The 230,686-nt window shown below is 70.7% G+C and carries 170 protein-coding genes, 1 tRNA gene and 3 pseudogenes (2 of these 174 cut by a window edge); 84 read left to right on the top strand and 90 right to left on the bottom strand.

Annotation, left to right across the window (positions count from 1 at the left end; all coding sequences use genetic code 11):
- Nucleotides 1-984, top strand: partial view of a hypothetical protein gene (locus tag IT371_21730; GenBank protein ID MCC6750300.1) — the 3' portion only. The gene continues 777 nt to the left of window position 1, outside the view; the window shows 984 of its 1,761 coding nt (coding positions 778-1,761); its start codon lies off the left edge, out of view; its stop codon occupies nt 982-984.
- 39 nt (nt 985-1,023) lie between these two features.
- Here the strand turns inward: IT371_21730 and IT371_21725 are convergent, their stop codons facing one another.
- A complete protein-coding gene (locus IT371_21725) occupies nt 1,024-2,013 on the bottom strand; it encodes a hypothetical protein (protein ID MCC6750299.1) in 990 nt (329 codons plus the stop codon).
- Nucleotides 2,014-2,462: 449 nt separating this feature from the next.
- Here IT371_21725 and IT371_21720 point away from each other — a divergent pair, with 449 nt between their 5' ends.
- From IT371_21720 to IT371_21710, 3 genes are all read left to right on the top strand, one after another.
- Nucleotides 2,463-3,365, top strand: coding sequence for a hypothetical protein (locus IT371_21720; GenBank protein ID MCC6750298.1), 903 nt, complete (start codon nt 2,463-2,465; stop codon nt 3,363-3,365).
- Between the two features lie 222 nt (nt 3,366-3,587).
- Nucleotides 3,588-5,093, top strand: coding sequence for a hypothetical protein (locus IT371_21715; GenBank protein MCC6750297.1), 1,506 nt, complete (start codon nt 3,588-3,590; stop codon nt 5,091-5,093).
- Between the two features lie 230 nt (nt 5,094-5,323).
- Nucleotides 5,324-5,785 carry a hypothetical protein gene (locus IT371_21710; GenBank protein ID MCC6750296.1) on the top strand — a complete coding sequence of 154 codons (462 nt, stop codon included), beginning with the start codon at nt 5,324-5,326 and terminating at the stop codon, nt 5,783-5,785.
- Between the two features lie 56 nt (nt 5,786-5,841).
- On the opposite strand, the gene IT371_21705 is transcribed toward IT371_21710, so the two are convergent.
- Nucleotides 5,842-8,076: an ATP-binding protein gene (locus IT371_21705; GenBank protein MCC6750295.1), complete on the bottom strand. Its 2,235-nt coding sequence runs from the start codon at nt 8,074-8,076 to the stop codon at nt 5,842-5,844.
- Nucleotides 8,077-8,191: 115 nt separating this feature from the next.
- Between IT371_21705 and IT371_21700 the strand changes: the two genes are divergently transcribed.
- A complete protein-coding gene (locus IT371_21700) occupies nt 8,192-9,220 on the top strand; it encodes a transcriptional regulator (protein ID MCC6750294.1) in 1,029 nt (342 codons plus the stop codon).
- Between the two features lie 198 nt (nt 9,221-9,418).
- Entirely contained in the window at nt 9,419-10,324 is a 906-nt protein-coding gene (locus IT371_21695) for a hypothetical protein (GenBank protein ID MCC6750293.1), read from the top strand.
- 51 nt (nt 10,325-10,375) lie between these two features.
- On the opposite strand, the gene IT371_21690 is transcribed toward IT371_21695, so the two are convergent.
- Together IT371_21690 and IT371_21685 are read right to left on the bottom strand one after the other, a co-directional pair.
- The gene (locus IT371_21690; protein MCC6750292.1) at nt 10,376-10,579 is read right to left on the bottom strand and encodes a hypothetical protein; all 204 of its coding nucleotides are present in this window, start codon (nt 10,577-10,579) and stop codon (nt 10,376-10,378) included.
- Between the two features lie 127 nt (nt 10,580-10,706).
- Nucleotides 10,707-11,147, bottom strand: coding sequence for a hypothetical protein (locus IT371_21685; GenBank protein ID MCC6750291.1), 441 nt, complete (start codon nt 11,145-11,147; stop codon nt 10,707-10,709).
- Nucleotides 11,148-11,301: 154 nt separating this feature from the next.
- On the opposite strand from IT371_21685, the gene IT371_21680 reads away from it, so the two are divergent.
- Entirely contained in the window at nt 11,302-12,387 is a 1,086-nt protein-coding gene (locus tag IT371_21680; protein MCC6750290.1) for an ADP-ribosylglycohydrolase family protein, read from the top strand.
- A 434-nt stretch (nt 12,388-12,821) separates the two neighbouring features.
- The gene (locus IT371_21675) at nt 12,822-14,513 is read left to right on the top strand and encodes a choline/carnitine O-acyltransferase (GenBank protein MCC6750289.1); all 1,692 of its coding nucleotides are present in this window, start codon (nt 12,822-12,824) and stop codon (nt 14,511-14,513) included.
- Nucleotides 14,514-14,527: 14 nt separating this feature from the next.
- Here IT371_21675 and IT371_21670 read toward each other — a convergent pair whose 3' ends face one another.
- From IT371_21670 to IT371_21660, 3 genes are all read right to left on the bottom strand, one after another.
- A complete protein-coding gene (locus tag IT371_21670; protein MCC6750288.1) occupies nt 14,528-15,514 on the bottom strand; it encodes an NAD(P)/FAD-dependent oxidoreductase in 987 nt (328 codons plus the stop codon).
- A 306-nt stretch (nt 15,515-15,820) separates the two neighbouring features.
- On the bottom strand, nt 15,821-16,084 hold the full coding sequence (locus IT371_21665; protein ID MCC6750287.1) for a hypothetical protein: 264 nt from the start codon (nt 16,082-16,084) through the stop codon (nt 15,821-15,823).
- On the bottom strand, nt 16,081-17,583 hold the full coding sequence (locus tag IT371_21660; protein ID MCC6750286.1) for a DUF2779 domain-containing protein: 1,503 nt from the start codon (nt 17,581-17,583) through the stop codon (nt 16,081-16,083). The genes IT371_21665 and IT371_21660 overlap by 4 nt, the downstream gene beginning before the upstream one ends.
- 283 nt (nt 17,584-17,866) lie before the next feature.
- On the opposite strand from IT371_21660, the gene IT371_21655 reads away from it, so the two are divergent.
- Complete coding sequence (locus IT371_21655; GenBank protein ID MCC6750285.1) at nt 17,867-18,352, top strand: cupin domain-containing protein; 486 nt, start codon at nt 17,867-17,869, stop codon at nt 18,350-18,352.
- A gap of 67 nt (nt 18,353-18,419) precedes the next feature.
- Nucleotides 18,420-19,556: a hypothetical protein gene (locus tag IT371_21650; GenBank protein MCC6750284.1), complete on the top strand. Its 1,137-nt coding sequence runs from the start codon at nt 18,420-18,422 to the stop codon at nt 19,554-19,556.
- Between the two features lie 34 nt (nt 19,557-19,590).
- Here IT371_21650 and IT371_21645 read toward each other — a convergent pair whose 3' ends face one another.
- Nucleotides 19,591-20,244, bottom strand: a complete 654-nt coding sequence (locus IT371_21645; protein ID MCC6750283.1) for a hypothetical protein — start codon at nt 20,242-20,244, stop codon at nt 19,591-19,593.
- A gap of 338 nt (nt 20,245-20,582) precedes the next feature.
- On the opposite strand from IT371_21645, the gene IT371_21640 reads away from it, so the two are divergent.
- A complete protein-coding gene (locus tag IT371_21640) occupies nt 20,583-22,148 on the top strand; it encodes a hypothetical protein (protein ID MCC6750282.1) in 1,566 nt (521 codons plus the stop codon).
- On the opposite strand, the gene IT371_21635 is transcribed toward IT371_21640, so the two are convergent.
- Nucleotides 22,145-22,933, bottom strand: coding sequence for a phosphatase PAP2 family protein (locus IT371_21635; GenBank protein ID MCC6750281.1), 789 nt, complete (start codon nt 22,931-22,933; stop codon nt 22,145-22,147). The genes IT371_21640 and IT371_21635 overlap by 4 nt on opposite strands.
- A 270-nt stretch (nt 22,934-23,203) precedes the next feature.
- On the opposite strand from IT371_21635, the gene IT371_21630 reads away from it, so the two are divergent.
- The 6 genes from IT371_21630 (at nt 23,204) to IT371_21605 (ending at nt 31,280) form a co-directional block, all read left to right on the top strand.
- Entirely contained in the window at nt 23,204-23,485 is a 282-nt protein-coding gene (locus IT371_21630) for a hypothetical protein (GenBank protein MCC6750280.1), read from the top strand.
- A 109-nt stretch (nt 23,486-23,594) separates the two neighbouring features.
- Nucleotides 23,595-24,467: a carboxypeptidase regulatory-like domain-containing protein gene (locus tag IT371_21625; GenBank protein ID MCC6750279.1), complete on the top strand. Its 873-nt coding sequence runs from the start codon at nt 23,595-23,597 to the stop codon at nt 24,465-24,467.
- A 54-nt stretch (nt 24,468-24,521) separates the two neighbouring features.
- Nucleotides 24,522-26,309: a hypothetical protein gene (locus IT371_21620; protein MCC6750278.1), complete on the top strand. Its 1,788-nt coding sequence runs from the start codon at nt 24,522-24,524 to the stop codon at nt 26,307-26,309.
- A 15-nt stretch (nt 26,310-26,324) separates the two neighbouring features.
- Nucleotides 26,325-27,599, top strand: coding sequence for a DUF1329 domain-containing protein (locus IT371_21615; protein MCC6750277.1), 1,275 nt, complete (start codon nt 26,325-26,327; stop codon nt 27,597-27,599).
- Between the two features lie 7 nt (nt 27,600-27,606).
- Complete coding sequence (locus IT371_21610; protein MCC6750276.1) at nt 27,607-28,752, top strand: hypothetical protein; 1,146 nt, start codon at nt 27,607-27,609, stop codon at nt 28,750-28,752.
- An 11-nt stretch (nt 28,753-28,763) separates the two neighbouring features.
- Nucleotides 28,764-31,280 carry an MMPL family transporter gene (locus IT371_21605; protein MCC6750275.1) on the top strand — a complete coding sequence of 839 codons (2,517 nt, stop codon included), beginning with the start codon at nt 28,764-28,766 and terminating at the stop codon, nt 31,278-31,280.
- A 43-nt stretch (nt 31,281-31,323) separates the two neighbouring features.
- On the opposite strand, the gene IT371_21600 is transcribed toward IT371_21605, so the two are convergent.
- Nucleotides 31,324-34,002, bottom strand: a complete 2,679-nt coding sequence (locus IT371_21600) for a hypothetical protein (protein ID MCC6750274.1) — start codon at nt 34,000-34,002, stop codon at nt 31,324-31,326.
- 54 nt (nt 34,003-34,056) lie between these two features.
- Nucleotides 34,057-34,131, bottom strand: a tRNA-Gly gene (locus IT371_21595).
- A gap of 141 nt (nt 34,132-34,272) precedes the next feature.
- On the opposite strand from IT371_21595, the gene IT371_21590 reads away from it, so the two are divergent.
- Nucleotides 34,273-35,517 (top strand): FHA domain-containing protein, encoded by a 1,245-nt coding sequence (locus IT371_21590; GenBank protein MCC6750273.1) that lies wholly within the window; start codon nt 34,273-34,275, stop codon nt 35,515-35,517.
- Here the strand turns inward: IT371_21590 and IT371_21585 are convergent.
- The 3 genes from IT371_21585 to IT371_21575 form a co-directional block, all read right to left on the bottom strand.
- Nucleotides 35,511-36,956 (bottom strand): ABC transporter permease, encoded by a 1,446-nt coding sequence (locus IT371_21585; GenBank protein MCC6750272.1) that lies wholly within the window; start codon nt 36,954-36,956, stop codon nt 35,511-35,513. The genes IT371_21590 and IT371_21585 overlap by 7 nt on opposite strands.
- 625 nt (nt 36,957-37,581) lie before the next feature.
- On the bottom strand, nt 37,582-38,460 hold the full coding sequence (locus IT371_21580) for a hypothetical protein (protein ID MCC6750271.1): 879 nt from the start codon (nt 38,458-38,460) through the stop codon (nt 37,582-37,584).
- Between the two features lie 95 nt (nt 38,461-38,555).
- Nucleotides 38,556-39,332, bottom strand: a complete 777-nt coding sequence (locus tag IT371_21575; GenBank protein ID MCC6750270.1) for an enoyl-CoA hydratase/isomerase family protein — start codon at nt 39,330-39,332, stop codon at nt 38,556-38,558.
- Between the two features lie 94 nt (nt 39,333-39,426).
- Between IT371_21575 and IT371_21570 the strand changes: the two genes are divergently transcribed.
- Nucleotides 39,427-40,560: a hypothetical protein gene (locus tag IT371_21570; protein MCC6750269.1), complete on the top strand. Its 1,134-nt coding sequence runs from the start codon at nt 39,427-39,429 to the stop codon at nt 40,558-40,560.
- Nucleotides 40,561-40,633: 73 nt separating this feature from the next.
- On the opposite strand, the gene IT371_21565 is transcribed toward IT371_21570, so the two are convergent.
- Nucleotides 40,634-41,245, bottom strand: coding sequence for a polyhydroxyalkanoate synthesis regulator DNA-binding domain-containing protein (locus tag IT371_21565; protein MCC6750268.1), 612 nt, complete (start codon nt 41,243-41,245; stop codon nt 40,634-40,636).
- Nucleotides 41,246-41,375: 130 nt separating this feature from the next.
- On the opposite strand from IT371_21565, the gene IT371_21560 reads away from it, so the two are divergent.
- The 8 genes from IT371_21560 to IT371_21525 all read left to right on the top strand — a co-directional run bounded on the left by IT371_21560 (nt 41,376) and on the right by IT371_21525 (nt 52,063).
- Nucleotides 41,376-42,629, top strand: coding sequence for a hypothetical protein (locus tag IT371_21560; GenBank protein MCC6750267.1), 1,254 nt, complete (start codon nt 41,376-41,378; stop codon nt 42,627-42,629).
- Nucleotides 42,626-43,357, top strand: coding sequence for a hypothetical protein (locus IT371_21555; protein MCC6750266.1), 732 nt, complete (start codon nt 42,626-42,628; stop codon nt 43,355-43,357). The genes IT371_21560 and IT371_21555 overlap by 4 nt, the downstream gene beginning before the upstream one ends.
- 85 nt (nt 43,358-43,442) lie before the next feature.
- Entirely contained in the window at nt 43,443-43,640 is a 198-nt protein-coding gene (locus IT371_21550; GenBank protein ID MCC6750265.1) for a twin-arginine translocase TatA/TatE family subunit, read from the top strand.
- Between the two features lie 65 nt (nt 43,641-43,705).
- Nucleotides 43,706-45,862: a LysM peptidoglycan-binding domain-containing protein gene (locus tag IT371_21545; protein MCC6750264.1), complete on the top strand. Its 2,157-nt coding sequence runs from the start codon at nt 43,706-43,708 to the stop codon at nt 45,860-45,862.
- A gap of 13 nt (nt 45,863-45,875) precedes the next feature.
- Nucleotides 45,876-47,186, top strand: coding sequence for a TolC family protein (locus tag IT371_21540; GenBank protein ID MCC6750263.1), 1,311 nt, complete (start codon nt 45,876-45,878; stop codon nt 47,184-47,186).
- 1 nt (nt 47,187) lies between these two features.
- Nucleotides 47,188-48,183 carry an RluA family pseudouridine synthase gene (locus tag IT371_21535; protein ID MCC6750262.1) on the top strand — a complete coding sequence of 332 codons (996 nt, stop codon included), beginning with the start codon at nt 47,188-47,190 and terminating at the stop codon, nt 48,181-48,183.
- A gap of 31 nt (nt 48,184-48,214) precedes the next feature.
- Nucleotides 48,215-50,350 carry a hypothetical protein gene (locus tag IT371_21530; protein MCC6750261.1) on the top strand — a complete coding sequence of 712 codons (2,136 nt, stop codon included), beginning with the start codon at nt 48,215-48,217 and terminating at the stop codon, nt 50,348-50,350.
- A 90-nt stretch (nt 50,351-50,440) separates the two neighbouring features.
- On the top strand, nt 50,441-52,063 hold the full coding sequence (locus IT371_21525; protein ID MCC6750260.1) for a response regulator: 1,623 nt from the start codon (nt 50,441-50,443) through the stop codon (nt 52,061-52,063).
- Here the strand turns inward: IT371_21525 and IT371_21520 are convergent.
- Both IT371_21520 and IT371_21515 read right to left on the bottom strand, forming a co-directional pair.
- A complete protein-coding gene (locus IT371_21520) occupies nt 52,057-54,534 on the bottom strand; it encodes a hypothetical protein (GenBank protein MCC6750259.1) in 2,478 nt (825 codons plus the stop codon). The two genes, IT371_21525 and IT371_21520, sit on opposite strands and share 7 nt — an antisense overlap.
- Nucleotides 54,535-54,594: 60 nt before the next feature.
- Nucleotides 54,595-54,915 carry a hypothetical protein gene (locus IT371_21515; GenBank protein MCC6750258.1) on the bottom strand — a complete coding sequence of 107 codons (321 nt, stop codon included), beginning with the start codon at nt 54,913-54,915 and terminating at the stop codon, nt 54,595-54,597.
- Between the two features lie 211 nt (nt 54,916-55,126).
- Between IT371_21515 and IT371_21510 the strand changes: the two genes are divergently transcribed.
- The 4 genes from IT371_21510 (at nt 55,127) to IT371_21495 (ending at nt 60,750) form a co-directional block, all read left to right on the top strand.
- Nucleotides 55,127-57,124, top strand: coding sequence for a hypothetical protein (locus IT371_21510; protein MCC6750257.1), 1,998 nt, complete (start codon nt 55,127-55,129; stop codon nt 57,122-57,124).
- 82 nt (nt 57,125-57,206) lie between these two features.
- A complete protein-coding gene (locus IT371_21505) occupies nt 57,207-58,406 on the top strand; it encodes a hypothetical protein (GenBank protein MCC6750256.1) in 1,200 nt (399 codons plus the stop codon).
- Nucleotides 58,403-59,479 carry an aminopeptidase gene (locus tag IT371_21500; GenBank protein ID MCC6750255.1) on the top strand — a complete coding sequence of 359 codons (1,077 nt, stop codon included), beginning with the start codon at nt 58,403-58,405 and terminating at the stop codon, nt 59,477-59,479. The genes IT371_21505 and IT371_21500 overlap by 4 nt, the downstream gene beginning before the upstream one ends.
- An 86-nt stretch (nt 59,480-59,565) precedes the next feature.
- Nucleotides 59,566-60,750 (top strand): hypothetical protein, encoded by a 1,185-nt coding sequence (locus IT371_21495; GenBank protein ID MCC6750254.1) that lies wholly within the window; start codon nt 59,566-59,568, stop codon nt 60,748-60,750.
- Nucleotides 60,751-60,768: 18 nt separating this feature from the next.
- Here the strand turns inward: IT371_21495 and IT371_21490 are convergent, their stop codons facing one another.
- The 3 genes from IT371_21490 to IT371_21480 form a co-directional block, all read right to left on the bottom strand.
- Nucleotides 60,769-62,628, bottom strand: a complete 1,860-nt coding sequence (locus IT371_21490) for a bifunctional homocysteine S-methyltransferase/methylenetetrahydrofolate reductase (protein MCC6750253.1) — start codon at nt 62,626-62,628, stop codon at nt 60,769-60,771.
- Nucleotides 62,629-62,677: 49 nt separating this feature from the next.
- Nucleotides 62,678-65,290, bottom strand: coding sequence for a leucine--tRNA ligase (locus tag IT371_21485; protein MCC6750252.1), 2,613 nt, complete (start codon nt 65,288-65,290; stop codon nt 62,678-62,680).
- A 285-nt stretch (nt 65,291-65,575) separates the two neighbouring features.
- Nucleotides 65,576-66,238, bottom strand: a complete 663-nt coding sequence (locus tag IT371_21480; protein ID MCC6750251.1) for a hypothetical protein — start codon at nt 66,236-66,238, stop codon at nt 65,576-65,578.
- A 539-nt stretch (nt 66,239-66,777) separates the two neighbouring features.
- Between IT371_21480 and IT371_21475 the strand changes: the two genes are divergently transcribed.
- Genes IT371_21475 through IT371_21465 form a run of 3 tightly spaced genes read left to right on the top strand, consistent with a single transcriptional unit; the run spans nt 66,778 to nt 70,359 of the window.
- Nucleotides 66,778-68,634, top strand: coding sequence for a hypothetical protein (locus tag IT371_21475; GenBank protein ID MCC6750250.1), 1,857 nt, complete (start codon nt 66,778-66,780; stop codon nt 68,632-68,634).
- A 46-nt stretch (nt 68,635-68,680) separates the two neighbouring features.
- Nucleotides 68,681-69,211, top strand: coding sequence for a PAS domain-containing protein (locus IT371_21470; GenBank protein ID MCC6750249.1), 531 nt, complete (start codon nt 68,681-68,683; stop codon nt 69,209-69,211).
- A 26-nt stretch (nt 69,212-69,237) separates the two neighbouring features.
- Entirely contained in the window at nt 69,238-70,359 is a 1,122-nt protein-coding gene (locus IT371_21465; protein MCC6750248.1) for a 2'-deoxycytidine 5'-triphosphate deaminase, read from the top strand.
- A gap of 32 nt (nt 70,360-70,391) precedes the next feature.
- On the opposite strand, the gene IT371_21460 is transcribed toward IT371_21465, so the two are convergent.
- Together IT371_21460 and IT371_21455 are read right to left on the bottom strand one after the other, a co-directional pair.
- A complete protein-coding gene (locus IT371_21460; protein ID MCC6750247.1) occupies nt 70,392-72,743 on the bottom strand; it encodes a VacB/RNase II family 3'-5' exoribonuclease in 2,352 nt (783 codons plus the stop codon).
- 37 nt (nt 72,744-72,780) lie between these two features.
- Nucleotides 72,781-74,109, bottom strand: a complete 1,329-nt coding sequence (locus tag IT371_21455) for a PQQ-like beta-propeller repeat protein (protein MCC6750246.1) — start codon at nt 74,107-74,109, stop codon at nt 72,781-72,783.
- 303 nt (nt 74,110-74,412) lie between these two features.
- Between IT371_21455 and IT371_21450 the strand changes: the two genes are divergently transcribed.
- Together IT371_21450 and mgtE are read left to right on the top strand one after the other, a co-directional pair.
- Nucleotides 74,413-75,255, top strand: coding sequence for a hypothetical protein (locus tag IT371_21450; GenBank protein ID MCC6750245.1), 843 nt, complete (start codon nt 74,413-74,415; stop codon nt 75,253-75,255).
- An 86-nt stretch (nt 75,256-75,341) separates the two neighbouring features.
- Nucleotides 75,342-76,685, top strand: a complete 1,344-nt coding sequence (gene mgtE, locus IT371_21445; protein ID MCC6750244.1) for a magnesium transporter — start codon at nt 75,342-75,344, stop codon at nt 76,683-76,685.
- 31 nt (nt 76,686-76,716) lie between these two features.
- Here mgtE and IT371_21440 read toward each other — a convergent pair whose 3' ends face one another.
- The 5 genes and pseudogenes from IT371_21440 to IT371_21420 all read right to left on the bottom strand — a co-directional run bounded on the left by IT371_21440 (nt 76,717) and on the right by IT371_21420 (nt 82,024).
- Nucleotides 76,717-77,283, bottom strand: a complete 567-nt coding sequence (locus IT371_21440; protein MCC6750243.1) for a hypothetical protein — start codon at nt 77,281-77,283, stop codon at nt 76,717-76,719.
- Between the two features lie 36 nt (nt 77,284-77,319).
- A complete protein-coding gene (locus IT371_21435; protein MCC6750242.1) occupies nt 77,320-78,645 on the bottom strand; it encodes a hypothetical protein in 1,326 nt (441 codons plus the stop codon).
- 103 nt (nt 78,646-78,748) lie between these two features.
- Nucleotides 78,749-79,213 carry a hypothetical protein gene (locus tag IT371_21430; protein ID MCC6750241.1) on the bottom strand — a complete coding sequence of 155 codons (465 nt, stop codon included), beginning with the start codon at nt 79,211-79,213 and terminating at the stop codon, nt 78,749-78,751.
- A 729-nt stretch (nt 79,214-79,942) separates the two neighbouring features.
- Nucleotides 79,943-80,656, bottom strand: a pseudogene (locus IT371_21425) (class I tRNA ligase family protein).
- A gap of 639 nt (nt 80,657-81,295) precedes the next feature.
- Nucleotides 81,296-82,024 (bottom strand): annotated as a pseudogene (locus tag IT371_21420) (class I tRNA ligase family protein).
- 232 nt (nt 82,025-82,256) lie between these two features.
- Here IT371_21420 and IT371_21415 point away from each other — a divergent pair.
- Entirely contained in the window at nt 82,257-83,285 is a 1,029-nt protein-coding gene (locus IT371_21415) for a hypothetical protein (protein MCC6750240.1), read from the top strand.
- A gap of 44 nt (nt 83,286-83,329) precedes the next feature.
- Here the strand turns inward: IT371_21415 and IT371_21410 are convergent, their stop codons facing one another.
- The gene (locus IT371_21410; GenBank protein MCC6750239.1) at nt 83,330-84,904 is read right to left on the bottom strand and encodes a 1-acyl-sn-glycerol-3-phosphate acyltransferase; all 1,575 of its coding nucleotides are present in this window, start codon (nt 84,902-84,904) and stop codon (nt 83,330-83,332) included.
- A gap of 162 nt (nt 84,905-85,066) precedes the next feature.
- On the opposite strand from IT371_21410, the gene IT371_21405 reads away from it, so the two are divergent.
- Nucleotides 85,067-86,851, top strand: coding sequence for a right-handed parallel beta-helix repeat-containing protein (locus IT371_21405; protein MCC6750238.1), 1,785 nt, complete (start codon nt 85,067-85,069; stop codon nt 86,849-86,851).
- On the opposite strand, the gene IT371_21400 is transcribed toward IT371_21405, so the two are convergent.
- Nucleotides 86,848-88,131: a polysaccharide deacetylase family protein gene (locus IT371_21400; protein ID MCC6750237.1), complete on the bottom strand. Its 1,284-nt coding sequence runs from the start codon at nt 88,129-88,131 to the stop codon at nt 86,848-86,850. The two genes, IT371_21405 and IT371_21400, sit on opposite strands and share 4 nt — an antisense overlap.
- 53 nt (nt 88,132-88,184) lie before the next feature.
- A complete protein-coding gene (locus IT371_21395; protein MCC6750236.1) occupies nt 88,185-90,797 on the bottom strand; it encodes a hypothetical protein in 2,613 nt (870 codons plus the stop codon).
- A gap of 346 nt (nt 90,798-91,143) precedes the next feature.
- Between IT371_21395 and IT371_21390 the strand changes: the two genes are divergently transcribed.
- Genes IT371_21390 through ftsH form a run of 3 tightly spaced genes read left to right on the top strand, consistent with a single transcriptional unit; the run spans nt 91,144 to nt 94,736 of the window.
- Nucleotides 91,144-91,746: a polysaccharide biosynthesis/export family protein gene (locus IT371_21390; GenBank protein ID MCC6750235.1), complete on the top strand. Its 603-nt coding sequence runs from the start codon at nt 91,144-91,146 to the stop codon at nt 91,744-91,746.
- Between the two features lie 3 nt (nt 91,747-91,749).
- Nucleotides 91,750-93,099 (top strand): hypothetical protein, encoded by a 1,350-nt coding sequence (locus tag IT371_21385; protein ID MCC6750234.1) that lies wholly within the window; start codon nt 91,750-91,752, stop codon nt 93,097-93,099.
- Between the two features lie 53 nt (nt 93,100-93,152).
- On the top strand, nt 93,153-94,736 hold the full coding sequence (gene ftsH, locus IT371_21380) for an ATP-dependent zinc metalloprotease FtsH (protein MCC6750233.1): 1,584 nt from the start codon (nt 93,153-93,155) through the stop codon (nt 94,734-94,736).
- Between the two features lie 6 nt (nt 94,737-94,742).
- On the opposite strand, the gene IT371_21375 is transcribed toward ftsH, so the two are convergent.
- Nucleotides 94,743-96,404 carry a hypothetical protein gene (locus IT371_21375; protein ID MCC6750232.1) on the bottom strand — a complete coding sequence of 554 codons (1,662 nt, stop codon included), beginning with the start codon at nt 96,402-96,404 and terminating at the stop codon, nt 94,743-94,745.
- Nucleotides 96,405-96,892: 488 nt separating this feature from the next.
- On the opposite strand from IT371_21375, the gene IT371_21370 reads away from it, so the two are divergent.
- The 3 genes and pseudogenes from IT371_21370 to IT371_21360 all read left to right on the top strand — a co-directional run bounded on the left by IT371_21370 (nt 96,893) and on the right by IT371_21360 (nt 102,288).
- Nucleotides 96,893-98,548, top strand: coding sequence for an activator of (R)-2-hydroxyglutaryl-CoA dehydratase (locus IT371_21370; protein MCC6750231.1), 1,656 nt, complete (start codon nt 96,893-96,895; stop codon nt 98,546-98,548).
- Nucleotides 98,548-100,872, top strand: a pseudogene (locus IT371_21365) (CoA activase). The gene IT371_21370 and the pseudogene IT371_21365 overlap by 1 nt, the downstream one beginning before the upstream one ends.
- 195 nt (nt 100,873-101,067) lie before the next feature.
- Nucleotides 101,068-102,288: a hypothetical protein gene (locus IT371_21360; GenBank protein MCC6750230.1), complete on the top strand. Its 1,221-nt coding sequence runs from the start codon at nt 101,068-101,070 to the stop codon at nt 102,286-102,288.
- A gap of 28 nt (nt 102,289-102,316) precedes the next feature.
- On the opposite strand, the gene IT371_21355 is transcribed toward IT371_21360, so the two are convergent.
- The 6 genes from IT371_21355 to IT371_21330 all read right to left on the bottom strand — a co-directional run bounded on the left by IT371_21355 (nt 102,317) and on the right by IT371_21330 (nt 109,627).
- Nucleotides 102,317-103,126 carry a hypothetical protein gene (locus IT371_21355; protein MCC6750229.1) on the bottom strand — a complete coding sequence of 270 codons (810 nt, stop codon included), beginning with the start codon at nt 103,124-103,126 and terminating at the stop codon, nt 102,317-102,319.
- Nucleotides 103,127-103,366: 240 nt separating this feature from the next.
- Complete coding sequence (locus IT371_21350) at nt 103,367-104,749, bottom strand: hypothetical protein (GenBank protein MCC6750228.1); 1,383 nt, start codon at nt 104,747-104,749, stop codon at nt 103,367-103,369.
- 330 nt (nt 104,750-105,079) lie between these two features.
- Nucleotides 105,080-106,690 carry a DUF4215 domain-containing protein gene (locus tag IT371_21345; GenBank protein MCC6750227.1) on the bottom strand — a complete coding sequence of 537 codons (1,611 nt, stop codon included), beginning with the start codon at nt 106,688-106,690 and terminating at the stop codon, nt 105,080-105,082.
- 68 nt (nt 106,691-106,758) lie between these two features.
- The gene (locus IT371_21340; protein ID MCC6750226.1) at nt 106,759-108,303 is read right to left on the bottom strand and encodes a caspase family protein; all 1,545 of its coding nucleotides are present in this window, start codon (nt 108,301-108,303) and stop codon (nt 106,759-106,761) included.
- Nucleotides 108,300-109,115, bottom strand: a complete 816-nt coding sequence (locus IT371_21335; protein MCC6750225.1) for a hypothetical protein — start codon at nt 109,113-109,115, stop codon at nt 108,300-108,302. The genes IT371_21340 and IT371_21335 overlap by 4 nt, the downstream gene beginning before the upstream one ends.
- Nucleotides 109,115-109,627, bottom strand: coding sequence for a sigma-70 family RNA polymerase sigma factor (locus IT371_21330; protein ID MCC6750224.1), 513 nt, complete (start codon nt 109,625-109,627; stop codon nt 109,115-109,117). The genes IT371_21335 and IT371_21330 overlap by 1 nt, the downstream gene beginning before the upstream one ends.
- Nucleotides 109,628-109,779: 152 nt before the next feature.
- On the opposite strand from IT371_21330, the gene IT371_21325 reads away from it, so the two are divergent.
- Nucleotides 109,780-110,529 (top strand): alpha/beta fold hydrolase, encoded by a 750-nt coding sequence (locus IT371_21325; protein ID MCC6750223.1) that lies wholly within the window; start codon nt 109,780-109,782, stop codon nt 110,527-110,529.
- 97 nt (nt 110,530-110,626) lie between these two features.
- Here the strand turns inward: IT371_21325 and IT371_21320 are convergent, their stop codons facing one another.
- From IT371_21320 to IT371_21300, 5 genes are all read right to left on the bottom strand, one after another.
- Entirely contained in the window at nt 110,627-113,008 is a 2,382-nt protein-coding gene (locus IT371_21320) for a hypothetical protein (GenBank protein MCC6750222.1), read from the bottom strand.
- A 150-nt stretch (nt 113,009-113,158) separates the two neighbouring features.
- Entirely contained in the window at nt 113,159-114,433 is a 1,275-nt protein-coding gene (locus IT371_21315; GenBank protein ID MCC6750221.1) for a DUF1624 domain-containing protein, read from the bottom strand.
- A 110-nt stretch (nt 114,434-114,543) separates the two neighbouring features.
- Entirely contained in the window at nt 114,544-116,172 is a 1,629-nt protein-coding gene (locus IT371_21310; protein MCC6750220.1) for a hypothetical protein, read from the bottom strand.
- A gap of 3 nt (nt 116,173-116,175) precedes the next feature.
- Nucleotides 116,176-117,747, bottom strand: a complete 1,572-nt coding sequence (locus IT371_21305) for an insulinase family protein (GenBank protein MCC6750219.1) — start codon at nt 117,745-117,747, stop codon at nt 116,176-116,178.
- On the bottom strand, nt 117,744-119,069 hold the full coding sequence (locus IT371_21300) for an insulinase family protein (GenBank protein ID MCC6750218.1): 1,326 nt from the start codon (nt 119,067-119,069) through the stop codon (nt 117,744-117,746). The genes IT371_21305 and IT371_21300 overlap by 4 nt, the downstream gene beginning before the upstream one ends.
- A 137-nt stretch (nt 119,070-119,206) precedes the next feature.
- Here IT371_21300 and arfB point away from each other — a divergent pair, with 137 nt between their 5' ends.
- The 3 genes from arfB (at nt 119,207) to IT371_21285 (ending at nt 122,015) form a co-directional block, all read left to right on the top strand.
- The gene (arfB, locus tag IT371_21295; protein ID MCC6750217.1) at nt 119,207-119,653 is read left to right on the top strand and encodes an aminoacyl-tRNA hydrolase; all 447 of its coding nucleotides are present in this window, start codon (nt 119,207-119,209) and stop codon (nt 119,651-119,653) included.
- 125 nt (nt 119,654-119,778) lie between these two features.
- A complete protein-coding gene (locus tag IT371_21290; GenBank protein MCC6750216.1) occupies nt 119,779-121,401 on the top strand; it encodes a peptide chain release factor 3 in 1,623 nt (540 codons plus the stop codon).
- An 8-nt stretch (nt 121,402-121,409) separates the two neighbouring features.
- Nucleotides 121,410-122,015: a class I SAM-dependent methyltransferase gene (locus tag IT371_21285; protein ID MCC6750215.1), complete on the top strand. Its 606-nt coding sequence runs from the start codon at nt 121,410-121,412 to the stop codon at nt 122,013-122,015.
- Here IT371_21285 and IT371_21280 read toward each other — a convergent pair.
- On the bottom strand, nt 122,009-123,130 hold the full coding sequence (locus IT371_21280) for a hypothetical protein (protein MCC6750214.1): 1,122 nt from the start codon (nt 123,128-123,130) through the stop codon (nt 122,009-122,011). The genes IT371_21285 and IT371_21280 overlap by 7 nt on opposite strands.
- 276 nt (nt 123,131-123,406) lie before the next feature.
- Between IT371_21280 and IT371_21275 the strand changes: the two genes are divergently transcribed.
- Nucleotides 123,407-123,775 (top strand): heavy-metal-associated domain-containing protein, encoded by a 369-nt coding sequence (locus IT371_21275; protein MCC6750213.1) that lies wholly within the window; start codon nt 123,407-123,409, stop codon nt 123,773-123,775.
- Nucleotides 123,776-123,794: 19 nt separating this feature from the next.
- On the opposite strand, the gene IT371_21270 is transcribed toward IT371_21275, so the two are convergent.
- The gene (locus tag IT371_21270) at nt 123,795-124,448 is read right to left on the bottom strand and encodes an HAD hydrolase-like protein (protein MCC6750212.1); all 654 of its coding nucleotides are present in this window, start codon (nt 124,446-124,448) and stop codon (nt 123,795-123,797) included.
- Nucleotides 124,449-124,693: 245 nt separating this feature from the next.
- On the opposite strand from IT371_21270, the gene IT371_21265 reads away from it, so the two are divergent.
- Nucleotides 124,694-125,731 carry a metallophosphoesterase gene (locus IT371_21265; protein ID MCC6750211.1) on the top strand — a complete coding sequence of 346 codons (1,038 nt, stop codon included), beginning with the start codon at nt 124,694-124,696 and terminating at the stop codon, nt 125,729-125,731.
- 30 nt (nt 125,732-125,761) lie between these two features.
- Here IT371_21265 and IT371_21260 read toward each other — a convergent pair whose 3' ends face one another.
- Nucleotides 125,762-126,178, bottom strand: coding sequence for a hypothetical protein (locus tag IT371_21260; GenBank protein MCC6750210.1), 417 nt, complete (start codon nt 126,176-126,178; stop codon nt 125,762-125,764).
- Nucleotides 126,179-126,325: 147 nt separating this feature from the next.
- Here IT371_21260 and dacB point away from each other — a divergent pair, with 147 nt between their 5' ends.
- Complete coding sequence (gene dacB / locus IT371_21255; GenBank protein ID MCC6750209.1) at nt 126,326-127,996, top strand: D-alanyl-D-alanine carboxypeptidase/D-alanyl-D-alanine-endopeptidase; 1,671 nt, start codon at nt 126,326-126,328, stop codon at nt 127,994-127,996.
- 95 nt (nt 127,997-128,091) lie between these two features.
- Nucleotides 128,092-128,541 carry a DUF2914 domain-containing protein gene (locus tag IT371_21250; protein MCC6750208.1) on the top strand — a complete coding sequence of 150 codons (450 nt, stop codon included), beginning with the start codon at nt 128,092-128,094 and terminating at the stop codon, nt 128,539-128,541.
- A gap of 30 nt (nt 128,542-128,571) precedes the next feature.
- Here the strand turns inward: IT371_21250 and IT371_21245 are convergent, their stop codons facing one another.
- The 5 genes from IT371_21245 to IT371_21225 all read right to left on the bottom strand — a co-directional run bounded on the left by IT371_21245 (nt 128,572) and on the right by IT371_21225 (nt 132,959).
- Entirely contained in the window at nt 128,572-129,174 is a 603-nt protein-coding gene (locus IT371_21245; protein ID MCC6750207.1) for a hypothetical protein, read from the bottom strand.
- Nucleotides 129,175-129,265: 91 nt separating this feature from the next.
- Nucleotides 129,266-130,282 (bottom strand): metallophosphoesterase family protein, encoded by a 1,017-nt coding sequence (locus IT371_21240; GenBank protein MCC6750206.1) that lies wholly within the window; start codon nt 130,280-130,282, stop codon nt 129,266-129,268.
- Between the two features lie 126 nt (nt 130,283-130,408).
- Entirely contained in the window at nt 130,409-131,293 is an 885-nt protein-coding gene (locus tag IT371_21235; GenBank protein ID MCC6750205.1) for an RluA family pseudouridine synthase, read from the bottom strand.
- 16 nt (nt 131,294-131,309) lie between these two features.
- A complete protein-coding gene (locus tag IT371_21230; GenBank protein ID MCC6750204.1) occupies nt 131,310-132,407 on the bottom strand; it encodes a SpoIID/LytB domain-containing protein in 1,098 nt (365 codons plus the stop codon).
- 93 nt (nt 132,408-132,500) lie between these two features.
- Nucleotides 132,501-132,959: a GatB/YqeY domain-containing protein gene (locus IT371_21225; protein ID MCC6750203.1), complete on the bottom strand. Its 459-nt coding sequence runs from the start codon at nt 132,957-132,959 to the stop codon at nt 132,501-132,503.
- A 773-nt stretch (nt 132,960-133,732) separates the two neighbouring features.
- On the opposite strand from IT371_21225, the gene IT371_21220 reads away from it, so the two are divergent.
- Nucleotides 133,733-135,091, top strand: coding sequence for a hypothetical protein (locus tag IT371_21220; GenBank protein ID MCC6750202.1), 1,359 nt, complete (start codon nt 133,733-133,735; stop codon nt 135,089-135,091).
- A 12-nt stretch (nt 135,092-135,103) separates the two neighbouring features.
- Here the strand turns inward: IT371_21220 and IT371_21215 are convergent, their stop codons facing one another.
- Nucleotides 135,104-135,520: a hypothetical protein gene (locus IT371_21215; GenBank protein MCC6750201.1), complete on the bottom strand. Its 417-nt coding sequence runs from the start codon at nt 135,518-135,520 to the stop codon at nt 135,104-135,106.
- 297 nt (nt 135,521-135,817) lie between these two features.
- On the opposite strand from IT371_21215, the gene IT371_21210 reads away from it, so the two are divergent.
- Nucleotides 135,818-137,560, top strand: a complete 1,743-nt coding sequence (locus IT371_21210) for a S1 RNA-binding domain-containing protein (protein MCC6750200.1) — start codon at nt 135,818-135,820, stop codon at nt 137,558-137,560.
- A gap of 16 nt (nt 137,561-137,576) precedes the next feature.
- Here the strand turns inward: IT371_21210 and IT371_21205 are convergent, their stop codons facing one another.
- On the bottom strand, nt 137,577-139,721 hold the full coding sequence (locus tag IT371_21205) for a transglutaminase family protein (protein MCC6750199.1): 2,145 nt from the start codon (nt 139,719-139,721) through the stop codon (nt 137,577-137,579).
- Nucleotides 139,722-139,725: 4 nt separating this feature from the next.
- The gene (locus IT371_21200; GenBank protein ID MCC6750198.1) at nt 139,726-142,998 is read right to left on the bottom strand and encodes a transglutaminase family protein; all 3,273 of its coding nucleotides are present in this window, start codon (nt 142,996-142,998) and stop codon (nt 139,726-139,728) included.
- A 92-nt stretch (nt 142,999-143,090) separates the two neighbouring features.
- Between IT371_21200 and IT371_21195 the strand changes: the two genes are divergently transcribed.
- Genes IT371_21195 through IT371_21185 form a run of 3 tightly spaced genes read left to right on the top strand, consistent with a single transcriptional unit; the run spans nt 143,091 to nt 147,342 of the window.
- Nucleotides 143,091-144,587, top strand: coding sequence for a circularly permuted type 2 ATP-grasp protein (locus IT371_21195; protein ID MCC6750197.1), 1,497 nt, complete (start codon nt 143,091-143,093; stop codon nt 144,585-144,587).
- A complete protein-coding gene (locus IT371_21190; protein ID MCC6750196.1) occupies nt 144,584-145,564 on the top strand; it encodes an alpha-E domain-containing protein in 981 nt (326 codons plus the stop codon). The genes IT371_21195 and IT371_21190 overlap by 4 nt, the downstream gene beginning before the upstream one ends.
- Nucleotides 145,561-147,342: a class II glutamine amidotransferase gene (locus tag IT371_21185; protein MCC6750195.1), complete on the top strand. Its 1,782-nt coding sequence runs from the start codon at nt 145,561-145,563 to the stop codon at nt 147,340-147,342. The genes IT371_21190 and IT371_21185 overlap by 4 nt, the downstream gene beginning before the upstream one ends.
- Here the strand turns inward: IT371_21185 and IT371_21180 are convergent.
- Nucleotides 147,334-148,221 (bottom strand): hypothetical protein, encoded by an 888-nt coding sequence (locus IT371_21180; protein ID MCC6750194.1) that lies wholly within the window; start codon nt 148,219-148,221, stop codon nt 147,334-147,336. The genes IT371_21185 and IT371_21180 overlap by 9 nt on opposite strands.
- 16 nt (nt 148,222-148,237) lie before the next feature.
- A complete protein-coding gene (locus IT371_21175) occupies nt 148,238-149,239 on the bottom strand; it encodes a hypothetical protein (protein MCC6750193.1) in 1,002 nt (333 codons plus the stop codon).
- A 77-nt stretch (nt 149,240-149,316) separates the two neighbouring features.
- Here IT371_21175 and IT371_21170 point away from each other — a divergent pair, with 77 nt between their 5' ends.
- Both IT371_21170 and IT371_21165 read left to right on the top strand, forming a co-directional pair.
- A complete protein-coding gene (locus tag IT371_21170) occupies nt 149,317-150,606 on the top strand; it encodes an MFS transporter (GenBank protein ID MCC6750192.1) in 1,290 nt (429 codons plus the stop codon).
- A 130-nt stretch (nt 150,607-150,736) separates the two neighbouring features.
- Nucleotides 150,737-152,794, top strand: coding sequence for a response regulator (locus IT371_21165; protein ID MCC6750191.1), 2,058 nt, complete (start codon nt 150,737-150,739; stop codon nt 152,792-152,794).
- A 144-nt stretch (nt 152,795-152,938) separates the two neighbouring features.
- Here the strand turns inward: IT371_21165 and IT371_21160 are convergent, their stop codons facing one another.
- Both IT371_21160 and IT371_21155 read right to left on the bottom strand, forming a co-directional pair.
- Nucleotides 152,939-154,966: a hypothetical protein gene (locus IT371_21160; protein MCC6750190.1), complete on the bottom strand. Its 2,028-nt coding sequence runs from the start codon at nt 154,964-154,966 to the stop codon at nt 152,939-152,941.
- Between the two features lie 438 nt (nt 154,967-155,404).
- Nucleotides 155,405-156,631, bottom strand: a complete 1,227-nt coding sequence (locus IT371_21155; GenBank protein MCC6750189.1) for a hypothetical protein — start codon at nt 156,629-156,631, stop codon at nt 155,405-155,407.
- Between the two features lie 127 nt (nt 156,632-156,758).
- On the opposite strand from IT371_21155, the gene IT371_21150 reads away from it, so the two are divergent.
- From IT371_21150 to IT371_21140, 3 genes are read left to right on the top strand one after another with little or no spacing between them, the layout of a single operon-like run.
- A complete protein-coding gene (locus tag IT371_21150; GenBank protein ID MCC6750188.1) occupies nt 156,759-157,220 on the top strand; it encodes a ferredoxin in 462 nt (153 codons plus the stop codon).
- Nucleotides 157,221-157,223: 3 nt separating this feature from the next.
- Nucleotides 157,224-158,147, top strand: a complete 924-nt coding sequence (locus IT371_21145) for an FHA domain-containing protein (protein ID MCC6750187.1) — start codon at nt 157,224-157,226, stop codon at nt 158,145-158,147.
- A complete protein-coding gene (locus IT371_21140) occupies nt 158,144-158,785 on the top strand; it encodes a hypothetical protein (protein MCC6750186.1) in 642 nt (213 codons plus the stop codon). The genes IT371_21145 and IT371_21140 overlap by 4 nt, the downstream gene beginning before the upstream one ends.
- A 24-nt stretch (nt 158,786-158,809) precedes the next feature.
- Here the strand turns inward: IT371_21140 and IT371_21135 are convergent, their stop codons facing one another.
- On the bottom strand, nt 158,810-159,199 hold the full coding sequence (locus IT371_21135) for a hypothetical protein (protein MCC6750185.1): 390 nt from the start codon (nt 159,197-159,199) through the stop codon (nt 158,810-158,812).
- A 99-nt stretch (nt 159,200-159,298) separates the two neighbouring features.
- Between IT371_21135 and IT371_21130 the strand changes: the two genes are divergently transcribed.
- Nucleotides 159,299-160,228: a lytic transglycosylase domain-containing protein gene (locus tag IT371_21130; protein MCC6750184.1), complete on the top strand. Its 930-nt coding sequence runs from the start codon at nt 159,299-159,301 to the stop codon at nt 160,226-160,228.
- A gap of 77 nt (nt 160,229-160,305) precedes the next feature.
- Complete coding sequence (locus IT371_21125) at nt 160,306-160,995, top strand: sigma-70 family RNA polymerase sigma factor (GenBank protein ID MCC6750183.1); 690 nt, start codon at nt 160,306-160,308, stop codon at nt 160,993-160,995.
- Nucleotides 160,996-161,003: 8 nt separating this feature from the next.
- Here IT371_21125 and IT371_21120 read toward each other — a convergent pair whose 3' ends face one another.
- On the bottom strand, nt 161,004-161,558 hold the full coding sequence (locus tag IT371_21120; protein ID MCC6750182.1) for an energy transducer TonB: 555 nt from the start codon (nt 161,556-161,558) through the stop codon (nt 161,004-161,006).
- A gap of 46 nt (nt 161,559-161,604) precedes the next feature.
- Here IT371_21120 and IT371_21115 point away from each other — a divergent pair, with 46 nt between their 5' ends.
- From IT371_21115 to IT371_21085, 7 genes are all read left to right on the top strand, one after another.
- Entirely contained in the window at nt 161,605-162,069 is a 465-nt protein-coding gene (locus IT371_21115) for a hypothetical protein (GenBank protein MCC6750181.1), read from the top strand.
- 88 nt (nt 162,070-162,157) lie between these two features.
- A complete protein-coding gene (locus IT371_21110; protein ID MCC6750180.1) occupies nt 162,158-162,727 on the top strand; it encodes a Uma2 family endonuclease in 570 nt (189 codons plus the stop codon).
- A gap of 86 nt (nt 162,728-162,813) precedes the next feature.
- Entirely contained in the window at nt 162,814-163,305 is a 492-nt protein-coding gene (gene bcp, locus IT371_21105) for a thioredoxin-dependent thiol peroxidase (protein MCC6750179.1), read from the top strand.
- Nucleotides 163,306-163,363: 58 nt separating this feature from the next.
- Complete coding sequence (locus IT371_21100) at nt 163,364-165,022, top strand: hypothetical protein (protein ID MCC6750178.1); 1,659 nt, start codon at nt 163,364-163,366, stop codon at nt 165,020-165,022.
- Between the two features lie 15 nt (nt 165,023-165,037).
- Nucleotides 165,038-168,388: a hypothetical protein gene (locus IT371_21095; GenBank protein MCC6750177.1), complete on the top strand. Its 3,351-nt coding sequence runs from the start codon at nt 165,038-165,040 to the stop codon at nt 168,386-168,388.
- A 207-nt stretch (nt 168,389-168,595) separates the two neighbouring features.
- Nucleotides 168,596-169,480, top strand: coding sequence for a polysaccharide lyase family 7 protein (locus tag IT371_21090; GenBank protein ID MCC6750176.1), 885 nt, complete (start codon nt 168,596-168,598; stop codon nt 169,478-169,480).
- A gap of 32 nt (nt 169,481-169,512) precedes the next feature.
- Nucleotides 169,513-170,670, top strand: a complete 1,158-nt coding sequence (locus IT371_21085; GenBank protein MCC6750175.1) for a hypothetical protein — start codon at nt 169,513-169,515, stop codon at nt 170,668-170,670.
- Here IT371_21085 and IT371_21080 read toward each other — a convergent pair.
- The 6 genes from IT371_21080 to IT371_21055 form a co-directional block, all read right to left on the bottom strand.
- The gene (locus tag IT371_21080; GenBank protein ID MCC6750174.1) at nt 170,664-171,380 is read right to left on the bottom strand and encodes a molecular chaperone TorD family protein; all 717 of its coding nucleotides are present in this window, start codon (nt 171,378-171,380) and stop codon (nt 170,664-170,666) included. The two genes, IT371_21085 and IT371_21080, sit on opposite strands and share 7 nt — an antisense overlap.
- Entirely contained in the window at nt 171,377-172,312 is a 936-nt protein-coding gene (locus IT371_21075; protein ID MCC6750173.1) for a hypothetical protein, read from the bottom strand. The genes IT371_21080 and IT371_21075 overlap by 4 nt, the downstream gene beginning before the upstream one ends.
- A 51-nt stretch (nt 172,313-172,363) precedes the next feature.
- On the bottom strand, nt 172,364-173,491 hold the full coding sequence (locus tag IT371_21070) for a dehydrogenase (GenBank protein MCC6750172.1): 1,128 nt from the start codon (nt 173,489-173,491) through the stop codon (nt 172,364-172,366).
- Between the two features lie 46 nt (nt 173,492-173,537).
- Entirely contained in the window at nt 173,538-176,921 is a 3,384-nt protein-coding gene (locus tag IT371_21065) for a molybdopterin-dependent oxidoreductase (protein ID MCC6750171.1), read from the bottom strand.
- Nucleotides 176,922-177,330: 409 nt separating this feature from the next.
- Nucleotides 177,331-178,254: a CAP domain-containing protein gene (locus tag IT371_21060; GenBank protein MCC6750170.1), complete on the bottom strand. Its 924-nt coding sequence runs from the start codon at nt 178,252-178,254 to the stop codon at nt 177,331-177,333.
- 151 nt (nt 178,255-178,405) lie between these two features.
- A complete protein-coding gene (locus IT371_21055; protein MCC6750169.1) occupies nt 178,406-180,121 on the bottom strand; it encodes a hypothetical protein in 1,716 nt (571 codons plus the stop codon).
- A 224-nt stretch (nt 180,122-180,345) separates the two neighbouring features.
- Between IT371_21055 and IT371_21050 the strand changes: the two genes are divergently transcribed.
- Both IT371_21050 and IT371_21045 read left to right on the top strand, forming a co-directional pair.
- Nucleotides 180,346-181,617: a lamin tail domain-containing protein gene (locus IT371_21050; GenBank protein MCC6750168.1), complete on the top strand. Its 1,272-nt coding sequence runs from the start codon at nt 180,346-180,348 to the stop codon at nt 181,615-181,617.
- A gap of 19 nt (nt 181,618-181,636) precedes the next feature.
- Nucleotides 181,637-184,138: a DUF3536 domain-containing protein gene (locus IT371_21045; GenBank protein MCC6750167.1), complete on the top strand. Its 2,502-nt coding sequence runs from the start codon at nt 181,637-181,639 to the stop codon at nt 184,136-184,138.
- Here IT371_21045 and IT371_21040 read toward each other — a convergent pair whose 3' ends face one another.
- On the bottom strand, nt 184,139-184,948 hold the full coding sequence (locus IT371_21040) for a LamG domain-containing protein (protein MCC6750166.1): 810 nt from the start codon (nt 184,946-184,948) through the stop codon (nt 184,139-184,141). It abuts the gene before it with no gap.
- 291 nt (nt 184,949-185,239) lie between these two features.
- Here IT371_21040 and IT371_21035 point away from each other — a divergent pair, with 291 nt between their 5' ends.
- Together IT371_21035 and IT371_21030 are read left to right on the top strand one after the other, a co-directional pair.
- A complete protein-coding gene (locus IT371_21035) occupies nt 185,240-185,968 on the top strand; it encodes a M23 family metallopeptidase (GenBank protein ID MCC6750165.1) in 729 nt (242 codons plus the stop codon).
- Nucleotides 185,965-187,014, top strand: coding sequence for a histidinol-phosphate aminotransferase family protein (locus tag IT371_21030; protein ID MCC6750164.1), 1,050 nt, complete (start codon nt 185,965-185,967; stop codon nt 187,012-187,014). The genes IT371_21035 and IT371_21030 overlap by 4 nt, the downstream gene beginning before the upstream one ends.
- Here the strand turns inward: IT371_21030 and IT371_21025 are convergent.
- The 5 genes from IT371_21025 to IT371_21005 form a co-directional block, all read right to left on the bottom strand.
- Nucleotides 186,997-188,448, bottom strand: coding sequence for a hypothetical protein (locus IT371_21025; protein ID MCC6750163.1), 1,452 nt, complete (start codon nt 188,446-188,448; stop codon nt 186,997-186,999). The two genes, IT371_21030 and IT371_21025, sit on opposite strands and share 18 nt — an antisense overlap.
- 157 nt (nt 188,449-188,605) lie before the next feature.
- The gene (locus IT371_21020) at nt 188,606-190,882 is read right to left on the bottom strand and encodes an Hsp70 family protein (GenBank protein MCC6750162.1); all 2,277 of its coding nucleotides are present in this window, start codon (nt 190,880-190,882) and stop codon (nt 188,606-188,608) included.
- Between the two features lies 1 nt (nt 190,883).
- The gene (locus IT371_21015; GenBank protein MCC6750161.1) at nt 190,884-191,114 is read right to left on the bottom strand and encodes a DUF350 domain-containing protein; all 231 of its coding nucleotides are present in this window, start codon (nt 191,112-191,114) and stop codon (nt 190,884-190,886) included.
- A 72-nt stretch (nt 191,115-191,186) separates the two neighbouring features.
- Nucleotides 191,187-192,488 carry a hypothetical protein gene (locus IT371_21010; protein MCC6750160.1) on the bottom strand — a complete coding sequence of 434 codons (1,302 nt, stop codon included), beginning with the start codon at nt 192,486-192,488 and terminating at the stop codon, nt 191,187-191,189.
- Nucleotides 192,489-192,552: 64 nt separating this feature from the next.
- The gene (locus IT371_21005; protein MCC6750159.1) at nt 192,553-193,746 is read right to left on the bottom strand and encodes a hypothetical protein; all 1,194 of its coding nucleotides are present in this window, start codon (nt 193,744-193,746) and stop codon (nt 192,553-192,555) included.
- Between the two features lie 87 nt (nt 193,747-193,833).
- Between IT371_21005 and IT371_21000 the strand changes: the two genes are divergently transcribed.
- On the top strand, nt 193,834-194,613 hold the full coding sequence (locus tag IT371_21000) for an HAD-IIB family hydrolase (GenBank protein MCC6750158.1): 780 nt from the start codon (nt 193,834-193,836) through the stop codon (nt 194,611-194,613).
- 4 nt (nt 194,614-194,617) lie between these two features.
- On the opposite strand, the gene IT371_20995 is transcribed toward IT371_21000, so the two are convergent.
- Nucleotides 194,618-196,015, bottom strand: a complete 1,398-nt coding sequence (locus IT371_20995) for a UTP--glucose-1-phosphate uridylyltransferase (GenBank protein MCC6750157.1) — start codon at nt 196,013-196,015, stop codon at nt 194,618-194,620.
- Here IT371_20995 and IT371_20990 point away from each other — a divergent pair.
- Both IT371_20990 and IT371_20985 read left to right on the top strand, forming a co-directional pair.
- Nucleotides 196,014-198,227, top strand: coding sequence for a hypothetical protein (locus IT371_20990; GenBank protein MCC6750156.1), 2,214 nt, complete (start codon nt 196,014-196,016; stop codon nt 198,225-198,227). The two genes, IT371_20995 and IT371_20990, sit on opposite strands and share 2 nt — an antisense overlap.
- A gap of 8 nt (nt 198,228-198,235) precedes the next feature.
- Nucleotides 198,236-200,668, top strand: coding sequence for a hypothetical protein (locus IT371_20985; protein MCC6750155.1), 2,433 nt, complete (start codon nt 198,236-198,238; stop codon nt 200,666-200,668).
- Here the strand turns inward: IT371_20985 and IT371_20980 are convergent.
- The 4 genes from IT371_20980 to IT371_20965 form a co-directional block, all read right to left on the bottom strand.
- Entirely contained in the window at nt 200,650-201,933 is a 1,284-nt protein-coding gene (locus IT371_20980; protein MCC6750154.1) for a 6-phosphofructokinase, read from the bottom strand. The two genes, IT371_20985 and IT371_20980, sit on opposite strands and share 19 nt — an antisense overlap.
- Before the next feature lie 164 nt (nt 201,934-202,097).
- On the bottom strand, nt 202,098-203,954 hold the full coding sequence (locus tag IT371_20975; GenBank protein MCC6750153.1) for a right-handed parallel beta-helix repeat-containing protein: 1,857 nt from the start codon (nt 203,952-203,954) through the stop codon (nt 202,098-202,100).
- Between the two features lie 333 nt (nt 203,955-204,287).
- Entirely contained in the window at nt 204,288-204,632 is a 345-nt protein-coding gene (locus IT371_20970; protein ID MCC6750152.1) for a TerB family tellurite resistance protein, read from the bottom strand.
- A 201-nt stretch (nt 204,633-204,833) separates the two neighbouring features.
- Complete coding sequence (locus IT371_20965) at nt 204,834-206,906, bottom strand: sulfatase-like hydrolase/transferase (GenBank protein MCC6750151.1); 2,073 nt, start codon at nt 206,904-206,906, stop codon at nt 204,834-204,836.
- Nucleotides 206,907-207,049: 143 nt separating this feature from the next.
- Here IT371_20965 and IT371_20960 point away from each other — a divergent pair, with 143 nt between their 5' ends.
- The gene (locus IT371_20960) at nt 207,050-207,706 is read left to right on the top strand and encodes an MBL fold metallo-hydrolase (GenBank protein ID MCC6750150.1); all 657 of its coding nucleotides are present in this window, start codon (nt 207,050-207,052) and stop codon (nt 207,704-207,706) included.
- 14 nt (nt 207,707-207,720) lie between these two features.
- Here IT371_20960 and IT371_20955 read toward each other — a convergent pair whose 3' ends face one another.
- The gene (locus tag IT371_20955; GenBank protein ID MCC6750149.1) at nt 207,721-209,604 is read right to left on the bottom strand and encodes a hypothetical protein; all 1,884 of its coding nucleotides are present in this window, start codon (nt 209,602-209,604) and stop codon (nt 207,721-207,723) included.
- Nucleotides 209,605-209,867: 263 nt separating this feature from the next.
- Between IT371_20955 and IT371_20950 the strand changes: the two genes are divergently transcribed.
- On the top strand, nt 209,868-211,178 hold the full coding sequence (locus tag IT371_20950; protein MCC6750148.1) for a hypothetical protein: 1,311 nt from the start codon (nt 209,868-209,870) through the stop codon (nt 211,176-211,178).
- A gap of 68 nt (nt 211,179-211,246) precedes the next feature.
- On the opposite strand, the gene IT371_20945 is transcribed toward IT371_20950, so the two are convergent.
- From IT371_20945 to nosZ, 7 genes are all read right to left on the bottom strand, one after another.
- On the bottom strand, nt 211,247-211,651 hold the full coding sequence (locus IT371_20945; protein MCC6750147.1) for a c-type cytochrome: 405 nt from the start codon (nt 211,649-211,651) through the stop codon (nt 211,247-211,249).
- 169 nt (nt 211,652-211,820) lie between these two features.
- A complete protein-coding gene (locus IT371_20940) occupies nt 211,821-212,504 on the bottom strand; it encodes a hypothetical protein (protein ID MCC6750146.1) in 684 nt (227 codons plus the stop codon).
- Nucleotides 212,505-212,590: 86 nt separating this feature from the next.
- The gene (locus tag IT371_20935) at nt 212,591-213,433 is read right to left on the bottom strand and encodes an ABC transporter permease (GenBank protein ID MCC6750145.1); all 843 of its coding nucleotides are present in this window, start codon (nt 213,431-213,433) and stop codon (nt 212,591-212,593) included.
- 8 nt (nt 213,434-213,441) lie between these two features.
- Nucleotides 213,442-213,927 carry a hypothetical protein gene (locus IT371_20930; protein MCC6750144.1) on the bottom strand — a complete coding sequence of 162 codons (486 nt, stop codon included), beginning with the start codon at nt 213,925-213,927 and terminating at the stop codon, nt 213,442-213,444.
- Nucleotides 213,911-214,819, bottom strand: coding sequence for an ABC transporter ATP-binding protein (locus IT371_20925; protein ID MCC6750143.1), 909 nt, complete (start codon nt 214,817-214,819; stop codon nt 213,911-213,913). Before IT371_20925 ends, IT371_20930 begins: the two co-directional genes overlap by 17 nt.
- On the bottom strand, nt 214,809-216,152 hold the full coding sequence (gene nosD, locus IT371_20920; GenBank protein ID MCC6750142.1) for a nitrous oxide reductase family maturation protein NosD: 1,344 nt from the start codon (nt 216,150-216,152) through the stop codon (nt 214,809-214,811). The genes IT371_20925 and nosD overlap by 11 nt, the downstream gene beginning before the upstream one ends.
- A 1-nt stretch (nt 216,153) precedes the next feature.
- Nucleotides 216,154-218,145, bottom strand: coding sequence for a Sec-dependent nitrous-oxide reductase (nosZ, locus tag IT371_20915; protein MCC6750141.1), 1,992 nt, complete (start codon nt 218,143-218,145; stop codon nt 216,154-216,156).
- Nucleotides 218,146-218,557: 412 nt separating this feature from the next.
- Here nosZ and IT371_20910 point away from each other — a divergent pair, with 412 nt between their 5' ends.
- Nucleotides 218,558-218,962: a hypothetical protein gene (locus IT371_20910; protein ID MCC6750140.1), complete on the top strand. Its 405-nt coding sequence runs from the start codon at nt 218,558-218,560 to the stop codon at nt 218,960-218,962.
- Here the strand turns inward: IT371_20910 and IT371_20905 are convergent.
- Both IT371_20905 and IT371_20900 read right to left on the bottom strand, forming a co-directional pair.
- Entirely contained in the window at nt 218,914-219,888 is a 975-nt protein-coding gene (locus IT371_20905; GenBank protein ID MCC6750139.1) for a phosphoesterase, read from the bottom strand. The genes IT371_20910 and IT371_20905 overlap by 49 nt on opposite strands.
- On the bottom strand, nt 219,885-221,720 hold the full coding sequence (locus tag IT371_20900) for a hypothetical protein (protein ID MCC6750138.1): 1,836 nt from the start codon (nt 221,718-221,720) through the stop codon (nt 219,885-219,887). The genes IT371_20905 and IT371_20900 overlap by 4 nt, the downstream gene beginning before the upstream one ends.
- Nucleotides 221,721-221,781: 61 nt before the next feature.
- On the opposite strand from IT371_20900, the gene IT371_20895 reads away from it, so the two are divergent.
- Nucleotides 221,782-222,210 carry a hypothetical protein gene (locus IT371_20895; GenBank protein MCC6750137.1) on the top strand — a complete coding sequence of 143 codons (429 nt, stop codon included), beginning with the start codon at nt 221,782-221,784 and terminating at the stop codon, nt 222,208-222,210.
- Between the two features lie 30 nt (nt 222,211-222,240).
- On the opposite strand, the gene IT371_20890 is transcribed toward IT371_20895, so the two are convergent.
- The 3 genes from IT371_20890 to IT371_20880 are packed head-to-tail and all read right to left on the bottom strand — an operon-like array spanning nt 222,241 to nt 226,204.
- Nucleotides 222,241-224,169: a hypothetical protein gene (locus tag IT371_20890; protein MCC6750136.1), complete on the bottom strand. Its 1,929-nt coding sequence runs from the start codon at nt 224,167-224,169 to the stop codon at nt 222,241-222,243.
- Nucleotides 224,150-225,361 (bottom strand): hypothetical protein, encoded by a 1,212-nt coding sequence (locus IT371_20885; protein ID MCC6750135.1) that lies wholly within the window; start codon nt 225,359-225,361, stop codon nt 224,150-224,152. The genes IT371_20890 and IT371_20885 overlap by 20 nt, the downstream gene beginning before the upstream one ends.
- A gap of 30 nt (nt 225,362-225,391) precedes the next feature.
- Nucleotides 225,392-226,204, bottom strand: a complete 813-nt coding sequence (locus tag IT371_20880) for a VWA domain-containing protein (protein ID MCC6750134.1) — start codon at nt 226,202-226,204, stop codon at nt 225,392-225,394.
- 728 nt (nt 226,205-226,932) lie between these two features.
- On the opposite strand from IT371_20880, the gene IT371_20875 reads away from it, so the two are divergent.
- Nucleotides 226,933-228,009 (top strand): hypothetical protein, encoded by a 1,077-nt coding sequence (locus IT371_20875; GenBank protein MCC6750133.1) that lies wholly within the window; start codon nt 226,933-226,935, stop codon nt 228,007-228,009.
- A gap of 8 nt (nt 228,010-228,017) precedes the next feature.
- Here the strand turns inward: IT371_20875 and IT371_20870 are convergent, their stop codons facing one another.
- Entirely contained in the window at nt 228,018-229,589 is a 1,572-nt protein-coding gene (locus tag IT371_20870; protein ID MCC6750132.1) for a right-handed parallel beta-helix repeat-containing protein, read from the bottom strand.
- Between the two features lie 153 nt (nt 229,590-229,742).
- Here IT371_20870 and IT371_20865 point away from each other — a divergent pair, with 153 nt between their 5' ends.
- Nucleotides 229,743-230,686, top strand: the 5' portion of a protein-coding gene (locus IT371_20865; GenBank protein MCC6750131.1) for an O-antigen ligase family protein. It continues 487 nt past the right edge of the window; the window shows 944 of its 1,431 coding nt (coding positions 1-944); the start codon lies at nt 229,743-229,745; its stop codon lies off the right edge, out of view.

Here is a 230,686-nt window from a genome sequence, read left to right as displayed (position 1 = left end):
TGCGACGCGAAGTCCACGAAGTGCCCGGACCCGACGATGTTCTGCACCACGAGCAATCCGACCAACGTGCTCCTCGAGGACTGCGTCGGGGCAGGAAGCGGCCGAAAGATGTTCGTGGCCTACGCGAGCTATGTGAACGTCGTCTTCCGTCGGCTCTTCGCGGCCTGGATCGACTGGCGCGGCGGCGCGTGCGGCTCGAACGACTGCGCCGCACACTGGCCCTGGGGAGACGGCATAGAGGTCTACAACTGGCAACAGCCCGACCTGCCCGATGGTTGGCGCAATAGCGTGGTAGAGAACTGCATCGTCTTCGGCCGGCTGGCCAAGTGGGGATTTTCGCTCTCCCCGAACCCCACCGAGACCTACGACAACCACTTCTATGGCGATATCGCGCTACGCGTGGGCGTCGACTGGGACGGTAGCATCATGTCCTGGCCCTGCCCGAGCCCCAACAACGGCCTTCCCTGCCCGAAGTGGGATCAATGGCAGTCGATGCGCGCGGGCTTCAGCATCGGCGCGCACGGCGGATCGCTGGTCAAGGACACGGTTCTGCAGGATCTCTTCGCCTGGGGCAACGCGGGGGTCGGGATCGGAACGGGTCCCTTCGGCGCCGGCAGCGCGAACAACGCCCTGGTCCGTGGGACCTTCCTCAATAACGGGCTCGCCCCCAACCTCCTCGCGAGCGAGAAGGGAAAGGACGTCTCGCCCGTCGCGCCGCTCGGCAGCCTGACCTCGGCGACGGACGTGCACACGGGGGCGAGCCCGAGCGCGTCGCGGGCGCGGCTCTCCTACCGCTACGTGAACGGCCGCTACCAGGACGGGACGAACGGCACTCCGGCCCAGCGGCTCTGGCCCTGGCCCATGGAGGAGCGGATCCGGCAGGAGTTCGCGACGCACCTCGGCAAGGCCGGCTTCTCGGTCACGTCCACCGTCTGCGAGCAGGTCTTGAAGCCGAACGGCGCCGCCAGCCAGTGCGGGCCGTAGGGAGTTAGAGGTCGCGGCCCGGAGCCAGTGGCGAAGCGCCTACCGCAGCGCCTGGACCACCGCGTCGATGGCCGGCGGCAAGGCCGTGTCGGAGGTGCGCGCCCCCTTCAGCACCTCGAAGGCCGCGAGGTCGCGGTGCGTCCGGTAGCCCCGAAGCGCCTCCTTGGCCCCGTAGACCCCGGCGCCGCCCCCGAAGAGCCCGCCGAACGCGGTGTAGACCCCGGCGATCAGGGCGGCCCCGATGCGTCCCTCCGCCAAAGACTCCGCGAGCATCATCGGTCCAGGTAGCGTGCCCACAGCCAGCAGGAGCGCTCCGATGCCGAGGATCTTGAGAGGCTCTCGCGGGTCGCTCGAGCCGATCGTCCGCCCGCGCCACGCGCGATGTTGGACGCGCAGGTCATGCGTGGCCCCGAGCGCAGCGCGCACGCCGCCCGAGGAGGACAGGCCGCCAAGCCGACGGCTCAGGGAGCCGTCAGCACCGAGGAAGTGCGAGGCTAGCTGTGCGAGGGGGGTCGTCCCCTTGTAGCTCCGCTGCGGCAGCAGGCCATGCAGGCTCGCCAGCTCCTTCTCGATCTTCGGCACGAGCCGCAGCCACTCTCCCGCATTCAGCCGACCTCCGAGGAAGACCAGCGCCTGCCGGGTTGCCTCGCGCGTCAGCTCCTGCTCCTGCACCTCGCCGCCGAGCCAAGCTGTGACCGGCACGGCCTCCCAAGGCAGGAAGCGCCGGGCGGCATAGTGGACCGCGTGCGGGTCCTTGTCGAAGTCGCGGCTGAGAAGAACCTGGTGCTTGGTCAGCCGCAGCTCATGGCCGGAGCTCCCCAAGTCTCCGGCGGGCCGCTGACGCGAGAGGAGGGTGAAGGCCGCCCCTTTGTCCAGCGCCAGTCGCACCAGGGGATTTGCGTGGCGGAGCTTCGCCAGCGTGGCGACGATGGCGCGGTCCTGGGCGGTCGCGCGCAACGGGCCATCGCCCTGGGCCGCCACCGCGGGCAGCGCCACGATCAAGCTCAATGCCCCGAGAAGGATCCTCATCGTCGTGCTCCTCACCGTGCGAGGCCCTGCGAGGCCCTGTGCGCGCCCGTCCCTACCGCGCTCGACGTGCCAGTTCCGTACCAGGTGCCAGAGGGCATGACGGGCCCAAGGTCCTGCGGACTTGCAGACCCGGTGAGGCGTGACGGGCCAGAGCGGCCGCGCAGGTCACTGACCAGACCATCCAACGCCGCGACGCGGCCCTCCCGCCTCTCGCAAACGGCCACGCAGTACCTCGAGCCCGCGGCCCTCTGGGGCCGGCAGGCCTCGAACTCCACGGGTCTGGGGAGTCCGTGCTGAGCCCGCACGACCCCCATCCGCCCGGAATCCCAAGGTCTCGTCCGCTCGAGGCGCTGGCATGCGGCGTGCTTTTTCCTCGTCCAATGCGTCACCCATCGCGCGTACGTCATCGGCTCATCAGAAGGCCCATCGCACGACGGAGCGTCTGGCTCGTGCCCCTCGGGATGCTGCTCTGGGCCTCGCCGGCGATGGCGCGGCGCGGTGGCGGGGGTGCCCCGCAGGACGTCCGGGCGGCCTCCGTCACGGGGGTCGGCAAGGGCCGAATCCTCGACGGCTCGCGATTCGTCGCCGTCGGCACGCGGCCCGGCCAGCCTGGCATCGACCTGATGAAGGCGCGCCCGCCGGCGAACCAGGTGCACCTGGCCATGGTCGCCGGCGAGCTCCGCCTTCAAGGACCCATCGCGTCCGTCGAGCACGTGCAGATCGTCAATCGCCGCGCGGCGGGAAAGCCCGGCCAGGCCGGCCCGCTCCCGGCCGTGCTGCAGGCGGACAAGATCACCTTCGCCGACGGGCAGACGCTCCTCGCCATCGACGGGAGGTCGGGTCGCAGCTACTACCGCGCGGGCGGGCGCGAGGGCACGCAGCTCGAGTGGCTCGGAACGGAGCATGTCGATGCGAAGACGCGCACGCACAACCTGTCCATGCACGGCGCGTCGGCGCGGCTCGGAGGGGTCTCCGCGTGGGAGGTCACCGGGGGGCGGGACCGCTTCCTCGCGCCGCGAGCAAAGGCGATCTTCGGGAGCTGGAACCTCGGGCGCTTCGTCAAGCTCTCCTCCGTGGTCGAGCGTGCGCTGCAGAGCTTCGGCGGCGCAACCGGCCTGAAGGTGGAAGAGCGTCCCGGGAGCCAGACCGTCGCGTTCACCGGCCGCCGCGCGAGCTACACCATCACGACGGAACAGCTAGGGCCGGCGGGCCTGCTGGGCCAGCGCCTCACGGTCGTCGAACGCGGGACGAACGGTTACGGCGAGAAGGCCCAGCCCTTCACGAAGACGCGGATCATCACCGTCAAGCCCCTCTCGTTGCAGCCGCCGAAGGTCGAGGTGCTGAACGAATAGGCAGCGGCAGTAGCGATCCCGCGGGCGCCTGGACGAGCGCCTCGGGCGGCACACCTCCCTTCCGCTGGACGCCCCCTCCGATCGTGGATCGAGCGGCCGAGCCGGCCCTGCGTCGCGACGTCACGGTGCGCCTTGCCCACCCGTGTGCAGCGGGGATGCACACCCCGGTCGTAGCCTGAAAGGACGACGGGACGCGGCTCGTCGTCGCACGGCGGGGAAGCGATGTCTCTCCACAAGCTGAAGCGACGCTCGGACGCGCGGCGGGGCGCCTGCCTGTGGCACCGGGCACAGCGGCGAAACGCCCATCGAGCCTGGCGACAGGAGACGCGACACTGGCTGCGGCAGGCCCTGCTCGACCCCGGGTACGCCGAGGCGGTGCCCTGTCCAGCGCCTCCTCCTTTCTACCCCTCGTCCGGTGAGCTGGCGGGGATCGGGAGCTGGATCGTGGGGAGCGTGGCCAAGCGCCGCTTGGTGCATGAGGCGACGCTGGCGAAGGAGCTGCGGCGCGCCCTCTCCTCCTCGGACTGCAGGGGCCGCTCCGACGTCCGCGTCGTCTTCCAACGCGAGCTCGAGCGTGCGAAGGCCCGGGGGCTCGTGGACACCTCCTGGGGCGAGATAGATCCGGGACTGCTTTGCCCTCCGCGCAGGCGTCTCCGGGCCGAGCCTCCGGGGCACGGCTGGCCGGACTGGGACGTGACCTGGGACGAGCTGCTGGCCGCGATCGATCGCCTCGTCGACGGGACAGCGCCAGCGGCGGCCCTCGTCGTCGGCCCGGGAGGCCGCGCGCGACCGTTCGTACGCATCGAGGCGCGCGGCGAAACGCTGCTGCTCGATGCGACCGGTCCAGCGTGGAGAGACCGCGCGAGGGGCGTGCGGGTCGAGGCCTACCGCGAGCTCGCGCGCTGCGGCTTTCGCAGCTCGAAGGACGGGAGGCTGGCCTGCCATCCGGGGCTTCCCGCGGCAGCCCCCGAGGAGCGCCGCGCGGCCGCCTGGCTCGTGTGGCACCTGCTCTCGACGGTGTACGGGCTTTCCCCGGAGGAGCGCCCGACCGTCCGGGTTGCCGCCGACGACAGCGGCTGGCCCACGCGGGAGGCTCCGTGGCGAGAGGGAGCGCTGCTCTTCGGCGGCGCGCGCGTCGCGGGCTACACCTGGGGCTTCTCGCGCCACGAGTCGGCGCTGCACCTGGCGGGGCACGGCTCGACGATCCACAAGTATCAAGACGACATCGTCGTCCTGCTCGAGGATTGCGGCCAACCCCTGTTCGAGATGAGCCCTAGACCGCATCGCGGCACGCTCCGCCCGGGCCAGGCGCGCGAGCTCGCACGGGTCGTGGAGCGCTGCCGCGGTCAGCTCGCCGACGCGTGGGCCCGGGAGCTCTGCCGAGACCCGGGGGACCTGGTCTGGAGGCTCAGGGGTAGCGGCGATGACGCCTGCCTGTCGGTGTTCATCCGTAGGCTCCACGTCTCGTGGTACCGCGAGCGGCGCGTGCGGCTCGCAAGCCTCCTCGTGCATCCACCCCCACACGATCGCGGCCCCGTCCCGCTCTCGGGCTGGTCAGACGATACCGTCGTGGACCTCGTACCCGATGAGGCCGCGCTCGCCATCGGCCCGCGCTCGCTCCCTCCCACGCAGCGGGCGTACCTCTACGTGAAGGACTGCTTCTGGCCGCACTGGAAGGACAGGCAGTGCAACCATCTTGCACACGCTCAGGTCATGCTAGTTGCATGAAACGCACCTTTCTCGTCCCCGCGAGTGTGGTTCGCGCCCTTCGCCGGCCGGAAGTCTCCGCCGAGGAGGTGGTCACGCTGCTCGGCACCTACTCCCGCTTCCAGGAACGGCGGACGCGACGACAACGCGACACATGGAGTCACCGGGACGCGTCCGAGGCTGTCACGTCGCCGGCGCGGGGTAAGCTCTTGTGGTTCCCCCTCCCAGGTCCCCTCGGGTAGGAGGCTCCGTTGCCGAGAGACGCGCCGAGTCGCTCGCCATCGGGTGTCCAGCGCTACTGGCGCAAGCTTCGCGTCCACTACCAGAAGGAGTCCAGCGGCCCGCTTCCTCGTCGCAAGGGCGACGAGCTCGTCTTCCGCCCCAGCGGCTACCGGTGGCGTGTGCGCGTGACCCTCACGAAGCACCCGCGCCTTCCAAAACCCAAGCAGCCCTTCGAAGATCCCCATCCCGCTCTCGGCTGGCCGCTGGTTTCCTTCTCCATGTGCAACGCGGACGACGGCTATAGCCAAACCAGCGCCACGCGCCGCTACCTGGATCCCACCGGCCGCTTCACCCTCGAGGTCGTCCAGATCGACGAAGACTGGCAGAACGCGGAGTACATCGCCTATGTGGCCAAGGTAGTGGAGTTCCGAAAGCGCCGGGCCGCACGCCGCGCCCGCCGCAAAGGCCAGAAACACCCCAGCCGCCCGTAGCTCGATCGCGCCACGCAGCCGATCCGTCCCACGCCTCACCCGCCTCGTCCCGCGCCTCACCCGCCTCGTCCCGCGCCAAAGCCGATCGCCTTCTCCCCGAGCTGCGCCTTCTTCACCTTCGCCTCCTCGGTCAGCGCCTGGACGAGCGCCTCGTGCGGCACGCCCCCGTCGGGACAGAGCACCGTGAAGCGATCCCGCACCACGCGAAAGTCCCCGGGCGCGAGACCCTGCAGCCGCTCGAGCGCGGCGCGTGCGGGCCCATCCAGCGGCGAACCCGCGAGCGGCTCGAGGAGCGCCGCGTAGAGCGCGCGGGCGCCTTCGGGCCGTAGGAAGTCGAAACGCACCTTCCGGACGAAGCGCCGCGTGGCGGCCGAGTCCAGGTCCGTCAGCCGGTTCGTGGTGCAGATGAGGATGCCGCGGAAGCGCTCCATCTGGGTCAGAAGCTCGTTGGTGAAGCTCACCTCCCAGGAGTGGTTGGCCCGCTCCCGCGGGAAGAGAAGGGTGTCGGCCTCGTCGATCACCAGCACCGCCCCGTCGCGCTCGGCCTGCGCAAAGGCGCCGGCCATGGCCATTTCCGTCATGCCGACCCAGGGATGCATCAGGTCGCTCGCCCGTCGCACGAGCGTTTGGCGCCCGACCCGCCGCGCGAGGTAGCGCGCGAGCTCGCTCTTGCCGGTCCCCGGCGGTCCATGGAAGAGAAGGTTCAGGCTCAGGCGCGGGCCTGCGGCCGTGCCCTGCCGCTCGAGGTAGCGGTGGAAACCCTCCACGAGCGTCAGGAGCTCCTGGGGTGCCGCGTCGGTGGCCAGCGCCTCCAGCGCGAAGCCCGCCTCGATCTCGTCGGGGCGCCGCAGGCGCGCGCCATCTCGCGAGAGCGTGGTGTGGGCCGCCAGACTGCGCTCCACCGCCGCCCGGAAGGCGCTGCCTCCGTCGAGTCCCATCTCCCGCGCCTTGCGCACAGCCAGGTCCACCACCCCCGCGCTCACCGGATACCTCTCCGCGAGCTCCTGGACCGCCTCCGCACCGAGGAGGCGTCCCGTGCGATGTCGCCGGAGGACGCGCTCCCAGATCATAACCCGACGACGACGGTCGAGCGGCTGGAAGTCCACGCTGTAGGCGAAGCGGCGCCGTACCGAGTCCGCGATGGCCTCGACCCGGTTGGTGATCCAGATCATGCGCGCTCCCGGCCGCTCGAGACAGACGTTGAGCCACCCCTTGTCCGGCTGAGAACCACTGTGAAGCCACCCGAGATCGGTGTTCAGCAGCCGGTCCGCCTCGTCGACGATCAGGATCGCCCCCTGACCGTGGGTCGTCGTGTTGGCGAAGGCCACGATCCCCGCCCGCTCGCGCGCCTGGCTGTCGTCGGTGTGCTTGGGCAAGGTGAAGACCGGCACCCCGAGGCGCTGCGCGATCCCTCGCGCATAGCTCGACTTGCCCGTGCCCGGCGGCCCGTAGATCAGGACGTGCGTGGCAGATTCCGTCGGAGCTCGCGCGAGCAGCGTGAGGAGGTGCAGCGTCACCTCGGGGTCCACGAGGTGGTGGTCGAGCGGGAGGCTCTCCGGCTTCGCCTTCCGGAAGAGCTCCCCCTGCCCGAGCCCGAGCCGCGGATCCTCGAAGAACCCATGATAGTCGTCCGACACCCTGAAGCCGCGATGGCCCGTGTCGAGGAGGCCCAGCTCCCTGGCGCGGCCCCGGAGCGCGCGCCCGAGCGCGGCCGGCCGGAGGTCGAGGGCGGCGAGCAGATACTTGCGCCCGGCGAGCTGCTCGCAGCCGAGGTGGTTGATGAAATAGCTCTGCGCCGGGGTCCAGGCCTCGCAGAGGAAGAGGAAGGTGCAGAGCTGGCCCTCTTCGCGCGAGAGCCCGAAGAGCTCGGTCAGGCGGGACTCCGGCCAGGCCTCCTCGGCGCGGCTGCTCCTCGCGTCCTTGGCCACCTGACGGTCGAGCGCCGCGAAGAGGGCCCGGCGGAACCAGCGCGTGAGGCGCGACGGCTGGCGGCCGAGCAGACGGATCACCTCACGGGCGAGATCGTCCGGGTCGAGCTGGGCCCCCCACACCTCGTCGGCGAAGTCCTTCGCGGCCTCCCCCGTGGCCCGCTCACCGAGCTCTCTGCAGAGGCGCCAGAGCTCCGACCTGAGGATCCACACGAAGAGCTCCAGCGTCTGCCTGTCGAACGGCCGGTAGCGCCTCACGATGCGCGCGGCGTAGAGCCGAAAGCGCCGGAGCGCGAGCTGCTCCTGGCGGTCCGCGGCAGTCCGCGGCGCGGCAGTAGAGTAAAGGGACTTGAGACGCGGCATGCGGGTTCTCCCCTCCTTTGGCCTCTGCCTCCAGTATCCCGAGGGGCGTGCAGGTTTACTGCACACGCTCCGCGGGCCGTGCGATGCTCGGCCCTCCACCGCGAAAGGAATGGCGATGCCCAAGGCGAAGAAGCTGACCCACGCGGCGCGCGTGCTGCGCATCCGCGAGCTCCTCGATGCGCGGCCCTTCTTGACCGTTGACGAGCTGCGCGGGGAGTTCGGGGTCTCGCGGCGCACGGTCTACAACGACCTCGAGGCGCTCGAGGCCGCGGGGATACCGATCTTCTCCGAGCCGGGCCCCGCCGGCGAGGCGCGCTGGCAGCTCGTCCCCGCCGCCAAGAAGCAGACCGTCACCCTGGCCGCCGGGCAGCTCCTCCCCTTCGGCCTGGCGAAGCTGGCGCTCTCCTTCCTGAAGGGCACCGAGATCCACGGCCAGCTCGAGCTGATCATGGATCGCCTCGCCCAGGGGCTCTCGCCGCAGAGCAAGCGCTACCTCGGCCAGCTCGCGAACAAGGTGGCGATCGTCCCGCACGGCCCGAAGAGCTACGAGGCCAAGGCCGACGTGCTCGACGACCTTCTGAGCGGGCTCCTCTACGACCAGCTCGTGGAGCTCTGGTACCGCGCCCCCGGCAAGGCGAGCGCGACCAAGCACAAGGTCGCCCCGCTCAGCCTCGTGCTCTATCGAGAGGCGCTCTACCTGATCGGCGAGTCTCTCGCGCACAAGACGCGCTTGATCTTCGCCGTGGAGCGCATCACGCGCAGCGCCTGGCTCAAGGGGCAGGCCTTCGAGTACCCGGCGGACTACTCGCCGGCGCAGTTCATGGACGGCTCTTTCGGGCTCCTCGGCGGCGCCCCGACCGACGTGGAACTTCTCTTCGACGCCGAGCAGGCGCGTTACGTGCGCGAGCGCCGCTGGCACCCGACGCAGGCCTTCGAGGACCTCCCCGACGGCCGCGTGCGCATGACGATGCGCGTCTCGGGCACCTTCGACGTCCTCCTCTGGCTCCTCGGCCACACCGGAGCCATGGAGGTCGTGGCCCCCCCCGAGCTCCGTCAGCAGGTGCGCGCGCGCCTCGAGACCGCCCTCGCGCGCCACAAGCGCCCGGGGCGGATCACCCAGGCGGCGATGGCCGTGGCGAGGTAGCGGAGCGGCGGGGATCCACAGGTTCCGACCCGCACGGAAAGCGCCACGGACCGGCGGCGCCACCGGCTACCCGAGCCACCGGGCGCCGGCCCACGCGTCAGCCCCCGTACGACGGCCCGGCCGAGTGGTCTCACCACCTTGCCTCCGCTATGGGGTCGCGCCCTCCTGGCCTCGGGTTTGCTACCTGACTACTCCGCCATGACTCCGCCAGCCTCCCCGCGACACTCGACCTCCGGCCGTTCCTGGGGCCTCGCGCGTGGCACGCGGCCCCTCCGCGCCCTGCTGTGCGGGCTGGCGGCACTCGGCCTCGCAGCCTGCGGCGAGCCCGACCCCTGCGACGCAGCCGATGCGCCCCTCGCCGAATGCGGCAGCGCAACCCCCGCCGACCCATCGTCGAATGCGGGACCGTCTTCTCCCGCCGACCGGCCTTCGGGCGCCGCGCCCTCGCCGGGCACCACCGCTTCGCGCCCGGCACCCGCGCCGTCGACGCCCCCCGCGACCAGCCCCCCGGCGGGCACGAAGCCGCCGCCCTCGTCGGAGCCGCCGACCTGCGCAGCCGCCCCGACCCTCCCCGGAGCGCTCACCCTCAAGCAGCGCGCCTTCTCCTGGGGCTACACCTTCGATCTGAGCGGCGGAGGCCAGCGGCTCGGCGAGGTACGGAGCCAGCTCCTCAGCCTTACCCGCACCTTCAAGTACACCGACGGAAGCGGCCAGCTCCTCGCCACCGCGCGCCAGGCCCTCTTCAGCTGGGGCGTGCAGGTGGACGTCTTCGACTGCCGCGACGCGAAGCTCGGCACGATCAAGGAAGAGGTCTTCCAGTCGCTCTTCAAGCACTACACCGTCTACACCATCCTCGACGCCAACGGCACAAAGCTCGCCACCTCCAAGAAGCTGGACTGGCTCACGACGAAGTTCAGCATCGAGGACCTCGCGGGCCGCGTGGTGGTCGAGATGAGCCGCCCGTGGTTCAACTTCCTGGGTGACACCTGGAACATCACGATCCGCGACGCCCAGGCCCTAGACCCGCGCCTCTACATCATGATCGGCGCCTACAAGACCGCCGCCGACGCCGACCGGCGAGCCGCCTCGAGCGCGTCGGACTGATCCCTTCTGCGCCGCGCGTACCGCAGCGACGATCGCCGCCCCCCTCGGCCCTCAGGTCCCGCTCAACCGATACACCGGCTCGTCGTCCTCGTTGCGGCCTTCTTCCACCACCCCCGCCACGAGCAGCCGGGACAGCGTGGGATAGATCTGACTCCCGGGCAGAAACCCGGCCTCCTCGAGATCTAGCTCGCTCTGCCACCCCGGGTGCGCCTCGAGCGCCGCCACCATCAGCTCGTCCAGCTCTTCCGGTTCCATGCCCCGCTCCTCGTGTGGGTTGTCCTCTTGCCACCAGCGTACCCACGGCCGCGCAAGTCCGCTGCACACCATCGGAGGACCTGCTCGCCTTGGCGCCCAGCACCCCGACCGCCCGGGCAGACGCCCCTCAAACCAGCCCCTCCTTCTCCCACTTCGCCAGTATCTCGTTCACGTCAGTCGCTGGCTCGTTCCGCCACTCGTTCCGCCGCTCGTCCGCGGTCCGATTGTAGTACGCATCCTCATGCGCCTCGAGGCCTCCCTCGATCGCCTCGCGCAGCCACTGCTCCTGCGTGAGCCCCGCCTTCGCCGCCGCGCGTCGCACCTTCGCATGCATGAAGCGCGTCACCCGCACCGTGAGGCGTCCCTTGCCCTTCTTCGGCATGTCCATGAGCTCCCCCTCGCGCCCCTGGAACGCCATCCCGATCGCCTCCCGCAGCCAGGCCGTCGTCGTGAGCTCGCGCTGCTCGGATGCGCGCCGCACCATCCAGCACCGATCTCGCGTCACCCGCACGGAGAGCTGCACCTGCTCCACCCCTCGGCCGGCCTTGTCGCGCGCTCGTGCGGTCACGCTTCTCCTCCCGTCCGTCCGCGAGCCTCTGCCTGCGTCACTTTCCCAACCCTACGCGCAGGCTGTGCAGGCAAGCTGCACACGGATCGGCGATCCTGGCCTTGGCCGCGTACGGCACGGGGCGACCCGCCCCGGGAGAACGAGGAGGGAAGACATGCAGCGACGATCGCGGGAGCACTATCAGGCCTGTCTGCTCGGCGGCGCGGTGGGAGATGCCCTCGGAGCATCCATCGAGTTTCTGAGCCTGGCCGAGATCCGGCGGCGCTTCGGGCCCGCGGGGCTCACCGACTATGCGCCCGCCTACGGCCGCGAGGGGGCGATCACCGACGACACGCAAATGACTCTCTTCACGGCGGAGGCGGTCCTCCGCGGTCAGAACCGGGCTCGCGAGCGCGGGATCTGTTCGATCAAGGACGTGGCGCGGCTGGCCTACTTCCGCTGGCTGAAGACCCAGGGGCACGAGCCGCCGAGCGAATCCTACGAGCCCGGCTGGCTGATTGGCGTTAAGGAGCTGCACAGTCGGCGCGCCCCGGGCAACACCTGCCTCTCGGCGCTCGAGGCCGGGGCCCGGGGGTCGCGCAGCAAGCCGCAAAACGACAGCAAGGGGTGCGGCGCGGTGATGCGCATGGCCCCCGTGGGACTGGTCGGCGGTGGCCTCCTCGATCCGTTCGGCGACGCCTGCCGGCTGGGCGCGCTCACCCACGGTCACCCGTCGGGGTTCTATTCGGCAGGGGCCTTCGCGCTGATCGTGCACGCCCTCTGCGACGGAAAGAACCTACGCGACGCCGCCGAGCTGGCCTGCGAGCGTCTGCGGGCCGAGGGAGAGCGGGCCAGCGAGACCTGCGAAGCTCTCGAGGGAGCCATCGCGTTCGCGGGCCGCGGCACCCCCACGCCCGAACGCCTGCAGAGCCTCGGCGGCGGCTGGGTCGGCGAGGAGGCCCTGGCCATCGGCCTCTGCTGCGCCCTCGTCGCCGAGAGCTTCTCCGACGGCGCGCTCCTTGCCGTGAACCACGGCGGCGACAGCGACAGCACCGGGAGCATCGCCGGCAACCTCCTCGGCCTGATCCACGGGCTCGAGGCCATCCCGGCCTCCTGGCTCGCGCGCCTGGAGCTGCGCGAGGTGATCGCGCAGGTCGCCCTCGATCTATGGACGCACTTTGGCGACGGGGATCTCGACGCGCGCCTCACGCTCGACGCCCACCGCCGACCATCGGACTGGGACCGCTACCCGGGGAACTGATCGCCCTCGCCCGCACCGTGGTAGAGGTGATCGAGGCCTGGTAGCGCCCTCGCCCGCACCGTGGTAGAGGTGATCGAGGCCGATTCAGGCCGCTGGGATCGTAGGCGTATTCGAAGTCCACTGAACGTCGGAGCAGGAATCCGCGCAGAACTTCCGCCGGGCCGAGTCCCGACGCCGCCACGAGCTGCTGACCCGCGCGGAGCAGGCGCTCTCCGAGCGGCGCATCGTCGAGCGCCAGGTGCAGCGCGATCGTTGTCGCGAGCTGACGACGGGTGAGCTGCGCACCATCGCTGGCGTGCGATGAACATCTTCACGAGTAGGGGCCTCGCGCTATGTGCTGCGCCCCGCGACTCGTATCCGCGGCTCGAGTCCGTTGTCGATACCCCTCGCGAAATGATAGATTTCAGCTTTCCCGGCCTCGAGAAGGACCCCGCATGACCACGCCGACCCTGTCGACCCTGTTTCGCGACTGTTTCGCGACCACCTCGTTCTGCGAGCCGCTCCCCTTCGAGATCAACGACGCCAGACGGTCGGTGCTCGAGCGCGTCTGGGGCCTGATGGCCGCGGACTACGAGGGCGACGCGCTCCTCAACTCCTACGTCGACAGGCTGATTGCCGCCGGAGCTCCTCCGATCGAGGCCCATCGCAACACGGCCGTGGTGGGGCTGGAGCCCCAGGACGAGCTCCCGTGGCTCACGCGAGCTGCGTTGCTGGCCGCTTCGGCCCTGCAATTCCGAGAGGAGGTGCTGAGCTCGACCCTGCCGGAAGCGTACCGCTGCGGGTTCAGCGATCCGCTGGAGGCCTCCCCCTATGAGTGCTTCTTTTCGAGCTGCCTCGCGCCGGGGGAGCAGGATGGCGACGGTGCGCAGTGGAACCGGGAGCGATCGAGCCACCTCATCGTTCTTTCCGGAGGACGTGCCGTCGCCGTGGAGGTCTTGCGGGATGGCCTTCGTGCCGACGCGGCGTCGCTGCTGGCAGCGTTCAAGGAGATCGTGGCCGACGACGGCCCTCCCGCTCCGTGGCCCGCTGGCATGGGCCTGCTCAGCACCCTCGGGATCGACGAGTGGTCGGCCACCATGCGGCGGCTGGCCGCGTCGGAGAGCGGCCGGAGAGCCGTCGCCGACCTGAACTCCGCGCTGTTCGTGGTGGCGCTCGACCATCCCGTGGCCGAGCGCGCGGCGCCTCTCAAGGACCCCGGGGTCAGAATGCACGCCGGAGATCCCGGCAATCGCTGGTACAACGCTGGCATCAACCTGGTGGTCAACGACGAGGGGCAGGCCGGGGTCCTGCTCAACATCTTCGCGGGCATTCCGGGTGTACCTGCCGCTACCTTCGCCAGCTACCTGTTCGATCGGGTGGCCACCCTGCGGAGCGAGCTCGAGCACCCGCCGACGCCCCTCCTGCGTAGAGCCTGCCCCCTCGAGCTGACGCAGGCCGAGCAGTCCCGCCTCGAGGCGCGGAAGGTCGAGCTTGCCGCCTCGCAGCTCCTGCGCGACGGAACCTCCGAGGTCGACGTGACGCGCGAGGATTTCAGCGCCATCCGGCACGGGTGGGGCTGTGCGATGCTGTCGGCCTACTATTGCGCCTCGCACCGCCTGTGGGGGGACGACTTCTCGCTGTCGTTTCTGCTCTCCGTGAAGGCGTTGCGCGAAGGTGCGCTTTTCATCGTTCCCGCCCGGCTGCCAGCCATCGGCGAGCTCGTCGACGCGATCGACCGGGGGGAGAGTGCCGGCGCGATAAGGTCGAAGCTCGAGCGCGCGGCGGCCGATTACGGGCGCGTCGTGACGGCGGCGCAGTCGGGTGTCGAGGTGCACTCCCTCATGTGGCTGCTGCTCCTCGGGTTGCCGATGTACGCTACGGACGAGGAGCTCGCCCTCTTCCCCCCCATGCCGGAATCCGACGCACACCGGATTCGGGCATCGAACATTCCGGACTTGCCGGGGGTACGCTATGTCGGCCGCTTCGTACCGGCGCCGCTCGCGAGATCGATCTGGGTGCACTACCGGGCGCTGCGCGGTCGAACCCAGCTCGTCGTGCAGCCGGGGGAGCAGGATAGAGAGCGCTGCGATGAGTGGCGCGCCAACGTGGTGGCGACGCTGCGAACCCTACGCGACGCGATGCGCTGACAACGGCGAGGGGTTCAGGGAGTCCCTTCTGGATAATAGGGAAACAGGCTGGGCGTTCGCCCGGCCTTCTTGCCAAAGACATAGCTGAAGGCCGCGAGGCCGGCGGTGGCACCCTCGTGGAGTGCCTTGGCTACCGAGAAGGGTCCACCCGTGACATCCCCCGCGGCGAACGCGCCTGGCACGGAGGTCGTCGCCTGCCGATTGATGGTGACAAACCCGTCGCCGGCGACGAAGGGGTAGGCCGCAGCGAAGGCCATTGAGGCGCCTTGGCGCTCGTAGGATTCGAAATCCAGCAGCACCGCGCCCACGGCCAGCTCATCCACCTGTCCCGTACGGAAATCGCGCAGCTTCAGCACGATACGTTCGTCGATAGCCTTGATGTCCACAACGTCCGCATCGAGGAGGCGGGGGTTTGGCGGGACAGCATGAGTGGGCTCGGCGATGAAGGCCACATTCACCTCACGTGGCAGCACCTGCCACGTATCGCAAAGGCGGGCAACCGGCCGCGAACCGATGATCGCGACACCCTCATCCTGCCAACCCGACTGGAGCTCTTGGAGCCTGTCGAGCAGCCCCGCGTCGCCGTACGTCCACCAGTAGAGACGGTCTTGTTGGTAGAGTTCGCTCTCCAGCGAATGGGAGCGCCTAAGACCGCAGGCGAAGATCACCGCCGTGCCGGTGTACTCGGAGCACGACGTCTTGATGTGGAAGGTATTGGGGTCCTGGACCTCAACGCGCAGGACTTCCTCGTTCTGCTTGATAACGACTCCCCCCTCCTCACAGGACTTGATGATGAGTCCTATCTCCCGTTTGGAGAAGTAGTGCTTGGGGGAACCCAGCCGAAGAGGCTTCCAGCGAGACAGGCCTCCTAGGGCATCGCTCGATTCGAGAACGAGCACGCTCAAGGGCATGTGGTCGGCTAACTCAGCCCAAACGATCCGCGCCGCCGCGCACAGCCCGGCGGGACCTCCACCAATGACAACGACGTCGAAGTGCGCCATCGCCTCTACCACCTCACCCTTTCCGGTCGTGAGCTCAGGTACAACCCGATCTGTGCGTCAGCATCCTGGCGCAGTGGAACCCGTTCCGCGTCCGGCCAGCGCTGCACTGATCGCGTCGTCCTCGTCTGCCCTCGCAGTGGCCACCAGCCGATGCGGGTGACCACTGCCATCGGCAACGCCCCCCGGTCGTGGTCTGGATTCATACGTAATGGATGCTCTTAGCCTAATCTCGTGCCTCAGCCCCCGTCAAGCCTCAGCCTGGCGATGTCCGGCGGTGCTTCAGGTCGAGTCTTGCCTGGCGGGTCTCTATTCGTCGCCCCGCAGCGCGTAGTGCCGTCCCCGGCCGACGACCTTGAAGTCGCTGTCGAGCACGAAGGCCAGGGGCGGCTCGTCGTCCGACTCCGAGGCGGCGTCGTCGGCGTAGCTCCGCGCGTCCCGCTCGAGGCCGAAGTCCTTGGAGCTCGTTCGGCCGTCAGACTCGAGCACCACCACGCGGTAGGTGCCGAAGCGCATCAGCCCCTGCGCCCGCGCCAGGACCACCACGCGCTGCTCCACGCTCTCTCGCGTCATTTGTTCTTCCTCGTCCCGCTGCCCCTCTTGCCGCGGCAGAGCTTCTCGAGCGCCCAAAGGATCTCTCGCATGCCGTCCACGTCTCTCCGGCAGTAGACCCGGAGCGCCTCGCGCAGCGCGCGACGGCGGGCGCCGGGCACCTTACCGAACGTACATTCTAGAAAGGAGACCGCCGCCGTCTGGCCGTCCCCTATCTCCAGGTCCGCGTAGCCGCCTCCCGCGAGCGCGGGGAGCACCGCCTTCTGGCTCGTGCTCCCCTCCTGCGCCGGGTGGTAGTAATGAAAGCACCGAAAAGGGGTCCAGAGGTCCACGAAACGCGGAAGCGCCGCCGCGATCCACGTCGCGTGCTCGGGAAAGGCCTCGGCGCAGGCCTTGAGCCGCGCGATCTCGAAGGCCGCGTTGAAGGCCACGATCGAGCCGCACTCGCCAATTCGCCTCCTCAGGCTCTCGAGCAGTCTCGGTCGAGGATCCTCGCGCCCCGCGGCCAGAAACCCGTGGCGCCGGCTCGGCCCCCCCGGGCTCCGCTGCACGAGGAGCGCGTACTGAAAGGGCACCTGCTCGTACGGCCGGCAGCCGTCGTAGAGCGGGATAGCCGTCCCCACCGTCTCGAAGTCGAGGAGGGTGAGCGGGTACTCGAGCTGGCCGAGAAAGCCCCGCAGCGCGTCCAGGTCCGCCCGAGGTTTCCCCGCCTTCGCCGCGGCCACCTGGATCGCCTGCTCGGCGCTGAGGGCGAAGCTCTTCGGCACCGCCTCGAGCGCGAGGATCCCCTGCGCGTGCAGCTCCCGGGCCTTCTTCCGCCCGCGCCAGAGCTCGTAGACGCTCCCTTCCGGCAGGAAGGCCCAGCACTCGTCCACCAGCTCGCACGGATGGGGCGTGGTGCAGTGCTCTCCCACCTCCACCTTCGGACAGCGCCGCCCCGCGAGCACCGCCGCGAGCCGCTTCACCTCGTGCGGCACCTCCGACGCGAGCGCCTCGACCGCCTCGGTCACGTCCTGCCGCACGAAGAGCTTCTCGGGCTCCACCGCGCCCTGCCGCACGTACTCCCGGTTGACGTGCTGCACGAAGCAGCGCCGCACCCTGAGCCCCGCCCCGTCGTAGACCTGCCGCTGGAACGCGACGTCCTCGAGGTGCTCGTCCTTCACCTCGGTCGTGCTCTTCACCTCCACGAGGTCCCACTTCCCCCGGGGCGCCGGCAGGAGCACGTCCGCCCGCGCATAGGTGTCCTCGTAGCGGAAGGCCCCCTCAAAGAGCGGCTGCCGCGCCGTCAGCGCCTGCGCGGTCTGCCGCACGGCCTCCTCCATCCCCGCCTCCCATTCGATGCCGATCCCCTCCGGGTGCAGCTCCAGCGCGAGCCGCCCCACCTCGTGCCCCTGCGCGAGGCGAAAGGCCGTCCCCGCGTCCACCGCGCCGAGCCGCTCCTTCTCGTGGCAGTGCACCCAGAGCCGCTTCTCGCACTGGAGCCCGATCATGTACCTGCTCTTCGATAGGAGCCCCGTCATTCGCGTCCCTCCACAGCGAATACGATACCGTCCCTCGCAAGTGTCTCCACCCATCGTTGCCCCGGGCCCCGAAGCCCTGCCCGGCGGAAGAACTGCCGCTGAATCGTCCGACCGCGTCGGCGCCCTCCTCCAGAGCCACCCTACCCGGGCCGTGCGCAGCTTGACTGCACACCGCCGGGGAACGGCCCCCGTCGGCGGCGTCACGCGCCGCGTCAGCTTTGTCCTTGTGGAGCGAACCCGGGACGCCTATCATCCGCCGCGAAACCCCAAAAGGAGGCTGTCAATGACGCGTATCAAGGCGGGACTTGTTCCATCGCTAGTACTCACGCTTGGACTGTGCCTGAGCCCCGCGGCGCAGGCTGACCATCACGAGGGGAAGGCGGGGGCGAAGGCGGGAGCGAAGGCCGGGGCGAAGGCGGGAGCGAAGGCCGGGGCGAAGAAGGACCCGGCGGCCGACAAGAGCTGGCGCAAGGGCCCCGATCCCATCGAGGTCGGCCCGACGGTCTACAAGACGATCTTCGAGAACGAGCGCGTGCGGGTGAACGAGGTGACGTTCAAGCCGAAGGCCAAGATCGCGTCGCACTGGCACCCCGATCACGTGGTCTACGTCATCAGCGGCGGCAAGCTGAAGATCACCGGCGAGGACGGCAAGGAGCAGGTCATGGACCTGAAGAAGGGCATGACGGCGATGCTGCCCACCGGCTCCCACTCGGCGGTGCACGCCGGCGGGGGCACGATCAAGGTCGTGCAGGTCGAGCTGAAGAAGTAATCCGCAGACACCCGCGCCTCCGCCTTCGCTTGACGTCGGGGCCGCGGCACTGCACCCTGCCCCTCCGATGCGTGAACCGGACTGTCTGGCTTCGTTGGTCGACCAGGGGATCATCCAGGAGGTCGTGCGGCCGCTGATGAGCGGCAAGGAGGCCCAGGTCTACCTGGTCGTGTCCGGCGACGAGCTCCGCGTGGCCAAGGTCTACAAGGAAGCCCAGAACCGCACCTTCCGCCAGCGGGCGGAATACACCGACGGCCGGGCGGTGCGAAACACGCGCACGCAGCGAGCCATGAGCAAGCACACCCGCTTCGGCCGCGCCCAGGACGAGGCGACCTGGCGCACGACGGAGGTGGACATCATCCACCGCCTGCGCGGAGCGGGGGTACGGGTCCCGGAGCCCCACTGCTACGTGGACGGCGTACTGGTGATGGAGCTCATCACCGACCTCCACGGCGAGCCGGCTCCCCGGCTCTCGGACATCGTGCTCGACCGCGAGGTGGCCTGCGCCGTGTTCGAGGCGCTGCTCTCGTCGGTGGTGAAGATGCTCTGCGCCGGCGTCGTGCACAGCGACCTCTCGGAGTTCAACGTGCTCATGGGCTCCGACGGCCCCGTGCTGATCGACTTCCCGCAGGCGGTGGATCCGGCCCGCAACCAGACCGCACGCAAGCTGCTGGTCCGGGACGTGGACAACCTGAATCAGTTCCTGCTGCGGGTGGTGCCCGGCTCACGCCGCCTGCCGTACGGGCAGGAGCTCTGGGAGCTCTACACGCGCGGCAAGCTGACCCCCGAGACGCAGCTCTCCGGTCGCTACGCGCCGTCGCAGACGCAGGCCGACACCGCCTCGGTGCTCCGCGAGGTAGCTGTCGCGGCCCGCGACGCGGAGCGCCGCCGAGAGGCGATGGGCCCCCCGAGAGGCCGGCGCCGTCGCTGGTCGAAGCCCGCGGTCGAGACCACGCCCACCGCCGAGGCCACGCCCGCCGCCGAGGCGAAGCCGTCGGTCGAGGCCAAGCCGTCGGTCCAGACGAAGCCCACGACGGAGTCCAGGCCCCGAATCGACGCGAGGCCCCCCGTCGAAGCGAAGCGCGCGCACGAGTCGAAGGCCGCGAGCGCGCCATCCCCGACCCCCTCGCCCTCACGACGCCGCAGGCGCCGACGACGCGCTGCAGGGGGCCCCGGCCGGCGACCCGAGGAACCGCGGTCGTAGCGAGCGCGACCATCGGGCGCGCCGCGCCCCCGAGCTACTCGTAAGCCGAGCGGCGGGCCGGCAGGAAGAACGACACGCCCCCCGTGAGAGCGATGTCAGCGTCGATCCGCGAGGAGACGCGGCTCACGGGCGTGGGATGGATCACCGTCAGAAGGTCGATCCGAACCGCGAGCCACGGTAGCCCCACGTAGAACTTCACGCCTCCCCCCACCAGCCCGGCCAGCTTCCAGGCCTGCGCCAGGTTCATACTCCCGAGGCCCACCGTGAGAAACAGATCGAGCGCCACCAGCCTCCGACCGACCCGCATCGCCAGGTCGTTGGAGATGGACGCCTCGCCCAGCAGGAGGTGCACCTCACGAACGGTGGGGAGAACCTCGAAGGCGGCCGACGACGGAATGCGCGAGTAGTCGTAGCTCGCTCCCAGGGCAAGCCACGGGCTGAGGTGCAGGTGGGCCCTCACGCCGACCAGAAAGGAGCTTCCAAGGGTCCGGCCGAGGAGGCTCCCACCGTGCGGCGACAGCTCGAGCTGATAGCGCTTCTGGTGGCGAAACGCGGGATCCAGAATGGGCGGGACGCGCTTGAGCTCGGGGGCGGGTGTCGCCGAGGGCGAGGGCGCGACCGACGGAGCCGCCGACGCGCGGAGCGGCGGCGCAGTAAGGCCCACGAGTCCGATCGCGCCCGCGAGCACGAGGAGGCTGCTGCGTCGTCGTAGACGCGCGCTAGGGCCGCGAGCGACTCCTGTCCAGCGCCTCCAGCTCCCCATCACCCGAGCTTGGTCCTCTAGCGCGAGGTCCGCAATGGAATCAACCGAGCGCCCGAGGGTCAGAAGGCCCCCCGAACGGTCGTCGCCCCGCGCCGATCCTGCATCCTCCCGCCTGGCGGCGGCGGCCACCTGGCTCTGCGGATGACCGTCGGTCCAGCGCGCACCGCTGGAGGGATTTCGCGACCTTAGGCCATCGGCAGTTGGAGCCCCGCTGGCGCGTCTCTTGCGTATTCCATCCCCGCGCGGCGTGCGCGGAGGGTCGGATGAACACGCGTCGGGTGCTGGGGATTGCCTTCATCGTGAGCTGCTCGATCGCTGCGCCCGCCGGGGCCCGCGACGCAACCCCGAGCGGAGAGAAGTCTCGGCTACCGTGGGGGCTCGCGCGGCTCACCGCGGCGATGAACCTCCGGCAGCGCATCGCCGAGGGCAAGTACGCGAGCTTCCCTGCGGCGCAGAAACTCCTCGACGGCCTCGAGCGACAGGTGGCGCGCGGCGGCACGTACCGCTCGATGGCCGAGCTCGTGCTTGGGCGGGTGCAGGCCCACCTCGACCCCGCGCTCTCCGCCGAGGAGCGGGCCACGCTCGTCGCGCGCATCGAGGGCATCTCGACCGTCGCGGCGGCTCGCACGCAGGCCCTCGAGCTGAAGCAGCGCTCGGGCGAGCTCCACAAGATCGGTAAGGCGCGCACGGTCGCGCGGCGGAACCACCAGGAGCACGGCTGGGTCCTCGATCTCAGCGACGCCGCGAAGAAAGCCCGCGAGGTCTTCGAGAAGCACGGACGGGCGATCCGCAGCGCCAACCGCAAGGGCGCGCCGACGGCGGAGCGCACCCGAGATCGTACGTTCCTGAGCAAGGCGTACCTCACCTGGGCCCACGCCGAGCTGGACCACGTCCGCGCCCTCGTCGGGCTCGTCGAGCAGCAGTCCACCGAGGCGGGCCTCGACCAGGCGCAGACCTTCCGGCTGCGCACGGCGCTCGGCGCAGTGCGGACGCTCCTTCAGGCCGGGAACGCGCGGGTGAACCAGCGCACCGAGCCGTCGTGGAATTCCACGGAGGCCTGGGCGCTCCTTCCCGAGCCGACGCACGACCACGCCGTACAGATCGTGCGCGCCCGCCTGCGCACCACGGAGCGCGACCTCGAACGGCGCATCGTGGCCGGCGTTCAGGCCGCACTGCCCGTCGCGGACCGTCTGACGCGCGCGGCGGCAGCGGGCTACGCGGCCCGCGGGCGGGACCGGCTCACCCGTAAGGAGGAGGCGACCCTGGTCGCTGGCCTGAAGTGGCTCGTCGCCGCCGAGAGCACCGCCTTCAACAGCGGCTACCTCGGATTCCCGCTCGACCGCGTCGCGGCTTCGCTCGTCGAGGCCTCGGAACGGGGCGAGAGGATCCCCTGGAGTGCGGTGTCCCCCGAGGACCGGCGGTCGCTGACCAGCATCCTCTACCACCGCGCGTCGCGGCTCACCCATGCGTTCCTCGACCACGAGCGCGACTCCGGCCCGCGCTACCTGCCTGGCGCGCTCCGCTGGCGCGTCCTCGATCGGCTGCTCGACGCGCGACTCGGGCTGGCGATGCCGGAACTCGACCGCGCGGAAGCGCTGCTCGCCGGCCCCGCCGAGACCGCCGACAAGCTCGTCGCGGCCCGCCGTCTCTACGACCAGGTCTGGCCGATCGAGCACCTCTACAAATGGACGGTCGACCCCGCCGACGGCATGTTGCTCAGCGCGCAATCCAAGGCACGCTACGGCGAACATCTGACGAAGCGCCAGCGGGCCACGCTCGACCGCGCCCACGCGGTGATCCAGGCGCTCGACCCCGACCTCAGGCGCTAGAACTGCCCCACGAGCCCGATCCCGGTAGCAGACGCGCTGAGCTGCACCCCCTCGCTCCAGCGTGGCCGACGGTGCAGCAGCGGCACCAGGATCCCGACCGAGGTGCCTACCGCGGCACCTGCGAGTACGTCTGACCAGAAGTGCTTGCCCGCGGCCACGCGGCAGAGGGGCACGGCAGAGGCGAGCAGGAGACTCGCCACCCAGACCACCGCCCGGAAGCGGCTGTGCGGTCGCCGCAAGGTGAAGATCGTCGCGAACGAGACCGCCGCGGCGAAGGCGCTCGCGGTGTGACCCGAGAAGAAGGACATGTTCGCGTCGGCGTTGTCCCGCCGCTCGTCGGTGTCGCCGCGGTACATGAAGGGACGCGGCCTGCGCACCGCGAGCGCGGTGAGCTGCTGCACCGCCCCCGTCAGCGCCATCGCCTGCGCCGCGAGCAGGACGTCCTCCGCCACGCCGCGCCAGCCCCAGCGCCCTAGGTCAAAAAAGAACCCGCCCACGGCGAGCGTCGGCAGGGCGGCCACGAGGAGATCGCTCGCCCGCCGCGCCCCCGCCGAGTGGTAGTTCACCACCGGGCGATCCATGGCGTTCACGCCGGCACGGTCGCACGGGTTGCAGGTCACCGAGGCCGGCAGCTCGCTCGCCACCCCCCCGATGCCGGCCCACAGCGTCGCGCCGGCGGCCAGAATCGTGAGGTCTCGCGCCAGGGAGACCTCGAAGGGCGAGGACTCCACACGCCCCCGGGCGGGCGTGGCGCAGAGCAGGACCAGCGCGGCAACCGCTCCCACCGCCAAACCTGCCGGCGCACCGCGCCGCCGTGGCGAGGGTCCGGTCCTGCGCGCTGGCGTGCGTTCCAAGGCCACCTCCATCGGCTCGCCTCCTATTGTATGGGCCCCCTCGCCCGCCTCTCTGCTTCCACCGGCCGCGCTCGGGTCTTGAAACGCCCCACCCGGGATGGCTAGCATGTTTCAGAAAGGATCCGCGACCGAGGTGACGGGACGTCGCCGCGCGGAGCTGGAGGACGGGGAGGAAGGGGAGCACGGGGAGGAGGAAGCGTCATGGAGCTCATACCGCTCGCTCTGGTCGTCGCGCTGTTCGTCGCGCTGAACCTGGTCCTCGCCTCGATTCCGGCGCGCATCGCCCAGGCGAAAGGCCGTCGGCGCGAACCCTGGCTCGTCTACGGCTTCTTTCTGCTCATCCCGGCGCTCATTCACGCCCACCGGCTCGAGCCTCACACTCCCGTCGATGCGCCCCCGCCGAGCCCGGATCCCCGTCCCGGTTCCGAGACCTCCGACGGCGCTCCGTCGGAAAACGACCCCGGCGCCGCCCCCGCGCGCTAGCGAAGCGCGCTCCGTCCCAAGGGCGTCCGTTGACGCCGAGCCCAGACCTGTGCGATCAGGGGGCTTCTCATCGCATATCGCTTATGGACCCTGGCCAAGGAGGGCGTAGATGGCACGCGGCACGTTCACGATGGTTGCTTTCGGAAGTTTCATGCTGCTCGGCGCAGTCGGGTGCAGCGACAACGGGGCGGTGAAGGCCGACTCTCGCGTGGCCGACGCCAAGGTCACCGGCGACGCCGCTCCAGCGGCGGACGCCGGCCCGGCGAAGGAAGCGGGAGCCGCCGACGGCCCGTCGCAGCCGATCACCTTCACGGCCCGCATCGAAGGCTTCGGCATGGCCGGCGCGACCGTGCCCGGGGTAACCGTCGAGCTCTACGACAACGACACCGGCAAGGGGACCGGCACCAAGCAGACCTCGAACGCCGACGGCAAGGTCACCTTCGCCGGCCTGCTCAAGGGCAAGCTCTACGGCTTCAAGGCGACTCTCGCCAACTACAAGGACACCTTCTGCTGGAACGTCAAGGCCGAGACGACGGAGGAGCGGCTCTGGGTGGTGCCGAACTCCGTGTTTCAGATCGCCCTTGGCCTCGCGGGCCTCGCCGCGCAGCCGGGAAAGAGCGTCGTCGCCGGCGCGATCTACTGGGTGGACGGCAAGGGCACCGAGGAGGGCGTCGGTTGCGCCAAGGTGGCGAGCACCCCCGCGACTCCGGACGTTCGCTACATGAAGGCCGCCAGCGGCATGCCCGCCCCGCTCAGCGAGCAGGCGTGCACGGCCAACAACGGAACGCAGGGCAACGGCCGCTTCGTGGCGGTCAACCTCGCCCCCGGACAGGTCACGATCGCGGCCACCGACAGCACGGGCGCGGAGATCGGCAGCACCAAGTTCTGGTCGGTCGCGGACGCCATCGCAGTCGGTAATATCTACGCCAAGCCGTCGATCACGAAGAATCCCACGCCGGCCTCCTGCGGCTGCACGCCCTGACGACCCCCGTCGGCCGGGACGGAAATTGACCAAGCTGCACTCTAGGAGGGACGCGTGATCCGCCGAACGCTGCACGCAGCAGCCCTGGTTGTCCTTGCGCTTCGCTCGCCCTCGGCCGCGGCTCAGCCGACCGATCCGCCGGCGACCCAACCCACCACGCCAGCCGCCACCCAGCCCGCGTCGCAGCCGTCGGCCCGCCCCGCACCCGCCCCCGCGGCGCGCAAGCCCTCGGCTCCCGCCGCGGCCCACCCCGCCCCGGCCAGCGACGACGGAGACCTCTTCGGAGGCGCTCCCGAGGCGATCGCCCCCGAGGAGACCGCGCAGCAGGAGCCGACCAGGCCCCCGCTCTTCGTCCTGAACGGTTTCATCCAGGGGCAGGTGGGCCTCTTCACCGACCCCCAGCACAAGAACCGCAAGGAGCTGGACAAGGACGGGGACGAGTACTGGGTCGACCACGGCGACCTGGCGGGCAAGCTCTCGATGCTGCGCGGCACCCTGCAGCTCGAGGGGGACTTCAATCCCTCGCGCTACGCCTCGGTGCACTTCGTGCTTCGCGGCGTACGCAGCCTGCGCCTCAAGGCCGACGAGGTGCACGCCGCACCTCCCGACGGGGCGGCCGCCGGCGAGCCCTCGGCCTGGGTGATGGACAAGTACTACAACGAGCTCGACGTCCGCGAGCTCTACGTGGACATCAACCCGGCCCCGTGGATCAACATCCGTATCGGCCGCCAGCAGGTGGCCTGGGGCGACCTGGGGCAGTACCGGCTCCTCGACATCATCAACCCCACGAACGCCACCTGGCACTTCGCGAACCTCGAGCAGGCGCGCGACCAGCGCATCCCGCTCACCATCCTGAAGGCGATGCTCGACGTCCGTCCGCTCGCGGGCAGCCTCGAGTTCGTCTGGGTGCCGATGATCGACCGGGCCGAGAGCACCGTCTCGGTGCCGCTCACCTTCGTCGGCGCGTGGGGCCTCCCGAGCGCCGGCCCGCGCGACTTCAAGAGCTCCTTCAAGATCAAGCGCAAGACCCCCCTCTACCCGGGGGGCGACATCGAGGACACCCGCCTCGGCGTGCGCTGGCTCGGTACGCTGGGCAGCTTCTCCTATTCCCTCGTCTACTACTGGACGCACCTCCTCTCGCCCCCCATCGCCACCGGCTTCTACCAGCGCTGGGACAAGGCCCGCGGCGCGCTCGAATCGGACGTGGACGTGATGCTCGAGTTCCCGCGCCAGCACATCACGGGCTTCAGCCTGGAATACCTGTTCAAGGCGCCCGTGAGCACCGTGGCCCGCCTCGAAGCCTCGTACACGCCGAACGGGGTCTTCTCGGGCGCCTCGGTCCCTGCCGGCGAGCTCGTCACCGACAACTTCGAGGTGGGCAAGGACCTCTACACCCGCCTGCCCACCTTCCAGAAGCACCTCCTCTCCTACGGGGTGCAGCTCATGCGACCGACCTTCATCCGCTGGCTCAACCCGAACCAGACCTTCATGCTCGTCGCCCAGTTCCTGCACTCGATCATCCTCGACTACGACGAGAAAGAACGGATGGTCGCGGCGGCCGGCTACGACAGCACGCGGGTCTCACGCCACTCGATGACGATCGGCGGGGCAATCATGACCTCGTACCTGCACGGCCTGCTGGTGCCCAGCGTCAGCGGCGGCTATCTGCCGCAGGGGGGCGCTCACAGCGGTTTCCTCAGCCTGCGGCTCGGGCTGGTGCTCGGCACCAGCATGCGCGCCGCGCTGACCTACACCGCCTTCTTCGGCCAGGACGCCTACAAGGGGCTCGGCCTGTTCCGCGATCGCGACGAGGTGAACCTCGCCGCCAGCTACCAGTTCTAGCCAAGGGAGGGCACGATGAGGCTCCTACGCGGCATTCTCCTCGGGACGCTGGGTTGCTCGGCCCTGCTGGTCGCGGCGTCACCCGCCGAGGCCGAGGAGATCACGAAGGACAACTGGACCGAGATGGTGGGCTTCAAGCCCGACGCGACCCCCGCGGGGTTCAAGCCGGGAGCGGTTGCCGGCGAGGCCGAGGTGGGTGCGCTCAAGTCGCTGCTCCCACCGAGCATCCAGCTCCTCATGAGCAAGTACAAGCTGCGCCTCTGGACCCGCCCCTACGAGCGGGTGCACCCCTCGAGGTCGTACATCTGGGCCACGAACAAGTTTCGCGGTCGCGCGCAGCTCGTCCAGGGGAGCCCGCGCGAGCAGGGCCTGAAGGGCTACGTGGCGGGCCTGCCCTTCCCGAAGCCGCGCAACGGCACGGAGGTGGCGTGGAACTATCAGTACGCCTACAACGGCGACGACGGGACCTTCCACTACGGCGTGTACTGGATCAGCGCCAAGCGCGGGGTGGAACGCTGGGAAGAGTGGGTCTGGGAGTACATCATTCGCACCCTGAATCGCACCGACCTCAAGCCGCGTCCGGCCTACAAGGACCTCGAGGCGCAGGGGATCCAGTACCTGTCGATGACCTACGCCATCCAGCCCTACGACAAGCGGGGCTTCGGCGCCGTCTACCGCCGCTACGTGAAGCCCGAGGACCAGGAGGGCTGGGTCTACATGCCCAACATGAAGCGCGCGGTGCAGATGAAGATCGGCAGCACCGGCGAGGCCTGGAACTCGACGGACATGCTCTACGAGGACGTGCGCGGCTACATGGGCTACCCCGAGTGGATGGAGTGGAAGATCGTCGGCAAGAAGACGATCCTCGCGCCGATCCATGCCGGCGTGCCCCTCGGCAAGGAGGCGCGCGACAAGGTCTTCGACTTCAAGACCGCGCCGCACTGGAATCCGAAGCTGCAGTGGGAGCCGCGACCGGTCTACGTGGTCGAGGCGACGCCCCGGCTCAAGGGCTACCCGTACAGCAAGATGACCTTCTACGTGGACGCCGAGACCTACTACATCCCGATCAAGGAGTCCTACGACCGCAAGGGGAAGCTCTGGAAGGTGCTGATCAACGCCTACAACGCGTCGAGCAACATGGACCTCTATCCCCTTGGAATCGGCACCTCGCTGACGGTGGACCTGCAGGCCGAACACGCGACGGCCTTCCCCTCCTACGACTTCAAGGCCAACGTCGGGCTCAAGCCCGCGCGCTTCACCAAGGAGTCGCTCCTCAAGATGGGCAAATAGCTCCGCGATGGCCTGGCGTCCCCGCAGCTCGTGGCTGGTGCTCGGCGCGCTCGCGGTGGGCGCGAGCGTGGCCACGACGGGCGTGGGACGTACCGACGCACCGCCGGCCGCGGTCAGCGAGAGCCTGACGCGGCGCGACCGCCTCTACGACGTGGCCTTCGTCGGACGCGAAGCCTGGGTGGTCGGCTTCCCCGGCGTGATTCGCTACACCCCCGACGGCGGCGCGAGCTGGCAGGTGCAGAAGGGGGGCGGCAAGGAGGCCCTCTTCTCGGTGCACTTCGCCGACCGCCGGCGCGGCTGGATCGTGGGCGGGGCGGGGCTCATCCTCTTCACGCAGGACGGCGGGGCGAGCTGGGCCCGACAGAAGAGCCCCACCACGCAGCAGCTCTTCGCGGTCCACTTCCTCGACGGGAAAGAGGGCTGGGCCGTCGGGAGCTTCGGCGCGGTGCTGCACACGCGCGACGGCGGAGGAAGCTGGGCCGAGGTGAAGGTGCGGCTCGAGAAGGCGGCGCCGGCGGCCAAGGACGCCGCGGGCGCAGCGGGTGCGGGGGCGAAGGGCGAGGACCTCGGCGCGGACGCGTGGGGCGGCCAGGACAACCCCTACGGCGTGGACGGCCAGGGGGGAGAGAGCGGACGCGCCGGGGAGGCTGCGTCGGCAGCACCGGGCTTCGACCGCCACCTGAACGGCGTGCGCGCGCTCGGCCCGGGACGCGCGCTGGCGGTGGGCGAATCGGGGAAGATCGTCGCCACGAGCGATGGCGGCGCCTCGTGGCAGGAGCGACCGAGCGGGGTGTGGGCTCCGCTCTACGACCTCTCGTTCGTGTCGGCCGAGCACGGGTTCGCGAGCGGCGGCGTCGGCACGCTCCTCGAGACGCGGGATGGCGGCACGAGCTGGCGTGCGGTGAAGCTGGAGCGGCGGGTGGACCTCTTCGGCCTCGCGCTCTCCGGCGGGACGCTGCACGCGGTCGGGCGACGCGGCACGCTGCTGCGGCAGGGTCCGTCGGGCTTCGCGGCCACGGCCATCGGAGGCTACGGCTGGCTCTCGGGCCTCGCCTACGGCGAGGGAGGCCTCGGTCTCTGCGTCGGCGGGCAGGGGCGAATTCTCCGCACCACCGACGGGGGCGCGACCTGGCGCTCGGTCGGCGCGGAGTGACGAGGCGCGACGTGAGCGAAAGATTCGGGCGACTGATCGTTCGGCACCGGGGGCTCTCGCTCCTCCTCATCCTCCTCGCCACGGTCCTCCTCGGCTGGAAGATCAAAGACGTCCGGTTCACCTCCGAGACGATCGATCTCTTCCCGAAGAGCCATCCCTACGTCGAGACCTTCGTCAAGTACGCCGACGTCTTCGGCGGAGCGAACACCGCGGTGCTGGCCGTGGAGGTCCAGCGCGGGGACATCTTCACCTACGAGACGCTCGAGAAGATCCGCCGGGTGACGCGCGCGGTGGAGCTCCTTCCGGGGGTCAACAACTATCAGGTCCTGTCCATCGCCCAGCGCAAGGTGAAGAACATCACTGCCGAGTTCATCGGCGGCGGGAACGTGCGCTTCAAGGCCGAGCCGATCATGTTCCCCGACGTGCCGCGCACCGGGCCCGAGATCGACCAGCTCCGGGAGACGGTCCGCTCGGACCCGCGCATCTTCGGCACCCTCGTCTCGTCGAATTCCAAGGCCGCCCTGGTCGTGGCCGGCTTCCTCGAGAACGCCCTCGACCCGGCGGCGATCCACGCCGGGCTGAAGAAGATCGTCAAGGCCGAGGAGGACGCGAACACCCGGCTCTACGTGATCGGGCGGCCCGTGATGCTCGGCCACATCATGGAGAACTACCCCCAGCTCGTCCGGCTCTTCGTCGCCACGCTCGTCTCGATGGCGCTCGTCCTGCTGCTCTACTTCCGGAACCTCCGCGGCGTGCTGATGCCGCTCGGCACCGCCGCGCTCTCGGCCGTCTGGGGGCTCGGCTTCGTCGGCTGGCTGGGCCACAACTTCGACCCGCTGGTCATCGTCGTGCCGTTCATCATCTCGGCGCGCGCGCTCAGCCACTCCGTGCAGCTCATCGAGCGTTTCTTCGAGGAGTGCCAGGCGGGCAAGGAGCGCAAGGAAGCCGCGGCCGTGACCTTCTCGGGGCTGATGGCGCCCGGACTCCTCGCCATCATCACCGACGCCGCGGGGGTCTTCCTCGTCTTCCTGACGCCGATCCCTCTCATGCAGAAGCTGGCCCTGATGGGTGGTTTCTGGGTGCTGAGCTTCATCGTCAGCGACCTCGTCTTCAACACCGTCCTGCTCTCGTTTCTCTCCCCGCCCCCCGCGAAGCCACCGCGGGTCAAGGCCACGCTCTCCGACCGGCTGCTCCGCGTCGTGAGCGGCTGGTGCCTCGGACGCGCCCGCTGGGCCGTGCTCGGCACGACGCTCGTCGTCGGAGGCGTGGGGTTCTACTTCGCGAGGTACCTCGTGATCGGGGATGTCCACCCGGGGACGCCGATGCTCTGGCCCGACTCCAAGTACAACCAGGACACGCTCCAGATCGCCCGAACCTTCGCCAACACCGAGATCCTGAGCATCATCGTGCAGGGCAAGGAATGCCCCGCTCCGCCCCGCGCAGAGCTCCTGGAGCGACACGGCTGCGACGAGGCCGGGGGCCGCTGTTACGACGACGCGGCGCTGAGCTGCCGCCGCGACGAGGACTGCTTCGGCTGCGAGCTCAAGGCCGGCACGTGCAAGACAGACCGGGGGCGACGCTGCGCGAAGGACCTCGACTGCGTGGCCCGGGACTGCAACCCGATCAAGTCCCCTGCGGTGCTCCAGACGATGGAGTTTCTGCAGCGCGAGATGGAGACGCTCCCCGAGGTCGGCTCGTCGGCCTCCATGGCGGCCATCCTACCGGGGGTCGTCGCGTCGATGCACGGCGGAGATCCGAAGTGGGAGCTCATCCCCAAGGACCGCTTCGGCGCCGGGTCCCTCGTCGAACAGATCATCTCCAAGTCCGAGCCCGGCGACCTGACGCGCTTCATGACCCCCGATTACCAGCGCGCGGCGGTGACGCTCTACCTCAAGGACCACAAGGGCGAGACCCTGCGCCGGGTGATCGCGAAGGCCAAGGAGTTCATCGCCGCGCACCCCCTGGCCGAGGCGGAGTTCCTGCTCGCCTCGGGCTACGGCGGGCTGCTGGCGGCGGTGAACGAGGTGATCACCACGGCCGAGGTGAAGGTCACCTTCCTCGCCTTCCTGATGGTGTTCCTCTGCTGCGCGGTGACCTACCGCTCGATCGTGGCCGGCCTGCTCTTTCTCGTCCCGCTCTTCCTCTCCAACTACGTGACCTACGCCGTGATGGGCGCGCTCGGCATCGGCCTCGACGTGAACGCCTTGCCCGTCGTCTCCCTCGGAGTGGGCCTCGGAGTGGACTACGGGCTCTACGTCGTGAGCCGCATCATCGAGGAGTACCGGGTGGACCCGGACCTCGGGCGAGCCATCGACCGATCCATCGCCACGGCCGGCAAGGCGGTCCTCTTCACCGCCACGACCATGGTGGTGGGGATCGTCTTCTGGGCCTGGTCCTTCCTCAAGTTCCAGGCGGACATGGGGATCCTCCTCGCCGTCTGGATGTGCGTCTCGATGCTCGGCGGGCTGATCCTCGTGCCCACGCTGATCTACACCCTGAAGCCCCGGTTCATCACGCGCACGCGCTGAGCGCGCTTCGAGGTGCAGGAAGGAGGACGGCGCGCGGGCCCCGTCAGGGGGCGATGCGCGCGGTCTTGACCTGGGCGGGGAGCACCTTCACCGCGAGCGGGATCCAGGGCTGGTCGAGCGAGCCGAGGAGCGGCTGCCACGCCGAGGCCGTGAGACAGGCCTTTCCGGGAACGAGGGGAAGCTCCCGCACGGAGGCCGAGGTGGAGGCGTTGAAGGCCAGCGTGCCGTCCTTCGCCGGAACCTTCATGGCCCAGAGCGTGTCGAGACCGATCAAGGCCTCGCTGTACGCTCCGACGATCGCCCCGCCGTCCTTCGTCAGGTGGAGCGCCGGATAGCTGTCGCTCGTGCGCAAGGCGTCGGTCGCGTTCTGCGCCCCGCCGTAGGCCCGGGCCCACGCCACCTTGCCGACCGCGTCGAGGCCGGCGAGCCAGAGGTCCTGGCGCGTGGCCTTGCCCGAGTACTGCCCGGCGGCGAGGTAGCCGCTCGTCGGGAGCTCCACGAGATCGAGGAGCACGGGGCCGAGCTCCGCGGAGTCGGCGCTCGCCGCGGTGCTCGACCAGGCGAGCGCGCCGTCGGGCTTGACCTTCAGGACGATCGCCTGGTTGCCGGCGTGGAAGACCCCGCCACCGAGGATCAGGTCTCCGTCGCGACTCCGCAGGGCCGTCGTCAGGTTCAGCCCCTTCTCGCTGCCACCCGCGCAGTCGTCGACCACGAGCTCGGTGCCCCAGCGCAGCGTCCCGTCGGAGCCGAAGCGCGCGACGTGGCCCCGCCACTTCGCCCCCTGCGAGATCCACTGATCCCCGACGACCACCACCTCGTCACCCAGGCCGACGAGCCGGCGAGGGATCTCCCCGCCCTGCGCGGAGCGGAGCTGGCGCGACCAGAGGAGCTTGCCGTTCCCGTCCAGCCGCAGGAGCCACCCGGTCACCGTATCGAGCGGGTTCACGTAGTCCGTGCCGTGGGTCCCGAGGACGTAGAGCCCGCCCGCTCCGTCGGTGATCGCGTCGGTGAAGCGTAGCCAGGTCTCGCGGTAGAGCACGTCGAAGCGCCGAGCCCACGCGAGCTTTCCCGCCGCATCCAGCTTGAGCACCGCATAGGGGTGGGCCACCACGAAGAGGCCGCCGTCGGCCGCGGTCACCACCCGTCCGGGCAGAAGGTCGGGGATCAGGAGATCGCGCCAGAAGGGGACGTCCGCCACGTACCGTCGCGCCCAGACCACCTCGCCGTCGGGAGCGAGCTTCAGCAAGACCTTCGCGTCCGACCCGCTCAGCAGAAAGCGCCCGTCCACCGTCGGCGTGAGCTGCGCCCATTCGACCTGCGCTCCCGGCCATTCGTAGGGAAAGCCATCCACCGTGTCCGGGTACGCAGCGGCCCACGGCGTGAAGGTCGGGTTGGCGAAGGCCACGTTGTCCGGAGCCCCACCGGTAGGCGTGGGTCCGCTCGAGGGCGGGGTCTTGCAGGTGCCCTGCGCCACGGTCGCCTTGGCCACGCCGAAGCTCTTGCCGAACTTGGCCAGCGTGACGTGGCCGAGGAGCGGCGAAAGCTCTGGGCTCCGGATCAGAAAGCCCACCTCGCCCTCGACGCCCCCGTCGAGCTGCCAGCAGGGCGTCTTCGTCTGGTCGGCGGCGAGCTCGGCCGCGGCGTAGAGCCCGGCGTAGATGCCCGCCACGCTGTAGAGCGTGACGGTCAGCCGCGGGCCGAGACGGAGCTTGGCCTTCGCACCGAGCGCCGCCTCGACCGACGGGGCGCTGAAGCTCTTCTCGATCGAGGGCGGCGTCAGACTCCCGCCGCTCTTGTTCGAGTAGGAGACCTTGGCCGTCGTGGCGATCTCGGCATCCAGCCCCACCTTGAACTGGCTCGAGGCCGCCCCCGTGATCTGCGCGACGACCTCCACCTCGGGGAAGAGCACGAGCGGCCCAAGCACTACTTGGGGCAGCTTCGACTTCGCGATCGTGATCTCCCGCTCGTAGCCGAGAAAGGCCACGCCCTCGAGGCCGAGGTGCCCCTTGGCCCCGAGCGTGACGCTCATCCCCACCTTGGCTTCCGGCAGGAGGTTCATCAGCGAGCAGTCGAGGCTGAGCTTGAGCTTGGCCACCTTCTTCACGCATTCCTGAACCGCCTCGGGGAGGCCGAAGACGTTCCCCCAGTCCACGTCCAGGGTGAAGGTGTAGTCGAGCCCGCCCGAAAGCTGGCCCGTGACCATCACCTGGTCGAGCGGCGTCTTCGGATCCTCGTCGCCATTGAAGACGAATTCCTTGAAGGGGAGCGCGGGCCAGAAGTGCCCCTTGATCGTCTCGGAGAGCGCGGCGCGGCGGCGGCCGATGCCGTCGGCAGGGCCAGCCGGATCGGCCGTGAAGGTGACGGGCGCCTCCGGACCGCCCACCTGGCGCGCGAAGCTCACGTGGAGCTTGCGAAAGGCGAGCTGAATAGGTGCCTCGGTGGTGCGAAGCACCATGCCCTCGGCGTCCTGCTCGACCGAGAGGACGTAGCGGAGCAGGCCCGCCGGGCTCTGCTCCGAGACCCCGCCCACGAGCACCCGTCCATCTGCTACCCCCGCGAGGGCCGCCGGGGTCCCGCGAAAGCGCAGCGTCCCGTCGGCCTCGCTCGCCCGAAGGCTCGCGAGCGCGTCCTCACCGAGGAGCACCGTGGTGGGAAACAGCTCGGCGTCGATGACGTCCGAGGGAGGGGTCTCGCCGCACGCGGCGAGGCAGAGCGCCCCCAACGCGAGCGCCCGGACGGCCGCAAGGGCCAGCCGGGCGCCGGTGGAAACGCTACGTGGAGCGGGAGACGGGACTTGAACCCGCGACGTCAACCTTGGCAAGGTTGCACTCTACCACTGAGTTACTCCCGCAGAGTACAGCGGCTCAGCGAAGATGTCGTATAGCAGGGGGGGTGCGGCTGTCAAGTGTCGCGTGGGCGGGACCGGGCCGGCCCGCGGGGGCGCTCCTGACCGTGGCCACGTGGGACGCGGGTGCGCTAGACTAGCCCGCCCATGTCTTCCACACGAGCCCCCGGGTACTGCCTCACGGAAGTGTCTGGCGCGCATGGCGCCGCCGACGCTCGAACGGTGGAGCTCTCGCCCCAGGAGCTGGTCGTGGGCCGAGCCGAGGACGCCGACCTCGTCTTCGGCGTGCCCACCGTCTCGCGGCACCACGCGGCCCTTTGGCTGCAAGACGGCATTCCCCACGTGAAGGACCTGGGCTCGGGGCACGGGACCTTCGTCAATTCGGTACGCATCGACCAACCGACGGCCCTCAGGCAGGGCGACCTCGTCTCGCTCGGACACGACGTCGTGCTCGTCGTTTCGGCTCGCAGCGGCGTGCTCCAGCCGTCCAGCGCCTACGCGCCGCCCCCCCCGCCCCTCGAGGCCGCGGCAAGCTCGCTCGTGGAGCTGGCCCTGACCGACACCGCCGCCACGCGCCAGAACCGGCCGTACCTCGAGGCGCTCGTGGACCTGGGCCTGGCGCTCGAGGACGCGCCGGATGAGACGGCGGTGCTCGAGACGGTGCTCGGCACGCTCCAGCGCGTCCTCAACGCCGAGCGGCTCGTCGCGCTGCTCGCCGACGACGCCTCTCAGCTGCACCTCGTGGCCGAGCTACCGCCCCCCTCGCACGCGGACGGCCGCCCGACCGCCCCGCTGGCCACCCTGCTCGAGCAGGCGGCGCAGCTCCGCCAGCCCGTGCTGGCCTACGACACCAGCTTCGACGAGCGCTTTCGCGACCGATCCGGCGCCGAGCTCCCCAGCGCGCGTTCAGCGCTGTGCGTGGGCCTGCATGGACCCGCGAGCTGCCTGGGTGCGCTCTACGCCGAGAACCATGGAACGCCCGGCGCCTTCACGCTCGACGACGGGAGGTTCTGCCAGGCGGCGGCCCAGCTCGTAACGATCGAGCTCCTGCGGCGCCGCCCCATGCAGGAGCCGGCGGAGGCCGAGCGAGCTCCCGCGCCCGATGGGGACGGACGTGGCTTGTCGGAGACCGACGTCGCGGCGATGGCCGCCGACCTCCGCAGTCACCTGAACCGGCTCGAGCTGATCGCGAACGACCTCGAACACGAGCACGGCGATCAGCCCATCGCGCGACTGCTGATCGCGGAGGCCGACCGCCTCAGAGCCGACCTGGAACGCTACGACTGCTGGGGAACCCGCGAGGCCACGCGCATCGGCATGCGCTCGGAGCTTCCCCGTGCAGCCCACGGCGCCGCACCGGTCCTCGCGCCACGCAAGGCGCGCGACTACTGATAGCGCAGCCCTTCGACGGGGTTTAGCCGCGCGGCCCGCACGGCGGGGTAGAGCGTGGCGAGCAAGCACACTCCGAGCGCGAAGGCGGCCGTGACCACGAACTCCATCGGGTTCATGCGGACGGGCAGCTCGTTGATGAGATAGACCTTGGGGTCCAGCGGGAAACCGTAGCGACGGAGCGCGAGGCCCCCGAGGTAGCCCCAGGCGAGGCCCAGGCTGGTCCCGGCCACCCACACCACGAGCCCAGCAGCGACGAAGATGCGTGCGATCCCGGCCGACGACAGCCCCATGGATTTCAGGATGGCGATCTCGCGCGTCTTGCGAATGACCAGCATGGCGAGCGCCGCCAGCACGTTGAACGCGGCGACGACCACGATGAAGCCGATCACGATCTCCAGGAAGAGCTTCTGGATGCCGAGCGCGGTGAAGAGGTTCTGGTTCAGCTCGCTCCAGTCCACTGTGCGATAGGGGCTGCCGCCCAGGGCGCGGGCGAGCTGGCGCGCCAGCGGCCGCGCGCGCTGCACGTCGTGGATCTTGAGCTCCACCCCCGTGACGACGTCCCCCTGGTCGAAGAAGGACTGCACCTCGCGCATGTGCAGGTACACGAGGCGCCGGTCGTACTCGTCGAACCCCGAATAGAAGATCGCCGCCACGCGAAAATCGCGCGAGCGGGGCAACTCGGTGTCTGCCGACCAGCTCGACGTGTCCAGCCCCGAGAGCGGCGAGATGAGGCGCAGCACGTCGCCGACCTTGGCGTCGAGCTTCGCCGCCAGCTCGCGACCGATCACGATGCCCGGGAGCTGGGGCAAGGTCCGCCCTCGGTCGTCCGTCGAGGGGGTGAGGAGCGCCGAGAGGTCGCCACCCGCGACGCGTTTCGGCTGGTCGATGTGTCGCGGGAGGTCGAGCACGCGACCGACGAGCTGAGGGTCCACACCCTTGACCAGCACCCCCGAGAGGCGGTTCCCGCGGGCGACCATCATCTCGTTGAAGAGGAAGGGAGCGGCGGCCGCCACACCGGGCGTCCCCTCGGCCGTTCGGATCACGCGGCGATACTCGGAGAAGTCGATGCCGTACTTGAGAATCAGGATGTGCGCGTTGACCCCGAGCACCTTCTGCCGGAACTCATCCTGGAAGCCGCTCGTCACGGAGAGCACCCAGAGGAGCTTGGCCACGCCGATCGCGATGCCAAGCACGGAGATGGCGGTGAAGGTGTTGAAGAGCGCCAGCAGCAGCCGCGCCGCGATCGCGATCCCCGTCACGAGGAGCGCGATGGCCCAGAAGGCCCGCGGTGAGGTGAAGAGCAGTCCCGAGGGGCCCAGCAGCCCGAAGAAGGCCAGGGCGAAGAAGAGCACGAGGAAGAAGTCGAGCCACCCCACGCGCCCCCCTCGCCCGCGATAGAGGTAGCGCCAACCGAGGAAGAGCTCGTAGGGGAGTCGCACGGGCCTCTCTCATCCCATAAAGGAGGGCGGCCGTCTAGGCGCGGAGAGGGTGGGTGTGGGGAGTCGTTCTATCCGGCGGTGCCCGCGATCGCCGCGTCGACGGTCACCGCGGCGTCGGGCACACGCGCATCCGGGAGCGCCTGGTCCGGGGGACGGCTGTCGGGGACCGGCGCGTCGGGCGGGCGTTGGTCCGGAATCCGTGCGTCGGGAACGCGCTGATCCGGTATCCGTGCGTCCGGTATCCGTGCGTCCGGTATCCGGGCGTCCGGTATCCGTGCGTCCGGTATCCGTGCGTCCGGTATCCGCGCGTCCGGCATTCGTGCATCCGGCCGCCGCGCGTCCGCTATCTGTGCATCCGGTATCCGCCCGTCGCGCCTCGGTCCGTCGGCCACGGGACCGTCGCCCCGAGGTCCGTCACCGATCGCCCCGTCGGGCAGCGCTCCATCGCCCGAGCCGAGTTCCTTCGGGCCCTGGTCCACCGGAGCATCCCCCACGCGCCCGTCGGTCGCGGCGTCCCGAGCGCCGGCGTCTCCACCGCCCTTGTTCAGAGATTCGGTGTCGAGGAGGGCCGAGCACCCCGAACTCAGGGCCACGAAGAGTAGTACCCCTCTAAACGGGACCATCTCTAGTACCGAATCTCGGCCCCGAGCCCATACGTCCCACCACCCACCATCGGCGCCAGGCGGAAGCGCTGACTGACCTCCTCCTCCTCCTTCTCCGGCTTGTCGTTCTTGTCTTCCTTCTCCTCCGCGTCGTCCTTCGCCGGGGAGTCGTCGGCCGCGGACTTCTTGCGGCCCTCGAGGAAGAAGAGCACGGTCGCCGTTACCGCGGCCCCTGCCGCGAGGCCCCACATCACATCGGCGGCGATGGCGCGGCTGCGCACACCGGCCACCTCCGTGTCCTGGCACGAGGGGGAGCAGCGTCCCTTGAGATCGTCGTACTTGGACTTGGCGCTGATGCCGAGGATCGTGCCGCCCACCGCGAGAGCGCCCGCCAGGCCGGCCGTGATCCAGGTCCAGAACCGCTTGCGCCCCGCCGAGGGAGCCTTGTCCTTCTCGCCGCCCCCCTTCGCCTTGCCCTGGCCGGCCGCCGCCTTGGCCTCACCCGCGGGCTTCTCGCCCGGCAGCTCGAGAGGCTTCGACCGCCCTTCTTTGATCATGCGCTCGAAGCGCTGAATCATCTCGTCCACCGAAGCCCTGTCCGCGTCGGGGAGCGCCTCGCGGTAGACCCGAATGGCCTTCAGCGCGGCCTCGTAGTCGCCAGCCTTCTCGTAGGCCAGCGCTACCTGCCCCATCACTAGACCGTCCTTCGTCACCTCGTAGGCCTTGCGAAACTCGACGATGGCCTCGGCGAAGCGATCCAGCTGCAACATCGCCTGACCGGCCTTGAACGCCCGCTTGGCCTCGGCCAGGTCGGCCTGCTTCTCCTCGGCGTGGCCGACCGACGGCCCCCCGAGGAGCAGGAGCACCGCACACCACGTTCCTGCGGCGATTCGGCTGCGCATTCGGCTCCTCCCTTGCGAAGGGCCCCATCTTACCACGTCGTCGAGAAAGCCCCAAAGTGCGGCGGCGCGAGAGGGAGCCCGCTCACCGCGGAGCGCTAGCGCCCGGTGAACACCGGAGCTCGCTTCTGCAGGAACGCGGAGAGGCCCTCGCGTGCGTCCTCGGTCGAGAGCACGGCGCCGAGCTGGCCCTCGAGATAGCGGAGCGCCTCCTCGAAGGGCTTCTCGTCCGCGGCGCGCAGCGCGTGGAGGCCGAGCCGCATCACGGCGGGGCTCTTGGCCGCGAGCGCCTGCGCCAGCGCCATCGTATGGGCCTCGAGCCCGTCATCGGCCACCGCCTCGTTGATGAGTCCGATGCGCACCGCCTCGCCGGCGCTGATCTTCTCGCCGGTCAGGAGAAGCCGCAGCGCGGCCTTGCGCCCCACGGTACGAAGCAGGTTGGCCATGACCATCATGGGCCACAGCCCGACGTTGATCTCCGGGGTGCCGAAGCACGCGCTCTCGGCCGCGAGGGCGAGGTCACAACCCACGACGAGCCCCAGGCCTCCCGCGAGCGCGTGGCCGTTGACCATCGCGATCGTCGGCTTCCCGAGCTCTGCGAGCACCAGGTTCAGGTCCACGTACGAGCGCGGAGGCACCGCGGCGGCCGTCCCCCCTCCCGCGCTCATCTGCCCCAGGTCTCCGCCGGCGGAAAACAGCTTTCCGGCCCCCGTCAGCACCACCACCCGCACCTCGTCGTCGCCCTTGGCCCGCTCGAGCGCGTGACAGAGCTCGCTCACGGTCGCGAGGCTGAGCGCGTTTCGCTTCTCCGGTCGATTCAGGGTGAGCCGCGCCACGCGCTGCTCCACGGCGTAGAGGATCTCGGTGTAGTCCATCGCGCTCCTCGAAACGTGCGGGGGATGAGGCTGTTGATCCGCTGGCCTCCTTGTTGTTATTCTCCGCGCTCGAAAGATCAAGGAGATTGCGCGCATGCGGATCGTCCGATTGCTTGGTCCCCTGCTCGCGGGTCTGATCGCGAGTCCGCACGCGCACGCGGGCGACTGGGACCTCAACCTCGGGCGTCTGTGCATCATCGAGGCCGGTAACAACGCCATCCTCGACTGCGGCGGCGGCTACAACCCCGCGTTCGGGGTGAAGCAGGTCATCCCCGACAACGCGGCCTTCCGGGCGCTCATGTCGGAGCTCGGCGCCATCTTCGCACCCAACATCCTCTCCACCGCGGAGACGCGCGGGTGGAACGGCTTCAACGCGGCGCTCGAAATGGGCTTCACCAGCATCAACCCGCGCAAGAACGCGAACGGCGGACGCAACGCGAACGACAAGTACGCGCCACCCGAGCACCGCTACTGGCGAGCGGCCGAGTCGGTCTCCTCCACCGCCTTTTCCGAGGGAAACATCCGCACGGGAGCCGCCGCGGCCCGCATCGACCAGGAGCTACCCGCCTCCTTCGCGCCGACGATCTCGGCGATGCTCCGCAAGAGCTTCTGGCTGCCGGTCCCCTCGGTGGAGCTCGGCCTCGGGATGCGCCACCTCATCGGGAGCCACATGGTGGCCGGCGTCGTGTCGGCCAAGGTCTCGCTGCACGAGGGCTTCCACGGCTGGCCGCTCCCCGGGCTGGCCGTGCGCGGCACCGCGAGCCGGCTCATGGGCACCCCGGGCTTCAACCTGACCACCGGCGCGCTGGACTTCTCGATCTCCAAGCACTTCGGGATCGCCTCGACCTTCAATCTCACGCCGTACCTCGGCTACCAGCTCCTGTGGGTGCTGGCGGCCTCGGAGGTCATCGACGCCACGCCGGGAGTGGACGCCGTGGCGCAGAGCCTCGCCTCGGCCCGGACCCCGCTCGAGCTGGCGCAATGCCGCGCGGCCGACTGCAACGCGCACTTCACCTTCGACCAGCAGGACAACATCCTCCGGCACCGCTTCTTCTTCGGGCTGCGCGCGAACCTCTATCTCTTCTCGCTGCTCGCCGAGTACAGCTACTTCGCCGCCGGACGCGCCACGGACCGGCTCGTCACGGCAGTGACGCAGATCCCCGTCGACCTAGCGGACGAATCCGGCGCGCAGCACGCGGTCAGCTTCGCGCTGGCGGTCGACTACTAGGAAGCGAGTACTAGGAAGCGAGCGAGGCGGGCGCGGCGGGCCTTGGTGCTGCCCTCGCGCGGCGGGCTTCCAGCTACGAGGAGGACGACCCGCCCGATTCACCGTCGCCGCGGAGCCTGCGCTCCAGGTCGGCGATGCGCTCCTGCAGGACGGTGATCTCCTTCTGGAGCGGTGCGAGCGGCGACACGCTGTCGATGGCGCTGTGGATGTTCTGGTCGATGCGCGTCTGCCACTCGTCGAGGGTCGTCTGCACGCCGTCCACGAACTCCTTCAGGAAGCGCCCGGCCTCGAGACGTTCGGCGCTCTTGGCGGAGGTCGGCGCCGGCTCGGCCGCGGCCTCGGGCCCCTGCTCCTTGTCTTCCCGACGGAACACCTGACCCACGCGCTGCGCGGACAGGTTGAGCTGGTTCATCAGCTCGTGCAGGGACTCGCCCCCCGTCTGGATGATCTTGCGCAGCGCCCCGAGCGGAAGGAAGCTCTTCTTGCGCTTCTCCTCCTCGAAGATGATCTGCGCCAGAGTGACGGATGTGAGATCCTCCTTCGTGCTGTTGTCGACGACCTTCACGTCTTCGCCGTTCCGGATCATCTCCGAGATTTGCTCGAGCGTGACGTACCGGCTGTCGCGCGTGTCGTAGAGCTTCCGGTTCGCGTAGCGCTTGATGATTCTCGTAGTCGTGCCGGTCATAGGGCGTTGATATCACACCCCGACGCGCTGCACAATTGCCGCGTCTCCGAGGAAGCACACCGCCCGCGACCCTCTTGGTCCGGTCCTTGATCCCCCTCGCGGCATTGACCCATAATCGAGGCGACCCTTCATGCGCATTCCATGCCCCAAGTGCAAGGCGCTGCTCGAGGTGGCGGAAGAGCTGATGCGCAGCGGGGTCCTCAAGACCACCTGCCCCACCTGCACGTTCGCTTTCGTGTTGCGCCTCGGCGAAGCGGCGCCCCCCAAGGCCATCGCAACCGAGCCCGCGCTCCAACGCGGCCCGGGTCTCAAGAGCTCGGGGTCGCGCGTCTCGGCGGCGGGAGAGATCGGCGGGGGGGCCTCTCCCGTCGTGCCGCGCCAGACCTTGACCACCGTGGTCGTGGACCCGGAGCTCGGCGACGTCGGCCCCCCGATCCAGCGCGTCACGACCGTCCCGGTAGAGGGGGCGCTGCGGCCCGTGACGACCCTCCCCGAGGATCAGCCGCTCCTCTCGGCTGCCACGATGCCGGAGGTCGAAACCCTCGTCGCCTCCCCGAGCACCTCCGCCGCAGAAGCTAGCCCGAGCGCCTCGAGACCTCTGCCGGTCACGCTCCCCGACCTGCCGGCCCTGACGGAGGACCCGCCGGAGCTCCCGGAAGCGGTTCGCGGCGGCGCACCCTCGGCGGCTCCCAGCGCGCCCGTGGCTCCGACGCCCTCGCCCACGGTCGTGCCCGCGGCTCCGACTCCCGCGCTGCCGGCCGCCGTCCCGCTCCCCGCGTGGACCCTACCGCCGCCGCAGGTCTCCGTCGCGGCCGAGGGGAGCGGCGTGGGGCGCGCGTTCGGGCTGCTCGTCCTGCTGCTCGGGGGGAGCGGCGTCCTCTTCTCGCTCTTCGTGCTCTACCGCAACGACTGGTCCCTCGACCTCGGCAATCTGCGCGGCATGCTGCACCGCGCTCTCGGCGACAAGCCCCGGGCCGCGCCGGAGCTCGAGGGCCTCACCCTCTCCCCACCCATCGCGCGCGAGGTGCGACTCGCCGGGGGCCAGCGCGCCCTGATCCTCGAGGGTGCGATCAAGAACGACGGCGCCGTTCCGCGCCGCTACATCTACGTGCGAGGCCTCCTCAGGCGCAGCGGTCTCACGGTGATCCGCCGCGAGATCCCCGCGGGGAACGTCTTCGCCGCCGAGCAGCTCGGCAAGCTCTCCCCCGACGGTCTCGAGGCGCGGCTGAATCCGGCGGGCTCCGACGGACGCAACGCGCGCCTGACGATCGGCCAGTCGGTCGCCTACATGGTCGTGCTCGCGCCGCTCCCCGAGGACTACGCGCCGGAGCGCTACGACGTCGCTGCCGAGATCGCTCGGGCCGAGCTGTGTGACCCTCCGTGAGCCCCGCCACGCGCGGCTTCGTCCTCGCGCAGAAGCTGGCCGCCCTCCCCGAGCCGGCCATGCGCGAGGCCGTCCTCGTCGAGCAGGTCCGTCGCCTGTCCGCCACCGAGGCCGCGCTGATGCTCGACGAGATCCACCGTCGCGGACGCGATGGCGGCCCCCCCTTCAACATCGCGTTGCGCTCGCTCACCAGCGCGCTCGGGCGGGGCCTCATGGACTACTCGCTCGTCGAGTCGCTCTACGTCGCGGCCAAGGAGGCCGAGCTCCACGCCCTGCCGCAGCTCTTCTGGACGGGCGTGGTCCAGACGGAGCACCAGCCACCGCGCGAGCCGGCGCGCGAGCTGACGCTCGGACACCGCAAGAGCCTCGCGCGAAGCTCCGACCCGGACGTCCTCGACCGGCTCCTGCGTCACCCGGAGGCCGACGTGGTGCGGCAGCTCCTCGCGAATCCTCGGCTCACCGAGCGCGACGTGGTGGCGCTGGCCGCCCGCCGGCCCACGTTGCCGGAGGTCCAGCGCGAGATCTTCGCGTGCCACAAGTGGGCGGCTCGCTACGCCGTGAAGCGTGCTCTCGCGCTGAACCCGCACACCACGTCGGAGGTCGGCATCCGGCTCCTCCCGTTTTTGCGCGCGCCGGATCTACGCTTCGTGGTCGGCAGCCCCACGCTCTCCGAGGCGCTGAGGGAGGCCGCGCGGCGCCTCCTTGCGGTTTCCTCACCCTCGCGTTGAACGCGCCGGACCGCTCGTGCTATGTGGTCAGCGCGGGGTCCTGTGAACGTGCCCCCGTTTCTTCTGACGTGTGCGCGAGGCGATCGTGCCGGGCATCACCGAGCTCATCCTGCTCCTCATCATCCTGTTCATCGTCTTCGGCGCGCGCGGCTTGCCCGCGCTCGGCGAGGCGATCGGACGGAGGAGAGCGCGTCGGCACGAGCCGCAACCGACCAGCGACGAAGCGCGCCCGCCCGCCGTCGGGCCGGGGAAGGCCGCGCACCCCACGGCCGAGCAGAAGTAAGACCTGCGGGCCGCGTGCAGGAAGTTGAGTCCTCCGGAGGGCTCTGTTAGACTCCGTGTATTCAAATGTCGCACACCCTCCGGCGAGAGCTATCGTTCGCCCTCGCGGCTGCGCTGTGCGGGCTCCCCTCGGGGCTCGCGCAAGCGCGGCCTGAACCCGTCGCGCCCGCCGCGCCGGTACCCGTTGCGCCCGCGCCCGTCGCTGAGCCCGAGGCGCGCGCGGCGGAGCCCGCCCCTGCGGAACCGAAGGCGCCGCTCGAGGACCTGCGTCGCTTCGAGGAAGGCGCCTTCCCCAAGGGCGGACCCCTACGCCCGGGCGACGCGAAGGCCACCGAACCCGAGGCCGCCGCGCCCCGGCGCGCGCCGCGCCCGTCGCTCGAGAATCTCCCGCCCGAGCTGCGCACCCCGGGACATCGCGCCTCCGCCGCGCCCGAGCCGAGCAAGGCTCCCGCGAGCTGGATGACCCGCCTCGTTCTGCCCGACCTTCCCATCACCTGGGACCCGAAGCTCATCCGATACCTCGAGTTCTACCGGACGGACCCGCGGGGGCGCGCCATCATGCGCCTCTGGCTCAAACGTCAGGGCCGGTACCTCCAGGTCATCTCCAAGACGCTGCAGAAGTACGGCCTCCCGCAGGCGCTCGCCTACGTGGCGATGATCGAGAGCGGCTACGACCCGACGGTGACCTCGTACGCCGGGGCGGCGGGGATCTGGCAGTTCATGACGCACGCCGGGGAGGCCTTCGGCCTGCGGAGCGACCACTGGATCGACGAGCGACGAAACCCCGAGCGCGCCACCGAGGCGGCCGCGCAGTTCCTCAAGGAGCTGCACGTGCGCTTCGGCACCTGGGAGCTGGCCCTGGCCGCGTATAACGCGGGGCACGGCGCGGTGACGCAGGCCATTCAGAAGTACAATACGAACGACTATTGGCAGCTCTCGAGCTACGAGGCGGGGCTCCCCTGGTCCACGGCCCTCTACGTGCCGAAGATCCTCGCCGCCGCGATCGTGGGGCAGAACCGAGCGGCCTTCGGCTTCGCCGAGGTGACCCCCGACCCGGAGCTCTCGTACCAGCTCGTCTCCGTCGGCAGCACGCTGACCCTGGCGCAGCTCGCGCAGGCGGCCGGCGTGCCGAAGGCGCAGGTCGAGCAGCTGAACCCCGAGCTCCGGCGCGGCCGCACGCCCCCCTCCGGCAAAGTGTGGGTCCGCATCCCCGCCGGCACGGCCGTGAGCTTCTACGCGAAGCTGCCCGGCATGAAGGGGACCTTGCCCCGCTACATGCCCTACCGGGTCAAGCTCGGAGACACGGACCGAGAGGTGGCAGAGCGGTACGGGCTCTCTGCGGTGGCGCTCCGACGCCTGAACGGGCTCAAGTCCGCCGCCGAGCTGCGCCCCGGGCTCACGATTCTGGTCCCCGCATCTGCCGCGCGGACGGCCAAGGACAAGGAAGAGGAGGCGGGCGGCGAAGCGATCGTCGTGGCCCTTCCTCCGGGGCGGCCGACGACGGTCGCGGGCCGCGAGCGTGTCTTCTACCGCGTGGCGCCCGGCGATACGCTGAGCGAGATCGCCGCGCGACTCGGCGTAGAGGTGAGCGAGCTCTCGGCCTGGAACGCGATCGAGCCCCAGGCGAAGCTGATGCCCGCCATGGTGCTGCAGGCCTTCATCCTCTCGAGCCTCGACCGGACCGGCGTGCGCCTGCTCGAATCGCGACGGGTCCGCGTCATGGTGGCCGGCAGCGACGAGTTCCTGAACCAGCACGAAGAGAAAAAGGGACGTCGCCGCGTGCTCTACCGGGTCCGACGCGGCGACACGCTCGTGGCGTTGAGCCGGCGCTTCGGCCTGAGCGTGGGGAGCCTCGGCCGCATCAACCGGCTCACCCGCTCCGCGGCGTTGCAACCGGGACAGACACTGGTCCTCTACCTGGAAGCCAGCCGCGCGAAGAAGCTCGGCCTCAAGCCCTCGGCAGCCCCCGACGACGAAAGCGAGCAGGAGAGCGGTGACGAGGCGTCCGCGCGCCCGCCGGAGGAGACCCCGGCGAAGGAGCCCGCCGACGCGAAGGCAGAGGAAAAGACCGACGCGAAAGCCGACGCGACGGCAGAGGACACGACCGTGGAGAAGACCCCCCCGGCCAAGGACCGCGCGGCGAGCCGTCGACCCTCTTCCCCTGCCCCCCGCCCCCGTGCGAAGGTCCGGACGCCGAAAGCAGACAACCCCTCGGCGGACTGACCCCAGCGGACCGATGATCTCTCGACGACTGCTCGCGATACTGCTCGCGTCGATTCCCCTCAGCGCGGCAGCCCAGGACCAGCTGACGCTCGACCAGGCCTACGAACAGGCGGTGAAGCAGAGCCCCACGCTCGAGCTGCTCAAGCAGCGCGTGGCCCAGGCGGAGGCGGCGCGGCTGAAGGCCTGGGCCGCGCTGAAGCCCACCGCCGCCTTCCAGGGAACCTTCACGCACTACGACCAGGAGGTTCGCCTCGACTTCGGCGCCTTTCTCCCGCCCGGGGTGAAGGCGGGCGACCCGATCGTGATCCAGAAGGAGAATCAGTTCGGCTTCAACGTCGTGGCCAGCCTGCCGCTCTTCCGCGGACCCGTCTATCCGCGGCTCGGCATGACGGGCCGGGCCATCGAGCAAGCCCGTCTGCAGCAGGTGCGCTCCCGACAGGAGTTCCTGATCGAGGTGGCGCGCGCCTACTACAACGTCCTCGGCCAGCAGGAAACGGTGAAGGCGCTCGAGAACAAGGTCCAGCTCGACGCGAAGAACGTGGCCGCGGCGCGCGCGCGCTACGAGGTCGGCAAGACGCCGCGCGCCGACCTCCTTAGGGCCGAGCTGGTCTCGACGCAGGACGAGCAGGCCCTGCTGCAGCAGCGCCACACGCTGAAGGCGGGGCAGCGGCAGCTCGGGATCCTCCTCGGGCTCGGCGGAAGCGTGAAGGCCACGCGCCCACCGGAGCCCGCCACGCCGGCAGGCGGCCCCGGGCTCGGGGACGCGCTCGTCCGTCGGTCGGACTACCGCGCCACCGGCGCGGGCCTCGAGCTCGCGCGCAAGGCGAAGGAGGCCGTGTGGTGGGGCTTTCTCCCCTCGCTCGACTTCGCGTGGCTCTACCGCTGGACCGAGGCCGCGGGCTTTGCGAACCAGCGCGGGCAATGGAACCTCATGCTGACCTTGAACCTGCCGATCTACGACGGCGGACTGCGCTACGCCGAGCTGCGCGAGGCCGAGGCCAAGATCCGCGAGGCGCAGGCGCTCCGCGACCAGCTCGGGCGACAGATCGAATCCGAGGTCGTGCGCCTGCAGGCCGAGGTCACCGCCGCCGGCGCCGCGATCGCGAGCGCCGAGAAGGCACTGAAGCTGGCGCGGACCACGGCCGAGGACATGTCCGCGAGCTACGAGGCCGGCGTGGCGACCCAGCTCGACGTCCTCGACGCCAACCAGCGCCAGCTCGACGCCGAGCTGAATCTCACGCGCACCCTGTACCAGCGCGACGTGGCCCGCCTCTCCCTGACGCACGCTCTCGGCCGCTTCGATCCGGTGCGGGAGCGCCCGTGACGTGCCCGCCGGACCGCCCATCGAGTTCGTCGTCGAACCGGAGGCCCAAGGCGAACGCCTCGATCAATTCGTTCGCCGACGCATCCCCGGCCTGTCGCGCGGCTCGCTGACGCGCCTGCTCGACAAGGGACAGATCCTGGTGGACGGCCGCGAGCGCCCGAAGGGGCTACGCCTCGCCGTGGGCCAGCGCGTGCTCGTGGCTGCCGCCGCCACCGACGAAAGGCCGCCCGCGCAACCGGAGCTCCCGCTCCAGGTGCTCGCCGAGCACGCCGACCTCGTGGTCGTGAATAAGCCCGCCGGCGTGCCGTGCCACCCCCTCGTGCCGGGGGAGACCGACACCGTGGCGAACGCCCTCGTGGCGCGCTACCCCGAATGCGCCGACGCCAGCCCGCACCCCCGGGAGGCGGGCCTGGTGCACCGCCTGGACACGAGCACGAGCGGAGTGCTCGTGGCCGCTCGCAATCGGCTGAGCTACGGCACGCTGCGCGCCCTCTTCGGCAACGAGGGGGTGCACAAGACCTATCTGGCTCTCGTGCACGGAACGATCACCCGCCCGGGAGAGATCAGCCTGGCGCTGGAAGGTGTCCCCGGAGATCGCACCCGCGTCCAGGTGGTCCCGCAGGAGCGCGGCGGCACCGGTCAAGCCGCGACCACGCGCTACGCCCCGGTCTGCGCGCTCGGGGCGTTCACGCTCCTACGGATAGGCTGCCGCACGGGACGCCGCCACCAGGTGCGCGTACACCTGGCCCACGTGGGGCACCCGCTCGTCGGCGACCTTCTCTATGGAGGGTCCCCGTTTCCGGGGGTGGAGGGGGCCTTCTTGCACGGCCTGGAGGTAACCCTGCTCGGCCAACGCTTCAGCGCCCCCTTGCCTGCCGAGCGGAGGCGGCTACTCGAGACGCTCGGCTGGGACGGCCGCCTCGGGCCGAGCCCCGGCGAAGCAGCTCCCGCGACGGGCGCCGAGAGAGATCGGAAGATCGAGGACAGCTCCTCGTAAGTCGAAGCAGCAAAGGACCAGGAACTAGACCATGCGACGTATTTCTTTGGTGACAGCGCTTACGGTGACCGTCTACGGGTGTGCCACCTCGAAACCCCCCGCCGTGGGCGACGGCTCCGTCGGAGCGCAGAGCTGCAAGGAGGGCGAGCAGCCCCGCTGCGACCAGAACGGCAAGCAGCTCCTCTGCAAGACGAGCGACGCGGGGTTTCAGTGGCGGGCCGAGGCGTGCGCGGGAAACAAGACCTGCGACCCCGCCACCGGAGCGTGCCCCGACCTCTGCGGAGACTGCAACACCCCCCCGAGCGGCTGCTACCTCTCCGCCGGCACCTGCTGGAACGGCGAGTGCAAATACGAACCGGACGAGGGGAAGAGCTGCGATGACGGCGACGCCTGCACCGAGGGAGACAGCTGCGCGGGCGGGCAGTGCAAGGCGGGCAAGCCGAAGAGCTGCGACCAGGTCCCCGAGGACACCTGCGAGGACACCGGAACGTTGCGCGCGTACGCGCAGGCCGGCAGCTGCAAGACCGGGCAGTGCGACTACCCCTACGTGAAGGTCCCCTGCCCCCTCGGCTGCGAGAAGGGCAAGTGCAAGGGCGATCCCTGCCTCGGCAAGACCTGCGAGTCGCCGCCGTCGGGCTGCCATCGCGCGGAGGGAATTTGCACGAACGGCACCTGCACGTATCTGCCGGAGGACGGCAAGGGCTGCGACGACAACGACCCCTGCTCGGAGAACGACAAGTGCGCCGGCGGCAAGTGCGCCGGGACGGCGAAGGTGTGCACCACCCCGCCTCCGAATACGTGCAAGGACGCGAACACCGTGGTGAGCCACGCGAAGCAAGGGGCGTGCACCGGCGGCACCTGCGACTACACCTCGACGGAGGAGGCCTGCACCCACGGCTGCGACGCGGCGACAGGGGCCTGCAAGGGAGACCCGTGCGCCGGCATCACCTGCGACACGCCGCTCAACGCCTGCTACAAGGCGCAGGGGACCTGCAAGGGCGGAAAATGCGAGTACGAGGCAGACAACGGCAAGGGGTGCAACGACGGCAACCCGTGCACCGAGACCGACACCTGCACCGACGGGGTGTGCGGCGGCTCGGCGGTGATCTGCAACACGCCACCCGCCAATAGCTGCAAGGACGCCAACACCCTCACGGTGAACACCGCGCCGGGCTTCTGCTCCGCGGGCTCCTGCAACTACGGCAAGGCCGAGGTGGGTTGCCCCTTCGGGTGCGACACGGTCAAGGGGATCTGCAAGGGCGACCCGTGCGCCACCGTGACCTGCGACTCGCCGCCCAACAAGGACTGCTACAGCGTGCCGGGGATCTGCTCGGGCGGGAAGTGCACCTACTTGCCCCGGGCGGGGGCGAGCTGCAACGACGGAAACCCCTGCACGAAGCTCGACAAGTGCGATGGGATGGGCGGGTGCGCCGGGACGAGCTACAGCTGCAGCGACGGCCTGCTCTGCACGAGCGACACCTGCGACGGGCTCGGCGGGTGCACCTTCCCGCTGCAGGCCGGCTCCTGCCTCTTCCGCATCAAGTACGCGAACAAGTGCTATCAGTCGGGAGAGGCCAACGCCGACTCGGCCTGCGAGCACTGCGACCCGACCGTGAGCGGGACGGCCTTCGCCGTCTCGGGGGGCACGCCGATGGTGGTCTGGGGCTTCGACGACGCGCAGGCCTCCGGGTTCACCTTCGCCCCGAGTCCGGCCACGAGCCCGGTGAAGTGGCAGAGCGACGTCGCCCGCAAGGTGAGCACGCCGAACGCGCTCTACTTCGGGCGCGTGGACAACCACACCTACAACGACCCGAGCAAGCCGGTCTCCGGCGAGGCGACGAGCCCGTCGGTCTCGCTGCCGACGGCGCAGGGCAAGCTCTGCCTCGAGTTCCGCATGTTCAAGGACACCGAGGAGACCTACTACTCGATCGACCAGCTCACCATCACGGCCGTCCCCTCCGGGACCCTGATCTGGAAGTCGGGCAACGAGCCGCTGAACGCGAACAACAAGACCTCCTTCGGGTCCTTCTCCGCCGCCATCCCGGCGGCGCTCGCCGGTCAGTCCACCCAGTTCCGCTTCCGCTTCGACTCGTCGGACAGCTCCTCGAACACGGGGGAAGGGGTCTACCTCGACGACGTCCGGGTGCTGACCAACTGCACGCCCTGACCGCGCCCCGCGCCTCACCCGCGCCTTCCTTGCCCTCGTCTCGCGGCTGACCGTTGACCCCTGCGGGCGGCCGTGGTCCAATCCCGGCCCGTGCTACTCGAGGCGCAGCAAGCGGAGTGGTCGCGCCATCGTGCGCGGCTCGAGCGCGAGGTCCGGGTCCTGGTCGTCGACGGTGACCCCGCCCTTCGCAAGGTCCTGGACGATCTGCTCTACCGCTGTCGGATCCCCTCGCGCAGCGTGGGTTCGGCCGAGCTCGCGCTCGAGCTGGCGGGGCGCGAACACTACGCCCTGGTGATCGCCGCGGATCAGCTCCCCGGCATGACGGGGCTCGCGCTGACCCGCCAGCTCCGTGTGAACTACCCGCAGCTCGACGTGATCCTCACGGCCCACGCGCCGTCGGTCGATCTGGTCACGCACGCCTTCGACCTGCGGCTGCTCGACCTGCTCCCGGTGCCTCTCGACAGCGCCGAGCGCGTGATGGAGCGGCTCAAGCTGGCCGTCGGGCGGAACGTCGACCGCCGCATGCAGACCTACGTCCTCAACGAGCTCCGCAACACGCTCGAGGAGCTCGACCCGGAGGTTCGCCTCCGCACCACCACCGAGCTCGACCGTCGCCTATCGGCCTTCAAAGATTCCCTCGGGGCCTTCGACCGGGTGCTGGTCGTGGAGGCGAACCGCGACGACCTCCGCATCCTGAGCGAGAACCTGCTCCTCGCCGGCTTCCACGTCGAGACGGTGGACGCCTTCGAGGAGGCGCTGACCCGCGTCGCGGGCCAGGACGTGTGCCTCGTCGTCGCCATGGCCGAGGCCGTCCCCGACGACATGGTCGAGCTGCAGCGCCGCCTCCGCGCGGTGGATCCTCGCGGCGAGCTGGCGGTGGCGTCGCTGCACGCGCAGCCCGAGATCGCCCTGCGCGCGCTGCGCGACGGCCTGGCGTACTACCTGGCCTGGCCACCCGCATCGGCCTCGATGCTGGTGCTCCGCATCCGGGACATCCTGCGGCGCGGACGCCGCGAACGGCTGGTCGAGAACCTCTTCCTCGAGCTCTACCGCGAGACGTACCTGGCGCATCAACCGAACCTCTCGCCCGACCACTTCAGCGACTTCTGCACGCTGATCGGGCTCCAGCGAGCCAAGGCCATGACCGTCGAAGCGCTGCGTTCGCCGCTCGGCGACGACGACCTCGCCGAGTACGTCGCCGACGCCACGACCGGCGACTACCTCGACGACGTGCTCTCCGACGTCGTGGTCCACGTGGCCGAGGAGACGCCTGCCGACGCCTCGGCCACCAGCGCGACCGAGGACGGGTCCGAGCGGCGCGTGCACCTGCGCATTCCGGAGAGCCACTTCGTGCGCTTCAGGCCCAAGGCGTCGCCCGCCGCGACCCTGGCGTACATGGGTGATCTGAGCCAGGGAGGGCTCTTCATCCGCACACCGGAGCTGCTCACGCCCGGGACGCTGATGGAGGTCGACTTTCGCCTGGAGCACGACGGCCAGGGATACGTGGTGCGCTGCCGCGCGCAGGTCGCGTGGGTGGCGCGAAACGATCGCCAGTCCACCCTCGGCCCGGGGCTCGGGATCAAGTTCCTCGCCCCGCCGGACGACGTCCGCGCGCTCCTCAGCACCGTGATCGAGCACCGCACGGGCGAGTTCCAGGCGGTAGAGGGGAGCGAAGCGGGGGGCGAGCCGCCCGACGAGAGTCCGCTTCAGTAGTGCAGCGTCACGGCCAGGTCCGTCTCCCGCGCGAGCCGCCCGGTCAGACGCACCACCTCCCGGCCACGCGCCTCACCGCGCAGGTCGAAGGCCGCCCCCCGCAGGTAGACCGTCACGCGCCGCCCCGCGGGGTCGCGCACGACGCAGCTCGCGCGCTCGCCGGGCGGACAGGCGGGCAGCGGACCCCGGCCGAGGGAGAGCGAGAGCGCCCCGTCGTCGGGCGCGAGCTCCGTCGAGTGGAGCTCGAAGCGCCCCGCGGGGAGCGAGAAGCTCCCGGGCGCGCCGAGGTAGACCTGGAGCAGAAGCTCCCCCTGCACCGCTGCCAGATCCACCACGCCGCGTCCCCCGGAGGCCAGCGTCTGCACCCGGTCCGGAAGCTGCGGCAGGATGGCTCCCGCGCGGACGAAGACGGGCACCTCCTCGAGGGGGGCCAGAACCTCCACCGCCCGCGACCCGCGATGCGGTGTTCCGCGGAAGTAGTCGTACCAGAGGCCGGGCGGCAGCGCGACGCGACGTCTCGTGGCCCCACGCTCCACGACCGGGGCCACGAGCAGCGCGTCCCCAAGGAGATACTGGTCGGCGAGGTTCCACGGCAGCTCGGGGTAGTGCAGCGCGACGGGGCGCATCAGCGGCCATCCGTGGGTAGCCGCGTCCTGGGCGAGCGTCCACAGGTAGGGATAGAGCCGCACGTGCTCTCGCGCGTAGCGACGGAAGTGCGCGATCGTCTCGGCGTCGCGGGCGAAGTTCCACCCCTTGTCCCCGCTCGTGCCGTGATGCGTGCGCATCACCGGCGAGAAGGCGCCGAGCTCGGTCCAGCGGTAGAAGAGCTCGCGGTCGGTGGGCGGGTCGAAGATCGAGGTGTAGCCGCCGATGTCGTGCCCGTAGGTCGTGATCCCCGAGAGCCCGAGGTTGAGGCCGATGGGGATCACCGACGGCAGCCCGTCGTCGCGGGCGAAGGAGGTGTTCTGATCGCCGGCCCAGACCATGGGGGCCAGCCGCTGCGTCCCGGTCCACCCGCTGCGCACGAAGTAGACCGCGTCGCCGTCGGGGCGCGCGCGCGCGAAGACCTCGCGGTTCAGACCGGCCCACTGGCGCGGGTAGTCGTTGTGGGCGAGCTCGCCGCGCGACCCGTCCGCGAGCACCGCCTCCCACGGGAGCCACTCGCCGAAATCGGCCATCCACCCGTCGAGACCGAGCTCGAGCGCGTCGCGCATGCGTGCCTCGACCCAGGTCCGCGTCTCGGCGCGCGTCAGGTCGAGCAGCGCGGTACTCTGCAGGCGCGGAGGCCCGGCGAAGGTCAGCACCTGGCCGTCTCCGCCGCGCACGAGGAGTCCTCGCGAGTGGGCCTCGTCCCACTCGGGGGTCCCCTGCAGGATGAAGGTGTTGAAGTAGCCGAGGAAGCGAAAGCCCGCCTCGTGCAGCTCGCGCGAGAGCCGCGGGAGGTCCGGGTAGAGGCGGCGGTCCACCGACCAGCGATAGGCCAGGTGATAGCCACCGAGGCTCTCCTCGCCGCCCGCCCAGTCCTCGGTCCAGATCGCGGAGACGGGGAGGTCGTGCTCCCGCGCGAGACGCGCCACCTCGCGCACCGCCGCTTCTCCTTTGATGGCGTCGAGCCAGGGGGCGAAGACCCACGGCGCGGGCAGCGGCGGCCGTCCCGTGACCGCGGTCATCCGCTCCAGGCGCTCGAGCGGCGTCTTGCCGGTCACGATGAGCAGCGAGAGCTCCCGCTGCCACGTCTGTACGCGCCAGACGGAGGCGTGCGAGGCGCAGAGGTCGAGCACCGTGCGGGCCGTCCCCTCCACGAGCACCATGTACCCACGCGGGTTGTAGAGCACGGGGACCGGCAGGTAGCTATCGTAGGTGTCCCCGACGGGCGAGTAGCCGCCGTAGTGGTCCTGTCCGTCGAGCTTTCCGCTCCCTTGCTCCTGGGTCCACAGAGGGACCACCCGGCCACGATGGGAGACGGGGGTCTGCGCGCCGAGGCCGAGGAACTCGTCGTCGCGATGGCACGCGAAGGAGAGCGCGGCGCGGTTGGCGCTCCCCTCGGGGGCACGCAGGGTGACACGCACCACCCCGGGACTCACGAGGTGGGCCGAGAGCTCCGCGCTCTCCGCGGACGACATGGCGCTGGCCGACGCGCGACGACCGTCGGTAACGACGTCGAGCAGGCGCTCCGCCACGCGCCAGGGCCCCGCGCTCTCGCGGAAGCCGAAGGCGCCGAGCTTCAGGCGCACGTCGGCGGTGGCGCTGGTCCAGGCCGGTGCGCCGAAGCCCGGCGGGGTGCTCTCGGGGGTCTCGAGGAGCGGCTGCGCCCCGGGCCGTCCGAGGCTGAAGCGTGCACGAGCGCTGTCGAGGACGAGCTCGAGCTCCGCGTCGGCGAGCACCACCCCGGCCGGCGGAGAAAGACGCGTTCCGTCGCAGGCGAGCGGCGCGGCGAGAAGGACGAGAACCCAAGGGCCCAGGCGCACCATGGACCGGACACATAGCACTACGCGCATCACAGGGCTACGAAGCGGAGCGCGCCCGACAGCTCAGCAGTGGATCTCGCCGGCCACGACGAGGTTGGCGTAGGAGAAGATGTCGTCGCGGCCGGGGCGGTGCGTCCCTATCAGCGTGGAGGTGAGCACCGGCTGCTCCCCGGAGAAGAAGAGCCGGAGTCCGGCCGCGGGGGGACAGATCTGAAGCTCGGGCCCCACCGCGCCGAGGAGCTGGGCGCGCACCGCCTCGTGATAGCGATGCCACTGTCCGCTCGTGCGGTCGCGAACTCCCACGCACTCCCGGTCTCGGCAGTGGTACTCCGTGTTCTTCGTCAGGTAGACGACGTGCCGGCGACGTTCGGTCGGTGAGCTCATGGAATGACCCTCCGTGTTGCCTACATTCTCCTACCAGTAGTCAAAAGTAGCCAAAAATCCTTCATGCGCTCCTCGTTTCTGAACGAAACCCGCTCCTTATCCGTGCAGGCCTGAGGCAATCCCAAAGGGGGCTTGACCCGCGCCCAACCCGGCCGGGACACTCGCCGCTCCCCCGCTCGCAACAGAAGTCGCCCCGAGGAGGAGGCCGCGGATGCTCACCCGAACGCAGTGGCGAAGCCTGCTCCGAGCCTGCGAGACCTCCACCCTGCGGGCCCTCTCCGCCGAGCTCGACAGCGTCGACCGTCGTCCGGGCGGGCGCGGTCTCGATGGGGCCGCGGAGCGACTCGCGGCGCGGCTGCACGAGGCCGGCGCCGACGAGGTGGAGCTGCAGAGCTTCGCCACCGGGCCCGAGCAGCGCTACCTCGGCTGGTCTGTGGAGCGGCGCATCTGCACCGAGCAGGCGGAGCTCTGGCTCGTCGAGCCCTCGGGCGAGACGCTGCTCTGCCGGCAGAGCGACGAGCCCGGCTGCTGCCTCGGCGCGCTCCGCTCCACCCCCGACGAGGGCGAGCTCTTCGAGGTCGTGGACGTCGGACCCGGCACGCGCGCGGCCGATTACCGCAGCCATCGCCTGGCCGGGAAGGTGGCGCTCGCGACGGCAGAGGGGGCGGAGGCGGTCCTGCTCGAGGCGCTCGCTCAGCGTCAGGCCGAGGGCCTTCTTCTCGCGACGCGACCCGGAGCGCGCGACGACGGACGCTCGCCCCTGCGCCTCGGGCCGCCGTCCCTCTTCGGCGGCCACCGCCCCTTCGCGTTTCGCCTGCGAGCGGCGGCGCACGAGCGGCTCCTCCGGCGGCTCGCGCGCGGAGAGGTCGTGCAGGTGCGCGTTCGCCTTCGCACGCGCATGGAGACCGGAGAGGCGCCGCTGCTCGCCGGGACCCTGCGCGGAAGCGACCGCTCGAGCGAACAGGTGGCGCTCGTGGCGAGCCTCGCCGACGACGAGAGCGCGCTGGCCGCCGCCGCACTGATCGAGCTCGTTCGCGTCACCTCGGAGCTCGTGACGCGCGGCGTCCTCCCCCCTCCGAGTCGGTCCCTCCGGCTGCTCCTCGTCCCCGGGGCGCTCGGCAGCGCCGCCTGGCTGCAGGCCACGCCCGCCTCGGGGCGCGATCTGCGCTGCGTGCTCCAGCTCTCGGTCGCCACGCACGCGGGCCCCACCGCGCTCGAGGTCGTCGCGCCGCCGCCGCTCCATCCGAGCTTCGTGCCGGACCTGCTCGCCGCCACCTTCCACGCAGCCGCCGCCGCCGAGGCGTCGGAGGATGCGGCCCCGGAGATCAGACGCCGCGGCTACCAGGTCGGCGCTCCCGTGGCCCCCTTCCTCTCCCTCGGGGCCAGCCGACCGGCGCTCTGGCTGCGGGCGCAGCTCGCGCACCCGACCCTGGCGGAAACCTCCGCCGAGGGAGACGGGGCGCGGGGGGCGCGGTGGCTCCTGGCGGGCCTGGCTGGCGCGGCGTACGAGCTCGCGACGCTCACCGAGGTCGACCTGCCGCGGCTCCTTTGCCAGAGCCAGCTCCTCGGCGCGGAACGTCTCGTGACGCGCCTCGCCCGCTGCCGTCGCGACCGGCCCGAGCCCGAGGAGGACACCGAGGCGGCCGTGGCTGCCCGACACGCGCTCTGGCGCACCGAGCACGTGCTCCAGGAAGGGCTCCGCCAGGAACGCGCGGTGCTGCAGAGCTGCGCGACCTTTCTCGGCGGCGCCGGGGCCTTCGGCCTGCGCCTGGCCGAGGCCCAGGGCGAGCTCGACCAGTGCGGCCAGGCCCTGGGTCGCGCCGTCTCGTCGGAACTCGCGGCGACACTCCCGGCCGGAGCGCGCCTCTCGGTCAAGCGCCGGCCCCTCTCTCCGCTCGAGCGACGGGCGAGCGAGCTCACGGTGGTACCCACCTTCGACGGTCTGCCCGCCATCCCCTCGTTGCTCGAGGACGCGCGCCCCGACGATCAGCTCTGGCTCGCCCACCACGTCGACCCCCTGGCGAACCAGCCCACGGGCGAGCTCTTGCTCGCGTGGGTGGGCGACGGCACCACGCTGCTCGAGCTTCACGACCGGCTCGAGCTCGAGCACCCCGGAACCGAGCTGAAGCTGCTCTGGCGCTACCTGGAGGTGCTCGAAGGGGCCGGGATCGTACGGCTCGAGCCCGCGACGCGCACGACCGAGGCCTGACCGCACCGGCAAATTGGGAGCTCGAGGGGACCACGATGCTATGATGGACCGTCGAAGCAACTGCGAAAGCGATGGAGCCTGAATGAGGCCAGCGCGGGTCATGCTCTTGCTCGGGGGGCTCAGCCTTCTCGGAGGCTGCAGCAAGGGGAAAGGCTGGGTCGTCGGACAGTGGCTGCTCGTGGCCGACGGCAAGCCGGGAGTCTGCTACGAGTTCAAGCCCGACCGGACCTACGCGGTCTTCACCTCGCCGGATTGCGCGGGGGAGAGCGACGGGGCGCTTTCTGGCCGCTGGGAGCTGAAAGAGGCGACCAAGCTGGCGATCAAGCGCGGACCGGAGCCGATGGCCCAGCTCGCGCTGATCAGCGACCAGACCGACGAGAAGTTCGTGGCGACGGGGACGCTCGCGGGGGCCTTCTACCGGCTGGCGAAAGGGCAGACGGGGAGCACGCTGCTGAAAGAGCTCGAGGGAAAGGGGGTCATCAAGGTCAAGGCCCTCCCCTCCGCGATGGGGTGCGACCAGCTCGGCAAGCCGGTCAAGGACCTCCGCGCGCTGCCGACGGAGAGCAAGCCACGCATGATCCGCTCGCGCGACCAGCACCTCGAGTACTTCGTGGACCGGGCCACCGGCGACCCGAACGTGGAGAAGGTGGTCTACGCGCTGAATCAGGATCAGATCGACTGGGTGGCCTTTCATCTGACGCCCGCGGCCTTCGCCGCCCCGGGGCCCGAGGGCCGACTCGAGCAGGCGATCGGCCAGCCCGAGGGGCAGGTGAGCACGGGCAAGGGCGAGAAGCGCCAGCACATCAGCATGTGGAAGAGCTACTGCGCGCGCATGCGCGGCGCCGCCAACAAGGACGTGGACATCACGCTCTTCGCCGCCGCCGGGACGAAGGACGGCCTGATCTACGTCTCCGAGCGCGTGGTCTCGGGAGCCTGGGACGAGCTGAAGCAGGCCGCGAGCGATCCCGAGGCGCAGGCGCCCGAAGGCGAGACCGCCGGTGCAAAGCCCGAGACCGCCGGTGCGAAACCCGAGGCCGCCAAGCCCGCCAAGCCCGAGGTTGCCAAACCCGCCCCGAAGGCCGCCGAGGCCAGGCCCGCGGCCGAGGAGAAGCCCGCGCCAGCGCCCCCCAAACCAGAGAAGCGCCGCGGCAAGGCCGCCGCAGGGGCAAAAGCCGCCGCCGCGCCGGCGGAAAAGAAGACCGTCGCACCACCAGCGCAGGGCGCCCCCCCCGTGAAAGGGTCGAACTCCCCGACTGTCCCGGGCCGTGACGACGAGATATGACGGCTCGCCCTTCGGCGGCTGTGCGGCTCGCGGTGCTGGGCCTGCTCTGCGTCCTCCCGGCCTGCTCCGCACCGGGCTACGTCCTCGAGCAAGCGGTGGGGCAGCTCAAGATCCTGGCCGGCCGTCGCCCCGTCGCGGAGGTGCTCGCGCGGAGCGACCTGCCGCGCGCCTGGCGAGACAAGCTCGAGCTGGTGCAGCTCGCCCGGCGCTTCGGCCAGGAGCAGCTCGGGCTGCGCCGCACCGCCGCGTACACCTATTTCTACGACACCCACGGCCAGCCGGTGGCCTACAACCTCTCGGCAGCCCCGAAGGACGCGCTCCGTCCGAAGGTCTGGACCTTCCCGATCGTCGGACGCGTGCCGTACCTGGGCTTCTTCCGGCGCGAGCGCGGGCAGCGGTTCGAGGCGCGCCTGCGGGAGGAGGGGCTCGACACCGACTTCCGTCCGGTCGCCGCCTACAGCAGCCTCGGCTGGTTCGCGGACCCGATCTTCTCCTCGATGCTCGACGAGGAGCCGTGGCAGCTCGTGGATCTCGTGCTGCACGAGATCACGCACACGACCATCTTCCTGCGCAATCAGGTGGCCTTCAACGAGAGCCTCGCTGTCTTCGTGGGGCAGCAGGGGACGCTGCAGCTCCTCTCGCAGCTCTACGGCGCGACCTCGCGGCCCGTCCGCGAGCTCCTGGCCGCGGCGGCCCGGCAACAGCGTTTCAGCGCGCTCGTGGCCGACCTCTACCGGCGCCTCGAACGGCTCTACAGTGGGTCGCTCTCACGCGACGAGAAGCTCCGGCGACGGGAAGAGCACTTCGCGTGGGCCCAGGCCGAGTACCGCCGCATCTTCACCGACCCGAAGCGGTGGGGGCGCTTCGCGAAGGCTCGGCTGAACAACGCGGTGCTCCTCAACTACGGCCGCTACAATCAGGGGGTGCTGTTCCACCAGCGGGTCTTCGAACGCGTGGGCCGAGACCTGCGACGACTCGTGGCGCTCTACGAGCAAGCGCAACACTTCGACGCGCCGGTGGAGTACGTGGCGCGGGCGGTCGGGCTCACCGGCGACCTGCCGCAGCGGATGTAGGGAGAGACCCTTTGGCGAGCTCTCGAGGACGTGAGATACCGCACGCCGTGCGTTCTAAGGTAGGCTAGGGGGCGGGGCGGATCCTCATGCGGACCCAGCACATCTCCTGCCCGGCCTGTGGGCACGACTTCACCGCGTCGGCCGACGCCACGTGGGTCGTGTGTCCGAAGTGCGGCCACACCGACGAGGCGTGGTCGGAGGACACGACCACTGAGGCCCCCGGCGTGGCGCCGCTCCTCCCCGCCGCGACGCGGGAGACGAGCCCTCCCGTCCCGGCCGACGCTCCTTCGCCTGGCCCGGCTGGAGAGGAGCCGGCGCGGCTGGCCCGCATCGCCCTGCGCAAGGTCGCGAAGGGCACCGTCACGCCCCCTCCCATCACCGTCGAGGAACCCCGGCCGCCGTCAGGATCGAAGGCCGTGGACCCGGGGAGCCTCGACACCCTGTTCACCGAGGAGGAGTTGTCCGAGGGGCCGCTCTTTCGTGACGGCGCCGACCCGGAGACGCTCATCCACACGCACGCCGGAGAGGGGGCGCTCGACCACGCCGAGGCGAGCCTGATCCTCCCGCCGCTCGAGCCGATGGACCTCGAGCCGGCCGGCGACGACCTCCTCGAGCTCGAACGGAACGGGACCCCCGAGGCCTCCGCCCCGGACCTCCCGCCGCTGCCGCGACGCCTCGACCTCCCCGACCCGCGGCGCCGACCCAGCACCTCCGTCTCCATCGCGCAGCCCATCCCGGAGCTTCGCAGCCACGAGCTGCGTCCCCCGTCGCCCGCCGCGGCGCTCCAGCACGTGCCGCCCGTGGAGCTCGAGCTCGAGGGGGACTCGATGCCGCAGCCGGCGCGGCACGCGAATACCATCTCGGCCAGCGTCGCGCCGAGCGGCTCCGCCACGCTCGTCAGGGAACCGCCGCCGAGGTCGGCCTTCGTCCCGGGCCCACCGCGGCGCCCGAGCATGAGCCAGGGGGTGCGCCCGCTCCCGGACCTCGGTGACGTGCTCCCGTCGGGCAAGGAAGGGATCCGGGTCGTCATCCCGGACGCGCCGGTGGAAGAGCGCGCGCAGGCGACCCGCCGCCGCGCGAGCGACGGGATCCCCGTCCTCTCGACCGCCCCCTCCCTCGCCACACCCGGCCCGCAGCGCAACCCCACCGGCTCGACCGCCACGCTCGGCACCGACCCGGTCCGTCAGACCCGCCTGCTCTGGTTCGTCGTCGTCGGGGGCGCGGTGGCCCTCGCCGCGGTGGGGACCGCGCTCCTCGTGCTGCTGAAGTAGCGCGCGCCGCTTCCTGCGCTACTTCAGCGCCTCGAGCACACCTAGCGCCGCATCCACGCGCCCGAAGGGGGGCATGATGTAGACGCCCTGTACCATCCCCTTCGTCGCCGCGAGCGATTCCTGCGCGATCTCGATCCCCACCTGCCGCGCCTTGTCGCCGGAGCCGGCCTTGCGCATCCGCTCGAGGATCGGCGCCGGGATCTGCATCCCCGGCACCTCGTTGTGGAGAAACTCGGCGTTGCGGTAGCTCGCGAGCGGTAGGATGCCGACGAGGACCGGGATGCGGTGGTCCTCGATGCGCTCGAGGAACTGCGCGAGGAGCCCGGGGTCGAAGACCGGCTGGGTCATGCAGAAGTTCGCCCCCGCCTCCACCTTGTACTGGAAGCGCCGGATCTCCCGGTCGAGGTCGGGCGCGCCGGGATTGGCGCCGCAGCCGATGAGGAACGCCGTGGGCGCCTCGAGCGGGCTCGCCCCGAGGTCCACGCCCCGGTTCAGGCCGTCCAGCACGCGGATGAGCCCGATGCTCTCGACGTCGAAGACGGCCGTGACGTTCGGATAGTCCCCGAGCTTCGGCGGGTCGCCCGTGATGGCCAGGATGTTGCGCAGGCCGAGCGCGTAGGCCCCGAGCAGGTCGGACTGCATGCCGAGCAGGTTTCGGTCGCGGCAGCAGTAGTGGAGGATCGTCTCCATCCCGACGCGCTGCTGGATCATCAGCGCGATGTGCATGGCCCCCATGCGCGCGCTGGCCCGCGGTCCGTCGGGGATGTTCACCACGTCCACCCCGTGGAACTTGAGCTTCTCGGCGGCGGCGAGCACCCGCGAGGCGTCGTGTCCGCGCGGCGGATTCATCTCCACCGAGCAGACGAAGTTGTTCCCGAGGAGCGACTTGCGCGCGATCTTCGCGCCGAGCGGTGAGCGCGCCTCGATCGGCTGCGGCTCGACGGTCTTCGCCCGCTCGAGCGGCTCCACGGCTACGAGCGCGGCCGGCTCCGTCGCCGGCTTGAGCGCCTTCACCATGGCCTTCACCGCGCGAATGTGCTCGGGGGTCGTACCGCAGCAGCCGCCCACCATGCTCGCGCCCACCTGGATGAAGCGCCGCGCGTACTCGGCCATGTACTCCGGCGAGGTCATGTAGAGGTAGCGATCCTCGTGCCGCCTCGGCAGGCCGGCGTTCGGCATGGCGAAGATCGGCATCTCCTTGTGCGCCGCCCGCAGGCGCACGAGGGTCTCGAGCATGTCGTGCGGCCCCTCGGAGCAGTTCGCCCCCACCATGGCCACCCCCTCCTCCACCATGGCCTGCATCACCTCCTCCGGGGTGTAACCGAAGGCCGTGCGCCCGTCGGCGGGGAAGGTGGCCGCGGCGAGCACGGGGAGCGCGCACTCGCGGCGAATGGCGCGCACCGCCGCCCGCATCTCCTGCACGTCGCTCATGGTCTCGATCACGAAGAGGTCGACCTTGCCGGCGAGGAGCCCCCGCACCTGCCGCCCGAAGAGCTCGGTCGCCTCGTCGAGGTCGATCTTGCCGATCGGCGAGAGCGGCTTGCCGAGCGGTCCGATCGCGCCGGCGGCCCAGGCCTTGGCCGCGTCGGCCACCTCGCGCGCGAGCTCGGCGCCGCGGCGGTTTATCTCCTCGGTCCGCTCGGCGAGACCGTGCTCCTGTAGCTTCGTCGGGTTGGCGCCGAAGGTGTTGGTCTCGAGGAGTTCCGCCCCGGCCTCCACGTACCCGCGATGGATGTCGCGGATCAGATCGGGCTGCAGCAGGTTCAGCTCGTCGTAGCAGCGGTTCACGTACACGCCCTTGGCGTAGATCATGGTCCCCATGGCCCCATCGGCCACGATCACGCGCTCCCGGATCTCCTCGAGAAATGTTCCTCTCACGCTGCTCTCCTTGTCCGTGTCTTTCGCTCGTTGGGGCCCGCCGCGGAATCTACGCGACCACCACGTTCACGAGCTTCGACCGGGCGATGTAGATCTCCTTCACTACCCTCTTCCCCTCGAGATAGCTCGCGACGGCCTCGCGGGCCACGGCGAGCGCCCCCACCTCGTCGATCCCGGCCGGAACCTCGCAGGTGCCGCGCTTCTTGCCGTTCACCTGGACCACCAGGGTCACCAGCTCGTCGTGCGTGAGCGCCTCGTCGTAGGTGGGCCACGCCTCGCGCGAGATGCTGGGGGCGTGCCCGAGCTGGCTCCAGACCTCCTCGGCGAAGTGCGGTGTGAAGGGACCGAGCAGGAGCGCGAGGGTCTTCAGGTCCTCGGGGTGGCTCTTCGGCTGCTTCGTCAGCTCGTTCACGTAGGTCATGAGCTGGGCGATCGCCGTGTTGAACCCCATCGTCTCGAGGTCGCTCGTGACCTTCTTCACGATCTTGTGTCGGAGGCGCGAGAGCTCGTCGGGGTCCGACGCGGCTCCTCGACGGTCCTCGCCGAAGACCCGCCACGCGCGGTGCAGGAAGCGGTTGACCCCCTCGATGTCGCGCGTGTTCCAGGGGCACGAGGCCTCGAAGGGCCCCATGAACATCTCGTAGAGCCGCAGCACGTCCGCGCCGTACTCGTCGATGATCTCGTCCGGGTTGACCACGTTACCGCGCGCCTTGGACATCTTGGTGACGAAGGCTTCCAGCTCGAGCTCCGGGTGCGCGGGGTGCCGCGGCGACTCGCCCTCCCACTTCACCTCGGCCGTAGGGACCCACTTCTCCATCACCTCCGCGCCGCTCGCCTTGAGCGTCCACCGGTCCTCCTTCAGCGTCCCCGCCGAGGTCGGATAGGCCCCCCCCTGCTCGTCCTCGAGATAGCGGTAGCTGAAGCCCAGGATCATCCCCTGGTTGCGCAGCGCCTGGAAGGGCTCGGCGGTCGAGACCACGCCGAGCTCGTGCAGCACGCGGTGCCAGAAGCGCGAGTAGAGCAGGTGCAGGACCGCGTGCTCGGCGCCTCCCACGTAGAGGTCGACCGGCATCCAGTAGCGTTCCTTCTCCGGGTCCGCGAGCGCGCGCTCGTTTCGCGCGTCGATGTAGCGCAGGTAGTACCAGCAGCTCCCGGCCCACTGGGGCATGGTGTTGGTCTCGCGCCGCGCGGGGCCGTGGCAGCTCGGACAGCTCGTCTGCACCCAGCTCTCCACGGCGGCGAGGGGCGATTCGCCCGTGCCGGTCGGCTCGTAGCGCTCGATCTCGGGGAGCAGAAGCGGGAGCTCCTCCTCGGGGACGGGGACCACGCCGCACGCCCCACAGTGCACGAGCGGGATCGGCTCGCCCCAGTAGCGCTGCCGCGAGAAGACCCAGTCGCGCAGCTTGTAGCGCACCACGCCCCGGCCGCGCCCCTCGCTCTCGAGCCAGGCCACCACCTGCCGCTTGAACTCGGCGGTCGAGAGCCCGTCGAAGCGCCCCGAGTTCATCGCCGTGCCCTCGTCGGCGAAGGCCGCTCCCTCGGGGAGGACCTGGCCCTCGGGAGGCCGCACGACCTGCACGATGGGCAGCTCGAAGGTGCGTGCGAACTCGTAGTCCCTCTGGTCGTGCGCCGGCACGGCCATGATCGCGCCGGTGCCGTAGCCCATCAGCACGTAGTCGGCGATCCAGATCGGGACGCGCGCGCCGTTGACCGGGTTGATGGCGTACGCCCCGGTGAAGACCCCCGTCTTGGTCTTGGTCAGCTCCGTGCGCTGCAGGTCGCTCTTGTGCGAGGCCGCCTCGACGTAGGCCTTCACCGCCACCTGCTGCCCGGGCGTGGTGATCTTCTCCACGAGCGCGTGCTCCGGCGAGAGGACCATGTACGTCGCCCCGAAGAGCGTGTCCGGGCGCGTGGTGTAGATGGTGAGCCCCGGGTCCACGCCCGCCGGAGGATCGGCCAGCGCGAAGACGACGTCCGCCCCGGTCGAGCGCCCGATCCAGTCCTGCTGCATCTTCTTGATCGGCTCGGGCCAGTCGAGCGCCTCGAGTCCGTCGAGCAGCGCCTCGGCGTAGGCCGTGATGCGGAACATCCACTGGCGCAGGCCACGCCGGCTGACGAGCTGGTTGCAGCGGTCGCAGCGGCCGTTCTTGACCTCCTCGTTGGCGAGGCCCGTCTTGCACGACGGGCACCAGTTGATCGGCACGGTGTCCTGGTACGCGAGCCCCTTCTTGAAGAGCTGGAGGAAGATCCACTGCGTCCAGCGGTAATAGCCCGGGTCGGTGGTGTCCACCTCGCGCGCCCAGTCGTAGGAGAAGCCGAGGCGTTTGATCTGCTCGCGGATGCGACCGATGTTCTGCGCTGTGGTGATGCGCGGGTGGATGCCGGTCTTGATGGCGTAGTTCTCCGCCGGCAGCCCGAAGGCGTCGTAGCCCATCGGGTGCAGCACGTTGAAGCCGCGCATGCGCTTGTAGCGCGCCAGGATGTCCGTCGCGGTGTAGCCCTCGGGGTGGCCGACGTGCAGGCCCGCCCCGCTCGGGTAGGGGAACATGTCGAGGATGTAGTACTTCGGTCGGGTCGGGTCGCAGTCCGGGGCGGCGAAGAGGCGGCTCTCCTCCCAGTATCGCTGCCACTTGGGTTCGACGACGGCGGGCTCGTAGCGCATGCAGGTTCAGTCCCGTGAAAAAATGAGGTGGATTATATCGACGGATAGCTCCGCGCACCAACGGTGTCTTGGGCGCGTCGGGCGTGATCCACGATGATTGGTCATACGCCTTGACCCGGCCCCCTTCGGCGGAGGCGGTCGCGAGGTCGGCCGCGCGGCGGAGCGTCAGCGAGCGCACACGACCGTGAGCGGGGAGAACGGTGCGTCGGGGAGAATGGCTGACGAGGGGGAGGAGGAATCGGTGCGGCGGCGGGCACACACGGGCGTAGGCCGTCCTCTCGAAACTCACCGTCCTGGAACGTCGTCTGTACGCAGCCTCCCTCGAAGCTTCCAGCCCGTGTGCAGGAGCCAGGTTCGTGGCTCGCCGACCGTAGGCTCTCCCGAGGGCGGAACCGGCGCGAGGTCCTTCCAGCCGCCCTTGAGATAGCGCGCCGAGGAGCACGGGTCGAGCTCGCGCCTGGGCACCCACTTGCCGCGCTGCACGCAGTGCTTCCGTCGGTTCTGGAGCACGTAGGCGACGGCATGCTTCGTCTCGCTCGGCGTGCGCAAGATGCGCTGGTGGTAGCGGTCCGCGAAGACCCGCCCGTGCCGCGCGAGGCTATCGTTGAGTCGCCGGGCGAGGCGAATCGCCAGGCCCCTGAGCCCCTTCATCAGGACGTCCCGGTCCTTGGCCTCGGTGATGAGGTGGAGGTGGTTCTTCTGGATCGAGTAGTGGGCGAGATTGAGCCCGTGGCGGCCGAGCGCCGCCCGAAATGCGCCCTCGATCACCCGGAGCTGCGGCTTCGCCCGCAGGTTGGGCAGGTCTGACACGACCTTCATCGTCACGTGCACCGGAAAACGGCTCGCGAGCCGCGGCCGCATCCGATGGGGCAGGCCGCTGCCCGGCTTCTTCTTCCTTCCAGCGCCCTTCCGCTTTCCGCCCCACCCCGTCGCCTCCCGCAGTGGCAACGGGAGCTGCTTCGCAGAACCCGCCGGCAGACGCGTGCCCGAAAGCCGGTCATCTCCCGAGGAGGGTTTTCGTTTGCGTGCTATCATGAATACGGCTAATACTATCAATTAGCTGGTCTGACGTCAAGAGAGGTCCTTGCACGAACAACACAAAAAAACACGACCAACAACACCCCTCCCCGCCGCACCGGTACACCCCTGCCCTCCGCGTGCGCCCACCACCGCTCGTGCTCGCGCCCGCCTCCCGTCGCCAGCCATTCTTCCCGCCGCACCGATCCATCCCCGCCCTCCGTATGCGCCCACTGCCGCCCGCGGTCTGGCTCACCCCAAACCCCCCGCGCGCGTTCACCGCCGCTCGCGCTCCCCCCCGCCACCCTCGCCCATCGGCCCAACGCGCGCCTGCACGACGTCGGCGACCACCCCTGGCCAGTGTCACCACCTCCCCGCGCACCCTTGTCCGACGGTTCTCGATCTCACCCTTGGCCGGCGCCACGGGCAGCTTGCGGCCGGCGAGGGGCCGTCGGTATGCTCGGCGCCTCATGGCCGCTTCACGCCCTCAGACGCGCCGGGCCCGCGTCACGGATCTCGTGGTGGCGGAGACCCCCGAGCGCCTCCGCCGACGCGACCTGCAGGCGTCCCTCGAAGCGCTACGCGACGCGATAGCGACGCTCGACTGCGAGGTCGAGACCCTTCGCGGCGAGCTCGCCGCGTTCGAGGCGCGCTACCGGCAGCGCGTGGCGGACGAGGACGCCGCCCTCGGTCGGAGCCGGGCGCTGATCCGACACCTCGAACGGTGGGTCGAGCTCCTCGAGGAAGAGCCCGGCGAGGCGATCTCCGCCCGCGCCACGCGGCTCGAGCGACAGAGAGCGCGCGAGGCGGAGCGGCTGCAGCGCGAAGCAGAGAGGCCCGTCGGCGACGACCCCGTGGCGCTCGAGGAGCCGTGCCCCGACGATCGCCTGCGCGCTGCCTTTCGACGGCTCGTGAAGCGCTTCCACCCCGACCTGGCGCGCACCGAGGAGGAGCAACGCCGGTTCGGCGCCCTGATGACCCGCATCAACAGCCTCTACCGGGGCGCTGACCTCCCCGGGCTCCGCGCGCTCGAGGAGCAGGCGAAGGGGGGAGAGCTCGACGACCCCGAGGCGAGCCTCGACGCGCAGCTCCGCGAGCTCGAGGAGCGCTTGCAGTGGTTCCAGACCGTCCTCCGCAACCTCGAGGAGGAGCGTGCGGCGCTCGAGCGCACCTCCACGCACCGGCTCTGGCGGAGCGTGCAAGCGGCCGCGGCCCGCGGCGAGGACCTCGTCGCCGAGCTGAAGGCGGCCCTCGCCCGACGCGTCGACGACAGCCACGCCGAGATCGTGCAGGCCATTCGCCTGCTGGAGGCCGAAGTGAAACGTCACAACCGCGACCTCAGCGCGCCGCGCGACGGCAAGGCCGGGGGCAGAGCGCTCGACCGCACCTTCGACCCGTACGCGGGCAAGCGGCTCGTGCGCCTGAGCCTCGAGGAGCTCGCCGCGGTCGCGGTCGGCCCCGCCGCGCTGCGCCGGGCCCGCTGGCTCGAGGAGCTCGCGAGCGAGCAGCCGGCCCAGCTCCGGTTGCTCCTGCTAGCTCACGTCTCGGAGCTCTCCCCCTTCGGCGTCGCGGGGCTCGAGACCTTCGACGGGCTCAAGCTGCGCTTCGACGCGCTCGGCAAGCGGGACGAGACGCCGGCACCGCTCGAGCGGGTCCTCGGCGAGCTCTGCCACGTGGTCGAGTACGGCGTCCGTCGCGCCACGCCGACGCTGGCCCGGCTCGGACTGCGCTTTCGCGACGAGCTCCTCCGCGAAGGGCTGCCCGCCGCGCTCCGCGCCTCGGCGGTCCGGCGGGAGCTCCGGCGCGTCCTGCAGGTCCTCGGCGATCCGTGGCGCTGCACCGCGTGCCGGGCGCAGGTCTTCACCCTGCCGCTCTACCGGACCCGGGGCCTGGACAACCTGCGGGCCCTCGTCTGTCCGCGCTGCGGGGCGATCGAGCAGAGCTACTTCCTCCCCAAGGGGGAGGACGTACAGGCCGTGCTGAACGCCGCGTACCTCGACCTCGAGCTCGTCTCGGAGTGGTCCTTCCGCCTGGCGCGCGCCACCGTAGGGATCCAGCTCGTCCCCTCGCAGGTGGAGCGCCTCACCGTCGGTGAGCTCAAGCGTCGCTTCTGCGAGGACCTGCTCGAGCGCCACGAGCTGCCGCTCCGGCGCGGCCAGGTGCAGCTCTTCCAGGGACGCGCGAAATGCTCGCTCGGGACCCCCCTCGCCGAGCTCGCGGAGCAGCGCTTCACCGTGCGGTTGGTCGAAGACGCTCCGATCACCGAGGTGGACGCGGTGGAGATGCTCCGCTACCGGATCCGCCGGCGCTTCCGCCGGGAGGCCTGACGCGGGGCCCACTTTCCCGGCCCGTGCCCTGTGTTATGCTGCGCGCGTGAGCTGGCTCGATACCGTCACCGGGATCGCCGACGCGATCCTCGACAGCTTCTTCGTCGTGGATACCGAGCGCACGATCCTCCACTACAACAAGGCCTTCGCCGCGCTGATGCCCAAGGGCGTGGCCCGCAACCTGCGCGGCAAGAAGTGTTACGACGTGCTGCGCCTCGAGATCTGCAAGGAGCGGTGCATCGCCAAGCAGTGCTGGCAGGAGCGCGGGGCGACCCAGCTCGAAGGCATCACGGGGCACGCCGCGCGCAGCGGGAACATCCTGACCTTCAACCTCTCGGCAGTCCCGATCTACGACGAGGGGGGCGTGCTGGCCGGGGCGGTCGAGGTGCAGCGCAACATGACGGAGGAGCTGGAGCTGCAGACGCGCTACCAGGAGCTGAAGGAGGGCGTAGAGCGCGAGCGCGAGGAGCTGAAGGAGACGCTCCGCGGGCGCACCCGGGCGCTCCTCGAGACGAGCCAGCGGCTGCAGCAGGTCCAGCAGGAGCTGCTGGAGTTCCGGCGAGGCCGCATCGTGTGAACGTGGGCCAGATCCGAAGGTAAGCCATGCATCGGGGTTCCTCGGGCATCCTGCCCATGCAAGAGCTGCGGGCGCTGGTCTCGGCGGGTGCGATCCGCGGCGTGCCGGCGATCGACCCGCGGCAGATCCAGCCCAACAGCCTCGACCTCCGCGTCGGCCCGGTGGCCTTTCGCGCGCGCTACAGCTTCCTGCCCGTGCACGCCCCGGTGGCCACGCTGCTCGAGGAACTCACCCTCGACCGCCTCGACCTCACCGGCGGCGACGGGGCGCTCCTCGAGACGGGGAAGGTCTACGTCATCCCGCTCTGCGAGGCGCTGGCGCTCCCCGAGGGCCTCTCGGCGAGCGCGAACCCGAAGAGCTCCACCGGGCGGCTCGACATCCTCGCCCGACTCCTCGTGGACCGGGGCAGCATGTTCGACGCCGTCCCCGCCGGCTACGCGGGGCCGCTCTATCTCGAGCTCGTACCGCGCGCCTTCCCCGTCCGCCTGCGCGCCGGCGACAGCCTCTCGCAGCTACGCCTCGGTCGCGGACCGGTGCGGCCGCTCCCCGACGACGAGCTGCGCGCCGAGATCACCGCGGGAGGGCTCGTCCTCGATGAGGCGGGCCGTCCGCTGGCGGCCGACGAGCTGGCGATCGACGACGGCGTCTTCTTGACGGTGGCGGTGACCGGCGCGCCCGACGACGAGATCATCGGCTACCGTGCGAAACGTTCGACCCCCGCCGTGGACTTCCGCCGTCTGGACCACCCCCACGGCCTCTACTGGGAGCCGGTGCGGGCGCACGACCGCGCCTCCGAGCGGTTGGTGCTGCAGCCCGAAGAGTTCTACATCTGCTCGTCGCACCAGCGCGTGATCATCCCCCCGCATCTGTGCGCCGAGATGGTCCCCTACGACGCGAAGAGCGGGGAGCTCCGCACGCACTACGCGGGCTTCTTCGACAGCGGCTTCGGCCTCGGCTGCGGGGGGGCGCGCGTGGTGCTCGAGGTGCGCAACCTCGACGTGCCCTTTCTCCTGCAGGACGGCCAGCGGCTCTTCCGGCTGCGCTACTTCCGCAACAGCGCGGTCCCCGAGGCGCTCTACGGGCGGGAGCTCGGGTCGAACTACCAAGGCCAGCGGTTGCGCCTCTCCAAGCACTTCTCCGCCAGCTGAACGCGCCGCGTCCCCCTTCGAACGGAATCGCTCTACTTCCGACGCGACCGCTTCCCCGGGCCACGACCGCCGTGCGGGCCGGGCGCGCCGCGCTTTTTGCGACCGCGCCGCGGCGGCTCTCCCCCCTCGACGAAGCGGAGCCCCGGCGCTCCCTGGCGCGGTGGTCCCTCGATCGACCGACCGTGCCGGCGCGGCAGCGACCGCCCCGGATGCGGCACGGCAGGCCCCATCGCGGGGCTACCCCACTCGAGGAGCTCGAAGTCGAGCTGGCGCCGCACGAGATTCGCTCCGGCGATGCGCACCCGCAGGCGATCGCCGAGCGAGACCACGCGCCTGCTCTCGCGCCCGAAGAGCCGGAGCCGCTCCGGATCGTATTCCAGCCACTCGCCCACCTGCTCGAACTTCACGAGGCCTTCCACGTGCGGCTCGTCGAGCGCGACGAACATACCGAAGCTCGTGAGCGTGATGATCGTGCCCCAGGCCTCGTCTCCCACGCGGTCCCGCATGAAGGCCGCCGTGTAGAGCGCGTGCACCTGCCGCTCCACGTCGAGGGCCCGCCGCTCCTGCGCGGAGGCCTGCCTGGCCGCGGCCTGGAGCGTCCTCACCGGCGGAGCCTCGGCCGTGCCCCCCCCGCCCGCAGGAAGCCCCTTCTGGTGCAAGAGCTGCTTCAGTAGCCGGTGGGCCACGAGGTCCGGGTACCGCCGAATGGGCGAGGTGAAGTGCAGGTACGCCTCGCTCGCCAGACCGAAGTGCCCCTGGTGGGAAACGTTGTAGTTCGCCTGCTTCAGCGCGCGCAGCCCGAGGTAGCTGAGCGGCCGCGACGCGCGGTGCGCCGCCACCTGCCGGAGGACGGCCGCCATCCCCTTGGGCGTGCTGAGCTGCTCGACGGTGGCCGGGATGCCGTAGGCCCCGAGCCACCCGCAGAGCTTGTAGAGCGCCGCCGGCTCGGGAGGCGGATGGATGCGCCAGATCGTCGGCCGGCCGTCGAGCACGTAGGCGTGCCCGATGGCCTCGTTCGCCGCGAGCATCAGCTCTTCGATCAAGTTGTAGGCGCGCTTGACCTCCGGGCTCGCGCGCGACGACACGATGTCGCGTACGAGCCGCGGGTCGTCCTCGTCCAGCACCACGTGCGCCTCGGGGAGGTCCAGGTCCAGGCTGCCGCGGCGCATGCGTCGGGCCCGCAGGAGCGTCGCCAGCCGCGCGAGCTCCTCGAGCTGCGCGACGTGCTCGGCGTAGTGCGGGTGCGCAGCCTCGGCCCCGGCCTCGAGCGCCGCCGCCACCCCCGGGTAGTCGAGGCGCGCCCGGCTGCGGATCACCGCGGCCACGCTCTCGCTCTCGGTCACGCGGCCCCCCGCCTGGAGCTCGAGGCGCACCACCATGGCGAGGCGGTCCTCGCCGGGGACGAGGGAGCAGATCGCGCTGCTCAGGACGTGGGGCAGCATGGGGATCGCGCGGTCCGGCAGGTAGACGCTGCAGCCGCGCTGGCAGGCCTCGCGGTCGAGCGCCGTCCCTTCCCGCACGTAGTGGCTCACGTCGGCCACGGCGACCCAGAGACGATGCCCTCCGGAGGGGAGGCGCTCCACGCACACCGCGTCGTCGAAATCGCGCGCGGTGGGCGGGTCGATGGTGAGAAAGGGGCGGTCGCGCAGGTCCACGCGGTCGAGGAGATCCTCGGGGCGCACCTGCGCCGGCACGCGCGCGGCCTCGGCCAGCACCTCCTCGGGGAACTCCTCCACCACGCCTTGCGCGGCGAGGATCTTCGCGACCTCGGTCGTGAGCTCGCCCGGCGCGCCGAGCCGCTCGAGCACGCGCACCCGCACCGCCTCGCCGACGCGACTCGGGTACGCCTCGATCGCCGCCAGCACCATCTCCCCGGGGAGCGCGTCGTCCGGGTCCACGACCACCACGTCTCGCTGCAGGCGCGGATCGTCCGGCTCGAGACGCCACGGAGGTCCCCAGAGCGTCCCCGTGACGCGGCGTCTGCCCCGCGCGATGACGCGGGCCACGCGCGCCGCGCGCTCCAGCTGCGGGTAGGCCCGCACCTCCACCGTGTCGCCGTCGAGCGCACCGTCGAGATCCGCCCCGTCGATGAGGAAGGCCTCCTCCCCGTCTCCCACGTCCACCGTCCCGCGACCCACGGGGGAGAGCTGGAGCACGCCGACGAACGCGGCCGCCGAGGCGGGCTCCTGGACCTCGGGCTTCACCGCGTAGAGCTTGCCGTGCCGCACCACCACGCCCATGCGCACGAGCTCTTGCAGGTGCACGCGCACGCGGTGGCGGTCGTTCTTGTCGAGCCCGAGCGCGATCGCGATCTCCATCGGCTGGAGGCCCCGAGGCGCGGCGCTCGCGAGGAGCTCGAAGAGTTGATCGCGGTCGACGGACATTCTCGGACGAGGCTACTCCATCGACTGCGCTGCCGCGCTATTTTCGGCGCGCGGCCGAGCCGGGACGGGCACGAGGCGACGACGCGGGACCGAGCGCGTACAGGTAGCCGTCGTCGCACCCCACGTAGACCAGGCCCTTCGGCGCCACGACGGCGGTGGAGTCGATCTGGTCGGGGAGCGGGTAGCGCCAGAGTTGCCGCCCCGCCGGCCCGACGGCGTACAGGCGACCGTCTCGCGAGCCGACGAGCACGGTGCCCGCGGCGTCCACCACCGGCGAGGCGTGGAGGGGGCCGCCCGTCGCAAAGGTCCAGCGCGGCTTGCCGTCCGGGGCCACGGCGTACAGCCGGCCGGAGTAGGAGCCCACGTAGATCGTGCCATCTTGACCCACCGCCGGAGAGCTGTGCACGCGGCCGCCGGTGGGGAGCTCCCAGCGCAACCGGCCTCGGACCGCGTCGAGCGCGTAGAGGCGACCGTCGTCGCACCCGGCGTAGACCACCTCCGTGCCCGGCACAGCGGGCGTGGCGTCGCAGTGGTGCGGCAGCTTGAACTGCCAGCGCAGCCGGCCGTCGGGGGCCACCGCGAGCACCCCGCCCCCTTGGGTCCCCACGTAGGCCGTGCCGTCCGGCCCGACCGCGACGGAGGACTGCGCGTGGCCGTCGAGGGGCCGGCGCCAGCGCAGGCGTCCGTCGAAGCCAAATAGATAGAGCGCGTCGGCCCCCTGATAGATCCGGCCATCGGCGGTCACTGCGGCCGACCCGTCGGCGTCGCACCGCACTCGGTCTCCACCCATGCCTTCGCCGCCAAGGCAGGGCCCGAGCGGCAGCCGCAGCCGCGAAGCGCCGGTACTTAGATCGAGCAGCCAGAGTTCGTCGCCGTCGGTTCCCACCAGCACCCCCGCCTCGGTGACCGCACCCGACGCGTAGATCGCGTGCCCGAGCGCGCGCTGCCACAGGAGGCGGCCCGTCGACGAGAGCTTGGACTGTGTGCCGTCCAGCGAGCCCACGAAGACCGTCCCGTCCGGTCCGAGCGCCGGGCTCGCGGCAATCGGCGCCCCGGTTCCGAACCGCCACCTGAGCTCCGGTTCGGCCGTGGGAATCAGGTGACCGCTGCGCCCGAGCCGCGCCGCATCCCCGCGGAAGAGGGAGAAGACGCGGGGCGGCGGCGGGGTCGGGGCGCGCCCCTCCGGGGTTGTTTCGGGCGACCGAGCGGCGTGCGCGGGGCGAGGAGCTCGGCTCTCCGGAACGGGCGACCGGGCAGGGGCGCAGGCCCATCCCGCCGCGATCCCGACGAGGGCAGCGCAACCGAGGCGGGCGGTTCCCTGGCCCGTCCTTTGGCTCGCAGACCGGGTCGGCAGGGCTTGGCTCACGCGTCTCATCTTGTCGGACCCGGGCAGATCCCTCCAGATTTCGGTGCCCCAAAATGGCGCGCGCCGAGGCAGCCGGCCCCTACTGCGCTGGTTTCTCGCGTGAAGTTGACCCCTTGCAGCCCGGGGGCCCCACGTTGACATCCCCTCTGGCTCATGTTATTTGGGCCACGTTCTTAAATTGCTGAATAAGTGTAGGAAACAGCCAGCGCCGGAGAGGTCAAGGTGGGGAAGATTCATTTTCGCGCACCGAATGCACCGACGAACCCGATCGAAGAGCGCGTGATCCGGCGAGGAGAGCTGGACATGCGGCTCGTCATCAACCGGAGCCATGGGCACCTGCGGTTCATGGACTTCCGCGTGGGCAACTACGAAGCCAAGCGGGACCTCCTGGATCAGGTGGCCCGTCAGGAGGGGCTGCGCAAGATCTTCACCCTCGTGGAGAAGCAGGACAGCAACGGCTGGCGCACGATGGGCTTCATCCGGGAAGGGGTCTACCCTGGCTTCTTCCGCACGGCGGATGCCTACATCATGAGCCGCATCTACGACGAGGAGAGCCTGCCCCTCGCCATGACCGCGCTCAAGTCCGCCGGGGAGGACCTGCGGTTCCAGGGGCGCAAGATCGGCAAGCCGGACGGCCTCCGCATGGAGGAGATCGCCGACGAGGGAGCCCGCGCGACGGTCGTGCAGCGGCTGAACGGCGCCCTGCGGGGGGTCCCCTTCGGCCGGGACAAGGCGCCCGAGCTCGTCCTGCACGTCAAGGCGCGAACCGGCGAGAGCTGGGTCTGCGTCGAGATCGACGAGTCGTTCGGCACGGCCACGATTGGCTTCGCGCCGCCGCCGGCCGCCGATTCGACACTCATCCTGAGCGCCTACGCGGGCAACTCGCTGATGGGCGCCCTGAAGGAGCGCGAGGTGAACAACGCCTTCGGGCTCACCGCCGCGGGCGACCGCTGGTCGAACGAGCTCTACTCGGGGCTGGGCTTCAAGGTCATGGGGCGACTGGCCGCGCACCTTCGAGCCCCCGGGGGCGAGTACCTGCACGCCCTGCTCTGGCACCGACGCCTCGCGGCGCCGGCCGTCGAGCTGCCGCACCCGACGCACCACTCGCACCACGCGCACCACTCCCCGCACTCCTCGGCGATCTGATCCCCATCGCGTCGCAGCGCTTCCTTGGCAGGTCGCGCGCCCCTTAGGTACACTGACGCCGTGGAACCTCCGACGGACGACACCTCATGGCCCGCCGAGTGGACGCGACCCTCCTGCGCAAGGCGGTCCGGGCCGGCTCGCCCAAGGTGGCGCATCGGCTGCTCGACAAGCTCGGGCCCGCGGAGCTCGCGCAGGCGCTTGCCGAGCTCCCCCCCGCGGAGCTAAGGGTCGTCGTCGACCACCTGCTCGCCGTCGGGCGCCTCGCCCCCACCCTGTTCGCTATCCCCGACGAACTCCTCCCCGAGGTGATCCAGAACTTCGACGTCAAGCTCGTGGCCCACGTCCTCGACCGCCTCAAGGCGGACGACGCGACGCGCCTGGCCCACCGTCTCGGAGAGGACCTCAGGTATCGCGCCCTGGCCCAGCTCGGGGCCGAGAGGCGGGAGACGATCACGCGGCTCCTGCGCTTTTCCCCCGAGAGCGCCGGCGGTCGCATGATCCCCCGCTTCGTGGCGGTGGCCCCGGCCGCGACGGTGGGCGAGGCTATCCGCCGCATCCGGGAGGCGGGGGAGGACGTCCCGCTCTTCTACCTCTACGTGGTGGAAGAGAACGGGCGCCTCGTGGGCGTCACCTCGCTGAGCCAGCTCGTCAAGCACGCCGACGACACGCCGCTCCAGACGCTCATGACCACCGACGTGGTCGCTGTCGGCCCCGGCGCCGACCAGGAGGAGGTGGCGCGCATCGTCTCGCGGCGCAACCTGCTCGCCCTCCCCGTCGTCGAGGACGAGAAGCTCATCGGGCTCGTCACCATCGACGACGTGATCGACGTCCTCGAGCAGGAGGCGACCGAGGACATGTACAACATGGCCGGCCTGAGCGAGGGGGACCGCGTCTTCTCGCCACCCCACCGCTCGCTCTTCAAGCGCCTGCCCTGGAACGCGTTGAACCTGCTCACGGCCCTCGGGGCGGCGATGGTCGTCGGCCTCTTCGAGGGGACGATCGGCAAGCTGGTGGCGCTCGCCACCTTCATGCCGGTCGTCGCCGGCATCGGCGGCAACACGGGCAATCAGACCCTGACGGTGATCATCCGGGGCATCGTGCTCGGCGAGCTCGAGTTCGCTTCGGCCTTCCGGGCGATCGTCAAGGAGATGATCGTGGGGCTCTCGATCGGCGTCATCGTCGGCACCGCCGTCGGACTCATCGCCTTCGTCTGGAAGGGGAGCCTGATGCTCGGGGTGGTGATCCTGCTCGCCATGGTGGCGAACCTCTTCGTGGCCGCCCTCGTGGGCACGGCCATCCCGCTCACGCTGCGGCGCCTCGGCATGGACCCCGCCCTCGGGGGCAGCATCCTGCTCACCATGTGCACCGACATGTTCGGGTTCTTGGCCTTCCTGGGCCTCGCCACCCTCTTTTTGCGCTACCTGGTCTGAAGACGCGGCGACCGCCGCAAGGGGGCGCTCGCTACAGGAGGCGGGAGAAGACCTCGCGGCCCACCACCTTCAGCACGAGGCGCGTGAAGCCGACCGCGCGCGCCTCCCTGAGGAACGGCTTGGCCTTCTTGATCTGCTCGACGTGCTCGGGCTCGCGCTCCGTCGTCCAGTTGATCTCGAGCGCGTCGTGCGCAGGCCCCGCCGCGCGCACCTCGAGCCCGTGCCCCCGCGCCCGCTGGCGTTGCTCGAAGGTCGCAGCGAACTCGGTCCGGCGCCCTACGTCGCCGCTCGCCGCCGGGCCGACGACCTTGGTCTCCGCCGGCGCCGTCGCCGCGGGCTGGCCCGGCGCCGGCTCGGGCCGGTCGTTACGGCGCGCCACGCCCCAGTTGCTGAGGTACCAGGCGCCGAACAGGAAGGCCCCCGCGAGGAGCACCGCGAGGACGACCGAGGCGCGATCGCTGCTCTCGTGCGCCCCGTGCGCTTCGCCCCCCCCGTGCCCTGCGGACCCGTGCCCGTGCCCTGCGGACCCGTGCCCGTGCCCGCTCGCCGGATGCGACTGCCCCGCGTGATGACCGCTATCGGTCGTTGCCGCGCTCATTTGAACTGACTCCTCCCTTGCGGGTCGTTTCGCCGCCTACGACCCGGTCTTCTTGTAGCCTGCGATCCCGAGCATGCTCAGCTGCATAGTATAGGTCGTCTCGAGCTGCGCCGGCACGGCCCCCAGGATCGAGGCCGCCTCGCGCAGCGCCGGCTCCACGCAGGTGAGCCGGATGGGGGCGAGCTTCACCTTCCCGCTCACCACCGTCGCCAGGATCTTGCCCACCTCGGCGGCCAGCTCGGGGAAGACGGGCTTGACCCCCGCCACGGCGTCTCCTTTCAGAAAGACGTCGAAGCGCGCGAAGCCCTCGCTGATGGAGGCCAGTCGCGCCTCGAGGAGGGCGAGCCGCGCGAAGAACTCCGCCTTGGCCTGCACGCTCACCCCCGGCTTGAAGACATAGCGGAGCTCCACGCGGCCGGGACGGCACTGCAGCTCCGCCGAGGCCTGCGCGGAGGCCTGGGCCTCGCACCGCGCCTCGGCGTCGCACTGCGCGTCGAGCGAGCAGCGCGGGGCGGTGATCTTGCCCTGACAGCTGCCGGAACACTGGCCCTGGCAGCTCCCCTCGCAGCGGAGCTCTCCCTGGCAGCCGACCTTGGCCTGCGGTCCCGAGACCCGGCAGCGGCCGCGGCAGTACCCGCCGCAGCTTCCGGAGACGCTCGCGACGCAGGTGCCCTGGCAGCTGCCTGCGCACAGCCCCTGGCAGTTGCCGGTCGCGTCGTAGGCGCTGCACTCGCCCGCGCACTTGCCGTAGCAGGTGCCGGTGCAGGTCGCGCTGACCTGCGTCTCGCACTGCCCCACGCACTCGCCCGTGCATTCGAACTGCGGCTTCGTCACCTGGAGCTCGCAGACGGGGACCGAGCACTCTCCGCTGCAGCTCCCGTCGCAGCGCCCTTCGCACTGGAAGCGCAGCTCGCCGCCCTTGCACTCCACGCTCGCCTGGCAGCCGCCCTGCACCTTGCACTCCGCGGAGGCGCGCACCGCGACCTCCACGTTGGCGTGGCACCTCGGCGGGTCGAAGATCGTCTGCGGCGCCCCCCCGACGAGGTGCGCCTGGAAATCGGCGTCGATCGCGGCCTTGACCTTGGCGACGAAGGCCGGCGTCACCGCCTCGGGCTTGACGGCATACGCCCCACCGATCGCCAGCGCGTCGGCGGCGAACTGCGCCTGGACCGTATGCGCGGCGAGCTGCAGGTTGTAGAGGGCCTTGAAGAAGCCATCCACCTGGGCGTTCCCCGCGATGGTCACGTCCCCCTCGGCAACCTTGCCGCACGTGAAATCGCAGGCCTGCTGGAGCTGCTCGCAGCCCGGGAGACACGCGAGCAGCAGAGCGGGTAGCGAGAGCCGACCGGCGCAACGCTTCATGGTCCTACCTCCACCGGGAACGTTCGGCGAGCACGATACAAGACGGTTCCGAGGCTGACAACCGAGGCGGGGGCGCGCCCTGCGCCGGAGGGCTGGGGCGCCCTCAGCCGAGCTCGCCGAGACTCTCCGCGATCGCGTCTTTCTGGGCCAGGTAGCCGGCGAGGCGCTCGCGCTGCTCCTGCACCACCTCCGGCGGCGCGCGGTCCACGAAGCCGGCGCTGCCGAGCTTCTTCTCGCACGCGCCGATCTCCTTCTCCAGGCGCACGAGCTCCTTCTGGAGCCGCGCCTGCTCCGCCGCGTCGTCGATCACTCCGTGCACGAAGAGCTGGATCTCGCCGAGCACCTTCCCCGCGCAGCCGGGCTCGCGACGCCCCGTGGCGCTCGGCTCGAGGCTCTCCACCCCGGCCAGGCGCTGCACCACGTGGCGCTGCGAGAGGACCGCCTCGAGGCGAGCCGGCGGGGCCACGAAGGTGACGCGCAGAGGCTGGCGCGGCGTCACTCCCGCCGCAGCTCGCACCTCGCGAATCGACCGCGTGATCTCCTGCAGGTCGGCGAAGGTGGCGCGCAGCGACGCGTCGTCGAAGGCCGGCACCGGCTCGGGCCAGGGAGCCAGGATGAGCTGCGGTCCCGCGCCTTCCGGCCGCGGCGCTCCGTCGGCGAGCCAGGGGGCGCGCTCGAGCAAGCGCTGCCAGAGGTGCTCGGTGATGAACGGAATGAAGGGATGGAGGAGCCGCAGCACGCGGTCGAGACAGAACGCGAGCACCTGACGCGCCACGACGCCGGTCTCCCCGCTCCCCTCGGCCAGGCGCGGCTTGACGAGCTCCAGGTACCAGTCGCAGAGCGACGACCAGAAGAAGTCGCGCGCGGCGTTCAGGGCCGCGCTCGGGTTGTACTCCTCGAGCGCCAGGTGCACCGCGCGGATCGCTTGGTTCAGACCGTCGAGGATCCAGCGATCCTCGAGCTCGAGGGGCAGCGCGCCGAGCTCGCCGCGCGGAACGTCGGCGAGGTTCATCAGGGCGAAGCGCGCCGAGTTCCAGAGCTTGGTGCAGAAGGCGCGCCCGATCTCGAAGCGCTCGGAGATCAGGGTGGCCGAGGGCACGTCGGGCATGCTGCCGAGGACGTCGAACTCCTCGCCGCAGGCCCCGGCGCGGGGCTTTCCCCCGGGCGGCTTTCCGCACAGATAGGTGAAGATACTGCGTCCGTGCGCAGTCGCGCCAAGGTCGTTCGCGTGTCCGCAGCGCGGGCAGAGGGCCATCACCGGCAGCCGGATGTCCTGGGTCCCCGTCTGCATGTCGCAGAGCACGTAGCGCATCGCGTCCGTGCCATAGCGCTCGATGATGTCCACGGGGTCGATGCCGTTCCCCTTGGACTTGCTCATCCGCTCGCCCTTCCCGTCGAGGATGTTGGCGTGGATGAACACGTCGCGGAACGGCACGTCGCCGAGGGTGTAGAAGCCCGCTACCACCATGCGCGCCACCCAGAGCGTGATGATGTCGCGCCCGGTGACGAGGCAGGACCCGGGGTAGAAGTAGGTCAAGCAGTCGTCCCGCCCCTCGGCCGCGCCGAGACTCCCCTGCCCCGGCTCCACCTGCGCCGTGGCCGGGTCGGGCCAGCCGAGCGTCGAGAAGGGCCAGAGCGCCGACGAGAACCAGGTGTCCAGCACGTCCGGGTCCTGTTCGTAGCCGAGCCGCGCGAGGAGCGCCACCTGCGCCGGGTCGTCGGTGAGCAGGCACACGTCCACGCGGCAGAGCTCCTCCGGCCCCGGGGTCTCGGGCGGCTTCGCCCCCGACAGGAGCGCGCTCGTGCCGCGCTCGAGCCGGTCGAGCCGCACCGCCGCGGCCGCGCCGAACAGGGGGGCGAGCGCGTCCAGCTCGAGCGTCGCGTAGGCGCCGCTTCGCGACCAGACGGGGATGCGGTGCCCCCACCAGAGCTGCCGACTGATGGGCCAGTCGCGCTTCTCCGCGAGCCAGTCGAGGTAGGTCTTCGTGTAGCGCTCGGGGTGAACCTTCACCCGACCGTCGCTGACGGCGTCCATCGCCGCCTGCACGAGGCCCGCCGCGCGGTGCTCCTTGGGCGTGCCGCGTCCCATCACCACCCCGCCCTCCACGTCGGCCATGTGGATGAACCACTGGTCCGAGAGGTACGGCTCGATGGGCGTCTTGCTCCGGTCGCTGTGCCCGACCTCCAGCTCGCGCTCCTCGACCTTCTCGAGGAGACCGAGCGCGTCCAGGTCCGAGACGACCTTCTGGCGCGCTGCGTAGCGGTCGAGCCCCGCGTACGGCCCCGCCGCCGCGTTCAGCGTGCCGTCCGGGTTCAAGACGTTCAGGATCTCCACGCGCTCGCGGTGGCGCGTCCAGACCTGGTAGTCGTTCGGGTCGTGGGCGGGGGTGATCTTCACGCAGCCCGAGCCGAGCTCCGGCTTGGCCCACGCGTCGCAGATGAGCGGAATCGGCCGATCGAGCAGCGGCAGGAGCACCTTGCGGCCGGCGAGGGCGAGGTCGCGAAGCTGCTCGAGGTGCGGCAGGAGCAGGCGCTCGCGCTCGATGAGCTCCGCCAGCTCGGCGTGGAGAGCGCCGCGGTCCCGCTCGGTCGCGCGCTCCAGCTCGGCCTGCAGCGCGCGCCGCTGCTCAGCCAGCGCCGCCCGCGGGTCCGGATGCACCGCCACCGCCGTGTCGCCGAGCATCGTCTCGGGGCGCGTGGTCGCCACCACGACGTGTGTGGGCTCACCGGGGCGCGCGTCGAGGATCGGGTAGCGTAGGTGCCAGAAGTGCCCCGCCACCTTCTCGTGATAGACCTCGTCGTCGGAGATGCTGGTCTGCAGGAAGATGTCCCAGTTGACCAGCCGCTTGCCGCGAAAGATGAGTCCGTCCTCGAACATGCGCAGGAAGGCGTGGCGCACGGCGCGGGCGCAGACCGCATCCATGGTGAAGCGCTGGCGCTGCCAATCGCAGCTGCACCCCATGCGCTGCTGCTGCGCGATGATGCGCGCCTGGTACTGGTCCTTCCACTGCCAGATGCGCTCCACGAGCTTCTCGCGCCCGAGGTCGTGGCGCGTCAGTCCCTCGAGCTCCTTGAGCCGCTTCTCGACGACGGCCTGGGTCGCGATGCCCGCGTGGTCGGTCCCCGGCATCCAGAGCGCGTTGTCCCCACGCATCCGGTGCCAGCGGATGAGCAGATCCTGCATCACGTTGTCCATCGCGTGCCCCATGTGCAGCGCCCCCGTCACGTTGGGCAGCGGCATCATGATCACGTAGCGGCGGTCGGCCGGTCGGCCGTCGGGCACGGCGTGAAACGCGCCCGCCTTCAGCCAGAGCTCGTAGGTGGCCCGCTCGATCGGAGCGGCCTCATAGGTCTTGGAGAGGATCTGATCGTCGTTCATGGCCGGGAGCGTCTACAAAAAGCCGCGCGAAGGCAAGGCTGCCCGCTCGCGGCGTGGCGTGGCGCGGTCACGCCATTCGTGGCGCAGACCGTCGGCAAGACCTGCCCGCGCAGTTTCTGACAGCTATTAATGCGAAGCTATTACAGCGTGTTGCGCAGCGGAATGCGCCGCCGGGGCTGGCGCGAAAGGTGCAGTTGACCTCCGCATGAACCGCCTGGAGGCCTCGACCGTGATGAAACGTAGCAGCCTGCTCACCGTTCTCGCTCTCGCCGCGTGCGCCCCCGCGGGCGCCATCTCGGAGGACGGCACGGACGCCCAGGGCGCGAGCTATCACTGCACGGGGAGCCCCGACCGGGCGGGCGGCATCACCTGCACCTCGAACGACGAGCTCTGGACCTGCGAGGTGATGCCGAATGCCGCACGCAAGTGCGTGAGCCAGATCGGCGGGACACCGGACGGCCAGGAGGGCTGGACCTGCACGCATTCCGGAAGCGACGTGTCCTGCGTGAAGCAGGGCGTGGCCACGGGCGGCGCCGGCTGGACCTGCACGACCGACGGGGCGAAGACCACCTGCACGACCAACGGCGGCGACGTGCCTCCGGGCGGCGGCAGCTGGACCTGCAACGTGCAGGAAATGAAGATCACGTGCGAAGGCAGCGGCCCGCTCGCTGGCGCCCCGGGTGCGGCAGGCGGGAGCACGGGCACGGGCGGCACTGGGACCGGCACGGGCGGGACGGGTACCTCGGGGAGCGGGAGCGGCACCGGGAGCAACGGCTCCGGAACGGGCAACGGCAAGAACGGCTCCGGGACCGGCTCCGGGACCGGCACCGGCACCGGCACCGGCACCGGCAGCTCGACCACCCCGACGAGCAAGGCCTTCCTCTGCTCCTACGGCATGATCGTCTTCACCTGGGGCGGCCAGACCTGGGTGGTGAAGGTGCCGCAGGGCGCCACGACCTGCACCATCACGAACAAGACCAGCAGCGACGCGACCTTCAACTACTCGTGCAACGGCGCGACCTACACCAACGCGCCCGACTACATCATGAGCCGCAACGGGACGGACCTGGTCCCCTTCGGCGGGTCGGTCCCCTGCTCGGCCCTCTTCAATGTGAACGGCCGCTACGTCACGGCGGGCCCAGGGGTCAACATCCTCTACGCCGTGGCCCACAACGGCAGCTTCCCGAACCACTTCGCGGACCTCTGCCCCGCCCCGGGCGGCACCAACTCGCTGACCTTCCCGGCGGAGTGCGGCGGCTAGATCACGGCCCCCCTCACCCTCCCCGCCTCCTTCACCCAAGCCCCCTACGCCCCGTACCCCTGAAGCCGGTTCCGGTAATAAAGGAGGAGCTTGCGGTCCGTGTGGAACACGCGGTCCCCGCGCCGCTCCGCCGCGGGGTGGCTGTGGTAGACGCCGTAGCGCTTCAGCGCCTCCTCGAGCAGGGCCTCCGCGCCCAGGGAGCCGACGTCCTCGTCGAGCAGCGGCCCGTCGGTCCGGGCGCGTAGCGCCGCGAGCGCCCGCTCCAGCCGCGCCAGCACGTCGGCGAGCTCGAAGGACGGCGCTTCCCCCCCCGTGTGGAGCAGCCGGTAGAGGTCCAGCCCCGGGTTGCGCTCCTCGAGGAGCGCGAAGATCGCGTGGGCCACGACCTGCGTGGCGGTGACCACCGTGTAGCGCCGATACGCGCGCGCCACGGCGTCCCCGAGTTCGTTCGTGTACTCGCGATCGCGCTGCTCGTCGTAGACGGGGTGGCCGTCGCGCAGGACGAAGCGGCGCGGGTCGATCACGCGACCGTGCGCGTCCAGGCTGCGCCCCTCGCGATCCACCGGATTCCCGAAGACGTCGAGCGGCGGGCAGAAGTGGATGATGGCGCGGTCTCCGAGCGCCACGAGGTGCGAGAGGTACGCCAGCAACCGTGAGGGCTTCGTGAACTCGTCGTCGTCGATGATGTAGCGCGACTGGCCGACCTCCTTCAGGTGATCCTCGATCAGCGTCTCCGCCTCGAGAACCAGGCGATAGGAGAGCGTGCAGGGCACGACGTAGAGGTTGGGCTGCGGTCGCCCCGCCTGCAGGTTCCCGACGTAGGCCCTCACGGCCGTTCCGAGCAGCCCCTTTTTGAGGTGCTGTTCGACCACGCCGCTCCGGCTTCGCGTGCCGCCGGGGAAGAAGATGTTGTGGCACCCGAGCTCGAGCGAGCAGGTGGCGAACTCCTTGAGCACCTCTTTATAGAGCGCCGCCTGCCGCAGGCGGTCCACCTTGTAGGCCCCCAGGTTGTGCATGAAGAGGGAGATGAGCGGGTTCGAGAAGAGGTGCGCGCTCGCGCCGTAGAGCAGCGGCGGCAGACCCATCTGCGAGAAGAGATACCCCATGAGGAGCGGGTCCAGGTTCGAGAGGTGCGTCGGCACCACGACCAGCGTGCCGCGCTCCCGCAGCGCGTGAAAGTGCTCGAGCTGGCCCTGCACGCGGAGCTGCCCTGCGAGACCCTCGCGAAGGGCGTTCCCCTCGAGCAAGGCCGCGGGGTGGGTCGCATGCGCCAGCACGGCCACCGCGCGCGGGACGAAGCCGGTCGCCACCCGGTAGACGGGCTCGCTGAAATGGCCCGTCACCTGATTCGCGTAGTGCTGGACGAGCTCGCCGACGAGGCCGACGCGCTCCTGCGGCGCGACGTCCTTCAGTCGGTGACCCAGGTCGCCGAGAAACGCCTGCTCGGCACGTATGCTGCGTCCCTTGCGCCGGAACTGCCGAAGCCGTCGTCGCTCGTGATAAAGCGCGTCCTCGAGGGGCGGCCGGAGGTCCTCCCCCTGCTCCCCACGCTCGCGATACCGGGCCCGAAGCCGGCTCACGACGAGCTCTCGAATGCGGTCGTTCTCTTGCGGCCCCACGATGCCTCTACCCTAACCCCTATGCCATTCGGGTAGCGAGCTTTGCGCGGAGCGAGAGGGGCGCACGCGGCTCCCTTGCGCCCTCCCACTTTTGCCCTTTCGCGCGCGGCCGACTGAGCTATCATCCCGCCCTTAACCCACTACGGAGCAAGGGGAGAAACCATGAGACGAATTGCGCGCAACGTGCCCCTGACGTTGGCCCTGGCTCTCGCGGCGCTCGCGCCCGGGCTGGCCCAGGCCCAGACGGCAACCATCTACGTTTCCAAGAGCGGCAACGACACGACCGGCGACGGCACGGCCGCGGCCCCCTTCGCGACCATCTCACGCGGCGAAGGGGAGCTCGCCCCGGGCGAGATCCTGGAGATCGGAGCCGGCGTCTACGACGAGCAGCTGAACGTCGACCACGGCGGAAACCCGTCCCAGCCGGCCATCATCCGCGCGGCCAGCGGGGCCACGGTGATCATCCAGGGCTCACGGGGGGGAGGCTCGCCGCGGCCGGCCACCTCGGGCGAGGCGCTGGTCGCCATCACGACCGATCACGTCACGCTCCAGGGGATCGAGATCCGGCACTCCAACGGCACGGGGCTGCGGATCTCCGACGCGAGCAACGTGAAGATCGTCAACTGCAAGGTTCACGACAACGACCGGAGCGGCGTGGAGTTCGATGGCTCGGGTACGTCGATCACGAGCGGCTGGCTGCAGGACTCGCAGATCTACTCCAACGTGCTGGTGAACAGCGGCCACACCTCCACCTCCACGCCCAGCCACGCGGTCGTGGTCTACCTGGCCAACAACGTCCAGGTCACCGGCAACACGATCTATACGAACCACCACACGGGCGTCTTCGTGGCCGAGAGCAGCGGCGCGCTGGTGCAGAACAACACCATCCGCGACAACTTCGTGGACAACGTCTACATCATGGAGTCCTCGACGGCTAACGTGGCCCGGAACCGGGTCTACTGCACCACCGGCGCCGGTTTCGACTCGGCCGGGTTCCGGCCGAACGGCATCGCCTTCGAGGACAGCGCCACCTCCACCGGTCATCAGGTGACCAACAACCTGGTGCGCAACTGCGGGCTCTCCTTCACGTGGCTCGCCGGGGGCACGGGCGCGGGCATGAAGAACACCGTGATCGCCAACAACACCTTCGTGCTCGGACAGCAGCACGGCGTCATCCTGGACGGCGGCGCCCATGCGGGGGCGTTCTTCCGCAATAACCTCGTCATGCAGTCGGCCGGCGACATGATCGACGTCGGCACGCCGAGCACCGGCATCGCCTTCTCCCACAACGCCTGGTACGGCGGCGCCACCGCCCCCGTGGCACCGATCGCGCAGAGCTCGGACGTGACGACGGATTGCCTCCTCGTGAACTCCGGCGACGCAGCCGCCGCGGCGACGAGCTTCCAGATCGCCGCAGGCTCGCCCTGCCGCGACAAGGGCACGGCCGTCACGCAGGTCACCACCGACTACTTCGGCACGGCGCGGCCGCAGGGCGCGGCCTACGACATCGGCGCGCACGAGGCCTCCGGCGCCGCGACGGCCGACGCGGGCGTGAAGGTGGATGGCGCGGTGAAGACCGACGGAGCAGTCAAGACCGACGGCGCGGTCAAGACCGACGGCGGCATCAAGACCGACGGCGCGGCCAAGACCGACGGTGCGGTGAAGACCGACGGCGCGGCCAAGACCGACGGTGCGGCCAAGACCGACGGCGCGGCCAAGACCGACGGCGGCGTCAAGACCGACGGTGCGGCGCCCACGGCCGACGGCGCGGCGGCGAAGGACAGCGCGGCGCCCGCGGGCGACGGCAGCATCGGCGGCGACAAGGGCACCACCTCGAGCGGCGGCTGCAGCTGCCGCGTGGGCGAGGACTCGGCCTCGATCGGCTCTATGCTCGGCCTGCTCGCGCTGGCGCTACTGCTGCGCGGCCGGCGCCGGAACGGGCGCTAGCTCTCCGCGTTCCTGGCGGCCCGCCCGGCGCGGCGGGCCCTTCTCCTCCAGCTCCCCCAGCCCAGCAAAACCGCAAGCCACGGGTTCCAGCCCGACGAGCCGAAGCTCGTTCCTCGCCCGCCCACCTCGCATCCCGACCTCGGGGCCACCGCCTCGCCACCATCCGGCCCGGCGTCGCGGCGTACGGTCATCGGCCGATCCGTGGGACGCGCGTCGGGCCCTGCATCGGCCTGCGACGCTACCGGCACGGCCGCGGCCCAGATCGTGACTGTCGCCGGAGGCCGGGCGCGGTAGGTCACGAAACGCTTCCCCTCGGCGTTCGCGGGCGCGGACAGCACGACGAGAGCGGGTCCGAGCCCCGTGACGTTCACCTCGGCCCAGGTCTCGGGCAACTCGGTGCGCAGGGACAGCGGAGGACTCGCGGCCGGAGCCACGAACTCCAGCACGAACTGCCGGGGCCCGCGCTCGAGGACCTTCACGCCGGCCCCGGTGCGGGCCCGCACGTACCGCGCCGCCTCCCCGAAGGGCGCGACCCAGAGCGCGCTCCCCGCCGCCGCCAGGTGATCCACGAAGGCCACGTACCGCTCGAGGGGAACCGGCTCCCAGCCCTCGTGGCTCGCGGGATAGCGCTGGACCGCGTCGACGACCCCGTGGACGCCGACGACCAGCCAGCCGCCGGACTTCTTCACCTCGTCCACCCAGCCGTTCATCTCGGCGAGCGGCGTGGCCGCCAGCGGATGCCTGGACTGCACGAGAAACATGGTTTGAGGTGTATCGGGATTCGTCTTCTCCCCGCCGGTCCGCGCGGCCTCGTAGCCCGCCTGCTCCACGGCCAAGGCCGTCGCGGCCGAGGACTTCGAGAAGGGAAAGCCGAAGGTCCTCCCGTGCTCAGGCCCGATCACCTTCTGGATGCGCGCGCGGGAGGTCTCGAGCTCCTCCTTCACCTTCGCCGCGTCGAGCTCGGTCAGGCCCACGTGATTCACGGTGTGCGAGCCGATCTCGTGCCCCGCCGCGGCAACGGCCTGCCAGGCGGGCCAGAGGTTCTCCGCGTCCATCCAGCTCGTAATGAGAAAGAAGGTCCCGCGGTAGCCGCGCGAGGCCAGGAGCGGCGCCATATAGCGCCACTGGTTCGCGTAGCCGTCGTCCATGGTGACGCTCACCGCCGCGCGTGCGCCGTCGGGCCAGGTGAGGACCTGCGTGTCGCCGGGCTCGGCGCTCGCAGGAGCGGCGAAGCCGGCCAGCATCGCGGAGCCAAACACAGTGAACCAGCGCCAACGCATCGGTAGCCTCCAGGGTAGCTGCGCTCAAGCGCGCGCGAACGTCGGACACCTTCCTACGGATACGGCGGCGTGCAGCTCGCAAGGCCGCCCGGACCGTCGTGGGTGACGATGGCGCAGGCTCCGACGGGGTCCATCGCGCAGAGCTTCCAGGCATAGGGATTGGGGGACGTCGAGTGGATGTCCCTCCAGCAGACCCAGCCCGTCTTGTTCGAGAAGCAGGGATCCTGAAGGTGGTACTCCGCCCTGCAGGCGCACCGGGGCGCGCTGACGAGGTAGTCGGCGGGATAGCCGTTCACCGGCCCGTGGCCCGGGTAGCAGAAGCGGTTGTTCGTCAGTCCAGCTCCCCCCTGTGGAGGATAATAGGGGCGTGCGCAGCTCTCGAGGTGCTTCCAGCGCCGGCAGCCGTTCTCGTCCGCCTCGCAGAGGCTGAGGTACGTGCCGTCGCAGCCCGTCGCGTTCACCGTCGGACAGGCGTGGTTGCAGGGCGGCTTGGGCTCGCAGCGAAAGGTCACCGGGTTGCACGAGCGGGGCTCGGTCTTGCCTCGTTCCGGCTTGCAGTCGCAGACGATATCCTTCTTGTTGCACTCGTCTCGGAGCTTGCAGCTCACGATCGGGTCGTCGGGAGGCGCGCACGTGGGTGGCGGCGGACAGCGGGTCACGCGGATCGAGGCCACCGCCGGCCGGCGCGGCCGCGAGGTGAGCCAGACCTTCACCGAGAACACCTTGTCGTCTACGTCGGGCGCCGTCCACGTCGCGGTGGTCGAGCCGTCCTGCGCCCGCAACGTTCCGCCATCAGCCGACCAGCGCAGATCGGCCGCATTGCCGTTCTCGACGATCGCCTCGAGCAGCACGTCCAGCTTGGCCCGGACGGTGGTCTGCCTCGGCGCGATACGCACCGTGGGCAGCTTGCAGCGCGTGCCGAGGAGCGCCTTGCGACGGTCGGCGTCGCCCTGATAGATCGACGAGTAGGCGTAGTAGCAGAGCACCTCGAGGTCCTCGACCTGCCCCTCGTCCAGCGTGACACGCGCCCCCTCGGCGATATAGGCCACCTCCCCCACCGCGGGGAACGGCGGCCCCGAGCCGTCGAGATCGAAGGCCTCGGGGTGCTCGTCGGGCACGGTATAGCCGTCTCCGTTCAGGTCGTAGCGGTCGAAGACGCGCCCGCTCGACCAGCTCGTCATCTTCTGCTCCCAGATCGCGAGGTCCTTCTCGTCGAAGCGCCCGTCGGGGTCGTTGCCGCTCGCCCCACCTCCGACGAGGTCCATGAGGGTCGCGCGCCGTGACTCGTTGAGGCTGCCGACCCCCGTCAGCGAGGCCCAGTACGCGTTGACCGTCCCGAGCCGCGCGGGCTCGAAGGAGAGCAGAGGCAGCGCGGCGATCGTTCTGCCCTCCAGGTTCCAGTTGAGATTCCAGAGCCACGCCGCGAGCCCCGCGAGCTGCGCCGCGGCGGCGACCGTCGAGCTCACGAGCAAGCGGCCCGAGGCGCAGAGGCTCGCGCTCGGCTCGCAGTAGCCGGGGATCGCCTCGCCCACCGCGCGCACCTCGGAGGGCTGCGCGGAGAAGGAGGCCTCGTCCCATCCCCCGGCCACGGTGGCTCCTGCCACGAGGAGGTTCAGGCTGCGCTGGCGGTTCTGCTCGGGCGAGAGACCCAGGATGCGCTGCACGTCGGCCTGCTGCCGCTCGGCCTCGGTGAAGAGCTGGGTGAAGTCGCCCCCGTTCGCATCCAGGTTGAAGGCCGAGTTCCAGACCGCCGTCTCCTCGGGCGGCGGCGCCGTCCCCTGGGCCCGGCGCTTGCCCGCCGACGAAACGACGAGCAGCCTGCGCTCGAGGAGCTTCGCTTGAAGCCGGGCGGTGAGCGCATAGCCCACCCGCTGGAGCTTCGAGAGCTGGGCGAAGCTCAGATTGTTCCAGGTATGGCGCCAGAGGAGCACGGTCCGCCCCGTAGGCTCCATCCGGGCGGCGGCATCGAGCGTCGCGGTATGGATCTGGGAGTAGTCCCAGCGCGTCCCGAGCGGCACTCCCCAGGTGATCATCGACTCGCCGGCCTTGGCGTTCATCCCCGTCAGGCCGCTCCCGTTGAAGTCGGCGGCCGCGACGCTGCTCAGGTAGACGCCGGAGCCGTCGAAGGTCCCGGAGAGCACGAAACCTCCCGTGTCCACGAAGCGCTGAGAGGAGATGTCCGGATGGGCATTCGCGGTCGCGAACTGCCCCGGGATGAGCAGGTTCAGCGTGCCGACCGGACGCGCGATCACGAGCGCTTTCAGGTTCCACGCCGCCGGCAACCGCATCGCCTCGTGGTGCGCGAGGTCCTCGCCGCTCGGAGAGGAGGGTGGCCTCAGCGCGGCCTTCTTCTGCCCGAGCCCCGTCACGGGCGTCGCCGACGCGTCGGCCTTCGGGACCGGACGCGGCTCAAAGTCGGGGTCGCTCACGACGTAGGTCGGGGCCACGTCGGCGAAGAGCCCCGTGCCTCTCAGGCGTCCGGCGAGCTCCTCGGCCGCGGCGCGGTCCGCCACGCGCGGCATGGCCAGCGTAAGGGTGAGCAAGCCCGGCGCGCAGGCCGCCACGCGGACCTTGTGGGTCTCGAGCGCGCCGTTCAGCGGGCCGACGAGGGTGCCCGGCAAGAGCATCGCGGCGAGACGCGTGTGGACAAAGCCGTCAGGGGCCACGTCCTCTGCCTTCGCCCCGGGTGAAAAGAGGCGCGGGAGCGCGCCGGTCGCAGCGGCGCCGATCGGGCCCTCGATCTTGGTCAGCCCAACCCCATCGTCGGAACCGGGTCCAGCGTCGGGGCCAGGCCCGCCTCCCGGATCGGTCGCACAACCGGCAAGCCACACGCTGAGAACCGCAATCGGCGCCAGGGCGCCTCGGCCTCGCCGCACCGTCATGCCTCCCTCGCGGACGTAGTTTTCCCAAGTCTAGAGGAGAGCCCCACCGACGGTCAACGCGACCGTCCCGGGTGTTGCGCTCCCGCGCGCCGCCGTGGTACGCGGCGTCGACCACCACGGAGGCCCAACGGTGACGACGCTCGCGAAAATGGTCTTCCGCCTCGCCCTGCCGCTGGTATCGACGAGCCTCGCGGGCTGCGCCCACGTCGAGGCCGTCAACGTGGACGACCTCCCGCAGAGCCAGGTCGACAGCGCCACGCTGATCCAGAAGGGGGACGTGCTGCGCGTCGAGGTGGCGCAGGCCAAAGAGCTCAACCTGAAGCGCATCTCCGTGGGCGAGGACGGCAAGCTCGCGCTCCCGAAGCTGGGTGACGTGCTGGTCGAAGGCCTCACCGAGGCGGGTGCGGCCAAGGCCATCGCCAAGCTCCTCGCCAACCAGGTGCCGGGCGCCGTCGTCAGCGTGCGCGTTCGCGAGGGGCGCGCGATGAAGATCGCCGTGCTCGGCGAGGTCCGCCGACCAGGCGTCCACAAGCTCCCCACGGGGAGCACGGTGCTCCACGCGCTGGCCGCCGCCCGCGGCCTGACCCCGTTCGCCGACGACGACCGCATCCTGCTCCTGCGGCAAGGCCGGCGCGAGCGCCCGATTCGCTTCGCCTACAAGCGGCTCGTCGGGGGCGTGGGACGGGGGGCCGCCTTCGTCCTGCAGCCCGGCGACGTGGTGGTCGTGGAGTAGCCCGTGGGGCTCGCGCTCCTGCTCTTCGCGGCGGGTCTGGCGGCTGGGTCGCCGCCCCCCCGCTTCGCACAGCTCTTCCTGCGCACCGAGCCCAGGATGAGCACCGACGTCGATTCTGCGCGCGGTGCCGCCTTCGAGCTGGACCTCTTCCCGCGTGCCCTTGCTCGCCTCGGCGGCAGCCGGCAGACCCTCTCCTTCGCCTATGGACCCCGGCTCACGCTCCCCACGGACGGCACCAGCTTTCGACACCTGCACCGCGGGGAGCTGGGCTACGACGCCGCGCTCCATCGCAAACTGCGGCTGCGCCTCCGACAGCGGGTCGAAGTGGGAACGAAGGACTTCCTGCATCCGGTCGCGCTCCTCGGCAAGGGTCCCGACGCGGGGATCGCCGCGTTCGCCGAGCGGGACACCGCCGACGGAGGCGAGGCCGAGCCCGCCGTCGAAGACGCCGCCTCAGAGGCGCGTGGCGAGATCGGGCCCGAGGAATCGGAGCCAGTCGGCGACGCACCCGCGCGAGCCGCCCGCACCATCGCAGGAGACGACGACGATGGGCTGCAGGACGATCTCCCGACCGACCCAGCCATCCACTGGCTGTTCCTCCAGACGGAGCTCGCCCTGGAGCTCGACGCCACACGCACCCAGCGCTACGGGCTCACCCTCGGAATGCGGCGCAGCGGCGCGCTCTACGCCAAGGAGCGCGGTCACTACCCGGAGCGATTGGCCCCGAGCCTCGCGCTCGACGGGCTCTGGCGCCTGAGTCCGAAGGATCGCCTCCACCTCGGTCTGCTCGGCGAGCTGGACCTCTTCACGCCGGGGAGCGAGGTCGGCCTCGGCCGCGCCGACCTGGCCTGGCTGCGCGCGTTGACCTCCACGACGGATCTCCGGCTCGGCGTCGGCCTCGGGCTCTGGCACAGCACGGACCCGAAGGCGCCCTACGAGGTCCAGCTCTCGCCGGTCGGCCGCGTGGGACTCCTCCAGCGCTTCCCCCTCCGCCGGGGCCAGCTCGCGCTCGAGCTCTCGGGGAGCCTCGCGCCGTACGTCAGCCCCTTGCTAGGCCGCACCGACCCGCGCGTCGCCGGGAGTGCGCAGCTGACCTTCAGCTCCGCGCTCGGTCCCTACGTCGCGGTGACAGGTAACGTGAGCAGCCGCCTGCTGGACTGGTCACCCGATGGGCTGCAGAGCCTGAGCTCCGTGGCCGTGGGTCATCGCTTTCGCCGGGTCGCGAGCATCGAGCTCGGGGCCCGCGCCCTCGTGCGCATCGTCCCCCACCCGCCAGGACGCGACGCGGGAGAGGAGGACGAGCGTTTCACCCTCTTCGCCGCGGTGCTCCTCGACACCGGCCCCCTCTTCTGACGCCAGTTGGGGTTGGACAGGCCCCCCCCGCCGTTGTATGACAACCATCGCCTATGAATCCCTGGTTGATCCTCATCGGACTTCTCGTGCTGCTCTGGCTCTGGTACTCGAGCCGCGGCACCGCCGCCACCCAGCGCGGCATCCTGTCCTTCGGCAAGAGCCGCGCGCGCGAGGTCACGAACGAGAAGGTGACCTTCAAGGACGTGGCCGGCGTGGACGAGGCCCTGGAAGAGCTCCAGGAGGTCGTGGACTTCCTCAAGCACCCGGACCGCTACGCGCGCCTCGGAGCCCGCATCCCGAAGGGCGTCCTGCTGGTGGGCCCCCCTGGCACCGGCAAGACCCTTCTCGCGCGGGCGGTGGCCGGCGAGGCGGGGGTCCCCTTCTTCCAGATGTCGGGCTCCGACTTCGTCGAGATGTTCGTCGGCGTGGGCGCGGCCCGCGTGCGCGACATGTTCAAGAAGGCCCGCGAGAGCGCCCCCTGCATCGTCTTCATCGACGAGCTGGACGCCCTGGGCAAGGCGCGCAGCGCGGGGGCCATGTCGCACGAGGAGCGGGAGCAGACGCTGAACGCGCTCCTCGTCGAGATGGACGGCTTCGATCCGACGAGCGGGGTGATCATCCTCGCCGCCACCAATCGCCCTGAGATTCTGGACGGCGCCCTGCTCCGCGCGGGGCGCTTCGACCGAAACATCATGGTCGACCGTCCGGAGAAGGAAGGGCGCCGGCGCATCCTCGAGATCCACATGCGCGGGGTGACCGTGGACGGAGCCATCGACCTCGACGCCGTGGCCGGCCGCACGCCCGGGTTCGCCGGCGCCGACCTGGCGAACCTGGTCAACGAGGCCGCCCTCCTCGCGGCACGGCGCGGCAAGACCACCGTCACCATGTCGGAGTTCGACGAAGCCATCGAGCGCGTCCTGGTGGGGCTCGAGAAGAAGGGGCGGCTGATGAACCCCGCCGAGCGCCGCATCGTGGCCTTTCACGAGCTGGGCCACGCGGTCGTGGCCGAGACGCTGCCCGGCGCGAACCCGGTGCAGAAGGTGACCATCGTGCCGCGCGGCATGGGGCTCGGCCTCACCTGGCAGCGCATCACCGAGGACCGCTATCTCCTCACCGAGTCCGAGCTCCTGGATCGCATCTGCGTGCTCCTCGGCGGTCGGGCGGCCGAGATGCTCTTCATCGGTCAGCCCAGCACCGGCGCCCACGACGACCTGACCAAGGCCACCGAGCTGGCGAGCGACATGGTTCGCAAGTACGGCATGAGCGAGCTCGGCTCGCGCACCTTCGACAAGACGCGCGCGCTGCTCGTGAACGCCGAGGTGGCCGCGGCCACGCCGCGCGAACACGGCGAGCGCACCGCCGAAGAGATCGACAAGCAGGTGGCGCGCATCGTCGAGGAGCAGCTCGAGCGGGCGCGCACGACCCTCACCGCGCGCCGCCCGGTGATCGAGCAGCTCGCGGGGCGCCTCCTCGAGGTGCAGCAGCTCAGCGGGACCGAGCTGCGTCAGGCGCTCGGGCTTCCGGAGCCCAGCGAGCAGAAGGGGGAGCCCGTGGTGCAGCAGCCCGACGCGCCACCGGCCGGCTCCCCCGGCGAGCCCGACGCGATCGCCCCCCGCATCTCCGTGTCGACGAACTGAGCCCAGCTAGGGGGCGCCGAGTTCCTTGACGTAGTCCGCGAAGCTCGGGAAGGCGATGTGCGGGCAGCCCTTGGCGCCCGTCGCGTCGTCGGGACACCCCGCGCCGGCCCACTCGTAGGTCCGCTGCATCACGTCCCAGTAGGAGTGCCCGGTGCGGTCCGTCTCCCAGTACGAGAAGTGCGCGCCGATGTTCCAGGCGGGGATCTCGTCGCGCCGCGCGTAGAGGCGCAGGATGCTGTCCTTGTACTGCGAGGCCATGGTGGCCGCGGGGAGCCCGAAGTCCGAATAGACCGAGTCGAAGGGCATCGGCCAGTTCTTGTTCAGCACGCCTGCAGGCCGCGCGCTCATCACGCCGAACTCCCAGAGGGACCGCAGGGGCCCCTGCCAGCTCGCCTTGATCTTGCCCGGCGCCTCGACGGGCCTCGGCTGGCTCGCATCGTAGAGGTAGCCGCGATCCCCCATGACCTGATAGGTGCTCCCGTTCACCGCCAGATACGGGGCGCGGAAACCCTTCATCTTGTAGCGCTTGAGCAGCCCGGCCTTCACCGCCGCCGGCTCCGCGGTCCCGTCCGCGCGAAAGAGCGTCTGACCGTCGACGACGACCGGGAACTCCGGCACGGGGAGGCAGTAGTCCTTGAAGGTCCCGCTCCAGCCCGGGCCGCCGCAGCCGTAGCCCTTGGGACAGGGCAGGCTGCTGTTGCAGAGCTGGCTGCAGTAGGCCTTGCCGTCGGCGACGGGGATACATAGCCCCGAGGAGCAGGTCTGGAGATCGGTCGGGTCGGTCTTGCGCGAGGGGTCGCACTCGGCACCCAGCGCGCGGTCATCGGTGGCCGGCGAGGTCCAGCGCGGGAAGAGCGCCTTGCCCTCCTTGTCGCGCACCGGCTCGAAGAGCGTGGAGCCCACGAGCGCGTCCATCTGCTTGAAGTCGGTGTTCCACTGGCCGTAGCCCCACTTACCCCCGTCCTCGTGGAACATGCTGTGGGTGCCGATCTCGTGCCCCTCGTTCACCGCCTGCTGCGTGAGCGCGATGCGCACGAGCACCTCGGAGGCGTTCTTGCCCCAGCCGAACTGCCCGCGGGGCGGGGGGATGCCCACGTCGGGCTGGCCGTCCCCGTTCTCGTCGGCGGTCTTCGGGAAGTTCTCCACGTTCACGCAGCGGTTCTTGCTATCCCAGCGCGTGCAGATGCGCGCGTAGTAGTACGACCCGTTGATGAAGTAGGTGAAGTGCGGCTTCTGCCCCGAGCTCCGCTCGACCCGCCGGGCGAGCTCCATCGTCTCGGTCCACATGCGGAAGTTCTGGCTTCCGTCGAAGGAGCCCATGAAGCGGAAGGGCTCCGAGGGCGTGCACTCGGCGAAGACGCCGGAGGGGAGGCAGAACTGCCAGCGTCGCGTGCCGCAGACGTTGGGCAGCGTCCCCTTGCCCCAGCAGGCGTAGTCGCAGGCCTTCCCCGCCAGATCTCCGAGCTCCGGGCGGGGCGAACCTTCGGGCGCCTTCGCGGGACAGCTCGGGTCGTCGGCTTTCCCGCGAACTCGCGAGCCGCCGGCGAGCTCCCCATCCGGGGCGCCGCAGGCTGAAAGCGCCGAAGCCGCGAGCGTGCCCAAGAGCAGCGCCGGCAGCCAGGGCCGCCGGCCAACACGAACACCCCGGTACCGACCCGACGTGCGCAAGAAGCCCTCCATGGGATGAAGTCGTTCGGGCGAGAGAGCAACGCCCGTGCCGCGGCGAACGCGGCGTAATCCGAGTCACCGGCCGGCCGCCGATCCCCGGTTCTGAACGATCGCGGAGGCAGCCTTCGCCGAATCGGAGAGAACCGCCGGTGGGTGGGATCGTGCCGCGCCGGCCGCCCGCTCCCGGAGCCAAATTGATCGATATCAAGCCGAGCGCGTCGCCGCGCTCATACAACAAACGCGTTATTTCGCATTGTTACACGCGCTGATTGACTGTACTGACGTGTCAGTCTACTTTTTCAAGGTTCGCACCGTGCGACGTCCGCCGGCCGCCCGAACCGGGGCCGGCGGCCCTCGACCCGACTGGAGGCGCCATGGAAACCCAGACCCCGTCTCAGACCGCACGCCGTCCGGACCCCGAGCTTCAGGAGCTCCTCACCCGGGAGCGAGACCGCCTCGAACGCGAGGCCGGCCTCGCGCCCGCACACATCGATCACTTCCGCCGCCCCGAGGAGCTCCCCTTCACCGCCGCCGAGCGACCTCACACCACGGTGCTGATCGGCGGGCTCAGCCTGCGGCACGACGCGCTCATCAAGGCCGGCCTCGAAGGGCTCGGCTACCGCATCGACACCGTCCCGGTTCCCCGCAAGGCCGACTTCCAGGCGGGTAAGGAATACGGCAACAACGGGCAGTGCAACCCGACCTACTTCACGGTCGGCGCGCTGGTGAACCTCCTCAAGCGGCTGCGCGACGAGGAGGGGCTCTCCGCGGAGGAGATCACGCGCCGCTACGTGTTTCTCACCGCCGGAGCGTGCGGCCCCTGTCGCTTCGGCATGTACGAGGCGGAATACCGGCTGGCGCTGAAGAACGCGGGCTTCGACGGCTTCCGCGTGATGCTCTTCCAGCAGGAGGGGGGGCTCGACCAGGCCACCGTCGAGGCGGGGCTCGACATGAACCTCTCCTTCTTCCTCGCCATGCTGAACGGCATCTTCATCGGAGACCTCTTGAACGAGGTCTCGTACCACATCCGTCCGTACGAGGTCGTGCCCGGCCAGACCCAGCGCGTGATCGACCGCTGCCTCGCCCTCTGCGAGGATGGGCTGCGCGGCCGAGGCTACGACCAGATCCGCGGCGGCCGCGTCGCGGGCCTGCTGAGCAAGGTGGCCCCCCTCAAGGGCGCCGACGAGGCGCAGCAGTTCCTCGACCAGCTGATGGGCGACTACTACCAGGACCTCCTTCGCCGCTGTGCCGCGATCATCGACGACGAGATCGAGGTGGACTACACGCGGGCGAAGCCGATCGTGAAGATCACGGGCGAGTTCTGGGCCCAGACGACCGAGGGGGACGGCAACTTCAACATGTTCGCCTTCCTCGAGCGCGAGGGGGCCGAGGTCCTCGTGGAGCCGGTGGTCACCTGGCTCGGCTACCTGCTGCGGCAGGCCAAGGTCAAGGCCAGCGACGAACGCGGCCTCGACGAGACGCAGACGCCCCTCTCGCGCTTCGACCTGCGCGGGCGGCTCGCGCGCGAGGCGCGCTACGGCAAGACGCGGCTGCTCCTCGAGGTCGCGGACCGCATCCTCCACCGGGAGTACGACCGGCTGCGGCGGGCTCTCGGCGGCACCGCGCACGAGCCCGTCTGCCAGCTCGAGCTCGAGCGCCTCGGGCACCCCTTCTACAACAGCCGCTCCGGCGGGGGCGAAGGGCACCTCGAGGTGGCGAAGAACATCTACTACTCCACCCAGGGGCTGGCCCACATGGTGCTCTCGCTCAAGCCCTTCGGCTGCATGCCCTCCACGCAGTCGGACGGCGCGCAGGCCGCCGTGGTCAGTCGCTACCCCGACATGATCTACCTGCCCATCGAGACGAGCGGCGAAGGGGACATCAACGCGCACAGCCGGGTGCAGATGGCGCTCGGCGAGGCGAAGGCCAAGTCCAAGACCGAGCTGCGAGAGACGATCGCCAAGACCGGCTACACGCTAGAGGAGCTCCAGAGCTACGTCGCCGAGCACCGCGAGCTGCGGCGCCCCTTGCTCGACCTGCCCCACCCCGAGGGTGTCGCGGGACGTGCCGCGCGCTTCTACCTGCTCGTGGCGGAGCGCATGCGACGGGAGGCCGGCGCACGTCGTCGCGTGAGGAGCGCCTGATGTCCCGCCCGAGCGCGCCCGCGAAGCCCGAGGTAGCCCCCCGCTCCTTCACCGCCACCGCGGCTCATCCTCAAGGCCTGATGGTCGGCCTCGACGTCGGGAGCACCACGGTGAAGGCCGTAGTGGTGGACCCCGTCACCGACGAGCTCCTCTGGAAGGACTACCAGCGCCACGACACGAAGCAGCCGGAGAAGTGCCTCGACTTCCTGGAGCGCATCGTCGCGGCGTTTCCGGGGGTGCCCGAGACAGCGTTCCGGATCTTCATGACCGGCTCGGGCGGGACGGCGGTCGGCCGGCTGATCCACGCCAAGTTCGTCCAGGAGGTGAACGCGGTCTCGCTGGCGGTGGAGAAGCTCTATCCCGACGTCCAGAGCGTGGTGGAGCTCGGCGGACAGGACGCGAAGATCATCGTCTTCAAGGAGGACCCCGAGACCGGGAAAAAGAAGAAGCTCCCTTCGATGAACGACAAGTGCGCCGGCGGCACCGGCGCCGTCATCGACAAGATCAACGCCAAGCTCAAGATCCCCGCCGAACAGCTCTGCCAGATGGGCTACCGCGGGCTGAAGCTCCACCCCGTGGCGGGAAAGTGCGGCGTCTTCGCCGAGACCGACATCAACGGCCTCCAGAAGCAGGGCGTCCCCCCCGACGAGCTGATGGCCTCGCTCTTCGAGTCGATCATCCAGCAGAACCTGGCCGTGCTGACTCGCGGCAACACGCTGCGACCGAAGGTGCTGCTCCTCGGCGGGCCCAACACCTTCATCCGCGGCATGCGCGAGTGCTGGGAGGAGAACATCCCGCAGATCTGGAAGGAGCGGGGCGTCCCCGTCCCCGACGGAACGACGGCCTCGGATCTGATCCTCGTACCGGACAACGCGCAGTACTTCGCCGCGCTCGGCGCGATCGAGTTCGGCAAGCAGGAGGTGGAGGACGCGCCGAACCTCGGCGTCTTCGCCGGCACGGAGCCGCTGAAGTGGTACCTCGAGGTGGGGCGCAAAGAGGAGAAGCAGGGCAAGGGAGCGGGAGGCGGCCTCGCACGCTCGAGCGCCGAGCTCGAGGAGTTTCGCGCCAGGTACGCGCCGGAGCGCTGGCAGGCCCCGCGCTTCGCCCCCGGAACCGTCGTCGAGGGGTTCGTGGGCATCGACGGCGGCTCCACGAGCACCAAGGCCGCCCTCGTTGGCCCGGACAAGCAGATCCTCGCCAAGGCGTACCAGCTCTCGAAGGGAAACCCCATCGAGGACACGATGGACATGTTCGCGGCGCTCGAGCGGCAGGTGGCCGAGCAGGGGGCCACGCTCCGGATCCTCGGCGTCGGCACCACCGGCTACGCCAAGGACATCCTGAAGGACGTGCTCCAGGCGGACGTCGCGCTCGTCGAGACGGTGGCGCACACCGAGGCCGGACTGCACTTCTTCCCCGAGACCGACGTGATCGTCGACGTGGGCGGCCAGGACATCAAGGTCATCATCCTCAAGAACGGGCAGGTGAAGGACTTCAAGCTGAACACGCAGTGCTCGGCCGGAAACGGTTACTTCCTGCAGAGCACCGCGTCCGGCTTCGGCCTCTCGGTCTACGACTACGCGGACACAGCCTTCGCGGCGGAGGCGATGCCCGAGTTCGGCTACGGCTGCGCCGTCTTCATGCAGTCGGACATCGTGGACTTCCAGCGCCAGGGCTGGCAGGCGGGGGAGATCATGGCGGGGCTCGCCGCCGTGCTCCCCAAGAACATCTGGCTCTACGTGAGCCAGATCCCGAACCTGGCCAAGCTCGGCAGCCGGTTCCTCCTGCAGGGGGGCACGCAGCACAACCTCGCCGCCGTGAAGTCGCAGGTCGACTTCATCACCTCCCGTTTCAAGGGGACGGGGGTCGAGCCCGTCGTGACCGTGCACCCGCATTGCGGCGAGAGCGGCGCGATCGGCTGCGCGCTCGAGGCGCGGCGCCTGTGGGCCGAGCAGGGGAACGAGACGCGCTTCATCGGGACGGAGCGCGTGCGGCACCTCTCCTTCCGCACCACGCGCAACGAGGAGACGCGCTGCTACTTCTGCAAGAACAAGTGCCTGCGGACCTTCATCGACGTGCGAACGGGGCCCGCCGAAGGCGACGCGCCCACGCCCTCCGCGGTGAAGTCCAAGGTCCCCCTCGAAGCCGGGGAGTCGCGCCTCATCATCGCCACTTGCGAGAAGGGCGAGGTCGAGGACGTGACGGCGATGCGACAGATCAAGGCCGGGCTCGACGCGAAGAAGAAACAGAACCCGAACCTCCTCGCCGTGGCGGCCAAGGAGGTCTTCAAGGCACCGAAGGTCCCGGTCGTAGCGGACCCCTTGCCACCCACGGCCGAGGAGATCCGCGGCACCCTGAAGGACTCCGCGCGCCCCTCGCGTCTCCTCACGCTCGTGACGCAGCTCGCGCGCCGCAGCGTCGCAGACACCGACGAAAGGTGGCTCGACCGGGCCGGGCGCAAGCTCCTGCCCGTGGTCCAGGCCGTCGTGAACCAGGAAGCCGTCGAAAAGCGGCGGGCGCTCATGGCGCGCCGCCCCGAGGTGCGGATCGGCTTTCCCCGCGTGCTGAACCTCTACAGTCACGCCCCCTTCTTCCTGGCCTACTTCCAGAGCCTGGGGCTGCGCGCGGAGAACCTCGTCTTCTCCGACTACACGAGCGACGAGCTCTATCGCGAGGGGGCGAAGCGCGGCTCGATCGACCCCTGCTTCCCGAGCAAGATCGGGATCCCGCACGTCCACAACCTGCTGCACCACAAGCACAGCGCCGAGCGTCCGCTCCACTACCTCTTCTTCCCGATGGTGGACAGCTTCCCCTCGCCGCTGAAGGGGGCGCAGGACTGCAAGGCGTGCCCCACCGTGGTGAACTCCACCGAGTCGGTGCACGCGGCGTTCGTGAAGGAGGGCGACCTCTTCGCGGACCGCGGGATCGTCTTCAAGAAGACCTTCCTCAAGCTGGACAAGCCGCAGCTCGCGGCGCGGCAGCTCTTCCTCGACTGGAAGGACGAGCTCGGCCTGACCGAGGAGGAGTCGCAGCGCGCGGTGGTGCAGGGGCTCGCGGCGCTGGCCGACTACGACGCCGCCCGTCGACGAGAGGCCCGGGCGGTCATCGACCAGCTCGAGGCCGAGGACCGCATCGGAGTGGTGGTGCTCGCCCGCCCCTATCACAACGACCCGGGACTGAACCACGAGATCCTCGACGAGCTGCAGAAGCTCGGCTACCCCGTCTTCACGCAGGACTGCCTGCCCACTGACGAGGATTTCCTCGAGCGCCTCTTTGGCGACGAGGTGCGGCAGGGGACGCTCGAGCACCCGCTCTCGGTGCAGGACGTCTGGAAGAACAGCTACAGCGAGAACACGAACCGCAAGGTCTGGGGGGCGAAGGTCACGGCGCGCCACCCGAACCTCGTGGCGCTGGAGCTCTCGAGCTTCAAGTGCGGCCACGACGCGCCGATCTACAGCGTGATCGAGGAGATCATCGAACGCTCGGGGACGCCGTACTTCTGCTTCAAGGACATCGACGAGAACAAGCCAACCGGATCGATCAAGATCCGCATCCAGACCATCGCCTATTTCTTGAGCCGGTATCGGGAGCAGCTCGTGGCGCGCCGCCGGAAACGCGACGCCTTGGAGACGGAGCTCGCCGCGCTCGAGGAACGCCTCCGGCAGGACCGGGACCTCGTCGCACGACCGACCCCGGGGCGCCTCGTCCCCGACCCGGCCCTGGGCCTACCCCTCGGGCTGTAAATGGTCATTTGGTTCTAGAACGCCACCCCTAGTACCAGGGGAGGAGCGCGGCCTGGGTGTCCCCCACCTTCCAGGTGATCGTTCCGCCGTCGAAGGGCTGCCAGTACTTCCCCTTTCCGTCGTTGAACTCGCGATCTTTCGGGCAGCCGAGGCTTCCTCCGCGCGACCACCACTGGCGCATGATCTGCCCCTGCACCTTGAACCCCGCGCCGAAGAGCGCGCCGGCGTCGGTGCCGCCGCTGAACCTCTGGAGCAGACAGCCGGAGGCGTGGGACTCGACGTGCCACGCCGGAGCCCCGGGGGTCCACCAGGAGTCCTTCGCCGCCTTGATCTCGGGGAAGAAGCGATCCCACTCGTTGTAGGCCCACCGCAGCTCGGCGGCCGGTTTCTTCGGCGGCTTGGGCACGCAGTCCTCGTACGCCTCGCAGGGCTGCACCCCACCGGAGCAGTGGTAGCCCTTCATGCGGAGGAGCTCCATCGCCTCATCGAGCTGTCCCTCCGCGCTCGACTGCGCCGCCGAGCACGCCGCGGCGCGGTCGGCCTGCCCGGACGTGGTGCCCACGAAGCCCCGCGTGATGGGGGGAGCCGGCTTGTCGAAGGGGTTGTTCGGGTTCGCGCGCTTGCTGCAGAAATAGCGCGCGTGCACCGTCGCGCTCCAGCCGTTGGAATCCTCCTTTTCCTTGTCGCATCCCTCGGGCGCCTGGCGTCCCGAGATCTGGCGCTCCGTTTGCTCGCCGGCCTCGGGCTCCAGCGTCGCTCCACAGGCACCGAGCGCGAGCGGGACCGCGAGGATCGTCCACGGTCTGCGCACGGCGAGTCGTCGAACCTTCGTCTGCATGATCTACGGCTCCTTCGTCTTCGACCGCGGGACCATTTTCCCGCGGTCGGACGCGCCGCTGAGCAAGGGAGGTGCCACGCGGCCGTGAGGCGCGCCGGTGGAGGCGCCTCGCGCCATCTCGGAGAGATAGGGGAGCGGTGCGGACGAGCGTGCGCAACCTACGCGCGTTGGGGGGCCACGGACGCGAACGCGCGCCTTCCGAGATGCGGACCGTCGAGCGTGGGAGGAGCGCTCAGCCGGTCAGGGCGCCGCCACCGGGACGGGCAGCTGAGAGAACCCCTGACCGCCCGCGCCCTGGAGCTTGGCCTGACGGCCGGCCTCGAGGTTGCGGGCCAGGGTGTCGAGCCGGAAGAGCGACTCGGCCACCTGCACGACGCTCCAGGCGGTGTTCGTGGAACCGCTGTCGCGCTGATACGCGGGGAAGATGCTGACCTGGCTCCCGGCCGGGCGCTTCATCAGGGCGAGCCACGCCTTGAGGGGAATGGGCCCGGACGCGAGGCTGGGATCGATCACGTAGTGCGCGCGGCGGCCGTCCCCGAGCTGAACCTCCACGATGGGGGCGATGTGCCGGGTCCAGCGCACCAGCCCGGCGGGATGATTGCGCGTCGAGACCGTCAGCAGCGAGCCGCGCGGCACGGGGATCTTGTCGATCTGCTCCTGCTTCATCCCAGACTTCCGCGCCTCGGCCAGACGCTGGCCGATCGGCGTCACGATCTCCACCTTGAACATGCGGATGCCGCGGTTCGCGCCCATGACCGCCGCCGCCGTGGCGCGGTCGTGGCAGAACTCGTCGGGATAGTTCTCCCCGGGGATGCCGTCGCGCATCGCCGCGAAGAGCTGGTGCGCCTCGGTCAGGCTGGCGGCGCCGCGCAGGGCTCCACCCACGACCGGCAGGATCTTCTGCGCTCGTGCCATGACCTCGGGTTTCGCGGCCTCGAAGTTGGCCTGGTCGAGGGCCGTGCGCAGGACCGTCCGCTCCTCGGCCAGGCGACTCTCCACGCGCGTGCTCTCCGCCTTGCGCGCCGTCACCCGAGCCGGGCTCAGCCAATCCATGAACGCCGAGACCTGCTCCTTCACCTTCCCGGGGAGCGCCGTCAGGCGCGGCGCGATCTCCTGCCGATGCAGCGCCAGAAGCTCGCGGCCCCAGGCTGTCTTCTCCAGCCGCGCCGACACGCGTGCGCTGAGCGTCACGCGACGGAAGGCCGTGCTGCCGTGGTCGCGCACCTGCGCCGCGACCTCGTTCGCCCGCAGGACGCGCTCGCCGCTACCCGAGGCGCGACCCGCCACGAGCATCACGGCCTGACCCACCTCGCGGAAGAGCACCTCGTAGCCCGAGGCGGCCATCCCCTGGCTCAGCGTCACGAGGATGCTGCCGTCGCGCTGCGCCCGCGCGCGCACGGGGCTCCCCTGCTGCGCGTCGATGCGGAACTGGACCTTGGCATCGCCCCCGAGCACCTCGGCGAGCGGGGCTTTGAGCGAATGCGCCACGTCCCGCAGGCGGAGGCGTCCGAGCGTCTGCGCCTGGACCGCCACCCGGGCCCCGCGCACGAGCTGGTGCAGCTCGGCGCGAACGTCCTGGAGCTGCAGCGGCCGCCCGGGAGCCACGGCGCTCCGCCAGGGCATGGCGACGACGGCGGAGCGGCCACCTTCGGCCCGTCCGGCGGTCGGGGAAAGGACTCCTCCCGCGAGAATCACGAGCGCGGCGATAGCGGGCAGTGGGCCTGAGAACGGGCTCGAGCGGCGTCGGGCGGCGTGCATTGGGGGAGGCAAAATGCAAGGCGTAGACCAGCCGCGGCACGCGTCAGCTCCGCGAGCCGCGGCGCAACGTGGTGGAATCACGAGACTGGATCTGCGAACGGGGGACGCGGCGGCGGCTACGCTAGCCGCTCCGCTGGGGTCTGGAGCGACCAGCAGATCCCGGGGCCCGTCCCCCCGGGCGCGCCGCCGGAGGGACTACAGACAGCGCGTGCGGTAGGTGATGTGGACCGCGGCGCCGGGACCCGGCGGCAGCGCCAGCCGCACGCTGTTCGACGCGGCATCGTAGGTCCACTTGACCGGCTTGCCATCCACCGTCGCATTGACCGAGGTGGGGTCCGGCACGCGGGTCAGCGTGAACTGGTCCTGCGGCGCGAACATGCGGGACGTGAGCGTGCGCATGGCCGGCGCGTAGTCCGCGGCGCACAGATCGAACGTCTCACCGCCGGTGGCCCCGATCAGCTTCCGCAGCTTGGCCTGGGAATCGAAGCCGCACGCGCCGGTCGTCAGCAGTCCGTGCACGCGCGGACCCTGGCCGCGGAGCGGGTTCACCTGGGCCCGCAGGAAGCCCAGGATTGCGTCGGCCGTGACCGTAGATCCGTCGTCCTCGTCCGTCATGAGCAGCACCTCGAGCGCCGCGTCCGGCCGGCGAAAGCCGTAGTTGCTCCCCCGGCAGCCGCCCATCACGCAGATGTTCGGCAGCGCGCAGGCCGTGCAGCCCAGCGGGTCCACCGTGCCCGTGAAGGGCGGCTCTAGCGCGGCCCGCATCGCCGCGAAGGGGATCTCCTCCCCACCGTCGGACGAGACGGCGAAGTGCTCCTCGATCTCCCGGCCCAGATTCGGCGTCGTGGGCGTCACGAAGAGGGGGTCCCCCTGGAGTCGCCCGGGAGCGATCGCGCCCTTGACCATGCTGACCGCCCCGAGGTGGAAGTCCACGTCGCTGTGCTGGTTCGCCGCGGCGGACAGAATGGGGGCCGTGGCTTTGAGCCGGGCGGCCTCGTCCATCATGCTCCCGCTGGCGTCCAGCACGAGCAGGATGTCCACCTTGCGCTGCTTCGGCTGGTGGAAGACGTCCGTGTGGTTCAACGGGTCGACCACCGACGCGGTGATCGGCAGGATCAATCGACCGTCGCCCGCCTCGACCTCGAGCACGCAGCTCTTCTGCCCCGGCTGCTTCGGACCCAGCGTGACAGCCAGCGGTCCCGCCTGCCCCGGCGCGATCTCGCCGTAGGCCCGCGGCGCGAGGGCGAACTCGCTGCTGCAGCCGACGAGCCGCACGTTCACGAGCTTCACCGCGCGGGCGCTCCCGTTGTGCAGAAGGACCGTCTCCTGCGCGCTCGTACTGCAGCCGGACGGCACCGCGCCGAAGTGCAGCGCGGGCGGCTGCGCCGACAGCGCCGAGGGGGCCTCGAGCCGGCAGAGGGCGCTGCAGCCGTCGCCGCTGGCCGCGTTCCTGTCGTCGCACTGCTCGGCCGCGTCGAGCACCCCGTCCCCGCAGCGCGGAGGCGTGCAGTCGGGCCGACAGGGGGCGTCGGGCAGCAGCGAGTTGAGCAGGGAGCCCGCATCGCACACCTCCGGGGATTGAACGATGCCATCGCCGCAGGCGCCCTTGCCGCCGCCGTCCGCGAGGGTCTGAACGGAACCGCGGTCGGCGCTCGACGCGCTCCCGTCGCGCTGCGTCGCGAGGCCGCCGTCGTGCGTTCCGAGGAGGGTGCCGCCATCGCCCCCCTGGGGTTTGAAGTCGTCCAGGTTGCGGTCGCTACAGGCCAGCAGGAGGAGGCCGAGAGCGAAGGGTCCGAGCTGTCGCATGGGCGTTTCCTTTCGAGCAGGAGGTCCGCACGGTTCGACGCCCGAGCGCCCTCCAGGCGGAACCGCGATCAGAGGTGAAACGCCACGCCGACCTCGAATCCTCCGACAAAGGGTCCGCGCAGGCCGTCAGCCTTGCTCAGCACGACCTGACCCGCGAGCCCGACGACGGAGAGCGAGAAGGGACCGGCGATGGAGCTCTCGAAGCCCAGCCGGACGCGGTAGAGAAAGGCCGGGCTGTGCCGCGACTCGCGCGTGCCGTCGCTCCGTTCTCCGCGCTGGAAGAACCACGCCACGCCCGCCTGCAGCCCCGCCAGGGGCTGAACGCGCGGCAGGCGCCGATACCTCGCCTCGGCCAGCACGCTCGCCTCGAGCGCGTGGAGCCCGACCTTCAGCCCGTCCGCGCGCGCGTAGCTGCTGCCGCCGTAGGCGACAAGACCCCCGAGCGTGACGAAGCCGAGCCGATAGCCGTACCCGAGCCACACGCCGTGAAGCGCCGCCGCGTCGTCGAGAAAGCCGTTCGAGAGCGCGTAGCTCGCCCGGAGCAGGTGCGGCGGCGGGGCCGCGTCCTCGCCTTTGGCCGTGGCCACGAGCAACGGCCGCGCGCGGAGCTGGGCCAGATCCAGGTGGGCCCCCTCTCCGGCCCGCACCTCCACCGTTTCGGCCAGCCGGTGGCGGCCGCGCACGGTCCACACCTCGTAGCGTCCCGGCTCGAGCGCGATGCGCGTCGGACCCCGCCCGCGATGGTGGACCTCGGCCTCGAGCACCCCCGCCGGTCGACTGCTGAGATAGATCGTCGCCGGCCGCGCCGCGGTGAGCACCAGGTGGCTCGAGCGGCCGCGCAGGCGGGTCAGCACGAGCTGCCCGCGCCCCGTGAGGCTCATGTCGTAGGTCGGGTGCTGGGGGCCGGCCAGCGTCGAGGCCGTCCGCTCGAGGGTCAGGCGGTACGCGTAGCGATACGCCTCGTCGAGGGACACGCGGCCGTCGCCGGAGTCATCGGCCGCCCCGCGCAGGCCGCTCAGGAGATAGTGCGTAAAAAAGGAGGCCTGGAGCTCGTCGGATTCCTGCGAACGCTCGCTCGCGGTACTGGAGGTGATGAAGATGCGCCCGCGCGCCTTCGGGTCGTCGTCGAAGCGCACGTCCACCGCGGGCACCGCCTGGGCCCCCTTCGGTCGCGCGGCGTGCCCCGCCTGGCAGGCGTCGATGAACACCACCGCCAGCCGCACGGGGAAGCTCTGCAGGGAACGCCGGAGCTCGCCAAACTCGTAGCGGCTCCCGCCGAGGAGCAACGCGCGCTCGTCGGCGTGGCCCGAATAATAGAAGAAGAGCACCACGTCCTCGGCCACCGGGCGCAGCCGGGCCGCCAGCGCCGCGAGGCGACGCCGGAGCTCGGCCGCGCTCTGCCCGAGGAGCACCTCGGTCTCGTGGACGCCGCCGAGCTGCTCGAAGACCTGTCGCACGCGGCGGGCGTCCCGCTCGGCGTAGCGCAGCGGGATCTTCCCCGGAGCGGCGTTGTTCCCAACCACGATCGCCACGCGACGCTGACTGGCAGCGCCGGGCGCGGGGAGCGCGAGGAGCAGGAGGGCGAGAGCGAGCGCGCGCGTCGAAGCCCTCATGGCGCCCCCTTGCGCAGGAGCCAGCTCTGCTGCTCGGCGGGAAAGGGGAGCCGCTCGAGGGGCAGCTCCGCGCGGCGCGCGGGGGAGAGGCGCCGGATCTGGTCGGCCAGGGACCGCTGCACCTCGGAGGCCGGCAGCGGTCGGTCGCTCAGCAGCGCCACGAGCCGCTCGGACCCGGGGTAGGCGTCGAGACGCAGCCCCTGCGCGAGGAGCACCTTGCGGCCGGGCTGGATGGCCTGACTCGCCCCTCCTGACGCGGGGACGAGCTGCGAGATCTTGCCCGAGGCCTCGACCGTCAGGAGCAGGAGGAACCGGCGCTCGGTGCTGTAGCGCAGCGCGATGAGGTCCCCGGTCCGGAGCGGCTGACCGTCGAAGCGGAAGGACTGCGTACCGCGACGCACCGCCAGCTCGACGATCGAGTCCCCCTTCACGCGCTCGAGCGCCGCTCCACCTCTCGGCTCGAGCCCCGCGCCCGGATCGTGCACCGTCGGAGCGCCCCCGGGTCGGGGGAACACCACGAGCAGCACGGCAGCCGCCGCGACGATCGCGCCGCCGAGGCTCAGGCGCAGCACGAGCCAGCGCGGCGGGCGCGCGGACGCGGGGCGACTCGGGCGCGGGTGCCGCCCCGCGAGGGCCTCCACCGTCGGATAGCGGGCGAGAAATCCCTCGTCGGCGGAGGTGCGGGTCTCGAGACGCTGCCGGCACTCGGGGCAGCCCTCGAGATGCGCCGAGACGGCCGCGGGATCGGGAAGGGCCCCCGCCGCGAAGCGGTCGAGCGCGAACTCCGACGGATGACGGTTCAGCTCGCCCATCACAGCCCTCCACGGGCCCGCTCGAGCCGCGGGAGCTCGCGTCCCGCGCGCTCGGCGAAGCGGCTCAGCGCCTTGCGCACCCCGCGATCCGAGATCCCCACCACCTCGGCGATCTCGGGCTGCGTCATCTCGTCCACGTAATAATGGTAGGCGATCTGCACGAGCCGCGCGTCGCAGCGCTCGAGGAGCTGGACGAGCAGGTCGCGGGCCTCCACCGCCCGGGCCCCGCCTTCGCCCCCGTCGCGCGGCGCCTCGGTCCCCAGCCGCTCGTGGGCCCGACTTCGCACGCGCCGGGCGCGGAGCTGGTTCAAACAGTGGTTCGTGGTGACGCGGTAGATCCAGGTCATGAGCTCGGCCTCGCCGCGAAAGGTCGCGAGGGTGCCCTGGAGTCGCTCGAAGATGTCCTGGACCGCGTCGAGCGCCTCGTCCTGGCTGCCGAGGAGCCGCAGGCTTCGACGGTAGATCAGGGGCGCGCACTGCCGGTAGACTTCGGCCAGCCTGGCCTGGGCCAAGGCATCCTCCGCAGGGAGCTGCGCCACGAGGGCGACCGATGGAAACGCGGGAAGGAGCATCCTAGCTCAGGGTGAGACACGCGAGGGGTTGAGAATGCGGAACCGAAATCGTCCGAGCGACGGCGCGCGCCCCGGGAGGCCGGAGCGCCCCCATGACTGAGCGGGTCGAAGCCTGGAGCCTGCGTGGCCCGCAGGGGACCTTGCGCGGCTTCGTGCACCGGCCGGAGGAGCCTGGACCGGCCCCCGCGGTGCTGCTGCTCCACGGATTCACGGGGCACCACCTCGAGCAGGACCGCCTCTTCGTGCAGACGGCGCGGCGGCTGACGCGAGCGGGGTTCTTCGTGCTGCGCTTCGACTTCTACGGCTCGGGGGACAGCGATGGGGAGTTCCACGAGTGGACGCCGCTCACCGAGGTCGCAGACGCGGGCGCGGCGCTGGAATGGGTGGCAGCGGAGCCGGGCGTGGACGCGAACCGCCTGGGCCTCATCGGGCTCAGCCTCGGCGGCTGCGTGGCCAGTCTCGTGGCGGGGCAAGACCCGCGCGTGGGGGCCCTGGTCCTCTGGAACGCGGTGGGGATCCCGGGCCGTCACTTCCCGTGGATCGCGCGCAGCGGTCCCGAGGCCTTCGTGGTGGGCGGGGCGCGCGTGAGTCCGGACTTCCTCACGACCCTCGCGCAGGTGGACCCCGCCGCCGCGCTACGGCGCGCGAAAGCGGTCGGGCTCGTGGTGCAGGGGACCGAAGACCCGGTAGTCGCCCCCGAAGAGGGGCAGAGGCTGCTCGCCGCCCTCGGGGCACGTGGACAGCGCCACAGCATCGCGGGCGCCGGGCACACCTTCCAGCATCCGACCTGGCGCGAGGAGCTCTTCGCGGTCACGCTGCACTTCCTGCAGGCCGCGCTGTGAGGGGACGCCGCCCGCCCGCAGCGCCTGGGCTCCCCGCCGGCAACGGCGCTTCCGCCTCACCCCTCCTCCCCCGGGCTCGGCACCTCGGTCGAAGAGACTACTTCAGCAGCTCACCGGCACGCGCGCGCACGACCTGGCTCTCGGCCGAAGCGGCCATCGTCCTCAGCGTGGCCCGCACCTCCGGGACCCCTCCGAGCCCCTGGTGCGCGAGCAGGCTCAGCGCCTCGAGGGCGCCCGCTTCCCCCGCCCCAGCGGCCGCGCGGGCGAGCGCTTGGCCGACGGTCCCGCGGATCTTCTCCTTCTCCGCCGTCGGCGCGCCGCGGGCCTGGCGGAGGGTGCGCAGCTGACGGCCAAGCTCCTGCACCGCGGCGGTGCGCAGCCCCGCCTCGGGAGCAGCAACGATCGGCGCGAGGTCGGCGAGCCAGAGACCCGCGGGGAGCTTCAGCTTGGCGAGGAGCTGCAGCATCGACACCGCGGCCGTGGCGTAGCCCCCGGTCCCGACGGGAAGCTGCGCAAGCCGCTGCTTCACCGTCGCCACCACCACCGGGTCGGCGTGCGCGTGCAGCATGTCGGCGAGCGCCAGGCGCGAACGCGCGATGCCGGAATCCGCGTCGAGGCCCTCCCTGGGCGCGAGCGCGCGGTCGACCAACCAGAGCATCGCCCTGCGCCGCATGGCCGGCGCCTTGAGCTGCGGCGCGAGATTCACGAGGATGCCCGTCAGCTTCCACGACTCCCAAGAGGGGAGCTGCGGCAAGACCTCGAGCGCCTTCTCGAAGACTCGCGGCGAGGAGGGCCGGAGCGCGTCGAGCACGTCCATGGTCGGCAGCACCACCGCCCGCGCGTCAGCCAGCGCCGCAAGGCTCGGCAGCTGCTCGAGGAGGCGCAGACCGATCCTCGCCTTGTCCGGCTCCGTCAGGTTTTCGAAGTTCCGCAGCTCGTCGATGGCGTAGCCGCGCAGGGTGATCGAGGCCTTCACGTCGCTCGCCCGGCGCTCGAGCCAGCGCAGGAGCTTCCGGCCGTCAGCCGTCGCCACGGTCATCGCCCCCGAGCTCCGTAGCGTGTGAAGGTGTCCGAACACGATCGAGGGGGCGGTCTCCTGCTCGAGCCGTGTCAGGGCGAGCGCAACATTCTGCCTGACCTCTTCCCGATCCCCCTTCTCGACCGCCCTTCGGCCGCCTTGGCTCAGAGCCGAGGCCGCCGCCCGACGGATCGTCCCGTCCGGAGCCAGCGCGAGAGCGCGCAGCACCTCCAAGGGAGGCTCCGTGGCCTCGCCGAGCGCGCGGATCGCAACCTGACGCAGCTCGCTCGAAAGCTTAGCCTGCTGCGCGACCGCCGCGAGGGCCTTCGTCAGCGCGGGAGCCCGCGGAGAAAGGTACTCGATCGCCTCGATCAGCTCGGCCTGGTAGGCCGCCGTGACCCGCGCCGGGCCCGCGGCCCAGCGCGCCGCGACCAGCTCCACCTCGCCGCTCTGCAGGCCGCCCTGCATCACGATCTGCCGCACGATGGTCAGCGCCGCCCGCACGCGCTCTGGGGCCGCGGAGGCGAGCGCCTCGCGCAGCTTGGAGGCCAGCTCCCGGCGCAGCGCCGGCGAACGGGCCAGGATCGGAGTGATCACCCGATAGATGTCTTCGTTGTTCCGGAACTCCGCGCGCTCGAGGGCCAGCGCAACAAGCTGCCGGCTCGTGCTGGCAGGGAAAGACACGAGGCGGTCCTCCCTGCGGAAGCGCAGCTCGTCGATCACCTTGCGCAACACCCCGCGCGCCTGGTCGCCCGCGCTGCCCGTCCCGCTCGCCCGCGCCACCAGGCTCGCGAACCCCGCGTCGAGCTTAGCCTGCGCGTAGGTCCGAGAGGCCTTGTCCCCCTGGGTTGCAAGCCTCGTGAGAGTGTCGAAGCTATCCTGGGCGTCTTTCACGTCCGAGCCCAAGAGCTCGCGGCCGAGGCGGTCGAGCTCGGTTCTGATCTCCGCTCGGTAGCGCAGCGCTGCTCGCCGGAACCGGGCCTGCGCCGCCGGCCGCACCTGAGGCGCGAGGCCCTCCACCTGCCGCTCGAGGGAACCGAGCTGCCGTACGATCGTATCGATCTCCGGCGCGGTGCCCGAATCGTCGCGGCCGAGAGCGGCGAGCGCGCCGGCGAGCGACGGGACCTGCTTTCCCAAGTTCACCCGCGCCTTCCCCTTCGGGGAGGCCTGCGGTGGCACTTGCGTTTCCAGCAGCCGGCCCGTCGGCTGCGCGCCGCCGATCACCGTTCCGTTGAGCGAGGTCGAAGCGGAAAGGGCCTTGTCCGACGACGAGCGTCGCTGCACCCGCTGCACCAGTCGACCGACCGGGGACCACAGCCAGCGCAAGGTGGCCATCACACCTTTGGGCCCGCTCTCCGCCGCACGCGCGTCGAGCTGGCTCAGCGCGACAACGAAACCGAGCGCGAGGGCGACGAACCAACGAGGTGCAGACCGACGGGCGCAGGTCGGAACCGTGGACATGGGGCCTCTCCGTGGCGTGCCGGCACTCCAGTGCAAGGCACACGCCAGGATCTGGTCGTTGGAACACCTGAGGTATTCGAGTTCGCGGGGCGCCGGGGTGGTCGCCTGACCTCACCGCGCGACCGCTCGAGAAGCCAGCTTGGCGTCGTGCTACGCCGCCGCGGAAGGCGCGCGCTTGCCGCGCAGTCGCGCCCGTACGGGGCCCAGCCAGAGGAGCGAGAGGAAGTACATCGCGGTGGTCAGGAGCAGGAGCCCCACGGCCCACTCGCCCCAGCCGAGGGCGTTGCGAAAGGGCTTCGCGGGCCGGCCGAAGGCCAGCGGCAGGTGCACCCAGTAGATCATCAGCGAGGCCTTGCCGAGGGTGCGCAGTGGCGTCACGCGCGAGGCCTTCTCGGGGGTGAAGACCGCCGCCGCCCCCCACTGCACGAGCAGGACCCCCGTCTTGTTGAGCAGCCGGAGCGGCTTCGGCACGAACGGAGCCGCCTTGATCAGCTTGTAGGTGAACTGGAAGCCCTCGGTGGTGATCAGGGTGAGCGGCGCCCCCACGAGCGCGAAGATCACTGCCGCGCGCCCCTTGCCCCGGAGCGCGAGGTCCTGCCAGAGCGTGATCACCCCGCAGCCCACGAAGGCGTAGCCGCCCCAGGGAAAGATCGGGAAGAGGCTGATCGCGCGCACCCCCTTCGGCAGCTCCCACGAGCCGACGTAGGCCGCGATCCCCTCGGGGAGAAACCCGGGCAGGAGGTTGCTCACCGGCTGGCTCAGCAGTGCGATGCCGAAACCGATCAGCATGCAGCCGAGGGGCCTGCGCACCACGGGGAAGAGGTGTCGGGCCCCCGCCACGAGGAGGATCGACAGGCCGAGCCCCTGCAGCACGTCCAGGCGCAGCAGCTCGCGCTGCCAGTCGGGCTTGAGCCGCCCCTCGAGGACAGCTCCCGTGGCGAAGAGCACGGCTGCCAGCGGGAGCAGCACCCCGGCGGGTTTGCGGACGCGCTTCAGGTACCTCAGTCCGAAGAAGCCGGCCACGAAGGCCGCCACGATGCAGAGGATCCCGGGCCACGCGACGGGCATCCACAGCACCTTGCGATCGGTGGCCCACATCTGGAAGCGCAGCACGTACCCGAGGAGGATGAGCTCCGCCCCGCGGGAGAGCCCGGCCCAGAGCACCTGCGCAGGCGAGAGCCCCTTGCGGCGCGAGACCTCGTCCATCAGGTAGACGGCCACCCCCGTGACGAAGAAGAAGAGCGGCGCGGCCCAGCCACCGATCGAACGCACCGGGGACCACCAGGGGGTCTCCCGCAGCTCGGGCGAGATCCAGCCGTCGGCCGTGTGCCAGTGGATCATGAAGATCACGGCCAGGCCGCGCAGCGCGTCGATGAATTCGAGTCGGAGGGGGGCCTGGGCGGGCGTAGTCGGTGCGTCGGACACGGGAAGGCTGCCTCGAGTCGCGCGCAGCCTACTTGGTCGTACCGGCGCCTGGCAAGGGTGAAGCGCGGGCGACCGGGACAGGGTCCCGTTCGTCGCGGGCCCGCCCCGGCCTACCGCCGCAAGAGCAGCAGGCGGCCCTGCAGGTAGGCGCGGTTCAGCTCGTTGAAGCGCGGCTCGGAGAGGTAGTCGGCAAAGTTGATCGACGCGCCGCCGGCCGAGCCAGGCCCGGCCTCCATGATGTTGAAGCCCGGGGTGTCGATGTGTCCGAGCGTCGTGCGCGCCGGATTCACGAACGCGGCGTTCCTCTCACCGCCGAAGAGCCCGTAGGGGGGCGCACCGCTCGGCACGAGGCCGAGGGCGTGGCCCATCTCGTGCGCCGTCAGCGCGCCGACCAGCCGCCCGAGGATCTGCACCACGAGCGCGAGCTTCTGGTAGCGCGCCGCGGCCCCCGGCGTGCCCTTGGCCGGGTCGAAGCCGTCGGCCAGGATCTCGGCGTCGAGGGCGTGCTCGCCGATGGGCTTGCCCCCCGCGCCCAGCTCGGGCACGAAGTCGCCGAGAAACATCTGCAGGAGCTGCCGCGCCGAGGCGTCCACGGCGGCGACCCGGGTCATCAGGGCCAGCGCGCTCGAGGTGAAGACCCCGTAGTCGGGGGAGAGGTTGTCCTCGTTCTGCAGGTTGTTCACGTCGATGGTCTTGGACCGGCCGAGGAGCGGCTTGATCGGATCGCCTCCGCCCACGGAGATGGCGGAGAAGTTCTTGGCGCTCTCGCCGCCCGCGAGCCGCTGGTGCGAAAAGCGCGCGAGCTCCGGCGCGCCGGCCTCCCCCTCCTCGAGGACGCGGAGGCGCACCGAATCGACCGTCGCCGTGCCGTCGGCGTTCAGCAGGTAGGCCTTGCGCACGCCCCGGACGATCTCCTGGCGCATCCACCTGACGAGGATCGCGTTCGTCCCCGTCGCGCCCCGCCCCTTGGCCGCGGCGCAGGCCGGCAGCATCGTTTCGGTGCCGAGCCCCGCCGCCCTCAGGTCCTCCTCGAAGTCGGGGGTGCCGTTCGCTCCCGGCACGCTCGTCACCACGGGGTTGCCCGCCGCGTCCTTCTGCCGCTTCACCGTGAAGAGGTCCCGGCTGAAGACCACGAGCCAGGTGTCCTCGAGCCGGAAGGGGTCGAGCAGGAACGTCCGCTCGGCCACGTCCACCGTGAGCGCCGACTCGCGGGGGCTCTCTCCGTCGAGAAGCCGCGCGGTGAAGGTCACGCTCCCGACGGGCGCGGCGAGCTCGGGGGTCACGCGCAGACGATGCCCCGCCGCGGTGCGCTCGAAGCGCGAGGCCAGATTCGCCCCCGCCGGGAGCTGGCCGGCCCCCGTGCCCAGGGGCTGGTTCGCCACCACCTCGAGCTGCTCGCCCTTCGCCTGGCTCCCCTTCCAGAGCACGTCCACGGTGAAGCCCGCGCGCGGCACGGTGAGCCGGAAGGGGACGCTCTTCCCTTCCAGGTTGGTGTAGACCTGGCTCCCGTTCATCGCCTCGGGGATCTCGTTCACCGTGAGGAGGAGCGAGAACGGCACGAACGCGTCCACCCCACGGTCCGCGCGCCCGTCGCGTCCTCCGTCGGAGCCCCCGTCGCGCACGCCACGCTCGGCGCTGGCGTCGACCGGCCCGGCCGCGTCCGTCCCCGACGAGGTGCTCCGGCAGGCCCCGCAAAGGAGCGCGACCAGGCCCATCCATCCACGCACCGCTTTCGCCATCTGCTACTCCTCGAAGAGCTCGTCCACGGCCCGCACCTCCACCTCCTCGGGGCGAAGGCGCAACGGGTGCCGCGCGATCTCCTTGTCCTCCGCGAGCACCGCGGCCGGCTTGGGGCTCGGGTAGACGATCGGCGAAGCCTCCCCCGACAGGAGCTCCTTGCGGAGGGCCTGGGCTCCCTTGGTGACCATCACGATGCGGAGCTGTTCCGGCCGGAGGTGGCGCCTCAGCGCCTCGTTGATCTGACGCGCGTTCAGGCGCGGCAGGGATCGCCGCAACCCCTCGAGCGTGGGCGCGGACTCGTAGTAGAGGTCGTCGATGGCGAAGCCGAGCCGGCGGCCGACCGTCTGCTCCCACATGCGCGTGTAGCCTTTCAGAAAGCCCCTGGTGCGGGTCACCTCGTCGTCGGTCAGTCCGGTCGCGAGGAGCTTGCCGAGCTCGTGGAGCGCCGCGCGCAGCGCGAAGACCCGGTGCGGGTGCTCGACGGGGCGCAACCAGATCGAGAAGTACTGCTGCCGCCGCGCCACGCTCGGCGCCGGATAGGTGCCGTACCCATCCTGCACGAAGTGCTCGAGGTACGAGTAGTCACCGTAGTTCAGGCCGCGCTGCCCGCGGAGCGCCTCGAAGAGACGCCCTCCGAACTGGCGGTGCTCCCCGAAGGCGCTGTTCCCGACGAAGGCCGGGAAGAAGTCCGGATCCACCCGCTTCAGCCCGTGCGGATGCCCGAGCGAGATGGCCGTGGAGCGGCACTCCTTCTCGACGAGCAGCACGCGCACGGGGTGCGACGGCGGTGGGGGAAGCGGGGTTCGCGCCTGCGACGCGGCCGGCAGCGCGACGAGCGCAGAGCCCAGGCGGTCGGCCAGCGCCGCGTCCACCGCCCCCCCGAGGCCCAGCACGAGGCGAGCGCGCGTGAAGACCCGCTGCGCGTGCGCCTTGAGCTCCTCGACGGTCAGCCGGGTGAGGCCACGCACCGTCCCCCCGGCGTAGTGGCCGTAGGGGTGCCCGCGATAGAGCAGGCCCTGCAGCGCCTCCTTGCCCAGGAGCTCGTCGTCCCCGGTCCGGAGATGCTTGCGAACGTCGTTCAGCGCCTCGGTGCGCAGCCGCGCGAACTCCTTCGCGTCCCAGCGCGGACGGAGGAGCACGTCCACCAGGATCGGCTCGAACCGCGGCCAGTGGTCCCGGTGCACCCGGGCCACGAAGGTGGTCATCTCCTTCTCCACCCGCACGTCCAGATAGGCCGCCATCGGGAAGAGTCGCTCGAGGAGCGACGCGGCCGTCAGCGCCAGGGTGCCGCCCTTGACCATCAGCGCCGCGGTGAGCGCCGTCAGCCCTTCCTTGCCCTTGGGGTCGTCCACCGAGCCCGAGAGGAAGGTCAGCCGCACCGAGACGATCGGCACCTCGGGGCTCGGCAGGAGCACCGTCCGGATCTCCTCGGCGGGGCGCGCCTTCCGCGGGGCGGCATCGATGGGTCGCGACCGTGTCGGCTTCCGCGGCGGCGCCTTGCAGCCCGCGGCCAGGAGCGCGAGTGCAACCGAGGCGCAGAGGAGCACGGCGGAGGACCTGTCCCGGCGCGTCATGGGCGGCTCCTTCTCGCCGCACCGGTCAGCGTCACCACGGTCCGATTCTCGGGGACGAGATAGCGCCTGGCGAAGGCGGCCAGCTCCTCCGGCCGCAGGCGCGCGATCTGGTCGTAGAGCGCATCGAGCGCCCCCGGATCCCCCGTAGGCGTGGCGGCCAGCGCCAGCGTCTCCGCCACCGTAGCCGGCGCCTCGAGCCCCATGAGCAGGCCGTACCGCAGATTCGACTGCACGTCGGCGAGTCGACGCGCGTCGAGCTTTCCGCTCGCGACCTCCGCGACGGCCTTCGCGATGCGCTTCTCGACCGCCGCGAGGTGCCCCTCGGTGCTCAGGGTGACCAGGAAGTAGAAGAGCCGCGGATCGCGCGTGTCCACGTACTGCGAATGCATCGACTCCACGAGCTGCCGGTCCAGCACCAGCTCCCGGTAGAGCGGGCTGTTCTCACCGAAGAGGTAAGGCCCGAGCAGGTTCTGCGCCGCCGCCGCCTTCAGGTCCGTCCCGAGCGACGGCGTGTGGTACCCGACCATGAGGCGCGCCTGCGTGTCCGTCTCCCAGGCGACGTGGCGCCGGCGTTCCTTGCGCTGCGGAGGCTCCTCCGGGAGGCGCTGCTCCTCGGCCTTCCCTTGCCAGCTCCCGTAGTGCTTGCGCACGAGGGCCAGCACGCGCGAACGGTCGAAGTCACCCACCACGAAGACGACGCAGTTGTCGGGCCGGTAGAAGCGCTGGAAGAAGCGCAGGCCATACTCGAAGCGCGCGGGCATCTTCCGGATGTCCGCGAGGAACCCCATCGTGCTGTGCTTGTAGGTGTGCCGCGAGAAGGCCTGGTCCAGCAGCACCTCCTCCATCTTCTCCGTCGGGTTGGCGTAGTTCTTGTGGTACTCGCCGAGCACGGCCTTGGTCTCGGTCTGGAAGACCTGCTTGGTGTAGGTCAGGTTCTGGAAGCGGTCGGCCTCCATCTCGACGATCGTCGGCAGGGCCTCCGTGGGCGCGATGAAGGTGTAGACCGTCTGGTCGTTCCAGGTGAAGGCGGTGCTGTCCACGCCCCGCGCCTTGAGACGCGTCTCCCAGGCCTCGGCGGGGTACTTCTTCGTGCCGCGAAACATCATGTGCTCGAAGAGGTGGGCGAAGCCCGAGTGCCCCGGCTCCACCTCGTTGCGCGAACCCACCCGCACGAGCGTGTAGTAGGCCACGAGGCCGGGGGTCGGCATCCGCACGAAGACCACCTTCAGCCCGTTCTCGAGGGTCTCGCTGGTCAGCGGGTAGGGGAAGACCTTGCTCGGAGAGGGCGTGGCGGCCGCGAGCAGAAGCCCGAGCCCGCCCAGCGCTGCGACCCGCAGAATCGATCGATGACGTGCCACGACGGCAGCTTAACCTCGGAAGCCAGAAGCGGGCAAAGGACGATCGCCTCGCAAGCGACGAGTTTTCACGGCGAGAAATCCGCCGTACCCTGTGGAGGCTCATGAACGACGCGGCCGGCGCACTGATCCTCGAGTTGGGCCTGTCGATCCCCGAGGAGGAGCTCGAGCTCACGTACGTTCGCAGCTCGGGGGCTGGCGGCCAGAACGTGAACAAGGTGAGCACGAAGGCCGTGCTCCGCTTCGCGGCCCTCGCCTCCCCCAGCCTGCCGGCGAGCGTCAAGGCCCGGCTTCGCGCCCGCTACGGCGCGCGACTCACGGCGGAGGGCGAGCTCGTCATCACCAGCCAGAAGGAGCGCAGCCAGACGCAGAACGCCGAGGATTGCCGCGAGAAGCTGCGCGCCTTGCTGCTCGCGGTGCTCCGACCCCCGAAGCCGCGCCGGCCGACCCGGCCCAGCGCGCGCGCCAAGGCCAAGCGCGTAGACACCAAGCGCCAGCACGGCGAGCGAAAACGCGAGCGGCGCAGCGACCCGCGCCGAGGAGACGACTGACCCCGAGCGTCCGCCGCGAGGGAGATCTCGCGCGGCGGGGCTTGTCTTGGTGCCCTCCATCGTCTACCTATCATGTGTCCCTCTGACGCGTCCCCCCACCGGACGAAGAAGGCAGCACCTGTCCGATGACAGCCACGGAATTTGCGCGAACGAGGGCCGAGATCGCCAGGCGGCGCACCTTCGCCATCATCTCTCACCCCGACGCGGGCAAGACGACGCTCACCGAGAAGCTCCTCCTGTACGGTGGCGCGATCCACCTCGCGGGCTCGGTGAAGCAGCGCGGCGGCGGACGCCAGACCACCAGCGACTGGATGGAGCTCGAGCGCCAGCGCGGCATCTCGGTCTCGACGAGCGTGCTCCAGTTCGACTACGCGGGGCGGCGGCTGAACCTCCTCGACACGCCGGGCCACAACGACTTCTCCGAGGACACCTACCGCACGCTCGCCGCGGCCGACTGCGCCGTGATGCTCATCGACAGCGTCAAGGGGGTGGAGCCGCAGACGATCAAGCTCTTCCAGGTCTGCCGGATGCGGAGCATCCCGATCGTCACCTTCATCAACAAGCTGGACCTGAACGGGCGCGAACCGCTCGACCTGCTCGACGAGATCGAGCGCGTGCTCGGCATCCCGACCCACCCGCGGACCTGGCCCGTCGGCTCGGGGTCCACCTTCCAGGGCGTCTACGACCGACGCGACGGGCAGATGCTCCGCTTCGAGCGCGGCCTGGGGGGCGCTCGCCCAGTGCCGGCGGAGATCACCGACGTGCACGACGACGCCTTCCGCTTCGCGCTCGGCGACTCGGCGCACGCCCGCCTCCTCGAGGAGCTCCAGCTGCTCGACGGGGCGTGTCCTCCGTTCGACCAGGAGAGGTTTCTCCGCGGCGAGCTGACGCCGGTCTTCTTCGGCAGCGCCATGACGAACTTCGGCGTCGAGCCCTTCCTGCAGACGTTCGTGGACCTCGCGCCGTCGCCGCGCACCCGCACGACGAGCGCGGGTCCCCTCGAGCCCGACGCGGCGGGCTTCACCGCCTTCGTCTTCAAGATCCAGGCGAACATGGACCCCTTCCACCGGGACCGCATCGCCTTCGCCCGCATCTGCTCGGGGAACTTCCGCCGCGACATGTCCGTGACCCACACGCGCACCGGGAAGGCGCTGTCCCTGACGAAGTCTTTTCAGTTCCGCGCGCAAGAGCGGATCCAGATCGAGGAGGCGTTCTCGGGGGACGTGATCGGCCTCTGGGACCCCGGCATCCTCCGCATCGGGGACAGCCTGTGCGAGGCGACGGCTCTCGACTTCGAGGGGATCCCGCGCTTCTCGCCGGAGCACTTCGTGCGCGTGCGCGAGGCGGACCCGATGCGCCGCAAGCAGCTCAAGAAGGGCCTCGACCAGCTCTCGGAGGAGGGGGCGGTGCAGCTCTTCTTCGACCGGCGACGGCTCTCGCGCGAGCCGGTGCTGGGCGCGGTGGGGGTCCTGCAATTCGAGGTGACCCAGTACCGCCTCAAGGCGGAGTACGGCGCGTCGGTCGCCTTCGAGAAGCTCCCCTTCCGGCACGCCCGGTGGATCGAGGGGGACGTGGACCTCGATCGCTTCGACCGGCCGGGGTTTACCTCGTGCGTGCTGGACGTGGAGGGGCGTCCGCTGGTGCTCTTCGAGACGGACTGGTCGCTGCGCCAGGCCGAGACGGATCACCCGAACGTCCACTTCGTGGCCGCGGTGCAACCCGGGCGCTCGTCACGGTCCGCGGGCTGAAGCACGCCGTGGGCCTCGAGGCCATCTACACGCGCGCGTTTTTCGCCGAGTACGGGGTGGCGAGCCCGACCTACGCGGGGTGCTGCGCGCGCATCGCCGAGGAGCTCGTCCGACGCTTCCGCCCCGCGAGCGCGGTGGACTGGGGGTGCGGGGCAGGGCTCCACCTGGCGACCTTGCAGAGGCTGGGGGTGCGCGCCATCGGCGTGGAGGGCACCGCGGTCCCCGCGGACCTGTGCGCGCCGGGGGTGGAGGTCCGGTTCGCCGACCTTCGCGAGCCGCTCCCCGAGGGACTCGTCCCGGGGAGCTACGACCTCTCGCTCTGCCTGGACGTGCTCGAGCACCTCGACGCGGCCCACGCGGAGCAGGCGCTCGAGACCATCACCCGCGGCGCAGGACTGCTCGTCCTCTCGTGCGCGCCGCCGGGTCAGGGGGGCACGCACCACGTGAACGAGCAGCCGCGACGGTACTGGATCGCCCGCCTGGCGGAGCTCGGCTGGCGCTACGATCGCCGTGAGACCGGCGCGCTCGAGGGGGCGCTACGCGCGCAGGGGGCCGCGATCCCGCTGAGCTGGACCTACCACAACCTGTGCGTCTACCGGCCGACGGGCTACTGAAACGAGATGACGTCGCACTTCTGGCCGAAGCGCTTCATCCCCTCGAGAAACGAGAAGTGGTCGCGCTGTCCGATGGTCAGATACGGCACCGTGAAGAACATGCAGCCCGTGACCTTCGCGTTCTTGTACTCGTCCCGCATCCAGTCGATCCAGAGGGCCTTCAGGTCGAGCGCCGCGCTCACGACCGCCTCCGACGTGGTGGGCTTCCTGTCGCGCACGAGCTCGCGCGTCACGCGGTCCCGGTCCGCGACGCTCATCAGCATGGGGTAGACGTAGGGCTCTAGGTTCTCGCCGTCGGCCACGATGGTGGGGCGGCCGTACTCGTAGAGGAAGCAGTCCAGCTTCGACACGTCGTGCCCGTACTCGGCCATGATCTGCCGGTGCACGCCGCAGATCCCGTTGATGGCCCTGGCCGAGATGGCGCCGTAGCCCCCGTCGCAGATCTGGGGCTCGAAGTCGAGAGAGAGCCCCACGGGGTGTTTCTCGAGAAAGGCCTTGGAGATGATCCGGGTCTTACCGCGGAAGATCTGCTCCACCTCGGCCTTGATGGCGGCCGGCGAGACGTGGCCGTCGGAGCGGATGTCCAGGCTCAGCGGCGCCTTATAGCGATCCACGAGGAGCTGCGCCACGGACTCGGTGCGCGCCACCCGACCGCGCGGCGAGACGGCGATGAGGTCCGCCTGACACGCGAGCTTCTCGCCGAGGCCGGTCTGGGTGCGGGTCCGCGTGCAGAGCTCCTCGTAGCGGGCCGCGACCTCCTCGGCCGTGCGGTAGGTCTTGGCGTGGTCGTCCACGCCGAGCGAACCCCAGGTGCCGAGGTTGCCGTAAAAGACCACCTTCGTGGCCGGATACGGCGGGGGAGGCGCGGGCTCCGGCGCGCAGAGCTCCTCGGCCGCGTCCCCCGCGTCCGGGCCGCCGTCACCGACGACCACCGCGCCGTCGACTCCGCCGTCGGCCGCCACGGGGCTCTTCTGCACCGAGAGGGGTCCGCGCGAGGGGGCGGAGCTCTTGGTGCAGCTCGTCTTCTGCCGCGCCCCGGGGTCGGGCTCGAGGGTGTGACAGGCAGCGAGCGTCAGAACCGCCAGGCAGAGCGCGAGCCGGGAGCAGTGCGTCATGAGCGGTGATCCCTCCGTGTGCGCCGGCTGGGAGCACGAGCCGGACCAGGAAACCGGTGCCGGAATTCTCGGGGGTTACAGGCTGGTTGGTCCGACCGTCCGCCAACTTTCGAAGAGGGCGCTCCGATTCCCGGGGCGGAGATCTCCGTCGCCGGCGCGGACGGCGCGCGATCGCGGTGCGACAACCTGCCGCGCGAACGGCGCGCGATCGCGGGTAGCCTCACCCCCTGCCGTCGGCTAGGCTTCGCCGCGTAACCCCGATCTGGAGTCCGACCCATGAAGACGACGTTTCTCCTCGGCGCAACCCTCCTCGCGACCCTCGGCCTCGCTTCCGCCCCGCTGCGGAGCCAGGCCTGCCCGTGCCAGGCCAAGGAAGGCGCGGCGCAAAAGGGCGAGAGCACCAAGGCCCCCGCGACTCCCGGCGTCAGCACCGCCGTGATCTCCGTGGAAGGGATGAAGTGCGGCGGCTGCGCCAGCAAGATCGCGAGCGCCGTGCGCGCCCTCACCGGCGTGCAGGGGGCCGAGGTGAGCCACACCGAGAAGCGCGCGGTGGTGCGCTACAAGGCGAGCCAGGTGAAGGCCGAGGCCATCGCCGAGGCGATCGCCAAGCTCGGCTACAAGGTGAAGGTCGTCAAGGCGAGCTGAGCCGCGCCCCAGAGCGGCGTCAACGAAGGAGCGCGAGCAGCTCCTCCGGCCGCGCGATGAGCGCCTCCGCCCCCGCCGCGAGCAGCTCCTCCGGCCCGCGAAAGCCCCAGAGCACCCCGACGGCCCGCATCCCCGCCCCCCGCGCGGTGCGCATGTCGATCCCCGTGTCCCCGAGATAGACCACCGTCGACGGGGCCACCTCCAGCTCCGTAGCGAGAGCCAGCGCGGCGCCGGGGTCGGGCTTCTTCTTTCGCTCGGGCACCGATCCCCAGACGTGGACGAACGGCCAGCGCGAGAGCAGCGCCTCGGCCAGTCGCACCGTGAAGTCCTCCGCCTTGTTCGAGAGCACCACCATCGGCAGTCCGCGCGCCACGAGCGCGTCGAGGAGCTCGGGGATCCCCGGATAGGGGCGCGTGAGATCGAGCAGGTGCGCGCCGTAATGCTCTCGCAGGCGACGTAGCCCTTCCGCCACCGTCGCGTCGTCGGCGTGCTCCTCGGGAAGCGCCCGCCGCACGAGCTGCTCGAGCCCCTCGCCAACGAAGTCCTTGTACGCGGCGTCCGGGTGCTGCGGCAGGCCCAGGGCCTCGAGCACGGCGTTCGTGGACGCGGCCAGGTCCCCGAGCGTGTCGAGCAGCGTCCCATCCAGATCGAAGAGCACGGCGCGGGCCTGCAGCATGCCGCCGAACCTAGCACATCGCTCGGGTCGGGAAGCCTAGCGTCCGCCTGGTGCGACGCGACCTTGCGGCCTGCGAATTCCGGACAGCGGCGCCTGGTCCGGTCGGCCGACGGAGCGGCCCGCCCGTACCGCCGCCCGCGCCTGGCCGGGACTTTCGGCATTCATGCTGCCCGTTTGGTCACGCCGGCCGGGGCCGGGCCGATCCCCCCGTCGCTGGCCCGGCCGTTGCTACTCCAACCACCATGCTCAGGCGCCGGGGCTGGCTGCTCCTGCTGTCCCTTCTCGCGGCTCCCGTCCGCGCGGAGGTCCCCGCCCGCCCCGAGCCCGTTCCCCCGGGGAGCTGGCCCGCCCGCCTTCTCCAGCCGCAGAGCTACCTCCGTCCGCTCCGCGCCGCCCGACGAACACTCGAGGCCCAGGGGGGCCTGCTCCGCCTGCGACCCGACCTGCTCACGATCCTCGTCCCCGACCTGCACGGCCGACGGGACTACCTGGATGCGGTCCTCCGCACGCGCGACCCGGAGCTCGGCCAGAGCTACCGCGCGCTCCTCGCCCAGGGACGCGTGCAGCTCGTCTGCCTCGGAGACGTGATGCACAGCGAGCATCGCGGAAGCCTCTGGCGGCGCGGCATGCCTGACGAGGCGATGGCCCTCGAGATGGGCGAATCGCTCGGCACGCTCACACGCGTCGCGAACCTCCAGCACCGGTACCCGGGCCTCGTGCACCTTCTGCGTGGCAACCACGACGACGTGGGCCCCCTCGCACCCGTCGCGGGCCAGAACCTTCCGCTGCAGGTGCGGCGCACGCGCGAGTTCCTCGGCGCGCGCTTCGGCGAGGCGTTCGTGGGCGAGCTCGCGCGCTTCTTCGCCGCGCTGCCCATCGCGGCGAGCGGCCCCGGCTTCGTGCTCGCGCACTCCGCGCCGATGTTCTCCATCGGCCGCGACGAGGTGGAGCGCCGCGCGGAGCGAGCGACGGTCTCCCTCACCCGCGCGCGGATGCCCTCCTTCGACCAGCTACGGCGCCAGAGTCAGGGACCGGCCGACGCGGCCGCGGGGCTCGAGAGGGCACTCGGCGAGCTCGGGCTCGGCGGCCCGGCGCAGCTCTTCATCCACGGCCACCTGTGGGCGAGCCCCCTCGAGGTACGGGGACGCGAGGTCTGGTTCGGACACCTCGAGGACCAGACCTTCCTGCGCCTCGATCCGCGGCGACCGCTCGAGCCCTGGAACCAGCTCCACGAGGCGGGGAGCGGCAAGCGGGTCCCGGTCCCCGTCCCCGCGCCGTAGACCCGGTCCCCTTGGCCGGGATCCAGCCCGTCAGGCGATGAGCAGCGCCTTGGCCACCTGCGCGAGGAGCGTCTGCGCCACGACGCCGGTCGCCCCCTCCTCGGTTCCCACGTTGCTCGCGATGTACGACGCGAGCGCGGGCTCGTCCTTGGCCAGATGCTCGACGTTCCCGACCATCTGCGCCGCCGCGTCGAGGTCGTTGTAGCTCACGCGCGTCGGCCGGCGGCCGGTCGCCTTCACCACGCTGTCCAGGATGAGACAGGTGTGGAAGAGCACCGTGACCACCCCGTCCACCGCCAGCTCCTTCTGGTGCGCCACCACGTACTGCGCGATGGCGGGCTGCGCGCGCATCACGCGCTCCACCTGCCCGTTGGCGTAGCTCGGGTCGCTCATCCGGCTCGAGGCTTCCGTGACGACTTCTACCAGCGAGGATTCGGGGACCTTCATCTGGCCAGGATGCCAGAGGGGGATCGGCGAGAAAAGAGCATCCTTGGAAGTCGCCCTTTCTTGGCTCCAGTGGCCCGCCTGTGCCAGATTGCTCCCATCCGGTCCCATCGACCCATAGCCCGCAGCGCCCCCCCACGGCTACCCCGGGTGGCCCGGGTCAGCCTCGCGGCCGCGCTGCTCCTCGGCGGCTGCCTCCACCCGCGCGGGGCAGCGCCCCCCGGGCGGCTCGCCTCCACGGTGCTCCCCGCGGGACGCGCGCTCCCCCGCCCCGCAGCGCCGGCCAGTCAGCCCACGACCTCCCCGGCGAGTCAGCCCGCGGCCACGAGCCAGCCGGCCGTGGACCGCACGGAGCAGCTGCGCACACTCCTCCAGGCCGAGCTCGCCCACCCCGACCTGGCCAAGGCCAAGGTCTCCCTCGTCGCGGCGCCGCTCCTCGAAGGTGAGCCGCTCTTCTCCGCCGAGCCCGAGGCCCGTCGCCTCCCCGCGTCGAACGCCAAGCTCCTCACCACGAGCGCCGCCGCCGCGCTCCTGCCCGGGCGCTATCAGTTCGTGACCGAAGTGAGCCGCAAAGGGGTCGCGGGGCCGCTCTACCTGTGGAGCACGGGCGACCCGGTCTTGCGGCGCGCCGACCTGGTGCGCCTGGCACGCGCCGTACGCGCCGAAGGAGTGACCAAGGCGCGCGGCGTCGTCGTGGATGCGAGCCATTTCGAGCCGCGCACCCTGGCCCCCGGCTTCGAGTCCTTCGCCGAGGGCTCATACTACCGGCCCAGCTCGGGCGCCCTGAACGTGGACGGCAACGTGCTCGTGATCCAGGTCAGCGCGCCGGCCGATCGCAAGCGCCCGCGCGTAGACGTCTTCCCGCCGTCGGACTACGTCATCGTGCGCAAGCGCGTACGGTACAGCCCCGCCAAGCGCGGCAAAGCCCTGAAGGGGTCCCAGGTGAAGATCACGCTGCAGGTACGCGGCGCCACGATCTGGATCACCGTCGCCGGCACGATCGGCCGCAAGGCCCCCCCCTACCAGACGCGGCGCGCCGTGCCGAACCCCGCCCTCAACGTGGGCTGGGCCTTCCGCCGCGCTCTGAAGGACGAGGGGGTCACCGTCCTCGGCGGAGTACGTGCGGGTCGACGTCCGCGCGAGGGCAAGGTGCTCGCGCGACGCGTTCGCGCGCTGCAGGACGTGCTGCTCGCCGCCAACCGGGACAGCGACAACCTGGCCGCCGAGACGCTGGTCCGGGCCATGGGCCAGCTCCGCCCCGCCGCCGCCTCCGAGACCGACGACGAGGAGCCGCCGACTCCTCGCGCGGCCGTCCAGCTCGATAGCTGGGGGCGCGGGCTGGCGCGCCTCACGGAGGCGCTCGGCGCCCTCGGCGTGACGGACTTCAAGCTCTCGAACGGCTCGGGCCTGGACCGCCGCGCCCACGTCACGGCGCAGGGGATGGTCGCGCTGCTCCGGCGCGTGTACGGCGACCCCAAGCTCCGCGCCCTGCTCCTGCCGACGCTCTCGGTGGCGGGGCGCTCGGGGACGCTCGGAGGGCGCCTCAGGGGGACTCCGGCCGCGGGCGTCGTGCGCGGCAAGACGGGGACCCTCGCCGGCGCGCTCGCGCTGAGCGGCTACGTGGACGTGGGCGGTCCCCATCCGCTGGTCTTCAGCATGCTCGTCAACGGCCGCGCCGATCGCCGCGCGCGAAGCCACATCGATCGCGTGGCGGAGCTCCTCGCGCGCTTCGCGAAGGGCCTGCCCCTCGCCACCGAGACGCCTGCCTCCGCCCCATCCACACAGCCCGTGTCGGAAGAGACACCTCCCGACGAGGGCTGACCCTTTCGCCTGCTTCATCGCAGGGTTCCGTCCTGGACGCACCTGGCATCGCAGCTGCAACGCTGACCGGTCAGGAGCCCACAGGAGCCACACCGATGCGAAACGCGTACGCGATCTACTCCACCGTCACCCTGGCCCTCACCCTGCTCGGTCGCGCAGCGCTCGCCGAGCCCTCGCCCGCCAGGCCCGGCAAGCCCGAGCCGGCCGCGCACGAGGTAAAGCTCACCAAGCTCACCTTCGCGCGCAAGCTCGAGGCACGAAGGCCCGTCGAGGCCGCCGAGTCGTTCTCCACCGACGGCGGGCGCATCTACGGTCACCTGGAGCTCGAGAACCGGGGCGAGCCGACGCGGGTGGTGATGGTCTGGGAGCGCGACGGCAAGGTTCGGCAGCGCAGCACGCTCGTCGTGGGCCGCGGCAAGACCTGGCGCACCTGGTCCTACCTGCGCGCGGTCGAGGGGTCAGAAGGAGAGTGGAAGGTGAAGGTGCACGACGCGCGCGGAACGGCGCTCGGCGAAGGGACGGTCACGATCGGCGGGGGCTGCTAGAGCGCGCCCGTCGCGATCCCCACCCGGTGGTTACTTGCAGGCGCCCTCTTGCACCGGCATCCACTTGTCCTTGCCCACGCCCGCCTCCACCTTCATCGTGAAACCTTTCTTCTCGCCCTTGGTGAGGGTCTTGCGCATCACCAGCTTCCGCCCGCCCATCGTGATCTCGCCGGTCATCACCAGATTGTCGCCGTCGAACCCCTTGCCGGCGATACGCATCCACCCGTCGCCGCTGTGGACGGCCACCATGAGGAACTGCTTGGCCGCGGTGTCGTAGCCCAAGTAGGCCCCGGACACGCCGCCCGGATGCGTCTTCGACTTCTTCTCGACCAGCCTCCAGGAGATCCAGAACTTCTCGACGTCGAGCTTCGACTGCAGGTTGGCCTTGAAGTCGTGTTTCGGCTCCATGAGCGCCTTCATCTCGCACTTGAAGGTCCCGATGAAGGGCTTGAGCTGCTCGAGCTCCGCCGCGGGCTTCGGCGGAGCGGGGTGAGCCGCGGCTGGGCCGCCGGCGGGTGCCCCCTCCTTCTTCGCCTCCGCCTTGGGCTCGGCGGCCTTCTTGGCTTCCTTAGCGTGGGCCAGGCCCGACAGGCCGAGCACGACGGACAGACCAACAGTCGACAACGTTCGCATGGGCATCCTCCTGACGCTGCGCAAGACAACTTGGGATGGGTAACAGGGCCCGCATTCTAGCAAGCCACACTCGCAGCTGTCGACTGTCCCGTCACTCTCGGGGGGAAGGGTCGGCTGGAAAGTCCCTCGCAATGGCCTCTACGTCGTAGCGGAAGAAGCCCCGGTAGTACCGTCCGAACCAGCCCGCCATGTCGGGGAGCTCGCGCCCGAGGAGAATCTCGCGGTAGCGCTCCGCCCCGTACTCGCGCCCCGTCGCCGCGCAGTACACGCGTACCCTCCCCTGCGTGAGCTCGCCCCAGCTCGCCTGTTCGAGGGCCCACGAACCGAGGTTCGCGTAGGTCCACCGCCCCGACCCGACGACCCCCGGGTTGTGCGTGTGACCGAGGACCAGCGTGCGAAACGGCGCTCCGTTGTCGAGGTAGCGCGCGGCCTCCTCGAAGATCCCGCCGATGTCTCCCCACTGCCCTCGCGCCCAGAAGGTATCCACGCGGCGCCACCGCTCGTAGCGCGCGGGTCTGCCGACGCTTCGATAGAGGGCGCCGCGCAGCCGGAGCAGCTGCGTGTAGCGGAAGAACGAGATGTGCACCACGCGGTTCAGCCAGTTGTCGTAGTCGCGAAAAGGCTGGCGGACCGGTCGCCGGAACCGTCGCTCGAGGAAGGCGTGCAGGCCAGCGGCGAAATGGGCGTGGGCACCCTCGGACCAGTGGAGGTCGAGCTGGTGCCCGTGCGTGACGCACAGGTCTCGCCCGACGGTCAGCGCCGAGACGAAGTGCATCTCGGGGAACGCCGCGCGCACCTCCGCTTCGTCCTCGTGGTTGCCGAGCACGTAGTAGACCGGCCGCGCGTTCGGCAACGCCCGCAGCGCGGCCATGACCTCCGGGTGGGCGCGTTCGATGGGCCGCGTGGTGCGCGTGCGCTGATGGTCGAGGATGTCCCCGTTCAGCACCACGGCGTCCATCCGCGGGAGCTCTCTCTCGAGGAGCGAGAGCAGGCGCGCGTCCTTCTGGCCGAAGAGGTCCCCGGCCGTGCCGTCTCCGAGGTGCAGGTCCGACAGCAGCAACGCGTGCGTCGCGCTCGGCAGGTCCAGCTCGGGGCGCAGATACTTCATGACCGGTTCCGGATGGCCGGCGAGGCCGGCTCGGCGATGCGACCACACAGGTGAAGCATGCGACGCCGAATCTTCCGCCACCCGCTCGCGGTGCGTCAACCCGCCTGAAGTGCTGCGCCAGAGCCCTCAGAGCAGGGCGCGCAGCGCGGCGGGCAGCGGCGCGTGCAGCTCGAGGCGAGGCCCCTCGGGGTGCGGCAAGACGAGCACGTGCGCGTGCAGTCCGAGGCGCGGCGCGAGAGGTCCGTCGTACCGGTCGTCCCCGAGGAGCGGCAGCCCCTGCGCCGCGAGCTGAGCGCGGATCTGGTGCGTGCGGCCGGTCCGCAGCTCCACCTCGAGCAGATGCGCCGCGACCCCCGCCCGGAGGTAGCGCACATGCGTCTCGGCCATCGCGGCCTCCGGACGCTGGCTCTCGGTCGTGCGCCCGGCGCGGGTCTGGAGCCGCGACCGGAGCACGGCGAAGGGAGCTTCGGGGGCCGAGCCCACGAGCGCGAAGTAGCGCCGCCCGAGCCGGTGCTCCGCGACCTCCCGCGCCAGGACGCGCCGCGCGGACAGGGAGCGCGCAACGAGCAGGAGCCCCGAGGCGGCGCGATCCAATCGGTGCATCAGGCGGGCCTGCTCCCCGAAGGGCCCCCGCACGAGCTCGGCCAGGGAGGGCGAGCTGCCGGCTCGATCCGGTTCCGAGGGCATGCCCGCGGGCTTGACCACCACCGCGAGGTGCTCGTCGACGTAGGCCACCTCGAACGCGGCGGGGTGCGTCCCGGGGAGGGGGTTCGACGCCGGGCCCTCCTCCACGCGCGGGGCCTCGTAGACGGTGATCTTCTCTCCGGCACGCAAGCGCCGCGTCGGGGCGCGCTCCCGCCGCCCGTCCACGTACGCCCCTCCTTGCGCGACGAGGCGGCGTGCGGCCTCCGCGGAGAGCCCGAGGCGCTCGACCAGGAGCGCGCCGAGCTCGACGCCGTCGTGCACCGCGGCCACGGCGAGAACGCGCTTGCGAGCTGCGCCGGGAGCCACCGCGCCGCCGGCCCGGCTACCGCGCCCGACGCCGTCGCGCGGCTCGCGTGACCGCCAGACCGGCAAGCGCGAGCCACAGGCCTTGGAGCCCGCCCCCGACCTCACCGCTCATCTGGCACGCCCCCACGAGCACCCGCTCCGTCGAGCCGGGCTGCGTCCGGATCGGTTCGGGCGGCGCAAAGCGAACGTCCGCGTCCGTCCGTCCGGTCGGCCCACCGCCGTCGTGCGAAGGCACGCTCGACCCGTCGAGGCCGAGGGGCCTCGACGCATCCGCCGCGGGCCCGGCATCGGGAGGGAGCGGCGCAGGTCCCCCCTGCAGCGTGGCGCCGGGATAGTAGTGCAGCGCCATCCAGGCGAAGTCCTTCCCCAGGAGGGCCCAACGCTGCGTCCCCCACTGACACATGCCTCGGCCGTGGCCGAAGAGCGCCTTGCCGGCGCAGGGCGGATCGTCCACGCCGAACTTGGTCGGGCTGCTGTTCTCCGCCGAGTACTCGGCGAAGACCAGCTGGCCGTCCTTCACGAGCACCTGCCCCCGCGTCGCGTCGACGGCCTGATTCGTCTTCGGGTTGGTCTCGTCGCCGTAGACCTGCGAGGCCGTGGTGTCGCAAAGGTCCGCACAGGGGTATTTTCCGCCTTGCGCGACCCACGAAGATGCGTAGGTCCGGATCGCGATCGCCCCGGCCTTGAGAGACTCCGGCTCCCAGGAGGTGATCCACTCGTGGGGCAGCACCCCCTTCACGTAGTCGTCGAGGGGCAGCGTCTGCACCTTGCCGCTGCAGCTATCGGCCCCACCGAGGCTCCGCCGCCAGACCTTGATCGTCGCCGGGAGGCTCGCGTAGACCCGCCGAACGCCCTCCAAGTTGTCCACCAGCACGAGCTCTCGCGGGCGGTCGCGCTGCGCGCGCAGGATGCGGCGCGCCTCGGGACGCAGGTCGGTCGGGTCCTGGTCGACCTCGTAGGCGGCACGCTCCGTCGCGCGGGCGAGCAGCGCGGCCACGTCGGCCGACGACTCCGACGCGGACTCCGGCGCGTCGCGGTGGAGCGGTCGGGCCGGTGAGCACGACACGACCAGGCCACAGGCCAGGGCAGCTCCGGTGAGACAGCGCGACTGCATGCCGGGCGGATTATGCACCCCCCGAGCCGCGGTTGGACCACGAATTGTGCCCCACAGGTGTTGGAATCCCAACGGTAGTTGGGCTGGACCGTGCTATCCCCCGAGCTCCTCGCGGGCCACCCGGTTGACGAGCCCCCCGTCGAGCTCGTCCTTGTGGCTCTTCATCAGGTGCCCCACCAGTCGCCCGATCGACTTCCCGTCCGTCACGCCCAGCTCCGCGATGGCCTGTTTCACCAGCGCGCGCGTCTGCGCCTCGTCCAGCTTCGTCGGCAGCCAGCGCGACAGGTAGGTGATCTCGTAGCCCAGCTGCTGCACCTGCTCCCGCCCCCGCTCGCCGAGCCCGGCGTACTCCTGCCGCGCCTTGTCCATCTTCTTCACGTAGGCCGCGATCACCTGCAGGTAGAGCGCGTCATCCACGGTCCCCTTGAAGCCCGGAGCCGCGCGAGCGACCGAGATCTCGGTCTCCACCTGGCGAATCACGTTCAGGCGCGGCTGATCCTTGGCGCGCATGGCGTCCTTGAGCTCCGCGTTCAGTGCCTCCTTGATGCTCACGTTCCCTCCTTGCACGGCGATAAACCGCACCGTAGCACGCCAGGGGTGAAACGGAAGAAGACCCGAGGGCAATCGAGTTCTCGGACATGGGGGTATGGAGGGGGCGGCGCGTCGGGCAAGCGCCCCCTCGCGCACCGCCCCGCAGTCGTCGCGCGCCGTGGAGAGGTGGGATGGATGGTGCCGAGGAGGCCGTGGGGAGAGGAGGCAGGGGGACACGCGAGAGGCGCGACGTGCGGGGCTGCGGACCTCCGGCGACAGCTCCCTGGCGGGCGCTGCTGCCTACGGACGCTGCGCTCGGGGGCCTTGCCCCGCCGCGCCGCTGCCGTTGTCGGTGCGCTCGGGTGAGCCGAAGAAAGGAGTGAAGCGCCCCGGGCGCAGCACCTCGCCGAAGGCCTTCGCATCGATCCCCGCCGCACACCGCCGCTATCACCCCGTGGTTCCCTCGAGGCCTCGCGCGCGGTCCACCGGCCACGCCCACACCGCGATCACCGGAGCCCCGGGGGGGGCGCGAGGTGACGCGAGGCCCGGGCGGCGTCCCGAGTGCCAGCCGCCCTCCCTCCCCCCAATCCGCGGCTGGCGCGAGGGCCCGAGCCGCCGCTTGCGCCGGCCCACTCCGCACCGCTGCCGGCTCATGCAAGCGGCGGCGTCCGCCAGGGCCCGCGTCACGAGCGCCCGAGGCCCTCCCCGGTCTCTTCCAACCGCAGAACTCGACCGCCCTGAAGAAGACCCGTGGGCGCTTGTCCGCGCCGCACCCGTCCGCCTATGCTGCGGGCGTGCCGCGGCTCCTCCTCGTTTTCGCCCTCGGGTTGCTCGGCCGCACCAGCTATGCTCAAAGCCTCGACGACGCGCCGACGGGCGCGGCGCAGCTCGCTCTCGCCGGCGGAGGAGTCGCGGCGCTCCTCGGCCCGAGCGGGCTCTTCACCAACCCCGCCAGCGCACCGGGCGACCTGCGCCTCTCCGCCACCCTCGGTCTCTCGGTGAGCGCGCGCACCGTCCTCCCCAGGCCAAACGCCCTCAACCTGGCGCTCCCCGAGGCGCGCGACGGCAGCGCCCCGCGCGTCTCGCCGAGTCTGGCGCTCGCGCAGCCGCTCGGACGACGCGGACTCTGGCTCCTCGCCGGGTATCGCTTCGGCCTCGACGTGGACAGCCGGTACTTTCCCCCCACCGTGAGCGACACCCCCGATCCGCTGCGCTACGTGGGCCCCGAACTCGCCCTGCATCAGCACGTCTTCGCCGCCGGGCTCGCCTTCTCGCGTCGGCACGTCACCGTCGGCGCCAGTCTCGAGCTCGGCCCCCTGTCCCTCTCTTTCCGCCGCACGATGTGGGTCGGCCTCTCCGACGATCGCGCGCACGTCGAGGAGACGCACCTCGACCTCGAGGCGCGCGTGCGCCTCTCGGGCTTCGGTGCCACCGGACGCGTGGGACTGCTCGTCCGCCCGGCCCGCTGGTTGCGACTCGCGCTCTCGGCGCGCGCACCACTCCACGTCGCCTTCAGCGGCACGGTCGAGTTCTCCGGCCCACGCGGAGCTCCCCTCGGCTACCGCGCGGTGCGCCCCGGCGGCGAGAGCGCGACGCTCGGCCTGACTCTCCCGCTCGAGCTCGTCGCCGGCCTGGCCGTGGAGGCGCGCCGGTGGCTCGTCGTGCACCTCGCCTCGACGCTCTCGACGTGGGGACTCGCCGACGACCCCGAGGTCGCGCTCGCCGACGCGTCGCTCACGCTCGTGCGGTCGGCGGGCGCCCCGGACCGTCGCCCGCTCCCGGGCCTGCCGCTCGGCCTGCGCCTCCGCCACGCCTTCGGCCTGCAGGCCGGAGTTGAGCTGCCGCTCCTCGACGGGTTCCTCGTGCTGCGCGCCGCCTGGGCCTTCCAGCGCGGCGCGAGCGACCCGTCCGCGCCGAGCGCCACGCTCCTCGATCTGGATCGGCATCGCCTGGGCCTCGGCCTCGCCGTGGCGGCCGGCCGCGTGCACGCCAGCCTCGGCGTGCAGCACACCTTCGACGCCTCCCTCACCGCGGGCGACGACGCGCTACGACTCTTCAATCCGCTGGATCCCGCGATCGCGACCGTAGTGGGACGAGGTCGTTACGTCGGCGGCGGCACGCGCCTCGGGCTCGAGCTGGGCGTGGGGTGGTAGCGAGCGCCGCCGTCAGGCCTTAGGCCCCGGCTTGGTACCCTCGCTCTTGGCGTCGGCCTTCCCGCCGTCGTCCACCTCGACGAAGATCCCGTAGAGGATGCCGATCAGGCCGCCCAGAACGTACGGCGCCCCGCTCAGGCGCGCGTCGAGGCCCACGAAGGTGAGCTTCGGATCGCCGAGCACCTTCACGGCGAGCGCGTAGAGCCCGACTCCCACGCCGAAACCGAAGAGGCCCTTGATGAGCGGGGTCCAGAAGGTCTCGTGCCGCCAGAAGGGACGTCCCGCGACGATCCCCACCAGAGCCCCGATCGCGCCGTAGAGGACGTAGCTGGCCCAGGAGGCCTGCGCGATGGAACCGAGCTGCGTGAAGCCGTAGCCGAGCCCTCCTCCGATGATTCCACCTTTGAGCAGACCGAGAAGTAACCGCACGTTGGCCTCCGCATTCGCCGGCCGCACCGGACAGCCGAGTATACGGAATACCTCTAGCAGAGTCTCCCCGTCAGGCAAACGTGGCACCGCGCGTCCCACTTGAACTTGGCCGGTCCCCGTGCCACGCTCTCGTGGTAGCAGGTCTTCGGCGCTGCCGTTGTCATCTCGACACGCGACGGTCCGGGCAGGCCGGCGACGGGTTTTCACCCGACGCCGATCGCGGCTCGACCCTCATGCACGAACCCGACCGAGTCAGCGGCGAGGCGCCTGCACAGACCCCCAGAGCGGTTGAAGCCCATGACTTTTTGGCAGTACCTCCAAGCCTCCAAAACCATCGACCTGCAGGGAATGACGGAACTCCTCGGCGAGCGCTTCGTAGAGCTCGCCGCGCGAGGTCATTCGGTAGCCGACCTCGTCGGCCACTTCGCCGACGAATTCGGCCACCTCCCCATCGAGCGGCTACGTCGTCTGAGCCACGCGCATCGGTCCTACCAGACCTGGCGCAAGCGCAAGACGCAGCTCGAGGAGGCGCGCAAGAAGGCGCAGCTCGCGCCGCTGCCCGAGGAGGTCTTCGTCCACGCGCCGCAGCTGCACCAACTCGACGCCCTCTACCGTGCCGCCCGGCTCGTCACGCCGGAGATCGCCGCGAGCGAGGCCAGGACCTCGGGTGTGCTCGAGGCGGGGGTGGAGATCTGGACGCAGTGTTTCGCGCTCGCCCTGCAGCAGGGGCTGGTCCGCTCCCAGGTCGTCGACAGCCAGCACCCCGAAGCGGGACGCTACGATGCCTACGTGCGGGTCACGGAGACGCTCGCCGAGGTGGCCCCCCACCGCTGGTTCGCGATGCGGCGGGGCGAACGCGAAGGGGTCCTGAAGCTCGAGCTGGAATTGCCACGCGACGCGATGGCCGCCCAGGTCGAGCTGCGCAAGGGTCGACTCGGTCCCGTTGCCGCCGAGCGCACCGCCTCCTCGCTCCTCGAGGAGCTCGTGCTCGACGACCTCGCGCCCTGGCTGCTGAAGGTCATGGACCAGGACGCGGAGGCCAAGGCCATCGCCGCCGCCTCGGAGAGCCTGGGCGGCCTGCTGCGCAGCGCGCCGGTCCAGGCCCGACGCCTGGGCGCCGTCTATCTCACCCGCGCGGGGCAACCCGCCGCGCTGGTCGTCACCGACCGCGAGGGTGAGCTCCTCTTCCAGAAGGTCTGGAAAGCCGAGGGGAGCTGGATCCAGCGGCTGCAGGAAGCGGCGCAGGAACAGGAGGCCAACCAGATCGCGCTCCCCACTTCCTGCCCGAGCCCCGAGCTCGCCGCGACCCTCGAGGCGCAGCTCGCCGCCGCCGGCCTGCAGATCGTGAAGGTGCGCTCCGCGGCGATCAACGAGGCGAAGCAACCCCTCATGGCCCCGCCGCAGCGGCTCTCCACCTCCGTCGCTGCCGCGCTCGTCCTGGCCCGGCGGGCGCTCGATCCGCTCAAGGAGTGGTCGGCCATCGACCCGGTGAGCATCGGCATCGCGGAATACCAGAACGAGCTCGACGCGGACCGATTGCGCGCGGCGCTCACGGAGGCGGTGGAGCTCTGTCGCCTCGAGCGCCGGCGTGGCAAGGCGACGCAGATGGGGGCGCCGGTGACCCGCGGGGGCGCGGCGATCGCCAAGCTGAACCCCCTCGTGAAGAACCTCGGCGACCTTCGCCCCGGCATGACCGTGCACGGCGTGGTGACCAACATCAGCCACTTCGGCGCCTTCGTGAACCTCGGGCTCTCCGAGGAGGGGCTGGTCCACATCTCGGAGCTCTCGGACGAGTTCGTCACCAATCCGAACGAGGTGGTGAGCATCGGCCAGCAGGTCACCGCGCAGGTCCTGAGCGTCGACGGCCCGCGCCGCCGCATCTCCCTCAGCCTGAAGACCCAGCGCGCCCAGCCGGGCCTACGAGAGGGGCGCGGCGAGGGGCGCGGCGACTGGCGCGGAGACAGCCGCTCCTCCTCGGCGAATACGCCGCGCACCAAGGCCGAAGCGCTGGCCAATCTAGAACGTCTGTTCAAAAAATAGAGAGCGCCGCGGGGCTTCAGAGCCCGGCTTGGAGCCACCGCAGGTCGAGGCAGTACGGCGCCTCCGCCGGGGGCAGGGGCGCGTCCCAGAGGGTCTGCGTGGCCGGCCCCCTACCCACCACGAAACGCTCCTCGCGGCGCGCCCGCGCGGCGACGTCGTCCTCGGGGAGCCCCGGGTACCCTCCCCCGGCGGGCCTCCAGGGGTGCAGCGTGATCGAGAGGGCCTGCGGATCTCCGGCCTTGAGTCCGTGGAGCGTCACCGGCCCGTGCGCGCGCAGCAGCGGATGGAGCCCTGGCGAGGGGTCGAAGGTGCGGTAGCGCAGGCCCAGCACGAGCGCGGGTCCGCGGCGATCGCGCTCGAGCCGCAGCGGAAGCCGCACCCCGTCCACAACGAGCCGCCGCCCTTCCAGGTCCGCGGCCTCTCCGCTCAGCGGACGGAGCACGAGCTCCTGCCGCACCGTGCTCGAATCCACCCACCGCGACGTTCCACGCTCCTGCGACGCGGCGTCGCCGACCAGCGGCCAGAACTCCACGGCCTGCCGGACGACCAGCTCGCACCCTTCCCAGCTCGCGCGTCCCACCTCGCGGTCCTCCTCCTCCGCCAGCGCCTCGACCACGGGCGCCCCGAGTCCGAGACCGGCCTCGTCGAGCTCCCCGAGCACCTCCTCCAGGTCCTGCGCCAAGAAGAACGGCAGCGCGAAGCGGTCGTGGAGCTCCGGACCGTAGTCCCTGAGCTCCGGCCAGGCGGCGTTCCTCCCGAGAAGCACGCAAACGCTGCGCAAGAGCGTCGCGACGGCCGCCGCGCGCTCGGGCGTCGGCGCCATGCGCAGGGCGCGAAACTCCACCACCCCGAGCTGCCCGCGCCCCGGCAGGTACGGGTTCCAGAGCTTCTCGACGTTCACCTCGGCGCGGTGGGTGTTCCCGGCCGAATCGACGAGGAAGGGAGAGAGCGCTGACCAGAGCTCGAAGGGTGTCGGACGCTCCCTGCGCGAGAGCAGTCGCACGGCCAGCGCGAGCTCCCGGAAGCTCTCCGCGAGGCCCTCGTCGGGACGAGGGGCCTGGCTCGCCCCCCCGACCGAGTCGTTGGCGAAGAGGTACGAGAGCGAGGGGTGCTGGCTCAGGTAGCCGAGGAGCGCCGGTAGAAGGTGCGGCGCGCGAAAGAAGGGGCTCTCCTCCGGCGCGGGCCCCCCGAAGGTCAGGTGGCCGCCACCGCCGGAGTCGGTCACCGTCCCATCGTACCGATAGCGCAAGGGCGAGAGGCCCACCGACTCCGCAGCCTCGAAGACCGTGCGGAGGCGCCAGAGATACTCGGCGACGTTCGCCGCGGGCGCCATGTTCACCTCGAGCACCCCGGGGTCGGGGGTCAAGGTGGTGTGCTCGACGAGCGCGCTGACGGGGGGCGGGTACCCCGCCAGGATCAGGGTCGCCAGCCCCTCCGCGACGGCCGCGCGGCCGAGCCACCCGAGGAATTGGAAATAGAACTCTATATCGGAAAAGTGCGGCAGCTCGACGGCCAGGCTCCCCGACCCCGCCGGGTCCAGCACGGGGTCCGCCTCCCCGAAGGTGACGAGCAAGCTCCCCCGCTCGGCCAGCCGGTCGGTGAGCCCCGCGAGCGGGAGCGGCCGCAGGTGCAGCGGAGGGCGTTCGAGGAGCGCCTCGTCTTCCACCGGCTCGTCGGCGCCCGCGTCGCCCTGCGGGCGAAATGCCAGCCGGTGAGGTTGCGCCCCGTCGACCTCGAAGCACGTGACGGACGCCCCCGCGGCGCGAAGCTCCTCCGCGAGCCGGGCCCGGAGGCGCTGCGCTAGTTCCGCGGGAGGGGTGAGCTGCTCTGGGCGGGGTTCGAGCTCGAGCGGATCGGGGGGCCCGCACCAGCAGGCCGACCCGTCGCGGCGGCGGTAGATCCCGAGCGAGAAGCGCGGGCGGTCCTCTCCGGGGTACTGCCGTCCGACGCTGCGCAGGATCATCCCCCCGCCGAGACGCTGCTGCAGCAGCCGCGCCAGCTCCTCCGCGCGCCGGCGCTTGTCCTCTCCGAGCGCCGCACCCAGCCACTCCGCGGCCTGCGAGAAGCGATCCGTGAAGGTCGGCTCTCCGCCCACCCAGATCGAGAGACCGGCGGCGGCGGTCTCCGCGTCGTGACGCGCCACCTCGCTGTCGAAGTCCACGGAGCTACGCCCGCGCGCCCGGGTAGAGCCGCAGGTCCAGCGTGTACGGATAGTCGGGGCTCGGCTGCGTGGGCTTCGGCTCGACGGGCCACGGCAGGTGGCCCTCGAGCGTGAAGCGCTGTCGCCGCCGCGCTCCGGCCTCGGAGGCCGTCAAGGGCGAGTCGTCGAAGGCGCGCCCTTCGGGGTGCCAGACGTGATAGGTGCACGCGCCGAGGGAACGCCGGCCCCACAGGTCGACGAGGTCGAAGCGTACCGGGTGGTGCATCCCGATGGTCGGCTGCAAGCAGTGCGGCGGCTGCCAGGCGCGAAAACGAACCCCCGCGACGCGCTCGTCCGCGCGCCCCGTGGGGTGCAGCGGCAGCGCGAATCCGTTGACGAGCACCTGGTGACGCTCCGGCACGAGCCCCTCGACGCGCACCTGCAACCGTTCGAGCGACGAGTCCACGAAGCGGCTCACCGTGGCCCCCGTGGGCTCCTCCCCGAGGACCGGCCACGGCTCGAGGGCGTTGCGGAGCTCGAGGACCACCCCCTCGCGCTCGAGCCGCCCGAGGATCGGGAAGCGATAGTCGAGAAACGGCCTGAACCACTCCGCCGTGAGCGGCAGCCCCGCAAGCCGGAGGTCCGCGACCACGTCCTCGAGGTCGGCCCACAGGTAGTGCGGGAGCATGAAGCGATCGTGGAGCTGCGTCCCCCAGCGCACCAGCCCCCCCGAGGGTGGGGTCAGCGCACAGCGGGCCACGACCGCGCGGACGAGGAGCATCTGCACCGCGGCCATGCGCTCGTGTGGCGGCATCTCGAAGGCGCGCAGCTCGATGATCCCCTGGCGCCCGCTCGTCCCCGCCGGACTGTAGAGCTTGTCGATGCAGAGCTCCGTGCGGTGCGTGCTCCCCGCCACGTCGACCAGGAGATTGCGGAAGAGACGGTCGGCGAGCCACGGAAAGGGCGGCTGGCCCTCGTGCGCCGTGCGCGAGATGGCGAGCTCGAGCTCGTAGAGCGCGTCGTGGCGCGCCTCGTCGACGCGCGGAGCCTGCGACGTCGGACCGACGAAGAGCCCGGTGAAGAGGAAGCTGAGCGCGGGATGCCGCTGGACGTAGGTGAGCAGCGCCCCGAGGAGCTCGGGCCGGAGGAGAAACGGGCTCTCGACGGTGCTCGGCCCGCCGAGCGTCAGGTGGTGCCCGCCGCCGCTCCCCACCTCCCGGCCATCGAGCTGGAACTTCTCCGTGCTGAGCCCGGCGTGGTTCGCCGCGTCGGCGAGGAGCTCCATCCAGCGGGTGTACTCGGCGAAGCTGCGACTGACGGGGACGTTGACCTCGAGGACCCCGGGGTCCGGCGAGACGACGCAGACGCGCAGTCGCGGGTCTACGGGAGGCGGGTAGCCCTCGAGACTCACCGAGAGCTCGCACTCGGTCGCCGCGTCCTCCACGGCCGCGACGAGCTCGAGAAAAGACTCGGCCTCCGGCAGCGGCGGCAGGAAGACGCGCAGGAGTCCGTCCCGCGGCTCGAGGCAGAGCGCCGTCCGCGAGACGCTCGTCCGCGGCTGGGTCGTCGCGACCGGCGACGCGGCCGTCTCGACCGCGCGTTGCGCCTGCCGCGACCGGGGATCGAAGGCGAAGGGGGCGGGCGCGACCGTCGTATCGGCCTCGAAGCAGGGTTCCGCGCTCCCCTCGAGGCGGTCGAGGGGGAGCCGCAGCCCGATCGGACCGTCCCCCGGCAGGAGGAAGAGGTTGCGCCGCCGGAACCGCCACGCGCTCGTGGCCCAGCCGCTCCCCGTCCGCCGCACGGGCAGCACGAACCCGACCGGCTCGCCGAGGCCCGGCGCGAGCAGCCGCGCGAGTCGCCGCCGCTCCTCGGCCGACGACAGGTCAGCGTCGAGCGGGTCCACATCGAGCGGCAGATTCTCCTCGGCCAGGATCGCGGGCCAGGGGTCCTCGTAGGCCGGCAGCCAGTTCGCAGGCACTCCTAGCCGCGCGGTGAGCGCCGCACCGAAGCGCGCGGCCGCCTCGAGCCCGTCCGACTCGACCGCCCCGGGGCCCCCCGCCGGCAAGACGAGGCGCGACGCCTCCCGCCAGATCGGAACGCCGTCCTCGCGCCACCAGAGGTCGATCGCGAAGCGCGGCAGGCTCTCGCCCGGATACTGCTTCCCCTGCCGCTGCAGCACGAGCGCTCCCCGCCCCACCGGCCCACGCAGCGCGGAGGCGAAGCGCAGGGCGTGGGTCCACTTGGTCGGCCCGAGCGCCTCGGCGTTCCACTCCGGCGCGCGCGGATGCTCGCGGGAGGTCCAGGTGGGCTCGCCCCCCGAGGTCAGCGCCAGCCCCGACGAGGCGAGCTGCGCGTCGACGAACTCCCCCGCGGCGACGATCTCGCGCCACACCTCGTCCGTGTAGGGTTTGCGTGGCCGCGATTCGTGCCCGAGTCGCGTGACCTCCATCCGGCAGGAGAACTCCACCGCCTCGCCGCTCGCCGTCCCCGAGACCGGGGCGGCGAGCTCGGGGGTCGTCGCGCTGGCGAGCGGGATGTGCCCCTCGCCGCAGAGCAGACCGCTCGTCCCGTCGAGACCGATCCACCCCGCACCGGGGACGAAGACCTCGGCCCAGGCGTGGAGGTCGAGCACGTCGGAGGCGACCCCCTTGCGCTCCCCGGGAATGATCCCTTCATCGACGAGCTGGATCAGGTAGCCGCTGACGAAGCGCGCGGCGAGCCCCTGGGCGCGCAGCGCGTCGACCAGGAGCAGCGCCGAGTCACGGCAGCTCCCCGAGCCTCGCTCGAGCGTCTCCTCGCTCTTCTGGACCCCCGGCTCCTGCCGCAGGATGTAGCGCACGTCGGACGCCACGCGCCGGTTGAGCGCCACGAGGTAGTCCACCACGTAGCCGCGCGCGGGCAGGCCCGCCGTCCACGCCGCGAGGCGCGGCCCGGGACGCACGCTGTCGAGAAAGGGCTCGAGCTCCTCGCGCAGCCCATCCGGGTAGACGAAGGGGAGCTCGCGACATCGGTCGTCCACGAAAAAGTCGAACGGATTGACCGGCACCAGCTCGAGCGCCGCGTCCACCGTCAGACCGAGTCGGGAGGTCGTCGCCCCCTCGGGGAAGGTGAGCCGCGCGACCCGGTTGCCCCAGGGATCCTGTTGCCAGCGCACCTCGCACCGCGGGTCCACCTGAAGGTTGTAGGAGAGCAGCCGCGCCGGGCTGTGGTCCGCCGGACGCAGGCGAACCCAGTGGGGGCCGAGAGCCACGCCGTCGGCGTAGCCGTAACGCGTTTGGTGCTTGAGGCGAATCCGCACGAAGGTCCTCTTCCCTGGGCTTGTGGCGAACCGTCAGACGCCCGTATGATCGCGCAACAGATGTTCGCGGACAACCCTCACCGCAGGGGACCATGACGCGTCCCATACGCCCCCTTCGCGCGGCCGGCGGCTCCCTGGTGCCGAGCCTCTTCGAAACCTACCGACCGGTCGACGGGAGCTTCGACGAGCTCTTCCTGGCCGACGGCACCCCCCGTCCCGAGGCGCTCCAGGTCGTGCGCCTCTTCGAGACGCTCGGCCCGACCGAGCTCCGCAGCCGGCAGCGCCTCGCGGACCTGCTCTTCCTCAAGCACGGGATCACCTTCTCGGTCTACTCCGACGAACGCGGCGTCGAGCGCATCTTCCCCTTCGACCTGATTCCCCGGACCATCGCGCCTCTCGAGTGGCAACGCCTGCGCCGCGGGCTCGAGCAGCGGGTGGCGGCGCTCAACGCCTTCCTCGCCGACGTCTACGGCGACCAGCGCATCCTCGACGAGGGGCGCATTCCTCGGGAGCTCGTGGAGGGCTCGCGCGGCTACCTGCGGGTGCTCCGCGGGATCCGCCCCCCGGGCGGCGTCTACGTCCACGTGGCCGGCATCGACCTCATCCGGCGGCCCGACGGCGCCTTCGTGGTCCTCGAGGACAACATCCGCACCCCCTCGGGCGTCTCCTACGTGCTCGAGAACCGTTCGGTGATGAAGCGGGTGCACCCGCAGATCTTCGACAGCGCCCACGTCGCGCCGGTGGACGAGTACCCGCTGCGCCTCAGGGCCGCGCTCGACTCGCTCTCTCCGCGGGGGGCGGGGGAGGCGCGGACCGTCGTATTGACCCCGGGCCCCTACAACTCGGCCTACTTCGAGCACTGCTTCCTCGCCCGGCAGATGGGGTGCGAGCTCGTGCACGGCCAGGACCTCTTCGTCTGGAACGACCGTGTGTACGTCAAGACCACGCGGGGGCCGGCGCCCGTGGACGTGATCTACCGCCGCATCGACGACGCCTTCATCGACCCGGAGGTCTTCCGGCCGGACAGCCTGCTCGGCGTCCCGGGCCTCGTGAAGGCCTACACCCGCGGCAACCTGGCCCTCGCCAACGCGCTCGGCAACGGAGTGGCCGACGACAAGGCGGTCTACGCCTTCGTCCCCGAGATGATCCGCTTCTACCTGGCGGAGGAGCCCGTGCTCGACCAGGTCGCAACCTTCCTCTGCGCCGACCCGGCGCAATGCGAACATGTGCTCCAGAATATCTCCTCGCTTGTCGTGAAGGCCGTCGACGAGTCGGGGGGCTACGGCATGCTGATGGGCCCGCAGGCGACCGCCGCCCAGCTGGAGGCGCACCGCGAACGAATACGCGCCAACCCACGCGGCTACATCGCCCAACCCCTCGTCGAGCTCTCCACCTGTCCCACCTGGTGCGGCCAGCGCGTCGCCCCGCGGCGGGTCGACCTGCGCCCGTACGTCGTGACCGGTCGCTCGAGCTGGGTCCTCCCCGGGGGCCTCACCCGGGTGGCCCTGGTGGACGGCTCGTACGTCGTGAACTCCAGCCAGGGGGGCGGGTCGAAGGACACCTGGGTGCTCGAGGAGGTGGAGCGATGATCTCGCGGGTCGCCGAGTCCTGCTTCTGGCTGCACCGCTACCTCGAGCGCATGGAGAACACCGCCCGCATGCTCGAGGTGAACCACTGGTTCCTGATGGACATCCACCTGCCGCGCCACGAGCGATGGCGGCCGGTCCTCATCGTCGCGGGCGAGCAGCCGCGCTTCGACGCCGCCTTCGGCACGAGCGCCTCCGAGAACGGCGAGGACGTCCAGCGCTACCTGACCTGGGACGAGGAGTGCCCGGTCGCGATTCGCACCTCGCTGCGCGGCGCGCGAGAGAACGCCCGCACCATCCGGGACACCATCAGCCACGAGATGTGGGAGGCGCTCAACGGGCTCTGGATCTGGGCCGAGTCGAGCGCCGCGCGGCGCCTCTACGAGAAGGACCGCACCGCCTTCTACGCGCACGTCAAGGAGTCCTGCCAGCTCTTCATGGGGCTCTGCCACAACACCATGCTCCACGAGGAGCCCTTCGACTTCATGCGCCTCGGCATGCTCCTCGAGCGCGCGGGACAGACGGCCCGCATCCTCGACGTGAAGCACCACCAGCTCGGCAACGGCAGCAGCGGCCACGAAGGCCCGGCGGACCTCGCGCAATGGATCGCCATCCTCCGCGCCTGCTCGGCCTACGAGTCGTTCTTCCGGCGCAGTCGCGGCCTGGTCACGGGGCGCGCGGTGGCCGAGTTCCTGCTGCTCGAGCCGGCCTTCCCGCGCACCGTCCTCCACTGCCTTGACCGGGCGTGGAACTTCCTGCGGCGCATCCGGCCGCGCGAGCCGGCCCACGTGGGAGCTCACTCGGCCGCGCTCCTCTCCCGGCTCCTCGACAGCCTGAAGGGCCGCACCATGGCCGAGCTCCTCGAGAAGGACATCCACCAGGAGCTCACCCGGGTCATCGACGATGCCTCGGCGGTCTGCCTGGCGATCCATGAGGACTACTTCGATCCGGCGCTTCCGGCCGCGATGGGAGCTCCATGACGCACATCCGCCGCGAGGTCCAGCTCAGCCAGCTCCTCGCCATGTCCTTCGACAGCCCCGCCTCTCCCGCCATCACCTTGAAGCACGTGGTGAGCCACAAGCCGCACGACCCGTACGGCTGGGGCTTCGCCTGGTACCCGAGCGGAGACTACGCGGCGCTGGTGATCAAGGACCCCACGACGATCGGCGACAACAGCATGACGCGGATGCTGCGGGACTGGGAACGCTTCCGCGCGACCGCCTTCGTCTGTCACCTGCGCGGAGCGGCCCAGCGCATCCGGCAAGAGGACACGCATCCCTTCTGCCGCAGCTACGCGGGACGCGACTGGATCATCGCGCACAACGGCGACCTCGAGGGCGACCTGAAGCGCGAGCTGCCGCTCGGGGAGGACCCGACCTTCGAGCCCGTGGGGCACACCGACACGGAGCACGCCTTCTGCTGGCTGCTCACGATGATTCGCAGCCATCACGCGCGCAGCCTCGCGGACGTGGGCTGGCCGCGTCTCCACGAGTGGCTCCAGCGCCTGGACGAGCTCGGCACGGCGAACTTCGTCTTCACCGACGGACACGACCTGGCGGTCTACAACGACCAGGGCCTCGTGAATCAGCTCCACTACATCCGGCGGCAGCCCCCGCACGAGCGGATGGTGCTCGAGACCGAGGAGCTCTCGCTCGACCTGAGCCACGCGCTGGACGTCAATCGTACCGCCGTGCTCGTGGCCACCCACCCTCTCTCCGACGAGGAGTGGCGCCCGATGCAGGCGGGCCAGCTGCTCGTGCTACGGCGCGGCACCATCCTCTGGGACAGCCACGGCGAGAAGGCCACGCCGACCGCGCGGGTCCGCGGCGCGGGCCCCCTTCAGGCCCGTCCCACCCTCTCCCTCCGCCGCCCCGACGAGCGCGTGCTCACGGTGACCCACGAGACGGTCTACGGCTACGAGGAGCCGGTGGAGCGGAGCAACCACCTCTTCCGCCTGCACCCCGTGCACGACCTGGCGCAGGAGGTGCTCGAGACGGAGCTCGAGATCTCGGCCGACGGGGTGCGCCGCGATTTCGAGGATGTGTTCGGAAACCACGTCACGCGCCTGGAAATAGAACAACCATTCTCCGAGATGCGGATCCTGGCCCGCTCCCGGGTGCGCCTCCTCGGGGGGCGGCTGATGGACCTGCAGCTCCCCGTCCGGCGCCACACCATCCCCCTGGTCTGGATGCCCTGGCAGCGGCAGATGATGCAGGCCTACCTGCTCCCGCCGGAGCTCGCCGAGACGCAGCTGCGCGAGCTCTCCGAGTACGCCATGAGCTTCGTCGAGCGCCACGACTACGACCTGGTAGAGACGCTCATCGACATCAACGAGACGATCCACCGCGAGTACGCCTACGTGCAGGGCTCGACGAGCGTCCACACCACCCCGTGGGAGGTCTACGTGGACCGCCAGGGGGTCTGCCAGGACTTCGCCAACCTCTTCATCTGCCTGGCGCGGCTGCTGAACATCCCGGCGCGCTACCGCGTGGGCTACATCTACACGGGCGGCAGCTACGAGAACAAGGTGCAGTCCGAGGCCTCGCACGCCTGGGTAGAGCTCTACTTCTCGTGGCTCGGGTGGCGCGGCTTCGACCCGACGAACGGCTGCCTCGCCGGCCTCGACCACGTGCGCGTGGCCTGCGGGCGCAACTACCGCGACGCGACGCCGACCTCGGGCACTATCTACAAAGGGGGCGGCAAGGAGACGCTCGAGGTCTCGGTCCGCGTGGACGAGGAGAGCCCCGACTCACCATGAGGCCGCGACGCCGAGGGAGATGACCGGCCCTCCCGCCTGGCGACGCACGGCTCCGAGACCTCCTTCGAGCGAAGCCACCAGCGCGAGGTGCGACGTGAAACGCCAGTCCCCTTCGAGCGCGAGGCCGACGTAGCTCGTCCCGTTACCCACCCCGCTCGGGCTCTCGCTCAGCGGAGCATCGCCGACGGGAAGTGGGTGGCGCCCGGTGAGGCGCGCGCGCACCGCGAACGGCCTGAGGAAGCTCACGCCTCCTTCGGCGGTCCAGAGCGCCGCGTGCGCGTAGCCGCGCGTCCGCAGGAGATACCCCGCGCTCCCCGCGGCGTAGAAGCGGCGCCAGGAGTAGCCGAGAGCCAGCCCCCACTGGACGTCCCACACGCCCGCGCCGATCCGGAGGTCCCCGAGGCGCGGCATCCCCTCCTCGGTGGAATAGACCTCCTGCACCTCTCGCGCGGGGGCGAGAGGAAAGCGCACTCCCGCCTCGACGGCCAGGGCCAGGCGGCCCCGCCGAAGCGCGGCCACTCGCAGGCCGAGCTGCGGATCCCCGACCGTCACGTGCGAGCCGATGCGCCCGCTCCGCGGGTCGCGCAGGAAGAAGGACTGGAGCATGGGGGCGTGGAGCCAGAGGCCGAGTCGCTCGGCCACGCTGAGCTCCGCGTACCCGCTGAACGTCAGCTCGTGGTAGAGGGGCAGGCTCTGGCCTCTGCCCTCCCCGTCGTGGTAGCCGCTGCCAGCCAGCCAGCGCATCCAGAGCTTGGCGTAGCCGTGCCCCGGCGCGGCCACCCACGGCCCGGCGTCCGCGTGACGACCGTGGACGATGAGCGTGGCGAAGACCGCTAGGGCGAGAAGCGAAGCGCCGCGAACGGAGCGGCGGCGCCTCATGGCCCCCGCGCTGCGCTCAACACTGGCTGCACGCACCGGCGGTCAGGCACTGGCGGAAGGGCGTGCAGACGGGGGGTGTGCCCGGGCACGCGCACGACGACGGGCAGGTCGGGTTCCAGGGGCAGAAGGTCGGCGCGGACGGACAGTCGATCTGGCAACGACAGGACTTCTGACAGCGCACGTTCCCGGTGCACTGTCCGGCGCACATCACCTCGCATCGACCCTCGCCGCATTCCACGTCGGTGGCGCAGTTGCCACCGGTGCAGACGAAGCGACAGGTCCCCCCCTTCGCGACCTTGGAGCAGTCCACCTTCTTACACGAACCTGGGGAGGCCCCGCTGCACGAGACGGCGCACCCCTTGGTTCCGCACTGCACGTCGCCGGGACAGACGTTCGTCCCCGCCTGACAGGTCACGTTGCACGACGCGCTGTCGTGCTTCGCGCAATCCACTTGCGTGCACGAACCGTGGCCGCTGCAGGTCACGCTGCACGGTCCGCTGCCGCACTCGAGGCCGGCGTTGCAGCTGTTGATCCCCGTGCAGCTGATGCGGCAGCTCTCCGGTCCGCTGCAGCGCACGGCGCGGTTCGTGACCTCCACGGTGAGCTCGCACCCCCAGCCCGTCGGGCAGGTCGGGCAGGGTCCGCTCCCCGTGCCGTTGCAGGTCACGCGGCAGACCCGCGCCCCGAGGTCGCAGCTCGTGCAGCCGGGCGGGCAGGTCAGGGCGTCGGGGACGGCCGTATCGGGAGGCGGTCGCGTGTCGCGCGAGAGATCGGCGCGCAGGTCCACGCGCAGGTCCGCTCGCAGATCGGCGCGTAGGTCCGGGCGAGCCTCGCCAGCGTGATCTCTCGCCGCCGCGTCGGGAGGGCGGGTGTCCACGCGTCCGTCCTCGGGGAGCGGCCCGTCCTGCGCGACCGCTCCGTCGTACGCCGCGCCCACTCCTCCGCGGTCGAATCTGCACCCCAGGGCGGAGAGCACGAGCACCGAAAGCCACACCGATCGCGCGGAACGCCGTCGCATCGCCCGATGGTATCAGATCCCGCCGCCCCGTCGACAATTCGGCCCGCGCAGCCAGGGTTCACCTATGATGGGGACCCATGCAATCGGCCGACCCACCCGAGGCGCGTCTTCGGAGCTGGCGCCTCCGCGTCTTCGCCGGGACCTGGCTCTCCTACGCGGGCTACTACTTCTGTCGCAAGCCCTTCTACAAGGTGAAGGGGACCCTCACCGTCGAGCGAGGGCTCTCGGCCGCGACCCTCGGCACCATCGGCAGCGCGTACCTCGTCACCTACGCCCTCGGGCAGTTCGTCGCCGCCGCCATCGGCGGCCGCCTCGGCGCGCGCCGGTTGCTCCTCGTCGGCATGCTGGCCTCCGTGCTCCTCAACGCCCTCGCCGGCCTCCTCCCCGGAACCACCGCGCTGCTCCTGCTCATGGGGGCCAACGGCCTGGCGCAGGGCACCGGCTGGGCCGGGAACGTCGGGACCATGGCCCACTGGACCCGCCGGAGCGAGCGGGGAACGATCATGGGGCTCTGGTCCACCTGCTACCAGGCCGGTGGGCTCGCCGCAGGCCTCTGGGCTGCGTTTCTCGTCGGGCACTACGGCTGGCAGTGGTCCTTCCTCGGTGGCGCCGCGGCGCTCCTCCTCATCACGGCGCTCTTCGGCCTCTTGCAGCGCAACCGCCCCGAGGACGTCGGGCTGGCGCCTCTCGAGCCCCCCGTCGGGGAGCGCGCCGGGCCAGGCCCGCACGACGCGGAGGCCACCGAGGCCGCCTCTCGCGGCTGGCCGCGGTCGGTCTGGTTCACGCTAGGGCTCATGAGCGCCGCCTACTTCGCCATCAAATACGTGCGCTACGCGCTGCAGAGCTGGGCCGCGTACTTCCTCCAGCTCAACTTCCGCCTCTCGTCGGCCCACGCCGGCTACCTGGCCGACCTCTTCGAGGCCGGGGGAACCGCGGGGGTCATCGTGGCCGGTCGCCTCTCGGACCGCCGCTTCGGCGGGCGCCGCACGCCGGTCATCCTGCTCCTCCTCGTGGGCCTCGCGCTGGCGTGCCTCTTCCTCTGGCTCGTGGGGGTCCGCTCCGTGCCGCTCTTCGCGCTCAGCCTGGGCCTGGTCGGCTTCCTGCTCTACGGTCCCGACAGCCTCCTCTCGGCGGCGGGGGCCATCGACGTGGGGAGTCAAGCCGGCGCGCTCCGAGCCTCGGGCCTCATCAACGGTATCGGGGCCGTGGGCTCGATCCTGCAGGAGCTCGTGATCGGCGAGCTCTACGTCCGGCGCGCGGGGCATCTGGGGCTCATCTTCGGCTCGCTGCTCCTCGCGGCGAGCGTGGCCCTCGCCTGCATGCTCTGGGTCGCCCACCGCAACCGCCGGGGCCTCTCGAACCTGTGAGGCGATCCTTCGGAGTCCGCACTACTACCCTGCGGCCGAAGGAGTCACGACGGGGAATCTTGTGCAGCTACCGGGGATAGGCCAGGATAGTCCAGGTGCGGGGACGGACCCACCCCCCCGTACGGTGCCCATGGACGACTTTCGCCGCAGGTCGGTGACCGGCGAGCATCGCGCCGCCATCGACGAGCTGATACGGCTCGAAGAACGCAACGTCGCCGGCCAGCTCGGCGAAGGGGATCGCGCCCGGTGGCTCGCCCTCACCGAGCGGCTTTTCGGCTCGCGCGCCGACGATCGGCGCCGCTTCTTCCGCATCCAGACCCATCGCCACGCGGAGCTGCTGCTCCCGGAGGGGCCCCTGCGGGTGCGCGCCACGTCGATCAGCGCGGGGGGAGTCTTCCTCGAGACGGCGACGCCCGACCCGACGCTGGTCGGAAAGACCGTCGAGCTCGTGCTGCTGCTCCCTATGGCCAAGGAGCGCCAGCTGCTCTTCCGCGTGCTGGTGCGGTGGGTCTCGCCCGCTACGGCGGCCACCCCGGGACTGGGGGTGGAGTTCGTCGAGCCCACCTCGGAGCAGCTCCACCTGCTCCTCGAGCACCTCCGAGCGCACCTCCTGTGGCTGCTCGAGCTCTCGCAGGAGAAGTACCACTTCTTCTTCCAGCACTCCGCCGACCTGGCCATCCTGCTCGACGGACAGGGGCAGATCCGGGACCTCAACCTCGCCGGGTCGGAGCTGCTCGGGCTGAGCGCCCCGCAGCTCCTCGGCTCGCCGCTCGAGCGGCTGGTCGTCCCGTCGAGCCACGCGAGCGTCCGCCAGGCCCTGGTGGTGGCGATCGATCAGGAGCAGCGCCTGCCGGGGCTTCAGCTCCTGACGGCCGAGGGGCAGGCCATCCCCGTCGACGCGGCGCTCATCCCGTTCAACGTGCAGGACCTGCAGCTCGGCGTGATCCTCGTCGCGCAGGACCTGCGGCATCGTCGCGCGTTCGAGGACAAGCAGCGCGCGGTGGAGCGGCGTCTCTTCGAATCCCACAAGCTCGCCACCATCGGGCAGATCACTGCCGGCATCGCGCACGACATCAACAATCCCCTGGCGTACATCCTGTCGAATCTGACCCAGCTCGACGACTACCTCGAACCCTTGCTCAAGCTCACCGCCCAGGCGAAGGCCCTCGGCCCGGCGTCCCCCGTGGAGCCCGCCCTGCTCGAGGAGATGGAGCAGGTGCTCCCCGAGCTGATCAGCGATTGCCTCGAGGGGAGCCGCCGCATCCGCGACATCCTTCGCGAGATAAAGGACTTCACCCGCGTCGACACCGAGGCCATCGTGCGCGTGGAGCTCAACGACGCGCTCGACGCCGCGATTCGCATGGTGAACAACCTGATCAAACACCGGGCGCGGCTGGAGCGGGCGTACGCGCCGGGACTTCCGGCCACGCACTGCAACTTCGGGCGACTGAGCCAGGTATTCCTGAACCTGCTGACCAACGCCGCCCAGGCGTTCGATACGGTGGATCTGGAGAACAACCGCATCCGGGTCTCCACGGCGCTCGTGGACGGCAAGCTCCAGCTCCAGGTGGCGGACAACGGCCGCGGCATCCCGCCGGAGATGGTGAAGCTCATCTTCCAGCCCTTCTTCACCACGCGACGACGCGAGGGGGGCACGGGCCTCGGACTATCGATCGCCAAGGAGAGCGCCCAGTCGCTCGGCGGCGATCTGTCGGTGACCTCCACCGTCGGGGTGGGGACCTGCTTCACCCTCACCTTGCCGGTGCGCGAGGATCAGGTGCGAGTCGTGCCAGCGGCGATCCGCGACGCCGCACCTCCGCGGCGCCGCAAGCTGCTCATGATCGACGACGAAGAGGCGGTTCTGCGGGGCTTCCGCCGCGTGCTCTCCGGCGAGTTCGAGATCCAGAGCACGAGCTCGCCCCGGGCGGCGCTCGAGCTGGTCGCGGAGCATCCCTTCGACGTGATCCTCTGCGACGTGATGATGCCCGAGCTCTCGGGGCTCGAATTCCACCGGCGCCTGCAGGCGAACCTGCCGGAGCAGGCGGCCCGCATCGTCTTCATCACGGGCGGCACCTTCACTCCCGAGGAGGAGCAGCAGCTCCGCGCCATGGCCAACCCCGTCCTGGCCAAGCCCATCGAGCCAGCAGAGCTGGCGCAAATCCTCCACCAGGTAGGCAGCGCGGCCTGAGCTGATCCCGGCCCCCCTCCCCCAAAAGCCGATTGGGGCACCGGCCCGTGCTGCCGATGCCCCAACCGGGGAGGAGGTTTCAGTTGTCAGGAGGACGCCGGCCGAGGCACCGGCCCGTGCTGCCCGTGCCCCGGCCGGAGTCGATTAACGGTTGTTGAGCACCCGGTCGGCCACGTTGCGGATCGCGCCGATCACGCCACCGCGGCGACCGCCGCCCTGCCCCGCCTCGCGCGCGGCCCGCGTTCCGGGGCCGGCGTGGAAGGGGGACTCGCGGAAGGCCGAGGGGGCCACCTGATTGGTCGCCGAGTAGTTCGCCAGGTGGTGCGGCGCGCGGATCCGCTGCGGCGCCTGCACGCCCGCCTGCTGCAGGGCCTGGTGCAGCCCCGCCATCCCGCTCTCGCCCTCGGTCTTGAGGATGGCCATGCCCACCGCCTGGCCGTTGCGGCCGAGACCCTGGATCACGCCGTCCCCGAGGTAGCGGAACTTGGCCGGCTTGGCCGCGTTCGGCCACAGCCGCAGGTCGTTGTTCGTGCGGGCGCGGCCCCAGTAGTCGCGCAGCACGCCCTGCGCCGCGTCGGCATCCACGCCGGGCTGAGCGGCGAAGAGCTGCTGACGGAGCGTGTTCAGACCGTTGTTGAGGCCCTTGTCCTGGCCGAAGCCCCAGTTGGCCCAGTTGATCTTGATGCCGGTGATGACCTGGAACTGCCGCTGCGCCACCCGGTCGAAGACCTGCTCGATGGCCTTGCGATCCACGGCCTCCGCGCTCTCGTTGGCCAGGCTGGCATCGCGCCGGATCGCCGCGCGCCGCATCTGAGCGAAGATCTGCGGGAAGTCCTCCTGGAAGCGCTCCATGAGCTGCCCGGCCGGCGTCGCGTAGACCGTCTTCTCGCCACGGGTCGTGGTGAAGCCGTTCACGTTGCGGATGAGCTTGTTGAACCAGCCCTGCAGCACCGCCGGGTTGTCGTTGCTGCCCTGGGTGGCGCTGTGCTTCGCCCACTCGAAGGGGTTGGTGAAGCTGTTCAGGTAGCGCAGGTCGCGGCCGTTGCGCACGCGCATGTCCAGGTCCATCCGGAAGCCGTCCAGGTCCTTGACCATCACCTTGCCGGTGGGCAGACCGCGGCGGTCCACCTCGACGAGGAAGTTCTGCGTGTGGAGCTCGCCCTGCAGCCCGTGCTCGAGGCCGAGGTAGAGGTAGGTGCGCACGAGCGGCTCGATGAGGCCCTTCGTGGCGAGCTGGAGCGGCTGGATGCGCGTGGTCTCCGACAGCTGCTTCAGCCCCTTGATGAAGGCGAAGGCCGGGACCCAGCGCGTCGCGGCGTCCATGCGCGTCAGCGTCTCGGGGAGCTCGCGGAAGATCGTGGCGCGGTCGAAGCCGACGCGGCGGCCTCCCACCTGGATGTCACCGGGGACGAAGGAGGCCGGCTCGGGCATGAAGGAGACGCCGTTCCGGTCCAGCTCCTGCTGCGTCGCGCTCGAGAAGGCCTCGTTCACGAGCTTCGAGCGGTTAGCCTTCTTCTCGGTCTGGACGCGGGAGATGCCCACCTTCGTGACGGTACCGTCCCGGTCCTTCTTCAGGTAGTAGTCGATGTTCGCGTGCACGCTGACCTTGACCCAGATCGGCCGGTTCGGCTGGTCGCGCTTCCACACGATGAGCGAGCGCGGCGACGAGGTGGAGGTCGCCCAGTACTCGCCGTAGCGCGCGCCGTACTTCTCGATGAGCGAGTCGTACTTGTCCGCGTAGAGCGGGTGGAAGAAGAAGCGGACCATCTCCCGCCCGTTCTCCGTGTACCGCACGTGCTCGCGCATCTGCGCGCTCATGGCCGGGTCCATGTAGTTGTGCTTCATCGCATCCGCCGGGATGGGGATGTACGGCAGGTCGAAGACCTCGCGCGCCTCGGGACGGAAGCGACCCAGCTTCGTCGCCATCTCCTCGTGCCCCGAGGTCCAGGGGTTGTCCTCGACCTCCGTCCGCAGCATGGTCTGCACGCCCTGCGGGAGCTGCCCGAGCGCCTCGGCCGGGTTGGCGTGGAAGATCCGGTTCCAGCCCTCGGCGGTGAGCTTGGGCGCCCAGAAACCCTGGCGGCCCACTTCGGCTTTCCAGTCCGCGGAAGCCGTTCCAGCTGCGAGGAGCAGCACCAGAGCGACCAGGCTACGAGTTGCACGGGTAAACATGTCGTCGTCCTCCTGGGCGCGGATATGAGCAACCCGCGTGCCATGCCGACGACGGTAGAAGTGCCTAATATGGCTATACTTTTTGATCTCGGGCGGCTGACCTCTCCACCCCCGCGCCGCGTCGCATCACGGCCTCTCTGCTGGCGGCCCGGCTTGCGGCTCTCACCGATTCTCGGTGCGTGCGCGGTTTCTCGAGGGGTGGACTCCGGCCAAGCCGCCGTGATCTGGTGCGCAGGCCGCCGCTGCGCACGCCGTGATCACCCCTGGGCTGACGGGTGGCCAATCCAGGCGATGGTCTCGGCCATCCCCTTTCAGGCTCGGAGAGCGGGATTCGAAGAGGGGGGGTGACGACGGTAGCCGGTGCGCGATCTCTCGGGAGAGCCCGGGCGCCCCGTCGACGACGGATAAGGGCGCGCCGTCACTCGGCACGGGCGAAGGCTACACGCCGCGCACCTTCACGAAGGGCCGCTCGTGGGGGGCTCCGGCCGCCAGGTGGAGCTCGTTGCGCGAGAGATCCATGACGATCCCCGCCAGGGTGACGCTTGGAGAATCCGGTGCGGGTGTCTTGCTCACGGCGTAGGGGGCCCCGCCGCGGCTGCGCAGCACCTGCTGAAGCCGCGCCGTGGGGTCCGGCAGCTGGGCCCGGAGCTCGCGGGCGAGCTGAGTGGCCACCTGGTCTCGATTCAGCGTGGACCGGTTCCGCTGCTCGGTGCAGCCCGCCGCCAGCGGAGCATCCTTATAATGGTTCGCGTGGACGAGGACCCCCTCCCGCAGGGGGAGGCGGGCGTGGGACCGCGGCGTGAGCTCCAGGTCCGCGGCCACCGGACCGGTGGCTGCCGCCTGAGCCAGCAGCAGGTTCGCCGAGGCGGAGCGGGGCGCCCGCGTCACCAGGGTCTGGGCCTCCTCCAGGGTGCGGCACGAAAGCGCCAGCCGCAGCAGGCAGTGGACGGGGACGCCGAACGGCCCGCCCGGCTCGTCGGTGCGGTGCGAGAGGAAGTTCAGACACACCCCGAGCCGGTGCTGATTGAAGCCGATCTTGGCCACCATGCCCGCCTCGGTGAAGGTGACCAGGGCCGGCCGCCCCGCCGGCCGCAGCCGGAGCAGGACCAGGTTCTCCTTCACGTCTCCTCGCCAGTCCCAGTTCTGCCCGAGGGCCAGCCGAGCCGACGCCCCCTTCCCCTCGACGAGGGCGAGCGCCGTGCATCCCGGCCAGACGCTGCGCTCGCGGCCGGGCAGCGCCTCTCCGCTCTGGGCCTTGGGGGCCTTGCGACGCGCCAGGACCGCCAGGTCCGTGCGCGCGTTCACCATCAGGATCTCGGTGCGGGTGCGACCGGCGCCCTTCGCGATCCCGTCCATCTCCTCGAGGAGCTCGGGGTGACGCTGCGCCAGCAGCGGGCCGAAGCCCTCGGCGCGACGGAGCACCTCCGCCGGCGTGGTCTGGGCCGTCGTGGACAGCCATCTCAGGTAGAAGGCCACGCTCCGGCCGATGGCCGCACCGAAGGCCCGGCCGTGCGCGAGGCCAAGCGTCCCAGGGCTTCCGGCAGCCTCGAGCTCCGGAAAGGGCGGGCGACCTGCCGCCCGCGCGAGGGGCCGTGTCAGTCCGAGGAGCGCCGCGGCGCTCGCGCCCGAGAGCCACTGTCGCCGGGTGCAGGTGGGTATCGTCATGGGTCCCTCTTCGCACAACCGCGGGCGCACGTACAGGGGCGACGGGGCCGACCCCCCCTTGGCTCGCGCCCCCCTTGGGTGTCCCGGAAAGCGCGCCCCGGACGGCCTTCCGGTATACTGGGCGGGCATGGAGCCAGTACAAAAAGCACGCCTCGCGGCCATCGCGGACGCCCTCTCCATCGGGCGCCTCGAGCGGCACATCATTGTCTGCGCCGACCAGAAGACGCCCCGCTGCGCCTCCCGCGAGACGACGAAGGAGCTCTGGGACTACCTGAAGCGGCGCCTCAAGGAGCTCGGGCTGACGAGCGGGCCGCCGCCCTGGCAGGGCCAAGGCGAGGGACCTCCGCCGCCCACGGCACCGGGTACGGGTCGCGTGCTCCGCAGCAAGACCGAGTGCCTCCGGGTCTGCGAGCAGGGCCCCATCTGCGTCGTGTACCCTGACGGTACCTGGTACAGCGGCGTCACCGTGGCGGTGATGGAGCGCATCATTGTGGAGCACCTGGTGGGCGGGCGGCCGGTGAGCGAGCACGTCTTCGCGGTGGATCCCCTCAAGGGGGCTGAGGCCTCCGAGGGCAGTGGCAAGGGGTAAGGCATGCGGATGTTCCTGAGCTACCGGGGTGACAGCATCGAGCTCGCCCCGGGGGAGACGATCCTGGGACGCGGCCTGTCCTGCCGCATCCGCTTCAACGACCCCGCCGTGTCGCGCCAGCACGTGCGGCTCGTCGTGGCCGGCGGAAGCCTGACGGTGGAGGACCTCGGCAGCAGCAACGGCACGCGCGTGAACGGCCAGCCACTCACCACGCAGCGCGCGCTCAAGGACGGAGACTCGCTGCAGGTGGGCAACCGCCAGTTCCGCGTGCACGTCATCGCCGACCTGCGCGGCGACGAGTCCTGCGACGAGGACACTCTCAATCGCGGCGACGTGTGGGACGGCCCGACGCAGGCCGATTCGACCCCGGGCCCCGAACCGCTCCCACCCGACCTGCAGCGGCTCGCCAGCGCCGAGATCCGGCTCGGCGAATTGACGCAGCAGAACTGCCCCCGCTGCCGCGCCCGCGCGCCGATCGAGGCCGAGCGCTGCCCGGGCTGCGGCTACGAGTGGCCACCGGGCCGCCCGATGTCGGTCACGCAGCGCATCCGCGTGGAGGAGGCCGAGCGCCGCCGCGAGCCGCGCCACCCCGTGGACGTGCCGGTGCTCTACAGCAGCGACAGCCTGACCTTCGACGCCGTGGCGCGGGACGTGAGCCGCGGGGGGATGTTCGTCGGCACGGAGCTCCTCGACGCCGTCGGGACGGCGTGCGCGATCACGGTGCTACCCGACGGACACGCCGCGGTGACGCTCACGGGAGTGGTGGCGCACGTGGTTGCCGAGCAGGAAGGGCGCGGAGGTCGTCCTCCTGGCATGGGCGTGCAGTTCAGAACGCTGGATCGCGGCGCGGAGACCTGGCTCATGCAGCTCATCGCTCGCGCCGAGAACGAGGTCCAGCTGGCCGCCGACTCCGAGAGCACCCCGTGACGACGCCGGCCCAGATGTGGCGGTCGATCGTGCGCGAGGGGAAAGAGCGGGCGAAGGTGGCCGTGCTCTCGCTGGTCACGCCGCGCATCCCGCTCCCGCCGGACCTGGCGCGCCGCCGCGTGATCTTCATCGGCGCCTCCGTCGGCCACGCCTGGCGGCTGCCGCTCGTCTTTCCGAACCTCGAGACGCGCGCGGTCTACGCCTTCGACAAGACCGAGGCCGTACGCGACGCCATCGCCTCGCGCCCCGACGCGGTGATCCTCAAGGAATGCGCGGCCTACTTCCCGAACGAGGGGATCGACTTCGCGCTCGTCGAGCAGTGGGTCGCCGAGCTGCGTGCCGCGGGGATCCGCCCGGTCCTCGCCACCGTCGCTCCGATCACGCGCGAGCTCGAGGCGCGCGAGCCCGGTCGGGCAGCCGCACTCTGGGCCTTCAACGACCGGCTACGCGACTACGCGTCCTCGGAGCGCCTGCCGCTCCTCGATCTCGAACGCGCGCTCCGCGTCTCCACCACCGACCGCTACCTGCGCCCGGGCCTCGACACCGGCGACGGGCTGCACCTCGCGCGCAAGACCTACCGCTACTACCTGGACCACCTGATCCCGCCGCTCCTCGCCGCGACCTTCGCGGAGGAGTAGCGCGCGGTCGGAAGCCAAGCCCCCCTAGCGCAAAAAGATGGCGAGGAGCCCCACCGCGAGGAGCACGTAGGAGAGCGCGGCCAGGATGAGCCAGTGGTGGACGCGCTTGTTCTTCGGCCAGGTGTAGATCGCGCCGAGGAGCCCGAGCCCCGCGGCGAGGCGTGCCGGCGTCACCTTGAGCCCCGAAAGATGTTCGCGCACCCACTCGGCCGCCCCGCGCGCCTTGTCCTGCGTCCCCTCCACCGCCCGCGCTTGCGTGCGCCGCGCAGTGGTCTCGTCCTCCTTCGGGCGGTTCCGCTCGACGAGCTCCTCCTCGGTCGGGACGTGCGGGGCACGCTGCGCGAGAGCCGCGCTCGCAGAGAGCGCGAGGCCCCCGAGGAGCAGGGTCGCGGCGAGGGGCGAAGGGGGTCGCATCGTCTGATTATGGACGGCCGCGCTCCGGGGCGCAGGTTCTTGCTGGGGGTTGGGCACTTTCTTGCCCCGGGCCGGTCCCGACGCGAAGATTCGACGGACATGCCATTGCTTCGCACGCTGACTCGCCTGTCGTTGTGGGCGGCGCTCCCCGCCTTCGCGGGCTGCGCCACGAGCGGGATCCCCAGCCCGGAGCCACCGCGCAGCGCGCGCCGCGCGGGTCGCCCTCCGTCTTTGCCCCCGGCCGCCCGGTTCGACCCGGTCCTGGCCCTCGTGCAGGCTTCCTGCACACGGCACGGCGTGCCGGTCCCGCTCATCCTGGGGGTGATCCACGTCGAGTCGCGCTTCCAGCCGATCACGCGCTCCTCGGCCGGCGCCCGCGGCTTGATGCAGCTCATGCCGGCCACCGCCGCCTCGCTTGCACGGCGACTCGGCATGCCGAGCTACGACATCGATGATCCGGCCTTCAACGTGGAGGCGGGCACGCTCTACGTGTCGCTCCTGCTCAAACGCTTCGGCGGAAGCGAGCGCCTGGCGCTGGCGGCCTACAACACGGGCGAGTACCGGGTGCGGCGCTGGATCGCGCGCGGCGATCCGCTCGCCGCCTACAGCGAGCGCTACGTGGGCGCCGTGCTGTCGGCCCGCGACCGCTTCGCGGCCGAGCCCGGGGCGGACCCGACCCGGGTCATGGCCCGCCGGACCGAGCGAGGTCCGGACCGGGACCTGGACCGCTCGGGCCTCCTGGTCCTGCTGCGCGAGAGGGAACGCCTGTACGGACGGCGCCCCAACGTAGCCGTGCGCGAGGAGCCGAAGCAGGCCTCTCGCCGGCCGGTCCTGAGCGAGAGCGCCGAGCCCCTCCCGGTCCCCGACCACCTGCCGGAGACCGCCCCGGCCCCGACGAAGCCCCCACCGGCCCCCGAAGAGCCGGAGACGCCGGCCTCCGCGCCCACGAAGCCGTCTGAACCCGCACCTCCCGCCTCCGCCCCCACGACCCCCGAGACGCCTACCTCCGCCCCGGTACAGCAGCCGTAGCCAGCCGGCCTCCAGGCCACAGATCCAAACCGCGGCCCCTGCGTTTCCTCCAAGGACTTGCTAAGGTGATACGTCTAATGTCCAACATGTCGGTTCCCCCTCCTTCTCCGAACCCGCACGAGCAGGCCGCGATCCTCGTGGCCCGGGCGCAGGCCGGCGACCACGCCGCCTTCAGCGAGCTGGTGCGGCGCTACCGCGCGCGCATCTTCGCCCTCGCGCTGCACCTGACGGGCACCGAGGCCGAGGCCGACGACGTCACGCAGGAGGTTTTCTGGGGGGCCTACCGCGCGCTGCCGCAGTTCGCGGGGCGAAGCGAGTTCTTCACCTGGGTCTACCGCATGGCCGTGAACCGCTCGCTGAACGCGCGGCGGAACCGTCGGCGGCGCGGCGAGGAGCCGATGGACGACCCCCGCGTGGCGCGTGCCGTCGCGGTGGACGCGGGAGGCGACCCGGCCCGCGCGGCGGAGCTACGGCAGACCTATAGCCGCCTGCTCGGCGCGCTCGACCGTCTTCCCACGGCGATGCGCACCACCGTGGTGCTCGTCGCGCTGCAGGGCCTCGCGCACGGCGAGGCGGCCATCGTACAGGGTTGCTCGCCCGGCACGATCGCCTGGCGCATGCACATGGCCCGCGAACAGCTCGGCAAGGCGATGCAGAGCCTCAGGCCACGACGTCCCACCCCCGTGGCTGTCCCCGCCCCCGACGTATCGAGCGAGCTTCGCGAGCTCCTGCAGGCGTGCGGTCTGCCGGTGCTCGCGCCGAGCTGATCTCTGCTCTAACGGAAGATGAAGGGAAGGGTGAGCGTCAGCGGCTCGCCACCGCCTCGGCGGAAGGCGAAGCCCTTGACGGTGGCCACGACGCAGCTCTCCATGCTCGGGCTCTGGAAGGAGCGCTCCACGATCGAGGCCGTCGTGACCGAGCCGCTCGGCGGAGGCCCGACGGTGACCTGCACCGTGAGCTTGCCGGCCAGGTCCGGCTCCACGCGCCGCTGCCGCGCGAAGCAGGCGTTCACCATCGGGAGCTGTCGCCGCACCTGCCGGTAGATCTGCCCCTCGTCGTCGGGAGCGGCCGGCGCGGGGTTCGCCGAGTTCTGCGCGGGCGCGTCCATCGAGTTCTTGTCGGGCACGTCGAGCGACGTGGTCGGCTCGCCGCGCGGCTTCGTCGGTGTCGCCGCCTTCCCCGCGGCCGCGGCCACCGAGGCAGGTGCGCTCGGCTTCGACGGCTCGGCTGTCGCGGCGGGGTCGCCGCCGGCGGGCTTCTGCTGGCAGCCTGCAAGAAGACTCAGACCCGCGCACAATCCGATCGCTTGCTTCCAGGGGATGATCTGCATAGTCGAAAATGCTGACAGAGCGGCCGGGCCCTGTAAAGCTGTGGCCATGATGCGCAACGTACCCCTCGGACTCCTCCTCACCCTGCTCGCCCCGGGCTGCGCGGCCGGCCCCGGCGCGCCCTTCTCCGACGTCGAGCGGCGCGTCTACCATACGATCGTCGACCGCCGCGCCGCCGAACGCTTCGCCCAGGGCTCGCCCGAGCTGCGCAAGCGCACGAGCCCCTATCGCCTCTATCTCACCTTCGCGGACACCGTACGACGCGACGTGGTCGCCCAGCGCGTGACGCCTGGCCTTCCCGAGCTGGCCATCGCCTACGCCTGGGGACAGCCCCAAAGCGTGAAGCGCAGCGTCGACTCCTACGGCGTGAACCGCGAGCTGCGCTACTGCCTCGCCGAGCGGGAGGGGGAGCTCATCTCTCTCACGGCGGCGGAAGCCGCACACCGCGCGTGCACGGTGCACGTGGTGGTCACGAACGGCCGCGAAGTGGTGGAAGTCAAACCGCCGCGCTGACGCCGGTCGTCGGCGCGCCGCCCGTCCCGGGGCATGCCGTGCGGCGCGCGGCTTGCGTCCACCACGCGCGGGGGCGCATGCTTGAATCATGCGCTCCGCCCCCTTGCCCCCGAAGAAGCCCGCGACCTACGCCGACCTCGAAGCGCTGCCCGAGCACGTCGTGGGGGAGATCATCGACGGCGAGCTCGTGGTCTCCCCCCGCCCCGCCGCGCGGCACGCGCAGGCGAGCTCCGTTTTGGGCTCCGACCTCGGCACGCCGTTCCACCGGGGGCGCGGCGGACCAGGGGGGTGGATCCTCCTCGACGAGCCCGAGCTGCACTTTCTAGCCGACGTGCTCGTTCCCGACCTGGCCGGCTGGCGACGCGAGCGCCTGCCCGAGGTCCCTGACGTCGCCGCCTTCACCCTCGCTCCCGACTGGGTCTGCGAGGTGATCTCCCCGAGCACCGAGGGGATCGACCGCACGGGCAAGATGCGGATCTACGCCCGCGAGGGGGTGGGCCATCTCTGGTTCGTGAACCCGAAGCCCGAGACGCTCGAGGTCTACCGGCGCGAGGCGGCCGGCTGGCTGCTCGTGGCCACGAACCAGGGGGACGTCACCGTTCGCGCGGAGCCCTTCGACGCGATCGAGCTCGAGCTCGCCGGCCTCTGGGGCCGCTAGCTCGGTCGTCCCGCCCCATCGCTCCCAGGTGGGCACCCGCCCACACCCGTGCTATCTCCCGCCCCGTCCACGAGGAGGAAACGACCATGCCCGAAAGCAAGCTCGCGGTGGGGAAGAAGGCCCCGGCCTTCAAGCTCGCCGACCAGGACGACACCTCGATCTCGCTCGCCGAGCTCACCGGCAAGTGGGTCGTGCTCTACTTCTACCCGAAGGACGACACCCCCGGCTGCACCACCGAGGCCTGCGAGTTCACCTCCGAGCTCAAGGGCTTCGAGAAGATCGGCGCCGTGGTCCTCGGCTGCAGCCCCGACGCCCCCGAAAGGCACCGGAAGTTCCGCGAGAAGTACAAGCTTGCGATTCGCCTCCTCTCGGACCCCGACCACGCCGTCATGGAGAAGTACGGCGCGTGGGGCGAGAAGAAGCTCTACGGCAAGGTCTCCCGCGGGGTCATCCGTTCGACGGTGATCATCGCCCCCGACGGGACGGTGGCCCACCACTACGCCACCGTGAAGGCCGCGGGTCACGCCGAGAAGGTCAAGGAGAAGCTCGCCGAGCTGCAGGCCGACGCCACCGCGTAGACCCGGCCCCCCTCGGTGTGGGATACTCCCGCCCGTCATCGCCACCGAGGAGAGTTTCATGAAACGGGCGACCCCGCTGTCGTTGCGCGTCCACCGAGCCCCCATCGTGCTCTGCGCGGCCCTCGCGCTCGCGGGCTGCGGCAAGACCACCACCACCAAGACCACGACCCTGGACGTGGGCGCCGGCCCGGGCACGGGACCCCTGCCCGACGGCGCCACCGGCCCCCGCGCGGACGCCGCCGCCGTGCCGAACTGCACCGCCTCGGGCCCCGAGATCTGCGACGGGCTGGACAACGACTGCAACGGCAAGATCGACGAGGGCTACGCGCTGCGCTGCAACGCCTGCCCGGCGCCGGGTAGCTGCATCGAGGCCCAGGTCACGGGCGGCGCCTGGGTGGAAGGGATCGTCCGCAACCTGATCGTGGGGAACGACCGCGGCATCGCGCTCCCCTCGCTGCCGAAACGAAACCCGTACATCTACGTCTCGAACTCCGCCGAAGACACGGTCTCCAAGATCCGCATCGCCGACGCCGTGGAGGTGGCCCGCATCCGCACCGGAAACAACCCCTCCCGTACGGCCGTGGACGGCAACGGGGACGCGTGGGTGGCGATGCGCGACAACCTCGTCGGCACGCCCGAGGGCGACTGGGACAACGTGATCAAGATCTCCGGTGCGTGCATCCCCAAGACCAAGCCCCCGACCCCCACCCGCGAGTGCATCCTGCTCGACATCCCGAGGGTGGGCAACACGCTGCGTGGCGTGGCGGTGGACGCGCGCGGAGACGTCTGGATCGGCTCCTACGGCACGCAGGAGGTCGTCCTCCTCGACGGCGCGACGGGTCTCGTCAAGACCCGCGTCAAGCTCCCCGAGGGCTCGAAGCCCTACGGGATCGCGATGGACGAGAACGGCTACCTCTGGGTGGCCTCACGCGATGGCGAGTTCCACGTCATCCGGGTGGACCCCGTGACGCTCAAGGCAGACATCCAGCTCGACTCGAAGAAGCTCGACTACGCCTCCCCCTACGGCATCGCCGCCGACGGCAAGGGAGGTATCTGGTTCGGCACGTTCGGGACCGAGATCTTCCGCGTGGACGCGAACACCGGCGCGCACGGCCCGAGCTACAAGGTCGGGTCTTCGACGCGCGGCGTGGCGGTGGACGACGCGGGCTACATCTGGGCCGCCGACTCGAGCCTGGACATGGCCCTGCGGGTGGACCCCAAGGACGGGGCGGTGCAGAAGTTCAAGGTGGGCAACGGGCCGGTGGGCGTGGCCGCCGACCACGACGGTAACATCTGGACCGTGGACGAGAGCGGCAACTCGGCCACCAAGCTCAAGCCCGACGGAACGCTGATCACCACGGTGAAGGTGGGAGACGGCCCCTACACCTACAGCGACATGGCCGGCTCGGCCTTCCGCATCTTCAAGAAGCTGCGGGGCATCTTCACGGCCACCTACGGCACGGGCGTCAAGGGGGCCAAGTGGAAGAGCGCCACCCTGAAGGGCGAGCTCGCGCCCACCACGAAGGTCACCCTGCGCTACCGCGCCTCCGACGGGGACCCGAAGCAGGCGACCTGGCAGGATGCCACGCTCACCGGCCTGACCGCCGCGCTCTCGGCCACGGGCGAGAGGATCGAGGTAGAGGTCACGCTCGAGAGCAGCGACCGCACCGCGGCGCCGTCGTACGTCGAGAACATCCAACTCCGCTTCGAGCGCTAGGGAGAGGCCCCGCCCATGCGAACGCCCACGATCTCACTCTTGCTGCTTCTCGCCGCGACGACCTCCGCACACGCCGTCCCGGCCGACCTGATCATCCTGTTCGACAGCTCGGCCAGCATGGCCAAGCCTCACGGCAGCGAGACGCGCCTCGCCGTGGCCAAGCGGGTCGCCTCGGACCTCATCAAGGCCGCCTCGGACCGACACCGCTTCGGGCTGGTGCGCTTCGCCCAGAAAGAAGGGATCGTCGAGAGCGGAGAGGGCAAGATCAACGTCCGCGCCGAGGACTCGAGGCAGTGCCAGACCGGCGGGAACCTGCTCGCCTCGCTCGGCACGACGGGCGCCGAGCAGGCCCTGCGCTGGCTCGACGGGGTCGATTCGCAGGACAACCCCGAGGTAGTCCCGCTCGGAGACTCGCCGCTCTATCGTTCGCTTCGACTCGTGTTCGAATACGTACGGGTCAAGCGCTTGGCCGACCCGCTGCGCCACTGCGTGAACACGCAGGTCATCGTGATCACCGACGGCGAGGACACCTGCGCCGGGGGCGGAGAGCTCAAGTCCGGGCTCGCCGCGCTCGCCGCGGCGGGTGACAAGGAGGACATTCGCACCCTCGTCTTCGCGTTCAATCCGCAGGCGGAGGCCGCGCAGGCCATCGCGCGCATCGGCCAGGGTGGCGGCGCGCCGCGCCTCTTCGGACCGGACCAGGTGGCGCAGCTGGTAGACGCGGTGAAAGGGATCGAGGGGCGCTTCGCTCCCGAGGCGTGTCTGGCCTCCAAGGTCGCGGCGGCGGCGCTCGGCCTCAAGCCGGGAGTCGTGGCCGGCAAGGGCACGCCCCCCACCGAGACGGTCACCACCACGAGCGGCTGCGGCTGCGAGACGGGCGCGTCGGCGCGTGGTCGCGGGGGCGCGACGGTCGCGTTCCTCCTCTTCGGACTCGGCGCGATCCTGCTCCGCCGACGTCGAGGACGACTCGCCCCGTGGCTCCTCGGCCTGGGAGCGCTGCTCGGCGTGGCGGCCTTCGCCACCTGTTCGACCGAGGAGACGACCTACACCATCACGCCCGGGACGGACGGTGGCCTGGCCGGCGCCGGCAAGCTCGTCGAACCGACCAAGGCCCGCGACGACGTGCTCGAGCGCGGCAAGATCCTCTACGCGGAGTACGAGCAGACGCGCAAGGAGCTCCTCGCCCCGCTGCTCGACCCGGAGAAGGTCTTTGCCGCGATCAGCGGAGATGCAACCGAGGGCTGTCTCAAGCTCGCCCGCTCGATCTCCCTCGAACCCTACGAGGGCTTCCAGCGCGGTCCCGCGACCTGCCTCGCCACCCGGCGCTGCAGCGGCGCGGACAAGGCCCTGCTGCTCCAGGCCTGCCTCAAGTCGAAGGGCATCGCCTCCGAGATCAAGAACTGCTTCGTGCAACCGGAGGAGCGCGCGCCCCTCGTCGCCGAGGCCGCCAAGCTTCCCGAGGCGCCGGATCTCTCCGCCGTGAAGAAGCGCCTCGACGAGGCGCTGGCCAAGGCGGGTCAGAAGGTGCCGGGCTTCGTGGAGACGCTGCGCAAACACTCCGCCGAGCTCGAGAAGACCCTCCTCGGGGGGCTCAGAAAGGCCACCCAGGAGGACGCCGCGCTCCTCGCGCCGCTCGCGAACCTGGACGCCGCGAAGACCTTCAAGGGGGCGCAGAAGCGCCTGCTCGACGTCCTCGACTACTATTATTTCGTCGACGTGGACGGCAAGAAGCTGGATCCCACGCTGAGCGCGAACTCTCCCGCCGAGGGTCATAACTGCAGCGGCGGCAAGACCGACGTGGCACGCGATGCGGTGGAGCTCCACGCCACGATCAAGGTGCGCTATCTGCAGCAGGCCCAAGGGCTGCTCCCGGAGGTCCCGGTAGGCGAGCTCTCGTTCGCCCCCATCGACCAGGAGGGCAAGACCCTCACCATCGCGCTCGTGGATGCGGCGACCCAGGAGGTACCCGCGGGGCTGCCCGCCCCGGCCGCCACCGGTTGCCTGCGCGCCGTCCTCTCCGTCGGGTCGAAGAAGGTCGTCACCAAGCCCTTCCACATCGGCGCAGGAGACGGCGCGGACTGCCCCGAGGCCTCGGCCGTCCCCGACGAAGGCAAGGCCAACCTGGCGCGCGTCGAGCTCGAGCTGGAGGTGCGCTACCGCGGCAGTCCCCGGCGAACGGTGAGCCGCATGCTCATCGACCGCTACAACTACGCCATGAGCACCGAGGGGATGGAGCGGAGCGGCCCCGTCTACAGCGACGCCGCGGCGAGGCGGATGATGCCTCTGCGCGTGGATCTGCCGCTTCTGCACGGACTGCCCGTCGGTGCCGCGGTCTTCGATACCTTCCTCGCCACGCTGCTCGCGGAGCGTCCGCGCTCGGAGGCCGCGCTCGCCGACCGCCTCGGGCTGCCGCGCCCGAAGGAGGGCCTCCCGCCGGTGTTGCCTCCGTCGGAGCCCTACGCCGTGCAGGCGCTCGTCGCGCGCGAGGTGGCCGGCCAGCTTCCGGCGAAGACCTGGGTCACCAGCGAGTGGCCCTGGCTCCTCGCCGTGGTGCAGCGCCGCACCTTCACCGCCGTGAACGGCGGGCTCGACGTCGCACCGACGACCGTCTTCGACGTGCTCGAGAGCCCGCTGCTCGTGCACACCGAAAAGGAGGAGGACGCCGCCGCGCGGCAGGCTGGCCAGCTCGCTCTCGGCGCCCTGGTGACCGAAGGCGAGCGTCTGGTCACGGGCACCTACCACAAGAGCAAGACGGTCGTGAACGCCGGCGCGATGCTGCGGCAGCTCGGAGCCGACAAGTGGGGCCTCTGGGGCGCCGCCCCCATCAAGGACACCGACTTCCCGTACAGCGTGCGCACCGCCGCCTACGAGCTGAAAGCGCACGGCCACGACCTCGTGGTCACGAACGGCCCGCAGCCCTTCCTCGACGAGAAGTTCATCGCCTGGTGGCGCGTGGACGAGGCCACCGGCCAGGCCCTCGGCGAGGTGCGCCTGGACGGCACGATCTACGGCTCGGCCGGGGTGCAGCTCATCGCCGACATCGACCGCTGCCTCTTCGCCACCGCCTCGGACGCGCTGGCCGGCATTCCCGACGACGGAAAGCTGGCCTGCTGCGTGGCGAACGCGATCAAGGCCTTCATCGAGAACGTGATGACCGACTGGGCCAAGGGGGGCATCTTCGCCGCCGGCTCGAACTACGACCTCGGGTCCGTGGGCCTCGGGCCGGTCATGACCCTCGAGGAGCTGAACGGCTGGCTCTCCGAGCTGGACGAGCTGAAGAAGATCGCCGAGATCTACGGCTACGGCACGAACCCCGAAACCGGCAAGTGCGAGAAGAAGCCGGGTGGCGGCGCCGGCGGTAACTGAGTCCCGCCCCCTCGGAAGCCCGGCCGGTCCGCACCGCCCGCGCCGCGACGCGAGTGCTCACCTCTGTCCTCGGTCGCGCCCGCCAACCCTCCGCCCTTCGGACGACCCTCCGCTAGCCCCCGCGGCGACCTGTCCTACGAGCGTTGGATTTCTCAGGGATTAGCCTTTCTCGGGCGCTGGTCCTCGCGTTGCATCGTGGCATCCCCGGTGACTAACCACTTCGCCGGGTCCGTCATGCGCCTCTCTCGCTCCATCGCGCTTCTCCTGCCTGCCGCGCTGCCTCTGGCCGCTGCGGCAGGTTTCGCGGGGTGTGTAGAGGAGCCTGACGCCGAGGGGTCCGTCGACTCCCGGACCGCGCAGTCCTGTCCGCCCGAGGTTCCACTCTGCCGCCGGGTGCTCCTCCCCTTCGTCGGTCACCCGGCCGCACCGCGCGTCCCCGGGGACCTCCTCGACCTGCGCGCGTGGAAGCTCACCCTACCGGTGGGGGAACCCGAGGCTCCGCGCGAGGTGAAGCAGCCCGAGCTCCGCGCTTTCTCGCTTTCACCCTACTTCGAGCTCGATGCGGGGGGCCACGCGGTACGCTTTCGCGCCCCCGTCGGAGGCGTCACGACCCGCGGCTCTGTCTATCCACGAAGCGAGCTCCGGGAGATGACCCCCGACGGGCTCGGGCGTGCCGCGTGGTCGAGCACCTCCGGCCGGCACACTCTCGTCCTCCGACAGGCCATCACGCACCTCCCGAATGCGACCCCCGCCGTCGTGGCCGGACAGATCCACGACGCCGACCGCGACCTCCTCGCCATCCGCCTCGAAGGCGAGCGCCTCTTCGTCGATCTCTGGGGAGCCGACGACGTCGTCCTCGACGCGCACTACCAGCTGGCCACGCCGTTCGCGGTGCGCCTCGAGGTTTACGAAGGCCGCCTGCGCCTCTTCTACGACGACGCTCCGACCCCGGCCCTCGACCGACCGTTCGTCGCCTCCGGCTGCTACTTCAAGGCCGGCTGTTACCCGCAGTCGAACGTCGCGGGCGGCGAGAGCCCCGACGCCTACGGTGAAACCAAGCTCTTCGCGCTCCAGGTCTCGCACACCGAGTGAGCCGCGTTCCGTCTGTCTGAAGGAGTACCTAGATGTTCCGTTCGCGCCGCGTCACCCGAGCCCCTCTCGCGATCGCCCTCGTTCTCCTCGGCGCCTCCTGCGCCTCGACCGAGGCCCCGGAGGAGGGGCTACCGACGCGCGCCGCCGCGAGCTGCCCCCCGGAAAAACCCCTCTGCTACTCCGTCCACCTGCCGGTCGCGATGCGCAACGCGAGCGCCGCTACCGCGCGCTTCGAGCCGCCGGACGGCCAGACCTACTACGGCATGGGGCAGGTCCTCGGCCGCTACGCCGACGAGACCAAGCCCGCGGTCGACGCCGTGGGGGTGCACCCGGTCCTCGTCTCGGGCTACGGCGGCTGCACCGTCGCGAGCTTCAACTGGCTCGTGCAAGAGCTCGCCGCCATCGACGCGCTCGAGGGGCGAAGCCACGTCCCCGTCTGGGGCATCGGGTGCGACCTCGCGCAGCTCCTCTCGGGCGCTCTCGACGCCGAGCTGCAGAACCTCGGGCGCGCGCTCAAGGCTCACGGGCGGCCGGTCTTCGTGCGGCCCTTCTACGAGATCATGCCCCCCGGCGGCTACGGCCAGATCATCCGCGACTACTGCGCCGCACAGGTCCCGCGCTGCGACGCCCCCCAGACCGCCCGCGCCCTCTACCGGCGCCTCTTCGAGCAGGTCCAGCTCGGCGCGATGGGTAGCGCCAGCCAGCGCATCCCGAACGTGGTCCGCGTCTGGCACGCCTGGGCCCAGGCCAACCCCGGCGCCTACGACGCCTACTACCCCGGCGACGACGTGGTGGACTGGATCGGCGGCTCGATCTTCGACAACCCGAACTCCGGGCCCGGCTCGATGTCCGCCTTCCCGACGCTCACCGCCTTCGCGCGCGCGCACGAGCGACCGGTGATCATCCCCGAGGCCTCGCCGGTCTGGCCCAACGCGGGGGCCGGCGCGTGCGACGGGCCCTACGGCACCCTGGACCCGAACATCGTGCCGAACTTCTTCGATCCGTACTTCGCGCTGATTCGCCAGGAGGGGATCAAGGCCTTTGTCTACATCTCCGCCGACTGGCGTCCGACGCAGTGGTGCCGCGACCTGGGCTGGCCCGACGCCCGCCTCGAGCAATCGGCCGCCGCCGTCGCGCGCTTCCGGCGCGAGGTCTCGAACACAAGCGTCTACGTGACCTGGCCCTACTGAAACGTCACCGGGCACTCCCCCATCGGGTGTTCGTCGAGGATCTCCGGCTCCGCAGGCGGACCCGCGAGCACCTCCAGCCCGTGGAACTCGCGCACCCCCTCCCAGAGCGCCTCGAGAAAGACCGCGAGCGCGCGATAGAGCTCGAGCTCCGTCACCGCGGCGAGGCGCACGCAGAAGGCCGGAAGCCAGTCCCCGAGGTGCTCGGCGGCGAACGACCGGAGCCCGTCGGACGCGATCGCCGCACGTTCCGCATCGTCGGAGAGCTCCGCGTGGGCCACGAGCACGAGCAGCGCGGCGACGAACTCGAGCTCGCAGACCAGGTCATCGGGGGTCCGCGGTCCTTGCGCCTCATCGATCGCCAGTCCGAAGGCCCGGTAGAAGCCGGCGATGTCGCCAAGGATCGCCCCGCGGTCGCGCCGGACGTAGGCCCCTTCCGTCCGCGGGCAATGCTGGTCGCGGTCGAAGAGGCGCCCGTACTCTGCCTCCCACGCCTCGAGCGGCGTGCACCGGACCGCCTCCACGAGCATCGCGCCCGCCCCTTCGAGCACCGATCCCCGCCGCGCGCCGAAGCGCCCCACGAGCTCCGCGATGGTCGCCTCCGCGTCGGTCGTGGTCACCGCGAGCCGCTCGCTCGGCAGCCCGAGCAGATCCGCCCCGAGGCGCACGAGGTCCGCTTGCACGAGACAGGCCTGAGCCTTCGCCCGCGTCATGGCTTCACCTCGAAGGGCACCCAGTTCGACCAGTGCTTGCGCGCCCCCACGTTGCCGCCGCCGCCGTTCCACACTGCGATGGCCAGCTCCCCCTTCTGCCCGAACTGGTGGTCCGCCGGGTCGTCGGTCTTGAGCGCTCGCGTGAAGACCACCGCCCAGGTGCCCTTGGTCCAGGCCCCCTTGGCCGTCGTCGCAGAGCGCGGCTGATGCGTGAGCGAGCCCCAGCCCTCCGCCGTCAGCTCCTCGACGGGCGACTTGCGCGAGAAGACCGCCATCGGATTTCCCGCCTGGTGCGCCACGAACCACTGCAGGCTGGCCGGGTTCTTGAACGACGCCGGCACGGGGAAGGGGAACTTCCCCTCGGCGAACCAGTACAGGTCGCTCCAGTAGTTCGGGTGCACGTCCTGCACGTCCTGGAAGTGCACGTCCACGTCCTTCTGCCAGAGGGCCTTCCAGTGCAAGATCTGCACGGGCTTGCCCTTGGCCCCCATGAACTGCGGCGTCCCTTCGCTGATCGGCAACTCCACCGCCACCGCGTCCACGAAGCGGCCCGCGTCCACGTTCCCCTCGGGGACGGCGTCGGGCCAGGCCACGCGGATCGAGACGCTCTTGCCGTCGGTGAGCGCCTGCACCTTGGCCTTCTCCACCGACGCGGCCGGCAGGCGCGGCACCGTCATCTGCTGCGGCTGCAGCGGCACCTCGACGTACGGGGCCTCCTTCCACTCCTTCGCGTAGGGATTGTCCGCCGGTACCGTCGAGATCTGCTTGAACTGGAGCTGGTCGGCCTTGGTCACCGCCACCTCGTCGGCCGTCACCGCGGGGGGCCAGCTCCCCGCCTTCCCCTCGGGCGTCGTTCCCGGGTCCTTCTTGCCGCACCCCGCGGCGAGCGCCAGGAGCGCCGCCACGGCGAGCATCGATTCGCGCTGTCTCACGTGCCTATCTCCTTGTGCGAGCCCCACCCGACGCTGCATGGACCGCTCTCCTCACGGCGTGTTGGTGCGGTAGGCCTGGTGCTTCCTGTCGTAGGCCGCTCGGATCCAGGTCGGCTCGGTGTAGGGAACGCGCGCGACCTCCTTGCCACCCACGTCCCAGCCCACCACCTCTTTCTCCTTGGCCTCGAAGCGCGTGATGATGCGATCCGACGCGCCGAAGAGCATCAGCGCCCCGAGGAGCTTCTTGTCCTCCTTCGCCGCCCGGTAGACCTCCTTCGCCTCCTCGGCCTTGGGCCCGAAGAGCTGCTCGAGAAAACCGTTCGGCACGTGCAAGGGCGGGATGTAGAAGACGTTGGGCCCGGTACCGAACTGCGGGTAGAGCGGCAACGCCACCTTGCGCACGTGGATCAGGTAGTCGAGCGGGTTGTCCTCCCTCGGCGCCCCCTGCGGCGTGCGGAAGCCGTGCAGGCGGATCTTGCCGATGCAGGTCTCCACGCAGCGCGCGACCTCACCTTGCTCGACGCGCGGAAAGCAGCCGATGCACTTCTCGCTGGCCCGCGAGACGAGGTTGTAGAAGGTCTTCTTGTAGGGGCAGGCGCGCGCGCACTCCTGGTAGCCGCGGCAGCGCGCCTGGTCGATGAGCACGATGCCGTCCTCGGGCCGCTTGTAGATCGCCTTGCGCGGGCAGGCCGCGAGACACGCCGGGCTGTCGCAGTGGTTGCAGATGCGGGCGAGGTAGAACATCCAGACCGGGTGCACTCCTTTGAAGTGCATCCCCTTCTCCACGTTCCCCGAGGCGTCGTCCTCGCCCAGGTTCGGCGCCGCGTAGTCCGGAGCCGTCGGCAGGTGCCCGTTCGGCGGGTCGAGCGGGTTATTCCCCTCGAAGATCGTCTTGCTCTTCAGCGCGCCCCCCTCCCAGCTCGCGGGTTCGAGCTTCTCGAGGAGCCTCAGGTCCCAGCCCTGTGGATAGCCGCCGTACGGCTTGGTCTCCACGTTGTTCCAGAAGATGTGCTCCTGCCCCTTGCCGCTCGTCCAGGTGGTCTTGCAAGCGATGGTGCAGGTCTGACACTCGATGCACTTGTTCGTGTCGAAGATGTAGGCCACCTGCTTGGCCGGCGGGGCGCCCTCGTACGGGTACTCCATCTCGCGGCCGATCTGCCAGTTCGTGCGCTTGGGCATCGCTTCCTCGCTTCTCTCTCGTCGCGGGTCTGGGGGGCCGTCGGGGTCAGCTCTTCTTGACGAACGCGCCGCTCAGGTAGCGCTTGAGCGCGTCCGATTCGTAGGTCGGTCGCAGGCCCATCTTCGCCGCGGCCCAGAGTTTCTCGCCGTTCATGCCACCCGACTCGGCCTTGGTGATCTTGACCAGCGACTCGCGCGGCGCCCCCGTCGGACAATGGACGTCGGGGACGAAGCCCTGCACCACCTTCTGGCCGAAGAGGGTCTTCACCACCAGGCTGTCGGTCATCCAGGTGGGCTTGAGCCAGCCGCGCGTACAGCTCTGGTGGCTCCCCTGCCGGAAGAGCGACTGGTAGCCGGTCTCGGGGGACTTGGCCATCCCGGTCGCGTTGGTCTTCGCGCCCCTCACCGAACCGATCGTCGAGCCGTAGCAGTTGTGCCACATGCGGGTCACGCTGCGGGGTGTCCCCGGGTAGTAACGGGCGCGCGCCATCAGCCGCGCCACCGCGTACCACTCGGGCTTCTTTTGCCAGCCCTTGAAGGGCCGATCGTGCGGGTCGGCGTCGATCCAGACGTAGTCGCCGTCCTCGATGCCGAGCTCCTTCGCGTCCGCCGGGTGGATGTCCATGTACATCTCGGTGACGAACGGCATGCGCTTGTCACTGCGGTGCATGTCCCCGAAGGGCCCGAACCAGATCGCCACGATGTCCGTATCCACCGGCGTCGTGTGCGTCCCGTGGCGGTATTTGGGCGTGTGGAAGATGTACTTGTAGCCCTCTTTGCGGAGCGGATGCTCTGACGCCAGGACCTGCTCCACGGTGCGCACCACGTGCCGCGCTTGCCGCGTGTCGGCGTCGACGTCGGTCAGCGGCACCCCGTAGGCCTCGGGGCCCTTCGGCCGGAGGAGCGGGTGCGGCTTGGCCACGATCACGTTCGGCTCGTAGAAGGTGGCGTCAATCGGTTCGCGGTGCAGGATCAGGTTCTCGCCGCTCGCTATGAACTCCGGCTCATCGCGGTAGAACTCGAGGCGCCCGCTCTTGGTGTAGTACGGCTTGCCCTCGGTGCCCTGCTCGAAGACGCCGATCTTCGGGTAGGTGCGCGACATGAGGATCGACGGCGTCCCCTTGGCGGCCTTCGCCTCCACCTCTTCGATGCGGTAGCCGCGGGTGTTGGCCGAGAAGTCGAGGATGCGCTGCAGGTACGGCCGCATCTTCCCCTCCTCGACGAACTTCCAGTACGGCACGTGCCGCTCGTCGCCGGTGAGCTTGCCGATGGCCTTGCCGATCCCTGCCGCCACGTCCACGTCCGAGCGCGTCTCGAAGATCCGCGGCAGCGGCGTGGGCGGAAAGACGTACAGGAAAGGATTCGTCACGCTGATCGTCATATCCGGGTACTTCATCTCCGCCCAGCTATCCACGGCGAAGACGATGTCCGCGTACTCGCAGCTACCGGTCCACCACCACTCGTTCACGGCGATGAGCTCGACGCGCGGAAAGACGTTCACGACGTTTTCGTAGTGGCCCTTCGCGTTGCCGATGAGCGAGTTGGAGTTCGCCACCAGGATCGACTTGGTGGGCGTCGGCAGGTGCGTCTTGCCGGTCAGCAGCTCCTTGCCCATGCGCAGCACGGTGTCGCCGTGGTTGAAGTAGTGCACGCTCTCGCCGCGGAAGTAGGGCGGCTTGACCTTCGCCGGCTTCGCGGGGTCCAGCTCCGGGGCGAAGGGGTCCTCGGCGAAGTACTGCCCGAGGCCGCTGAAGTGCGCCGCGCGGTAGTTCCCCGCGTACGAGCCCACGTTGCCGCCGATCTTGCCGATGTTCCGGGTCAGCGCGGCCACGAATAGCACCGCGCGGTCCTTCAGGTCGCTGTTGAAGAATTGGTTCGGCCCCATCCCCAGGGCGAAGAGGGTTCGGTCCTTGTTGCGTGCAATCTCCCGCGCCAGCGAGCGCACCGCCTCGGCGGGAGCCCAGGTGAGCTTCTCCACGTCGGCCGGCGTGTAGCTGGCATCGAGCAGCTCGCGCATGGCCGAGAAGACCGTCCGACACTTCACCTTCTTGCCGTCGACCAGCGTGACCTCGACCTCCCCGTCGAGGAGCGCCCGCTTCGTCGGCGCGGCGGCCTTCGCGATCTGGTCGCGGTTCACCGCCACGGGACGCTTCCCCCCCTCGTCCCAGACCACGAAATCCCCCCAGGCCTCGCGCGCCGCCTCGGTGATGATCGGCGAGGCCTGCGCGTAGGGTGGCGGGTCCTTCTGCCCCGCCTTGAGCACCGTGACGTGGTGCTTGAGCTTGGCGTTCTTGTAGCCCTTGAAGACCTGATGCGCGTGCAGGAGCTCCCCCGTGTCCAGGCGCACGAGGAAGGGCAGGTCGGTGTTGGCCCGCACGTAGTCGGCGTCGTAGAGCTTCTCGCTCACGAGTACCTGCGCCAACCCGAGGGCGAGGGCGGGGGTCGTGCCCGGGCGCACCACGATCGCCTCGTCGGCCTTGTTCGTGGTGGAGCTGTACTCGGCCGCGATGACCACGATCTTGGTGCCCTTGAGCCGCGCCTCGGTGAGCCAGTGCGAGTCGGGCATCTTGGTGGTGATCCAGTTCATCCCCCAGATCACCGCCAGGCCGGCGTGCTCGATGTTGCAGAGGTCCCACTCCACCGTCTGCTGTCCGGTGACCATCGGGTGCCCCGGCGGCAGGTCCGTGTGCCAGCTGTAGTTGTCCCAGCCGCGCGCCCCGAGCGCCTTCTCCGGCCCGGTGCCGCGCAGCTTGTCGTCGAGGAGCGCGAGGGAGTTGGCCAGACGATACATGGCGAAGAGCCGCGTCGCGCCGAGCGCGGGCATTCCGCCGCGGAACTTGAGTACCTGGGTCCCCGCCCCGGCCGTGGCCTCCACCATCGCCGGGTCGTAGCCCTGCGCCGCGAGCTTCTTCTGCCCCTCGGTCCCGCTGTAGGTCTTGGCGATATCGATCATCGCCTTGCCCGCTAGCTCGCAGGCCTCCTCGAAGCTCACCGGCACGAAGGGGTCGGCCCCTCGCTTGAGGTACTTCGCGTCCACGGCGCCCGTCTTCGGGTCCCGCGGGAAACCCGCCCGCACCCAGTCGAGGAACCCCTTGCGCACCATCGGACGCTTGCAGCGGCGGTCGCCGTAGAAGCGGCGCACGAGGGCGAGGCCCTTCTGGCAGCAGCGCGGGTCCCACCTCTGCCCGGCCTTCTTGCCGTCCAGGTCGGTCGCGTGCTGGTAGCCGTAGCTCGGGGCGATGCGCGTCACCACGCCGTTCTTGACGTGCGCCCGGAGGAGGCAGTTGTGCGTGTCGTTCGGCGCGCACAGGAAAACGTAGCTCGAGTCGGAGCGGTAGAGGTCGCGGTAGACCTTCTCCCAGCCTCGATCCGGATAGCTTGCGAGCGGGTTGTCCACCGAAACGGCCTTCAGCGCGCCGCTGCCGGACATGGCCTCGCGCCAGATGAGGGCCGCGCCGGCCCCACCCGCCGCGACGAGGGACAGGAACCGTCGTCGCGAAGGACCTGACCCGGGCGCCGGCTTCTGGGTAGCGGGGGCAGTGGATACTGGCTCGGGCGCGGAGCTCTGGCGCGGGTCGTCGGACACGAGCGGTCCTCCTTTTCGGGTCGCGGGGCGCAGGGCCGCGTCGGCCCTCTCGCCTCTGAGCCAGCCAGAGAGCAAGGGTCACGCCAACCCAGTCGACGCACCCGCGGGTCAGGAAGAAACGGAGGTTAGCGGCGTCGGGGCGTGGGAAGGGTCAAGCTGGCCGTGTAGCGCGCTATACAGCTTCGCACGCGACGGCTACACCGCACCGCCCTGGACAGCCTGAGGCAGGCGGCCGCTCTCGCGAGGGGGGGAACTACTTCTGCAGGAAGTCGATCGTCCAGAGCTTACCGCTCTTCGCGCACGCGTAGATGCCGGGACCGGCGTGCGTGAAGGACCGCTCGAGGAGGGTGGCCTTGTGACCGGGGCTCTTCAGCCACGCGTCGAACGCCTCCTTCGGACTGAGAGCCCCCTTGGCGCAGATCTCGCCGATCTTCTTGAAGGCGCCCCCGGCGTAGGCCACGCGCTGGGCAGGCCGCAGTCCGTCGGGGCCGACGTGCGCAAAGAAGCCCGCCTCGCACATGTACTTGCTGAATTCGCGCGCCGCGTACTGCGCCACCGCGTCGCAGGCGAGCGGCCCGGCGCCATTCTGCGCGCGGAGCTGGTTGGCCATCGCCAGGGCAGCCGTCTCCTCGGTGGAGCCGCAGGTCCCGGGGGCGAGGGGGGGGATCTTGGGGGCCGGCTTGCACGTTCCGCGATCCGGCAGGCACTGCCGCGCCTGCCCGCCCCCCTCCGGGATGGTGAAGCTCGCGCAGGTGTAGCCGGTCGGGCACTTCGCGCTCGCGCAGTCCTGCCCGCAGATCGACTCCTGGGTGGTCGCGTTCGTCAGGCAGTAGTTCGGCGGCCCCCCGCAGTGCTCCGCCCCCTCGCACGGCTTGCAGAGGACGCCTCCGGCCGCGCCGCCACCGTCACCGAGGAGCGGGGGAAGCTCGGTGCCGAGATCGCCGCGCGCCGCGCCGTCGCTCCTCGCGCCGCCGTCGCCCCGCCACGCGCCGTCCGTGCCGGATGAGCCGTCCACGAACCGCGAGAACCCCCAATCGGGAGGCGGTGGCTCGGGGCGCGCTCTCGGACGCGCGTCCCCGGCGCACCCGGGGATACCAAGGGTCGCCGCGACCACGAGGAGCCCCAGCAACTCGATCCGTGCTCCGCGCGCCGAGCTCCACCAGACCTGCCGAACCATCTCCGCTCTCCACGGCGGCGCTCTGCCGGGCGGGAGCTCCGCGCGGCGACGCCCAACGTCGTAGTGGAGCGCGCTGCCTCCAGGTCGCGCGGCAATCAGCGGGAATCCGCCGAGGGCCCTACCGCAGCGGAGGACGGGTCCGGGGAATCTGCTACCGCAGCGGAGGACGGGTCCGGGTGGCGAACCAGACCCGGTAGGCCTGCATGCGCTGCCGCTGCTCCTCGGGGGCCCGGCGCTTGCACGTCGCCATCTCCGCCGGAGCGCCCCCCCACCGGAGCTCGACGCAGTCGTTCGGGTTGTAGGCCATCTCGAGGCCTTTGCGCCGGGCCAGGACCTCCGCCATGGAAACCGTCTGGAGGACGCCGTCGCTCCGCACATACTGGATCGTCTTGTCCCGCGTGAAGCGGTCGAGCAGCGCCTCCATCTCCTTGCGGGCCTCCGCTGGAGCCTGCCCCGCGGCGAGCGCGAACCGCTTGGGCTGCTTCACCACACGCGCCGGGAACTGGAGCACGTCCTCGATGGCGATGAGCAGCCGCAGGTCGCGCGCCGGGGTGGAGAAGTCCTCCCACGCGCCCTTGGTCTCGAAGATCTTGGGTCCGTTCGGCATGGCGATGGTGCGGAAGGCCGACTTCTTCGCGTGCTCCTCGCCGGCCGCCACCGAGTCCACGCGCTCGAGCAAGAGCTCGTAGAGCGCGGTGAGCCGCTCCTGCATGGCCTGCCGGGGACCGAGCGGGCGGGGATTGATCACGCGATCCATCCGGTCGTAGAAGCCCTGCAGCCCGAGCTGGTACTGCTCGCTCGACGGGGCGGGGAAGTCGCTGCTCTTGCCGAGCTCCGCGTTGCCGAGCGCCACCGGGCGCCCGTCCCGCAGCACGAGCGGCCGGAAGGCCTTGAAGCCGCCGGCCCCGCTCCGGATGTCCGGGTTGAACATGAAGGCCCCGCGCCAGAAGCGCTTGCGTCCGACGGAGAGGTCCGGATGCCCATCCACGGCGTACATCAGCCCGCTCCGCTCCCCCTCCTGCGAGACCCACCGCGCGACCACGAGCAGGTGCCCGTACGGGTCCACGTAGACCGTCCCCGGCCGGAGCACCGCCCGCGAGAGCTTCACCGGGTAGAGGTCGCTCTCGTCGTCCTCGGGGGCCGTGCGCCCCGAGCCGGACTGGACGAAGCTCACGCGGGTCCGCAGGAAGCGCGAGAACGCCGCGCCCGGCGGCAAGGTCGCCGTCTCCGGCGGCGCGTCGAGCTGGGTGCGCAGCGGGCCGCACCTCGTGGCCCGCGTGGCGCTTCCCCGATCGCAGTGCCGGTAGCCGAAGGGCAAGCGGAGCTTCCAGGCGAAGTAGGCGCGCAGGAAGTACGGCATATCCGCGCAGTCCGGCTGCGCCACTACCGCGACCTTCGGATCGGTCCCGTCCTCTCCCGCGCCGAAGTGGTCGTGGAGGAGGTTTCGCGCCGGGTCGCGCAGCACCTGGTGCAGCGGCTTGAAGCTCACCTGCGCCCCGAGCGGAGCGTCGAAGAGCTTCTCGATCCACGCGCTGTAGAGGTTCTCGGCGGCGCGATTCCAGGCGCGTTCGATCGGCCAGAAGGGGATCGCTTTCGGCCCCCGGTCGCGAGCGGCGCTCACTTGCACGGCCGAACAGGCGACCGTCTCTCCGCGCTCGTCGACGAGCGCAGCGCGATAGCGTCCCGCCGTCGGCCGGTCCAGCTCCGCGAGCCAGAGGTACGGAGGTCCGCCTCGCTCGAGCACGCGCGGGCGTTCGGCCCCCGCAGCGGGCTCCAGGACCAGCCGCGCCTTCGGGAAGGGCCGCTCGCTGACCACGAGCACGCGCAGCGGCGCACCCGCCCTCGGGTGACGGGGCGAGACCAGCACTGCCGTTCCGGCACGGCTCGGGCAGCGTCGGGAGGCTTCTGCCGAGGCCACGGGCGCGATAGCGCCGCAGAGAACGAGCACCGGAAGGAGTGGCGGCGCGCGTCGCGCCGGGGCGCCCCACGATGCGAGGCGTGAACGAAGACCCATCGAACGAGCGTTGTAACACGCCGCCTCGACGGCGGGCCATTTCGCGGGAGCTCCGATCGCTGTGGTATAGTGGCCCCATGCGCGTCGCCGCTCGTGGAGTGCTCCTCCTGGGTCTCGTGCTGTCCGGCGGATGTTCGAAGGGGACGGTCCCCCGAACGGGCCTCGACTTCGGAACCTACGACCTCGGCTCTCCGGACGGAGGCGGCGACGCCGCGCCCCCGGATCAGGGAACCGCCCCCGACACGCTCGCCCCCTCCCCCGACGCGGGCTCGAGGCCCGACAGCGCACCGAGGCCCGACAGCGCGCCCAAGCCCGACGCCGGCCCCTGCGGCAACGGCAAGCTGGACCCGAGCGAGACCTGCGACAAGGCCATCCCCAGCGGAGACGAGGGGGCCTGCCCACCGGGATGCGACGACCGGAACAAGTGCACCACCGACAGTACGCAAGGGGCTGTGGCCACCTGCAACATCGTCTGCTCGCATCAGCCGATCGCCAACTGCTGCGGCAACGGCCTGAAGGAGGGGAGCGAATCCTGCGACGACGGGAACGTCGTGGCCACCGACGGCTGCGACACGGCGTGCAAGCTCCCCGGCGGTCACCTCCTCCTCACCGAGGTCGCCGTGGGGCCGAGCGGCGCCGAGTTCGTCGAGCTCTACAATCCGACGGGCTCCGCGGTGGCCCTCGACCGCTACCACCTCTCGGACCGCGAGGACTACTACAAGGTGGTGACCGGCTCGCTCGCGGCGGGCTCGACCGATTTCGCCGTGCGTTTTCCCGACGGCATGAGCGTCGCGGCCGGCTCGTACGTGGTCGTGGCCCTCGACGGCAAGGCCTTCCAGACCCACTACGGCAAGGCGCCGGACTACGAGGTTCGGCCGAGCGACGCCGCGATCAAGGACATGGTGCCCGCCGCCACCAACGGCCTCGGCGGCTCGGCCGGCCTGACCAACGAGGGCGAGCTGATCGTGCTCTTTCGCTGGACCGGCACCGGCGACCTCGTGTCCGACGTGGACTACGTGATCTGGAAAGGGAACACCGCCGCCGCGGTCTCGAAGAACACCTTCGTCTGCGTGGACGGCCCGGACGTCGGCACCCAGACGAGCTGCTACCTGAACGACACGGCGACGACCGCGCAGAGCTTCCTGCAGCCCCCGCAAGAGGGGGGCTCGCTGATTCGCTGCAACTACCTGGAGGCGGGCGAGGGGAAGAGCAACGGCAACGGCATCACCGGGCACGACGAGACGAGCGAGCCCCTCGCGGGGTCGGGCGGCACCTGGAAGCGCAACCCGAGCACCGCCCGGGAGCGCACCCCCGGAGGCCCGGCCCTCCCCTCCTTCTGCCCGCCGTAAGACCCGACGAGGAAGAGCCATGGCCGCGTCGCCGGAGGAGCAGAATCCGGTCTACTTGGTGCTCCACGGGCATTTCTATCAGCCGCCGCGCGAGAACCCCTGGATCGAGGCCGTCGAACGCGAGCCGAGCGCCGAACCGTTCCACAACTGGAACGAGCGCATCACGACCGAGTGCTACGCCGCCAACGCGCGCGCGCGGGTCTTCAACGACCAGGGACGCGTGGCGAACGTCGTCAACAACTACGAGCTGCTCTCGTTCAACTTCGGCCCCACGCTCCTCTCCTGGCTCGAACAGGTCCGCCCCGAGGTCTACGCGCAGATCCTCGAGGCCGACCGGAGCTCGGCGAGACGGCGTTCGGGGCACGGCAACGCGATCGGGCAGGCCTACAACCACGCCATCCTCCCGCTCTGCAACGCGCGCGACCTGCGGACGCAGCTCCGCTGGGGCGCCTACGATTTCCGCCACCGCTTCGGACGCGCGCCCGAGGCGCTCTGGCTACCCGAGACGGCGATCGACCAGGCCACCGTCGAGGCGCTGATCGACGAGGGGATGAGCTTCGTCGTGCTCTCTCCCCGCCAGGCCAAGCGGGTGCGCCCGCTCGCCGAGGAGGCCCAGTGGGTCGACGTCTCCGGCGGACGGGTCGACCCGCGCCTGCCCTACCGCATCACCTCGCGGCGAAACCCGCACCGCTCGCTGGCGGCCTTCTTCTACGACGGCCCCGTGGCGCACGCCCTCTCCTTCGAGCAGGCGGTCAACACCAGCCGGCAGCTCCTCGATCGCTTTCAGGGCGCGGTGGACCCCGCACGCGAGCTGCCGCAGCTCGTGCACGCCGCCGTGGACGGCGAGACCTTCGGGCACCACCAGCGACACGCCGAGCGTGCCGTGACCTACGCGCTGGGCACGGAAGCCGAACAGCGCGGTTTCCGCCTGACCAACTACGGTGAGTTCCTCGACGCCTTTCCGCCCACGCACGAGGTGGAGCTGGAGCTCGGGCCCGAGGGCGAAGGCTCGTCGTGGAGCTGTGCGCACGGCGTCGGCCGGTGGTGTAGGGACTGCGGCTGCCACGCCGGCGCTCCGGCGGGCTGGAACCAGGCCTGGCGCACGCCGCTCCGGCAGGCGGTGAACCTGGTGCGCGACCGCGCCGCGGACCTCTTCGAGGAGATGGGGGGCGAGCTCTTCCGGGACGTCTGGGCGGCACGCGACGCCTACGTGCACCTCCTGCTCGACCGCTCGGCGGCGGCGCGAGAGCGCTATCTCGACGAGCACGCGCGTCGCGCCGGCAGCACGGGGCAGCAGGTGCGGATGCTCCAGCTCCTCGAGCTGCAGCGCCACAGCCTCCTGTCGCAGACGAGCTGCGGGTGGTTCTTCGACGACATCTCGGGGCTCGAGGCGCTCCAGGTGCTGCGCTACCTCGCCCGCACCGTGGAGCTCGTCGAGCAGCTCTCGGGGCAGGTCGTCGAGCCGACGGTGCTCGCGGTCCTCGGGGAGGCGAAGAGCAACCTCCCCGAGCTGGGCACCGGCGCGGACCTCTACCGACAGCGCGTCCTCCCCTCGCGCATGGACAGCCGGCGCGTCGTGGCGCACTACGCGGTCACGGACCTGCACCAGACGCACGCCGGCGAGCTGGTCTACTACGGGCATCAGCTCCACCGCGTCTGGCATCGCCGGCTGGACAACGGCCCCTTCACCGTGGAGCTGGGCCGCCTGCAGGTGGAGCACCTGCGCACGGGCGAGCTCGACGATCTGGCCTACGCGCTGATCCACTTCGGGGGGCACGACTTCCACTGCGCGGTACGCCCCTCCGACGGCGGACACGGGCTCGTCGAGTTCGCCGAGGGCCTCGCGGCCACCTTCTCCGGGGCCACGGTGACCGACCTCCTGCGCGCGGTGGACGCGCAGTTCGGCCAGGCCTACTACCAGCTCCACCAGCTCCTCCGGGAGGAGCGCGAGCGGGTCCTCGGCGCCCTCTTCCGGCACCTGACCGAGGAGTTCGGGCGCATGTACGTCCAGCTCTACGAGAGCAACCGACGCACGCTGAACGCGCTCCTCGACGCGGGGCTCAAGATGCCCGAGGAGTTCCGCATCGCCGCCGAATACACGCTCACGCGGCAGGTGGACCAGGAGATCGCGGCGCAGCAGGGAAGCCGGGACGCGAGCCGGTATCGTCGCGCCCGCCAGATCGTGGCCGAGGCGGCGAAGCGCGGGTACCGCCTGAGCACCCGGCACGCGGCCCAGCTCTTCGACCAGCTCGTGAAGGAGAGCCTGACGCGGTTCACGGTGGAGGGAACGGTGGCCCGCTGTCGCGAGTTCCTCGACCTGCTCGCCCTCGCGCGCGAGCTGGAGCTCGGGATCTCCCTCGCGGAGCCGCAGGACCTCTTCTTCGCCTGGCTCGCGCGACCCGACGAGGCCTGGCGCCCGCTGCCCGAAGGCCTGCCGCCGGCGCTGCTGGAGGAGGTCGCGGGAGAGCTGGGGTTCGCGGTGGAGCTCGTGCGGGAGCGGCTGGGCGAACGGGCGGGCTAGCTAGATCCTGCCGGGAGTGAGCGCGGCGCGGCCGTAGAGCGTCCCGTGGTGGTCGAGACCCGAGAGGTCCTGGACCTCGGGAGCCGCATCCAGGTCGAAGTTGAAACCGGCGAGCGTGCTGTCGGTCACGCGCAGGTCCAGCTCGGGCAGGAAGCCGTCCAGGTGGAGCGGCTCGGCCGTCAGGCGAAGGTTGTCGAGGGCGCCGCAGAAGGCTGCCGCATCCTCCGCCACGCCGCCGACGTGCGCTTCGCCGTGCGGGCGCGTCCAGCGGCCACGGAACGCGGTCTGATCCACGAGCCCTCCGCCCACGTAGAGCCGGGCGACGCTCCCCTGGACCACGACCGCCACGTGGTACCAGTCCCGCGGCGCAACCGCGGCTCCGACGAGACTCGCGCCTCCGAGGCGGGCCCGGACGCGGCCGCGGTGCACGTCGAGCGCGAGCGAGCCGGAGGAAAAGACGCGCTGGTCACGCCCTTCGTCCACGCGGAACCAGAGCTCGAGGGTGAAGTCGTGCGAGAGCCCCGCCTCCGGGAGCCGGAAGCGCATGCCCCCGCCAGCGCAGGCCTGCAGCACCTGGCCCCGCTCGCCCACCTCGAGGGCCGCTTGCACCGGCTTGATGGGGCGCGCGCTCGCGGCCGGACTCGCCCCCGAGCCCGGCTGGAGGCGGGGGCCTTCGGCCAAAAGGTCGGCGGCCGGGCCGGAACCCTTCGCGGGCTCCGTCACGGCATCGCCGCATGCGGCACCCCCCATCAGGATGAAGGTGCACAGCATGACCCAGCGACGCACGTTGCCTGGCCGACCCGCGCTCATCGTTCTCCTCCTTGGTGAATGACGGTGCCGTTTTTCATTGAGGCAATATTCTGTGGAGCAACTTACATGCCGCGTACTAAATGAATTAACCATTTGAAATAATTACGTCATGAGCGGGTGCGCTGTGACAGAAGCGCACGCTCGGCCGACAAAAGCGGGGACAGCTGGCTCCACCGATACGTGTGTAGTTCTAGCTTCTTATGGACGCAGCAGGCACCTAGACCTACTTCGCACGCCAGGTATGAAAAAGGGGGTAGGATCAAGGCGCAGATGTGAGTACCATGACCATTAGTGCTCTCGTCGATCAGCACCTTCCTGACCGCCGCGTGGCTCGCGCTCTCCGGAAGCGCCGGAACGATGGACGATCCGCGCGCGTCGGCGAAGGAGGCCCTCGTGGAGTTTCACGGGCTGGCCCTTCACGCCCCCCTCGACGGGGCCCCTCGCTCAGTCCTTAGCGGATGGGGGGACGCGCGGGACAACGGCCGACGTCGACACAAGGGCCTCGACTGGGTGTCGCGCCAGGGGGAGCCGGTGCGCGCCGTGGCCCCGGGAACGATCCTCTTCGCCGGCGTTCAGCGTCGGCGGGGGCGACCCCGCAACCTGAAGGGGAACAGCGCGCGCGGGCTGCGGCGCTCGAGCATGGGACCGGGCGGCCTCTTCGTCATGCTCCGGCACGACAACGGCCTGGTCTCCTGCTACATGCACCTCTCGGAGAAGCGCGTGCAGGTGGGCGAGCGCGTCGCGGCGGGACAGCTCCTCGGGCGCGTGGGGCGCACCGGCATCAAGTCCTCCGATCCGCACCTGCACTTCGAGCTGCGCTACGGCGGACGGCACCTGAACCCAGCGCGGATCTTCGAGCCGTACCTGCGCTTCGACGAGCGCTCGGAACGCTGGCGTCCGAGGCGGCGAGCCAAGCCGCGGTCCAAGAAGCGCCAGCCGCGAGTGGCCTGCCACGCGCCGCGACCGGACCGAGCCCGCTCTCTCGGCCTGGCCACCGACGAGGGCCACGTCCGGGCATGAGCGCCCCCTCCGCGCTCGCCTTCCTCCGTCCGGACCTGCCCCTCCGCGCCACCTTCCCCGTCTCTCAGCTCCCGACCCGCGCCAAGCTGGATCAGAACGAGGCGCCCTTCGCGCTCCCCGAGGAGCTGCAGCAGGAGCTGCTCCGGCGCGCGGCGCGGCGAAGCTGGAACCGCTACCCGCAGCCTGCGGAGTACGTCGAGGTTCGCGCGCGCTTCGCCGGCTCCCTGGGCCTGGACCCCGAGCGGGTCCTCCTCACCGTCGGGGGAGACCAGGCCATCGTCGCCGCCTACCTGGCAGCCGGCGGCCCCGGGCGCAAGGCTCGCATCTTCGAGCCCACCTACCCGATCATCGCCCACGCCGGCGCCGTCACGCACACGCGCCTCGACCGGGTCGTCCTGGGACCCGAGCTCGCCGTCGAGGAACGGCACCTCGATCCCCCCACCGCGCTCACCTTTCTCGTCCGACCGAACAACCCGACCGGAGGGAGCCCTCCGCGGGAGCTCGTGGTGCGCGCCCTCGAGCGACCAGGGCTCGTCTTTCTCGACGAGGCCTACGCCGACTTCGCGGGGGAGAGCTGCCTCGACCTGGTCGAACGCGCGCCGAACCTGCTCGTGGGTCGCTCGCTCTCGAAGGCCCTCCTCGCCGGCGTGCGGCTGGGCTACGCGGTGGGGGACCCGGAGGTGATCGCGGCCCTCGAGCGGCTGCTCTTCGCGCCGTACCACCTGAACGCGCTGCAGCTCGCCGTGGCGGAGTCCTTCCCGGAGATCCGTCCGCACCTGGGCGCCGGCATCGCGCACGTGCAGGTCGAGCGCGAGCGGGTGGCGGTCGGGCTCCGCGCCCTGGGCCTGACGGTGTGGCCGAGCCGCGGCAACTTTCTGCTCTTCGCCGTCGCCGACGCGGCGGACCTCTGCCAGAGGCTCGCACTCGCCGGCGTGCGGGTGCGCGACGTCTCCGGACTGCCGGGACTAGGGCACCACCTGCGCGTCACCATCGGCTCTACCGAGGAGAACGCGCTCTTCCTCGAGGCGCTACGCGCCGCGGTCTGAGGATCGTTTCGGCGGGCGAAGAGCCCTCCGGCGTCGGCGCTGCACGGCGGAGAGCGCCACTCCCAGCAGCGCCCAGGCGAACGCCACCTCAAACCCCGCTCGATCGCGCTTGCCGGCCACGGTGCACCCGCCGGCACTCGCCTCGTCCCCGAGCTCCCCGTCGCCCCCTTCGACCGACGGAGGCGGCGACACCTGCTCCCCGCCCCGGGCCTCGACGCGCACCGTGACCACCTGCTGCGCCACCTCCCCGGCCGCATCGCGCGCCAGGACCGTGAGCTCGTGGACCCCCGGCGTCAGTGCCGGCGTCGCCAGCTCGTAGGGAGGCGCGCTGTCCTCGGCCGCTGCGCCGCCATCCACGAGGAGGCGCGTCTGAACCATCCCTCGGGCGCCGCCGGTCACGTTCACGCGCACGACGACGGGGCCCGCGGAGAGCACCTGCCCGGAGCCGGGGCTCGCGATCTCCACCTTGAGCGCGGTCTTGCCGGGCGTCGCCGGGGGCGTCGGCGGCGTCACCGGAGGCTCCACGCTCGGGGGCGGCCCCCCGACCGCCGGGCCGCGCAAGATCATGCTGCCGTGCTTGCCGTAGGTGCGCAGGTAGGCGCCCGAGACGAAGCCGTACCCGGCGTAGCCCCAGCGGTCGCTCCAGCTGTTCCTGAACTTGAAGTAGACCTCCGGCTGTCCGTACGGATCGGTACGCCGCTCGTAGCCCACGAGGAGCACCGCGTGGCCGCCGCAGGTCGAGCGGAAGTTACACCCCGCGATCCGCAGCGAGATCTCCAGGTCGCTCAGGTTCGGCTTGTCGAGCACGGGACCTTTGATGACCTCCGAATCCCAGATCATGCCCACCATGATGGTGGTCTTCGGATTCTCCGCCAGGTAGCGCATCAGGACCGCGGGGTCGGTGCCGGTGGCGCGAAGCTCGTCGATCCCCCAGCGGGAGTTCGAGGAGGCGCCGGCCGCCGGAGCTCCGCCGTAGGGCCAGTCACGCTCCTCGGCCAGCCGGTGGCCCTGAAGCCGCCAGACGACGTACACGTCCCAGCCGAGGGGCAGCCCGATGCGCTGCACGGTCTGCTCCACCGCCAGGTGAGACTTCAGGCCGTAGTGCGCCTCGATCATGGCCGTCGCGGCGAAGGACATGCAGGTGCCGCGATCCCCCTGGTCCCGCACGCGCGGCAGGTTCGGCGCGCGGTCGACGGTAGCCGGCAGCGTGTTGGCGCTCATGCCGCGCACCGGGTCCGGCGCCGGGTCGCCCTCCCGGTCGCCCTCTCCGAGGACCTTGGGCGAGAGGAGGGGGTAGCCTTCGGGGGTGACGTGCGCCGGCTCCTCCGCGGGCGGCGAGCAGGCGGTTCCCAGCAGCGCGAGAGCGAGCCCCACCACCGCACCGCGGACGAAGCTCGCACGAGGAGGGACGCGGGGGCGCGGCGCTGCGGGCATGCGCCCGGGCAGGTGCATCAACGGTGCCGAGGCGCGCTAGGGCCAAGGCGCGGAAAACGCACGCGAGCCGTCCTGAGCTAGGGCGCTCTCCGGCCGGGACACTGGCCGGCGCGATGGGGTTCAATGTCCCCACCGGGCGCCGCCCCGCGCCGCCGGCCTACTCCAGGCGAATCGTCTTGTCGTGGATCTTGCCCTCGACGAGGGCCGCGACGTGCAGGCTGCCGTCCTCGTCGAGGCGAAAGGTGAAGTCCACCTGCCGCTGCCCGGCCGGGGCGGGGCGCAGCCCCTTGTAGCGCAGCATGCCGAGGAGCTGTCGCTCGTCGATGCGGCTCTTCGCCCCCTCGTAGAGCGTGATGACCATCTCCGACTGTCCGTCCCTCTGCGTGAGGACGCTGTGACGCCGTTCGGCGGGGAGTGGGGTGTCTCGCTCGAAGAGCGTGTGGAGCTGACCGTCCTCGGTCCCCATGCCGATCGTGCGCCCGGCCACGTCCCGGAGCTTGCGCGCGCCGCTCGAGGCGCCCCCCGGCGCGTCGAGCCCCAGCTCCGCCGCGCGAATCGCCGCGCCCCGCACCACCGCCAGGTCCGCGTCGCCGAGGGTCGGCTTGCGATCGAAGTAGCGCCCCACCGCGTCGCGGATGGCCGGGACGAGCGAGGTCCCCCCCGTCATCACCACCTGATCCACGCGGCTCCGCTGCATCCCGACCTGCGAGAGCACGCGGTCCACCACCGCCATGGAGCGCTCGATGAGCGGCGCGGTCAGCTTCTCCAGCTCCCTGCGGCTCACGGAGTACGACAGCCCCTTCGTGCCCTGCGAGGTGTGGAGCAGGTTGTCCACGGTGATGCGCGCGGAGGACTTGCTCGAGAGCACCCGCTTGGCCGCCTCGCAGGCGAAGACCAGCGCCTGCCATTCCACCGCGCGTTGACGCAGGTCCACCCCGGAGTCCTTCCAGAAGCGATCGGCCAGGTGGTTCGCGATGGCCTGGTCGAAGTCGTCGCCGCCAAGCCAGGGGTCGCCACCCGCGCAGAGCACGCGAAATGCGGTGTCGGTCACCTCGACCAGGGAGAAGTCGAAGGTGCCGCCACCGAAGTCGTAGATGGCGACGATCCCCTGCCGGCCGCGAAACCCGTGGGCCAGCAGCGCCGCGCTCGGCTCGGTGAGCAGCGCCACCGGCTGCAGCCCGGCCTGCCGCGCCGCCTGTTCGAGCGCGGAGCGCTGAAGCAGCCCGTAGGCCACCGGCACGGTGAAGACCGCCTTGTGCACCTCGGCGCCGAGGAAGCGAGAGGCCCGCTGCTTCAGGCGCGCAAGGACCATCGCGCACACGTCCACCACGGAGTAGATCTCGCCGTGGGCCTCGAAGCGGATCAGCTTGTCGGTCCCGGCGAAGGTCCGCAGGGCGAGCGAGCCGAGGAGCGTGCCGGTCTGGGGATCCTTGTACGCCCGCCCGAGCAGGCGCTTCGGCGACGGGATGGTCCACTGGGCCTCGCCGCCGATCCGACGACGCGCCTCGGTGCCGACGAGCACCACGCCGGGCGCCGGGAAGGAAACCACTGACGGCGTGAGGAGCTCACCCCCCTCGTCGGGGATGACCTCGAGGCCGGCGCGGAGCACCGCCACCGACGAATAGGAGGTGCCGAAGTCGATGCCCACCACGGGCATGGGTCGCGCTTCGGGCACCGGCCGCGGCACGTACGCGGGTCCCGTAGGGGGACGCGCGGGACGCACCGCCGGCGCGGCGGCCCCCGCGAGCGGCCTCAGATACGCGGGCTCCGGCTCGGGGAGGGGATAGCTCGCCGGCCCACCGCCGTCGGGGGCACGCCGCGGTGGCAGCGCCGGCTCGACCTCGCTCGCCGCCGCCTCGCCGGTGGCGCGGGCCACCGCCTCCACCTCCGCCGTGACCGGGTGACCGAGGTCCACGTCGCTCGCCGCAGCCCCTCCGCGCCGCACGGTGGCGGGCAGCTCGGGGACGAGCGCCGCGGGGTCGGCAAAGCCCACCACCTGGGGCGGACCGACCGTCGGCCGCCGGGGCCCCGGAGCCATGGGGGGCGGAAGTTCCACCTCCTCGATGGTGCGCACCTCGGCGAGCGCCTCGTTGGCGGGGAGCGCATAGACCCCCGCGTCGCGCGTCGGGGCCCTGAACCCGTCGCCCCGCACAACTTCGCCAGCGCGCCCGACCGGCGGCAGCTCGACGTCGTGCTGGGCCCGCGCCAACGCGGCGAGACCAGCGAGCAGCGTCGGCGCATTCGAGGGCCCGGTCTCGAGCCGAAAGACGAGGGACCCGAGCGCCCCCTCCGCGGCCGGCACCCTGCGTCCGACGAGGCGCACGCGCTGCCCCGAGGGCAGCTCCAGCTCGAGGAGCGCCTCTCCCCCCTCCCCGCCGCCCTTGGCGAGGAGCGTCCCGGGCGGCGCGCTCGGCCGATCTCTCGGGTCGGCCACGTCAGATGACCTTGTAGAGCACGAGCCCGATGGAAAGGATCATGGACGCGATGATCAGCGCCATACCCCAGTTGCCCTTCTTGATCTCCTCCCACTCGTCGATGTCGCCGGAGAGCAGGTCGAAGACCTTGATCGCCAGCCCCATGGCGAAGGCGAAGGAGACGGCGGCCACCACGGCCCAGCCGAAGCTCCGCGCGAACTGCCAGAGCGTCATCATCAGCTCGTCCTTCATCGTCCTCTCCGTCGCCTGGGGTTGGTCCACATCATACTCGAACTCCACCGCCGCTCTAGCACGCGGAGGTCGTCACCGCTGGATGTAGAGCGGGAACGAAACCTGCCGCGGAGCGCCCCGCCGCCGGGGGAACTGGAGCCGCTCGAGCGCGCGAGCCAGGCAGCTCCGCAGCGCGGACGACGCCCCCGCCTCCTTCAACGCCAGCCGCGACGCCCGGCCGTCCGGTCCGACGGCGAAGACCAGCGTGACCCCCTTGAAACGCGAGCTCCGCGCCGCCTCCTGCTGCAGGCACGGCGCGAGCGTCCCCACCTGGCCGCTCAGGACCTCGGTGAGGGCCTGCGGGTCCTCGTCGTCGTCGTCGGTCGGCGCCCCACCGCCGCGTGCCTCACGGTCGTCGAACGCGAGACGCGTTCCCTGCTTCTTCTCCTCGGCCACGTAGCTCGACCAGAGCTCGGAGCCGGTCAGCCGACCGTCCAGGTGGAGGAGCACGGAGTGCCCGGGGCAGCGAAACGTCCGGTGCTCGAGCTGCCGCATCGGAACCGCCGCGACGACCTCGAGCTGCACGGTCGCGGGCGTCAGCGAGCTCTGGCGCAGCGCCTCCATGGCGCCCGCGAGGGCCGCCAGCACGCTGGACTGGTAGCGCACGCGATCGCTCTTGATGTGAAGGTTGACCCGGAGCTGCGCCCCCTCGCGTCGCACGGCGGGCGGCTTGTCCAGCGGCACCCGCCGCGCCTGGAGGCGTCGGGCGATCGCCTTGACCATCGCGCGCTCGTAACCCGCCGCCTCCGCCTCCTGCCGTTTCACGAGGGTGAGCCCGTCCCCGCGCTGCCCCGCCGTGACCACCTCCTCGGCGGAGAAGCGGTAGGTCTCGTACTCGGTCGCGCGGTGCTCGGTCGCCGTGCGCACCGTCACGAGCTTGAAGCGCACCACGTAGCTTCCGGTGCGAAGGACGGGCTGCTGCAGCGCCTTGCCGAGCAGCTCGACGTCCTTGGCCACCGCATCCCGGCAGATCGAGCGGCTGCAGGGATCCACGAGCAGGTCCACCTCGACCAGGATCTCCCGCAGCTCCTTCAGGCGCGAGGCGGTGATGCGCCCCGGGTAGAGAAAGAGCAGGAGCCTCGGGACGGCGCGTGGGCGGGCGGCCTGCAGGTAGCGCCGGAGCGCCCGCTCGATGCGCTCGAGCTCGGCGGTGGTGAAGGTCTTGCCCGTCGTGCGATCCAGGAGCGCGTCGAGCTGCCGGTCCGCGTCGGTCTTCGGTCCGCCGCCGTCGATACGCTGCTTGCTCCCGGTCCGGAGGTCCACCTCCAGCAACCGGGTGCGATCCCCGGCCCACGCCGCGCGAGGGCGTGGCCCCGCCAGGACCGCGAGGGCCAACAGAACAAGCCAGCAGGTTGAGCGCATGGGCGCGACCAGCATAGCCCGGCGCCCCTTCCCCCCGCTACTGCGCGGCGCGGCGGAGTAGCAGCCCGTTGCTCGCGACGGCCCAGAGCTCGGTCGGGCCGCTTCCCCACGCGGCGAGGAGGTCGGCCGACGGTTCGGGCCAGAAGTACCCGACGCGCTCCCAGCGCTCGCGCGCGTGCCGGAGCACGGTCCCTCCCTGGCCCACGGCGTAGAGCTCGTCGCCCGCTCGCCCGAGGGCCGCGAGATGCGCGTGGGTGAGAGGCGTCACCGCACGCAGCGCGTCACCCCGGTGTTCGAGGATCGTGCCCGAGAAGCCGACGATCCAGGTGACGTCGCCGCTCGTGCCGTGGACCGCCGTGAGGTGCGCGAGCGTCCCCGTCTCGAGCCGACGAAACCGCGCTCCATCGAAGCGGAGCAGCGTGCCGTGCTGCCCGACCATCCAGACGTCGCTCGCGCCGCGTCCCCACACGCCGCTCAGGTGCTCGGTCGTGGGCCCCGGGAGCAGCCGCCACGCGCCGCCGTCGTAGCGCAGCACGGTCCCCCCGGCTCCGACGGCGTAGATGGTCGACGCGTCGCTCCCCCAGAGGCCCACGAGGTGCTGCTTGGTCGGTGCAACGACGCGCGCGACGCGACGTCCGTCGTAGTGCAGGAGGGTGCCGTTCCACCCGGCGGCCCACAGATCCTCGGGCCCGCTCGCCCAGAGCGCCGCGAGGTGCTCCGTCGTCCCCGAGGCTACCGGGTCGAAGCGCGCGCCGTCGCCTCGCAGCAGTCGCCCCTGCGCGCCCGCCAGCCAGAGCTCCTTCGGGCCGGTCCCGAAGACCGCCGCGAGCGGTCCCGGCGTACCGGACCAGACGGCCTCGAGAGGGACGAAGACGTTTCCCTCGAGCCGCGCCCGGTGGACCTGCAGGCACGCCGACTCCACCGGGCACTCGTGGACGAAGGGGTCCTCGCCCCGACAGCGCCTCGACGGCTCCGCGTACGCCTCGGCGGAGCGGCAGGAGCCGGCGCAGCAGGTGACGGGCCCCTGCCCCTGAAAGTAGGCCACCGCGCACGGAGAGCGCAGCGGACAGCGCGCGGCGGGCGTCTCCGCGGCAGGACAGCTACACCCCGAGGACGCCGTCGGAGCCGGTTGTTCGCACGAGGCGCAGCAGGCAGCGTTGGAGCTGCACAGGCCGATGTGGCAGCCGGCCAGGGCGAGGAGCACGCCGCCGAAGAACGCCGCTCGCATCATCGAGGCGAGTGTACCAGCTCCGCCTCCGCTCCACTGCCGCGCCACTGCCGCTTGACCGCCTTCGCCACCCCCGACGAGAATCGCGCGATGCAGCCCCTTCGCGCCCTCCCCTCGTCGGTCGCCGCCCGGATCGACGCCATCTATTCCGACCTGGACGACACGATCTCCACCGGGGGCCGCGTCTCTGCCGCCGCCTTCGCCGCCCTCTGGCGCGCCCAGGCCGCCGGCGTGAACGTGGTGCTCGTCACCGGACGCCCCGCGGGATGGTGCGATCACCTGGCCCGCATGTGGCCGCTCGCCGCCGTCGTCGGAGAGAACGGCGCCCTGGCCTTCGCCTGCGAGGAGGGCCGCATGCGGAGGATCTACGCCGCGCGAGAACCCGACGCGGCCGCCCGTCTGGCGGTCATCCGCGACGAGGTCCTCGCGACCGTCCCCGGCTGCAAGGTCTCCGCCGACCAGCCCTACCGGGAGTACGACCTGGCGATCGACTTCTGCGAGGAGGTGCCCCCGCTCCCCGAGGACGAGGTGGACCGCATCGCCGCCATCTTCCGGCGACACGGCGCGACGGCCAAGGTGAGCTCGATTCACGTGAACGGCTGGTTCGGGAGCTACGACAAGCTGAGCATGTGCCGTCGGGCCGCGGGGGAACTCCTCGGCGCGCCCCTCGACCCCGAGCGTGCCGTCTTCGTGGGCGACTCTCCGAACGACGAGCCGATGTTCCGGGCCTTCCCGCACGCCGTGGGCGTCGCGAACGTGCGGCGCTTCGCCCCTCGCCTGGCCGCACCCCCGAGCTACGTCGCCGACGCCGAGAGCGGAGCGGGCTTCACCGAGGTCGTGGACTACCTGCTCGCCGCGAGGGGGAAATAGGAGGCTACACCTCCACGTCGCCGCGGAGGAGCGCCCCATCGGGGATGCGAGCCGGAGCGCCTCCGAGGTTCCGCACCGTGACCGCGCCTTCCACGCGCACGTCGCGCCCGAAGGTCACGTCCCCCTCGACCGTGAGCGCGGTACACCGCAGCAGGCTGAGCGGGTGCGGAAAGCGGGCGTCGAAGTCGGAGAGTCCCTGGTAGTACCGATCGTCGAGGCGCACCACCGGAGGACCCAGCGCCGCGTCGCGAGCCCGCGCGGGTCGCACGGCCCCGTCCTCGTCGAGTCGACAGGCGTCGGAGCGCAGGACCAGGAGGTCGCAGGTCGCCTTCACCGGAGCGAAGCGCGCGCGCGGCACGCGGATCCCCGCCGCTCGCTCGAATTCGCCGATCCCGGCCCCCATGGCGGTCTCGAGCTGCACCACCTCCACGCCCGCCACCTTCTTGGGATTCACGATCAGCGGCAGACACACCCCCGGCCCTCGCAGCCGCTGCAGCATGGCGTCGATCCGCCACCAGAGGTTGTTCGTGTTGAAGACCGGAAAGCGGTCCAGGTCCTCGAAGTCCGCGAGGTGCTCGACCTCGACCTGACTCCGCTCGAGGAGCATGAGCTGCCGCCCACCGTACCGGACCAGCGTCCCCCCTTTCACGTCGGCCGGGCTCTTGTCGGTCACCTCCATCGCGAAGTCCAGGCCGCGTTCCTCGAGCAAGCCGAGGACCCCGAGGTCCACCGTGGCCGAGAGGTTGTCGATGTTCGAGACGAAGGCCCACCGGTACCCGAGGGCCGCGAGGCGCTCGAGCAACCCGCTCAGATAGAGCGCCAGATAGACGTCCCCGTGCCCCGGAGGGGTCCAGTTCTCGTCGACGTCGACGAAGGTGGCGGGGCGGCCCGTCACCCGCTCGATCCGCGGCACCTTGTGCTGCAGAAAATCGAGGGGCAGCCCGTCGGGTTGCCGGAAGCCCGCCATGACCTCGAGCGAGTCGGCCCGCGTGTGAAAGCTGTTCATGAGCAGCAGCGGCAGGCGAGCGCCGTGGCGGGCTCGCAGCGTGACGAGCTGGCGCGCGACGAGCGCGAGGAAGCTCTGGCCCTCGCGCACCTCGATGAGGGACTTGGCGCGGTCGAGCTTCATGGTCGTGCCCAGCCCGCCGTTCAGCTTCACGCAGACGAGCTGGTCGAGGAGCTCGGCCCCGCGCGCGCGGCGCGCCGCTTGATCTACCTCTGCGTAGGCGATCACGTCCGTGGGGCCGGGCACCGCCACGTCGGCCCAGGGGAGCTTGCCCGTCGCCCCCTCGCGATACAGCCCGTATTGCCTCGAGAACTCGCGAATGAGGGGCTCGGGCAGCCCCTCAGCGCGCATCCGTTCGACGAAGAGGACCAGCTCGGCAGAAGAGTCGTTCGACATGCGACGAACCATACCGCCACGCACCGCTCGCTGTCACGACGACCGAGGAAGGCCGATCTTCGCCCCGCTCCCCTTGTGCACCCCGCGTCCGTCCGGTAAGACCCTGCTCATGCGAAGGCTCCTCGGGTCATGGCTTCTCGGCGGCGCGTGGGCGCTCCTCCTCGCCGGCTGCTCCCTTCCTCCCGCGCAGGCGCCCTGCGCCGACGTGGATTGCTCGGGACACGGCGTCTGCGTCACCTACGAAGACGGCCCCCGGAAGGTTCCGACCTGCCGCTGCGACGCGGGGTACCTTCCGTCGGCCTCCGGCTGGCTCTGCCTCCCGCAGAACGACACCTCGCTCTGCGCGGGGGTGACCTGCTCCGGCCACGGCCGCTGCACCTCTCGCCGAGGGCGCGCGGCCTGCACCTGTGACACGGGGTACCGCACGAGCGACGACGGACGAAGCTGCCTGGACGGCTGCGCCGGGGTGAGCTGCTCCGGCCGCGGCGTCTGCGCGCTGGACGAGGGGTTGCCGCGCTGCGGCTGCGACGCGGGGTATCGCACCTCCGCCGACGGCCTGGCCTGCGAACGCGGCCCAGGCACCTCGCTCACCTACGCCCTCTACTGGGAGGACAACTCCGACTGGTCGATCGGCCGCGCCACCGTGGATTTCACCCCGGGCCCGCGCGATCCGGTGGAGACCGCGAGCTACGGCGTCCACCTCGACCAGGGCGGTCGCGGCCTCACCGAGGAGACGCGCCTCGACCTGCACCTCACGACCGACGGCTCCGAGGTGCGCGCCTTCGAGCTCGACCAGACCCTGACCCAGGGCAACGTCGCGCGCCGCCGCTTCGCCGAGGGGACGCTCGCCCCCGGCCGAGCCACGCTGCGCCACCAGCGCGCAGGCGCCACCTTCGTGCGCGAGCTCGCGCTCCCGCAAGGAGCCCGGCCCCTTCTCGCCCCCGGCCTCGGCGAATACCCGGGCTGGGTCGTGGGCCCCCTCTCGCCCACCTTCTATGCGCTCCTTCGCGCGCGCTACGACGCAAATCGCGGCGGCGAGCAGTGGATCGACGCGCTCTCGCCCGAGTCAGGCGCTCGCATCCCAGTCGCCGTGCACGCGGTCGGTACTCCGGCGGCAGACGGCGGCCCGGCGCTGCTCGAGCTTCCCGACCTGCACGTGCGCGCGCACTTCCGCGAGGCCTACCCGGAACGCGTCGTCTTCTACCAGGCCGAGCTCACCCTCGGCCGCGTCGAGGGGGTCCCCGTCGATCTCAACCGCTCCGCCCGACCTGCGGCCGTGGCCTGGCCCGAGCCGCCGGAGCTCCCGAAGGCAGCCGAACAGACCGTGGTGGTGCCGGTGGAGGACGGCGCCGCGCTCGAGGGGACCCTCACGCTCCCCCCCTCGCGCACCGGCCCGCTGCGCGCCGTGCTCTTCGTCGCCGACGCGTCCGCCCACGACCGGGACGCCCCCGCGCGACGCCTCCCTCACGCCGCGCTCCACCGCCAGCTCGCGCTCGAGCTCGCGCAGGCCGGCATCGCCTCCCTGCGCTACGAGGCGCGCCTGTCGCGACCCGACGCGCGAGCCCAGTTCGTCGGCCTCGACTCCCTGACCGCCGACGCCGAGGCCGCCTTCGCCACCCTGCGCGCGATGAAGGACGTGGACCCGAAACGGGTCTACGTCGCGAGCTTCGGCTGGGCCTCGCTCGAGGCGCTGACCCTCCTCGGACGCGGCCACCAGGTGGCCGGCTACGTGGGCCTGGCGCCCATCCTGGCGCGGGCCGACCTGGTCGTCGTGCACAGCGCCACCCGCTGGCTCAAGGCCGCCGGTTTCAGCGACCGCTTTCTCGACCGACAGCGCGCCTCGACGCTCGACGAGCTCTACCGACTGCGCCAGCGCAGCTACCGCGCTCCGCGCTACGACGGCGATCCCGTCGAGCTCTGGCGGGACCGCCTGCGCTTCAACGGTCTTCCGACCCTGGTCGGTTTCGCCGGTCCCGTGCTGCTCCTGCGCGGAGACAAGGACCAGGACACGCCCCCGAGCCAGCTCACCTGGGCCGAGCAGGCCGCGTCGGGGGCCGGCAAGTCGAACCTGAAGACGAGGACCCTCCCGGGGCTGACGCACGTCTTCGGCACGGAGAGCGCGGAGGACCCGCTCTGGGAGCGGGCCCACTTCCCCTACCGCGTGGCTCCCGCGCTGGTCAGCCAGCTCCGCACCTTCTTCGAGACGCCGTGAGGCTCCCCATGCGCACCTCGCTCTCCCTCGCCGCTTTAGCGTTCACGCTCGGACTTCCGGTGGTGCACGCCGCCGGCGGCGCCCGGGCGGAGGTCGTCACGCGCGTGACGCTGGCCTCGGCTCCGCTCGACCGGGCCCGGCTCACGATGCCCGGCTTCGCCATCAACCGGACGCCGGGTCAACCCCCGTTGCCCGAACGATCGGTGCAGCTCGCGCTCCATCCGCAGGTGGACCCGGCCTCGGTGCGCGTCGAGGAGACGCTCGGACCGCAAGAGAGCCTCCCCGGCCGTCAGCGCCTGCTGCCGAACCCGCCGGCGCTCCTCATCGCCCGGGGCCGCGCGACCCGCGTATGGGTCGGCGCCGAGCGCCCGCGAGAGGGCAAGGACCTGGCGGCCTACGGCGAAGGAGTCTTCCCGCGCACCGTGATCCGGCAGCGCGGCCTCGAGAACCGTGGCGGGATCGTGCTGCTCAACCTGCGCTTCATGCCGCTCCGCTACCGGCACGCGACCGGCGAGCTCCTCCTCGCCCGCCACGCCGCGCTGACGGTGCGCTATCGCCTGAAGTCGGACCGCCCCGCTCCCCTCGCGATCGCCGCGGACCTCGCGCAACACCTCGAGCCGACGCTGAACCTCGAGCAGGCGCGGTCCTTCTACCCGCGGACGGAGACCGCGGCCCGACCCGGCTACGCCATCGTCATCCGCGACGGCCTGCGCAAGAAGAGCCAGGCCCTCGGCCCCTTCGTGGCCCACAAGGAGTCGCTCGGCTTCGCGGTCACCGTCGTCTCCGACGACGCGCTCTCCACCGTCGCCGCGCCCCCCGCCGCGGACGACGCCGATCGGATCCGGCTCTGGCTGCAACAGCACTACCGGAAGCTGAATCTCCGCTTCGTGCTGCTGATCGGTAATCCGGACCCCACGCGACCCGGCGTGCCGATGAAGCTGACCTACTCGATGGCACGAAACGCCTTCAACCGCGAGCTCGCTCCCACCGATCACTACTTCGCCGATCTGACGGGCAACTGGGACCTCGACGGGGACGGGATGGTGGCCGAATTCCCCGACGACGACGGCCCGGGAGGCGTGGACCTGGCACCCGAGGTCTACGTGGGACGCATCCCCGTCTACGACGAGAACGCGGTGATCCTGGACCAGATCCTCACCAAGACCGTCGCCTATCAGCTCGACCGCCGCGACCGGAGCTGGCGCAAGCGCGTGCTCCAGCCCGCGGCCATGCTCTTCCTCGAACGCCAGTACGGGGACGAGAACAAGATCCGCGTGGACGGCGCCGACATCGCGGACGCGATCTACCAGCAGGTGATCAAGAAGGCCGGCTTCGGACACACCCCGATCTACGAGCGGGCCGGCGTGGACCCGTCGCAGCTCGCGAGCCCGCTCGACCTCGGGCGCGAGAACGTGCTCGCCGAATGGCGAAAGGGCTACGGCCTGGTCAACATGGTCGGCCACGGCTCCGCCTCGGGCATCTTCCGCCTGGTCTGGCATCGGGACAACGGCGACAAGGTACCCGGCTACGGAGAGGTCGCCGAGCCACCGTTTCTGCGCTACGACGACGTCGGACAGCTCGACGACACCCGGCCCTCCTTCGTCTTCCACGCCTCGTGCTCGAACGCCACGCCCGAGAGCCCCGACAACCTCGCCTACGGACTGCTCCGCTCCGGCGCCGTGGGCACGGTGAGCAGCACGCGCGTGGCGCTGGTGCTCCTCACGGCCGGCCCGGCCGCCTCGCAGAACATCTTCGGCCTCGCGCGAGCCTTCACCGACCAGCTCCTGCGCGGCAAGAGCGCGGGGGAGGCCATCTTCGAGGCGAAACAGCAGATCGCGGGGGACGCGGGCCCCCTGTACTGGTTCACGAAGCTCGAGATCGGCCTCTACGGCGACCCGTCGCTGCCGCTCATGACCTGCACCGCCGACGCGCAGTGCGACGACGGGCTGCGCTGCAACGGCAAGGAACGCTGCGCCACGGGGCAGTGCGTCCCCGGCGAGCCGGTCTTCTGTCCCGCGGCCGACCCGTGCGCGGAGCGCTACTGCAGCGAGGCGAGCGGTCGGTGCGAAGAGAGGGCCCGCCCCGACGGCGAGCTCTGCGACGATGCGACCTTCTGCACCGTGGAGGACCGCTGCGAAGGGGGGCGATGCCTCGGTGTCCCGCGCTGCGCCGCGCCGAGCAATCCCTGCGTCGTCGGCCGCTGCGACGAGAAGGCGCGCACCTGCGACGTCGAGCCGCTGCTTCCGGCCGGCCAGGCCTGCCACGTCGGCACGGATCGCGAAGGGACCTGCGTGGGGTCGGTGTGCGAGCCGGCCAAGGGCGGGGGCTGCAGCGCGAGCTCGGGCCCCGGGACGCAACGCGCGCTCCCGCTGCTCGGGCTACTCGTCGCCCTGCTGGCCGTCGTCGTCCGTCGCCGCCGCCGTCACCACGGCCGTGCCTGATCGCCGTAGCGGGCCTTGAACTCGTCGGTCGAGAGGCTGGCCGTGCGCGCCAGGGACTCGAGCTGCGGCCCCTCGAAGTCGTCGGGACCCAGGCGCACCATATACCGCCGCGCGAGGGTGTAGCCCGCCGAGTCCACGTCCACGCGACGCACGCGGGTCTTTCCCGTCACGGGGTCGAGCAGATCGCGTAGCCGGATGGGCATGATCTCGGGACCGTGCATGCAGACCATGGTACCGCTGTTCCCGCCGAGGAGGATCCGCACCGCCGCGTGGCCGAGGTCCTGCGTGTACTCCATGTCGCTCGCGATGGGGGCCGCGCAGCGCAGCTCGTAGCCGATGTTCTTCTCGACCACGGTGAGCTTGACCCCGCGCTCCGCGAGGGCGGCACGCACGCGGTTCTTCAGGATCTGCCCGAAGGGGAGCTCGGCCAGCCGCACGTGACCGTGGTCGTCGCGCTCGGCCTCCTTCAGGTCGGCGAAGTCCCGCTCGTCGATCGCCTCGGCCGCCCCCTCGGCGATGACGGCCACCCCGTAGTCGTGCCCCTGCACCTTGCGCTTGATCACCGCCCCCTCGAGGATGCGCGAGAAGCTCTCGAGCGAGACGGTCCTGCCGCGGAACTCCTCCGGCACGATGGTCAAGGTCGCGCTCGCCGCCTTGCCGATCCCGAGGGCCAGGTGCCCCGCGCTCCGCCCCATGGCCACCACGAAGTACCAGCGCCCCGTGGTCCGGGCGTCCTCCATCAGCGTGGTGACGATGTCCGAGCCGATCTGCCGCGCCGTCTGATAGCCGAAGGTAGGCAGGTCCGCCGGGAGCGGGAGGTCGTTGTCGATCGTCTTGGGCACGTGCGCGATGGCGATCTCGTTGCCCGAGAGGTGATCCACGCGGCTCGCCGTGAAGGCCGTGTCGTCGCCGCCGATGGTCACGAGGTAGTCCACCTTCAGCTCGCGCAGCGCCGTGATGACGTTGTTCATCTTGGCTTCGTCGCGGGCCGGCGCCTCGCGGGAGGTGCGGAGAATCGACCCGCCCTGCAGGTGGATGCGCGAGACGTCTTCGATCGTAAGCGTCCGGACGTGGCTCGTCTCGCCGCGCGCCAGCCACTTGAAGCCCTCGAGGATGCCGATCACCTCGAGCCCGTCGTTGATCGCCTCGATGGCCACGGAGCGGATCACCCCGTTGATTCCCGGCGCGGGGCCACCGCCCACCACGATGGCGAGCCGCTTGCCGCGACCCTGGCTACGAGACGATGTGGTGCTCTGCGCTGCCATGGAATGCCCTCCTGTCGCCGGTGGCGTGCGGGGGACATCCTAACTCTGTTTATGCAGAGGGAGGGCTGCGGTTTTTGCCGGAGCGCGAGGGGGAGGTGAGGCGAGGCGCGGCGCGAAGCACGAATGGGGGAGCGAGCGCTGCGGGGTTACCGAGCGCTGCGGGGCTACCGAGCGCGGCGCCGACGCGCGAGGGCGACGAGGCCGAGGAGCAGGCCGGCGGTCAGGAGGCTCGACGCAGCCGAGGACGAGGTCGCGCCGACCTGGCAACCACCGAGGAGCGTCTCCTGCTCGGCCGCGGGGCCTTCCACCGTACCGGTCACGGTCCCGTTTGCCGTCGCGTTCGACGCACCGGCGAGGCCGAGCTCGGGCGACTGCGTGCCCGCCGGGAGACCGTTTACGGAGCCGCTACCCGACGCAGAGCCCGGAGTTCCGGGGTTGTTCGCGGGGACCGGAGCGGGCGCGGGAGCGGGCGCGGGCGCAGGAGCCGGAGCGGGCGCGGGCGCGGGCGCCGGAGCGGGCGCGGGCGCGGGAGCCGGAGCGGGAGCAGGAGCAGGAGCAGGAGCAGGAGCGGGAGCCGGAGCCGGAGCCGGAGCCGGAGCCGGAGCGGGCGCAGGAGCCGGAGCCGGAGCCGGAGCCGGAGCGGGCGCGGGAGCCGGAGCGGGCGCAGGCGCAGGCGCCGGTGCGGGAGCCGGTGCGGGCGCGGGCGCCGGAGCCGGAGCGGGCCCGCCGAGGCCGAACTCGAAGGCGCCGATGTCCAGCGAGCCGACCTTCGGCAGACCCATGTCGAAGCCCTTGTCGATGGCCGGGCTACCCGACTGGAGCTGGAAGTCACCGGCGGCGGCGTTGACAAACCTGGGGTCTCCCGTGGTGGCGTTTGCGCCCGCAGCCGTCGCGCCGAAGAAGAGGTTGTTCGACACGGTGTTCGCGCTCATCGCGCTGCCGGTGAACCCTCCGAGGCCGTTGTTCGAGATGATGTTGTTGCGGATGACGTTGCCCGTCACCTTGCCGCCGTTGCTCGAGAACTGGATGCCGTAGTGCTTGTTGGCGTTGAAGACGTTGTTGTAGATCGTGTTGTTCCCCATGTCGCCGCCGCCCGAAGGCCAGAACTCGAGGCCGCAGTAGGCGTTGCCATAGGCCACGTTGCGGAAGATCTGGTTGTTCGTGGTCAGCGCCGCACCCATGGCCCCGTCCCCGACCGTGATCTGGAAGGCCGAGGCGCCGTTGTTGTAGACGCGGTTGTCAAAGAAGCGGCTGTTCGTGGAGTGGTTCAGGTAGATCGCCACCGCCTTGTTGCCGTAGAGCGTGTTGCCGTACACCTCGGCGTAGGTGGAGGCGTCCTTGACGTCGATCCCCTCCATCGCGTTGTCGTGGACCAGATTCCCCGCCACGGTCGCGTAGTGCGAGCCGCTGATCGTGATCGCCTCGTGAATGCCGCCGCCGTTCCCATCCGCGCGCACGACCTCGGAGTTCAGCACCTTCACGTTCGACGAGCCCTGATCCACGACGATGCCGCCGTGCCGGCTCGTGTCCATCTTCATCTTCTCGAGCGTGACGAAGCTCGAGCGCGTGACGTTGATGCCGTAGTAGGCGGAGGCGTGCGAGGTCAACCCGCTCAGGTTGATGTACGCGCTGTCCGCCACGTGGATGAGGCCCGCGTCGTTGACCCCCACGCCGCTGCCTTCGATGACCGGCGCCGCGCCGTCCGCCGCCTTGATCGTCACGGGCGCGGCCGCCGTGGCCTTGAGGCTGCTCACCACCAGACGTTCGCTGTAGCTCCCCGCGCCGATGACGAGCGTGTCGCCCGCCTTGAGGCTCTTCGTGCCCTTTTGCACCGTACAGAACGGCTGCGACGAGGTGCCGCTGCCGGTATCGCTGCAACCGGTCTTGCCAACGTAGTAGGTAGCGGCATACGCCGAGCTCGCCGCGAGACTGACCGTGAGCGCCAGAGCTCCTCCCAGCCAACTCTGTGTCCCTCTACCCGCTCCACGACCACGCGCCAGAGTCTTCTTGGTCAGCGACATGGGCCCCTCCTTTTTGCTGTGGGTGGGGCCTTCCTTCGGAAGGCCAGATTTTCGGCTGTCACCCTCCCCCATCGACCAACTCGTCGGGCACTTAACAGTATTTTTCCGAGAAGTGCTCAACCGCCGAACTTTGTTAAACTGTTTCGTCATCTACCCCACAATAATAGTTTCGAACGTTCGCATGATCAATGTATATTTTTTCTGCCATAGTACGTTACGTAGGCACACTCACCTTCAATTCGCGGCCTGTAAGCCCCAAACTGCGCCACATAAACGTATGCACGAGTACAAAAATCGGCAGAGCCGATGTACGGGCGGGGGGTGGAAGCCCTCCTAGGTGGGCCCCAGAATCGTCTCGATCTCCGCAACAATCTCTCGTTCCTCGTCCGTGACGTGTGCGTCGGCCACGATGAGCTCTCTCACCGCCCGCAGGGCCGCCTCCCGATGCTGTCGTAGGTAGCCGAGGTCGGGTGCAGGCAGCGCGGCGCGTCCCGCCACGGCCTCGCGGAGCTCTCGCTCATCTTCGGGAGCGACGCCGAAACGCCGAGCCTGATCCCCGAGCAGCTTCGCCTCGACGAGCTGCAGACGGTGATCGGCCCACGCCACTTGCAAGAGCAGCTTGAGCACCTCGCGGCCGAACCTCGGCTCGTTGACGACGTCGTTCATGAAGGAGCGCATGTTTGCAATCGCTCGTCGACGAGCGCAAGCAAAATGCCCAGCGGCAACTACGATCGCCTGGGGCTCGAGTCACCGATGAAGTGGGAGTCGAGTCTCCACTGCGCCGCAAGCGATCGATGATGCAGGGGGAATTTCTCGACGGAGAACTGTGAAAAAACGACTCACGTCGAGTCGACTTCGCGACGTCGATCGCGATGATCGCTAGAGCGTTCGCCCGTTCTGCGCAGCGTCGTTGTAACGCTTGAGCAGCTGCGTCTGATAGCGCTGGTAGAGGAGCGCGGCCTGCCTCTGCTCCTCGTGTTCCTTGCAGCTCAGGCGCTTCTGTTCGTCGGGGTCTGCGACGAGATCGAAGACCCAGCACTCGTTCGTCTTGAACGAGATCTGGAGCTTCAGGCGCGACTCTTTGATCGCCGTGAGCGTGTTCTCGTTCCCCCACAGAAAGACGTAGCGCCGACGAAAGCGGTCCTGAAAGAGCGATTCGCCCTGCAGGAGCCGCTCCTCGTGTTTCAAGCCCATGGCGTCCACGAGCGTGGGCAGGAGGTCCACGTGGCTCGTCGCCTCCGTCACCTTGCGCGCGGCGAAGAGGCGCGGCTGGTGAAAGAGCATCGGGACCTGGTAGTTCTCGTTGTAGCTCCCGCGCGAGTGCGTCCAGTTGCGGCCGTGCTGGCCGAAGGCCTCGCCGTGATCCCCGACGACCGCGAGGATCGTCCGGTCGAGCTGCCCGAGAGACTTGAGCCGCTCGTAGATGCGTTCGAGCTGCAGGTCGAGGCAGCGCAGGTTGTTGTAGTAGCGGTAGAGCGGCTTGACGGGCGGCAGAACCTGGCAGGGGGCCCCGTAGTCGGGATACGGCCAGTGCGCGACGAAGCTGTAGTACACGCCGAAGAAGGGGCCCTTCACCTTGCCGAGGCGGTCGAGGAAGAAGTCCACCGTCTTCCCTTCGTCCTTGGACATCGAGCGCCCCTCGACCTTGCCGCGAACGGGGAGCGAGCCGTAGTCCCAGAGCTCCTTGAGTCCGCTGTTCACCACGAACGCCCGAGGGAAATACCAGTCGAGCGGGGCTGGAGTGACCAGGAACTTCTCGTACGACTCCCCGAGCAGCGTCGCAAACGAGGGGATGCGGAGGTCCTTGCGCAGGGAGAAGATGCGCACCTGCGGCATCGGATTGAGACCGCTCAGGATCGAGAAGATGGCGCGTGGGCTGGAATTCCCCGAGGCGAAATGGTTCGCGAGAAAGAGGCTCTGCTCGGAGAGGCGCTGAAGAAACGGCATCGGCACCTTGTTTCCGACCTTGGTGCGAAAGGCGTACTGCAGCCCGGTGCTCTCCATGATCACGAGCACCACGTTCCAGGGGCCCTTCGCCGCGGGAGGTAGCGTCTTCTTCGGCTGCACCTCGGGTCTGACGAAGGTCGGATGCACGAAGCGCGGCGAGTCGAGCTGCGCCTGAAACGTGGCCGGAGCGGGGGCGGCGGTGGGACCGTCTTCCGCGCGCTCCTTCTTCGGCCCCTCCTGCGGGCGATCGCGCGTCGGGGACTCGTCGTCGAGACCCGCGGCGTGCGGGCGGTTGCCCCGGCTCGGTCGCTCGCTGCCCTCCTGCAGCGCCTGGATCCCGGCGATCACCTCGGGCACCGCGAACCACACGGGGCTCTGGCGCAGCTCCGCGGCGAGGAGCGGCTTCGGGTCGCGCCAATGCACGAGGTTCAGCAGGACCACGAGCGCGGCGAGGACGGCGAGCCCGCGGTTACGCCACCGGGCCATTCGCGCGGGGAGGGCGAAGGAGAGCCAGAAGAGCCCGAGCGGGGCGGCGAGCACCACGGCGTCGGCAGCGCGAACCACCGAGGTGTCGGCGAGCGACGGCGCGGAGAGGCTCTCGACCACCACCTCCCGCGTGAGCCCCGTCTCCATGGTGAAGATCAGCACGTGGTGCAGGCTCGAGAGGAGCGCGACCAGGAAGAGCAGCGGCTGGAGCAGGACCACGCCGACCCACAGAGGGATGCGGGTCCGCGCCGTGGGCCAGACCAGCCGGTACGCCCGGCCAACGACCAGGGCGCAGCCGGCGATCGCCGCCGCCACGGCCAGCTCCCAGACCACGAACTTGAGGAGATAGGTGATCGAGTACCGCTCGGGGAGGAACTGGAAGGGCTTGTCCGCCTGCACGAACAGGTCGTAGTAGAGCCGCGCGCGGTAGATGAGTCCGTAGAGGAAGAGCGCAGCGAACGCGTGCAGGGCCACCTGCGCGTGCCGCGACGGAGAGGTCGCGAGAGGAGACGCTGCCATCGCGTGAGATCCCATCGTGCTCGAACGCCTCTTACCCCAAGGGGACTCGCCGACGCAACGCCCGCGACGCCTCACCCACAGCTTGCCCGCCGCCAGGCGCCCTGGCAATGTAACGGCCCTTAGGCCCACTCCGAGGCGCACCCATGGAACACGCAGAGCTGACGGTCGAGGCGTTCGAGAACGGCCCCTTCATGGAGAACTGCTACATCGTGGCCGAACGCACGAGCGGCGCGGCGCTGCTCGTCGACCCGGGGGACGAGGAGCAGCGGCTCCTCGCGCGGGTGCGCGAGCTCGGCCTCACGGTGCAGGGCATCGTCAACACGCACGCCCACATCGATCACATGGGGGCCGTGGCGCCGCTCAAGCGGCTCCTCGGCGTCCCCTTCGCCATGCACCAGGGGGACCAGCCGGTCCTGGCGTCGGCGCCCGTGGTGGCCGGGTTCTTCGGCCTGCGCGCCCCCGAGGTCCCCGAGGTGGACCGCTGGCTCGCGCACGGGGACACCGTCACCGTCGGTGCGATCGACGGCCAGGTGCTGCATACGCCGGGTCACTCCCCGGGAGGCTGCTGCTTCTACTTTCCCCGGCAGGCGGTGCTGATCACGGGAGACACGCTCTTCGCCGGCTCGATCGGGCGCACCGACCTGCCCGGCGGCGACCTCGAGACCCTGCTCGCCTCGCTGCGCGAGCGGATCCTCACGCTCCCCGACGAGGTCACGGTCTACAGCGGGCACGGTCCGTCCACCACCGTAGGCCGGGAGCGGCGCGCGAACCCCTACCTGCAGGGAGATTTCGAGGGCTGACCGCGCTGCGCGGTCTACTGCGGGAAGAAGTCCTGCACGTCCTCGGCCTGGGCCTGCCGCCGGCGCGGAACCCGCCCCGCGAAGAAGTCCGCGAAGGCCTCCTGCGCCGCCGTGAGCTCCTGCGCGGTCGGCTCGAGGATGCGGTCTCGCTTCTGGACGTAGCGCGCGAGGCCGTCTCGGCTCACCTTGACGGGCGGCGTGCCGAAGATCTGATTTCGTCGCCCCTCGGCCACCTCCCAGCGCGGGAAGCGCGCCACGCCGCCGCCCACGTGCCAGCGCTCGGCGTCCACCCCGTCCACCGCCACGCGGTCGCCTGCCCGCACGTGCGCGAGCACCTCGTTGGCCGCCTCGGCCGTGTTGACGTGGATCTCGGTCAGCCGCCCGCGCTCCGCCGCGTAGCCGCCACCGAGCTCCCAGGCCACCGGGATCCCCTTGCTGCGCGCCAGAGCGAAGAGAAAGGCGTCGCGGAGCTTGAGGCCGCCGCGGCTCACCTTGAGGCCCACGCCCTCGTTCACGGGGTCGTCGTGGTAGGGGTCCGCTCCCGCGTTGTAGATGATGACCTGCGGCCGGAAGCGCTCCACCATCTGCTTCAGCTCCTGCGAGAAGATGGCCAGGTACTCGCTGTCGGTGGCCCCGCGCGGGACCGGCCGCGGCCGGTTGGTGACCGTCTCGAAGGGCTGCTCGGTCGGCACGCCGTAGACCGAGAGGTACCCGATGCGGGGGTCTCCCATGGTCAGGTCGTTGGTCCCGCCCCCGAAGTGGATGTCCCCGTCCACGATCAACACGCGCTGCGCGAGCCGGTTGGCCAGCAGCTTGCGGGCGGCCACCACCGGGCCGTTGAAGGTCCCGAACCCGCCGCCGGTGTGCACCTTGGCGTGGTGCGAGCCGGGGGCTAGATTGCCGACGATCGTCCCCTGCTCCAGCGCGAGCTTGGCGGCGGCGTAGGTTCCGCCCGCCACAGAGAGCGCGTGACGCGCCACCTCGGGGGTCCACGCGCCGCGGAAGCCCTGCGAGAGCGCGTTCGGGCCGCCGCTCACCACCGCGCCCGCGTAGCGCGCCGTGTGCACGCGCAGCAGGTCCTCGAGCCGCAGCTCGGCGGGCCGATGCACGCGGTCCTGCGCGACGAGGCCCTGCGCCTCGAGCGCGCGGAGCACCTCGGCGGGCTTGGTGTGCGCTACCGTGTGGAGCGCGTCCCCCTCGCGGCGGAAGGTGTAGCTCGGCGAGTACACGAAGAGCTGCCGCGCACCGTCGGCACGAGGCACCTCGGGCCCGTCCACCACGGGAGCGTCGTCACCGGGCTCGCCCCCGGTACCGAAGGGCTCGGGACGCACGCCGCCGCGCTGGGCCATCGCGATCGCATCCATCAGAGTGCGCTGCTCCTCGCGGACGTATTGATAGCTCTGGGGCGGCCGGAATCCCGGCAGCAGGCGGCGCATCTCATCGAGGCTGGTCGGGGCCTGCAGCCGCCGCGGGTGCCGGGCCTCGATGGCGTAGCCCACGCCTCCGTCCAGGTACCAGTCGAGGCCGTCGTAGGTCGTGCCCATGAGCGAGCCGAGCGTGAGCCAGAGCTTCATGGCCGAGCCCGAGAGGATGCGGCCGGTCTGGAAGACCCCCACCACGGACTTGTGGGCCAGCCGCCCCTTCGGTCCCCTCTCTGAAGAGGAATAGACCAGCACCGGCGTCCCCTCTCCCCACCCGGGCCGCTGCTTGCGAATCTCGAAGCGCTTGACGCCCTCCACGAGGATGGCCTCGGCCATCCCGGGCTGGATCGACATCAGCACGGGACGGCTCGGTCGCGCGGCGGCTGCACGGTCCTCGGCGCGCGCGGGCGCGGCCAGGACGAGCGCGCCGAGGGAGCTCAGCACGAACAGGAACGATGATCGAAGACGTGGCGTCATGGCGTTGGGCACCTCGGGCCAAGTCTGCAAAAGCAGGGGCCGTGCCACCCTAAGCCGTTGATCTGCCAGAGGCTCGCGCGGCCTGCGGCACCGGCATTCGGAGAGATCCCCGAGCAGTGGTGACTCGGGTGGCCACGTTGCCGCCGAGAGGTCACGGCGCGACCACCCGAGATCCGGCGAGTTGCCCGGGGACCACGGCGCGGATCTGGGCTGGCTCGAGGCTTGCTCTGCGCTACCCCAGCGCGACCGGCGCGGGGTGTGTCATGCAGAGAAATCATCGATGGATTGGGTTCGGGGCGCTGCTTCTGCTGGCCGTCGGGGCAAGCCCGGCCGTTGCACGAGGGCGCGACCGCGCCGAGCGGCCCAAGCAGGAGATCTGGTACCACACGGGCTATCCGGGCGGTGTGGTGGGCCCGAACGAAGGGATGTCGGCCCTCATGGGCCCGACCAAGATGCCGCACGTCTTCGCCGAGATCGTGCGCGCCGGCCTGGTGCCGGGATCCCAGCTCCACACCGACGCCGGGCAGGTCCGCGGCCGGCAGCGCCCGGCGGCCCCCATGGACCTCGCGAGCCTGCGCCAGGTCCACACGGACGACTACCTGAAGGCCGTCCTCACCGGGCAGCCGGCGGAGCTGGCCACGTCGCAGGGCCTGCCGCGCTGGGACGCGAACATCGCGCGGGGCTGGCTCCTGAACACGGGGGGTCTCTTCGCGGCCGCCGAGACGGCGCTGCAGAAGAACACCATCACCGCGAACCTCGGACATGGCTACCACCACGCCAGCCCGTCCACGGGCATGGGCTTCTGCACCGTCAACGGCCTCGGCGTCGTGGCGAAGAAGCTCGCCGCCCAGGGCAAGAAGGTGCTGATCGTGGACCTGGACCAGCACGAGGGCAACGGTACGGCCGACTGCGTGATCGGGGAGCGCAACGTCTGGAACGTCTCTATCTACGGCAGCTACATGGGCGGGCCCGACGCGACCCCCAACAACCGCGTCCTGGCCGTAAACCACCGCGCCGTCGAGAAGGGGCTGAAGCGGGACGTGAACTACCTCGCGGCCATCTCCTCGCGCCTGCCGGCGATGATCGACGAGATCCAGCCCGACATCATCATCTACCAGGCGGGGATGGACCCCTACGACTGCGCGGGCATCACCCCCGAGGCGCTCAAGGCCCGCGACGCGTACGTCTTCTCCCTGGCGCGGACCCGCAACATCCCCCTCACCTGGGTGCTGGCCGGCGGCTACACCGACGTGGCGACGCTCGTGCGTCTACACACGGGCACCGTGAAGGCCGCCAACGAGGTGCTCGGGCAGGTGAACGTGGGCCACCAAGTGGTCAGCGCCGGTGGCGATGCCTACGCCTGGTCCACGCGCGGCCGAAGCGTGCGCTTCGCCGACTGGCGCGCGCTGAACGAGCAGCTGAACGGCCGGGAGCACGTCCAGGCCCGCCGGGAGCTCTCGGCCGTCGAGGTGGAGGAGTTCATGGCCGGACGCGCGGCGCTCATGCAGTCGCGCCGGTTGCCCGACCGCGACATGGAGCAGGCGTTCCGCGGCCTCTTCGGGGATGCGCCGTAGCGATGCGTTGAGGGCGCGCGGCGGCGACCGCCACCGCGCTACGAGGGGGCCCCCGCTTTGGGCGGCGCCTACTTGCCCGCCAGCGTGCGAATGTGCATGCGGAGGGCCTTCACCACCTCGACCTTGGCCTCGAGGTCCGGGTTCGAGGGCATGGCCGCGCTCGTGCCCACCGCGGCGCCGCCCTTCACGATGATGTTTTCCAGGTGCTCGTCCGTGGCGCCCTTCTGCCAGGCCGCGTCGGAAAAGTTCCGAGGCTTCGGGTTCAGGCCAGCCGAGGCCGCGCCGTCGCCCTTGCCCGTCGCGCCGTGGCACGAGGCGCAGCGGCTCTTGAAGATGTTGGTCGCCTCTTCCTTGGCCGCCGCCGAGGGCTCGGCACCGCCAGCGCCCCCCTCGGCTCCGCCCTTCTTGCAGCCGGTGCCGAAGGCCAGCGTCATGCCCAGCGCCGCCACACATAGACCCATCGTTCGCTTCATCGTCAAAAACTCCTCGCTTGGCTGTGGAGGGCCCCCTCGAGGACCCGTGCGGGTGAGCCCCAGGCCTCGGCCATGGGTCGGCCCTATTCGTTTGGTCCACGCTTCCTAGGTCAAGATGGCGCGGGCTGTCAAGCAGAGGTGGGTCGTTCGGCGCTGATCTCGATCAAGCTCAAGCGGGAGTCTTCTGCCCCGCGACCGCGGCAGCCGCTGCAGCCCGCTCCTCGCGCAGCGAGTCCCTGCGCCCCTTCACGAGATGCCAGAGGAGAATCAGGGTCACGCCGGTCGCAAAGATGCCGATGTAGATGGACCCCATCTGCGGATAAGCCTCGGTGGTGAAGTTCGCGATCTCCTTCCTGCCAAAGACCGCGGGCGTGAAGGGCGGCATGCGGAGCGGGGCCTTCGGGTCCAGGTCGTGCCCGAAGGTGTAGAGCTGGTAGTAGAAGCGCCCCATGCCAAAGGCGCTCACGTAGCCCACGATCACCGCCAGGTCGAGGAGCGAACGCACGTTCCCTACCACCGCGACCCGCAGCGCGAGCAGGATGAGCGCCCCCAGGGCAAAGGGGAGCCAGTCCAGATCCTTCAGCGCCGCGCGGTCGATGGAGTGCATACCGATGTAGTGGTTGAGGACGTTGACCTCGTGCAGGTCGCGTCCTCCGCGTCCCCCTTCCAGCTTGTAGGAGTAGATGTGGAGGCTCAGCCCCTCGGGGTACTGCGGCGCGATCATGCCGATGCGCCAGAGCGGAGCCCAGAAGCTCAGGATCAGCGGAATGACCAGGGCGGCCAGGAGGAAGCGGGAGGACAGGTAGAGCGGGCGATCCAGAAAGGCGTAGAATTTGTCGATTGCGCGTCGCATGGGTTGACCTCGCGTCGGGGTTCGTTACCGCTACCTCGGTGACCCATCCCCATTGTTAGAGCCCGCCCAACGTCGTGAAGGTTCTGCTAGACGACGTCCCCTCGACGGAACCGCCAGAGCGCGGCTCCAAAGGCCCCCCACCCGACGAGCAGGGGCCAGACGAGACCTAACAGAAGCAGCGCCGTCGCGCCAACTTGATTTGCGAGGTAGAAGCCGACCGGACCCAGCACCGAGAGCTCCGGGTCCACCGCGGAGAGAAGCGCCATGCGCGCCGCCTGCACCGGGTTCAAGGCCGCCAGGGTGAAGACCAGCCGGGGCTCCACCTGCCACTGGAGCATCAGCCCCGACAGCGCGAAGTCGAGCAGCGCCACGCCCCCCACCCAGAGCAGCAGCAGGTAGATCATGGCCTTGGCCTGGTTGCGGACCACCGTCGAGACCAACACTCCGAGCCCGGCGAAGGCCCAGAGCAGGGTCGCGCTCACGGCGAGGCAGCGGGCCAGAAAACCCGCCGAGATGGCCTCGCGATAGGCGATCCAGCCGTAGAGCCCGACCCCGAACATGAGCAGGCCGAGCGGCAGCACGAGGGCCGCGTAGCGCACGAGCGTCACGCCCGCGAGGTAGGCCCCGCGCCCGATCGGCTGACTGAAGAGGAGCTCGAGCGTCCCGTCGTCGCGCGCGTGGTTCACCACCTGTCCCGTGGCCGTGAGCGCCATGAGCGGCAGGAGCACGAGCAGCGCGTGCGAGAGCGAGAGCAGGACGCGGCTCGTGCCGGTGAAGCCCTGAACGGTGGACTCTTTGAGACCCACGAGCACGAAGACGAGCGCCAGGATGCCGTAGACTGCCACGCAGAAGAGCAGCCAGCGCGAGCGCAGGACCTCCGCCAACTCGAGCCGGATCACGGCGAAGAGAGCACGTCGGGTGCGGTCCATGGTCCCCATCAGTGAGTGCCGTGTCCGGAGGCGGGGGGCGCGCCGGTCGAAGGGCTCTTCCCGCCGGTGACCCGCTGCTGCGCCTCGGCCACGGGGAAGGCCCCAGCAGCGCCCTTCTCCACGGCCCCCACGTTGAACCCCATCGGGCTCGCCTTCACCGCGACGAAGCCGGCCTCGCTCGCGGCCAGCCAGGCGTCCTTCTGGTGGTGCCGAAAGTAGGTGGCATGGACCCGAGGCTTCTTCTCGTGGAGGTATTTGAAGAGACACCCCGGATCGTCGAAATTCAGCACCTGGCCCCCCTCGAGCTGGAGCTGCGCGGCGAAGGCGCGATCTCCGACGTGCATCTTGCAGTAGCCGCAGGCCTCCTTGTCCCAGACCACGGGGGCGGGCCCGTCGGGGGCTTTCTTGCAGCCGAGCACGGTCAGGCTCGCGCTGACGAGCACGAGCGCCGAGAGGCGCCCACACCGCGCGCGGCGGTCAGGCCGATCGATCATGGGACCCTCCGGTGGGAACGTCCACCGTCTCGAGGTCGCGGACGATGAGGTTCAGCAGCTCCTCGCCGAGCTCCGCGTGCAGCGTGGCCAGGAGCGACATCTTCTCGGGGCGGGCCGCGTCCTTGACCCACCACCCCGAGAAGGCGGGACGAAAGCCGAGCGCGGCGAGCCGCTCCGCGTGGCGGTCATTCTGGCGGCCGTTCCGGAGCTGGACCTCGACCAGGCTGCGCGCCCGCACGTCCAGGAAGCGCTCTACCGGTCCCTGCTCGGCGAGCCAGCCGTTGTCGAGGACCGCCACGTGGTCGACCAGGTGCCGGATCTCCTCGAGGCGGTGCGAGCAGAGCAGCACGGTGGTCCCCGCCGCCACCCGCTCGTAGAGCGTATAGAAGTGCAGCCGCGAACCCGGGTCCAGACTCGCCGTGGGCTCGTCCAAAATGAGTAGCGAGACCGGCGCCGCGAAGGCGAGCGCGATGAGGAGCTTCTGCTTCATCCCCCCCGAGAGGTCCCGGAAGGCGCGCTTTCGCAGCGGCCCGACGTCGAGGCCGAGCTCCTTCGCCACCTCGTAGACGGCGACCGGGTCGAAGCCCCGCACGAGCGCGGTGGCCCCCACCACGTCCCGCACGGTGGCGCGAAGCTGCGGGGCGATCTGCGGCACATAGGCCATGCGCGGCGCCAGCTCGGCGCGCGCCTTCAGGGCCCGCTTCCCGTCGAGGAGGAGCTCCCCTTCATCGCAGCGCAAAAGCCCCATCACCGCGCGGATCATGGTCGACTTGCCCGACCCGTTGGGGCCGATGAGCGCCACGCGTTGCCCGGCCTCGACCTGCAGGTCGACCCCCTTCAGCGCCTCGACGCGGCCGAAGCGCTTGATGAGCCCCTTCCCTTCAATTCGCACGGCAGGTCCTCCGCACGGGCCCCGTCCGCGGCCTGGGATCTTCGAGAATCACCTTCGGCTGGTAGAGCGGCATGAGCCGGCTCGCGGCGTCGATCATGCCGATCGCCATCGAGCCCCGCAGAAAGGCCAGGTTCGGGTACTGGCCCACGAGCTCGTTCGACAGGCTCTGCAGGCGATAGGGCACGTCTCCGTAGCCGTCGCCGTCCAGGTCATAGCCCTGGTAGTCGTCGAAGCGGTTTCTCCTCCAGGTCACGCCGCGCGCGTCGCCGCCCCCCTGCGGCTGCACCTGCACGTCGTTGTCGGCGAAGGTGTTCTCCTCGAACGTGTTCTGCGTCGAGTCGGTGTGGAACATCACCGCGACGTCGGAGAAGCGAAACGTGTTCCGCGCGTATCGGTTGTGCTCGTGCTTCTGCAGGGGCGAGGTGTCCACGTACAGCCCCACCGTGTTGCCGACGATCAGGTTGTCCTCGGCCACGATGTTCCCGCCCTCCTTCAGCCCGAGGCCCATCCCTGCCGCGCCGGTCCCCCGGGCGAGCACGTTCCGCCGCAGGGTCATCTTGCGGCTGTACATGACGAAGATGCCCACCACGTTGTCCACGAAGCGGTTGTCCTCCACGTCGCAGTCGTGGCTGTACATGAAGTGCGTGCCGTAGCGGCTGTGGGTCACGAGGTTGCCGAGGATGCGATTCCGGGGCGCGTACCAGATCACGAGGTCCCGGCTGTTCCGCATCGCGTTCCCTTCGATGAGCGAGTCCCGCACCTCCCAGAGCCGGATCCCGTCCCCCCGCATGCCGATGGGGCCCTCGGTGCTACCCGACACCTCGTTGCCGCGCAGGACGGCGCGGTTGCACTTGTGCGCGAGCAGGCCGAAGAGCGCGTTGACCACGTTCAGCCCGTGCACGAGCACGTCGTCGGCCTCGATCAGCACGGCAGCGTCCATGCGGTCGTAGCGCGGGCCGCTCCCATCCACGGTGAAGCCGAGGAGCTTCGAGCCCGCGGCACGCACGGCGATGGTCGTGCCTTCGATGCCGTCCGAGCGGATGACCGCGCCTCGCTTGCCCCAGAGGGTAACCGGCCGGGTGATGCGCAAGGGGCCGCGGTACTGCCCGTCGGCCAGGCAGAGCGCGGCTCCCGCCGGGAGTCGCGCGAGCAGTGGCTGGAGCGGGGTTCCCGCCGCGACCGCCGTACAGCTCGACGGTCGCGCGGGCGGGGGAACGACGCGGAACTGGCCCACGCCGTGAGAGTCTTCGCCGGCCGCCTGTGCGTGGCAGCCGGCGAAGGGGAGGAGGCTCCCCGCCCCCAGAACGACGAGGGAGAGGAGCGGAAGCTGCACCCTACTTGGGCTCCACGAGGAAGTAGCCCGCCATCTCCAGGTGCAGGGCCGAGCAGAACTCGGTGCAGTAGAGCGGGAAGACGCCCGACTTGTCGGCCACGAAGCTGATGTCCACGTGTTCGCCCGGCTCGATCGAGGCGTGAACGTTGTAGGAGCCGATGGTGAAGCCGTGGGTCGCGTCATACGCCTGCTCGAGGTTGGTCAGGTGGATGTGCACCTTGTCCCCCTGCTTCACCTTTACGGTGTCGGGGGTGAAATGGCTACGGATCGCCGTCATATAGACGTGAACGCCGTCGGATTTGCGCTCGACCCGCTCCTTCTTCGGCTCCACCGCGTTCGGGGACTTCTTGCCGGAGATGGGCTCCGTCCCCGGGGGATAGATCTCGATCGGCTTGAGCTTGTCCATCTTGATCATCTGCGCGTAGTGCGGCTCACCCTGCGGAATCGGCATGTCGTAGAGAAGCTGCATCTTCGGCGCGTCGATGTCGATGAGCTGGAAGTTCTGCGGCAGGAGCGGCCCCACCTTCGCGAAGCGGTCGATGGCCCACTTGTTCATCGCCACGAGGTACTTGCCGTCGGGGTCCACGGTGTCGCCCTCGGCCGCCACGAGGTGGCCGATGTTGTAGTGGGTCTTGACCTTCTGGATCACCTTCAGCTCCTTCAGGCTCCACTTCGTGACGGTGGTCTCGAGGAAGACGGAGGTGTAGGCGTTGCCCTTGTTGTCGAACTGGGTGTGAAGCGGACCGAGCCCGATCTCCACCTGCCCGCGCATGGCGTCCTTCAGGGCCAGGATCGGCACGCCGAAGGGGTCCTTGCCCTGGTACTTCTTCTCGGTGATGAGCTTCTTGATCTTCTCGAAGCTGTAGACCGTGCCGTGGGTGTCCAGCTTGCCGGCCACCACGATGTCCTCACCCGACGGGGAGACGTCCACGCCGTGCGGGCTCTTGGGCTCGGGAACGAAGTGCAGGACGCCTTCCGCCGCCGCCACGTCGAGCGGCAGGACCCTCATACCGACGATGGTCTTGGTCTTGCCAGCCTTCACGAGCTCCTCGGCCTTCTTCCAGTTGATGACGTGCAGGAAGTCGGTGTCGTTCTGCGAGGCGCCGGACTCGAGCGGGGGCTTGCCCTCGAGATTTCCGCCCGTCGCCATCTCCGTGTTGACGGAGTTGATGAAGCAGTAGCCGTCGGAGACCTTCTTCCCGGAGTCGGCCAGGTCCTGCATGTACGGGGGCAGCTCGATGGCCCACGAGGCGGCCGGGTCGATGCGGCCCTTGGTGCGGTCGAACTTCCAGAAGATCGCCGCTCCCCGGTACTTCTCCTTGAACTGCTCCACGGGCGCGTAGCCGCCGCCGAGCGGGGCCGGGTACTGGGAGGTCTCGATCACGTAGTCGGTGTTCGGCGTGACGAAGGTGGCGCCGTGATCGGACTGGGTGAGCTCGGAAGCCACCATCTGCACCGTCGTGAAGTCCTCGAGGTTGACCACGGCCACCCGCGGGTTGGCCTTGTCGTTCACGAAGAGGAACTTGCCGTCGTAGTCGCCGTTCATCTCCGAGAGCGCCGGGTGGTGCATGTCACCCCAGGTGATCTTGTGACCGGCGCGCATTCCGCCCTTGAGGACCTCTTCGCTGGCCGTGTCCCCGTAGCCGTAGCCCTGCCAGGGCTCTGGCGTGAAGACGCCGATGTACTTGAGGATGCGCATCGACGGCACGCCGATGACGATCACGTTCCCGCCGTGACCGCCGGAGGCGAAGATCATGTACTCGTCTTTCTTGCCGGTGGGTGTGTACGTCTTGAGCGCGGCCGAGACGTCCGCCTCGGTCAGGCCGCGCGCCTTCATCAGATCCGTGATGCTCGCGGCACCGCCGGCTCCCGCCTTACCCGGATCCGTTCCCCCTTTTTGGTCCCCGCAGGCGCAGCCCGCGAGGGCCCCTGCGGCGGGCAGCAATAGCGCTGCGACGACGACTCGGAAGGTGTGATTACGAGGCGCTCTCATGTCACTCTCCAGGAAACAGTTGTGATTTCGCCTTCGGATGCGCATTTACGCCATGCTTCGCGTGGCGCGTCAAGACGCGAGCAAGGCATGTGCCAGGCTCGGCTTGCGCCGAGAAGCGCCTAGACGCATATTTTATTGCTGATCTCATGCACTTGTAGCCGTGGGCGGCGCGGCGCCGAAAGCCCCGGCGCTACCCGGCACGGGCAGCGGGCCAGGATGAACCGCTCCCTGCCCTGCTGCCTGCGACGGCGTGCCGCATTGGCACTCACTAGACGGAGCGCATGCGGGAGGGCGGAGTCGACACCGCGGGTGCGATCTGATCGCCAAAGATCGCACATGTAGGATCCAAAACATTTTTTTGACCATGCGATCGCCTCTTGGTACCAAAGACACAGGGACCGGAGGCAACGACATGCTGCTACTGATCACGGAGCGAGACCCGCTGGTGCGAAGGTGGTTGAGCAGTCAAAGCGAGGGCTTGGGCCTAACTCTGCGTTTCGTGGACGGCCCGGCGGAGCTGTGGTTGGCGCTCTCTCAGCAGACGCCGGACTGTCTGGTGCTCGAAGCCTCGAGCGCGGCGTCGGGGGCCCAGCCGCTCTGGGAGACCGTGCGGCTTCACCCCGCAGCGCGTCAGCTCCCGGTCCTCGTTTATGCGTCGAGTCAGAAATGGCAGGCCGTGGCAGAGCGCGCCGGCCGGAGCCTGGACGGCTACCTGCCCAAGCCGTTCACGCCGGCCACCCTGCTCAAGGCCGCCGGTCGCGCACGGCGTCAGCGCCTGGTTTCGCGGAGCGTCGCCGCGATCTCCAGCGCCGCCTGACGCGCGCGGGCTCGCTCCTCGGGAGCAAAGGAGATCCCCGCAACCACGGGGTGCCCACCTCCGCCGTAGCGACCGCAGAGCTCGGCCAGATTGGTCAGAGGCTCGGGACGCCTCCAGGGATTGCTCCCCACCGACACCTTGGCCCGGCGCGCGCCCGCGGTCAGGCCCACCGTGTAGCGCGTCTCCGGGTGCAAGTAATAGGGAATGAACTTGTTGAAGCCGGTCACGCCGTCCTCGCTCAGGTCGAAGTAGGCCACGCCTCCGTCCAGCTCGAGCCGCGCCCGCACGAGGTCGAGCGTCTCACGCTGAGCGAGTAGCACCGGCAGGAGCGCCTCCTGGACCTCGCGCCGACGGTGCACCTCGGCAATCGACCCCTCGGAGAGTCCCTCAATGAGTGCGTTCACCAGAGCGTCCGAGGGTCCCGACTCGAGGAGCGCCATCAGCTGAAGCGCGGGCTCGGCCAGCTCGACCGCCTGCGCGGGGCTCTCGAAGCGCGCGGCGTCGATGAGGTCGGCCCAGCGAACGTGGTCGGCCACCGCCCGCGCGTCGAAGCCGTGGCGCTCGGCGAGAAACCGCGCGAGGAGCCCGGCGCACGAAGGCGCGGTCGGATCGAAGCACTTCCTCGGCGAGGGCGCGGCCAGGTAGGCCTCGCGGTCGGCGGGCGACAGAAACGCGCTCTCGTGGTGGTCGCAGAACCAAGTCAGACGAGAGGAGGGCGAGTAGCGGAAGTCCACCACCACGTTCTCGTCCGCCGAGAAGGTCCGGTCGTGATCCGGACCGTAGGGGTCTCCCTGACCGTGCGCCATCGGTCGGTACGAGATCGCCGCGGCGGCATCGACCTGCAGCCGGTAGAAGCGCGTGAAGAGCGCCGCGGAGACGGCGCCGTCGAAACAGTGCCCGTGGTAGAGGATCTGGAGCGTGGTCATGCGCCGAAGTACTCCGTGAGCCCGGCGTTGAGCTCGGCCCACAGGGCCCGGGCCGCGCTGGGTCGGTCGTGCCGGAACCGCCGCACCCAGAAGTCGAGCTCCCCGTCGGGAGGCCCGCGGTGGAGAGCGCGCACGAGGAAGCCCTCCACCAGCTCCACGAGCCGGTCGCTCTCCCAGAAGCGCGACGCCCGCTCGCGATGCAATCGGTGCGCGAGGCGACGGTGGAGGCCGAGCCAATCTGTTCGCGTGCCGTAGTGCTCGTCCACGATCTGTGGCAGGAGCTCCTCGGCCCATCCCCGGTGCAGGCGACAGACGCCGAGATTCTGCAGCATCAGCGCCGAGACCATGCGTGCGGCGGCGCGACGGCCGAGCTCTCGCGGCGGCACGAAGTGCGTCGCCGGCAGGCCGTGGTGCTCGGTGGGGACCGCGAGAGGCAAGAGCCCGCCGAGGCTCCACGCGGGGAGCGGCGGCGCCTCGCCCGCATCTCCACGCGCCAGATAGACCGCTAGCGAAGCGGAGGCCGCGTCGGAGCGTCGAGCGGCCGCGCGCAGGCCCTCGCCCAGCGGGACGGCCCAAGGCTCCGCGAGTAGCCCGTCCACGAGGTGCCGCGCGATCGCCGCGTTGTGCGCGGAATCGGCCTGGGCGTCGAAGCGGCGGAAGTCCCACCGCGGGCGCTCGCGGAGGCCGAGCGTGCCCGGTTCGAGCAGACCGAGGACCAGGCGCTCCATCAGCCAGCCGAGGAGTCCGCCGAGACCGAGGACCTCGAACCCCAGGCGTTCGGCGTGCGCCATGAGGGGGAGCGCGGCCTCCGGCGTCACGATCCCGAGCCCGACGCCGAGCGCGGCGTAGGCCTCGAAGCTGAGCGTCTGCCCGTCGAGCTGCTTGAAGCAGGCCACGGGACACGGCGCGCCGCAGGTCAGGTGCGCTCCGCGCGCGGCGAGCGCCTCCAGGAGCGGACGCACCCCCGCGGGCCAGAGCACCTCGGTGAAGAAGCGCTCGCGCCCCTCGAGACCGAGGTGGATCGACGAGGCGTTCGCGAAGAGGAGGTCGCGTCCCTGCTCGAGGAGGCCCCGGCCGAGACTCCCCGCGGCGAGGAGCTCGGGCGCGAACGGAAGACCGCCCGAGGCGTCGAGCTCCGCCAGCGAGAGCCCGGCGCCGAGGAGCCGGCGGGCAGCCTCCACCGGGCGACCGAGGAGCTCGACCTCGGAGCGGTCGCTGGCGAGCACGATCCCGACGAGCTGGTGCGTCCGGAAGAAGCGCGAGCCGAAGCCACCGTGCCGCACCCAGGTCGCGGCGCCGAGACGCGCGGGCGTCCTCACGATCGAGAGAAGGGCTCCGTAGGGCGTGCACGCCGCCGCCGGACCGACCGCCAGGATGCGCTCGGAGGAGAGACCCGTGCCATGGTGCTCCGCGAGCGCTGCGAGGAGGCCCGCAGCGCCGCCCGCGCGCCAGGCCTCGCCGGGGGCCTGGGGTCTGAGCTCGACGGAAAGCGCACCGCCTCGTGCAACGACGCGCAGGACCGATGGGCTCGCGGCTCGCCCCCGCAGCTCGAGAGAGCCTGCCCCGAGGGCGTCGAAGGGGAGCCCCGCGCCGGCCAGCGTCGCGGGCCAGAGCGCGCCCCAGCTGGGCGAGCGACCGACGAGGGTGAGGTGGTTCGCGCCGGGCACGGCCGACCCGCCGAGGGGTCCGTGCCCGAGCACCGTCCAGTCCTCCTCGGGGGAGAGCGCCAGCGCGCGCTCCACGGGGCCGACGTAGTGCGGCCCGCCCTCGAGCTCGCCGAGTTCGTGGCCGCCAGTGGCCAGGTCCACCCGCACTAGTCGCTGTCCGTGCATGCCGATGTCAGGATCTACCCCAATTTTTTGACCCGACAAAGCACGCGCGTAAGATCGTGGTATGTCGGCTGCCGCGCTCCAGCTCTCGCTGCTCTCGGTTTCGGAAGCGCCGCGGGGCCTCCCGCCGAGCGACGTCTACGAGAAGCTGGCGGTGCAGGTCACCGGGGCCTGGGCCGCGGGGGAACGCTTCGTCACCGTCAGAGGTCGGCTGGTTCCGGCCAACGTCTGGATCCACCTGGCGGAGGGCGGGCTCGCCGAGCTGCGCACGCGCTGTCTGGATCAGGAACGCGTGGGGACGCGGGCCGGGCGGTGGTGGCTCGACGGACCGACGCTGGTGCTGTCGCTCGGGCGGTCGCTGATCCGGGCAGACTTCCGCATTCAAGACGAAGTCATGTACTGGGCAGGCGAGGTGCTGGTGCGGCAGCCCGACGGGCTCCTCGGCGGTGCGGGCGAGATCATCGAGATCGACGCGCTGCCCACCGAGGCCTGAGCGGCCGCCACTCCGTCGGGAAAGTGGCCACTACTCCAGATTCGCCGGGCGCGTACCGAGGTCGAGAAAGCTCGTGAGCGCGGCGAGGTCGGCGTTATAGGCGAAGCCGCGCGCGCGATCGCCCACGGCGAGTCCCACCGCGCGCGCAGCGGCGATGAGATGCGGCGGCAAGGGGCTCGACATCTCGAAGAGCCGGCGCGCGTGATCGTCGGGGAGGTCGTCGGAAGTCTCGGGGAAGAGGATCGGGCGGCCGCCTCCGGCGTGCGAGACGTGGACGTTGAAGAGCAGGGCCGCCCCGTCGGCCGTGGCTACCTGGCGGAGCGCCGCCGCCTCGCCGCGCGCGTCACCGTCGGTGGAGCTCCCGTCGGTCACGTGTACGACGATCGGCGGGTAGGCGCTCGGGTGCGTGCGGGCCCACTCCGCCACGGTCTCTCGCGCGCGTCCGAGCGCGGCTCGCATGGGGGTCCCAGCCTGCACGATCGGCTCGACCCACTCCGGTCGCGCCCGCCCCTGGGCATCGCGTCGGACGCGGCGGGGCGCCCCGGCGAGCTGGCCGATCGGCGCGAGCAGCCCGACCCCCTGTCCGACCGCGGGGAGGGCGTCCTCGAGGAGCGCCCGCTCTAGGCCGGAGTAGGCGAGCGCGCCGACGGAGTAGTAGTTCCACACCACCTCGCCCTTGGTGGCGCGCACCGTCAGGGACTGCAGCTGACGATTCACCGCGTCGGCCGCGGCCTGGGCCTTCGACCGCCCCGCGGCGTCCCCCGCCATCGGGTGCCGCATCGAGGTGGAGCGGTCGAGCACGAAGAACACGAGCCCGGGGTTCCGCCGGCTGATCTCTGCCCGGTAGCTCCCCGCCGGAGCCACAGGAGGCGGCGCGGCAGCGGCCTCCTCCGCGCCGAAGCGAGCGAGCACACCGGCTCGCAGGACCCCGCGCTCGTCGACGAGCTCCTCCAGGTGCGGCAGCGCGTGGAGCGGCAGCGGGGCGAGCGCGGTGAGGAGCCGGGCCAGGCCCTGGACCTCGCGCGAGGGGTTCTCAGCGAGGCGGGCCAGCAGGCGCGAGCCGCCGGGCGCCCTCAGGTCGCCTCGCGTGAAGATCAGGTTGTCGCCGGTATGGTGTGCCGTGAAGAGGCCCGGGTCCTGCGCGACGGCGCGGAGCGAGAGATAGATGACCAGGCTCGCAAAGTGGTCCAGCTCGGGGCCGAAGTCGGACGCGCGGCGCCGCGGACTCTGGTACGCCGAATGCCCGAGCTCCACCGCGCGCAGGCCCCGCATCGACGGCACGTACATGCCGTCGTAGTCGACGAGCCGGAGCCTTCCGTCGCGCTCCACGAGCACGTTGCCGTGCTGGAGGTCGCCGTGGGCGATCCCCGCCGCTCGAAGCTCGCGCATGGCGCCGAACCAGCGCGTCGCGAGCTGGTCGAGGGCCGCTCCATCCCGACGCCTCGCGCAATCCCCGACAAAGGCATCGAGCGGCACCCCCTCCACCCAGTCCATCTTCACGAGAGGGAAGCTCTCGACGCCGAGCCGCAGCCCCGCGGGTTGGTACTCGAAGCCCGCGAGCAGGGGAAGCTGCCGCCGGCCGAGCTCCTCGCTGATGCGGCGATAGCGGTCCTCCCGCTGCGCCTCCGGGCGGAGGAAGCAGCGCACGGCGTAGCTCCCGACTGCACCCACCAGTCGATAGACGCTCGCGAAGTTGCCCGAGGCCACCCACGGGAGGCCGTGTCGCCCCTGCCGGACCTGCGCTGCGGCGAGCGCACCGTCGGAGAAGGCCAGGTTCGGGGTCTGAACCGCCTCGAAGAACTGTGCGGCCACGGGCCAGCCCGCGCCACCCTGGACGCGGGCGTCGGCGCGACCGCCCGAGAGAAGCCCGCTCGACACGAACAGGGCCCACGCAACGGCGCGTCGATACGAGCTCCTCGCTCCGGAGGCGCGCCCTCGGTCACGGTCGTTTCGGTCCATGGCCGTTTCCTTGTCGCCACCAGTCTGCATCCACGGGCCCCGCCTGGACCGGCGCCACGGGCGCGGGCGCAGCCTGAGCCCCCTGCCCCTTCCACCAGGCGCCGAGCGGCGCGGCAGGGCCCACCGCCGCGAAGCCCCCGAGCGCCTGCTCGAGAGTCGGCACCTGCGCGAGCGGCCCGCGACAGAGCTCCGCGAGACGCGCCGCCAGCGCGCGCACGGGCAGACACGCGCTCTGCGCGAGCGCGGCGAAGACCGGCGACCGACCGGGATTCGCGAAGTCGTCCCTGGTGAAGATCAGGTTCTCTTCGGTGTTGAAGCGCCAGAGGCCTCGATCCGCCGCCAGAGCCTTGAGCGAGAGGTAGATCGCGATCGACGAGAAGTTGTCGAGGTCCAGGTCGAAGTGCTCTCCGCCCCGCCCAGGGTGCTGGTAGTGCGGGTGCCCGAGCTCGGTAGCACGTCGCCCCTGAAACGCCGGGATGAACATGCCGTCGAAGTCCACGAGGCGGAGGTTCTGTCCCTCGACCAGGATGTTGCCGTGCTGCAGGTCCCCGTGCGCGATGCGCGCGTCCCGTAGCCGGCGCATCAGGCTGCGGAACTCCTCCGCGAGCCGCTCGAGGCCCGCGCTGTCGGCACGCTCCACACGTTCCCCCACGTGCCGATCGAGCGTCCGGGCCGTCACCCAGTCCATCTGCACGATCGGGTACCAGCCGTTGCGGACGCGCACCCCTTCGCGCACGTATTCGAACGAGACCAGCTCGGGCAGCCGCGCCGCCGCGAGGTGCGCCGAGATCTGCTGATAGCGCTGCTGCCGCTCGGCGTCCGGGGAGAGAAAGCACCGCACGGCGTAGGCCCGCTGCCCGCACTTCACCTTGTAGACGCTCGCGAAGGCCCCCGAGATGGCGATGGGCAGCCCGTAGGGGTTACGCGTCGGCGCTCCTTGCTGCAGCGCGGGCACGCGGAAGGCGCTCCGCGGGTTCTGGAGCGCGTCGGAAAAATCCGAGGCCAGCGGCCAGTCCACCTTGCGTCGCGCGACGACGGGCCGCTGTCCGATCCAGTTCTGCGCCAACGCCGGCCCGGCGCCGAGGAGCACGACGAGCAGAGCGACGCCGTGCCTCAGCCCGCGCGGTGCGGCCTCGAACCGGCCCGAGGGCCAAGGTCCCGCGCGGCGGGCGGTGGGTGCGTACGAAGTCATCGCTCTGCCTCCTCGTGCTCCTCGCTCCGGCTAGCGGAGATTTGCCGGGCGCGTGCCGATGTCGAAGAATTTGATCAGCTCGACGAGGTCCGAGTTGTAGACGAAGCCGCGCGCGTGCTCGTCGATGCCGTAGCCGGCGTCCATCAGCTGCTGCCGCATGCTCTGAGGCAGAGGACTCGACATGTCGAAGAGCTGCTTCGAGAACTCGTCGGGCAAGAGGTCGCGGTTCGAGGGGAAGAGGATCGGCACGCCCGCGCCGCTCGAGAGGTGGATATTGAAGAGCAGCGCGTTGCCGTCGTTGGTCCGCACCTGCTTGAGCTGCTCGGCTGCCGGTCGCGGGTCGCCGTCGGTCGATTCGCCGTCGGTGATGTGCATGATCACGGGCGGGAAGGAGGTCGGCTTGGCTCGCACCCACTCGGAAACGCGTCCGTGCAGCCACCCCATCGAGGCCACCATCGGGGTGCCGCCGTTGGCCGTCGGGTCCACCCACACCGGCATGCGGAAGTTCTGCTCGACCAGGCCACCCGCCCCGTCGGGCACCTTGCGCATGCGGTCCTCGACGCGCACCGGGTTGGCCGCGATCTCGGCGATCGGCACCACGTCGCGCCCCTGGAGCGCGCCGCCGAGGATCGGCCCCACCACCGCGTTGCCGGCGTTGTCCGTCCGGTAGCCGCACGCCACGACCTCGAAGTAGTTGCGCACCTCCTCCTGCTCGCCGTTCCCCTTGGCGCAGCGGATGACCAGGTTCTGCAGCGTGCGGTTCACGGTGTCGGCCACCGCGTCGGCCTTGCTCTTGCCCGCTGCAGCACCCCAGGCGTGCCCCATCGAGCCCGAGAGGTCCATCTTGACGACGAGCAGCGCGGGGTTCGTGCGGCTGATCTCGGCGCGATACCCCTGCGCCGCACCGCGGGTCCCCACCCGCCCGGTGGCGACCTTTTCCGCGGGACGGCTCTGCGCCCGAGCGACGCCAGCGGCACTGAGCGCCAGCGCGAGTCCGAGGGCCATGGTCTTTCCAGTGCGTGCGATGCGTGTAGCGAACATAAGTGCCTCCTCCGTGGGTCTTCGGTTGCGATCGGGCCGCGAGCGTCACGCGCTCTTTCGCGGCGAGCGATGCGCCCCGAGAGCAAGCGCCGTTCCATCGGAGGTTTGGTGGAGCGCCTTCCTATAAGAGAGGCCGACGCGAGGTGAGAACTACTTCACAGGCGCGAGCTCTCATCCTCGAAGAGCGTCGTCGTTCTCGGGGGCCAGAGAGCGGGCCACGCGGCGATCCGATGCAACCCGCACGCGGCAAAGGGAGAGAGCTGGCCCTCGAGATCGAGGATGTGAACATCTTCACAGGAGAGGTCTCCAATCCTCGCAGAGCGTGTCTCGATTCGCCCCCTGCGCTCGAAGCCGCGGAGTGCGCACGCCACGCGCAGCTCGCACGACCGCACGCGCCGCGCGCCGCAATCCTCGTCGAGATCGCGCGAGCCGAGGGCCGGGGAGCCGCCGAAAGCGACGGACGTGGTCGCAGGCCTCGTTCTTGCTCAAGGGCGGACGTGGACCGCTTCGGCGGTCGAGGAGAGGCGCTCATGAAACCGATTCACACCCTGCTACTGCTCACCTCCGCGCTGCTTTTCACCCCGGTCGCCGAGGGGGGGCGCCGTCGTCAGCCCTCCCTGCGGCAACAGGTCCGGGAGGCCTACCTGCGGTGGGAGGCGATGGTCTTCGGCCCCGAGCCGGTCACGGGACCGCACGGCCCGACCCTGCGGCCCCTCGCACCCGCCGGCGAGAGGCCAGCGGTCCCGCCGCTCGTCGCGCCGACACCCAAGCGGCGAGTGGGGGCGCACGACGCCGCGCGCGAAGCGGCACCGCTCGCCCTCGAGCCGGGGGCCCTCTGGAAGGTCGTCTCGCTCGGCCTGCAGAAGCACGGCAACTCGCGCAACGAGTACGAGGACGCGCACCTCGCCGCCCCCGAGCGAGCGCGCTTCGCCATCTCCGACGGTGCGACCGACAGCTCGTACGCGAGCTGGTGGGCCGATCAGCTCGTCAAGGGCTACACCGAGGCCCCCCCCGCGGCGAACCAGCCCGAAGGGACCGCGGGGTGGATCGCACCCCACCAGGCGAGCTGGAACGCGCGCGTGCAGCAGCGCCTCGCGCAGCCGGGAGTGCCCTGGTTCGCGGCCGAGCGCGCCGCCGGCGGCTCGTTCGCCGCGCTCCTCGGTCTCGAGTTCCAGGCGCCCCGCCCCGGCGGAGGCGTGCCCTGGCGGGCCCTCGCGGTGGGGGACAGCATGCTCTTTACCCTGCGCGACGGACAGCTCCTGACCTCGTTTCCGCTCGAGCGGGCCGAGCAGTTCGACAACGGGCCGGTGCTGATCTCAACGCGGGCCGACCGGCACCGGGCCGAGGCGTGGCGCTGGCTCGGCGGCACCGCGAAGCCGGGAGACCGCTTCTTCCTGGCCACCGATGCGCTCGGCCAATGGGTCCTGCGCCGTCACGAGGCGGGGGAAGACCCCTTCCGCGAGCTCTGGGGCCTCGAGAGCGAACAGGCGCTGACCCAGCTGGTAGAGCGCGAGCGCACCGCCGGCCGCATGCGCAACGACGACGTGACCTTGCTCCGACTGCAGGTGCCGACGCTCGAGGAGCTGGCCGGCGCACCGCTCCAATAGGACCGTAGCTAGCGCCTCGCTGCCGCTCGGCGACGCCCGCGTGGCCAGCGTAGCGCCACGAGCAGGAGCAGCAGCGCGAGCGGCACGAGCAAGCTCCCGAGCACCGGCGCGACCGCGCAGCCCCCCAGGAGCTGGTTTCGCGAGAGCCCGCTCGACGCAGCCCCGGAGTCGCCGCGCGCCCCTCCGCCGTCTCCGGCAGGTACGCCTCCGCCATCATGCGTCGGACCGGGTCCAGGGCCAGGTCCAGGGCCACCGTCACCGGCCGGGGGCGGCAGAACGCCCGCATCGGCCCCGGGCACCGTCGACGACAGCCCGAACTCGAAGGCCCCGATATCGGGCGCGCCCACCTTGGGCAGCCCCATCTCGAAGCCCCTGTCGATCGCCGGACTCCCCGCGAGCAGCTTGAAGTCCCCCTGGCCCACGTTGACGAAGCCCGGATCCCCGCTCACCGGCGCGCCGCCCGTCGGGCCGTTGCCGCCACCGAAGAGATTGTTCGAGATCGTGCTGGTGCTGGCCGCCGAGCCGTCGATGCCGCCCTGCTTGTTCCCGACGAAGATGTTGTTCCGCACGATGGTGCCGGTCACCTTGGAGGTGTTGTTCGAGAGCTGCACCCCGTAGTGCGCGTTCTGATAGAAGACGTTGTTGTAGATCCTGTTGTCGCCCATCGTCCCCGAGCCCGCGGACCAGAACTCCACGCCGTTGTAGGTGTTGGCGTCCACGACGTTCTGATAGATCGCGTTGTTCTCGGTCCGGCTCGTCCCCGTGGCCGAGTCTCCGACGGAGATCTGGAAGCCGCTCGCCTTGTTCGCGCGCACCCGGTTACCGTAGACCCGAGCGCCCGTGACGTGGTTCAGGTAGATGCCCACCGCCCCCATCCCGCTCACCGTGTTGCCGTAGACCTGCCCGTTCTTCGACCCGTCCTTCAGATCGATCCCTTCCTCCGCCCCGTCGTGCACGAAGTTCCCCGCCACGATGAACTCGGACGCGTTGCTGATGCTGACCGCCTCGTGCGCCGCGCAGTCGGCGCCGCAAGCGTTCGCGTTGCGCACCTCGCAGCCGCTCACGGTCACGCCCACCGACCCCTGGTCGACGATGATGCCGCCGTGCTCGGAGGTGTCCACGAGCAGCTTGTCGAGCACGATGTTGTTCGACTTGCTCACCTGTGCGGCGAAGTAGGGCGACCTCCTCAGGGTCAGGCCCCGGATCGTGACGTAGCTCCGCCCCGTCAGCGCCAGCAGCCCCTGGTCGTTGAAACCGAGCGAGCTGCCGTCGAGGATCGCCGCACCCGACGTCTCGGCCTGGATCGTAATCACCTGTCCGGCCGCGCCCGACACCGGCACCACGAGGCGCTCGCCCCAGGTGCCAGCCTTCACCAGCAGCGTGTCGCCGGGCTTCAGCTTGCCCGCCGCCTTGCCGAGCGCGCAGAAGGGTTGGGCGCTCGACCCCGGGCCGTCGTCGCTGCAGCCGCTCTTGCCGACGTAGAACGTGCCGGCCCGTGCGGCCCCTCCGCCGACGCCGGCCAGGAGCGCCAGCACCACGCCCGTTCGGGAAAGGACGCCAGGCACTGCCGCGCGTCTCACGATCCCTCCCAAGAGTAATGAGGTGGGGTGTTCATGAAATCACCCTTCAGGGTAGCTGGCACTTGAGGCGTGTCAACTCGCTTCGCGCGCTGCGTCGCAGCCCAGGTTGCTTCCCTCGGCCCGCGGCCGGTATGCTGCGCGCGGAGCAACTCCTTGGCCATCGCGCTCGTCGCCCTCTCTATCGCCCTGCGCTACATCGCGCCGCACTACTTCCTCGCCGAGCTCGAGAGCGTGCCGCTCGTGCCGGTGGCGACGGCGCTGATGATCCTCGCCGTGGGCATCTCGATCCTGCGCAAGAAGATCCAGCTCGGCATTCCGTCGCAGGCCTACGTGCTCGGGCTGCTCTTTCTCTGGGCCATCGTCTCCCTCGCCGTGAACGCGGGCCTCGGTGAGGCCGCGGGTATCTTCACCACGGACTTCCTCCGCGATTTCGTCTTCGTGGTGACCGTGATGGTCTGCGTGGACAACCTCAAGCGCTGGAAGATCTTCATCGGCGCGGTCATGGTCTCCATGCTGGTGGTGGGCATCTTCGGCCTGCCCCAGACCTTCGGCCCCTACCAGTGCGCCGAGTGGGCCGAAGGCGACATGGCCAACCTGAAGTTCGACGGCCGCTCGTGCTCGGACGTGCGGCAGTGCTTCGACAATCAGCCCAAGGAGCGGCTGATCCCCGGCATCGGACCGCGCCTCTACCGCTGCGAGCGGCGCGGATGGTTCGGCGTGGCGGCCTACCTCGGACGCGTGCACTGGATCGGCGTCTTCGACGACTCGAACAACCTCGCGGGGACGGTGGGGCCTCTCATCTGCCTCCTGATGGGGATCTTCTGGGCCTCGACGCGCAAGCTGCACCGGGTGGTCTGGCCCCTGCTCGCCTTCTTCTACGCGGCCGTCGTCTACGCCACCGGCTCGCGCGGTGGACAGCTCGCCCTCGTGGTGGGGGCCGGCCTGACCCTCTGGGCCCTCTGGGGCAAGAAGGCGGTGATCCTGGGGCTGGCCGCGGCGACGGCGCTCGGCGTGCTGGTCCTGACCGGCCACATGGTGAAGGTGCGCGACGAACAGAAGTTCGAGGGCGACACGCGCGTCTCGGACGAGTTCCGGCG

Source organism: Deltaproteobacteria bacterium (assembly GCA_020848905.1).
Lineage (GTDB): Bacteria > Myxococcota_A > Polyangia.
This window is presented reverse-complemented; position numbering and strand designations above follow the sequence as displayed.

Bases quoted from the DNA above. Each gene is read 5' to 3' on its own strand.
- IT371_20960 (MCC6750150.1), top strand. From the start codon at position 207,050: ATGGAACACGCAGAGCTGACGGTCGAGGCGTTCGAGAACGGCCCCTTC.
- IT371_21120 (MCC6750182.1), bottom strand. From the start codon at position 161,558: ATGCAGATCATCCCCTGGAAGCAAGCGATCGGATTGTGCGCGGGTCTG.
- IT371_21650 (MCC6750284.1), top strand. From the start codon at position 18,420: ATGCGTGAACCGGACTGTCTGGCTTCGTTGGTCGACCAGGGGATCATC.
- IT371_21160 (MCC6750190.1), bottom strand. From the start codon at position 154,966: ATGTTTACCCGTGCAACTCGTAGCCTGGTCGCTCTGGTGCTGCTCCTC.
- IT371_21015 (MCC6750161.1), bottom strand. From the start codon at position 191,114: ATGAAGGACGAGCTGATGATGACGCTCTGGCAGTTCGCGCGGAGCTTC.
- bcp (MCC6750179.1), top strand. From the start codon at position 162,814: ATGCCCGAAAGCAAGCTCGCGGTGGGGAAGAAGGCCCCGGCCTTCAAG.
- IT371_21630 (MCC6750280.1), top strand. From the start codon at position 23,204: ATGGAGCTCATACCGCTCGCTCTGGTCGTCGCGCTGTTCGTCGCGCTG.
- arfB (MCC6750217.1), top strand. From the start codon at position 119,207: ATGAACGACGCGGCCGGCGCACTGATCCTCGAGTTGGGCCTGTCGATC.
- IT371_21085 (MCC6750175.1), top strand. From the start codon at position 169,513: ATGTTCCGTTCGCGCCGCGTCACCCGAGCCCCTCTCGCGATCGCCCTC.
- IT371_20895 (MCC6750137.1), top strand. From the start codon at position 221,782: ATGTCGGCTGCCGCGCTCCAGCTCTCGCTGCTCTCGGTTTCGGAAGCG.
- IT371_20945 (MCC6750147.1), bottom strand. From the start codon at position 211,651: ATGAAGCGAACGATGGGTCTATGTGTGGCGGCGCTGGGCATGACGCTG.
- IT371_21485 (MCC6750252.1), bottom strand. From the start codon at position 65,290: ATGCGCTACGAGCCCGCCGTCGTCGAACCCAAGTGGCAGCGATACTGG.
- IT371_21230 (MCC6750204.1), bottom strand. From the start codon at position 132,407: ATGCAGTCGCGCTGTCTCACCGGAGCTGCCCTGGCCTGTGGCCTGGTC.
- IT371_20935 (MCC6750145.1), bottom strand. From the start codon at position 213,433: ATGGACCGCACCCGACGTGCTCTCTTCGCCGTGATCCGGCTCGAGTTG.
- IT371_21495 (MCC6750254.1), top strand. From the start codon at position 59,566: ATGCGGACCCAGCACATCTCCTGCCCGGCCTGTGGGCACGACTTCACC.
- IT371_21565 (MCC6750268.1), bottom strand. From the start codon at position 41,245: ATGACCGGCACGACTACGAGAATCATCAAGCGCTACGCGAACCGGAAG.
- IT371_20900 (MCC6750138.1), bottom strand. From the start codon at position 221,720: ATGCACGGACAGCGACTAGTGCGGGTGGACCTGGCCACTGGCGGCCAC.
- IT371_20970 (MCC6750152.1), bottom strand. From the start codon at position 204,632: ATGCGCTCCTTCATGAACGACGTCGTCAACGAGCCGAGGTTCGGCCGC.
- mgtE (MCC6750244.1), top strand. From the start codon at position 75,342: ATGGCCCGCCGAGTGGACGCGACCCTCCTGCGCAAGGCGGTCCGGGCC.
- IT371_21180 (MCC6750194.1), bottom strand. From the start codon at position 148,221: ATGAGGCGCCGCCGCTCCGTTCGCGGCGCTTCGCTTCTCGCCCTAGCG.
- IT371_21575 (MCC6750270.1), bottom strand. From the start codon at position 39,332: ATGGACTACACCGAGATCCTCTACGCCGTGGAGCAGCGCGTGGCGCGG.
- IT371_21245 (MCC6750207.1), bottom strand. From the start codon at position 129,174: ATGCGAACGTTGTCGACTGTTGGTCTGTCCGTCGTGCTCGGCCTGTCG.
- IT371_20890 (MCC6750136.1), bottom strand. From the start codon at position 224,169: ATGGACCGAAACGACCGTGACCGAGGGCGCGCCTCCGGAGCGAGGAGC.
- IT371_21290 (MCC6750216.1), top strand. From the start codon at position 119,779: ATGACAGCCACGGAATTTGCGCGAACGAGGGCCGAGATCGCCAGGCGG.
- IT371_20880 (MCC6750134.1), bottom strand. From the start codon at position 226,204: ATGGACCTCTCGGGCTCGATGGGGCACGCCTGGGGTGCTGCAGCGGGC.
- IT371_20930 (MCC6750144.1), bottom strand. From the start codon at position 213,927: ATGATCGATCGGCCTGACCGCCGCGCGCGGTGTGGGCGCCTCTCGGCG.
- IT371_21340 (MCC6750226.1), bottom strand. From the start codon at position 108,303: ATGAGGGCTTCGACGCGCGCGCTCGCTCTCGCCCTCCTGCTCCTCGCG.
- IT371_21355 (MCC6750229.1), bottom strand. From the start codon at position 103,126: ATGCAGACGAAGGTTCGACGACTCGCCGTGCGCAGACCGTGGACGATC.
- IT371_21280 (MCC6750214.1), bottom strand. From the start codon at position 123,130: ATGACGCACTGCTCCCGGCTCGCGCTCTGCCTGGCGGTTCTGACGCTC.
- IT371_21335 (MCC6750225.1), bottom strand. From the start codon at position 109,115: ATGGGCGAGCTGAACCGTCATCCGTCGGAGTTCGCGCTCGACCGCTTC.
- IT371_21135 (MCC6750185.1), bottom strand. From the start codon at position 159,199: ATGCGACCCCCTTCGCCCCTCGCCGCGACCCTGCTCCTCGGGGGCCTC.
- IT371_21045 (MCC6750167.1), top strand. From the start codon at position 181,637: ATGGCCGCGTCGCCGGAGGAGCAGAATCCGGTCTACTTGGTGCTCCAC.
- IT371_21660 (MCC6750286.1), bottom strand. From the start codon at position 17,583: ATGACGGGGCTCCTATCGAAGAGCAGGTACATGATCGGGCTCCAGTGC.
- IT371_21590 (MCC6750273.1), top strand. From the start codon at position 34,273: ATGTCTTCCACACGAGCCCCCGGGTACTGCCTCACGGAAGTGTCTGGC.
- IT371_21700 (MCC6750294.1), top strand. From the start codon at position 8,192: ATGCCCAAGGCGAAGAAGCTGACCCACGCGGCGCGCGTGCTGCGCATC.
- IT371_21110 (MCC6750180.1), top strand. From the start codon at position 162,158: ATGCGCTCCGCCCCCTTGCCCCCGAAGAAGCCCGCGACCTACGCCGAC.
- IT371_21025 (MCC6750163.1), bottom strand. From the start codon at position 188,448: ATGCCCGCAGCGCCGCGCCCCCGCGTCCCTCCTCGTGCGAGCTTCGTC.
- IT371_21145 (MCC6750187.1), top strand. From the start codon at position 157,224: ATGCGGATGTTCCTGAGCTACCGGGGTGACAGCATCGAGCTCGCCCCG.
- IT371_21540 (MCC6750263.1), top strand. From the start codon at position 45,876: ATGATCTCTCGACGACTGCTCGCGATACTGCTCGCGTCGATTCCCCTC.
- IT371_21185 (MCC6750195.1), top strand. From the start codon at position 145,561: ATGACGCACATCCGCCGCGAGGTCCAGCTCAGCCAGCTCCTCGCCATG.
- IT371_21500 (MCC6750255.1), top strand. From the start codon at position 58,403: ATGACGGCTCGCCCTTCGGCGGCTGTGCGGCTCGCGGTGCTGGGCCTG.
- IT371_20980 (MCC6750154.1), bottom strand. From the start codon at position 201,933: ATGGCAGCGCAGAGCACCACATCGTCTCGTAGCCAGGGTCGCGGCAAG.
- IT371_21440 (MCC6750243.1), bottom strand. From the start codon at position 77,283: ATGAGCGCGGCAACGACCGATAGCGGTCATCACGCGGGGCAGTCGCAT.
- IT371_21670 (MCC6750288.1), bottom strand. From the start codon at position 15,514: ATGGCGCACTTCGACGTCGTTGTCATTGGTGGAGGTCCCGCCGGGCTG.
- IT371_21350 (MCC6750228.1), bottom strand. From the start codon at position 104,749: ATGCCCTGGCGGAGCGCCGTGGCTCCCGGGCGGCCGCTGCAGCTCCAG.
- IT371_21345 (MCC6750227.1), bottom strand. From the start codon at position 106,690: ATGCGACAGCTCGGACCCTTCGCTCTCGGCCTCCTCCTGCTGGCCTGT.
- IT371_21640 (MCC6750282.1), top strand. From the start codon at position 20,583: ATGAACACGCGTCGGGTGCTGGGGATTGCCTTCATCGTGAGCTGCTCG.
- IT371_21190 (MCC6750196.1), top strand. From the start codon at position 144,584: ATGATCTCGCGGGTCGCCGAGTCCTGCTTCTGGCTGCACCGCTACCTC.
- ftsH (MCC6750233.1), top strand. From the start codon at position 93,153: ATGAATCCCTGGTTGATCCTCATCGGACTTCTCGTGCTGCTCTGGCTC.
- IT371_21150 (MCC6750188.1), top strand. From the start codon at position 156,759: ATGGAGCCAGTACAAAAAGCACGCCTCGCGGCCATCGCGGACGCCCTC.
- IT371_21570 (MCC6750269.1), top strand. From the start codon at position 39,427: ATGCGGATCGTCCGATTGCTTGGTCCCCTGCTCGCGGGTCTGATCGCG.
- IT371_21725 (MCC6750299.1), bottom strand. From the start codon at position 2,013: ATGAGGATCCTTCTCGGGGCATTGAGCTTGATCGTGGCGCTGCCCGCG.
- IT371_21505 (MCC6750256.1), top strand. From the start codon at position 57,207: ATGAGGCCAGCGCGGGTCATGCTCTTGCTCGGGGGGCTCAGCCTTCTC.
- IT371_21070 (MCC6750172.1), bottom strand. From the start codon at position 173,491: ATGCCCAAGCGCACGAACTGGCAGATCGGCCGCGAGATGGAGTACCCG.
- IT371_21305 (MCC6750219.1), bottom strand. From the start codon at position 117,747: ATGACGCGCCGGGACAGGTCCTCCGCCGTGCTCCTCTGCGCCTCGGTT.
- IT371_21175 (MCC6750193.1), bottom strand. From the start codon at position 149,239: ATGCGACGGCGTTCCGCGCGATCGGTGTGGCTTTCGGTGCTCGTGCTC.
- IT371_21240 (MCC6750206.1), bottom strand. From the start codon at position 130,282: ATGAAGTATCTGCGCCCCGAGCTGGACCTGCCGAGCGCGACGCACGCG.
- IT371_21465 (MCC6750248.1), top strand. From the start codon at position 69,238: ATGCATCGGGGTTCCTCGGGCATCCTGCCCATGCAAGAGCTGCGGGCG.
- IT371_21250 (MCC6750208.1), top strand. From the start codon at position 128,092: ATGCGAAACGCGTACGCGATCTACTCCACCGTCACCCTGGCCCTCACC.
- IT371_20965 (MCC6750151.1), bottom strand. From the start codon at position 206,906: ATGGCAGCGTCTCCTCTCGCGACCTCTCCGTCGCGGCACGCGCAGGTG.
- IT371_21050 (MCC6750168.1), top strand. From the start codon at position 180,346: ATGCGCGTCGCCGCTCGTGGAGTGCTCCTCCTGGGTCTCGTGCTGTCC.
- IT371_21690 (MCC6750292.1), bottom strand. From the start codon at position 10,579: ATGGAACCGGAAGAGCTGGACGAGCTGATGGTGGCGGCGCTCGAGGCG.
- IT371_21080 (MCC6750174.1), bottom strand. From the start codon at position 171,380: ATGACGCGGGCGAAGGCTCAGGCCTGTCTCGTGCAAGCGGACCTCGTG.
- IT371_21130 (MCC6750184.1), top strand. From the start codon at position 159,299: ATGCCATTGCTTCGCACGCTGACTCGCCTGTCGTTGTGGGCGGCGCTC.
- IT371_20995 (MCC6750157.1), bottom strand. From the start codon at position 196,015: ATGTCGAACGACTCTTCTGCCGAGCTGGTCCTCTTCGTCGAACGGATG.
- IT371_21415 (MCC6750240.1), top strand. From the start codon at position 82,257: ATGAAACGTAGCAGCCTGCTCACCGTTCTCGCTCTCGCCGCGTGCGCC.
- IT371_21005 (MCC6750159.1), bottom strand. From the start codon at position 193,746: ATGATGCGAGCGGCGTTCTTCGGCGGCGTGCTCCTCGCCCTGGCCGGC.
- IT371_21040 (MCC6750166.1), bottom strand. From the start codon at position 184,948: ATGAGCGCGGGTCGGCCAGGCAACGTGCGTCGCTGGGTCATGCTGTGC.
- IT371_21560 (MCC6750267.1), top strand. From the start codon at position 41,376: ATGCGCATTCCATGCCCCAAGTGCAAGGCGCTGCTCGAGGTGGCGGAA.
- IT371_20885 (MCC6750135.1), bottom strand. From the start codon at position 225,361: ATGACTTCGTACGCACCCACCGCCCGCCGCGCGGGACCTTGGCCCTCG.
- IT371_21680 (MCC6750290.1), top strand. From the start codon at position 11,302: ATGCAGCGACGATCGCGGGAGCACTATCAGGCCTGTCTGCTCGGCGGC.
- IT371_20975 (MCC6750153.1), bottom strand. From the start codon at position 203,954: ATGTCGCTGACCAAGAAGACTCTGGCGCGTGGTCGTGGAGCGGGTAGA.
- IT371_21100 (MCC6750178.1), top strand. From the start codon at position 163,364: ATGAAACGGGCGACCCCGCTGTCGTTGCGCGTCCACCGAGCCCCCATC.
- IT371_21435 (MCC6750242.1), bottom strand. From the start codon at position 78,645: ATGAAGCGTTGCGCCGGTCGGCTCTCGCTACCCGCTCTGCTGCTCGCG.
- IT371_21405 (MCC6750238.1), top strand. From the start codon at position 85,067: ATGAGACGAATTGCGCGCAACGTGCCCCTGACGTTGGCCCTGGCTCTC.
- IT371_21360 (MCC6750230.1), top strand. From the start codon at position 101,068: ATGGCGCGCCGCCCCGAGGTGCGGATCGGCTTTCCCCGCGTGCTGAAC.
- IT371_21695 (MCC6750293.1), top strand. From the start codon at position 9,419: ATGACTCCGCCAGCCTCCCCGCGACACTCGACCTCCGGCCGTTCCTGG.
- IT371_21060 (MCC6750170.1), bottom strand. From the start codon at position 178,254: ATGGTTCGGCAGGTCTGGTGGAGCTCGGCGCGCGGAGCACGGATCGAG.
- IT371_21030 (MCC6750164.1), top strand. From the start codon at position 185,965: ATGAGCGCCCCCTCCGCGCTCGCCTTCCTCCGTCCGGACCTGCCCCTC.
- IT371_20875 (MCC6750133.1), top strand. From the start codon at position 226,933: ATGAAACCGATTCACACCCTGCTACTGCTCACCTCCGCGCTGCTTTTC.
- IT371_21665 (MCC6750287.1), bottom strand. From the start codon at position 16,084: ATGACGCGAGAGAGCGTGGAGCAGCGCGTGGTGGTCCTGGCGCGGGCG.
- IT371_21195 (MCC6750197.1), top strand. From the start codon at position 143,091: ATGACGCGTCCCATACGCCCCCTTCGCGCGGCCGGCGGCTCCCTGGTG.
- IT371_21210 (MCC6750200.1), top strand. From the start codon at position 135,818: ATGACTTTTTGGCAGTACCTCCAAGCCTCCAAAACCATCGACCTGCAG.
- IT371_21400 (MCC6750237.1), bottom strand. From the start codon at position 88,131: ATGCGTTGGCGCTGGTTCACTGTGTTTGGCTCCGCGATGCTGGCCGGC.
- IT371_20905 (MCC6750139.1), bottom strand. From the start codon at position 219,888: ATGACCACGCTCCAGATCCTCTACCACGGGCACTGTTTCGACGGCGCC.
- IT371_21065 (MCC6750171.1), bottom strand. From the start codon at position 176,921: ATGTCCGGCAGCGGCGCGCTGAAGGCCGTTTCGGTGGACAACCCGCTC.
- IT371_21615 (MCC6750277.1), top strand. From the start codon at position 26,325: ATGAGGCTCCTACGCGGCATTCTCCTCGGGACGCTGGGTTGCTCGGCC.
- IT371_21260 (MCC6750210.1), bottom strand. From the start codon at position 126,178: ATGAAGGTCCCCGAATCCTCGCTGGTAGAAGTCGTCACGGAAGCCTCG.
- IT371_21310 (MCC6750220.1), bottom strand. From the start codon at position 116,172: ATGGCGAAAGCGGTGCGTGGATGGATGGGCCTGGTCGCGCTCCTTTGC.
- IT371_21000 (MCC6750158.1), top strand. From the start codon at position 193,834: ATGCAGCCCCTTCGCGCCCTCCCCTCGTCGGTCGCCGCCCGGATCGAC.
- IT371_21580 (MCC6750271.1), bottom strand. From the start codon at position 38,460: ATGCGCAGCCGAATCGCCGCAGGAACGTGGTGTGCGGTGCTCCTGCTC.
- IT371_21115 (MCC6750181.1), top strand. From the start codon at position 161,605: ATGATGCGCAACGTACCCCTCGGACTCCTCCTCACCCTGCTCGCCCCG.
- IT371_21705 (MCC6750295.1), bottom strand. From the start codon at position 8,076: ATGCCGCGTCTCAAGTCCCTTTACTCTACTGCCGCGCCGCGGACTGCC.
- IT371_21610 (MCC6750276.1), top strand. From the start codon at position 27,607: ATGGCCTGGCGTCCCCGCAGCTCGTGGCTGGTGCTCGGCGCGCTCGCG.
- IT371_21520 (MCC6750259.1), bottom strand. From the start codon at position 54,534: ATGGTGCGCCTGGGCCCTTGGGTTCTCGTCCTTCTCGCCGCGCCGCTC.
- IT371_21170 (MCC6750192.1), top strand. From the start codon at position 149,317: ATGCAATCGGCCGACCCACCCGAGGCGCGTCTTCGGAGCTGGCGCCTC.
- IT371_21125 (MCC6750183.1), top strand. From the start codon at position 160,306: ATGTCCAACATGTCGGTTCCCCCTCCTTCTCCGAACCCGCACGAGCAG.
- IT371_21625 (MCC6750279.1), top strand. From the start codon at position 23,595: ATGGCACGCGGCACGTTCACGATGGTTGCTTTCGGAAGTTTCATGCTG.
- IT371_20910 (MCC6750140.1), top strand. From the start codon at position 218,558: ATGCTGCTACTGATCACGGAGCGAGACCCGCTGGTGCGAAGGTGGTTG.
- IT371_21275 (MCC6750213.1), top strand. From the start codon at position 123,407: ATGAAGACGACGTTTCTCCTCGGCGCAACCCTCCTCGCGACCCTCGGC.
- IT371_21475 (MCC6750250.1), top strand. From the start codon at position 66,778: ATGGCCGCTTCACGCCCTCAGACGCGCCGGGCCCGCGTCACGGATCTC.
- IT371_21165 (MCC6750191.1), top strand. From the start codon at position 150,737: ATGGACGACTTTCGCCGCAGGTCGGTGACCGGCGAGCATCGCGCCGCC.
- IT371_21265 (MCC6750211.1), top strand. From the start codon at position 124,694: ATGCTCAGGCGCCGGGGCTGGCTGCTCCTGCTGTCCCTTCTCGCGGCT.
- IT371_20950 (MCC6750148.1), top strand. From the start codon at position 209,868: ATGCAGAGAAATCATCGATGGATTGGGTTCGGGGCGCTGCTTCTGCTG.
- IT371_21655 (MCC6750285.1), top strand. From the start codon at position 17,867: ATGACGCGTATCAAGGCGGGACTTGTTCCATCGCTAGTACTCACGCTT.
- IT371_20990 (MCC6750156.1), top strand. From the start codon at position 196,014: ATGCGACGAACCATACCGCCACGCACCGCTCGCTGTCACGACGACCGA.
- IT371_21715 (MCC6750297.1), top strand. From the start codon at position 3,588: ATGTCTCTCCACAAGCTGAAGCGACGCTCGGACGCGCGGCGGGGCGCC.
- IT371_21320 (MCC6750222.1), bottom strand. From the start codon at position 113,008: ATGTCCACGGTTCCGACCTGCGCCCGTCGGTCTGCACCTCGTTGGTTC.
- IT371_21510 (MCC6750257.1), top strand. From the start codon at position 55,127: ATGCTCACCCGAACGCAGTGGCGAAGCCTGCTCCGAGCCTGCGAGACC.
- IT371_21450 (MCC6750245.1), top strand. From the start codon at position 74,413: ATGCGGCTCGTCATCAACCGGAGCCATGGGCACCTGCGGTTCATGGAC.
- nosZ (MCC6750141.1), bottom strand. From the start codon at position 218,145: ATGAGAGCGCCTCGTAATCACACCTTCCGAGTCGTCGTCGCAGCGCTA.
- IT371_21155 (MCC6750189.1), bottom strand. From the start codon at position 156,631: ATGACGATACCCACCTGCACCCGGCGACAGTGGCTCTCGGGCGCGAGC.
- IT371_21675 (MCC6750289.1), top strand. From the start codon at position 12,822: ATGACCACGCCGACCCTGTCGACCCTGTTTCGCGACTGTTTCGCGACC.
- IT371_21460 (MCC6750247.1), bottom strand. From the start codon at position 72,743: ATGTCCGTCGACCGCGATCAACTCTTCGAGCTCCTCGCGAGCGCCGCG.
- IT371_20955 (MCC6750149.1), bottom strand. From the start codon at position 209,604: ATGACGCCACGTCTTCGATCATCGTTCCTGTTCGTGCTGAGCTCCCTC.
- IT371_21095 (MCC6750177.1), top strand. From the start codon at position 165,038: ATGCGAACGCCCACGATCTCACTCTTGCTGCTTCTCGCCGCGACGACC.
- IT371_21530 (MCC6750261.1), top strand. From the start codon at position 48,215: ATGCGACGTATTTCTTTGGTGACAGCGCTTACGGTGACCGTCTACGGG.
- IT371_20985 (MCC6750155.1), top strand. From the start codon at position 198,236: ATGCGCACCTCGCTCTCCCTCGCCGCTTTAGCGTTCACGCTCGGACTT.
- IT371_20940 (MCC6750146.1), bottom strand. From the start codon at position 212,504: ATGCGACGCGCAATCGACAAATTCTACGCCTTTCTGGATCGCCCGCTC.
- IT371_21325 (MCC6750223.1), top strand. From the start codon at position 109,780: ATGACTGAGCGGGTCGAAGCCTGGAGCCTGCGTGGCCCGCAGGGGACC.
- IT371_21515 (MCC6750258.1), bottom strand. From the start codon at position 54,915: ATGAGCTCACCGACCGAACGTCGCCGGCACGTCGTCTACCTGACGAAG.
- IT371_21545 (MCC6750264.1), top strand. From the start codon at position 43,706: ATGTCGCACACCCTCCGGCGAGAGCTATCGTTCGCCCTCGCGGCTGCG.